The 225,319-nt window shown below is 63.1% G+C and carries 221 protein-coding genes and 2 tRNA genes (2 of these 223 running past the window's edge); 94 read left to right on the forward strand and 129 right to left on the reverse strand.

From position 1 onward, the window contains the following. Together ACFELO_RS07480 and ACFELO_RS07485 are read left to right on the forward strand one after the other, a co-directional pair. Positions 1-550, forward strand: the 3' portion of a protein-coding gene (locus tag ACFELO_RS07480) for a LabA-like NYN domain-containing protein (RefSeq protein ID WP_440957154.1). The gene continues 23 nt to the left of window position 1, outside the view; the window shows 550 of its 573 coding nt (coding positions 24-573); its start codon lies beyond the left edge, outside the window; its stop codon occupies positions 548-550. Beyond that, the gene (locus ACFELO_RS07485) at positions 540-1,202 is read left to right on the forward strand and encodes a uracil-DNA glycosylase (RefSeq protein ID WP_440957155.1); all 663 of its coding nucleotides are present in this window, start codon (positions 540-542) and stop codon (positions 1,200-1,202) included. Before ACFELO_RS07480 ends, ACFELO_RS07485 begins: the two co-directional genes overlap by 11 nt. A 12-nt stretch (positions 1,203-1,214) precedes the next feature. Here the strand turns inward: ACFELO_RS07485 and smpB are convergent, their stop codons facing one another. Next, positions 1,215-1,685 carry an SsrA-binding protein SmpB gene (gene smpB, locus ACFELO_RS07490; protein WP_440957156.1) on the reverse strand — a complete coding sequence of 157 codons (471 nt, stop codon included), beginning with the start codon at positions 1,683-1,685 and terminating at the stop codon, positions 1,215-1,217. Beyond that, the gene (gene dapA / locus ACFELO_RS07495) at positions 1,682-2,554 is read right to left on the reverse strand and encodes a 4-hydroxy-tetrahydrodipicolinate synthase (protein WP_440959908.1); all 873 of its coding nucleotides are present in this window, start codon (positions 2,552-2,554) and stop codon (positions 1,682-1,684) included. The genes smpB and dapA overlap by 4 nt, the downstream gene beginning before the upstream one ends. Positions 2,555-2,700: 146 nt before the next feature. On the opposite strand from dapA, the gene ACFELO_RS07500 reads away from it, so the two are divergent. Next, a complete protein-coding gene (locus ACFELO_RS07500) occupies positions 2,701-4,878 on the forward strand; it encodes a transglycosylase SLT domain-containing protein (protein WP_440957157.1) in 2,178 nt (725 codons plus the stop codon). Position 4,879: 1 nt separating this feature from the next. Here the strand turns inward: ACFELO_RS07500 and ACFELO_RS07505 are convergent, their stop codons facing one another. Next, on the reverse strand, positions 4,880-5,860 hold the full coding sequence (locus tag ACFELO_RS07505; RefSeq protein WP_440957158.1) for a threonine ammonia-lyase: 981 nt from the start codon (positions 5,858-5,860) through the stop codon (positions 4,880-4,882). A 166-nt stretch (positions 5,861-6,026) separates the two neighbouring features. Here ACFELO_RS07505 and ACFELO_RS07510 point away from each other — a divergent pair, with 166 nt between their 5' ends. The 3 genes from ACFELO_RS07510 (at position 6,027) to ACFELO_RS07520 (ending at position 9,446) form a co-directional block, all read left to right on the forward strand. Further along, the gene (locus tag ACFELO_RS07510; protein WP_440959909.1) at positions 6,027-7,643 is read left to right on the forward strand and encodes a long-chain-fatty-acid--CoA ligase; all 1,617 of its coding nucleotides are present in this window, start codon (positions 6,027-6,029) and stop codon (positions 7,641-7,643) included. 138 nt (positions 7,644-7,781) lie between these two features. Then, on the forward strand, positions 7,782-7,964 hold the full coding sequence (locus ACFELO_RS07515; protein ID WP_440957159.1) for a superinfection immunity protein: 183 nt from the start codon (positions 7,782-7,784) through the stop codon (positions 7,962-7,964). Between the two features lie 69 nt (positions 7,965-8,033). After that, a complete protein-coding gene (locus tag ACFELO_RS07520; RefSeq protein ID WP_440957160.1) occupies positions 8,034-9,446 on the forward strand; it encodes a methyl-accepting chemotaxis protein in 1,413 nt (470 codons plus the stop codon). A gap of 57 nt (positions 9,447-9,503) precedes the next feature. Here the strand turns inward: ACFELO_RS07520 and ACFELO_RS07525 are convergent, their stop codons facing one another. The 4 genes from ACFELO_RS07525 to ACFELO_RS07540 form a co-directional block, all read right to left on the reverse strand. Continuing rightward, positions 9,504-10,172 (reverse strand): nitroreductase family protein, encoded by a 669-nt coding sequence (locus ACFELO_RS07525; RefSeq protein WP_440957161.1) that lies wholly within the window; start codon positions 10,170-10,172, stop codon positions 9,504-9,506. After that, positions 10,172-10,621: a hypothetical protein gene (locus ACFELO_RS07530; RefSeq protein WP_440957162.1), complete on the reverse strand. Its 450-nt coding sequence runs from the start codon at positions 10,619-10,621 to the stop codon at positions 10,172-10,174. Before ACFELO_RS07530 ends, ACFELO_RS07525 begins: the two co-directional genes overlap by 1 nt. Beyond that, a complete protein-coding gene (gene tdh / locus ACFELO_RS07535) occupies positions 10,621-11,655 on the reverse strand; it encodes an L-threonine 3-dehydrogenase (protein ID WP_440957163.1) in 1,035 nt (344 codons plus the stop codon). Before tdh ends, ACFELO_RS07530 begins: the two co-directional genes overlap by 1 nt. 98 nt (positions 11,656-11,753) lie before the next feature. Further along, positions 11,754-12,944 carry a hypothetical protein gene (locus ACFELO_RS07540; RefSeq protein WP_440957164.1) on the reverse strand — a complete coding sequence of 397 codons (1,191 nt, stop codon included), beginning with the start codon at positions 12,942-12,944 and terminating at the stop codon, positions 11,754-11,756. 99 nt (positions 12,945-13,043) lie between these two features. Between ACFELO_RS07540 and ACFELO_RS07545 the strand changes: the two genes are divergently transcribed. Next, positions 13,044-13,640 (forward strand): glutathione S-transferase family protein, encoded by a 597-nt coding sequence (locus ACFELO_RS07545; RefSeq protein WP_440957165.1) that lies wholly within the window; start codon positions 13,044-13,046, stop codon positions 13,638-13,640. On the opposite strand, the gene ACFELO_RS07550 is transcribed toward ACFELO_RS07545, so the two are convergent. From ACFELO_RS07550 to ACFELO_RS07575, 6 genes are all read right to left on the reverse strand, one after another. Then, positions 13,637-15,052 carry an amidohydrolase family protein gene (locus tag ACFELO_RS07550; RefSeq protein WP_440957166.1) on the reverse strand — a complete coding sequence of 472 codons (1,416 nt, stop codon included), beginning with the start codon at positions 15,050-15,052 and terminating at the stop codon, positions 13,637-13,639. The two genes, ACFELO_RS07545 and ACFELO_RS07550, sit on opposite strands and share 4 nt — an antisense overlap. Positions 15,053-15,152: 100 nt before the next feature. Continuing rightward, on the reverse strand, positions 15,153-15,554 hold the full coding sequence (locus ACFELO_RS07555; protein ID WP_440957167.1) for a membrane protease subunit: 402 nt from the start codon (positions 15,552-15,554) through the stop codon (positions 15,153-15,155). Positions 15,555-15,663: 109 nt separating this feature from the next. Further along, the gene (locus tag ACFELO_RS07560; RefSeq protein WP_440957168.1) at positions 15,664-16,869 is read right to left on the reverse strand and encodes a glycine C-acetyltransferase; all 1,206 of its coding nucleotides are present in this window, start codon (positions 16,867-16,869) and stop codon (positions 15,664-15,666) included. A 39-nt stretch (positions 16,870-16,908) separates the two neighbouring features. Next, entirely contained in the window at positions 16,909-18,555 is a 1,647-nt protein-coding gene (locus ACFELO_RS07565; RefSeq protein ID WP_440957169.1) for a thiamine pyrophosphate-dependent enzyme, read from the reverse strand. 63 nt (positions 18,556-18,618) lie between these two features. After that, positions 18,619-20,190: a methyl-accepting chemotaxis protein gene (locus ACFELO_RS07570; RefSeq protein WP_440957170.1), complete on the reverse strand. Its 1,572-nt coding sequence runs from the start codon at positions 20,188-20,190 to the stop codon at positions 18,619-18,621. A 196-nt stretch (positions 20,191-20,386) separates the two neighbouring features. Beyond that, positions 20,387-22,435, reverse strand: coding sequence for a TonB-dependent receptor (locus tag ACFELO_RS07575; RefSeq protein WP_440957171.1), 2,049 nt, complete (start codon positions 22,433-22,435; stop codon positions 20,387-20,389). A gap of 149 nt (positions 22,436-22,584) precedes the next feature. Between ACFELO_RS07575 and ACFELO_RS07580 the strand changes: the two genes are divergently transcribed. Further along, positions 22,585-25,188, forward strand: a complete 2,604-nt coding sequence (locus ACFELO_RS07580) for a M14 family metallopeptidase (protein ID WP_440957172.1) — start codon at positions 22,585-22,587, stop codon at positions 25,186-25,188. A 50-nt stretch (positions 25,189-25,238) separates the two neighbouring features. On the opposite strand, the gene hisIE is transcribed toward ACFELO_RS07580, so the two are convergent. From hisIE to ACFELO_RS07625, 9 genes are all read right to left on the reverse strand, one after another. Next, complete coding sequence (gene hisIE, locus ACFELO_RS07585; protein ID WP_440957173.1) at positions 25,239-25,847, reverse strand: bifunctional phosphoribosyl-AMP cyclohydrolase/phosphoribosyl-ATP diphosphatase HisIE; 609 nt, start codon at positions 25,845-25,847, stop codon at positions 25,239-25,241. After that, a complete protein-coding gene (hisF, locus tag ACFELO_RS07590) occupies positions 25,844-26,611 on the reverse strand; it encodes an imidazole glycerol phosphate synthase subunit HisF (protein WP_440957174.1) in 768 nt (255 codons plus the stop codon). Before hisF ends, hisIE begins: the two co-directional genes overlap by 4 nt. Continuing rightward, the gene (gene hisA, locus ACFELO_RS07595; protein WP_440957175.1) at positions 26,605-27,330 is read right to left on the reverse strand and encodes a 1-(5-phosphoribosyl)-5-[(5-phosphoribosylamino)methylideneamino]imidazole-4-carboxamide isomerase; all 726 of its coding nucleotides are present in this window, start codon (positions 27,328-27,330) and stop codon (positions 26,605-26,607) included. The genes hisF and hisA overlap by 7 nt, the downstream gene beginning before the upstream one ends. After that, positions 27,327-27,926 carry an imidazole glycerol phosphate synthase subunit HisH gene (gene hisH, locus ACFELO_RS07600; protein WP_440957176.1) on the reverse strand — a complete coding sequence of 200 codons (600 nt, stop codon included), beginning with the start codon at positions 27,924-27,926 and terminating at the stop codon, positions 27,327-27,329. Before hisH ends, hisA begins: the two co-directional genes overlap by 4 nt. Next, positions 27,926-29,122, reverse strand: a complete 1,197-nt coding sequence (gene hisB / locus ACFELO_RS07605; protein ID WP_440957177.1) for an imidazoleglycerol-phosphate dehydratase HisB — start codon at positions 29,120-29,122, stop codon at positions 27,926-27,928. The genes hisH and hisB overlap by 1 nt, the downstream gene beginning before the upstream one ends. After that, complete coding sequence (gene hisD, locus ACFELO_RS07610; RefSeq protein WP_440957178.1) at positions 29,119-30,423, reverse strand: histidinol dehydrogenase; 1,305 nt, start codon at positions 30,421-30,423, stop codon at positions 29,119-29,121. Before hisD ends, hisB begins: the two co-directional genes overlap by 4 nt. A gap of 1 nt (position 30,424) precedes the next feature. Beyond that, complete coding sequence (hisG, locus tag ACFELO_RS07615) at positions 30,425-31,312, reverse strand: ATP phosphoribosyltransferase (protein WP_440957179.1); 888 nt, start codon at positions 31,310-31,312, stop codon at positions 30,425-30,427. Beyond that, positions 31,312-31,629: a YerC/YecD family TrpR-related protein gene (locus ACFELO_RS07620; protein WP_440957180.1), complete on the reverse strand. Its 318-nt coding sequence runs from the start codon at positions 31,627-31,629 to the stop codon at positions 31,312-31,314. Before ACFELO_RS07620 ends, hisG begins: the two co-directional genes overlap by 1 nt. Positions 31,630-31,702: 73 nt before the next feature. Continuing rightward, a complete protein-coding gene (locus ACFELO_RS07625; protein ID WP_440957181.1) occupies positions 31,703-32,128 on the reverse strand; it encodes a group III truncated hemoglobin in 426 nt (141 codons plus the stop codon). Between the two features lie 345 nt (positions 32,129-32,473). On the opposite strand from ACFELO_RS07625, the gene ACFELO_RS07630 reads away from it, so the two are divergent. Then, complete coding sequence (locus ACFELO_RS07630; protein ID WP_440957182.1) at positions 32,474-33,016, forward strand: DJ-1/PfpI family protein; 543 nt, start codon at positions 32,474-32,476, stop codon at positions 33,014-33,016. Between the two features lie 75 nt (positions 33,017-33,091). On the opposite strand, the gene ACFELO_RS07635 is transcribed toward ACFELO_RS07630, so the two are convergent. Both ACFELO_RS07635 and ACFELO_RS07640 read right to left on the reverse strand, forming a co-directional pair. Beyond that, the gene (locus ACFELO_RS07635; protein WP_440957183.1) at positions 33,092-34,399 is read right to left on the reverse strand and encodes a spinster family MFS transporter; all 1,308 of its coding nucleotides are present in this window, start codon (positions 34,397-34,399) and stop codon (positions 33,092-33,094) included. 215 nt (positions 34,400-34,614) lie between these two features. Next, positions 34,615-36,822, reverse strand: a complete 2,208-nt coding sequence (locus ACFELO_RS07640; protein ID WP_440959910.1) for a TonB-dependent receptor — start codon at positions 36,820-36,822, stop codon at positions 34,615-34,617. Between the two features lie 201 nt (positions 36,823-37,023). On the opposite strand from ACFELO_RS07640, the gene ACFELO_RS07645 reads away from it, so the two are divergent. Genes ACFELO_RS07645 through ACFELO_RS07655 form a run of 3 tightly spaced genes read left to right on the forward strand, consistent with a single transcriptional unit; the run spans position 37,024 to position 39,522 of the window. Next, complete coding sequence (locus tag ACFELO_RS07645; protein WP_440957184.1) at positions 37,024-37,713, forward strand: TetR family transcriptional regulator; 690 nt, start codon at positions 37,024-37,026, stop codon at positions 37,711-37,713. Continuing rightward, the gene (locus ACFELO_RS07650) at positions 37,713-38,579 is read left to right on the forward strand and encodes an alpha/beta fold hydrolase (protein ID WP_440957185.1); all 867 of its coding nucleotides are present in this window, start codon (positions 37,713-37,715) and stop codon (positions 38,577-38,579) included. Before ACFELO_RS07645 ends, ACFELO_RS07650 begins: the two co-directional genes overlap by 1 nt. Positions 38,580-38,601: 22 nt before the next feature. Further along, positions 38,602-39,522 carry an alpha/beta fold hydrolase gene (locus ACFELO_RS07655; RefSeq protein ID WP_440957186.1) on the forward strand — a complete coding sequence of 307 codons (921 nt, stop codon included), beginning with the start codon at positions 38,602-38,604 and terminating at the stop codon, positions 39,520-39,522. Positions 39,523-39,596: 74 nt separating this feature from the next. Here the strand turns inward: ACFELO_RS07655 and ACFELO_RS07660 are convergent, their stop codons facing one another. Beyond that, positions 39,597-39,941, reverse strand: coding sequence for a rhodanese-like domain-containing protein (locus tag ACFELO_RS07660; RefSeq protein WP_440957187.1), 345 nt, complete (start codon positions 39,939-39,941; stop codon positions 39,597-39,599). Positions 39,942-40,052: 111 nt separating this feature from the next. Continuing rightward, positions 40,053-41,189, reverse strand: a complete 1,137-nt coding sequence (locus ACFELO_RS07665; RefSeq protein ID WP_440957188.1) for a P-loop NTPase — start codon at positions 41,187-41,189, stop codon at positions 40,053-40,055. Positions 41,190-41,266: 77 nt separating this feature from the next. On the opposite strand from ACFELO_RS07665, the gene ACFELO_RS07670 reads away from it, so the two are divergent. Further along, positions 41,267-41,357 (forward strand) — tRNA-Ser (locus tag ACFELO_RS07670). A gap of 161 nt (positions 41,358-41,518) precedes the next feature. Further along, the gene (locus tag ACFELO_RS07675) at positions 41,519-42,160 is read left to right on the forward strand and encodes a MarC family protein (RefSeq protein WP_440957189.1); all 642 of its coding nucleotides are present in this window, start codon (positions 41,519-41,521) and stop codon (positions 42,158-42,160) included. A gap of 86 nt (positions 42,161-42,246) precedes the next feature. Here ACFELO_RS07675 and ACFELO_RS07680 read toward each other — a convergent pair whose 3' ends face one another. The 4 genes from ACFELO_RS07680 to ACFELO_RS07695 form a co-directional block, all read right to left on the reverse strand. Next, positions 42,247-44,697, reverse strand: a complete 2,451-nt coding sequence (locus ACFELO_RS07680; RefSeq protein WP_440957190.1) for a DUF305 domain-containing protein — start codon at positions 44,695-44,697, stop codon at positions 42,247-42,249. 165 nt (positions 44,698-44,862) lie between these two features. Continuing rightward, positions 44,863-45,282, reverse strand: coding sequence for a hypothetical protein (locus ACFELO_RS07685; protein WP_440957191.1), 420 nt, complete (start codon positions 45,280-45,282; stop codon positions 44,863-44,865). 93 nt (positions 45,283-45,375) lie between these two features. Beyond that, positions 45,376-46,746, reverse strand: coding sequence for a membrane-bound lytic murein transglycosylase MltF (gene mltF, locus ACFELO_RS07690; protein WP_440957192.1), 1,371 nt, complete (start codon positions 46,744-46,746; stop codon positions 45,376-45,378). A gap of 51 nt (positions 46,747-46,797) precedes the next feature. Next, a complete protein-coding gene (locus ACFELO_RS07695; RefSeq protein WP_440957193.1) occupies positions 46,798-47,571 on the reverse strand; it encodes a DUF547 domain-containing protein in 774 nt (257 codons plus the stop codon). 117 nt (positions 47,572-47,688) lie between these two features. Between ACFELO_RS07695 and ACFELO_RS07700 the strand changes: the two genes are divergently transcribed. Next, complete coding sequence (locus tag ACFELO_RS07700; RefSeq protein ID WP_440957194.1) at positions 47,689-48,552, forward strand: alpha/beta hydrolase; 864 nt, start codon at positions 47,689-47,691, stop codon at positions 48,550-48,552. 53 nt (positions 48,553-48,605) lie between these two features. Here ACFELO_RS07700 and typA read toward each other — a convergent pair whose 3' ends face one another. Next, positions 48,606-50,435, reverse strand: a complete 1,830-nt coding sequence (typA, locus tag ACFELO_RS07705) for a translational GTPase TypA (protein WP_440957195.1) — start codon at positions 50,433-50,435, stop codon at positions 48,606-48,608. 184 nt (positions 50,436-50,619) lie between these two features. On the opposite strand from typA, the gene ACFELO_RS07710 reads away from it, so the two are divergent. Further along, positions 50,620-53,202, forward strand: coding sequence for a M14 family zinc carboxypeptidase (locus ACFELO_RS07710; protein WP_440957196.1), 2,583 nt, complete (start codon positions 50,620-50,622; stop codon positions 53,200-53,202). 61 nt (positions 53,203-53,263) lie between these two features. Here the strand turns inward: ACFELO_RS07710 and ACFELO_RS07715 are convergent, their stop codons facing one another. The 4 genes from ACFELO_RS07715 to ACFELO_RS07730 form a co-directional block, all read right to left on the reverse strand. Next, positions 53,264-54,028: a crotonase/enoyl-CoA hydratase family protein gene (locus tag ACFELO_RS07715; RefSeq protein ID WP_440957197.1), complete on the reverse strand. Its 765-nt coding sequence runs from the start codon at positions 54,026-54,028 to the stop codon at positions 53,264-53,266. Positions 54,029-54,087: 59 nt separating this feature from the next. After that, positions 54,088-55,788 carry an ArnT family glycosyltransferase gene (locus tag ACFELO_RS07720; RefSeq protein WP_440957198.1) on the reverse strand — a complete coding sequence of 567 codons (1,701 nt, stop codon included), beginning with the start codon at positions 55,786-55,788 and terminating at the stop codon, positions 54,088-54,090. A 2-nt stretch (positions 55,789-55,790) separates the two neighbouring features. Then, entirely contained in the window at positions 55,791-56,543 is a 753-nt protein-coding gene (locus tag ACFELO_RS07725) for a glycosyltransferase family 2 protein (RefSeq protein ID WP_440957199.1), read from the reverse strand. A gap of 115 nt (positions 56,544-56,658) precedes the next feature. Continuing rightward, positions 56,659-57,744 (reverse strand): GNAT family N-acetyltransferase, encoded by a 1,086-nt coding sequence (locus tag ACFELO_RS07730; protein ID WP_440957200.1) that lies wholly within the window; start codon positions 57,742-57,744, stop codon positions 56,659-56,661. A 191-nt stretch (positions 57,745-57,935) separates the two neighbouring features. Here ACFELO_RS07730 and ACFELO_RS07735 point away from each other — a divergent pair, with 191 nt between their 5' ends. From ACFELO_RS07735 to ACFELO_RS07750, 4 genes are read left to right on the forward strand one after another with little or no spacing between them, the layout of a single operon-like run. Beyond that, on the forward strand, positions 57,936-59,393 hold the full coding sequence (locus tag ACFELO_RS07735; protein ID WP_440957201.1) for an oligosaccharide flippase family protein: 1,458 nt from the start codon (positions 57,936-57,938) through the stop codon (positions 59,391-59,393). Next, positions 59,390-60,328: a glycosyltransferase family 2 protein gene (locus ACFELO_RS07740; protein WP_440957202.1), complete on the forward strand. Its 939-nt coding sequence runs from the start codon at positions 59,390-59,392 to the stop codon at positions 60,326-60,328. The genes ACFELO_RS07735 and ACFELO_RS07740 overlap by 4 nt, the downstream gene beginning before the upstream one ends. Next, positions 60,325-61,116: a polysaccharide deacetylase family protein gene (locus ACFELO_RS07745; protein WP_440957203.1), complete on the forward strand. Its 792-nt coding sequence runs from the start codon at positions 60,325-60,327 to the stop codon at positions 61,114-61,116. Before ACFELO_RS07740 ends, ACFELO_RS07745 begins: the two co-directional genes overlap by 4 nt. Beyond that, positions 61,113-62,030, forward strand: coding sequence for a glycosyltransferase family 2 protein (locus ACFELO_RS07750; RefSeq protein ID WP_440957204.1), 918 nt, complete (start codon positions 61,113-61,115; stop codon positions 62,028-62,030). The genes ACFELO_RS07745 and ACFELO_RS07750 overlap by 4 nt, the downstream gene beginning before the upstream one ends. Here ACFELO_RS07750 and ACFELO_RS07755 read toward each other — a convergent pair. From ACFELO_RS07755 to ACFELO_RS07765, 3 genes are all read right to left on the reverse strand, one after another. Continuing rightward, complete coding sequence (locus tag ACFELO_RS07755) at positions 62,027-63,277, reverse strand: O-antigen ligase family protein (protein WP_440957205.1); 1,251 nt, start codon at positions 63,275-63,277, stop codon at positions 62,027-62,029. The genes ACFELO_RS07750 and ACFELO_RS07755 overlap by 4 nt on opposite strands. Beyond that, positions 63,274-63,891, reverse strand: a complete 618-nt coding sequence (locus ACFELO_RS07760; RefSeq protein ID WP_440957206.1) for a hypothetical protein — start codon at positions 63,889-63,891, stop codon at positions 63,274-63,276. Before ACFELO_RS07760 ends, ACFELO_RS07755 begins: the two co-directional genes overlap by 4 nt. Before the next feature lie 68 nt (positions 63,892-63,959). Beyond that, a complete protein-coding gene (locus ACFELO_RS07765) occupies positions 63,960-65,444 on the reverse strand; it encodes a GumC family protein (protein WP_440957207.1) in 1,485 nt (494 codons plus the stop codon). A gap of 82 nt (positions 65,445-65,526) precedes the next feature. On the opposite strand from ACFELO_RS07765, the gene ACFELO_RS07770 reads away from it, so the two are divergent. Then, the gene (locus ACFELO_RS07770; protein ID WP_440957208.1) at positions 65,527-66,258 is read left to right on the forward strand and encodes a polysaccharide biosynthesis/export family protein; all 732 of its coding nucleotides are present in this window, start codon (positions 65,527-65,529) and stop codon (positions 66,256-66,258) included. 57 nt (positions 66,259-66,315) lie between these two features. Here the strand turns inward: ACFELO_RS07770 and ACFELO_RS07775 are convergent, their stop codons facing one another. From ACFELO_RS07775 to ACFELO_RS07785, 3 genes are all read right to left on the reverse strand, one after another. After that, a complete protein-coding gene (locus tag ACFELO_RS07775; protein ID WP_440957209.1) occupies positions 66,316-66,588 on the reverse strand; it encodes a hypothetical protein in 273 nt (90 codons plus the stop codon). Positions 66,589-66,762: 174 nt separating this feature from the next. Continuing rightward, on the reverse strand, positions 66,763-68,262 hold the full coding sequence (locus ACFELO_RS07780; RefSeq protein WP_440957210.1) for a hypothetical protein: 1,500 nt from the start codon (positions 68,260-68,262) through the stop codon (positions 66,763-66,765). 72 nt (positions 68,263-68,334) lie between these two features. Further along, positions 68,335-69,060, reverse strand: a complete 726-nt coding sequence (locus ACFELO_RS07785) for a glutathione S-transferase family protein (RefSeq protein ID WP_440957211.1) — start codon at positions 69,058-69,060, stop codon at positions 68,335-68,337. A gap of 114 nt (positions 69,061-69,174) precedes the next feature. Here ACFELO_RS07785 and ACFELO_RS07790 point away from each other — a divergent pair, with 114 nt between their 5' ends. The 5 genes from ACFELO_RS07790 to ACFELO_RS07810 all read left to right on the forward strand — a co-directional run bounded on the left by ACFELO_RS07790 (position 69,175) and on the right by ACFELO_RS07810 (position 72,321). After that, a complete protein-coding gene (locus ACFELO_RS07790; protein ID WP_440957212.1) occupies positions 69,175-70,128 on the forward strand; it encodes an isopenicillin N synthase family dioxygenase in 954 nt (317 codons plus the stop codon). Positions 70,129-70,130: 2 nt separating this feature from the next. Next, positions 70,131-70,550, forward strand: coding sequence for a hypothetical protein (locus ACFELO_RS07795; RefSeq protein ID WP_440957213.1), 420 nt, complete (start codon positions 70,131-70,133; stop codon positions 70,548-70,550). Between the two features lie 52 nt (positions 70,551-70,602). Next, complete coding sequence (locus ACFELO_RS07800) at positions 70,603-71,058, forward strand: hypothetical protein (RefSeq protein ID WP_440957214.1); 456 nt, start codon at positions 70,603-70,605, stop codon at positions 71,056-71,058. Next, positions 71,055-71,270 (forward strand): helix-turn-helix transcriptional regulator, encoded by a 216-nt coding sequence (locus ACFELO_RS07805; protein WP_440957215.1) that lies wholly within the window; start codon positions 71,055-71,057, stop codon positions 71,268-71,270. The genes ACFELO_RS07800 and ACFELO_RS07805 overlap by 4 nt, the downstream gene beginning before the upstream one ends. A 106-nt stretch (positions 71,271-71,376) precedes the next feature. Then, a complete protein-coding gene (locus tag ACFELO_RS07810; RefSeq protein ID WP_440957216.1) occupies positions 71,377-72,321 on the forward strand; it encodes a radical SAM protein in 945 nt (314 codons plus the stop codon). On the opposite strand, the gene ACFELO_RS07815 is transcribed toward ACFELO_RS07810, so the two are convergent. Both ACFELO_RS07815 and gatB read right to left on the reverse strand, forming a co-directional pair. After that, a complete protein-coding gene (locus ACFELO_RS07815) occupies positions 72,318-73,688 on the reverse strand; it encodes a mechanosensitive ion channel family protein (protein WP_440957217.1) in 1,371 nt (456 codons plus the stop codon). The genes ACFELO_RS07810 and ACFELO_RS07815 overlap by 4 nt on opposite strands. 633 nt (positions 73,689-74,321) lie before the next feature. Continuing rightward, the gene (gatB, locus tag ACFELO_RS07820; RefSeq protein ID WP_440957218.1) at positions 74,322-75,827 is read right to left on the reverse strand and encodes an Asp-tRNA(Asn)/Glu-tRNA(Gln) amidotransferase subunit GatB; all 1,506 of its coding nucleotides are present in this window, start codon (positions 75,825-75,827) and stop codon (positions 74,322-74,324) included. A gap of 510 nt (positions 75,828-76,337) precedes the next feature. Between gatB and ACFELO_RS07825 the strand changes: the two genes are divergently transcribed. After that, complete coding sequence (locus ACFELO_RS07825) at positions 76,338-76,601, forward strand: hypothetical protein (RefSeq protein WP_440957219.1); 264 nt, start codon at positions 76,338-76,340, stop codon at positions 76,599-76,601. Here ACFELO_RS07825 and ACFELO_RS07830 read toward each other — a convergent pair. From ACFELO_RS07830 to gatC, 5 genes are read right to left on the reverse strand one after another with little or no spacing between them, the layout of a single operon-like run. Beyond that, the gene (locus ACFELO_RS07830) at positions 76,598-77,584 is read right to left on the reverse strand and encodes an NADPH:quinone reductase (RefSeq protein WP_440957220.1); all 987 of its coding nucleotides are present in this window, start codon (positions 77,582-77,584) and stop codon (positions 76,598-76,600) included. The genes ACFELO_RS07825 and ACFELO_RS07830 overlap by 4 nt on opposite strands. Continuing rightward, the gene (locus ACFELO_RS07835) at positions 77,584-77,829 is read right to left on the reverse strand and encodes a hypothetical protein (protein WP_440957221.1); all 246 of its coding nucleotides are present in this window, start codon (positions 77,827-77,829) and stop codon (positions 77,584-77,586) included. The genes ACFELO_RS07830 and ACFELO_RS07835 overlap by 1 nt, the downstream gene beginning before the upstream one ends. Further along, positions 77,829-78,119, reverse strand: a complete 291-nt coding sequence (locus tag ACFELO_RS07840) for a hypothetical protein (protein ID WP_440957222.1) — start codon at positions 78,117-78,119, stop codon at positions 77,829-77,831. The genes ACFELO_RS07835 and ACFELO_RS07840 overlap by 1 nt, the downstream gene beginning before the upstream one ends. After that, a complete protein-coding gene (gene gatA / locus ACFELO_RS07845) occupies positions 78,119-79,600 on the reverse strand; it encodes an Asp-tRNA(Asn)/Glu-tRNA(Gln) amidotransferase subunit GatA (RefSeq protein ID WP_440957223.1) in 1,482 nt (493 codons plus the stop codon). Before gatA ends, ACFELO_RS07840 begins: the two co-directional genes overlap by 1 nt. 6 nt (positions 79,601-79,606) lie before the next feature. Further along, positions 79,607-79,894 carry an Asp-tRNA(Asn)/Glu-tRNA(Gln) amidotransferase subunit GatC gene (gatC, locus tag ACFELO_RS07850; RefSeq protein WP_440957224.1) on the reverse strand — a complete coding sequence of 96 codons (288 nt, stop codon included), beginning with the start codon at positions 79,892-79,894 and terminating at the stop codon, positions 79,607-79,609. A 123-nt stretch (positions 79,895-80,017) separates the two neighbouring features. On the opposite strand from gatC, the gene ruvX reads away from it, so the two are divergent. The 7 genes from ruvX (at position 80,018) to dprA (ending at position 86,394) form a co-directional block, all read left to right on the forward strand. After that, positions 80,018-80,506: a Holliday junction resolvase RuvX gene (ruvX, locus tag ACFELO_RS07855; RefSeq protein ID WP_440957225.1), complete on the forward strand. Its 489-nt coding sequence runs from the start codon at positions 80,018-80,020 to the stop codon at positions 80,504-80,506. Next, positions 80,503-81,423 carry an AEC family transporter gene (locus ACFELO_RS07860; protein ID WP_440957226.1) on the forward strand — a complete coding sequence of 307 codons (921 nt, stop codon included), beginning with the start codon at positions 80,503-80,505 and terminating at the stop codon, positions 81,421-81,423. Before ruvX ends, ACFELO_RS07860 begins: the two co-directional genes overlap by 4 nt. Then, a complete protein-coding gene (locus ACFELO_RS07865) occupies positions 81,420-82,334 on the forward strand; it encodes an AEC family transporter (RefSeq protein WP_440957227.1) in 915 nt (304 codons plus the stop codon). The genes ACFELO_RS07860 and ACFELO_RS07865 overlap by 4 nt, the downstream gene beginning before the upstream one ends. Before the next feature lie 79 nt (positions 82,335-82,413). Further along, positions 82,414-83,418 carry an aspartate carbamoyltransferase catalytic subunit gene (locus tag ACFELO_RS07870; protein ID WP_440957228.1) on the forward strand — a complete coding sequence of 335 codons (1,005 nt, stop codon included), beginning with the start codon at positions 82,414-82,416 and terminating at the stop codon, positions 83,416-83,418. Then, complete coding sequence (locus ACFELO_RS07875) at positions 83,415-84,680, forward strand: dihydroorotase (protein ID WP_440957229.1); 1,266 nt, start codon at positions 83,415-83,417, stop codon at positions 84,678-84,680. Before ACFELO_RS07870 ends, ACFELO_RS07875 begins: the two co-directional genes overlap by 4 nt. After that, the gene (gene plsY, locus ACFELO_RS07880) at positions 84,680-85,279 is read left to right on the forward strand and encodes a glycerol-3-phosphate 1-O-acyltransferase PlsY (RefSeq protein WP_440957230.1); all 600 of its coding nucleotides are present in this window, start codon (positions 84,680-84,682) and stop codon (positions 85,277-85,279) included. Before ACFELO_RS07875 ends, plsY begins: the two co-directional genes overlap by 1 nt. Further along, positions 85,276-86,394: a DNA-processing protein DprA gene (gene dprA / locus ACFELO_RS07885; RefSeq protein WP_440957231.1), complete on the forward strand. Its 1,119-nt coding sequence runs from the start codon at positions 85,276-85,278 to the stop codon at positions 86,392-86,394. The genes plsY and dprA overlap by 4 nt, the downstream gene beginning before the upstream one ends. Here dprA and ACFELO_RS07890 read toward each other — a convergent pair. Then, on the reverse strand, positions 86,391-86,678 hold the full coding sequence (locus ACFELO_RS07890; RefSeq protein WP_440957232.1) for a hypothetical protein: 288 nt from the start codon (positions 86,676-86,678) through the stop codon (positions 86,391-86,393). The two genes, dprA and ACFELO_RS07890, sit on opposite strands and share 4 nt — an antisense overlap. 171 nt (positions 86,679-86,849) lie before the next feature. Here ACFELO_RS07890 and topA point away from each other — a divergent pair, with 171 nt between their 5' ends. The 6 genes from topA to rpmG all read left to right on the forward strand — a co-directional run bounded on the left by topA (position 86,850) and on the right by rpmG (position 94,476). Further along, entirely contained in the window at positions 86,850-89,504 is a 2,655-nt protein-coding gene (gene topA, locus ACFELO_RS07895) for a type I DNA topoisomerase (protein WP_440957233.1), read from the forward strand. After that, complete coding sequence (gene rnr / locus ACFELO_RS07900) at positions 89,501-91,759, forward strand: ribonuclease R (protein WP_440957234.1); 2,259 nt, start codon at positions 89,501-89,503, stop codon at positions 91,757-91,759. The genes topA and rnr overlap by 4 nt, the downstream gene beginning before the upstream one ends. After that, the gene (locus ACFELO_RS07905; RefSeq protein WP_440957235.1) at positions 91,737-92,432 is read left to right on the forward strand and encodes an NUDIX hydrolase; all 696 of its coding nucleotides are present in this window, start codon (positions 91,737-91,739) and stop codon (positions 92,430-92,432) included. Before rnr ends, ACFELO_RS07905 begins: the two co-directional genes overlap by 23 nt. Continuing rightward, entirely contained in the window at positions 92,429-93,037 is a 609-nt protein-coding gene (locus tag ACFELO_RS07910; RefSeq protein WP_440957236.1) for a hypothetical protein, read from the forward strand. Before ACFELO_RS07905 ends, ACFELO_RS07910 begins: the two co-directional genes overlap by 4 nt. Before the next feature lie 8 nt (positions 93,038-93,045). After that, positions 93,046-94,221, forward strand: coding sequence for an MFS transporter (locus ACFELO_RS07915; RefSeq protein ID WP_440957237.1), 1,176 nt, complete (start codon positions 93,046-93,048; stop codon positions 94,219-94,221). 87 nt (positions 94,222-94,308) lie between these two features. Beyond that, on the forward strand, positions 94,309-94,476 hold the full coding sequence (rpmG, locus tag ACFELO_RS07920) for a 50S ribosomal protein L33 (protein ID WP_009800672.1): 168 nt from the start codon (positions 94,309-94,311) through the stop codon (positions 94,474-94,476). Between the two features lie 59 nt (positions 94,477-94,535). On the opposite strand, the gene ACFELO_RS07925 is transcribed toward rpmG, so the two are convergent. Continuing rightward, on the reverse strand, positions 94,536-95,888 hold the full coding sequence (locus ACFELO_RS07925) for a PleD family two-component system response regulator (protein WP_440957238.1): 1,353 nt from the start codon (positions 95,886-95,888) through the stop codon (positions 94,536-94,538). A gap of 12 nt (positions 95,889-95,900) precedes the next feature. After that, on the reverse strand, positions 95,901-96,266 hold the full coding sequence (locus ACFELO_RS07930) for a response regulator (RefSeq protein WP_009800670.1): 366 nt from the start codon (positions 96,264-96,266) through the stop codon (positions 95,901-95,903). 178 nt (positions 96,267-96,444) lie between these two features. Here ACFELO_RS07930 and ACFELO_RS07935 point away from each other — a divergent pair, with 178 nt between their 5' ends. Further along, a complete protein-coding gene (locus ACFELO_RS07935) occupies positions 96,445-97,353 on the forward strand; it encodes an ROK family protein (protein ID WP_440957239.1) in 909 nt (302 codons plus the stop codon). Then, the gene (locus ACFELO_RS07940; protein WP_440957240.1) at positions 97,350-98,624 is read left to right on the forward strand and encodes a DNA polymerase IV; all 1,275 of its coding nucleotides are present in this window, start codon (positions 97,350-97,352) and stop codon (positions 98,622-98,624) included. Before ACFELO_RS07935 ends, ACFELO_RS07940 begins: the two co-directional genes overlap by 4 nt. Here ACFELO_RS07940 and ACFELO_RS07945 read toward each other — a convergent pair. Then, the gene (locus ACFELO_RS07945; RefSeq protein ID WP_440957241.1) at positions 98,621-99,523 is read right to left on the reverse strand and encodes an alpha/beta hydrolase family protein; all 903 of its coding nucleotides are present in this window, start codon (positions 99,521-99,523) and stop codon (positions 98,621-98,623) included. The genes ACFELO_RS07940 and ACFELO_RS07945 overlap by 4 nt on opposite strands. Before the next feature lie 127 nt (positions 99,524-99,650). Here ACFELO_RS07945 and ACFELO_RS07950 point away from each other — a divergent pair, with 127 nt between their 5' ends. From ACFELO_RS07950 to ACFELO_RS07960, 3 genes are all read left to right on the forward strand, one after another. After that, complete coding sequence (locus ACFELO_RS07950) at positions 99,651-100,112, forward strand: RidA family protein (RefSeq protein ID WP_440957242.1); 462 nt, start codon at positions 99,651-99,653, stop codon at positions 100,110-100,112. 64 nt (positions 100,113-100,176) lie between these two features. Next, the gene (locus tag ACFELO_RS07955) at positions 100,177-101,322 is read left to right on the forward strand and encodes a GNAT family N-acetyltransferase (protein WP_440957243.1); all 1,146 of its coding nucleotides are present in this window, start codon (positions 100,177-100,179) and stop codon (positions 101,320-101,322) included. A 64-nt stretch (positions 101,323-101,386) separates the two neighbouring features. Next, entirely contained in the window at positions 101,387-101,818 is a 432-nt protein-coding gene (locus tag ACFELO_RS07960) for an HIT family protein (protein ID WP_440957244.1), read from the forward strand. Positions 101,819-101,824: 6 nt separating this feature from the next. Here the strand turns inward: ACFELO_RS07960 and ACFELO_RS07965 are convergent, their stop codons facing one another. Further along, a complete protein-coding gene (locus ACFELO_RS07965) occupies positions 101,825-102,271 on the reverse strand; it encodes a hypothetical protein (RefSeq protein WP_440957245.1) in 447 nt (148 codons plus the stop codon). 120 nt (positions 102,272-102,391) lie between these two features. Here ACFELO_RS07965 and ACFELO_RS07970 point away from each other — a divergent pair, with 120 nt between their 5' ends. Then, the gene (locus tag ACFELO_RS07970) at positions 102,392-103,225 is read left to right on the forward strand and encodes an alpha/beta fold hydrolase (RefSeq protein WP_440957246.1); all 834 of its coding nucleotides are present in this window, start codon (positions 102,392-102,394) and stop codon (positions 103,223-103,225) included. Positions 103,226-103,229: 4 nt separating this feature from the next. Here ACFELO_RS07970 and ACFELO_RS07975 read toward each other — a convergent pair whose 3' ends face one another. The 4 genes from ACFELO_RS07975 to ACFELO_RS07990 all read right to left on the reverse strand — a co-directional run bounded on the left by ACFELO_RS07975 (position 103,230) and on the right by ACFELO_RS07990 (position 107,814). Then, the gene (locus ACFELO_RS07975; RefSeq protein WP_440957247.1) at positions 103,230-104,468 is read right to left on the reverse strand and encodes a S41 family peptidase; all 1,239 of its coding nucleotides are present in this window, start codon (positions 104,466-104,468) and stop codon (positions 103,230-103,232) included. Next, positions 104,465-106,798 (reverse strand): ATP-dependent Clp protease ATP-binding subunit ClpA, encoded by a 2,334-nt coding sequence (gene clpA, locus ACFELO_RS07980; protein WP_440957248.1) that lies wholly within the window; start codon positions 106,796-106,798, stop codon positions 104,465-104,467. The genes ACFELO_RS07975 and clpA overlap by 4 nt, the downstream gene beginning before the upstream one ends. A gap of 3 nt (positions 106,799-106,801) precedes the next feature. Next, entirely contained in the window at positions 106,802-107,128 is a 327-nt protein-coding gene (gene clpS / locus ACFELO_RS07985; protein ID WP_009800658.1) for an ATP-dependent Clp protease adapter ClpS, read from the reverse strand. A gap of 248 nt (positions 107,129-107,376) precedes the next feature. Further along, on the reverse strand, positions 107,377-107,814 hold the full coding sequence (locus ACFELO_RS07990) for a phasin family protein (protein ID WP_440957249.1): 438 nt from the start codon (positions 107,812-107,814) through the stop codon (positions 107,377-107,379). A 420-nt stretch (positions 107,815-108,234) separates the two neighbouring features. On the opposite strand from ACFELO_RS07990, the gene ACFELO_RS07995 reads away from it, so the two are divergent. Continuing rightward, entirely contained in the window at positions 108,235-109,491 is a 1,257-nt protein-coding gene (locus tag ACFELO_RS07995; protein WP_440957250.1) for a serine hydrolase, read from the forward strand. On the opposite strand, the gene ACFELO_RS08000 is transcribed toward ACFELO_RS07995, so the two are convergent. From ACFELO_RS08000 to ACFELO_RS08010, 3 genes are all read right to left on the reverse strand, one after another. Further along, the gene (locus tag ACFELO_RS08000; RefSeq protein WP_440957251.1) at positions 109,488-109,931 is read right to left on the reverse strand and encodes a DnaJ domain-containing protein; all 444 of its coding nucleotides are present in this window, start codon (positions 109,929-109,931) and stop codon (positions 109,488-109,490) included. The genes ACFELO_RS07995 and ACFELO_RS08000 overlap by 4 nt on opposite strands. 19 nt (positions 109,932-109,950) lie before the next feature. Further along, positions 109,951-110,814, reverse strand: a complete 864-nt coding sequence (locus ACFELO_RS08005) for a division plane positioning ATPase MipZ (protein WP_440957252.1) — start codon at positions 110,812-110,814, stop codon at positions 109,951-109,953. A gap of 75 nt (positions 110,815-110,889) precedes the next feature. Next, positions 110,890-111,438: an SPOR domain-containing protein gene (locus tag ACFELO_RS08010; protein WP_440957253.1), complete on the reverse strand. Its 549-nt coding sequence runs from the start codon at positions 111,436-111,438 to the stop codon at positions 110,890-110,892. A gap of 87 nt (positions 111,439-111,525) precedes the next feature. Here ACFELO_RS08010 and panC point away from each other — a divergent pair, with 87 nt between their 5' ends. After that, entirely contained in the window at positions 111,526-112,398 is an 873-nt protein-coding gene (panC, locus tag ACFELO_RS08015; protein WP_440957254.1) for a pantoate--beta-alanine ligase, read from the forward strand. A 1-nt stretch (position 112,399) separates the two neighbouring features. On the opposite strand, the gene ACFELO_RS08020 is transcribed toward panC, so the two are convergent. From ACFELO_RS08020 to ACFELO_RS08070, 11 genes are all read right to left on the reverse strand, one after another. Continuing rightward, positions 112,400-112,810 carry a DUF1489 family protein gene (locus ACFELO_RS08020; protein ID WP_440957255.1) on the reverse strand — a complete coding sequence of 137 codons (411 nt, stop codon included), beginning with the start codon at positions 112,808-112,810 and terminating at the stop codon, positions 112,400-112,402. 9 nt (positions 112,811-112,819) lie between these two features. After that, on the reverse strand, positions 112,820-113,599 hold the full coding sequence (locus ACFELO_RS08025) for a hypothetical protein (RefSeq protein ID WP_440957256.1): 780 nt from the start codon (positions 113,597-113,599) through the stop codon (positions 112,820-112,822). A gap of 88 nt (positions 113,600-113,687) precedes the next feature. Continuing rightward, positions 113,688-114,626, reverse strand: coding sequence for a hypothetical protein (locus ACFELO_RS08030; RefSeq protein WP_440957257.1), 939 nt, complete (start codon positions 114,624-114,626; stop codon positions 113,688-113,690). 90 nt (positions 114,627-114,716) lie between these two features. Then, complete coding sequence (locus tag ACFELO_RS08035; protein ID WP_440957258.1) at positions 114,717-116,702, reverse strand: acetyl/propionyl/methylcrotonyl-CoA carboxylase subunit alpha; 1,986 nt, start codon at positions 116,700-116,702, stop codon at positions 114,717-114,719. A gap of 67 nt (positions 116,703-116,769) precedes the next feature. After that, the gene (locus ACFELO_RS08040) at positions 116,770-117,630 is read right to left on the reverse strand and encodes a DUF817 domain-containing protein (protein ID WP_440957259.1); all 861 of its coding nucleotides are present in this window, start codon (positions 117,628-117,630) and stop codon (positions 116,770-116,772) included. After that, positions 117,630-117,890, reverse strand: coding sequence for a hypothetical protein (locus ACFELO_RS08045; RefSeq protein ID WP_440957260.1), 261 nt, complete (start codon positions 117,888-117,890; stop codon positions 117,630-117,632). The genes ACFELO_RS08040 and ACFELO_RS08045 overlap by 1 nt, the downstream gene beginning before the upstream one ends. 5 nt (positions 117,891-117,895) lie before the next feature. After that, positions 117,896-118,693 (reverse strand): enoyl-CoA hydratase-related protein, encoded by a 798-nt coding sequence (locus tag ACFELO_RS08050; RefSeq protein WP_440957261.1) that lies wholly within the window; start codon positions 118,691-118,693, stop codon positions 117,896-117,898. A gap of 147 nt (positions 118,694-118,840) precedes the next feature. Continuing rightward, the gene (locus ACFELO_RS08055; protein WP_440957262.1) at positions 118,841-119,215 is read right to left on the reverse strand and encodes a hypothetical protein; all 375 of its coding nucleotides are present in this window, start codon (positions 119,213-119,215) and stop codon (positions 118,841-118,843) included. Positions 119,216-119,362: 147 nt separating this feature from the next. Further along, positions 119,363-119,680: a hypothetical protein gene (locus ACFELO_RS08060; RefSeq protein ID WP_440957263.1), complete on the reverse strand. Its 318-nt coding sequence runs from the start codon at positions 119,678-119,680 to the stop codon at positions 119,363-119,365. 37 nt (positions 119,681-119,717) lie between these two features. Beyond that, positions 119,718-120,302: an NAD(P)H-dependent oxidoreductase gene (locus ACFELO_RS08065; RefSeq protein WP_440957264.1), complete on the reverse strand. Its 585-nt coding sequence runs from the start codon at positions 120,300-120,302 to the stop codon at positions 119,718-119,720. A 69-nt stretch (positions 120,303-120,371) separates the two neighbouring features. Then, on the reverse strand, positions 120,372-121,979 hold the full coding sequence (locus ACFELO_RS08070; protein ID WP_440957265.1) for a carboxyl transferase domain-containing protein: 1,608 nt from the start codon (positions 121,977-121,979) through the stop codon (positions 120,372-120,374). Positions 121,980-122,112: 133 nt separating this feature from the next. Here ACFELO_RS08070 and ACFELO_RS08075 point away from each other — a divergent pair, with 133 nt between their 5' ends. The 4 genes from ACFELO_RS08075 (at position 122,113) to ACFELO_RS08090 (ending at position 125,946) form a co-directional block, all read left to right on the forward strand. Further along, entirely contained in the window at positions 122,113-122,952 is an 840-nt protein-coding gene (locus ACFELO_RS08075; protein WP_440957266.1) for an enoyl-CoA hydratase-related protein, read from the forward strand. Beyond that, a complete protein-coding gene (locus ACFELO_RS08080) occupies positions 122,949-123,308 on the forward strand; it encodes a GFA family protein (protein ID WP_440957267.1) in 360 nt (119 codons plus the stop codon). The genes ACFELO_RS08075 and ACFELO_RS08080 overlap by 4 nt, the downstream gene beginning before the upstream one ends. Next, positions 123,305-125,029, forward strand: coding sequence for a patatin-like phospholipase family protein (locus ACFELO_RS08085; protein ID WP_440957268.1), 1,725 nt, complete (start codon positions 123,305-123,307; stop codon positions 125,027-125,029). The genes ACFELO_RS08080 and ACFELO_RS08085 overlap by 4 nt, the downstream gene beginning before the upstream one ends. An 89-nt stretch (positions 125,030-125,118) precedes the next feature. Then, the gene (locus ACFELO_RS08090) at positions 125,119-125,946 is read left to right on the forward strand and encodes an aldo/keto reductase (protein WP_440957269.1); all 828 of its coding nucleotides are present in this window, start codon (positions 125,119-125,121) and stop codon (positions 125,944-125,946) included. 42 nt (positions 125,947-125,988) lie between these two features. Here the strand turns inward: ACFELO_RS08090 and ACFELO_RS08095 are convergent, their stop codons facing one another. The 9 genes from ACFELO_RS08095 to ACFELO_RS08135 form a co-directional block, all read right to left on the reverse strand. Continuing rightward, entirely contained in the window at positions 125,989-126,462 is a 474-nt protein-coding gene (locus tag ACFELO_RS08095; protein WP_440957270.1) for a lysozyme inhibitor LprI family protein, read from the reverse strand. A gap of 24 nt (positions 126,463-126,486) precedes the next feature. Then, positions 126,487-126,960 (reverse strand): lysozyme inhibitor LprI family protein, encoded by a 474-nt coding sequence (locus ACFELO_RS08100; RefSeq protein WP_440957271.1) that lies wholly within the window; start codon positions 126,958-126,960, stop codon positions 126,487-126,489. Positions 126,961-127,014: 54 nt separating this feature from the next. Then, the gene (locus ACFELO_RS08105; protein ID WP_440957272.1) at positions 127,015-127,758 is read right to left on the reverse strand and encodes a flavodoxin family protein; all 744 of its coding nucleotides are present in this window, start codon (positions 127,756-127,758) and stop codon (positions 127,015-127,017) included. A 103-nt stretch (positions 127,759-127,861) separates the two neighbouring features. Next, positions 127,862-129,034: an isovaleryl-CoA dehydrogenase gene (locus tag ACFELO_RS08110; RefSeq protein ID WP_440957273.1), complete on the reverse strand. Its 1,173-nt coding sequence runs from the start codon at positions 129,032-129,034 to the stop codon at positions 127,862-127,864. A 70-nt stretch (positions 129,035-129,104) separates the two neighbouring features. Then, positions 129,105-130,889, reverse strand: a complete 1,785-nt coding sequence (locus ACFELO_RS08115) for a glycoside hydrolase family protein (RefSeq protein WP_440957274.1) — start codon at positions 130,887-130,889, stop codon at positions 129,105-129,107. A gap of 80 nt (positions 130,890-130,969) precedes the next feature. After that, a complete protein-coding gene (locus ACFELO_RS08120) occupies positions 130,970-131,953 on the reverse strand; it encodes a Kelch repeat-containing protein (RefSeq protein ID WP_440957275.1) in 984 nt (327 codons plus the stop codon). Positions 131,954-132,000: 47 nt separating this feature from the next. After that, positions 132,001-133,389: a magnesium transporter gene (gene mgtE / locus ACFELO_RS08125; RefSeq protein ID WP_440957276.1), complete on the reverse strand. Its 1,389-nt coding sequence runs from the start codon at positions 133,387-133,389 to the stop codon at positions 132,001-132,003. 163 nt (positions 133,390-133,552) lie between these two features. Beyond that, positions 133,553-133,639: transfer RNA gene (locus ACFELO_RS08130), tRNA-Leu, on the reverse strand. 61 nt (positions 133,640-133,700) lie between these two features. Continuing rightward, positions 133,701-133,946, reverse strand: coding sequence for a FliM/FliN family flagellar motor switch protein (locus ACFELO_RS08135; protein ID WP_028284815.1), 246 nt, complete (start codon positions 133,944-133,946; stop codon positions 133,701-133,703). Positions 133,947-134,049: 103 nt separating this feature from the next. Between ACFELO_RS08135 and lipB the strand changes: the two genes are divergently transcribed. Continuing rightward, positions 134,050-134,727 carry a lipoyl(octanoyl) transferase LipB gene (lipB, locus tag ACFELO_RS08140; RefSeq protein WP_440957277.1) on the forward strand — a complete coding sequence of 226 codons (678 nt, stop codon included), beginning with the start codon at positions 134,050-134,052 and terminating at the stop codon, positions 134,725-134,727. Positions 134,728-134,733: 6 nt separating this feature from the next. On the opposite strand, the gene ACFELO_RS08145 is transcribed toward lipB, so the two are convergent. The 3 genes from ACFELO_RS08145 to ACFELO_RS08155 form a co-directional block, all read right to left on the reverse strand. After that, positions 134,734-135,249 carry a hypothetical protein gene (locus ACFELO_RS08145; RefSeq protein ID WP_440957278.1) on the reverse strand — a complete coding sequence of 172 codons (516 nt, stop codon included), beginning with the start codon at positions 135,247-135,249 and terminating at the stop codon, positions 134,734-134,736. 89 nt (positions 135,250-135,338) lie between these two features. Further along, on the reverse strand, positions 135,339-135,911 hold the full coding sequence (locus tag ACFELO_RS08150; protein WP_440957279.1) for a DUF805 domain-containing protein: 573 nt from the start codon (positions 135,909-135,911) through the stop codon (positions 135,339-135,341). A 110-nt stretch (positions 135,912-136,021) separates the two neighbouring features. Further along, positions 136,022-136,582, reverse strand: coding sequence for a DUF805 domain-containing protein (locus ACFELO_RS08155; protein ID WP_440957280.1), 561 nt, complete (start codon positions 136,580-136,582; stop codon positions 136,022-136,024). Between the two features lie 227 nt (positions 136,583-136,809). On the opposite strand from ACFELO_RS08155, the gene ACFELO_RS08160 reads away from it, so the two are divergent. Continuing rightward, positions 136,810-137,265: a TM2 domain-containing protein gene (locus tag ACFELO_RS08160; RefSeq protein ID WP_440957281.1), complete on the forward strand. Its 456-nt coding sequence runs from the start codon at positions 136,810-136,812 to the stop codon at positions 137,263-137,265. 79 nt (positions 137,266-137,344) lie between these two features. Here ACFELO_RS08160 and ACFELO_RS08165 read toward each other — a convergent pair whose 3' ends face one another. The 6 genes from ACFELO_RS08165 to ACFELO_RS08190 all read right to left on the reverse strand — a co-directional run bounded on the left by ACFELO_RS08165 (position 137,345) and on the right by ACFELO_RS08190 (position 145,473). Beyond that, complete coding sequence (locus tag ACFELO_RS08165; RefSeq protein ID WP_440957282.1) at positions 137,345-139,375, reverse strand: acetyl-CoA carboxylase biotin carboxylase subunit; 2,031 nt, start codon at positions 139,373-139,375, stop codon at positions 137,345-137,347. Positions 139,376-139,459: 84 nt separating this feature from the next. Next, positions 139,460-139,966 carry a potassium channel family protein gene (locus tag ACFELO_RS08170; RefSeq protein WP_440957283.1) on the reverse strand — a complete coding sequence of 169 codons (507 nt, stop codon included), beginning with the start codon at positions 139,964-139,966 and terminating at the stop codon, positions 139,460-139,462. A gap of 36 nt (positions 139,967-140,002) precedes the next feature. Next, positions 140,003-141,526, reverse strand: coding sequence for a Ppx/GppA phosphatase family protein (locus tag ACFELO_RS08175; protein WP_440957284.1), 1,524 nt, complete (start codon positions 141,524-141,526; stop codon positions 140,003-140,005). After that, positions 141,526-143,718 carry an RNA degradosome polyphosphate kinase gene (locus ACFELO_RS08180; RefSeq protein ID WP_440957285.1) on the reverse strand — a complete coding sequence of 731 codons (2,193 nt, stop codon included), beginning with the start codon at positions 143,716-143,718 and terminating at the stop codon, positions 141,526-141,528. The genes ACFELO_RS08175 and ACFELO_RS08180 overlap by 1 nt, the downstream gene beginning before the upstream one ends. 34 nt (positions 143,719-143,752) lie before the next feature. Further along, positions 143,753-144,421 carry a hypothetical protein gene (locus ACFELO_RS08185; protein WP_440957286.1) on the reverse strand — a complete coding sequence of 223 codons (669 nt, stop codon included), beginning with the start codon at positions 144,419-144,421 and terminating at the stop codon, positions 143,753-143,755. After that, positions 144,421-145,473 (reverse strand): DUF2066 domain-containing protein, encoded by a 1,053-nt coding sequence (locus ACFELO_RS08190; protein WP_440957287.1) that lies wholly within the window; start codon positions 145,471-145,473, stop codon positions 144,421-144,423. The genes ACFELO_RS08185 and ACFELO_RS08190 overlap by 1 nt, the downstream gene beginning before the upstream one ends. A 147-nt stretch (positions 145,474-145,620) precedes the next feature. Between ACFELO_RS08190 and purM the strand changes: the two genes are divergently transcribed. The 4 genes from purM to arfB are packed head-to-tail and all read left to right on the forward strand — an operon-like array spanning position 145,621 to position 149,084. Next, entirely contained in the window at positions 145,621-146,658 is a 1,038-nt protein-coding gene (purM, locus tag ACFELO_RS08195) for a phosphoribosylformylglycinamidine cyclo-ligase (RefSeq protein ID WP_440957288.1), read from the forward strand. A gap of 2 nt (positions 146,659-146,660) precedes the next feature. Continuing rightward, the gene (gene purN / locus ACFELO_RS08200; protein ID WP_440957289.1) at positions 146,661-147,317 is read left to right on the forward strand and encodes a phosphoribosylglycinamide formyltransferase; all 657 of its coding nucleotides are present in this window, start codon (positions 146,661-146,663) and stop codon (positions 147,315-147,317) included. Between the two features lie 35 nt (positions 147,318-147,352). Further along, entirely contained in the window at positions 147,353-148,669 is a 1,317-nt protein-coding gene (locus tag ACFELO_RS08205) for an MFS transporter (protein WP_440957290.1), read from the forward strand. A gap of 1 nt (position 148,670) precedes the next feature. Further along, positions 148,671-149,084, forward strand: coding sequence for an alternative ribosome rescue aminoacyl-tRNA hydrolase ArfB (gene arfB / locus ACFELO_RS08210; RefSeq protein ID WP_440957291.1), 414 nt, complete (start codon positions 148,671-148,673; stop codon positions 149,082-149,084). Here the strand turns inward: arfB and ACFELO_RS08215 are convergent. Then, positions 149,081-150,310 (reverse strand): winged helix-turn-helix domain-containing protein, encoded by a 1,230-nt coding sequence (locus tag ACFELO_RS08215; RefSeq protein WP_440957292.1) that lies wholly within the window; start codon positions 150,308-150,310, stop codon positions 149,081-149,083. The genes arfB and ACFELO_RS08215 overlap by 4 nt on opposite strands. A 133-nt stretch (positions 150,311-150,443) precedes the next feature. On the opposite strand from ACFELO_RS08215, the gene ACFELO_RS08220 reads away from it, so the two are divergent. Beyond that, positions 150,444-151,901, forward strand: a complete 1,458-nt coding sequence (locus ACFELO_RS08220) for a S41 family peptidase (protein WP_440957293.1) — start codon at positions 150,444-150,446, stop codon at positions 151,899-151,901. A 63-nt stretch (positions 151,902-151,964) separates the two neighbouring features. Here the strand turns inward: ACFELO_RS08220 and ndk are convergent, their stop codons facing one another. Further along, a complete protein-coding gene (gene ndk, locus ACFELO_RS08225) occupies positions 151,965-152,387 on the reverse strand; it encodes a nucleoside-diphosphate kinase (RefSeq protein WP_009800610.1) in 423 nt (140 codons plus the stop codon). Between the two features lie 110 nt (positions 152,388-152,497). Next, positions 152,498-153,262 carry a DUF2268 domain-containing putative Zn-dependent protease gene (locus ACFELO_RS08230; protein WP_440957294.1) on the reverse strand — a complete coding sequence of 255 codons (765 nt, stop codon included), beginning with the start codon at positions 153,260-153,262 and terminating at the stop codon, positions 152,498-152,500. Between the two features lie 156 nt (positions 153,263-153,418). On the opposite strand from ACFELO_RS08230, the gene ACFELO_RS08235 reads away from it, so the two are divergent. The 3 genes from ACFELO_RS08235 (at position 153,419) to ACFELO_RS08245 (ending at position 157,867) form a co-directional block, all read left to right on the forward strand. After that, positions 153,419-155,299, forward strand: a complete 1,881-nt coding sequence (locus ACFELO_RS08235; protein WP_440957295.1) for an ABC-F family ATP-binding cassette domain-containing protein — start codon at positions 153,419-153,421, stop codon at positions 155,297-155,299. A gap of 47 nt (positions 155,300-155,346) precedes the next feature. After that, positions 155,347-156,123: a hypothetical protein gene (locus ACFELO_RS08240; protein ID WP_440957296.1), complete on the forward strand. Its 777-nt coding sequence runs from the start codon at positions 155,347-155,349 to the stop codon at positions 156,121-156,123. Between the two features lie 127 nt (positions 156,124-156,250). Then, positions 156,251-157,867, forward strand: a complete 1,617-nt coding sequence (locus ACFELO_RS08245; protein ID WP_440959911.1) for an acyl-CoA synthetase — start codon at positions 156,251-156,253, stop codon at positions 157,865-157,867. A gap of 41 nt (positions 157,868-157,908) precedes the next feature. On the opposite strand, the gene ACFELO_RS08250 is transcribed toward ACFELO_RS08245, so the two are convergent. The 3 genes from ACFELO_RS08250 to ACFELO_RS08260 are packed head-to-tail and all read right to left on the reverse strand — an operon-like array spanning position 157,909 to position 160,185. Then, positions 157,909-158,211: an I78 family peptidase inhibitor gene (locus ACFELO_RS08250; protein ID WP_440957297.1), complete on the reverse strand. Its 303-nt coding sequence runs from the start codon at positions 158,209-158,211 to the stop codon at positions 157,909-157,911. Next, positions 158,208-158,657, reverse strand: coding sequence for a DNA polymerase III subunit chi (locus ACFELO_RS08255; RefSeq protein WP_440957298.1), 450 nt, complete (start codon positions 158,655-158,657; stop codon positions 158,208-158,210). Before ACFELO_RS08255 ends, ACFELO_RS08250 begins: the two co-directional genes overlap by 4 nt. Positions 158,658-158,715: 58 nt before the next feature. Beyond that, positions 158,716-160,185 (reverse strand): leucyl aminopeptidase, encoded by a 1,470-nt coding sequence (locus ACFELO_RS08260; RefSeq protein ID WP_440957299.1) that lies wholly within the window; start codon positions 160,183-160,185, stop codon positions 158,716-158,718. Positions 160,186-160,341: 156 nt separating this feature from the next. On the opposite strand from ACFELO_RS08260, the gene ACFELO_RS08265 reads away from it, so the two are divergent. The 6 genes from ACFELO_RS08265 to rsmA all read left to right on the forward strand — a co-directional run bounded on the left by ACFELO_RS08265 (position 160,342) and on the right by rsmA (position 167,971). Continuing rightward, on the forward strand, positions 160,342-161,472 hold the full coding sequence (locus ACFELO_RS08265) for an LptF/LptG family permease (protein WP_440957300.1): 1,131 nt from the start codon (positions 160,342-160,344) through the stop codon (positions 161,470-161,472). After that, a complete protein-coding gene (locus ACFELO_RS08270; RefSeq protein ID WP_440957301.1) occupies positions 161,469-162,572 on the forward strand; it encodes an LptF/LptG family permease in 1,104 nt (367 codons plus the stop codon). The genes ACFELO_RS08265 and ACFELO_RS08270 overlap by 4 nt, the downstream gene beginning before the upstream one ends. A 70-nt stretch (positions 162,573-162,642) precedes the next feature. Further along, on the forward strand, positions 162,643-164,817 hold the full coding sequence (locus ACFELO_RS08275) for an LPS-assembly protein LptD (RefSeq protein ID WP_440957302.1): 2,175 nt from the start codon (positions 162,643-162,645) through the stop codon (positions 164,815-164,817). 81 nt (positions 164,818-164,898) lie between these two features. Continuing rightward, entirely contained in the window at positions 164,899-166,134 is a 1,236-nt protein-coding gene (locus ACFELO_RS08280; protein ID WP_440957303.1) for a peptidylprolyl isomerase, read from the forward strand. Then, positions 166,131-167,120, forward strand: a complete 990-nt coding sequence (gene pdxA, locus ACFELO_RS08285; RefSeq protein ID WP_440957304.1) for a 4-hydroxythreonine-4-phosphate dehydrogenase PdxA — start codon at positions 166,131-166,133, stop codon at positions 167,118-167,120. The genes ACFELO_RS08280 and pdxA overlap by 4 nt, the downstream gene beginning before the upstream one ends. After that, entirely contained in the window at positions 167,117-167,971 is an 855-nt protein-coding gene (gene rsmA, locus ACFELO_RS08290) for a 16S rRNA (adenine(1518)-N(6)/adenine(1519)-N(6))-dimethyltransferase RsmA (protein WP_440957305.1), read from the forward strand. The genes pdxA and rsmA overlap by 4 nt, the downstream gene beginning before the upstream one ends. A 19-nt stretch (positions 167,972-167,990) precedes the next feature. Here the strand turns inward: rsmA and ACFELO_RS08295 are convergent, their stop codons facing one another. From ACFELO_RS08295 to fabD, 9 genes are all read right to left on the reverse strand, one after another. Beyond that, the gene (locus ACFELO_RS08295) at positions 167,991-169,979 is read right to left on the reverse strand and encodes a S9 family peptidase (protein ID WP_440957306.1); all 1,989 of its coding nucleotides are present in this window, start codon (positions 169,977-169,979) and stop codon (positions 167,991-167,993) included. 90 nt (positions 169,980-170,069) lie between these two features. Continuing rightward, a complete protein-coding gene (locus ACFELO_RS08300) occupies positions 170,070-171,329 on the reverse strand; it encodes a DUF2254 domain-containing protein (RefSeq protein ID WP_440957307.1) in 1,260 nt (419 codons plus the stop codon). Between the two features lie 64 nt (positions 171,330-171,393). Beyond that, positions 171,394-172,050: a guanylate kinase gene (gene gmk / locus ACFELO_RS08305; RefSeq protein ID WP_440957308.1), complete on the reverse strand. Its 657-nt coding sequence runs from the start codon at positions 172,048-172,050 to the stop codon at positions 171,394-171,396. Between the two features lie 5 nt (positions 172,051-172,055). Further along, a complete protein-coding gene (locus tag ACFELO_RS08310; protein ID WP_440957309.1) occupies positions 172,056-172,937 on the reverse strand; it encodes a YicC/YloC family endoribonuclease in 882 nt (293 codons plus the stop codon). 15 nt (positions 172,938-172,952) lie between these two features. Beyond that, positions 172,953-174,005: an endolytic transglycosylase MltG gene (gene mltG, locus ACFELO_RS08315; protein ID WP_440957310.1), complete on the reverse strand. Its 1,053-nt coding sequence runs from the start codon at positions 174,003-174,005 to the stop codon at positions 172,953-172,955. A gap of 14 nt (positions 174,006-174,019) precedes the next feature. Beyond that, positions 174,020-175,309, reverse strand: a complete 1,290-nt coding sequence (fabF, locus tag ACFELO_RS08320) for a beta-ketoacyl-ACP synthase II (RefSeq protein ID WP_440957311.1) — start codon at positions 175,307-175,309, stop codon at positions 174,020-174,022. 16 nt (positions 175,310-175,325) lie between these two features. Then, positions 175,326-175,562, reverse strand: a complete 237-nt coding sequence (locus ACFELO_RS08325; protein WP_009800441.1) for an acyl carrier protein — start codon at positions 175,560-175,562, stop codon at positions 175,326-175,328. 185 nt (positions 175,563-175,747) lie between these two features. Further along, positions 175,748-176,485, reverse strand: coding sequence for a 3-oxoacyl-[acyl-carrier-protein] reductase (gene fabG, locus ACFELO_RS08330; protein WP_440957312.1), 738 nt, complete (start codon positions 176,483-176,485; stop codon positions 175,748-175,750). Positions 176,486-176,491: 6 nt separating this feature from the next. Further along, a complete protein-coding gene (gene fabD, locus ACFELO_RS08335) occupies positions 176,492-177,433 on the reverse strand; it encodes an ACP S-malonyltransferase (protein ID WP_440957313.1) in 942 nt (313 codons plus the stop codon). 256 nt (positions 177,434-177,689) lie between these two features. On the opposite strand from fabD, the gene ACFELO_RS08340 reads away from it, so the two are divergent. The 5 genes from ACFELO_RS08340 (at position 177,690) to rplI (ending at position 183,048) form a co-directional block, all read left to right on the forward strand. Beyond that, positions 177,690-180,725: a TonB-dependent receptor domain-containing protein gene (locus ACFELO_RS08340; protein WP_440957314.1), complete on the forward strand. Its 3,036-nt coding sequence runs from the start codon at positions 177,690-177,692 to the stop codon at positions 180,723-180,725. A gap of 86 nt (positions 180,726-180,811) precedes the next feature. Beyond that, the gene (locus tag ACFELO_RS08345) at positions 180,812-181,606 is read left to right on the forward strand and encodes a hypothetical protein (protein WP_440957315.1); all 795 of its coding nucleotides are present in this window, start codon (positions 180,812-180,814) and stop codon (positions 181,604-181,606) included. 192 nt (positions 181,607-181,798) lie between these two features. After that, entirely contained in the window at positions 181,799-182,149 is a 351-nt protein-coding gene (gene rpsF, locus ACFELO_RS08350) for a 30S ribosomal protein S6 (protein WP_440957316.1), read from the forward strand. Positions 182,150-182,164: 15 nt separating this feature from the next. Beyond that, positions 182,165-182,419: a 30S ribosomal protein S18 gene (rpsR, locus tag ACFELO_RS08355; protein WP_009800445.1), complete on the forward strand. Its 255-nt coding sequence runs from the start codon at positions 182,165-182,167 to the stop codon at positions 182,417-182,419. A 14-nt stretch (positions 182,420-182,433) separates the two neighbouring features. Beyond that, complete coding sequence (rplI, locus tag ACFELO_RS08360) at positions 182,434-183,048, forward strand: 50S ribosomal protein L9 (protein ID WP_440957317.1); 615 nt, start codon at positions 182,434-182,436, stop codon at positions 183,046-183,048. A 62-nt stretch (positions 183,049-183,110) separates the two neighbouring features. On the opposite strand, the gene ACFELO_RS08365 is transcribed toward rplI, so the two are convergent. Continuing rightward, positions 183,111-183,566, reverse strand: a complete 456-nt coding sequence (locus ACFELO_RS08365) for a hypothetical protein (protein ID WP_440957318.1) — start codon at positions 183,564-183,566, stop codon at positions 183,111-183,113. A 113-nt stretch (positions 183,567-183,679) separates the two neighbouring features. Here ACFELO_RS08365 and ACFELO_RS08370 point away from each other — a divergent pair, with 113 nt between their 5' ends. Continuing rightward, on the forward strand, positions 183,680-184,156 hold the full coding sequence (locus ACFELO_RS08370; protein ID WP_440957319.1) for a GNAT family N-acetyltransferase: 477 nt from the start codon (positions 183,680-183,682) through the stop codon (positions 184,154-184,156). Here the strand turns inward: ACFELO_RS08370 and ACFELO_RS08375 are convergent. After that, on the reverse strand, positions 184,153-184,524 hold the full coding sequence (locus ACFELO_RS08375; protein WP_440957320.1) for a DUF6768 family protein: 372 nt from the start codon (positions 184,522-184,524) through the stop codon (positions 184,153-184,155). The two genes, ACFELO_RS08370 and ACFELO_RS08375, sit on opposite strands and share 4 nt — an antisense overlap. Continuing rightward, entirely contained in the window at positions 184,517-185,068 is a 552-nt protein-coding gene (locus tag ACFELO_RS08380; RefSeq protein WP_440957321.1) for an RNA polymerase sigma factor, read from the reverse strand. Before ACFELO_RS08380 ends, ACFELO_RS08375 begins: the two co-directional genes overlap by 8 nt. Positions 185,069-185,297: 229 nt before the next feature. Between ACFELO_RS08380 and ACFELO_RS08385 the strand changes: the two genes are divergently transcribed. The 4 genes from ACFELO_RS08385 to ACFELO_RS08400 all read left to right on the forward strand — a co-directional run bounded on the left by ACFELO_RS08385 (position 185,298) and on the right by ACFELO_RS08400 (position 189,452). Next, a complete protein-coding gene (locus ACFELO_RS08385; RefSeq protein ID WP_440957322.1) occupies positions 185,298-186,779 on the forward strand; it encodes a replicative DNA helicase in 1,482 nt (493 codons plus the stop codon). A gap of 62 nt (positions 186,780-186,841) precedes the next feature. Beyond that, positions 186,842-187,933, forward strand: a complete 1,092-nt coding sequence (gene alr, locus ACFELO_RS08390) for an alanine racemase (protein WP_440957323.1) — start codon at positions 186,842-186,844, stop codon at positions 187,931-187,933. Next, positions 187,930-188,697, forward strand: a complete 768-nt coding sequence (locus tag ACFELO_RS08395; protein ID WP_440957324.1) for an MlaE family ABC transporter permease — start codon at positions 187,930-187,932, stop codon at positions 188,695-188,697. Before alr ends, ACFELO_RS08395 begins: the two co-directional genes overlap by 4 nt. A 5-nt stretch (positions 188,698-188,702) precedes the next feature. Beyond that, a complete protein-coding gene (locus ACFELO_RS08400) occupies positions 188,703-189,452 on the forward strand; it encodes an ABC transporter ATP-binding protein (protein WP_440957325.1) in 750 nt (249 codons plus the stop codon). Here ACFELO_RS08400 and ACFELO_RS08405 read toward each other — a convergent pair. Then, complete coding sequence (locus tag ACFELO_RS08405; protein WP_440957326.1) at positions 189,449-190,192, reverse strand: DUF4328 domain-containing protein; 744 nt, start codon at positions 190,190-190,192, stop codon at positions 189,449-189,451. The genes ACFELO_RS08400 and ACFELO_RS08405 overlap by 4 nt on opposite strands. Positions 190,193-190,331: 139 nt before the next feature. Here ACFELO_RS08405 and radA point away from each other — a divergent pair, with 139 nt between their 5' ends. From radA to ACFELO_RS08425, 4 genes are read left to right on the forward strand one after another with little or no spacing between them, the layout of a single operon-like run. Then, a complete protein-coding gene (gene radA / locus ACFELO_RS08410; protein WP_440957327.1) occupies positions 190,332-191,702 on the forward strand; it encodes a DNA repair protein RadA in 1,371 nt (456 codons plus the stop codon). A gap of 21 nt (positions 191,703-191,723) precedes the next feature. Then, positions 191,724-192,311, forward strand: a complete 588-nt coding sequence (locus ACFELO_RS08415; RefSeq protein WP_440957328.1) for a CvpA family protein — start codon at positions 191,724-191,726, stop codon at positions 192,309-192,311. After that, on the forward strand, positions 192,308-193,780 hold the full coding sequence (gene purF, locus ACFELO_RS08420) for an amidophosphoribosyltransferase (RefSeq protein ID WP_440957329.1): 1,473 nt from the start codon (positions 192,308-192,310) through the stop codon (positions 193,778-193,780). The genes ACFELO_RS08415 and purF overlap by 4 nt, the downstream gene beginning before the upstream one ends. Further along, entirely contained in the window at positions 193,777-194,496 is a 720-nt protein-coding gene (locus tag ACFELO_RS08425) for an SDR family NAD(P)-dependent oxidoreductase (protein WP_440957330.1), read from the forward strand. Before purF ends, ACFELO_RS08425 begins: the two co-directional genes overlap by 4 nt. Positions 194,497-194,544: 48 nt before the next feature. Here ACFELO_RS08425 and der read toward each other — a convergent pair whose 3' ends face one another. The 8 genes from der to ACFELO_RS08465 form a co-directional block, all read right to left on the reverse strand. Further along, the gene (der, locus tag ACFELO_RS08430; RefSeq protein WP_440959912.1) at positions 194,545-195,912 is read right to left on the reverse strand and encodes a ribosome biogenesis GTPase Der; all 1,368 of its coding nucleotides are present in this window, start codon (positions 195,910-195,912) and stop codon (positions 194,545-194,547) included. Positions 195,913-195,950: 38 nt separating this feature from the next. Continuing rightward, entirely contained in the window at positions 195,951-197,354 is a 1,404-nt protein-coding gene (locus ACFELO_RS08435; RefSeq protein ID WP_440957331.1) for an outer membrane protein assembly factor BamB family protein, read from the reverse strand. Continuing rightward, on the reverse strand, positions 197,351-198,124 hold the full coding sequence (locus ACFELO_RS08440; RefSeq protein WP_440957332.1) for a tetratricopeptide repeat protein: 774 nt from the start codon (positions 198,122-198,124) through the stop codon (positions 197,351-197,353). The genes ACFELO_RS08435 and ACFELO_RS08440 overlap by 4 nt, the downstream gene beginning before the upstream one ends. Positions 198,125-198,206: 82 nt before the next feature. Next, positions 198,207-199,034, reverse strand: coding sequence for a 3-methyl-2-oxobutanoate hydroxymethyltransferase (gene panB, locus ACFELO_RS08445; RefSeq protein ID WP_440957333.1), 828 nt, complete (start codon positions 199,032-199,034; stop codon positions 198,207-198,209). 90 nt (positions 199,035-199,124) lie between these two features. Beyond that, on the reverse strand, positions 199,125-199,481 hold the full coding sequence (locus tag ACFELO_RS08450; RefSeq protein WP_440957334.1) for a hypothetical protein: 357 nt from the start codon (positions 199,479-199,481) through the stop codon (positions 199,125-199,127). Then, entirely contained in the window at positions 199,478-200,020 is a 543-nt protein-coding gene (locus tag ACFELO_RS08455) for an RNA polymerase sigma factor (RefSeq protein ID WP_440957335.1), read from the reverse strand. Before ACFELO_RS08455 ends, ACFELO_RS08450 begins: the two co-directional genes overlap by 4 nt. A 27-nt stretch (positions 200,021-200,047) precedes the next feature. Beyond that, a complete protein-coding gene (locus ACFELO_RS08460; protein ID WP_440957336.1) occupies positions 200,048-200,425 on the reverse strand; it encodes a DUF6249 domain-containing protein in 378 nt (125 codons plus the stop codon). 44 nt (positions 200,426-200,469) lie between these two features. Continuing rightward, entirely contained in the window at positions 200,470-201,054 is a 585-nt protein-coding gene (locus tag ACFELO_RS08465) for an NnrU family protein (protein WP_440957337.1), read from the reverse strand. A gap of 137 nt (positions 201,055-201,191) precedes the next feature. On the opposite strand from ACFELO_RS08465, the gene ACFELO_RS08470 reads away from it, so the two are divergent. After that, positions 201,192-201,452 (forward strand): hypothetical protein, encoded by a 261-nt coding sequence (locus tag ACFELO_RS08470; protein ID WP_440957338.1) that lies wholly within the window; start codon positions 201,192-201,194, stop codon positions 201,450-201,452. Positions 201,453-201,571: 119 nt separating this feature from the next. Beyond that, complete coding sequence (locus ACFELO_RS08475) at positions 201,572-203,785, forward strand: M3 family metallopeptidase (protein WP_440957339.1); 2,214 nt, start codon at positions 201,572-201,574, stop codon at positions 203,783-203,785. 58 nt (positions 203,786-203,843) lie between these two features. On the opposite strand, the gene ACFELO_RS08480 is transcribed toward ACFELO_RS08475, so the two are convergent. Next, complete coding sequence (locus ACFELO_RS08480) at positions 203,844-204,338, reverse strand: DUF2938 family protein (RefSeq protein WP_440957340.1); 495 nt, start codon at positions 204,336-204,338, stop codon at positions 203,844-203,846. Next, positions 204,335-205,174, reverse strand: a complete 840-nt coding sequence (locus ACFELO_RS08485; RefSeq protein WP_440957341.1) for a class I SAM-dependent methyltransferase — start codon at positions 205,172-205,174, stop codon at positions 204,335-204,337. The genes ACFELO_RS08480 and ACFELO_RS08485 overlap by 4 nt, the downstream gene beginning before the upstream one ends. A 76-nt stretch (positions 205,175-205,250) precedes the next feature. Between ACFELO_RS08485 and ACFELO_RS08490 the strand changes: the two genes are divergently transcribed. Continuing rightward, the gene (locus tag ACFELO_RS08490; RefSeq protein WP_440957342.1) at positions 205,251-205,694 is read left to right on the forward strand and encodes a helix-turn-helix domain-containing protein; all 444 of its coding nucleotides are present in this window, start codon (positions 205,251-205,253) and stop codon (positions 205,692-205,694) included. Here the strand turns inward: ACFELO_RS08490 and ACFELO_RS08495 are convergent. The 4 genes from ACFELO_RS08495 to ACFELO_RS08510 form a co-directional block, all read right to left on the reverse strand. Further along, positions 205,669-206,490: a CPBP family glutamic-type intramembrane protease gene (locus tag ACFELO_RS08495; RefSeq protein WP_440957343.1), complete on the reverse strand. Its 822-nt coding sequence runs from the start codon at positions 206,488-206,490 to the stop codon at positions 205,669-205,671. The two genes, ACFELO_RS08490 and ACFELO_RS08495, sit on opposite strands and share 26 nt — an antisense overlap. Positions 206,491-206,492: 2 nt before the next feature. Further along, complete coding sequence (locus ACFELO_RS08500; RefSeq protein ID WP_440957344.1) at positions 206,493-207,281, reverse strand: MipA/OmpV family protein; 789 nt, start codon at positions 207,279-207,281, stop codon at positions 206,493-206,495. Positions 207,282-207,401: 120 nt separating this feature from the next. Further along, positions 207,402-208,547, reverse strand: a complete 1,146-nt coding sequence (locus ACFELO_RS08505) for a helix-turn-helix domain-containing protein (protein WP_440957345.1) — start codon at positions 208,545-208,547, stop codon at positions 207,402-207,404. 120 nt (positions 208,548-208,667) lie between these two features. Beyond that, positions 208,668-210,104: an alpha/beta fold hydrolase gene (locus ACFELO_RS08510; RefSeq protein WP_440957346.1), complete on the reverse strand. Its 1,437-nt coding sequence runs from the start codon at positions 210,102-210,104 to the stop codon at positions 208,668-208,670. A 139-nt stretch (positions 210,105-210,243) separates the two neighbouring features. Between ACFELO_RS08510 and ACFELO_RS08515 the strand changes: the two genes are divergently transcribed. The 4 genes from ACFELO_RS08515 to ACFELO_RS08530 all read left to right on the forward strand — a co-directional run bounded on the left by ACFELO_RS08515 (position 210,244) and on the right by ACFELO_RS08530 (position 213,678). Further along, complete coding sequence (locus ACFELO_RS08515; RefSeq protein ID WP_440957347.1) at positions 210,244-211,785, forward strand: LytTR family DNA-binding domain-containing protein; 1,542 nt, start codon at positions 210,244-210,246, stop codon at positions 211,783-211,785. Positions 211,786-211,855: 70 nt separating this feature from the next. After that, a complete protein-coding gene (locus ACFELO_RS08520) occupies positions 211,856-212,302 on the forward strand; it encodes a DUF4126 domain-containing protein (RefSeq protein ID WP_440957348.1) in 447 nt (148 codons plus the stop codon). Positions 212,303-212,382: 80 nt separating this feature from the next. Continuing rightward, complete coding sequence (locus tag ACFELO_RS08525) at positions 212,383-213,066, forward strand: type 1 glutamine amidotransferase domain-containing protein (protein WP_440957349.1); 684 nt, start codon at positions 212,383-212,385, stop codon at positions 213,064-213,066. A gap of 108 nt (positions 213,067-213,174) precedes the next feature. Continuing rightward, entirely contained in the window at positions 213,175-213,678 is a 504-nt protein-coding gene (locus tag ACFELO_RS08530; protein ID WP_440957350.1) for a hypothetical protein, read from the forward strand. 56 nt (positions 213,679-213,734) lie between these two features. On the opposite strand, the gene ACFELO_RS08535 is transcribed toward ACFELO_RS08530, so the two are convergent. Then, positions 213,735-213,935: a SlyX family protein gene (locus ACFELO_RS08535; protein ID WP_440957351.1), complete on the reverse strand. Its 201-nt coding sequence runs from the start codon at positions 213,933-213,935 to the stop codon at positions 213,735-213,737. 3 nt (positions 213,936-213,938) lie between these two features. Next, the gene (gene guaA / locus ACFELO_RS08540; RefSeq protein WP_440957352.1) at positions 213,939-215,507 is read right to left on the reverse strand and encodes a glutamine-hydrolyzing GMP synthase; all 1,569 of its coding nucleotides are present in this window, start codon (positions 215,505-215,507) and stop codon (positions 213,939-213,941) included. Between the two features lie 59 nt (positions 215,508-215,566). On the opposite strand from guaA, the gene ACFELO_RS08545 reads away from it, so the two are divergent. From ACFELO_RS08545 to ACFELO_RS08555, 3 genes are all read left to right on the forward strand, one after another. After that, a complete protein-coding gene (locus tag ACFELO_RS08545; protein WP_440957353.1) occupies positions 215,567-216,013 on the forward strand; it encodes a hypothetical protein in 447 nt (148 codons plus the stop codon). 72 nt (positions 216,014-216,085) lie between these two features. Next, on the forward strand, positions 216,086-218,038 hold the full coding sequence (locus tag ACFELO_RS08550; protein WP_440957354.1) for a copper resistance system multicopper oxidase: 1,953 nt from the start codon (positions 216,086-216,088) through the stop codon (positions 218,036-218,038). After that, a complete protein-coding gene (locus ACFELO_RS08555) occupies positions 218,035-218,832 on the forward strand; it encodes a copper resistance protein B (protein WP_440957355.1) in 798 nt (265 codons plus the stop codon). The genes ACFELO_RS08550 and ACFELO_RS08555 overlap by 4 nt, the downstream gene beginning before the upstream one ends. Positions 218,833-218,862: 30 nt before the next feature. On the opposite strand, the gene ACFELO_RS08560 is transcribed toward ACFELO_RS08555, so the two are convergent. Beyond that, positions 218,863-219,717, reverse strand: coding sequence for an alpha/beta hydrolase (locus tag ACFELO_RS08560; RefSeq protein WP_440957356.1), 855 nt, complete (start codon positions 219,715-219,717; stop codon positions 218,863-218,865). Further along, positions 219,714-221,030 carry an RsmB/NOP family class I SAM-dependent RNA methyltransferase gene (locus tag ACFELO_RS08565; RefSeq protein WP_440957357.1) on the reverse strand — a complete coding sequence of 439 codons (1,317 nt, stop codon included), beginning with the start codon at positions 221,028-221,030 and terminating at the stop codon, positions 219,714-219,716. Before ACFELO_RS08565 ends, ACFELO_RS08560 begins: the two co-directional genes overlap by 4 nt. A gap of 346 nt (positions 221,031-221,376) precedes the next feature. Here ACFELO_RS08565 and ACFELO_RS08570 point away from each other — a divergent pair, with 346 nt between their 5' ends. Then, positions 221,377-222,126 carry an isocitrate lyase/PEP mutase family protein gene (locus ACFELO_RS08570; RefSeq protein ID WP_440957358.1) on the forward strand — a complete coding sequence of 250 codons (750 nt, stop codon included), beginning with the start codon at positions 221,377-221,379 and terminating at the stop codon, positions 222,124-222,126. A 59-nt stretch (positions 222,127-222,185) separates the two neighbouring features. Here ACFELO_RS08570 and guaB read toward each other — a convergent pair whose 3' ends face one another. Continuing rightward, positions 222,186-223,658, reverse strand: a complete 1,473-nt coding sequence (guaB, locus tag ACFELO_RS08575; protein ID WP_440957359.1) for an IMP dehydrogenase — start codon at positions 223,656-223,658, stop codon at positions 222,186-222,188. Positions 223,659-223,826: 168 nt separating this feature from the next. On the opposite strand from guaB, the gene ACFELO_RS08580 reads away from it, so the two are divergent. Continuing rightward, a complete protein-coding gene (locus tag ACFELO_RS08580) occupies positions 223,827-224,204 on the forward strand; it encodes a hypothetical protein (protein WP_440957360.1) in 378 nt (125 codons plus the stop codon). Here ACFELO_RS08580 and ACFELO_RS08585 read toward each other — a convergent pair. After that, positions 224,201-224,971 carry a Coq4 family protein gene (locus tag ACFELO_RS08585; protein ID WP_440957361.1) on the reverse strand — a complete coding sequence of 257 codons (771 nt, stop codon included), beginning with the start codon at positions 224,969-224,971 and terminating at the stop codon, positions 224,201-224,203. The two genes, ACFELO_RS08580 and ACFELO_RS08585, sit on opposite strands and share 4 nt — an antisense overlap. 88 nt (positions 224,972-225,059) lie before the next feature. Then, positions 225,060-225,319 carry the 3' portion of an RlmE family RNA methyltransferase gene (locus ACFELO_RS08590; RefSeq protein WP_440957362.1) on the reverse strand. The gene runs 484 nt beyond the window's last position, so 260 of the gene's 744 nt are visible here — the last part of the coding sequence; its start codon lies off the right edge, out of view; the stop codon is at positions 225,060-225,062.

Consider the following 225,319-nt stretch of genomic DNA (forward strand, 5'->3'; position numbering starts at 1 on the left):
GCTCGGCTTGTTCATTGACGGCGCAAACCTGTACTCAGCCGCACGCAACCTTGATTTCGACATTGATTACAAACGCTTGCTTGAAGAGTTTCGCAAGCGCGGGCGCCTCATTCGCGCCAATTACTACACCGCTTTGATCGAAAGCGAAGAGTACACCCCCATCCGCCCGTTGATCGACTGGCTCGACTATAACGGCTTCAAGGTCATCACGAAGGCGGCCAAGGAATACACCGACGATAGCGGCCGTCGCCGCATCAAGGGCGATATGGACGTCGATCTGGCCATCGATGTGATGGAAGCCGCAGACTATCTCGACCACATCGTCCTGTTCTCAGGCGATGGCGACTTCAAGAAGGTCGTCGAGGCCGTGCAGCGCAAGGGCGTGCGCGTCTCTGTGGTCTCCACGCTGAAATCCTCGCCTCCCATGGCCGCAGACGATCTGCGCCGCCAGGCGGACACCTTCATCGAGCTTCAGGATCTGGGAAAACTGGTCGGTCGCGAACGCCGTCAGCGCGATTATGACGACGCCGATTCCGACGATGACGAATAGGACGATCCCGGCAGAGCCCGCGCCTGATTGCGCGCTCTGCCCTCGCCTTGTCGAGTATCGCCTCGAAAACATCGCCGCTGAACCTGACTGGTTCAACGGAGCCGTACCAAGCTTTGGCGATGAAGATGCGCGTTTGCTGGTGGTCGGGCTCGCCCCCGGCCGCGGCGGCGCCAACCGCACTGCGCGTCCCTTTACCGGCGACTGGGCCGGCGATCTGCTCTACCCGACGCTTGAGACTTTCGGTTTCTCCAAAGGACGGTTTGATCCTGACGGGAAGGACGATCTGCGCCTTGTGGACGCCATGATCACCAATGCCGTGCGCTGCGTGCCTCCACAGAACAAGCCTATCGGCGCGGAAATGAACAATTGTCGACCGTTCCTGGCGGCGCGCATGCAAGCGCTGCCCCGCCTGACCACGCTGATCTGTCTGGGGCGCGTGTCACACGAGAACACCCTCAAGGCGCTGGGCTACAAGCAATCGGCGTTCAAGTTCGCCCATGGCGCGCGCCATGATGTGGAGGGGCCGAACGGACCTCTGGCGCTTTTTGATAGCTTTCATTGCTCACGCTACAACACGAACACCGGGCGGCTGACTGAAGCCATGTTCCATGACGTGTTCCGGGATGCCCGCGCTCACATGGATGCGCACTAGTCCGCCGAGGTCTTAGCCGAAATTCTTCATGAGGCGGGACTTCTGGCGTTGCCAGTCGCGCTCTTTCTTGGTTTCGCGCTTGTCGACGGTCTTCTTGCCCTTGGCGAGCGCGATCTGGAGTTTGGCGATGCCGCGCTCGTTGAAATACATGCGCAGCGGCACGACCGTACGCCCTTCACGCGCGACGGACCCGGCGATCTTGTTGATCTCCTTCTTCTTCAGAAGGAGCTTCCGGCGGCGACGCGGGGCATGGTTGAAGCGGTTGCCATGATCATAGGGCGGGATGTCTGAATTGATCAGATAGACCTCGCCATCCTCCGGGCTGACATAGGATTCGGCGATATTGGCCTTGCCCGCGCGCAAGGATTTCACTTCGGTGCCAACCAGCTGGATGCCGGCCTCGAAGGTCTCCTCGATTTCATAGTCGAAGCGGGCGCGCCGATTGACGGCGACCAGCCCGGCATCTTCCTTCTTCTTGCTCATAGCAATCCACAGCCTTCCATAGCCGCGCGGACCTTGAGTTTCACCGCGTCCGGGCACTCGACCAGCGGCAGGCGAACTTCAGCCTCACACAACCCCAGCAGTGACAGCGCATACTTGCCCGGAGCCGGGCTCGGCGCCGAGAACAGGGCTTCGTGCAAGGGCTGCAGCTGGTCGTTCAACCCGCGAGCATCCTCCCAACGGCCTTCCAGACACGCTGTCTGGAACCGGGCGCACAGGTCCGGCGCGACATTGGAGGTCACCGAAATCGCGCCATGTCCGCCATGGGCGTTATAGCCAAGCGCGGACGCATCATCACCTGACAGCTGGATGAAGCCTTCACCGATCAGGTTGCGATGACGGGTGACGCGCGACATGTCGCCCGTCGCATCCTTCACACCCATGATATTGGGATGGCGCGCCATCTCCGCCATGGTCTCCGGTGTAATATCCACAATGGACCGGCCCGGAATGTTGTAGACGACGATCGGAAGGGCCACGGCGTCGGCGATCGCGTTGAAATGCGCCAGAATCCCGGCCTGGGACGGCTTATTGTAGTACGGCGCGACGACCAGACCCGCATCGGCCCCGTGTTCCTTGGCATGCTGCTGCAGCTGAATGGTGGCGGCCGTGGCGTTCACCCCGGTGCCCGCGATCACCGGCACGCGACCACCCGAAACCTCAATGCACAGCTCAATCACGCGCAGACGCTCATCCAGCGTCAGGGCCGGCGTTTCCCCGGTCGTCCCGGCGGGAACCAGCGCATGCGTGCCCGCTGCAATCTGGCGCTCGACCAGGGCTGCGAAGGCCTTCTCGTCAACGGCGCCGTTCTTGAACGGGGTGACCAGCGCTGTCATGGAGCCTTTGAACATGGGGCTAACCTTCATCGGAACTTCAAATTCGGGCGCGGACCATACGCGCGCCGCCGTTTTGCGCCAAGTGCAGAGGACAACCATGGACAGCAGCTTGCACTTGCCTCACCCTGACCTTGACCCGGCCCCAATATAGGACGTTAGACGTGACCCCGACCCGCGCCGCGCTGCTCCTGCTCGCCCTCGCCCTGCCCGTTTCCGCGGCTGACGCGCAAACGCCGTCTCCGCGCCTGAAACCCCCGGTGCCCAATCACTCGCTTTTGCTGGATGATGCCGACTTCACGGCGTTCCGTCACGGCATGCGCGATGCGGATGATGATGACTGGGGCGCGGTGCGCCAGGCCATCATGACGGTGCAGAACCCGGTCGCAGACAACATCCTGTTATGGCGACTGGCGGTCAGCGACGCCCGGGCCCCCTTCTCCGAACTCGATCGGGCGATTGATGAGCTGGAAGGTTGGCCGCGCCACAGCTCGATCCGGCGAGAGGCGGAATGGAAAATCGAGGATTCCGGTCTGAGCCCGGCCCTGATCGTCGCCTGGTTCGAGGACCGCGAACCTGTTACCGGTGAAGGCCGCGTCGCCTTGGGCGAAGCCCTGATCGCGCTGGGCCGGGAAGAGGAAGGCGCCGAACAGATCCGCACCGCCTGGCGCACCCAGACCTTGCGCCTGTCCAACCAGAACGAAGTCATGCGTGATCATGACGGATTGCTGTCCGCCGAGGATCACGCCGCCCGCGTCGACTTCCTGCTCTGGGCGGGGCAACGCACCGCCGCCAGCCGTCTGTTGCCGGAATTGTCCGCGGGCCAGCGCCGCCTCGCCGAAGCCCGCATCAGTCTCGCCAGCCGCTCACATGGCGTGGACGGCGCGGTTGCAGCGGTTCCCGATTCCCTCAGCAATGCCCCCGGCCTTGTTTATGAGCGCGCCCGCTGGCGGCGTCAGCGCGGTCTCGACACCTCGCTCGAACTGCTGCTCGAACTGCCTGACAGCTACGACAATGATGCAGCGCTAGAATCCATGTGGACCGAGCGCAAGCTGATGATCCTGGACCTGATCCGGGATCGTGAGTTCGAGACCGCCTATGAGCTGGCCGCCGCCAATGGCATGGAGCGCGGCGTTGAATTTGCGGACGCCGAATTTCTGGCAGGCTGGCTGGCGCTGACCAAGCTCGATCAACCCGCCGTCGCCTTCGCCCATTTCGAGCGGCTCGAGGACGGGGTGACCACGCCGGTCTCCACCTCGCGCGCCCTGTACTGGCAGGGCCGGGCCGCGGAAGCGTCCGGCGAGCTAGAGCTGGCGTCTGAACGTTTTGAAGCCGCTGCGGGCTATCCCACTGCGTATTACGGCCAGCTCGCCATTCTGGCGCTGGGGCCGGATGCGGCGCAGCTTGACCTGCCGCCGGATCCGCAACCGAGCGAGGAAGCGCGCGCCGCATTCAACGCCCGTCCGGAAATCCAGGCGCTTCGCCTGCTGGCCGAAGTCGATGCAGACTATCTGTTCCGCGTCTTCATGTACCATTTCGATGACGAGATGCAGACGCCCGAAGAACAGGCGATGATCACTGACATCGCACTGGAATACCTTCAGATCCGTCAGGCGGTTCGCGCCGCCAAGGCGGGCCGTTTGCAAGGCATGATCCTGGCCGAGCGCGCCTATCCGATGATCGACCTGCCTGATACCGCCCCGGTCTCGCCTGAAGCGGCCCTGACCTATTCGGTGATCCGTCAGGAGACCGAGTTTGATCCGCAAGCCATTTCCGGCGCGGGCGCACGCGGCCTGATGCAGATGATGCCGGCGACCGCGCGTCAGACGGCGCGTCAGCTGGACCTGCCCTACAGCTTCCACTGGCTGACCGATGATCCCAGCTACAACCTCACCCTCGGCATGGCGCACTTGCAGGAGGTCGTCACCGATTATGAGGGCTCGCTGGTCATGGCCCTCGCCGCCTATAATGCCGGCGGGCACCGGGTGCGTCGCTGGGTCGAGAATTACGGCGACCCGCGCACCGATGACATCGACCCGATCGACTGGGTGGAATCCATCCCGTTCTCCGAAACGCGCAACTATGTGCAGCGCATCATCGAGAACCTGCAGGTCTATCGCGCCCGCCTGAACGAGGGTCAGACCACGCCGCTCAACATCACCGAGGACATGGCCGGCCAGTTCGCCCGCGATCTGCCCGCCCTGCCCGATGATTTTGTTGCAGCGCTGCGCGAAGCCCAGGCTGCAGAAGAAGCAATGGAAGAGGCCGAAGGCCAGACCGGACCGGACGCGCCGGTCCTGACCTCGCCTGAAGACGAGAATGGCGGCGCGGAAGGCCGCTAGGTCAAGCGGACAGCGCCTGTTGGAAGACGGCGCTGTCCACATTGCCGCCGGTCAGCATAACGACCGTGGTCTTGTCTTTTGCGTCGACCTTGCCTGACAGGATGGCCGCCAACGCGGCCGCGCCGCCCGGCTCCAGCACCAGTTTGAGGGTCTCGAACCCGTAGCGGACCGCCTGAAGCGCTTCGAGATCGCTGACGACGCCCACCCCCGCCAGTCGCGGCTGATTGATCGCATAGGTCAGCTCGCCCGGCGTCTCGGTCAGCAGAGCATCACACACGGATCCCCCCTTGCGGGCGTTCACCACCTTCTCGCCGCTGGCGAGGGAGCGGGCGTGATCGTCAAACCCTTCAGGCTCTGCGCCAAAGATCCGGGTTTCAGGTGATAGCGCCTCTGCAGCGAGAGTAATGCCGGCCAGCAATCCGCCGCCGCCGACGCAGCACACCAGCTGGTCCGCCGTCACGCCAAGGGCTTTCAGCGTCTCGAAGGTTTCCAGCCCGGACGTGCCCTGCCCGGCGATCACGTCGGGATGATCAAAGGACGGGATCAGGGCCGCTCCGCTTTCCGCGCAAAGCGCTTGCGCGATTTCGACCCGGCTCTCGGTTTCCCGGTCATAGGCGCGAATCTGCGCGCCGCGGGCGAGGACGCCCGCCTTCTTCACTTCGGGCGCATCTTCCGGCATCACGATGATCGCCTTCAGGCCCAGAATGCGCGCGGCTTCGGCCACGCCCTGAGCGTGATTGCCCGAGGAAAACGCGACCACGCCAGCCTTCCTCTGCGATTCGCTCAACTTCGAGAGCGCATTGAACGCGCCGCGAAACTTGAAGGTGCCGGTGCGCTGAAGGCACTCCGCTTTTAAAAATATACGCCCGCCCACACGCTCATCCAGAGCGGGGTTGGTCAGGAGCGGCGTCAGAACCGCCTGATCTTTCAGGCGTGCGGCAGCTGCACGGACATCTTCGAACACAGGAAGCGGACGGGTCATGGATGCAAAGCCTTTCCGGGAGTTGTGCAGCTGCAAGAAACTGATGCGAAAGGGATTGCGTAGTGCGCTTCCGGGCCTTTTGATAGGGCCAACAACAAAACGAACCGGCCTGTGATCCATCACAAGTCAGGTGACAGGGGAGGACTACGACGTGCTACGCGGTCAGATGATGAACCGTCCGCTGATGATTGCGGACATTTTGCGCCATGCAGCCTATAATCACGGTCAACGCGAGATCGTGTCCCGGCTTCCTGATACCGGCAAGATCCATCGCTATGGCTATGCCGATTGCTACAAGCGCACCCAGCAACTCGCCAATGTTCTGACCGGCCCGCTGAAGGTGAAGCCTGGCGACCGGATCACCACCATCGCCTGGAACACACACCGGCACATGGAGCTGTATTACGCCGTCTCCGGCGTCGGCGCCGTGGTGCACACCGCCAACCCGCGCCTGAGCCCCGAGCAGCTGGCCTGGATCATTGATCACGCCAAGGCCAAGCACGTCTTCTTCGATGTCAGCTTCGCCCCGCTGGTCGATGCGGTCGCCAAGCATTGCAAGACGGTCAAACGCTGGGTCGCCATGACGGGCGAATCCACCAAGCCCGAGATGAAGACCAAGGTCGACATCTACGAAACCATGATCGCCAATGCGGACGATCATTACGACTTCCCCGAGTTCGACGAGAATGCGGCGGCGGGGCTGTGCTACACCTCCGGCACCACGGGCGATCCCAAGGGCGCGCTTTATTCTCACCGTTCCACGGTCCTGCACGCGATGGCGTGTTGCGCCGCGGACGCCATCGGCGTCGGCGCTTCCGGCGTCGTGATGCCGGTCGTGCCCATGTTCCACGTCAACGCCTGGGGCGTGCCCTATGCGGCGGCGATGGCGGGCGCGAAGCTGGTGATGCCCGGCGCACAGCTGGATGGTGAAAGCCTGCAGAGCCTGATCGAGGGCGAGTCCGTCAACAACATCCTCGGCGTGCCCACCGTCTGGCTGGGTCTGCTGCAGTATCTGCGTGACAGCGGCAAACGCATCGACAGCGTCTCCAAGGTGCTGATGGGCGGTTCGGCTATGCCCGAAGCCCTCATGCGCGCCTATCAGGACGAATATGGCGTCGAGATGCAGCAAGGCTGGGGCATGACCGAGATGAGCCCGCTGGGCACGGTCGGCAAGCTTCTGCCCAAGCACGAAGAGCTGACCGAGGATGAGAAGGTCGGCATCAAGCTCAAGCAGGGCCGTCTTCTGTTCGGTGTGGAAATGCGCACCGTGGATGATGACGGCAATGTCCTGCCGCGCGACGGCCAGTCCGCCGGCCACATCCATGTGCGCGGCCCCTGGATCATCGACAGCTATTATCGCGGCGCGGGCCCCGACAGCTTCACCGATGACGGCTGGTTCAAGACCGGCGATGTCGGCCATATCGACCAGGATGGCTATATGACCATCACTGACCGTTCCAAGGACGTCATCAAGTCCGGCGGTGAATGGGTCAGCTCGATCGATCTTGAGAACGCCGCCATGGGTCACCCCGATGTTGCGCTGGCCGCGGCGGTGGGCATGCCCCACCCCAAATGGCAGGAACGTCCGCTGCTGATCGTTCAGCCCAAGCCGAACACCACGCCAACCGCGGACTCCATTCGTGAGTATCTCGCCACCCGGGTGCCCAAATGGTGGCTGCCTGACGGCGTCGAGTTCATCGATGAAATGCCGATCGGCGCGACGGGCAAGATCCTCAAGACCAAGCTTCGCGAGATCTACAAGGATTACACCTTCCCCGAATAAGGCGTCAGCCTGACGAGGGATCGAAACCCCGGCGCCCAAGGCGCCGGGGTTTTTCATGTCCGCCACCTTACACGATGGTCACTTGAAGTCTGGGCCTGCCAACCCCACTTTTATCGACAAACAATAAGGAGGTTGGTCATGGACGTTCTGATTCTGCTGGTGGTGCTGAACTTTCTGCCCACGGTGATCGCGCTGCTGCGCGGCCACCACAACAGCTTTGCAATCTTTCTGACGAACTTGCTGCTGGGCTGGACCGTCGTAGGCTGGATCATCGCCCTGATCTGGTCGTTCACAGCCATAGCGCGGCCGGTTCGCGTCTGAATGCGAGTATAAACGAGGCGTTTACCATCTGAGCGTTACCCCTGTCTCATTGATCACACGGGGAAATTCATGCTCAGCTTTGGCCGCAAGTCCGCCGCAACCGCGTCGGTTCAATCCGCCCCCATGTCCCAGGCCCAGACTCAGCCTGCCGACTGGACCGATGCACTTGCGGCGGCGATCGCCCGTATTCGCGAAGGCGGGAGCCCGGAGCTGAGCGGTTTGCCGCCTCAGGCCGCCAGCGCCCTCGCCGAGCTTCATGCAGAGCTGAAAGAACGCAACGCGTCCGAGCTTGAGCGCACGGTCAGCGCATCGGTCCAGAACTCGAACGCCATGGCCGCCGTCGCCCGCGCGACCGGTGAAGTGCGCAAGATGGACAAGCATGTCTCCGGCATGTCCACCGCGGTGGAAGAGCTCGACTTCTCCATTCATTCGATCACCAAGCTCGCCAATAACGGCGCGGAATCGCTGAGCGCCTGCGTCCAGCAATCCCGGACCGGGCTGGAAGCGGTGCGCCTGACCCGCTCGGAGACCGAGCAGCTGGGCGGCGCCTTCGACACGATTACGGGCCGCGTCACCGATCTTGAACAGGCCTCGCGCCAGATCGCCGAGATCGTTGACACCATCGCCGCCATCGCTGACCAGACCAATCTGCTGGCGCTGAACGCCACGATCGAAGCGGCGCGCGCGGGCGAAGCCGGCAAGGGCTTTGCCGTGGTGGCCGGTGAAGTGAAAGCGCTGTCAGGTCAGACGGCCAAGGCGACCGAAGATATCCGCCAGCGTATGGACCATCTGCAACGGCAGGTCGGCGCCATCACCGAAGCGGTGTCCAACTCCTCAAGCTCGATCCAGGAAGGCATCAACGCCGCGAACGCGTCCGAAGAAGCGGTCAACTCCGTCACCAATACCGTGCATGAGAGCGCGCGCATCGTTTCGGAGATTGCCAGCCTGATCACCGAACAATCGAGCGCCACCTCCAACCTGTCACGCTCGGTGTCTGAAATCGCCAGCGGCGCCACCCGCGCCCGTGAGCGCGTGGAGCATGTGGTGGAGGCCAGCGCTGGCACCGAATCCACCATCGGCCAGACCCTGGCCGCGCTCAGCAATCGCAATATCGACAATTTCGTTCTGCACTGCGCCAAGTCTGACCATTTGCTGTGGAAGAAGCGCCTGAACAGCATGCTGGTGGGCGCAACCCAGCTCAGCGAGAGCGAGTTGTCAGATCACCGCTCCTGCCGGTTGGGCAAATGGTATGAAGCCGCCCGTCAGGACTATGGCCATATCCCGTCCTTCCAGGCCATCGAGCCGCCACACGCCCGCGCCCATGAGTGCGGCAAGCGCGCGGCGCGCCTGTGCGCGCAGGGCGACTATGCCGGCGCTGAAGCTGCGGTTGAGGAGATGGAGGCGGCGTCAGAAGACGTGCTCAACGCTCTGGACCGGCTCATCAGCGCGCTGGATGACGGCGCGGTCAGCAAGGCGTCCTGATCCTTCAGACCCAACGAGAAAGGGCGGCGGAGTCATCCGCCGCCCTTTCTGTATCCGCTAGCGAAAATCGCTGATCTCTGAGAGCGCCTTCTTCTGAAGCGCGTGAAGCGGCACTTGCGCGCCTTCGGCCGGATAGCCGCACACGACCAGCATCATCGGTTTCTCGGTCGCAGGCCGTTCGCAGATCTCGGTAAGAAAGCCCATCGGATTGGGCGTATGGGTCAGCGTGGCAAGGCCCGCCTGATGCAGGCTGGCGATCAGAAAGCCGCAGGCGATGCCCACGCTTTCAGAGACATAGTAATTCTTCCGGTCATCGCCCGGCTTGGGCCCGCCGCGACGCTGGGCGAACACGGCGATAATCCAGGGCGCGGTTTCCAGAAACGGCTTGCTGGCGTCAGTCCCCAAGGGCTCCAGAGCCTCAAGCCATTCCTCGCTGGCCTTGCCTTCATAGAAGGCGCGCTCTTCCGCTTCCGCCGCCTCACGCAATTGCGTGCGTAATGGCCCCTGCCCCAGCACCGTGAAATGCCAGGGCTGGTGATTGGCGCCATTGGGCGCGGCGCCCGCGGTCAGGATCGCCATCTCGATGATCTCGCGCGGCACAGGCCGGTCGGAGAAATCGCGCACCGTGCGTCGCTGACGCATGGTCTCGTAAAACGCTTCCGCCCGCGCGCGCATCTCGGCTTCGGGCAGTTCGGAAAACTCAAGTTGGGTTACGGGATGGGTCATCAGAAAACCAGATAAAAGAAAAAGGTCAGAGTCAGCGCAGCGGGTAAAAGCGACCACAGGGCATCATAAAACGCCAAGTCAATCAAACGTGATGAAGGGTCAGCCAGCCTTGCATTCAGCCAGACCAAGAACTTGCAATAAAAGAGAAAATAACAAAAGTTCGCCAGCAATATGCCAATCAGCACAACGCCTGTACGAAACGAAATTTGATCACGGAAGGCAAACCACAAAACCACACCGCTTGCCAGAAGTCCGATCACCAGACCAAACAATGACATCTGGTGAACGGCATTCGTGCCGAAATGTAGCCATTGCTGACGGGTAACAATGGCGTTCACAAGCACCATAAGACCCGAGATAACGAGTGCGGCGATTGAGCACTGGATGAAGAAGCCCGGATTGAAATCAATCAGGACACTGTCAATCAGTTGCTCAACCGCCGCATTCATCACACCTGCGTCCAGTCGAGGATCACCTTGCCCGCCTTGCCCGAACGCATCGCGTCAAAGCCGGTCTGGAAGTCGGTCGCCGGCAGGCGGTGGGTGATCAGCTGGCTGACATCGAGGCCGGACTGAAGCATGGCCAGCATCTTGTGCCAGGTCTCGAACATTTCGCGGCCATAGATTCCCTTGAAGGTGATCGCGCGCATGATCAGGCTGCCCATGTCGAGATTGAACGGCTTGCCGGGCAGGCCCAGCATGGCGATCTTGCCGCCCATCACCATGTTCTCGACCATCTGGGTGAAGGCCGGCTCCGCGCCCGACATTTCAAGCCCGACGTCAAAACCCTCGGTCATTTTCAGGCGGGCGCGCACATCGCGCAGATCGTCCTTGGTGGTGTTCACCGGAACAGCCGTCGGGCAGACCTTTTCCAGAAGCGCCAGACGATCCGGATTGATGTCGGTCACAGCGATATGACGCGCGCCGCAATGACGGGCCACGGCGGCGGCCATGATGCCGATCGGGCCTGCGCCGGTGATCAAAACGTCCTCGCCCACAAGATCAAAGGCGGTGGCGGTGTGAACCGCATTGCCCAGCGGATCCAGGAAGGCCGCCTGCTCCATCGCGACTTCATCCGGCAGTGGCACAACGTTGAACGCCGGGATGACGAGGTATTCGGCAAAGGCGCCGGGCATGTTCACGCCCACGCCCTTGGTATCGGGATCGAGGTGGAAGCGACCGGCGCGTACGGCGCGCGATTTCTGACCCACCACATGGCCCTCGCCGGACACGCGCATGCCGGGGCTGACGCGGGTCACATCCGCGCCGACCTCTTCGATCACGCCGCCAAACTCATGGCCCACAACCATCGGCACGGGCACGTTCTTCTGCGCCCAGCTGTCCCAGTTGTAGATGTGCACATCGGTGCCGCAGATGGCGGTGTTGTGCACGCGGATGAGGACATCGTCCGGCCCGATGACCGGCTTGTCGACTTCCTGCAACCACAGACCTTCTTCGGCTTTGGCTTTGACGAGGGCTTTCATGAGGGGGACTCCCGGATTGAGAGGTGGACGTCTCGGCTCGCTTTGATCACGCCGCGAACGGAAAGAAAAGAGCGCCCCTCATTGTTGTGTGGACCCGTTCATCCTTCGTGACCGTGGCTGACGGGCGGAATGATCCGCGCGATAACGCCCGAGCTGGGGAAGGGCGCCGTCAGAACGCTGCGCACGGGCGTCCAGGCGACGCCCAGAAGCACCACGATGCCGCCCAGCACCAGCAGAGTCACCGCCGCCACGCCCGCGCCATCAAGGCCCAGCTCCTTGACCAGCACAGCCAGCGCCACGCCGGTCGTCAGCAGCCCCGACACGATCAGGGCCCGCCGGTTGATCAGCAAGGAGATGAGCGCGAAGACGGCGATGACGATCAGGGAGACGATGGCGGCGCGCAACGCATAGCCATCCTCGGTCATGGGCAGGAACACGGGCCCGGACGTCATGCGTGCGGTCCCGTCCACGGTCGCCCCGCTGATCGCCAGCGTCACCGCCGCCGATAACAGCATGGGCGCCGCAAAGAAATGCAGCCAGAAGCCGGTGCCCGAGAGCCTTGTCGTGCGCGCCGGATCGCGCGCATCAAACACGATGCCGCCCACAAACAGCGCCAGGCCCATCAAAAGATTGAGGATCGGGTTGAACCGCACGACCGTATAGGGATCAATCACAAGCCAGACCAGCATGGCGAACGTGACAAGGATGAGCCCGGTCAAACCGCCCGCAAACGGCAGGCGGAAGCTTGCGTAATACAGCATGCTGACCACAAGCGCCGCGCCGCCGAACACCACCGGCATCAGGCGGATCGTCCAGGGCAGATCCGCCAGCATCACGTCAAACGCCTCACGCGACAGAACGCTCGTACTGGTGATGCTGTCGACGGCGGCGTCAAAAGCGGCGGAGTCAAACTGCTCCAGGATCAGACGGATATAGACCCAGCTCAGCGCCACGCTGGCTAAGCCTACAAAGACACAGCTCAGCACAATGCCCGGCAGGATGCGGCGCTGACGGCCCACAAGAAGCGAAGACAAGGCCCAGGCGACGACCGCAATCAGGGCGATCAGGGCGATGGCCGCAGCGTGAGAGCTGAGCGAACCCATGTCCAGCCGCATTGCGTCATGAAGCTGAACGCCGCCCAGACTTAACCCCGCAAACAGGATCACCACGCCAATGGTGGTGAAGATGTCGTGGAAGTTATTGAGAAAAGGCAGCATCTCGTCATCCGGGCGGGCGCTGCTGGCGGCTGCCTCATCACTTGCAAATGCTGCGTCTTGTGTCTCGGTCATGGCGTCCCCCTTGCCAGGATCATGATATGAGCGAAGACACTGGCACGGGTTCGCCTCAAAAGCATCTTGAAACCCGTTCATCTCGGAAAGGTCGCGTCCATGAAACTCATTGGCACGCCGCGCTCTCACTTCACTCGCAAGGTCCGGCTTTTGCTCGACCATTGGGACGCGCCCTATGCATTTGAGGATGTGGGCGATGTCTCTCAGGCCGATCCTGCGCGCTTTTGCGGCAATCCGGCGATGTCCATTCCTGTGCTGGAAGAGGGTGCGGTCTGGCTGATCGAGTCCGACCATATCGCACAGCATCTCTCCAAACGGTTTGATCCCCAGGACCGTTTGAAGGTCCGCCGTTCCGATCCAGAGACGTTGAACCGGCGCGCCATTCTGAACACCATCATGAGCCAGGAAGTGAAGCTGGTTCTAGGCAAGCGCACGGGGCTTGAGACACAGGGCGCGGCCTATTTCGACAAGGCGCGCGCCGCCATTCTGCACGGCCTCGACTGGCTGGAGGTGCGGGCTGACACGTTTGACGCCGAAGCGCCCGGCTATGGCGAGTTTCACTTTATCGCCGCGTGGGAGCATCTGGCGCTTTATGACACCGTACCCCTCACCCAGCCGCGCCTGAAAACGCTGGCGGACAGGCTTGCGGCCCGGCCACTCATCGCGAAAAGCGCCTATCCGCCTTTGCCCGTCTAGCGCGCTCGCAGGCTATCACGCTCGATCACTTCGCCGCGCAGGATGACCACGTCGATGCTGCGCCAGGCACTGACGGTCTCAAACGGGTTGTCCTCCAGCAGCACCAGATTGGCGATGAAGCCCGGCGCGATCTGGCCGTATTCGCTTTCAAGGCCGAACTGAGCCGCAATGGTCAGCGTGCCCGAACGGAAGATCTCCGTCGCGCTCATCCCTGCTTCGCTCATGGCTTCCATTTCCAGCAGCGTGCACAGGCCGGGCTGATTGCTGGCGGTGGGGCTGCCGGGACAGTCGCTGGCCAGCATGACCGGATGGCCTTCTCCATGCAGATAGGCGAGCGCGCGTTGACCGCGTTGAACGCCGAAGCCGAAAATGTCGGCGATTTCTTCGCGCGGCATGTCGGCCGGGAAGTCTGACGCCAGCTCATCGGCAAACCAGTCCGCCCCGCCCTCACGATAGAAGGTCATGAGGTCGGACGGCGTTACGGGCTCAAGGTCGGGGTTGTCGAGCGCGCCGGGGCGCACATGATCCGCCAACCCGCCCATGACCCGCAGGGTCGGCATATAGCCCGTGTCAGACGCAATGACGCGATCCAGCGTCTCCACCACAGGCGGTTCGCCCTCAGGCCATTGCCAGTTCCACAAGCCGTGCGCCATCACGCCGAGGCCGTGATCAAGGGCGATCTGGTACATGTCGATGGCGTTGGCGTGGACCAGCACCGGCATGTTGCGCGCTTCCGCTTCCGCCTTGATGACGTCCAGCGTTTCATCGCTCATCAGCGGCCAGTCGCTCGCCGCGCCAAAGCCATCCTCAAGATAGACCTTCACGCAAATGGCGCCATCGGCCTGCATGCGCGCGATCACCGGCGCGGCGTCTTCGGGCGTGTCGATGTCATAGGGATAGGCGTCTTCCGGGTTCTCGCTTGCGCGCTGGTTGACCGGGTAACCGTCATGGGGCCCCGGAACCTCGCCACAGCGCAGCAAATCCGGATGCTGCGGCTGATCGGTGAAGACCTCCCAGCCCGTCAGCGGGGCCGGATCAAGCACCTGGGTCACGCCATGATAAAGCAGGCTGCGCGGTTGCTGCGCCATGTAAGAAGCGACGAGTGCGGGATGATTGCTCGCGGGCGGCAGTCCCGCCGCCCCCATGCCCGGCACGAAAGAAACGTGATGGTGGCTGTCCGTCAGCCCCGGCGCCAGATACCGCCCCTGCCCGTCCAGCAGCATCTCCTCGCCCTGGGCCTCCAGCGGTGCGGCGCTGATCTCGACAATGCGGCCATCGCGAATGCGCACCGACTGGCCTTCCAGCGGCGCATCCCGCTCCGGACTGGCGATCGTGACATTCCGAATGACGAGATCGTCAGAGGGAAATGTTTGAGCGGCAAAAAGGGCGAGCGCGAGCGCAGAAATTGACATGATGTAAACTCCCGAATTGAGGGCGGTTTACATCATGTCAAATCACTGTGAAACCCTGACAGATGTCAGGTCAGGCTTAAATTTCGGTCAGATACCGCAATCAGTCCTGAGAGCGTGGTTGCTGCACCCCACGCGTGGCTTCCAGAATGGGCAGGCCGGCTTCCGTCGGAACATAGATCACATCCTGGCGGTTCTCACTGAGCGCAAGGATCCACAGATAGCGCAAATAACCTTCAGGACCGCCGAGACCATCGGCGATGATGGCGTTCGCCTCGGCCACGCCCCGCGCACGTTCGACCTCCGCTTGAGCGTTCAGTCGTTCGGATTCAAGGCGCGCTTCGGCTTCCAGCACCGCGATCCTGCGATTTTGCTCCGCCCGGACCAGTTCAGCCCGGCCCGCCTGCTCCTGCTGCCAGACCGAATAGATCGGCATGATCCACATGCCGAGCGCCAGAAGAATGACGCCCGATATCACCAGAACGATAACTCCACCCGCACGCATGCCGCCCTCCCAGACCGGTTTTGAAAACATTGACCTCATATGGCCCCCTCAGACCCTGTTCGCGTCTGAGGGGAGACTGGCATGCTTTGAAGCGAAATTCACGCGCTGATCAGATAACCCCCAGCTCCTTGCCCACCTTGGTGAAGGCGGCGACGGCGCGGTCGATCATCTCAGGGGTGTGGGCGGCGCTCATCTGCGTGCGGATACGGGCCTGGCCCTTGGGCACCACAGGATAGAAGAAGCCAATCACATAGACGCCCTCCTCCATCAGCTTGTCCGCCATTTGCTGGCTCAGCGCGGCGTCGCCCAGCATAACCGGAATGATCGGGTGTTCGCCCGGCAGAAGGTCAAAGCCGGCTTCGGTCATGCCAGTGCGGAAGCGTTTGGCGTTATCAAACAGGCGCGCGCGCAGATCATCGCCCTCACGCACCATTTCCAGCGCTTTCAGGCTGGCGCCCGCAATGGCTGGAGCCAGCGAGTTCGAGAACAGATAGGGGCGCGAGCGCTGGCGCAGAATGTCGATGACCGGCTTCTTGGCTGCGGTGAAACCGCCCATGGCGCCGCCAAGCGCCTTGCCCAGCGTGCCGGTGATGATGTCCACCCGGCCCATGACGCCGCAATGCTCCACCGAGCCGCGACCATTGGGGCCCATGAAGCCGTGGGCGTGACAATCATCGACCATGGTCAGGGCGTCATACTTGTCCGCCAGATCACAGATATCCTTGAGGTTGGCGATATAGCCATCCATGGAGAACACGCCGTCGGTGACCACCAGAATGGTGCGCGCGCCATCTTCGCGGGCCTGCTTGAGCTGTGCCTCGAGATCATTCATGTCCGAGTTGGCGTAGCGATAGCGCTTGGCCTTGCACAGGCGCACGCCATCGATGATGGAGGCGTGGTTCAGCGCGTCCGAAATGATCGCGTCTTCCGGGCCCAGCAGCGGCTCGAACACGCCGCCATTGGCGTCAAACGCGGCGGCGTAGAGGATCGCGTCTTCCTGGCCGGTAAAGTCGGCGATGGCCGCTTCGAGCTCTTTATGGACCTCCTGCGCGCCGCAGATGAAGCGCACGGACGCCACGCCATAACCATAACGATCCAGCGCGGTCTTCGCCGCCTCGATCAGCTCGGGCCGGTTGGCGAGCCCCAGGTAATTGTTGGCGCAGAAGTTCAGCACATGGCGCTCGGCGCCATCGATCCCGCGCACATCAATCTCGGAGAATTGCTGCGAAGTGATGGTGCGCTCGCGCTTGAAAAGCCCTTCCGCTTCGATCTCGGACAGGGTTTCGGTCAGGCGGTCGTAAAAGCTCTGGGACATGGGTGGACTCCCTGAAATGAGCGAAACTTGGAGGTGGAATTAGGTCAGCGACAGCGTCTTGCCTGGCGCGATGTCCGCGAGGCTTTGCTTGACGTGAATGAGCGCGGGCTTGCCCGCATTCAGCGCCTGATCAAGAGCGGCGGCGAAATCTTCGGTCCTGTCGACGAAATAGCCCGCACAGCCGCACGCTTCCGCCATCAGCTTGAAGTCGGGATTGCTGAGATCCGTCCCACTGACCCGGCCCGGATAGGCGCGCTCCTGGTGCATGCGGATGGTTCCATAGGCGCCATTGTCAAAGACGCAGACGACGATGTTCGCTCCGTGCTGAACCGCCGTTGCGAGTTCGGGCGCGGCCATCATGAAATCGCCATCCCCGCACACCGCGATAACAGGACGGTCCGGGCAATGCAGCTTGGCGGCGATCGCCGCCGGCAGACCATAGCCCATCGCACCCGAGGTCGGGGCGAGCTGGCTGGGGCAGCACTGGTGCACCCAGAAGCGATGCAGCCAGGCGGCGAAATTGCCCGCGCCATTGGTCATGATCGCCTGACCGCCGAGCTTTTCCGACGTCTCACGCCAGATGATCGACGGGTTCACAGCGCCGGTCACCTCGACGGGCTCGATCCAGGCGTCATACGCGGCGCGGCATTGCTTGACCCAGTCGCTGCGGGACGCTGCGCGCTCGGGCTTTGAGGCCGCATGGATATTGCTCAGCGCCGGTCCGGCCTGAGCGGTGACGGCGAGTTTCGGGCGATAGACCCGGCCCAGCTCTTCCCCGCCCGGATGGATATGGATCAGACGATCCGACACGCCCTCGGGCACATCAAACAGATCATAGCTCTGGGTGGTCATTTCTCCCAGACGCGGACCAATCGCGACGATCAGATCCGCCTTACGCAGCGCGCCTACAACGGCGGGGCAAGCGCCAATGCCGGCCTCACCGCCATAATGGGAATGCTTGTTATCAAACAGATGCTTGACGCGGAAACTTGTGATGACGGGGCAATTCATTTGCTCGGCGAATGCGTGCAGCGCCGTACGGTCTTCATCGCGCCAGCCGGGCCCACCCACCATGACGACAGGGCGGTCCGCAGCGTCAATCATCTGTGCGATTTCAGAGGCGGTGGCGGCCGACACTTCGCTGCGCGCCATCGGCAAGGCCGCAGCCGCGGGCGCGTCCGCGATCTCGGTCAGCATGTCTTCAGGCAGGCCCACCACCACAGGCCCCGGACGGCCATTCATGGCGAGCGAGAAGGCGCGCATCATCATTTCAGGCACTCGCGCCGGATCGCGGATCTCGAACGCCGCCTTGGCGAGCCCCGCGAAGGCCTGACCGTAATCAAGCTCCTGGAAGGCTTCACGCCCCTCATCCTCGCGCCGGACCTGACCGACTAGCAAGATCATGGGGGTGGAGTCCTGCAGCGCAGTGTGGACACCGACAGCGGCCTGGGTCGCGCCCGGACCACGGGTGACAAAGCAGATGCCCGGCTTACCGGTCAGCTTGCCATGGGCCTCGGCCATATTGGCGGCGCCCGCCTCGTGACGGCACTGGATGAAGGGGATGCCCACATCCACCAGCGCATCAAGAGCGGCCAGATAACTCTCTCCGGGAACACCGAAAATTCGCTCAACGCCATTGGCGGACAAGGCGTCGATAAGGTGCTGGGCGCCGGTGCGAGAAGGCATGATGCGGGTCTCCGAAGTTGTGGACCCGATCTGCTAACGCGCACCGGCGGTGCAAGGCAAGCGTCAGGCGGCGCGCACGCCTGACAGGAAGCGCTCGATGGTGGCTTTCAGACCCGACGCCTCACCCGCCACAGCGACGCTGGCCTGATCGAGATCCTGAGCCCCCTTGTTGGCCTGTTCAGCGCGTTGCTGGGCCTGGGTGACCTCCGACCGCACTTCACTGGTCGCGGACGCTGCATTCTGGGCGGAGTTGGAAATCTCGGCCGCCGCGGCGCGCTGTTCTTCCATGGCCGCAGAAATGGCGGTGGCGATCTCATAGGTCTCGCCGATAATGCCCGTGATCTTCTCGATGGCGGCTACAGAGACTTCGGTCGCGCTCTGGATGCCCTTGATCTCGGCGGAAATGCTTTCGGTCGCGTTCGCCGTCTGCTCGGCCAGCGCTTTCACCTCGCTTGCGACTACGGCGAAGCCCTTGCCCGCCTCCCCGGCCCGCGCCGCTTCAATGGTGGCGTTCAGGGCCAGCAGATTGGTCTGCTCGGTCACGCCTGCGATCAGCTGGATAATGCCATCAATCTTGCGCGCCGCTTCAGCCAGTTGCTGCACATCGGTGCGGGTCACTTCGGCTTGCTGCACGGCCGCCTTCGAAACCTCGGACGAGCGCAAAGATTGCTGGTTGATCTCACTGATGGCGGCCGTCAGCTCCTCAGCGGCGGCGGCCACGACCTCAACGCTCTCCGCCGAGGTCTGCGCTGCGCCCTCGAGCATGCGCGCGCCATCAGCCGTAGCGCCGGCATTGGCTTTCATGCCCTGGGAGGACGAGCGCAGCTGTTCGCCCGCGGCCTCGAATGCGGAGATGGCCTGGGCGGCGCTCAGATCAAATTCGGACACCAAAGCTTCGATCTGTTCAGCCCGTTTGAGCTGGGCTTCGCGGGAGGCCTGGGCTTCGGCTTCAAGACGCTCTCGTTCCTGCGCGGAAACCTGCAGCACCTTCACAGATTTTGTCAGGTCGGTGACCTCGCGTCCTTCAGGTTCCGGCAGCGCGGTTTTCGTATCGCCCTTGGCCAGTCGCTCGACAGCCTCGCACAACCTGGCGACCGGGCCCTGAATGGAGCGATTGAGCAGGAAGGCGCCGCCGAACAGGAGGGCGATGGCGGACAGGTTACCGATGACTATCACGGAGATCACCGACCAGATCCGCGCCTGGACATCATCCACATAGACCCCGGCGCCGACAATCATGCCCCAGGGCTGGAACATTTCGACATAGCTGCGCTTGGGGACAGGAGCATCCGAACCCGCGCGCGGCCAGCCATAATCCACATAACCGGACCCCGAACGTGTCGCGACGTCCGCCATTTCGCGGAAGAGGTACAGGCCGTTCGGGTCCTGAGAATTGCGCATGGACTGGCCATTCAGCTCCGGCCGCACCGCGTGCATGACCATGGTCTGATCGCTGTCGATGACGAAGAAGTAGTTGTCGCCCTCAAAGCGCATGTCCCCGAGCGCTCGCAGCGCCTGGGCTTGCGCGTCCTGCTCGCTCATCTCGCCGCTCTGAACGCGTGACTGGTAGGAGTTCAGCGTCGTGGTCGCGATTTCGACCAGATCGCTAAGCGACTGATCAACTTCATTGAGCATGCCTCGTCTGAGCTCAATTGCACTAAATGCTGTCAGCGCCAGCAAAATCAGAGCGAGCAAGCCGCCTGCTAAATACAGTTTCTGGCCAATAGATGCAGTCTTCAACATGGGGGCAGCCTCACCAGTTCAAGTTGGTTAATGCTGACTCGACTCCATTAACTGTTGATTACTCGTTGATCCTATTCAGAAAATACAATCAGAAAGATATGTCTGCACTTATAGCCACGGATCGGGATTCCCCTGGAAAGTAGCGGTACTCACCGAAGGCGAAATCAGCGCGCTCGGCATAACGAGCGTCAAGAATGTTGCGGATGCGAAGAGATAAGTGGAATGCATCCGTCACTTTTGCGCCCAAACGTAGATTAATCAGGTCATGGCCATCATAGCGCGCGGTATTGCCTGCATCGGCGAAATATTCGCCCATATAGACCCACTCAAGCTGGGCATGAAATTTTTGCGACGGCCGCCAATTCAATCTCAGGTTTGACATCCATTCTGGCGCCGTATCGATCCGGGCCCCTTTTTGAATGGATTCAGAACTATTTGGAGCGCCTCCCTCAAAGTCGTATTCGTGAATCGCCCAGCTGACCGCGCCTTCAAGACCCAGCGTGTCCGTAACATCCCAGCCCCCTTCCAGCTCGACGCCATGATGGCGAGTTCTGGCGTCTGTCACCGTCAGCCCGTCAGCGTCGCGCAGGATCACATTGTCCTTGCGCATCATGTAGCCGGTTAGCTCCAGCCGTGCGTTCGGCGCCGGGCGAAGACGCAAGCCGGTTTCCAGACTGTCGAGCGTTTCCGGCTTAATGCCTTGCACACTCTGCCCGGGTTGAAGCCGGTATAGCTCGGCGGTCTGCGGCGCCCGTACGCCCCGCGCAACTCGTCCAAAAACTGACGCCTGATCATTGACCGCAAAGACCCAGCCGGCGTGGGGCGCAAGGGTGTCAAACTGGTCGCTGCGATCTGGCAGTCTCAGATAACGACCAACTGCGCCATCGGGCGCATTGTTCTCGTACTGATAGCGGGTGTTCTCCCATCTCAGTCCAGCATCCAGTCTCAGGCGCGGGCTCAGCTGATGCTTCGCCATGACGAAAAGGGCGTAGGTCCGCGCGTCGACCTCATAGTCATAGTGCAGGCCCTGCACGAATGGACCGAGTGTCGGGCGGGACTGGAACTCCCTCAATTCGCCCTGCGTCAGGTCCGCATCAAAGCCCAGCCGGACAACACTGTCCTCAGTCGTCCAGACCAGGGCGGACTGAAGACCGACAGAATCATGACCGCTGGTTTCCAGCGCCTCTGACGGCAGGAAGTGCATACGGAATTGCATGTCATTGCTGCGCGCGAACAGCACCGCCTGAGCACTGAGCGTCTCGGTCAAAGGGCGTTCCAGATGCAAGGCCGCACGCAGGGCATAGGCATTACGAAACGCTTCGGGGTCGGCGTTCCGACGCGACGCAACTTCATCCTCATACGCCTTGAAGCCCTGAACGAAGGTTGCGGTTTCCTGCTCAAGGTCCATGCCGGACAATCGCAGCGACCAGTTCGTGCGTCCCTGTTGACCATCCAGGCGGGCCTGAAGAACACGACGGTCGAGCGAAGCCTCATCCCGCCACCCGTCTTCATGACGCAGACTGACGCCCAACCAGCCCGCGCCAAGACCTGTCTGCCCCGCCAGCGATCCGCGCATCCCAACACGCCCCAGCGTGCCAGCCTCCAGCTGAATGCTGCGGCCCGCCTCTGACGGGTTGGGCGTCAGAACGTTGACGAGGCCATGCAGAGCGTTCGAGCCATAAACCGCCGACCCCGGGCCCCGCACGACTTCGATCCGGCCAGCAAGACCATCCGCAGCTTCAAACAGGCCGTTGATATTGGCGAATCCCGCAGCACGAAGCGGCACGCCGTCTTCGAGATAGAGAAAACTGCCCGCCCCCTGGCTGCCGGTCAGCACAGGAGACCTGATCGCGGTGAGATGCTCAGCGCCATTGCCGCGATTGAGATTGACGCCCGGAAGACGATTGAGCGCCTCACTGATATGCTGCGCGCCCAACAGGGTGATGTCCTCAGCCGTGAGAACCGAAATCGCCAGAGTGTTCTCATGCCGGGACGTTTCAGCCCGCGCGCCTGTAACCACGACAACATCCAGCGACTCCGCGCTCGACTGAGCAAGCGCAGCATGACCAACTCCGCCAGCGAAGGCGGTTACAGCAACCGTAAAGAGCACGATCGTCCGGCAGGTGCGGAGTAACATTCTGAATTCCTTGAAGTTCACAGCTCTTCCGAGTCAATCCACGTCATTCATCGCCGAAAGATAGCGCGCATGGGACATTCAGACATGCTTGACCGCAGGCGCGGCCTGCTTACCGTTACAAATTAACAACAATACGGGGAGCTGCTATCATGCTGCGCGCGCTTGCAATATCTCTGGCTCTGGCTCTGCCCACAGCCGGAGCCGCTTCGGCCTATTATGAGCCGGACTACACACCCAAACCCATCGCCGAGCTTCTGAATTTTGATGCACGCTATGATGCATCCATCCCGACGCCGGAATCCGTGCTGGGGTATCAGTTGGGCGAGATCATTTTCACCCCGGAAATGCATGTCGCCTATATCAATGCCGTCGCCGCCGCATCTGACCGCGTCAGCGTGGAGACCATCGGGCGCAGCCATTTCGGTCGTCCGATCCTGCGCGTCACGATCACCTCGCCCGCCAACCAGGCGCGGCTGGAGGATATTCGCCAGACCCAGCTCACCCTGAGCGAACCCAATGCGCAAGCGCCCGCCGATCAGCCGGTCATCGTCCAGTTCACCCACGGCGTCCACGGCTCTGAGTCCTCTGGCTACGATTCCGCGCCGATGATCCTCTATCACCTCGCCGCCGCTCAGGGGGCCGAGATTGACCGGCTTCTGGATGAAACGGTGATCCACCAGATCGTGATGATCAATCCCGATGGCGCGAACCGCTTTGCACAGTGGACCAATATGCACCACGCCAATGTGCCGGTGGCTGATCCGCAGCATCGCGAGCATTATTATGAATGGCCCTGGGGCCGGACCAACCACTACTGGTTTGACATCAACCGCCAGTGGCTGCCCGTCACCCAGCCCGAAGCCCGCGCCCTCGTGTCCGCCACCCAGGACTGGCGTCCGAACGTCGCTGCAGACCTTCACGAAATGGGCGAGAACTCCTCCTTCTTCATTTCACCCGGCCCCCGTGAAGGCCTTCACCCTCTGCTGAGCCAATCGGGTTTCGATCTCAATCTGGAGCTCAACCAGACGCTCAACACCCAGCTGGATGAAGAAGGCGCTGTGTATGTGAGCGAAGAACTCTTTGATGATTTCTACCTCGGTTACGGCTCGAGCTATCCGGGCCTGATCGGCTCCATCCCCTATCTGTTCGAGCAAAGCTCGGTGCGTGGCATTGTGCAGGAAACCGAGTACGGCGTGCTGCGCTATGACGACAAGATCGCCCAGCAAGCACGCACCGCCATCGCCCTGATCCGGGCGGCGCATGACCACCGCGCCGAGCTGCAAGGCCATATGCGCGCGTTCTTTGATGAAACGCGGCAGATGGCGAGCTCGGACGCCGTACGCGGCTATGTCTTCGGCTCGTCCGACCGGGGGCGTCTGTCTGACTTCATCGACGTGCTGGCGACCCACCGCATCGAAGTGCGCGCATTGACCCAGAGTTTCACCCATCAGGGTCATGAATATCGTCCAGGCGAGGCCTTCATCGTTCCGCTTCGCCAGGATCAGTACCGCACCGTGCGTGCGCTGTTCGAGACCCGCGTGATCACCAACAAGGTCGAATTCTACGACGTGTCGGGCTGGACCCAGCCCCTCGCCTATGACCTTGATTACGCCGAACTTCGCGGCGGCCAGTATCGCAGCCAGCTCACCGGCGACGTCGTGACCCGCTATGACATGGCGGAAGCCGCGCCTGATCGCAGCGCGCTCGGCTATGTGATGGAGTGGGACAGCTATTATGCGCCCCGCGCGCTCTATCGCCTCTTGAATGCCGGCGTCCGCGCCCGCGTGATCCCTGATGAAACCACGATCAGCACCAGCCGCGGCGCTCAGGACGTCGGACGCGGCGCGTTGATGATCGAGTTGCTGCGTCAACCCGTCAGCGCCGAGGACATTCATGCCCTGCTGAGCCAGGCGGCTGAAGAAGATGGTGTGAAAGTGCATGCCGTCAGCTCGGGCAGCACGGCTCGCGGGTCTGACCTGGGCGGATTCGCCCTGTCCAATGTGGAGCGGCCCGAAGTGCTGCTGGTGACAGGACGCGGCATCAGCGTCGGGGATGCCGGTGAGGTCTGGCACCTGCTGGACCATGACATGCATATGCCGGTCAGCATGATCGACCAGTCCGAACTGGGCGGCGCCGATCTCAGCCGTTACACCCATATCATCCTGCCCAATGGCCGGCTGAACCGTGTGGGCGACGATGTCTCTTCCGAGCTGGGTCGCTGGGTGCGCAATGGCGGCACGCTGATCGCCACGGGCAATGCCGCCCGCTGGGTCATTGATCAGGAATTGTCCGGCGCCACGCTGGCCGAACTTGAAACGCCGAACGCGGATTCCGCCCCTGCGCCTCGCTATGAGGACATTGCAGCCTGGGATGCCGAAATGCGGATTTCCGGCGCGATCTTTGATACGCGGATCGACACCAGTCACCCGCTGGCCTTCGGCTTTGAAGATGACCGTCTGCCGAGCCATCGCTCCAGCGACATGGCGTTCGCGGTTGGCGACAATCCGCTCGCTCTGCCCATGCGCTATGGCCCCGAAGATCCGATCCTCAGCGGTTATGCGTCCGAAGAACTGCGTCAGGCCCTCGCCGGGCAGGGCGCGCTCTATGCCGAACGGCGCGGCTCGGGCTCGGTCATCCTCTTCGCGGATGATCCTTACTACCGCGCCTATTATCGCGGCACGGCGCGCTTGCTGATGAACGCCATCTTCTTTGGCAATGACTTCCGCAACAGCTATCGCCGCACTGACGGCTAGACACGAAAAGGCCCGGTCAACTGACCGGGCCTTTTTCTTTCTGGACAGGGCTATTTGCGTGTGTCGTGTCTTTGCTCAAGCACACCGACAACGTCGGCCAGTGACAATCCGCGCGCCTTCAGCGTCACCATCAGGTGAAAGACCAGATCCGCCGCCTCCCCCAACAGCGCCTCATCATCTTCAGCAGCAGCCGCAAGCGCGGTCTCCACGCCCTCCTCGCCGACTTTCTGGGCGCATTTCAGAATGCCCTTGGAAAGCAGCTTGGCGGTGTAGCTGTCTTTCGGCGCGTCATTGGCGCGGCTGTCGATGACATGCTGCAGCTCGCCCAGAAACCCGATTTCGGGGCCCGGGGCATCACCAAAACAGGTATGCGCGCCGGTATGGCAGGTCGGCCCGGCCGGTCGGGCGCGCACGAGAATGGCGTCCGCGTCGCAATCGGTAGCCACAGAAACAAGCGCCAGCGTGTTGCCCGACGTTTCGCCCTTGGTCCAGAGTCGGTCCTTTGAGCGCGACCAGAAGGTGACGAGCCCCTTTTCCTGGGTCTCATCAAGCGCCTTGGCGTTCATATAGCCCAGCATCAGCACTTCGCCGGTATCGGCGTGCTGCACAATGGCCGGGGCCAGCCCCCCGCCTTTCTTCCAGTCGATCTGCAGGCTCATAGCCGTATCTCCACCCCTTCGCCGGACAACCAGGCCTTAAGATCAGGGATGGCGATCACAGCTTTATGAAAGACGCTCGCAGCAAGCGCGCCATCCACGTCCGCCTTCTGGAAGACGTCGCGGAAATGCTCCATCGCGCCCGCGCCGCCCGAGGCGATCAACGGCACGGAGCAGGCCTCACGCGCCGCTGCAAGCTGCTCGATGTCATAGCCTTCGCGCACGCCGTCCTGGTCCATGCAGTTGAGCACGATCTCCCCCGCTCCCCGGTCCACCACCTCGCGGATCCAGTCCAGCGTCTTGCGGTGTTCGGTCGAGGTCTTGGACGGGTCGCCGGTATTCTTGTGGCACCGCCAATCGCCATCGATAACCCGGCTATCGATCCCGACAACCACGCACTGGGAGCCGAATTCCTTCGCCATCGCATCAATCAGCCCGGGATTCTCAAGCGCCGGCGTATTGATCGAAATCTTGTCCGCACCACCAAACAGACGCGCGCGCGCATGTTCAAGCGAGCGGATGCCGCCCGCCACGCAGAACGGGATGTCGATGGCTTTCGCGACCCGCCCCACCCATTCAGGCTCGACCGTCCGCCCCGCCGGGCTGGCGCTGATGTCATAAAAGACCAGCTCGTCCGCGCCCTCTTCGGCATAGCGCCGGGCCAGCTCCTCGATCCCGCCCACATCCTCGTGGTTCTGGAAGCGGACGCCTTTGACAACGCGGCCATCACGCACATCAAGGCAGGGAATGATCCGCCGCGCTAGCATGCAAGCGCCTCCTCCAGCGTGAAACGACCTTCAAACAGGGCGCGCCCGATGATGCAGCCTGACAGGCCCTGCGCCTTCAGCGCGTGCAGATCGTCCAGCGAGGACACCCCGCCAGACGCCTGCCAGTTCATGTCGGGGCGGATCTTGGAAATATCTTCGTAAAGCTCAAGATTGGGACCTTCGAGCATGCCGTCTCGCGCCACATCGGTCGCAAGGGCATGGCTGAGACCGCCCAGACGATACTCGGACAACAAATCCGCCAGGGGCATGACAGACTGCTCTGTCCAGCCGCGCAGCGTGGGATAGGCGACGCCGTTATCGGCGATCTTCACATCAAAGGCGGCGGCGATCTGTTCAGCGCCAAAGGCCGCGATCCAGCCGATCACGGTCTGGGGTTCACTGACCGCCAGACTGCCCACAACCGCGCGGCTCGCGCCAGCATCGAGGATCGCTTCCACATCCTCACGCGTGCGCACGCCGCCGCCGGTCTGCACCTTCAGCCCCACATCTGCAATGGCGCGAACAATATCCTGCTGACGCCGCGCGCCGTCGCGCGCGCCGGACAGATCAACAAGGTGCAGCCAGTCCGCACCAGCGGCCTTGAACTGCTCGGCCACCGCGACCGGATTGTCGCCATACTCGGTGACAGCGTCGAAATCGCCCTTGGCCAGGCGCACCACGCGGCCGTCCAGAACATCAATGGCGGGATAAAGGATCATGCCGCGCCCTTCACAAAATTGGTCAGTATCTGCGCGCCGGTTTTCGCCGAGCGCTCGGGATGGAACTGGCATCCCGCCACATGCCCCTTGCGAGCGATGGCGGTGATCTCGGCTCCGTATCGGGTGGAGGCTGATGTGTGGGGCCCGACCGGCGCGTAAAAGCCATGCACGAAGTAGACATGCGCGCCCGCAGGCACGCCTTCGAGCAAGGGCTCGTCCGGTTTTACGGGCGTTAGCGTATTCCAGCCCATATGCGGCCACGGTCCGTCTGCACCGGGATCCAGACGCTCGATGCGTCCCGGGATCAGACCCAGCATCTCGCAATCGCTTTCAACCGAATAATCGAAGAGCAATTGCATACCCAGGCACACGCCCAGCAAAGGGCGTTGATCGCCCTGCAGTACTCTGGCCCATCCGGTCTCACGCAGGCGCTTCATCGCAGGGCCTGCCGCGCCGACGCCGGGCAGAATGATGCGATCACATCCCTCAGCTTCTTCGGGCGTTTCAGTCAGGCGATAGCGCGCTCCGATGCGTTCGAGCGCATAGCGCACAGACGAAATGTTCGCGGTCGAGGTATCGATGATGGCGGTCGTCATTACAGCACACCCTTGGTCGAGGGCAGAGCATCGCCCTCGACCCGCACCGCCATGCGCAGCGCGCGTCCAAATGCCTTGAAGGTGCTCTCGATCATGTGGTGCGCGTTCTCGCCCTCCACTTTCACATGCAAGGCAGCCTTGAGGCTCTCGGCGATGGAGCGGAACGCATGGGCGCACATCTCCACCGGGAAATCGCCAACCCGCTCACCGGGGATCTCCCCTTCAAACACCGCAAAGGGACGGCCTGAGAGATCAATCCAGACCCCGGCGCGTGTTTCATCCATAGGCAGCTCGAAGCCGAAACGCGCAATTCCGCGTTTGTCGCCAAGCGCAACGCGCAGCCCCTCGCCGAGCGCCAGACACACATCCTCGATGGTGTGGTGCGCATCGACTTCGAGATCGCCTTCACACGATACACTCAGCGCAATGCCCGCATGGCGCGCGATCTGCTCGAGCATATGGTCAAAGAAGGCATTGCCGGTTTCGATATCAGCGCCTTCCCGGTCCAGATCCACGCTCAGGGTGATCGCCGTCTCCTTGGTTACTCGGCGGATGGTGGCCATGCGTTGACGGGAGGAGAACCCCAGAAAGTCCGACAAGTCTCGTGCCGTTCTTGCGTCACGGACATGCCCCACCAGCCCTTCGCCATCTTCCGCCAGCACGAGGCCAAGGCGGCTTAGCGTCTGAGGATTGGTGTGCTCATAAACCAGGCCCCGGGACGTGACCTGCGCGACTTCACCCAGTTCTTCAGACAGAAGCTGGGCGATGTCCTGTAAAATGGCGTCACGCTCCTCGCGGTCCTTGCGCGCGGCCAGACGGGCTCCGGGGCTCAGCTGGTTCAGGCCTTCTTCCAGAAGACAGCATGGCACGGCATTGAGCTTGGTGCGCAGCAAGGCGGCCTGTTCAACATCCATGGCCGACAGAACCGTGACCGGGGTTTGCTGACCGCCCACTCGATAAAGGGTCAGCCCGGGTTGCGCGGGTTCATCCAGTGCAATGACGCCATCCGCTCCAAAGTCATGTGTGAGCGTCAGATCACTGCTCCAGACCGCTTGCCGCGCTTCATCCGTGCTGGACGCCAGGGCGAGCTTGTCCCGCGGGGTCTCGAGAATGATCTCAAGCCGCTCCAACAGCAGGTCTTCGCCCATGGCGCGCATGTCCTCGGGACGTTTGGAAAGATCAAATACACCGCTCATTGAGCTGACTTCCTGTTTCGGCGCAACACCATGGCGAGGCGGTGAGCATCCAGGCCTTCAAGCGTTGCCAGTCGTTCTACGACAGGTCCCAACGTCTCAAGCGTTTTCTGGCTCAGTTCGAGCATCGTCGTTGTCTTCTGGAACATCTCGACCGTTACCCCGCCATACGCGCGCGCGGCGCCAGATGTGGGAAGCGCGTGGTTCGGACCGGCGGCGTAATCGCCAGCCGCTTCCGGCGTCCACGCCCCCAGAAAGATGGAACCGGCATGTCGAACCTTCTCCGCCAGGGCCCGCGGGCTCCCGGTCTGGATGATCAGGTGCTCGCTGGCATAGGCGTTCGCAGCCTCAGCCGCTTCCTCATCAGAAGTGACGAGAACAAGCCGGGAGTTCGCCAAGGCTGCACGGGCGGTCTCTGCACGGGGCAGAAGGCCAAGAAGGCGCTCGATCTCGTCTTCAACCTGGCTGGCGAACGCTTCCGAGTACGCCACCAGAACCACTTGAGCCAGAACATCATGTTCAGCCTGACTCAAGAGATCGATCGCGACAAGCTCAGCATCAGCCTCATCATCGGCAATAACCATGACTTCGCTCGGCCCTGCCGGCAAGTCAGCAGCAGCCCCATCCGGGCTTTGCGCCAGAAGCGACTTAGCAGCTGCGACATACGCATTGCCCGGACCGAAGATCTTGTCGGCCTTGGGAAGCCCCGCCACACCCAAGCCGAGCGCGGCGACCCCGTGGGCGCCGCCAATCGCGTAGACTTCCGCAACGCCTAGCAATTGCGCGGCGGCCAGAACGGTCGGTTCAACGCCCAGCCCTTTGCGAGGCGGCGCGATCACGGCGATGCGCGGAACCTGCGCCAGCTGCGCGGGGACTGCCAGCATGATCAGGGTCGAGACCAGAGGCGCTGTGCCCGCTGGCACATAGAGCCCGGCCACGTCGATCGGGGTTACACGACGCCCCGCTCTTGCGCCTTCCCAGGTCTCAACTTCATAGGCGCGATAGCCCTGCTCTGCGTGAAAGGCGCGCACAGCATCTGCGGCGGCCAGAATCGCGTCCCGGTCCGCTGGCGTCAAAGCGTCCGCTGCGGCCTTCAACTCGGCAGATGAGACACGGAACCCGGCCTCAGGCGCCCAGCCGTCCAGACGCTCGGCATATTCGAACACAGCGGCGTCACCCCTTTCACGCACATCCTCAAGTATGGCCTGCGCGACCTTGAACGCGTCCGATCCCAGGGACGGCCTTTTAAACAGGCGCTGACGCGTCTGTTCGTCCGCCTTGCTCCATTCAATCCGGGTCAGCATGTCAGGCCATCATCTTTTCAATCGGCATGACAAGGATGGACCGCGCGCCGACAGCCTTGAGCTGCTCCAGCGTCGACCAGAACACCGCCTCGGTGCAAACAGCATGCACGGCGACAACGTCCTCGCGCCCGACGACCGGGGCGACCGTCGGCGCATCCGTGCCCGGCAGAATGGCGCGCACCTCTTCCAGACGATCCCGCGGCGCGTTCAGAAGGATGTATTTGGTCTGGCGCGAGGCGATCACGCCCTTGAAGCGTTCGATCAGACGCTCGGCCGTCTCGGCGATAACGCCCGAGGCCGGCGTTTTACGGCGCACCAGCACAGCTTCGCTTTCCAGCACGGTTTCAAAAGCGGCAAGGCCATTGGCCTCCAGCGTCGCGCCGGTGGAGACCAGATCACAGATCGCATCCGCCACACCCATGCGAGGCGCGACCTCAACGCTGCCGCCCATCTCCACGATCTCGGCGGTGACGCCGCGCTCCTTGAGATAGGCTGCGGTCAGCGCGGGATAACTCGTCGCGATGGTCTTGCCTTCAAGGTCGGTCACAGACGTGATGTCGCCATCCTTCGGAGACGCGAGCTTGAGCGTGCAGAACGCGAAACCCAGCTTCAGCGCAATCTCGAGATCCGCCATGCGGCTGGTCTTGTTCTGCGCTTCATAGAGCACGTTCTCGCCGACAATCCCGTAATCGCACGCGCCTGAGGCCACGAAGCTCGGTATGTCGTCGTCCCGGATGAGCATCAGGTCGATCGGCTCGTTCTCGGAGCGACGCAGCAGGTCATCCCGGCTATAGGCGAGCTTCACCCCTGCCCGCTTGAGCAGATCCAGCCCGCCTTCGGCCAGACGTCCTTTCTTCTGGACCGCCAGGGTCAAACGGTTCTCGCGCATCAGCCTTGCTCCTTCAAACGGTCCAGCACCAGCCGGTATCCCTGATGATCTTCCTGGGTCAGGAAACGAGCGACGCGGGTCACGGTCGTTGTGCTCACCCCCGTATCCGCACTGATCTCGCGATAGGATTTCTCGCCTTCAGACAAGAGCTGCGCCACGCGCCAGCGCTCGGCCAGCGCCTGCATCTCGCCGGGCGTGGTCAGGTCTCGCAGAAACCGCCGCATCTCTTCGCCATCGCGCAGGGTCAGCAGCGCTTCACACAGCGCCATCACGTCTTCAGGCCCGCCCACGCGGGTTTCAGTTGCGGACTCAGCCATCGCTCGCCTCCAGAGTTCGGAGGACGTTATAGCGTGTTAGTGTGATAAAACAATGGCGCAGATGCAGAAGGCGCTACTTGAAGAGAATGCTCTGAAAATTCTCGCCAATGCGCTCTGCGCGCTCCAGAAAGAAAGCCGCCGCTTCCGGGCTCGGCGCAATGTCGTGCAGCGTCTGGGCAAAGAGCGCGAGCCAGATCGAGAAGTGTTCGGACTTGATCTTGTCCAGATGTTTGTGATGGGCCGGGATCGGCCGCCCGCCATAGGTCCCCGCATTCAGGGCGATCGAGGACCAGAACTGTTTCATCGTGTGAAGATGCGGCGTCCATTCGTCACCGATTGCAGCCTCAAAAACGGGGCCCAAAGTTTCATTGGCTTGAACGCGGGCGTAGAAGGTCTCGACGAGGTCCGAGATGAACACATCGTCCACGCCCATCGCCTCGGCGCGGCGCGCGATATCCCCCTGCCTGGCGGATGCGGTTCTGATGACGATTTCCGACATGGCTCAGCCCTTCCTGCTGCGTGCTCTGGCGATGCCTCGCCCGGGACAGAATGGCAAGCGCATCGGTCGCGGCTGAATGCCTCATCACGAACGCAGTCCGGACGTGAGAGCTGGAAACCGGATAAAATAGCAGTCCAAACTTCGGCCCTCCAAGAACTCGATCTCGCAAGTTTCAGATTTTCCGAGTTTTGATATTTGCAGAATTCACACCCGCAACACAGGATTTAAAGACGCGATCCATAGCCTTTCCTGCATGTCAGGTTGACCCTACGCGTCGAATTCCTATCTAATACTCCCGATCCCTAATTCGTTCATTTAGCGCCGCTGACAGCGGCAGGAGGACATGTGGCTTTTTCCAAACCCAATGCACGTCAAAACCGAATCGATCTCACTCATCTCGGCGCGTCCGGCGACATCGCGGTTCTCGCAGTCGACGGATTTGACGCGGGTGACCTGACTGACATCGCCGGTTCCGCGGAACGCGCCGGATACCGGACGATCATGATCAGCCCGAAAAAAGGCCTGATCACCGGCCGCCCGCAGGGTGGTGACGAAATGAATTTCGTGGTCGACGCCCAGCCGGGCGAGAAGGCCGCAAGCGCGTTCACCGGTCTGGTGCTGCCTGCGGGCGCATCCAGCGTCGAGCGGCTGCGCAATGATCAGGATGCGCGCCTGCTGATCGCGGATTTCCTGCGCGCCGGCGCCCCTGTGTGCGCCCTGGGCGAAGCTGTGGCTCTGGTCGCAGAGATCGCGGAAACCACCGATCCCAAATCAGACGCAGTTCTGGCGCTCAAGGGCGATCTGTTCGCTGCGGATGGCGATGATGCGCGCGCGGATGCCCGCAGCCTGTTCATCAAGGCCATGTCCATGACGGCGGAAGCCGCCTGATTTAAGGACAGACCTGAATGACAAACGCCCCGGCCATCGGCCGGGGCGTTTTTCGTTGCAAGCCGGGACAAGAGCTCAGGCCTCTTCCCAGTCCTTGGCGATGGTGCGCGATCCGATCAGGAAGAGCGCGCCAGCGACCAGGTAGAGCGTTGCGCCGATCATGATCGAATAGCGAAGCGCTTCATCACCGAAGCTGGGGGTGAGCATGGTGGACAGCTCACCCAGTGCGTACACGCCCACACCAATGCCCAGAAGGTTGTTGATCAGCAGGAAGATGGCTGAGGCCATCGACCTCATATTCGGCGGCACAAGGTGCTGGAAGGCCGACAGCGTCGGGCCAAGCCAGGCCAGACCCAGCCCGGTCGGGATCATGAACAGCAACACCGCCATCATCGGCGACGGGGCCAGCACGCCCGCAATATAGAAGGGATAGGTCACAAAGAACGCCACCGCCGGAACGATCGCGTACATTCGCTTGGAGCCCTTGCCCATAATGTCGCCCAGCACGCCGCCGAGGATGATCCCCAGCGAGCCGCCGACAAACAGGATGGCGGCGAACAGCCAGCCCGACTGGATGATCGCATCCTGCAGCCCCAGGTCAGAGAAAAAGCTGCGACGGAAGAAGCTGGGCACCCAGAAGAACACGCCATAGCCCATCATCGAGCTGCAGGACGCACCCAGCGTGAGGAACCAGAAGCTCGGCTTCTTCGCCAGAACAGCCAGCACCTTGAAAATGCCCGGCTTGCTCTCTGCGACAGCCGGCTCGCCCGCGACCGCTTCGTTCTCTGCAAGCGTCGCGTCCACAGCCGGACGCTGGGGCGCATCCAGGCCGCCGCGTTTGGGCTCGCGCACGGTCAGCTTGAAGATGGGAGCGATCACAAGGCCCAGCACGCCAACAATGATGAAGGCGGCGCGCCAGTCGAGATTGGCGCTCACGGCGCCGCCCGCGATCTGGGCGCCGGCGACCACGCCAAAGGCGGAGCCGATCGGAATGCCCAGCGAATAAATCGCCAGTGCGCGCGCCCGACTTTGAGGCGGGAAATAGTCCGCGATCAGGGAATAGGACGGCGCCACGCCGCCCGCCTCGCCGACACCCACGCCGACACGGGCCAGAAAGAGTTGGACGAAGTTCGTCGCCAGGCCGCAGATCGCGGTGAAACCGGACCAGATGGCCAGCGAAATGGTGATGATCCAGGTGCGCTTGGTGCGGTCCGCCAGCCAGGCGATCGGCACGCCGAGCGTGGAGTACAGGAGCGCAAAGGCGATACCGCCCAGAAGGCCAAGCTGACGGTCAGACAGATCCAGCTCCTGCTGGATCGGAATGGCCAGAATGGAAATGATCTGTCGGTCCAGAAAGTTGAACGCGTAGACGATGAACAGCATGGCCAAGACCCATGCGCCATATCGTTTACTTGTGGGCGCGGGAGCGGCTCCAGGCTGAGCCTCGGTTTGAGTGGACATGTCTCTCCCCTGGTCTTTTGTGATTTTCGTGCGCCTTATCCGGCGCTGGCCATATACTGAAGGGGTAAACCTTCAAAAGGCAAAGAAAAAACGCCGCCAACCCGGTAAGGTTGGCGGCGTCTTTCCGTCAGACGCGATTAGTAGCGATAGGTCAGCGTCGCGGTGAAGGTCCGCGGCGGGCCGTAGAAGGCCACGACCGAGTCGTCGAAGATGGCGCCGGGGAAGTTATAGCCGCCGATGCGGTATTCTTCGTCGGTCAGGTTGCGGCCGTGCAGGCCGATCTGCCAATGCTCGTTCGGCGCGCTCCAGACTGCGGACAGGTCCACCAGGGTGTAGCCATCCTCATCCAGCAGCGGGTTCGGGAATTCGAACTGGCTGTAGCTGTCACGGTAGGAGACGGACGGGGTCACCGCCAGATCACCGCCGAAGATTTCCGAGGTGTAGGTCAGGCCCAGATAGCCGCTCCATTCCGGCGCGTTCTGGAACACGACCTGATCGGAAATGTCCACATAGGCTTGCGCAACAAGATCATAGCGCAGGAATTCGTCGAATTCCGCCTGCAGCCAGCCCAGAGCGAAGTTGGCGGTCAGGTTGTCAGACAGGAACAGCGAGCCCTCGATCTCCGCGCCGTAGATGGTGGATTGACCCACATTGTCCACGAAGCTGGCGATGCCGGTGGCGGTCGGAACCTGGGTGGTCACCTGCTGGTCCTGATAGTCAGACCAGAAGAAGGCGGAGCTGAAGTTCAGGATGCCGCCGATGTTCTCACCCTTCAGGCCGATCTCGAAGCTGTCCACAGTTTCCGGCTCATAGCCGTTCACGGTGTCGGGCGTCAGGATGGCGTCGCCGCGCATGTCGAACCCGCCAGACTTGAAGCCCTGGCTGTAGGACGCATAGCCGGTCAGCTGGTCGTTCAGGTCATAGGAGACCGAAATGCGCGGGGTGAACTGATCAAAGCTGCGCTCGCTGGTGTAGTCGGTGCGCAGCAGGATAGGGGTCGCCGCAGGACCGCCGGTCAGCGGGGTGCGGCCCGCGCCGAGATAGTTGGCGCGGAACACGTCGCCGGTCTTCTCGTCTTCGGTGTAGCGCGCGCCCACGGAAACCCGCAGACGGTCCGTCACATCATAGCTGAAATCACCGAACAGCGCGTAGCTCTCGGTATCGACGACACCGCCGGTGCCGATGGTAATGCCCAGAAGGCCGGCCACGGTGTCGAACGCGCCTTCAGCGGAAGCGTCCAGATAGTAGACGCCGACCACGCCCTGCAGACGTTCGCCTTCATAGGCGAGCTGGAATTCCTGCGTGAACTGGTCGTCCGCGTAATAAGCCGGGATGTCCAGAACCGGAGACGGCGTGTTGTCAAAGTCGATGATGGTGTCGGTGTCACCCTCACGGTAGGCCGTGATGGACTTGAAGGTCAGCGTGTCGCTGAAATTCCATTCCGCCGTCAGCGACAGGCCTTCGGTGGACACGCTGTTTTCACCGGTCAGGCCGGCATTGGTGTCATAGATGTCGTTCAGCGGCGCAGAGCCCGGCAGTGCGCCCGCCAGAATGCGGGAGCCGTGACGCGGGTTGGACTCGTCTTCGACGCGGTCATAGGCCAGACGGAAGAACAGGTCATCGCTCGGCGCCCATTCCGCGCTCAGGCGGTAGGCGGTCACGTCCTTGTTGTAGTGATCCTGACCCGTGGTCAGGTTCTCGCCGTAACCATCGCGGGTATAGCGCGCATAGGCGCCGCCGACCGCAAACGTGTCAGAGAGCGGAGTGGACGCGGACACCATGTAGTCGAGCTGGTTATAGGAACCGCCGGAGACGCGCGCCATCAGGGTCGGGTCGCCGTCCATGCGGGCGGTGACGTACTTGATTGCGCCGCCAATGGTGTTGCGGCCGTAAAGCGTACCTTGCGGGCCACGCAGAACCTCGATGCGCTCGATGTCGAAAATGTCCAGCACGGCGCCTTGGGGGCGAGCGACATAGACGTCATCGACGTATAGACCAACGCCCGGCTCGAAGCCCCAGAGCGGATCTTGCTGACCAACGCCGCGAATGAAGCTGATCAGGGTGGAGTTGGAGCCGCGGGCGACCTGAACAGTGGCGTTCGGGGTCAGCGCCTGAAGCGCGGTGATGTCCGGAGCGCCGATCTGGTCAAGCTGCTCGGAAGACAGGGCCGACACGGCGACCGGAACGTCCTTGAGGCTTTCTTCACGGCGACGCGCGGTGACGGTGACGACGTCGCGGACCTGCTCGGCGGAAGCGCTGGCTTCCTGTGCAACGGCCGTGGCGGCGAACGGCAGGGCGGACGCAGAGACGAGCAGTGCGGCCGCACCCAGAATGGTGCGTTTCATAGTCATGGGGTAATCCCTCCCTGTGGAACGGAAGCTTCTATGAGCTTTTGCATGAGGTAAATTCAACGTTGAATGAAAAGTCAATAGCGCTTAGGACTTCCGTCACAAACAATAAGGCTGCTGAGACCTCTGAGACACAGGCTATGGCTGGCCAATTGAAGGCTTTGGGCTCTAAAAGGGGCTCAAGGGAGGACTTGAAATATGACCGACGCCGGAGGAACGCGCCGGGGCGAGCGCACGCGCACACGCCTGCTCGACGCTGCAGAAAGCCTGTTTGCTGAAAAGGGCTTTCATGGCGTCACCGTACGCGCCATCGCCCGCCAGGCAGACAGCGACCCCGCACTCGTCGCCTATTACTTTGGCGGCAAGCGCGAGCTGTTTGATGCTGTGCTGCTGCGTCGTGCGGAAGAGCTCAACGAGATTCGCCTGGGCGAACTTGAAGCCTGCGAGGCGAACGCCGGCCCCGATGGTCCGACGCTGGAAGCTATCATCCACGCCTTCACCCACCCCCTTCTTGATCGCAGCGCCAATGGCGGCCCGGGTTGGAAAAGCTATTTCGCCCTCGTGGGCCAAGTGACCAACTCCCCCGAATGGGGCGTGGCGATCATGTCCAAATACTTCGACCCGATCGTGCGCCGCTTTCTGGACGCCGTCCGACGCGCCCTGCCCGACGCCCCCGAGGAAGAACTGTTCTGGAGCTATCATTTCCTGTCTGGCGCGCTGGTTCTGACCTTCGCCGACACGGGACGGATTGATGCGCTCTCAGGCGGTTTATGCAAATCCAGCGATCTGGAGGCGGTCACCGAACGCATGCCCGAATTTCTGGCCGCCGGCTTCAAGCGCATGGCGCAGCGCCAGTCCAGCCAAACCCAAGCCACCGAGACTGTCTGATGACCCCGTTTTCCGAGCATCACTACACGGCCCCCGACGGTATTCGCACCTATTACCGGCGGTATCCGGCGCAGGGTGATAGCGGCAAGACGCCGGTGATCTGCCTTCACGGGCTGACCCGGAACAGCCGCGACTTCGAAGACCTTGCGCCGATCATCGCCGAGATGGGCCGCACGGTTGTCGCCGTGGATGTGCGCGGTCGCGGGCGTTCGGACTATGACGCCCACCCCGAGAACTACACCCCCGCCACTTATGTCCAGGATGTCATCGGCATTCTCGATGATCTGGGCTGGTCGAAAGTGATTTCCATCGGCACCTCCATGGGCGGGCTGATGACAATGATTCTTTCGACACTACGCCCCGGCCTTCTGAGCGGCGTGGTGATGAATGATATCGGCCCCGAGCTCGACCCCACCGGCCTCAAGCGTATTCAGGGCTATGTGGGCGGCGCCGGCCGCTTTGCGAACTGGGAAGACGCCGGCGAAGCCCTGCGCGCGATCAATGGCGTCGCCTTTCCCAAGGAGACCGGTCAGGACTTCTGGATCGCTTTCGCCAAGCGCACCTGCCGCGCTATCGATACCGGCGAGATCGTGCTCGATTACGACGCCAACATATCCAAACCCGTGCAGAGCGGGGATGTCGCCCCGCCCGATCTCTGGCCCTTCTTTGAAAGTCTCAAAGGCACGCCGCTTCTGCTGGTGCGCGGCGCGATCAGCGATCTTCTGGCCATGACGTGCGTTGAGGACATGGCGCGCCGTCATGGCGGGATGGAGCTTGCGCAAGTGCCCGATGTCGGGCACGCCCCTCTTCTGACCGAACCTGAAGCCCTTGGCCCCATCAGGGCCTTCCTGAACCGTCTCGACTAACCCCCTGAAAGGGATGACGACCATGTTGCTGCGAATTCTGGGCGGGGTAATCCTGCTGGCGGTTCTGGTAATCGCCTATTTCGCCTGGACCCTGCGTCCGCTGGATTCCGGGGCGGTCCAGTCTGAATGGATGACCGATGCGGACCGCTTCGTCACCGTTGAGGGCGAGGACTGGCGAGTCCGAGAATCAGGCTCTGCTGACGCCCCCGCCCTCGTTCTCATCCACGGCTATAGCCATTCCCTGGAAGCCTGGGACGCCATGGCGGCCGAGCTTGAGGACAGCTATCGCATCATCCGGTTTGACCTGCCCGGGCATGGCTTGACCGGCCCGCGCGCGGATCACGCCTATTCGGTGCCAGAAACCGTCGAACAGGTGAGCGCGCTGCTGGACGAAATCGCGCCCGGCAGCTTTGCCATTGGCGGCAACTCACTAGGCGGCCTGATCGCCTGGCGCTATGCCGCCCAACACCCCGAGCGTGTGAACCATCTGATCCTGATGGATCCGGGCGGCTATCCGAATCTGGGCGTGGGGGACGAACCCGCCCCCCTGCCTGACGCCATGCGCGCCTACCTGACCCTGGTCCCGGAAGCCGGCGTCGCTTACGCCACATCCACGCTGTACGCCGACCCGACAAAGGTTACGCCTGAGCAGCTCGCGCGTATTCGCGCCATGATGCGGGTCGACGGCAATGGCCAGGCGTTGATCGAACGGATCGAGCAATTCACCCTGCCCGACCCCAATCCCGATCTGGCCCGTATTTCCGCGCCAACCCTGATCATCTGGGGGGATAGCGACGCGATGATCCCGGCGACCCACGGACCGCGCTTTGACGCCGCCATCCCCGATTCCCGTCTCGTGTTGATGCAGAACACCGGCCATGTGCCGATGGAGGAATGGCCTGCCGAAACGGCTGGCCTTGTTGAAGGCTTCCTGGCCGAATAGCCGGCGACTGAAACTTGAAAAGAAAAGGGCGCGCAATGCCTTGCGCGCCCTTTTTGTTTCGCGAACAGCCCGGATCAGGCTTGCAGAACCATCTGGCCAGTCGAGGGCTCGATGCGATAATAGCCCAGCCCCGCCGCTTTCCATGCGCCAATGCCGCCCGCCAGATGCGCGGTGACATCTGCGCCAGCGGCTGCACATGCTTGCAGAGCCTTGCCCGAGCGCCCGCCCGCTGCGCAGTGCAGCACCACCTTGCGGCCCTGTCCCGTGGGAAGTGCAGCCGGGTCGAACGTGGACAGCGGCAAGAGCAGAGCCCCGGGGATGCGCTCGTTCTCGTACTCACCCGGCTCACGCACATCCACAAGGATGATCTCGCCGGCTTTCAGCGCGGCGTCGACCTGTTGGGGGGACCAGTTTTCCATCTTCATTCTCTCTGAGTGGCGCCGGGCATTGAGGATCGCCCGCTATCAATTATCAATTTTGACAAGTTTAAGCGCGCAGCTCAAGTGCGTCCCGCTGTCACTGTGGCGTGATCAGTCCTCGAAGACGATTTCAGGCGACGCACGATGTGCGCCCTCCAGCGCATGCAGCATGCCTGCGGCGGCTCGCTGGAACGCCTTGGCGACAGGACCGTCACCGGACGCCACAAGCCGGCCTTCATCGCTGGCCTGACGCAATTCGGGATGAAGCGGAATCTCGCCCAGGAACGGCACGCCCAGAAGCTCGGCTTCTGCGCGGGCCCCGCCGCGTCCGAAGATCTCGGTTCCCTCGCCGCAGGACGGGCACAGGAAGAAGCTCATATTCTCCACGATCCCGAGAATAGGGATGGCGGTGCGGTCAAACAGCGACACCGCCTTGCGCGCATCATCTAGCGCCAGGGTCTGAGGCGTCGAGACGATCACGACGCCAGAGATGGGGGCGCCCTGTGCAATCGCGAGCTGGGCGTCGCCCGTGCCTGGCGGCATGTCGATGATCAGCACATCCAGATCACCCCAGTTCACCTCGTTGAGGAACTGACGGATCGCGCCGGTCACCATCGGACCCCGCCAGACCACCGGGTCCCGCTCGCCCACCAGAAAACCCATGGAGACGAGTTTGACGCCATGGGCTTGCAACGGCTCGATGCCGTGCTCGGACTTTTGAAGGCCGGAGACATCATTGAGCCCGAAAATCCGCGGCGCAGACGGGCCATAAACATCCGCATCCATCAGACCGACGGACAAGCCCATCTTCACACAGGCCGCCGCCAGATTGGCCGCAGTGGTGGATTTACCCACCCCGCCCTTGCCGGACGCCACCGCGATGATCGCCTTGGCGGGCGGCTTGCTGCGGGCCTCGCCCTCACCCGTGGACGGTTTGGCGTTTTTGGCCTTGGTGTTCAAAGCCGCCTCGATGATCACCCGGGCGCGCTCGATATCAGGATGCGCCGTCAGAGCCGCCTGGATCGCCTCACGCAGGGCGGCCGTGTCCTCGCCCGCTGCGCCGGGCTTGAGCACAAGCGTTGCGACACCGTCGCGCAAATCCGCGCCGTCAATGCGGCCAGAGCGATTCAGGGGCGCGCCGCTGGCTGGATCAGCCACCGAAGCGAGAGCGTTGAGCACGATATCGTTCATGTCGCTGAGATAGGCGAGCCTCGCCCCGAACGCAAAGCGATCCGCACTTATTCCCATCCGTTTGCAGCACAAACTGCAGCTCAAAAGCGCGAGCGACTTGATCGGCAGGTGCAAGCACGGCTAAACCCGTCGGTGGAGACGTGGCCGAGTGGTCGAAGGCGCTCCCCTGCTAAGGGAGTATACCTCAAAAGGGTATCGTGGGTTCGAATCCCATCGTCTCCGCCAGACCTTCTGGCTCAGACCTTCACGCATCAGACGTGGGTCAACGCATATCTTCCAGACTTTTTAGGCATTTTAGCGGTCCGGCCTGAATTCCGCCCGGATTTCAGGTAAGGTGTGACCGCGCCCGTCGCTCCCGTCCATTCCTGACCTGAAGGCCTGACACCTTGCCAGACTTTCTATCTGCGCCCTCGCTTTTGCGCGACTTCATCACCCTGTTCGTGGTGATCGACCCCATCGGAACCCTGCCGGTGTTCTATTACGCCACGCAGTCCGTGCCTGAACGTCTGCATACACGCATCGCGTTGCGCGCCGTTCTGGTGGCCACGGTAGTGCTGTTCGGCTTTCTGTTGCTGGGACAAGTGCTTCTGGAAACGCTGGGCTTACGGCTGGGCGCGTTTCAGGTTGCAGGCGGCATTGTCCTGATGCTGTTCGCCCTGACCATGATCTTCGGCTCACCCAAATCCAGCCAGGAGATCGCCGAAGCGGAATCCGATCATATGAGCGGCGCGGTCTTCCCGCTCGCCATGCCTTCGATTGCTTCGCCCGGCGCAATGCTGGCCATAGTCGTGCTCACCGACAATCACAGCAACTCCATCGCCGAGCAGTCCGTGACGGGCGCCATGCTCTTGCTGGTCATGCTGATCACGCTGGGCCTTCTCTTGCTCGCCCCGCACCTCAAGCGGGTCATCGGCGCGACCGGGGCGAATGTGATCAGCCGCATCATGGGCATCATCCTCGCCACCATCGCCGTGGACGCCATGGTGGGCGGACTTGAAATGATGGGCGTGCTGGCGCTCGACGGTTAGAGCGCCTCCACACCCCGCTCACCCCAGAAAGAAAAGAGCCGGACCGTCACCGGCCCGGCTCCTTCACACTTTCCTGGAGGATCGCTCTAGCGCAGCGCGCCGGCGACCCCGTCCATCACCTCGCGAAGGGCGGACAGGCGGGCCGTGGCGGCCTCCCCCTCCACGCTTGCACGCGACAGGTCCCGACGCAGCTGACGGAGCTCTCGCGACAGCGGGGCGTTGTCCTCACCGGCATCCACAGCCTCTGCAGCCTGTCCAAGCGCCGCGTAGAGCGCTTCGGCCTGTTCGGCAGGCAGAGCCTCGTCGCGCATGAGCTGATCGAGATAGGCCAAGCCCACCACCGGGTGCTGCGGCCAGCTGACCGGATATTGCTGCTGCGGATTGAAGGTCTGGCCCTGATCCGCGAGACGCGCGGCGGCGATCTCGTTCTCGCTCAGCTGATCACTCGGCGTCAGTTCGAACACGTCGAGCCCTCGCACGATTTCGGTGCCGTAGATGCGACCGTCATACCAGTAGGTGGACCAGTATCCGCCCAGCACCATCACGTCAGGGGCAATCGGACCCCGGTCGAAATAGGCGATCTCGTAGGCGTTGGCCGGATCGGTGAAGTCGAGAACGGACACGCCGCCCTGATACCAGGCCTGCACGAACACATCGCGCCCGGGCACCGGAATGATCGAGCCATTGTGCGCAACGCAGTTCTCTTCCTCGGACTGAGCCGAGGGAAGTTTGAAATAACCGCCGAATTCAAGCTGGCCGTCATTGATGGTGTAAATGGCGTCCGCACCCCAATCCGCCGGATCCTGCGCCCGGCATCGCGGACGACCGCCGCCGCCCCATTCATCGGTGAACAGAACCTTCGCGCCATCATTGCTGAAGGTGGCCGAGTGCCAGTACGCAAACCCGTGATCAACCACGGCATCGATGCGTCGCGGCGCCAGCGGGTTGCTGATGTCCAGGATGATGCCATTGCCCGAACAGGCGCCCGCAGCCAGATTCAGCGCCGGGAAGACCGTGATGTCATGGCACTGGTCCGTGCGGCTGGTGCGTTGGGTCCCCTCACCGTGATCCCCGCCGCTCCAGAGACCGGCAATGCGGCCGGTTTCATCATCCGCGAAGACGCGCGGGCTATCGACGATGCGCGATCGGGACGGATCGGCGAGCGGGATTTCGATGACATCAATGCTAAACAGCGCCGTGTCCTCATTGCCCGGCAGGCCTTCCACACAGCCCGCCAGCTCTTCCTCGGACCGGATCGAGCTCGTGCCCGAATTGTAGACCACGATCCGCTCTTCATTGCTGGACACGACCGAGTGGGTGTGCGAGCCGCGGCAGGTCTGCACCTGTCCCACCTGGCGCGGGGCAAGAGGATTGCTGATGTCGAAAATTCGCAGGCCACGGAAGCGCTCCTCGCTGACTTCCTCGCTGACGCCCTGACGGCCGCAATCCACACGGGCGCGCGTGTCCTGTACGGACACCAGCAGGAGATCGCCCACAATGGAGACATCGCCCTGCCCGCCCGGACATACCACCGAGCTCATCAGTTCGGGGGCGTCATCCCCCAGACGATACAGGTTGAAACCGTGATAATTGCCAACGGCCAGCAGATCGCCCGCAAACGCCATGTCCGTGTTGGAGAAACTCAGGAACGGCGCCCGCTCGCCAAAGCGGCGCTCCACCTCCTCGTCAGTGTCCTCGGGTTCGATTTCCGGCGGCAGACCGGCCGGGTTCTCGGTGTCAAAGAAGCCGGTCGGCTTGGGCAGGCTGGCGATCAGCTCGAGATTGGAGATCGCCTGACCGGCGTCGCGGAAGCCTGCGGACAGGCCATTGCGGGGATCTTCCGACAAGGAGGACAGAACTGTGTTCATCCGCCGGATCTCGGCGGCCTGTTCGCTGCGCACATCATTGACGAAGTCATAGAGGACCGGGTCATAGGCGGAGCCGCGCTGGCCCAACAGGGCATTGACCATGTCCACCGCGCCTTCATGGTGCGCAATCATCAGCTCCAGGAACATCGCGTCGAAATCACCGCCATGGGACGCCGCAAGCGCCATCATCTGCTCGGGCGTCGCCATGCCCTGCATGGTGGCGTGCGCGTTGTGATGACCGTGGTGGCCCTCATGATCCCCTGACCCCTGATGCATGGAGTGCGCGTCACTGGCCGGATCAGGTGCGTCCTGTCCCCGCTCAGTGAGCCAGTTCTGCATGAAGGCGATCTCGTCGGCCTGGCTGGCGTTGATGCGTCCGGCGACGGCGACGATCTCTTCAGTGCTGGTGCGCTCCGCCACCAGTTCCGCCATCTCCACGGCCTGATGGTGGTGGATGATCATGTCCTGCATGAAGCGCACATCGTCGACCGAGAATCGGTTCGCCGCGATCTGGACCGCTTCCTCGGCGCTGATCTCGCGCACATCCTCACCCGGCGCGCCAGGTTGCACGATCGGCGCGCTCTGCGCGGATGCTGCTGCATTGGCCGCCAGACTGGTCGCGAGCGCCAGCATGCCCGCCTGAAGCAGGTATCGATGATTGAACGCCATTTTGGCTCTCCCCTGTTTTATGGGGAGTACAGTAGACGGCCAGACCCTCACGACAAGGGCTGGACAGTTCAACGATATGACCTGACGAGATCAAGCGTATCTCAGGCCTTCAGGGCAGAGACCCCGAGGACGTTTTCGGGGCTTCCAGCTTGATTGAGGACAGAGCTATTGGAGTTGTTCGATCTGCTCGATCGCTGCAGTTTCATCCCCCACCGCAATCACCTTGATGCCCGCGGCGCGCAGTTCCAGCGTCAGCAATGGCGTGATCGGTTCACGCTGGTCTTCACGCAAGGTGATCACGGTGCATCCTGGCAGGAAATCCACCATATGGGCGTACATCTGCAGAGCAGCGAACAGGTCTTCAGGATACTCCGCATCCCGATAGTCAAAGATGAGAGCCAGACAGGGATGGCTCGAAACCAGCCCTTCCAGAGTTCGCAGGGCTTCCAATCCCTTTTCGACCGACCGGAAGCCCTGAAGGCTCAGCCAGACCGCATGTCGGCGGGCGCAATATCCCAGCTCGAAATTCTCCGGGCTGCTCGCGACGGTCTCAAAACCGTCCACGCTGTTTCTTGCATCCCGCATGACCCGAATCCCTCGACCAACGCACCTCGCAGGTGTTCTTAGCGACAGAATACGCGTCTGGGGAGAGGCATTTCCGGACAATCTCAGAGGCAGTTAGCCTTCCAGGTGCAGGTCCAGCAAGATTCGATAGCGACGGATATTGGCGACATAGCGCACGGGTTCATGTCCTCGCGCATACCCATGCGGCAGAGTCCGGTAGTGCTCAGGGTCGGACAGAAGCGGCATCACCTTTCGCACATCGCCCCAGCGGCCCTTTTCCAGCGCCTGACGCTCCGCCAGCCGTCGGGCGTCATAGAGATGGCCCATACCCACATTGTAGGCGGACAACGCCAGGAACAGACGATCTCGCCCCTGCGCATCGTCAGGCAGGCGGTCCATCAATTCACGCAGATACCGGGCTCCGCCCATAATGGACTGGGCCGGGTCGGTGCGATCCTCGACGCCCATCTCGTTGGCGGTGGGCAGGGTCAGCATCATGATTCCCCTCACCCCTGTGGCGCTGACCGCGTCCTCATCCCAATGGGATTCCTGATAGGCCTGCGCCGCCAGCCAGCGCCAGTCTATGCCGGTCTCTTCCGCCGCCGCCTCGAAATACGGGCGCAAGGCGGGCAAGCGGTCTTCCAAGCGTCGGATGAACGTCGCCGTGTCCACATAATCAAATTGCTGGGTCGCGCCGTACCAGCGCTGATCGAGACGCTCCAGAAAACTGGTTTCATGCATGCGCTCGGACCAGGCGTTCAGCAATGGCTCCAGCTCGGACTGTGCAGGCAGGACCAGCGCCAGCGATCGCTCCTCGCTCAGATCGAGCGGCGTCAGAAGCTCGGGAAAGCGCAGGCGCGCATACGCCACCAGCGTGGAGTCAGCCACTGTGCAGTCCAGCGCCTCGGACTGGACCTGATCGAGCAAGGGCATGGCGGAGGGCGCGTCCACCGTGCGCCACTCCAGCTCGGGATAGTCGACCTTCAATTCCAGAAGGGTTTCGACATAACTCGAGCCTTCGACCACTGCGAGGTCCAGACCGACAAGATCTGATAGGCTCTCGACGCGAGGGCCGCCGCGACGACAGACCAGTTGCTCTGTCACCGCCTTGTACGCCGGGCCAAAGCTAATGCGCGCGGCGCGCGTTTCGGTCACCGTTACCCCGCCGGCCGCCAGATGGCCGCGTCCACCCTCGATATTCGCCAGCAGCTGGCGCAAATCCCGTTGCGGCTCGAAGCGAACTTCAACCCCCAGCTCGCGTGCGAAATCCTGCACAAGCGCGACTTCATAACCTTCAGGCTCGCCCGCATCGTTCAGGCGATAGGTGCTTGGACTTTCAAGGGTCAGGACAATCAGCTCGCCCCGCTCGATGATCTCATCAAGCGTCTCCTCACCCGGCGGCGCGGGCGAGCTGCAGGCGGCGAGCCCGGCGAGCGACAAGAGTACGACGCTCAGCCATCGCGCGGATATGCGCCACAACCCCATGGCTACAAAGGTAGGGGTTTTCCCCGCCCGCGCCAAATTCAAACCGGCTCCTTATCGGCCGGGCTCGTTCAAGGACCAGTCGTAATCATATGATCTGATGGTCGGATTTTGATTCACCTGTGCCGCCAATTCCGGCTCGGCATAGGTCAGAATATGGGCGATGACGCCCGCATCAGTGCCGCCGAAGTCCTCTTTGAACCAGTCATAGATACGCGACAGCTCCAGCCCTCTTTCAGTCACGCGCACGCCGCGCGGATGATTGATATAGGCGCGCGCGCCAGCCTCCAGATCCGCCTGCAAGGTCTCGGCGCGCCAGGCGTCCCGCTTCAGGTTCGGGCAGCCGATAGAGGCGCAATTGACGGCATAATGGACCAGCGGCGCGTCAAAACGTTCACGCATGATCCCGTGTTCGATGTCATCCAGAGACAATGCCTGCCCTTCGACGACCACACGCTCCACGCCCCAGGGCCCGATCGACCAGGGCCGCGGCCGGATCTGCCGGATGGAGGTCTCCGGCGCCTCATCCACGATCAGACGCACGGTCACGGCGTTGTAGAGATTGGCCCAGAGCGCAAAGGCGTCATCACGATCCAGAGTGCTGACCGGAACCGCCTCCAGCGCCGCGATATAGGCGTTCAACGCCTCACGATCATCGGCATTGCCGCGCAAACGGTCATAGTCGAAGCGATTGATCCCGTCTTCGCTCTCGACAAGGTAAGCGCCCAGAATCTCGTCCCAGGGCTGATGCAGATCAGACCGAGCCGCCGCCAGCGGCGCTGTAACAAGGCTCAAGGCCAGCCCCAGAATGCCAAGGAATGCTTTCATGCCACGCTCCAGATTTCAGAGGTCTAGGGTAGCGCCCTGACCGCCCAAGACCAGTCACGCCCGGGTGAGAATCGGGCATGCTCAAACGCTTGTGATCAGACGACCGGAAAGCGCCTCATGACTGACCCCATACGCACCCAGTACGAGCTAGAAGACGGCGTCATGGCCGCCTGGCGCTGGCCCAATCCGGGCGCGCCGCTCATGGTCTTCGCCCATGCCAACGGGTTCAATGGCGGCGCTTACCGGAAACTTCTGACGCCGCTTGCGGATCGGTTCGAGATCATCGCGCCCGATCTGCGCGGACATGGACGCTCCACCCTGCCCGCAGATCCACGCACCCATAAAAGCTGGAACATCTATGCGGACGATTTGCTGGCGCTTTACGCCCGGCTCGACCGCGCGCCCGCCCTGCTGGCAGGGCATTCCATGGGCGCATCCAGCACGATGCTGGCGGCGTCCCGCATGGACGCCCCCCCGCCCCTCGCTCTTGTTGAGCCCGTCATCCTGCCGCCTTCGATCTATCGTATGGCGCACACCCCGCTCTGGCGGTTCATGAAAGGCACGGTCAAACAGGGCGCGACGGCGCGCAAGCGCTCCAATGGCTGGCCGGATGCGGCAAGCGTCGCCGAGCGCTATCGCACCCGCCCCACTTTCGCGCGATGGGCGAACGGCGTTCTGGAGGACTATCTCGAGGATGGCCTGACAGCCGCAGCGCAAGGCGTCTGCCTGTCCTGTGACCCGGAATGGGAAGCCGCCAATTTCGAAGGACAGGCCCATAACCTTCTCAAGGCGGCGCGCAAGCTCGGCGCTCGCATGCATGTGCTCAAGGCGAGTATTGCCTCAACGGTGATCAACGCCTCAGGTTTGAAAGCGCGCGGCGCGGAGTTTGACGCCATAGAAGGCGGTCATCTGGCGCCCATGGATCAGCCCGAAAAGGTTGCTGACTGGCTCGGGCGCATGGCGGACCAGGCAGGCCTCTGAACGAAAAAGGCCGGGCGAAGCGCCCGGCCTTTTCAATGCAGCGTTCAAAAAGCCTATTTGGCTTTTTCGCGGCTGGCTTTCTTGCGTTCGTGCTCGAGCAGGAAGCGTTTGCGGATACGGATGCTTTCCGGGGTCACTTCCACCAGCTCATCGTCATTGATGAACTCGAGCGCGTATTCCAGCGTCACGCGGATCGGCGGGGTCAGGACCACCGCTTCATCGGTGCCCGAGGCGCGCATGTTCGTCAGCTTCTTGCCCTTGAGCGGGTTGACGATCATGTCCTCTTCGCGGGCGTTCAGGCCCACGACCATGCCTTCATACACTTCCACGCCATGGCCGATGAACAGCTTGCCGCGCTCCTGAATGTTCCACAGGGCGAAGGCCAGCGCCTTGCCGGTCTCCATGGAGATGATCGCGCCTTTGGGACGCTGACCCACTTCACCGGCGGTGCGCGGCGCATAGTGGTCAAAGGTGTGGAACATCAGGCCAGACCCTTGGGTCAGGGTCAGGAATTCAGAGCGGAAGCCGATCAGGCCGCGGGTCGGCGCCATGTATTCCAGGCGCACCCGGCCATTGCCGTCCGGCTCCATGTTCTTGAGTTCGGCCTTGCGCGAACCCAGACGTTCCATCACGCCGCCCTGATGCTCTTCCTCAACGTCGATGGTGAGCGATTCAAACGGCTCGCACATCACGCCATCGACTTCACGATAGATCACCTGCGGGCGACCCACGGCAAGCTCGAAGCCTTCACGGCGCATGGTCTCGATCAGCACCGACAGGTGCAGTTCGCCGCGGCCGGAGACGAGGAATTTGTCGGCATTGTCCTGCTGCTCGACGCGCAGGGCCACGTTGTGGATCAGCTCGCGATCAAGGCGTTCCTTGATCTGACGCGAAGTCACGAACTTGCCCTCACGACCCGCGAACGGGGAATCGTTCACCTGGAAGATCATGGAGATGGTCGGCTCGTCCACCGTCAGCGGCGGCAAGGCTTCCACATGCTCGGGATCGCACAGCGTGTCAGAGATGTTCAGCGGATCAATGCCGTTGAAGGTGATGATGTCGCCAGCGGAAGCAGAGTCGCGCTCGACCTTTTCCAGACCGTGGAAGCCGAACACCTGCAACACCTTGGCGCGACGCTCGACGCCGTCTGCGCCCACCACGACAACCTGCTGGTTCTTGTTCAGCTTGCCGCGACGGATGCGGCCGAGACCGATCACGCCGGTATAGCTTGAGTAATCAAGCGCAGACACTTGCAGCTGAAGCGGAGCGTCCTGATCCACATCCGGGTGCGCCACGCGGTCCACAATGGCCTGGAACAGCGGGTTCAGATCGCCGCCGCGCTGATCCACATCCAGCGTCGCCCAGCCTTCAAGCGCCGAAGCGTAGACAACCGGGAAGTCCATCTGCTCGTCAGTCGCGCCCAGACGGTCAAACAGGTCAAAGGTCTGATCGACGACCCAATCGGGGCGCGCGCCCGGACGATCGACCTTGTTGATCACCACGATGGGCTTGAGGCCCAGAGCCAGCGCCTTCTTGGTCACGAAGGTGGTTTGCGGCATCGGGCCGTCCACGGCGTCCACCAGCAGCAGCACCGAATCCACCATAGACAGCACGCGCTCGACCTCGCCGCCGAAGTCGGCGTGGCCAGGGGTGTCCACGATGTTGATGGCGTAGTCGTTCCAGGTCACCGCCGTGTTCTTGGCGAGAATGGTGATGCCGCGCTCTTTCTCCAGGTCATTGGAGTCCATGACGCGTTCAACCGCCGCGGCGCGTTCGTCGAACGTGCCCGATTGACGAAGAAGCTTGTCCACCAGGGTGGTCTTGCCATGGTCGACGTGCGCCACGATGGCGATATTGCGAATGCGCTCGACGGGAGCGGTCATGGGGAGGTCCTTGTCTCGCAGATCTGTCTGTTCGCAGGTGCGAAGCCTGCGATCTTTGGCGCTCTCATACAGGGCGAAATTGAATTCGGCTAGCACTGGTCGCCGCTCTTCTGGCGGTCTAGCTTGCCGATCAAATCATCGCCATGACAAAATCGGGCCGAGTAACGGCTCATGGGGAGACATCATGAAGAGCATTTTGCGCGCGAGCTTGCTCGCGCTCGGCGCTGCATTGGCTGGCGCGCAGGCGCATGCCGAGCCCATTTCCTACTACATGCCCGAAGGCGTCTCCTATGATGACGCCATCCCGGCGCCGGAAGACAGCTTCGGCTATGAAGTCGGCTCGCGCCCCGTCCGCCATGGCGACATGGTCAGCTATCTGCGCGAAGTGGCGGCGGCGTCTGACCGGGTGACGGTGGAAACCATCGGCTACACCCACGAGCACCGCCCGATTCTCTTCTTCACGGTGACCTCGCCGGAGAACCAGACCCGAATCGACCAGATCCGCGAAGCGCACCTGGCGCGCATGCGGGGTGAAGCCGTCGCCGAGGACACGCCTCTCGTTCTGTGGATCAATTTCGGGGTCCATGGCGCGGAATCCTCCGGCATGGATGCCGCCATGCCCGCGCTCTACCACTTCGCCGCCGCCAGCGACGCTGCTATCGGCGACACGCTGGACGATACGGTGATCCTGTTCACCGCCGTGTTCAATCCGGACGGCCATTCGCGCCGGGTGAACCATGTGGAGACTTTCTTCTCCCAGGCCCAGAACACCGACCCGGCCGACATCATCCACAATCTGTGGACCGAAGCGCGGACCAACCATTACTGGTTCGATCTGAACCGCCAATGGCTGCTGCTGACCCAACCCGAGGCCCAGGCCTGGATCGGCAAATGGCATGAGTGGAAGCCGATGGTCTCGGCGGACTATCACGAGATGGGCTCTTCCAGCCCGTTCTACTTCCACCCTGGCGAGGCGCTGCGCCGCAACCCGCTCATCCCCGAGCGCGCACGCGATCTGACCTATCGCATCGCCCAGCAGCACACCTCTGACTTCCTGGACCCCGAAGGGCGGCTCTACACCACCCAGGAGGGCTTTGATAATTTCTATATCGGCAAGGGCTCGACCTATCCGCAGATCAACGGCTCGCTCGGCATCCTGTTCGAGATTGGCGCCGCCCGCGGCGGTGAGATCGAGACCGATCGCGGCCTTGTCACCCAAGCCGACAATGTGCGCACCCAGTTCCGCACCGTGCTGACCACGGTCGAGGGCGCGCGCAATATCCGCGACGAGCTGATCGACTATCAGCGCAGCTATTTCGAGCAGTCGGCGCGCATGGCGAGCCAGGACAATCGCCGCGCCTATGTCTTCACTGCAGCCGGTGACCCTGAACGCGCCAACCGCTTCGTGCGCCTGCTGCGCATGCACGATATCGAGGTCTATGAGCTCGAGGGCGATGTGCGCGCCGATGGCCGCACCTATCGCGCCGGCCAGTCCTTCATCGTCCCGATGAACCAGACCCAGCACCGCATGATCCGGGGCATTTTCGATCAGGTCACCGAATTTGAAGAGAACATCTTCTATGACGTGTCCGGCTGGACCCTGCCGCTCGCCTATGACCTCGACTATTCAGCGCTGAGCGGTCTGCGCTCGGTCTCCTGGTCTGATGAGCTGGCCACGGGCGTGTTTGAGGCCGCCCAAGCGCCGGACGTCGCCCCCTATGGCTATGTGCTGGAATGGTCGCACACCTATGCGCCCCGCGCGCTGAACCGCGTGCTGTCCGCTGGACTGTATGCCCGCGCCGGAACCGAGCCGGTGACGGCGGAAACCACGCGCGGCCGGGTCGATCTGGGTCGCGGCGCGATCTTCGTGCCCTATGCCCGTCAGGATATGAGCCGCGAGGAGATCCACGCCCTGATGCAGACCATTGCGTCTGAAGACGGGGTGACGGTGCACGCCCTCACCTCCGGCCTGACGCCGACCGATGGCGCGGACTTTGGCGCGGCGGGAATTTTCCGCTCCCTGCAGCAGCCGCATGTGCTGCTCGCCTTTGATGATGGCCTGTCGCGTTACGATGCCGGTGAGATGTGGTGGACGCTCGATCACCAGCACGACATGGAAGTCACCCTTGTTCGCAAGAACGATGTGGGCGGCATGGACCTTGGTGAGTACACCCACCTCATCATGGTGGGCGGCAATGCGCGTCTGTCCACTTCGGCTCAGGAAGCCGTCGAAGACTGGATTCGTCGCGATGGCGGCACGCTGATCGCCACCCGTCAGGCGGCGGTCTGGGCGCAGGACGCCTTCTTTGACCGCGAAGCGGAAGAGGAAGAGCGCGAAGAACCGCTGACCCGTCTCAATGCTTCAGAGATGGCGGTGCGGGAAGCCGAGCACATCATTGGCGGGGCGCTGTTCGAGACCGATCTCGACATCTCCCATCCGCTGGGTTTCGGATTCAATGACCGCACCCTGCCGGTCCAGCGCAACATGACCGATGTGCTGATCCGTCCCGAAGATGATCCCTATGCGGTTGTTGCAGAGTATACGGATGCGCCCCTTTTGTCGGGCTATGCGTCGGAGCGGCGCCAGACCGAGATCGCCAGCACGCCCGCAGTGGTCGCCGAGCGTCTGGGGCGTGGCTCTGTCATCATGATGGCGGACAACCCGGTCTTCCGCGCCACCTTCCCCGGCTCGGAACGCCTTCTGATGAATGCGATTTTCTTCTCCGGCATGATCGACGGCGCCCGCGGCGTGTATGAAGAGGAATAGGTGCTTACGCCCGTAACAAAGAAACGCCCCGGCCATTGGCCGGGGCGTTTTGCTTTGAAGCTCAGAACTGGCCGTGTCGCCCCTGCCCCTCGGCAAAGCGGGTGGCGCCTTCCACGGTCTCACCGCTCATCAGCGTCTTCATCCCCAGGCGCGTTTCGTTGAGAAGCGCGGCGCTTTCATCCAGCGACCATTGTTCCAGCGCGGAGCGGCGGTCATGGCGCAGGCAGAGCTGGGGGAAGGCCGCGATCTGATCTGCAAGCTCCAACGCCGCTTCCAGAGCGGCGCCTTTGGCGCATGTGCGGTTGGCAAGGCCGAAATGAAGCGCTTCTTCCGCTCCGACCGCGCGGCCCGTCAGGATCATGTCCATGGCGCGCGACTGGCCAATCAGGCGCGGCAAACGGATCGTGCCGCCATCAATGAGCGGCACCCCGAAGCGGCGGCAATAGACCCCGAACACTGCGTCTTCCGCCATAACCCGCAGATCGCACCAGATCGCCAGTTCCAGACCGCCCGCAACGGCGTGGCCTTCGACGGCCGCAATGACCGGCTTCGTGGTTCTAAGGCGTGACGGCCCCATGGGACCGTCCCCGCTCTCCTCGACCCGGTTTCGCCCTTCGCCCGTGCTGACAGCTTTCAGGTCCGCGCCTGCACAGAAGGTTCCGCCCGCGCCGGTCAGGATGGCGACGGAGAGCGCCTCATCCGCGTCGAACCGGCGAAAGGCCTCCGCCAGCTTGTCAGCGGTCGGTCCGTCCACGGCGTTACGCCGATCGGGACGGTCAATGGTGATGATGGCAACGGAGCCGCGCGTCTCGTACTGAACGCTCATGGCTGTCCTCCCCTTTTGTTTTCACCAAGGGTCGGACAGCGCTCCAGCCGAGGCAAGCCTTATTGGGCGGGCGCCTGAACCTGTGAGCCGTCCAGCGTGTAAAAGCGCAGGGTCAGTTCGCGACCTTTGACGGCGTTATAGCCTTCAAGTTCAGCCAGCTGACGCACGCCAGCGCCATTCAGAGCCGCACGGAATCCTTCGTCCTCGGACTGGTCCACGATCGCGAGCCCGCACGCGGCATGGCTCAACAGATAGCTCGCCGCATCCGCCCCGTCCGTGCCGAGATGAATGTCGGTGGAGAAGTTGAAGACGTTGGATGGCTCGCGATACCCCGCCGTCGCCACATCCAGCACCTCACAGCCGGTGAATGTGTCTGCGATGCGCGCTGCGTTATAGGACGGCCACAGCTTGTGAACGCCCGGAATGGCGACGCCGAAAGCCACCACATAGACCGCGCAGGTCGCCGCCGTCACCGCGAGGAAAGAGGTCACATCCGGTTTGAAGGCGAGGATGATCAGGCTGATCACCGCCAGCACGCCCAGGAACGCTGTGATCTGGCTGGCAAGGCTCACGCTCTCGCCAAATTCGATCTGGCCGAGCCAGGGCACCAGCCCGACGGCGCCGCCAACAATGATCGCCAGTACGGCGAGCGCGCCAAACAGCGCCCATTGCTTCAAGCCGCTCAGGAGCGCCTTGGCGTTCACCAGACCCAGGCCGATCAGGATCGAAATGGCCGGGAACATGGGCGAGACATAGTGCGGCAGCTTGGTCTGGATGAGTTCAAACACCAGCCAGGACGGCAGGATCCAGACAAGCAGGAACTGTACACTGGCTTCACCCTTGCGCGCCCAGGACGCAAGCGCTGCAAGGCCCAGAAGCGCCGAAGCGGGCCAGAGGGTCACAGGCATCAGCAGCGTGTGATAACCGAACGGGCCGCCATGACTGTCGTCGGCCACGCCTACCTTGCCGAACAGGGCATGGCCAACGGATTCCTTGAAGAAGCCCCAATCGGTCTGGATATTGATGGCGATGAGCCAGGGCAGGAAAATCGCCAGCGCCAGCGCCAGCCCCGGCACAGGCCGGATTTTCAGAAGCAGTTTGGGATCGCGTTTCAGAGCCACATAGCCGATCAGGGTCAAAGCCGTGACCATGAAGAAGATCGGCCCCTTGATGGCTACCGCCGCGCCCGTGCCCGCCCACAGAACCGCGGGCCAGCCCCAGAATTTGGGTTTCGCCTCTTGGACTTTCAGCATCAGCATGGCGAGCGCGACCTGAGCGAACATGCCCGCCGCCAGAAGCGCAGCGTCGGTCTTGGCGGTCCTGGCCTCAATCTGCATGGCAAGGCTGAGGGCCATCACGAGCCCCGCAATCAGGCCCACTCCGGGCGAGAACAGACGCGCGCCCAGCCAGGCGGTCAGCGCCACAGCGATGATGGCGCCGAAAAAGCTCGGCAGGCGGTGCGCGCCAATGGGCGCATCCTCACCGCCGAACGGCTGGGTGGTGATCACTTGCAGCCAATAGATGCCGCTGGGTTTGACGTGACGCGGATCGCCCTGGAAACGGATATCGACATAGTCGCCCGTCTCCATCATCTGGCGGCTGGCCTGGGAATAGCGCGCCTCGTCCCGGTCCATGGCCGGGATGGAGAACAGGCCCGGGAAATGGGCCAGCACCGCCACGACCATCAGCACGATCCAGGCGCGAACAGACAGCCCCCCGGTCTCGCCGGGCTGGGTCAGAGACTGCGTGAAACCGGTCATGGTTAGTGATCCTCGCCCCGGGCGCCCAGCAGCATGTGCGGGTCGGGATAATGGGTGCGGCGCATCAGCCAGATCACGCCCATCAGGTCAAACAGACCCGCGGCGGCGCGGCCGATATTGGTGTATTTGCTTTCCCCGGCGGCGCGCGGACGGTTCACCACCGTCACATTCACCGTCTCAAAGCCCAGATGCCCGGCGAGCGCAGGCAGATAGCGGTGGATCGCATCAAAGAAGGGCATCACCAGGAACAGGTCGCGCGGCAGGATTTTCAAACCGCAGGCGGTGTCCGGGCAATCGTCATTGAGGAGCGAGCGACGCAGGCCATTGGCGAAGCGGGAGGCGAATTTGCGGTTCGCGCCATCGGTGCGGTTCTGGCGGCAGCCCGCCACGACACCGACGCTTCCGACGGTCGACAGATCAATCGCCTTGCTCATCTCCACGACCGAGCGCGGATCGTCCTGCCCGTCGCCATCCATGGTCGCCACCCAGATCGCGCGCGCAGCCAGAAAGCCCGTGCGCAGACCGGCGCTCTTTCCCGAACGATTGGGGTGACGGATAACACGCACACGCGGATCGGCTTGTGAAAGCGGTCCGAGCGCGCCGGCGGTGTCATCATCGCTGCCGTCATCGACCACGATGATCTCGAAACTCTCAAGCCCCGCCTCGAACACCGAAATGGCCTCCTTGACCACGTCTTCGATGCTGGCCGCTTCGTTGAAGGCGGGGATGACGATGGACAGGGCTGGCGTGATCATGGGCGCTCATCTGGCAAGGCCGACCGCAAGACGCGCGGTCTGATGCGCTAGCGTTTAGCGCGAACCGGCCAAGCGCGGCAATGACTACCCGAAGCCAAGGCTGCGATAGTTCGGGTCAGACGCCGTAAAGTGCTGCAATCCGGTCAATCTTGCGAAACGCCTTGCCCGGCGCGCGCGCCAGCGGGCCCAGCGGCAGAGGTTCGGCGGTCTTCTCGATATAGCCCGCCGCCTGACGCGCCCAGCCCACAAGGCCCGGACGTGTGATGCACCCGGTGGCGAGGCCTTCCTGAAACGAGCCCATGGCCTGTTTCTGGCGTTGATCGCCCGGCCCCATATGCACTTCGTGAACGCCTGCTTCAGCGCCCGCCTGCAGCATCTCGATCAACAGCGCATTGCCCGGCGTCAGCTGCGCGAACTCAGGATCATAGGCCGGGAACCAGGAGTGCAGCACGCTCGGACCGATCAGGCCAAAATGAACCGCTGCGAGGCGCCCATCCAGCTCGAGCGTCGACATCAGGCCTGCGCCCTCGGCGCGATCCTGCCGCCAAAGCTGCTCGATCAGATCACGCACCCATTTGAGCGCAAAGAGATCAGGAAAACCGGACTCGCGATATTGCGCGGATTTCCAGCCATAAAGCGCCTGAAGCGTTTCAGGGCGGCGATCATCAAAGCGGAAGGTCAGCTCACCTTCCTTGGCCAGCTTTTTCGGCGCGCCGATGGCGCTGCGGAAGGTGTTGCCGCCGGGCTTCTTGCGTTGGGCGACATACGCGTCAAAGCCCTCGCAGATATCTATGACCCAGCCGCCTTCGACAAAATCGGCATGACGACGGAACGGAGCCTGGGCGGCTAGACAGTCCTTGAAGTCAAAGACTTCGACCCCCGTCTGGGTGAGCACGTGGCTGAGCGCAATGTCCTCGCCCGGCGCGCAGATCACCGCGTGACAGTCATTAACCACTCCGCCCGGCGCACGGGCATGGCCCATCGGACCTTTCTGGAACGCGAAGAAGCCGGCGATGCGGGCTCCCTTGCGGATCACGGCGACCTTGATGTCCGGCCGGGCTTTTGAAACCGCGTCGAGATAACCCAGCGTCAGATAGGGGCTGACCAGAAACGGGTTGGACGCCAGATGGTCGCGCCATGCCGTGCGCTCGTCTTCTGACAGCGTCTGAGGCGTTTTCAGCTCCACCGACAACATCTGCATCCCGGTCCCCGTCTCGTTATGCGACAGTCCTGCCAGACAGAACTGAACAAAGCCTTGGCGCGCCCCGCATCTGGCCCGCTTCGGCACAGTTTTCCGGCTGTTAGGCCGTTTTTCAGTCTTCTGTGGCAAGCATGGGACCGGTCGCGCTCTTGCAGGGGCGCGAGGACTGCTGACCCGGATTTCGAGCGCCCATGCTGAATCGACACCTTCTGGCTTATCTGCCGGTCTATCTGGCCCAGGCGCTTGTCGGCTTTGGCAGCGTGGTGGTGTTCACCCGCATTCTGTCTCCCGACGCCTACGGTCAGTACATGCTTGTGCTCACCGGTTCGGCGCTGATCAGCACGCTCATCTTCACCTGGCTTGACGCCGCCGTGGCGCGCTATCACGCCCGCGCGGCCGCTCGCGGCCGTCTGGGCGGGCATCTGTTCACCGCCCTCACCCTGTTTGCACTGATCGCTGCGCCGGTTTTGCTGGTGGGGCTGGTGCTCCTCTTCGCTCTGGACCTGGCCCCGAGCCTGAAGACCGCCTGCACCTATGCGCTCGCCTATATGCTGCTGCGCGCCGGGGTGATGATCGCCCTCGAAACCCGCAGGGCTGCAGGCGAGGCCTGGCGCTATTCGCTGCTGGAGACGTTCTCGCTGGCGGGTGGCTTCGCCTTTGGCGCGGCTCTCACCCTCTTTACAGATCTGGGCTCCGCCGGGCCTCTGGCCGGGCTGGCTCTGGCTTCGGGACTGGCGCTGGTGTTCGACCTGCCTGCGCTGGCGCGCAAGGCGCATAAGGACCGCGCTCATCGCGCCCGGATCACGGCCTTCTTCGCCTATGGCGGTCCCATCGCCTTTTCCCTGATCTTCGAGCAGCTTCTGACGAGCGGCGACCGGTTTCTCATCGCTGCCTATCTGGGGGAAGCGGCTACGGGGGCCTATTCGGCAGGTTATGCGCTGGCGGATCGCTCACTCAGCATCATCTTCCTGTGGCTGGGTATGACAACGGGCCCGCTTCTCATCGCCGCGCTCGAGCATGAGGGGCGCGCCTCCGCCCAGACCGTGGCGCGCCAGACCGGCGCGCTGATGGGCGCCATCGGCTTTCCCGCCGCCGCCGGACTGGCGCTGGTATCGCCCGACCTAGCGCGTCTGATGATCGGCGAGAATCTGGCCGCAAGCGCCGCCTCCATCGTGCCGCTGATCGCCCTGTCGGGACTGATGAACGGCATCATGACCCACTACTTCCACACGGCTTACACGCTGGGACGGCGGACGGGCTCCATGGCCTTCATCATGACCGGCTCCGCCGTGCTGAACCTGGTCTTGAACGCGGCGCTTATTCCGCTTCTGGGCCTTCATGGCGCAGCCTGGGCCACCGTGGCCGCCTATGGCGTCGCGCTGATCGCCTGCGTCTTCCATGGCCGCACGATCTTCCCCATGCCCATCCCGGTGCGTGAATGGAGCAAGGCCGCGCTGGCGACCGCGGGCATGAGCGCCGGCGTCCTGATTGCGCCCTCGGTTGGCCCTGTCCTCATCGATCTCGCCCTTCAGATCGGCGCCGGCGTGATCGTCTACGCCCTGATCATGCTCGCTCTCAATGGTCTGGGCGCCCGCAGCTGGATCAAGTATAAACTCACGGCGCGGCTTGCGCGGAGGGCGACCGCATGACCGCCCATCCGCTTGAACTGACGCGCTCTTCGACGTCGACTGCACAATCGGTCACGCTATCCGTGCTCATCCCGTTTTACGGCGATGATCCGCGCCCGTTGCTGGAAAGCCTCGTCGCACAGGCACAGCCGGGCATCGAGATCATCCTGTTTGACGATGGCGCGCCTGACACAGTGCTGTCTGACGCGGTGACACAAGCGGTCACCCTCGCAGACGCTGCGGTGACCTTGATCACAAGCCCGGTCAATCAGGGACGGTCGTGCGCCCGGAATGCCCTCGCCAACGCCGCTCTCGGTGACTGGCTGCTCTTTCTGGACGCCGACATGGAAATCAATCCGGGATTTGTGAACCGGTGGCGTGAGACTGTAGAGGCGACCGAACAGGACGCCCTTTTTGGCGGCTATGCCCCGTGTGAGCCCCGGTCCGAGCATGAACACGTCCATGCCGCCCTCGCCCATGCCTCAGATGCCGTGGACGCGGAAACCCGCTCATCTCAGGGCGCCTTCGCGGTCTGCTCCTCCAATCTCGCTGTGCGCGCCAGCCTGTTTGCGCAATGCCCCTTCGATGACGGATATACCGGCTGGGGTTGGGAAGATGTGGACTGGGCGCTCAGCGCCGCACAGATCGGCTCGCTCGGCCATGTGGATATTCCCGCCGCCCATGGCGGCCTGCAGGCGCCTGACGAACTCTTGGCCAAATTTGACCGCGCCGGCGCCAATTTCGCGCGGCTGCTGGACCGGCACCCCGCGTATGAAGCGCGTCCCGGCGCGCGATTGGCCCGTAAACTGCAAGCAAGCGGAATGGCCCTGCCAGCCCGATTGATCGGACGCAGCCTGGCCTTGTCCAGCTGGGCGCCGATCAAGGCGCGCGTGCTGGCCTTGAAACTCTTTCGTGCGGGCGCTGCCGCCCGCGATCTGCCCAGGGGGCGAGCATGAACCAGACGGCGTATAACCCTGACGAGGTTGTCTATCGTCCGCGCGGCGGACTGACGGGTCGCGTCCAGAAGCATTTCGCGCGGCGGCTCGGCGTCACCCCCCTGAAAATCAAGCTCGATCGCCCGATCATCACCTTCAGCTTTGATGATTTTCCCAAGACCGCCATGGAGCTGGGCGCAGCGCGTCTGAAAGCGCGCGGCTGGCGCGGCAGCTTCTTTGTCAGCGGCGGCCTGGCCGGGGTCAGCAATCATCACGGCGATCTGTTCGATCCCGAGGATCTGGAAGCGCTGCAAGCGGACGGACATGAGATTGGCTGCCACGGCTATAGCCATCTGGACGCCTCGCGCCTGACGGCCGAGGCCGTCGCCTCCGATGCGGCCCGCAATCGCGCCTTCCTCAAGGAAGCCGGCCTTCATCGCGCACCGGCGAGCTATGCGTTTGCGTACGGAGAAGCGACCCCGCAAGCCAAGAAGCGACTGCTTGAAACCTATTCATCGCTACGCGGCGTGCAGCCGGGCATCAATCGCGGCATTGCGGACCGCGGGCTTCTGAAAGCCATGCCGCTGGATGGCGGCGAAGCCGGGCTCAAACGCGCGCTTGCAGCGGTCAAGGAAGTGCGCCGCAATCCGGGCTGGCTGATTTTCTACGGCCACGACATCAGCAAGTCCCCGTCGGAATGGGGCTGCACGCCGGAATTCCTTGATGTCGTCCTGCACGCCGTCGAACAATCGGGCGCGCAGGTGCGCACCCAGTCTGAAGCCCTCAAAGCGATCCTGGCCCGTCAATGAGCGTCGCCGTCCTGATCCCGACCTATCGCCGCAATGATGCGCTCGCCAATGCCGTGCGCAGCGTGCTGGTGCAAACCTGTCTTCCGGACGAGATCATTGTTGTCGACAATGATCCCCAGGGCGGCGCCCGGGAGACGGCGGAGCAGCTTTCCATCAATGCAGCGACACGGATCGTGTATGTGCACGAACCGCGTCCGGGCGTCTCGAATGCGCGCAATGCCGGCTTCACCCGGACCGATGCCCGCTTCATCGCCCAGCTTGATGATGATGAAACGGCGGATCCGCACTGGCTCGAGAGCCTGCTCTCTGCGCGTGAATCGCTGGACGTGCCAATCGTGTTCGGCCCGGTGGTGTCGCAAGTCTCTTCAGACGTGATTGGCGCCGTGCGCAGCGCCTATATGCAGCGCCTGTATTCGCGTCTGGGCGCGTCAAATGACCAGGTGATCGAAACCCCACATGGCTGCGGCAATGCGCTGTTTGACCGCTCCGGTCTTGATCTTCCTGATCCGGTCTTTGATCTGGCCGCCAATGAAATCGGCGGCGAGGATGACTTGCTGTTCGCGCGCTTGAAAGCCAAAGGCGCGCGCTTTGGCTGGGCGGCGAATGCCCGCGTGTTCGAGCACGTTCAGGCGCCGCGTCAAAGCTGGTTCAAACTCTTTGAGCGCAGCTTCGCCTATGGCCAGGGTCCAACCCAGGCCTGCGCCTCGGCCCATCCTGCAAATTGGGCAGGCGTGGCCTTCTGGATGATGGTGGGCGCGGCTCAGCTCTCAATGTTCGGTCTGGCGGCGCCTGTGGCGCGACTGGTCTCCGCCAAAGCGGCGGCGGCCTGTCTGGATCGCGCTGCGCAGGGGCTGGGCAAGCTGGTCTGGGTCGAGACGCTTTCACCCCGCCTTTACGGCGCCAGCGCGGCCTAGGCCTCGCGTCGGGCCGCCAGCTTGCTGAAGGTGATGCAGAACAGCGTCCAGGTGAAGCCGTTCGTGGTGATGAAGATACTCTCGGACATGCTGGTCAGGCCCCAGATCGCCATGGCGGGCAAGGCCCAGTAAGCCTCAACGCCGGCAAACAGGCGCTTCAACGCTGACAATAGACCGCCCAGATACACGATGAACGCCCAGAGCGCGCCCGGCACGCCAAGCGCCAGCGCGATCTCAAGCCAGGAATTGTGCGCCGATGGCACTTCCCACTGGGTCGCCTGCCGCACCCAGTACACCGGGCCATCCTCGACCAGCCAGAACACGCCCCAGCCAAAACCCGTCCAGGGGCGCATCTGCACCGCCTGCAGCAGACCGATCCAGATATCCGTCCGCCCGGTCAGGGTCGGATCTCGCCCGAGGGCCTGCAGGATGACGCCGGGCCCGATCGCGATGACCAGGCCCAGAGCGAACACGCCGAACAGGGCGCTGAAGACGGCAAGGGCGGCCATGATGAAACCCTGACGGGCGAAATAGATCATGACGGGGCCAGCCACGCCGATCATGCAGGCCATAAGCGCCGTCTTGGACGTCGACATCAGCACCAGAAAGACCGCCAGGATCACCAGAGCGCCCCAATAGCGCACCTCTCGGCGATGCGGCGTGGTGAAGGCGGCGGCCATGCCGCTCATCGCGGCAAGCGCCATAACCGCCCCCATGCGGTTTTTCTCAAACCACAATCCCGACCACGCGCCGGGGTGAATTTCGTGCATCACCCCATAGGCCGGAAACAGGACGGACATGAGAAGCGAGCCGATCGCCAGCACCGCCAGAGACAGCGCCAGCAGGCGGATCAGATCGCGCCAGCTGAACCGGCTCGCCATCCACAGGCCGAACAAAGCCGGGAACAGAACGCCCAGCCCCCGACGCAGGGTGAGCCCCGGATCCAGTGACCAGTAAGCCGAAACCAGCGGCAGACACGCCAGAACCATCAGCGGCCAGGCGCGCGCCATCAGGCCCAGCACCGGCATGGGCCGCATAACGATCAGGATCAGCGTCAGAAGATAGACCGGCGGCCAGATCAGCCGCAGGATCGGGCTGCCCTCCTCGTCCCCGCCAAACAGCTGGGACAAGAGCGCGCTCGAAAACAGGAAGATCACCAGAACCGCCAGACCGGCTTCCAGAGCCTGCGCGAAACGAAAGCGCGGCAGATGCCCGCGCCAGCGATCCGCAAGGGCGAAGGCGCTCACGCGTGTGTCGCCGTCCGGGCGGCGCGATTGACCACCACGCCCCAGACCTGCGCTCCCTGCTCGCGCAACACATCCGCCTCGGCTTCACAGCGTTCACGGCTGTCTGTGCGGGCGTTGGCGACGAGAATGACGCCATCCATGTTCGGCGCCACCAGCGGAATGGCGGCGCTCTGATAGGAGGCATCCACCAGCGTCAGCCCGGCGCTGCGGCGCGCCTGCATCCAGTAATCGGGCGCGTCCAGAAAGGTCAGGCTGCGGATCTGGCCCGGCTGGCGCTCGAACCGGCTGATATAGATCGGTTGATCCTCGACCCGGCGCAAAGCCACGCGTCCCGCATTATCCGGGACCGTGCGCCAGAACCGTCGTCCGGACAGGGCGCCCGAATAGGCATGACCGTTCAGCCGAAAAGCGTCTGATTGAGGATTGTTCTTGAAATCAAGATCATAGAGCCAGATCGGCTTGATCCCGGCGCGTACACTGGCGCGCGCCAGCCCTGCAGCAATCGTTGAGGCGCCGGCATGGGCGCTGACCGGGACGACCATGACGGCGCGCGTATTGGCGCCCTGCGGCGTCAAGCGCCGGGCCAAGCCGTCCAGTTCAACCTCGATGCTCATACGCACAGCCACGCCTGTTTACCCAACACACAGATGTATGCGCGAATGGTTAACGGAGCCCTGTCAGATCAACGCGTATCACTGACCCGCGCGAGGACCGGCAAAGGCGTCCGCTGCCGGGTCCGGACAGGCGCATCATGACGGGGTGTCGGGTCCGGCTCAGGTTCAGAACTCTCTGCACGCGTCTGCGGTTCAGGGCGGCGGGGCGCGGGCTCGTCCCGCACCGTGATCACATAGCCGCGGATCAAGCCCAGCAGCAGCGCAATTCCGCCCGCCAGAACGCCGACCGCCATAACGGCCAGCTTGCGCTTGGAGGAGGCCTGAACCGGCGGAGTGGCGCGCGACACGATGCGGATGGCGTCCGCGCCGCCCGGAGGCATTTCACGACGCGCCAGCGCATCCGCGGCCTGTACAGACAACTGGTCAGCCGCCGCGGAGCGCGCCGCCACCGCCCGGGTAAGGCGGTCATACTCGGACTGCAAATCGCGCAGGCGATCCACTTCTGTGCGGGCGTCACGCAGCTGGGCGTTCAATGAGGCGGCGAGCCGCATTTGGCCAGCAGCCTGGGATTCCTGTTGCAAGCGGGAAGATTCAAGCTCTTGCCAGATGGGGTTCACGCCGGTGCGGCGCTGGCCCTGCCCGTTGGCGCGCCCTTCCTCGACAAACCGCTCCAGCGCCTCGATCTCGCGCTGAACCGCCACGACAGGCGGCGCGTCCGGCTGATAGCGCGCCATCAGTTCGGCCTGACGCACCTGCAAGTCCAGAAGCTGACCCGTGACGGAGTTTTCAACATAAAGCTCAATTGTTTGCGGAATGTTCTGCAGGCGATCCTGAAGCGCTTGCGCCAGGGCGCGCGCCTGCGCGGCATCCGCGTCTGCACCCAGTTTTCGGCCCTGGATATCCGCCAACCGCCCAAGGGCCGAGTTCAGCTCGGTTTCAAAATCGGTGATGTCATTGTCCGCCAGGAAGGCACGCAGCGCCGTTTGCGCCGTGCGGGCGTCACGCTCGGCCGCATCCAGACGCGCCTGCACCCCGCCTTCATTGCCGCCTGTCAGCAGTTCGACCCGATACCGCAGATAGGCGTCGACGATGGCGTTGACGGTATTGGCGGCGACGACCGGATCCGCATCCTTGAATGTCGCGATCAGAAAGCTGGCGTTCGGAGCCCGGCTGACCGCAAAGCCCTCGCCCAGCGTTTTGAGCTGTTCAGGATCAGCATCCCCTGTCAGCGCCACCAGCATGCGCCGCTTCACTTCCTCGGAAGCCAGGAGGTCCGCTTCGGACTGCATGATCTGGTCAAACATGAATTCACCGCCCGCCCCGGCCGCGCCCGGGGTCAGGTCTTCATCATCCATGATCACCAGCAAGCGACTGCCCGCGGTATAGGTCGGGGTCAGGCTCAGATAGGCCGCCGCCGCCAGCGGGATAAAAATCAGAAGCGTAATCAAGATGATGAACAGACGCTGCGTCCATGCGATCGCGACCAGATCCACAAGATCCAGCTCGCGCCGCGCCCGCCCGTCGGCGGTGGAGTCAGAAGGTGTTGACGTCATAGGTGCATCTGGCGCGATTGCGCTTAATTTTTCCTTAGCCGCCGCCTTTCATGGTGAAGATCTGATTAGGGGAGTTTCAGGCATGGCTTCGCCAACACGACGGTCTGTCTTGTCCGCACTGGGCGTTCTGGCTCTAGGCGCCTGTTCCAGCGCGCCCCGGCAAAGCCCGGCGGCGGGCTTTGAGCCCAGCCGGTTCCAGACCTGGAGCGACTCAGATCCGGCCTATCGCCTGTTCCCGGGGGATGAGGTCGAAATCACGGTGCATACCGCTGAAGAGCTGAACCGCACGCTGGCCATCGGCCCGGATGGCCGCGTCAGCCTGCCGCTGGCCGGCTCGGTCATGGTGGCCCAGATGACCGGACCCCAGGCGGCGCGCGCCATTGCTGACCGGTATGCCCGCGTCCTGCGCGACCCGATTGTCGAAGTGCGGCCGGCATCCTACGGCGCCCAGCAGATCCTGGTCGGCGGCGAGGTCCGCAGTCCGGGTGTGTATGAGATGATCAGCCCGCGCATGGGCGTGCTTGAAGCGCTCACTCTGGCGGGCGGCGCCAATAATCGCGCCCGTCTCAGACAGGTGGTCGTCCTGCGCCGCGCAGAGAATGGCGGCGTCATGATGCGTACGGTCGATATTCGCAACGCCCAGAGGGGCGCGCCCACGGATATGATCCCGCTGGCCCGACACGACATCGTTTTTGCGCCCCGCACAGCAATCGCTGAAATCAACGATTTTACAGAGCTTTACATTCGAAACATCCTGCCGCTCGACAATGCGTTTGCATACGCGCTCGCCGATCAGGTGTTCAATTCCAATTAGAGGAATGCAGACGGATCGAGCCTGCCGCTTCTGTCGGCGATCATGGCTCGATCTGTCCTAGTGCCGCGTGGACAGCCACTCACGCGCCGCAGTCAGAGCGGCGGCGATCTGATCGCCATCCATCTCGGCGGCGACTTCGCTGCGGTAGTATTTCGCGGTGTCCGAGCCCATCAGAGAGGCCAGGTTGAACCATTTGTGGGCTTCAACGTAATCGATCACGCCGCATTGGCCGGTCGAGTACAGAAGGCCCAGCTTGCAAAGATCCTCGCCCGTCGGGTCCATTTTGACCGCGTCGTGAACTTGCGCCGTTTCCACATCCGTGAAAGCCATTTTAGTCTTCCCATCGTTGGCGAAGGGCCGGACTTTTCGTCCGTGTCGCCTTCGCATCCCACCATGCACCCGATGCCTTTTCGGTGGCCCGTTGTGCACGATCACAATGCGCTCGATGTCTGACTACAGGGTTAAAGAGTCTCAAGAATAACGCCGATTAACCCTTTAATTCCGTTAGAGATTCCTACCCAATATTAACCGGCTGACCTCGCCGTCGAGCCGTTCCAGCGCGCCCGGCGCACCGCCTGAGCGCCGAAAACGCCCTTGAATCAAAACGATTCCGAGAAGCAACAGGGCCAGTCCCGCCAGAACGCAGGCGAGCACAAACTCGGGACGGTCAAATTCGGCGCTGAAAAAAATTTCGGACGCGTCGAGAGCGACAAGTTCATCGCCCAGAACGATGCGCCCGGCGAGCAAGCGCCCCTCGCTGATCGTGCTGAGACGGGCCAGCGCCAGCACATCCGCATCGGTGTGCAGAACGTCTGAAACCCTCAGAGCAACCAACGCGCCCTCTTCACGCCGGATCTGGTCGTAGGCCGAGAACCAGGCGTTTCGGCGCGCGGCGTCCAGCTCCGCCGACTGATGAAACTCGGCCTGCGCCCGCGCACAGCTCGCCAGACAGGTTTCCGGGCGAGCATGGATCCGGTCCGCCTCCGCCAGGACCGGCATCAGGGCGGTCAGAAGTTTCATCTCCCCTTCCGCCCCGGATGGGCCCAGCATCAGCTCTTCCAGCCACGCGCCCTCCAGCCGCCCGGCTGCGCGCGCGGCAAGCGCCAGACGGACTGACGACGCCTCAAGTTCATCGTCATATAGAGACAAGGCCAGCGCAGCCCGGATGGCGTCCGGCGCTTGCCGCCCAAGAGGCACACGCTCACAGGCCGACACGCGCTGGTTCTGGGCGCGCGCCAGGGCGCAGCCCTGGACAACCAGCTCTCGCGCATCCGGCAGCACGAGCGCACCGTCTGACGCGCCCGAACGGGTCACGCCCGGCAGATTGCCCAGATTGAGCGCCAGACCTTCGGGACTATGAAACCAGGCCTGAGCCGCGTTCAGGCTTGGCCCGTACAACGCCTCGGCGCGCGCATAGCGCCGCTGAACCTGAGGCGAGGCTTCCTGAAGCCAGATGGGGTCTCGATGGTTGGACGTGTCCTGTAACCGGGCTTCAAGCACGCCCGTGATGATGTGCTGACGCCGCCAGACCGGCATGGCCACCAGGTCCGCCTGCATCAGCTCCGGTCGACGCTCGGCGCGCATGAGATGAAGCGCCAGCGCTTCACGGCCCATCAGGTCTGGCAGGCTGAGGGCAAAGCTGCGGGCGCGCGGCAGGTCTGGCGTCCCGGACCGCACCGGAGCGAGCGAGGCGTCCAGCTCGCTGCGCCATTGGGTCAAAGTCGCCTTACCGCCCTGTGTGTGCACGGCGTCGTGCAGGGCGGCCTCAAACCTGTCCGAGAGGGATTGAGGCGGCGTCAGTGCGCCCGCAGGCAGCGCGTCGAGCCCCCGATAGAGACAGAAGAGTGCGCCCGCGCACAGGCTCAGGAAAAGCACGGGCCGGAACAGGGCGAACAGAGCGCGCCAGATCAGATAGACGACAACCCGCCAGCGCTCGACAAGCCAGGGCGAGCGAGCGCCATAGCGTTCACTATAGGTGCGAGACGGTGTTGTCCCAGCCCTCATCAGATTTCCCCCTGCCCTCAACCGCCAACCTAAAAGGCGGATGCGACAGGGGGAAGCCCGATTTACGTTTGATCAGGGTTTGGCGCGCTGACCGAACAGGACGGCGCGGGCCTTTTTCATCTCTTCGCTGTCTTCAGCCAGCGACTTGAACAGGTCCTTGCCGACCGCACGCCCCGCCTTCACCGCCTCGCGGGCGCCGACCCGTTCATGCCAGGCTTTCAGGCGCGGGAACTCGTCCAGATTCTGGCCCTGGCCTTCGGGCAGGATCCACGGCCAGGCCGCCATATCGGCGATGGAATAGAAATCGCCGGCCAGATAATCGCGGGTCTCCAGATCGCGCTCGATCACGCCGTACAGGCGGTGCACTTCATTGGTGTACCGGGTCTTGCCGTATTCGAGCTTGCTTTCGTCAGGCTCGATCTTCTGGGCATAGGTGCGGAAATGGTGCGCCTGACCACACATCGGGCCCAGACCGCCCATCTGCCAGAACAGCCATTCCTCGACGGCGGTCTGCTCACGCAAATTGGAGCCATAGAACTGGCCGGTCTTGCGCGCGAGATATTGCAGGATGGCGCCACTTTCAAAAACCGAGATCGGCTCGCCGTCCGGGCCGTCAGGATCAATGATCGCAGGCATGCGATTGTTCGGGCTGATTTTCAGGAAATCCGGTTCGAACTGCTCGCCGATCCCGATATTGACCGGCTTGAGCTCATAGGGCAGGCCCATTTCCTCAAGGGCGATACTGACTTTCCACCCGTTCGGAGTGGGCCAGTAATACAGTTCGATCGGCTTGCTCATGGGGGTCTCCCTGCCCTGATAGTCGGCTGTGAACGTCCTATGTCGGCGCCTGCGACCATTCGTTCAAGACATACCATCTTCACGAGCCCGCGAGGGAGCGCTAAAGAGCCCGCCATGACCGATATCATTTTGACCGACCAGAACCTCGAGCCGGTATCATTCAAGCTCGCCGGCCAGGACCCCGAAGCCTTCGCCCGCGATCTGGGCGCCAGCTTCCGTGAAACCGGCTTCGCCGTCATCAGCGACCACCCTGTGGATCCGGCTGTGATCGAGCGCGCCCTTGAAGACGCCAAGGCGTTCTTCGCCCTGCCCGACGCGACCAAGCGCGCCTACGCCGTTGAGAATGGCGGCGGCCAGCGCGGCTATACGCCGTTCGGCACCGAGAACGCCAAGGGCATGGACCAGAAGGACCTCAAGGAATTCTGGCACCATGGCCGGGACCTGCCTGAAGGGCACAAATATTCCGACGTCATGCCGCCGAATGTGCCGGTGAAAGAGATCGCCCGGTTTGATGAGAGCATCCAAGCGCTCTACGCGGCCCTCGACGAAATGGGCGCGGTGCTCCTGAAAGCGTTGGCCAAGGATCTGGGGCTGGAGGAGAGCTGGTTCTCCAACACCGTCAATGACGGCAACTCGATCCTGCGCCTTCTGCACTACCCGCCCATCGACGGCGATCCGGCCGGCGTGCGCGCGGGCGCCCATGAAGACATCAACGTGATCACCCTGCTGCTGGGTGCGGAAGAAGCGGGCCTGCAGGTGAAGACCAAGACCGGCGCCTGGCTGCCGGTGCAGCCGCCCGAAGGTGCGCTGGTCATCAATATCGGCGACATGCTGCAGCGGCTGACCAACCATGTGTATCCATCCACGACGCACCGTGTGGTGAACCCGTCAAAGGATCGCATGGGCTACTCGCGCTACTCCACGCCCTTCTTCCTGCACTTCAATCCGGACTTCCTGATTGAAACCCTGCCCGGCTGCATCAGCGACCAGACCCCCAACCGCTATCCCGAACCCATGACAGCGCACGACTATCTGCTCGAGCGTTTGCGTGAAATCGGGTTGATGTAGGCGTGACGGACGCAGCCCTGACGCAATCGCTCGCCAGCCGGGCCCGGTTGTTCACGCGCCTGTTTGGCGTCGGGTTCGCCAGCTGGCAGGCGGGAGAAGCCCTGATCGCCTTTGGTCTGATCGGGGTTGGCTTTTCTGTGTCCGGCATCGGCATGGGCGTGACCATAGTCAGCCTGATCCTGCTGGCGGGAACGGTGCTGCACGCCCGCAAGGCCAAGGCGTTTGACATCTTCAAGTCAAAAGCCGTCGGCCCGGCCTCACGCAGCGCCATCATTGCCCTCGGACTGGCCATGGCCGTCTCGGCGGGGTTGATCGGCCTTGCTCAAGCGCCGCAATCACCGCTGATCGACCTGATCATCGCCTCGCCCGTACTGGCCTTCTGCCTGCATTTTGCACAGATCTTCAAACCGGAGGCCGACTAGACGTCCGACCCGCAAAATGTTACCTCAAGGTGACATTTGCAGGAGACGTCTGATGGACCAGCTCGAAGTCATCAATGCCCGGATGCGGGTCTGTTTGCTATGCCAGGCCGTCGGCTTCTTCGCCTGGCAGGCAGGCGGGGGCGTTTCCGGCTCGGAACAACTGCCTGCGTCTTTCGCAGGTCCCGGACTTGTCGTGAGCCTGATCGGGTTCGGGCTCTGGCTGCTGACCCTGCTGCTCTATTTCGCGGACGCCTGGCGCGCCTACAAAACCGTCGGCCATGATGTGATCAATGACGAATGGTCCCGGGATGTGCGCCGACGGGCCGCCGAGGCCGCCTTCTGGGTCGTCACCATCTCTACCGTCCTCGCCATGACGATCAGCAATTTCGGGGTGGACGGCGGCTTCCTACTCAAAGTCCTGACCGGGCTGTCGGTCTCCAGCTTCTTTGTCGCGACCGTTGTTTATGATCGACGCGGAGATGACGACGCGGAGCTAGAGGACGCATGAGCCAGAGCGGACTTGAAAACGCGATGAAAGCGCTGAGGTCCGAAGCGGGTCTGACCCAGGCGGAGTTGGCGGCTCAGGTGGGCGTCACCCGCAAGACGATCAATACGGTCGAGAATGGCGTGTTCACCCCATCAGCCCTTCTGGCGTTGAAGATCGCTCGCGCCCTCGGCCAACCGGTTGAGCGGGTGTTCTGGCTCAGCGACGACGCCTGAACCGCTCAGAACACGGCGCATACACATCCTCTTGAGCCTGATTGCCGGGCGCGTGAGCCTGCCCTAGCTTCGCTAGCCTCAGTACAGCTTCTGACTCGGACCGTTCATGCCTGACGCTTCAGCGCCGCTCCTCAAATTCTCCGACCCTGTCACCACCGCCAAGGGCGAACGCCGGGCGGCGGTGGGGTTCGATACGCTCAAGACGCTGTGGTTCAACACCGGCACGCTGTGCAATATCGAGTGCAAGAACTGCTACATCCTCAGCTCGCCGACCAATGACGCCCTCGTCTATCTGAGCGAAGCGGACGTGATCTCTTATTTGGAAGAGATCGACGCACTCGGCTTTGGCGACGTCGAGATCGGCTTCACCGGCGGCGAGCCCTTCATGAACCCGGACATGATCCGCCTCATGGAGGTGTCGCTCGAGCGCGGCCACCGCGTTCTGGTGCTGACCAACGCCATGAAGCCGATGATGCGACCGCGCGTTCAGCAAGGCCTTCTCGACCTTCAGGCGCGCCATGGCGATCGGATCGAGATGCGGCTGAGCCTTGATCACTACACGCGCGCGTATCACGACGCCGAGCGCGGCCCCGGCGGCTTTGACGCCACGATCGAGGGGATGCAGTGGCTGGCGTCGCATGGCTTCACGCTCAGCGCCGCAGGCCGCTCGCTCTGGAACGAGACCGATGCCGAGGCGCGCGCGGGCTTCAAGGCGCTGTTTGACAGGTTGGGCGTGGACATTCCCTCAGAGGACCCGGCCCGCCTCGTGATCTTCCCCGAAATGGATGAGGCCGGCGATCCGCCCGAAATCACTGTGGCGTGCTGGGGCATTCTCGATCAGAACCCCAAGGACATCATGTGCGCCAGCCAGCGCATGGTGATCAAGCGCCGCGGCGCAGAGCGGCCGAGCGTCATCGCCTGCACGCTCCTGCCCTATGAAAGTGAGTTCGAGCTCGCCGATACGCTGGCAGCCAGCCTCAAACCCGTCAGCCTGAACCACAAATATTGCGCCCAGTTCTGCGTTCTGGGCGGGGCGAGCTGTTCGGCCTAGTCCTCGTCCGCTTCCGCCTGCAATGCTTTCGCACGATCCGGTAACGACTTCACATAGAGATCCATTTGCGGGAACGGGATCTCGATGCCGTCCTCGTGCAGGACTTCCCACAGGGCGAGATAGACGTCCGAGCGCACATTCGCCTGACCGTTCTGCGGATCGCGGATCCAGAAGCGCAGGTCGAAATTCACCGACGAATCCCCGAATTCCATGACATTGCAGACCGGGTCCCGCTCCGGCACGACCCGATCCACGGTCTTGGCCGCTTCAATGGCGAGGGCCTGCACCTTCTTGAGATCGCGTGTGCCGTAAGACACGCCGAACGGCGCGTGCAGGCGGACGATCTGGTCGGACTTGGACCAGTTGGTGACGCCGTTATTGATGAAATGATCGTTCGGCAGCAGCATTTCGGTGCCGTCGCGCGTGCGGATCGACACATAGCGCGCCTGCATGCCCGTCACCCAGCCGAACTGTCCGTCCACCGAGATGGCGTCACCCGGCTTGATCGACTTGTCCGCCAACAGCGTGAAGCCCGCGGCGAAGTTCGACACGGTCTTCTGCAAGCCCAGCCCCACGCCAATACCGACCGCGCCGGAGAAGATCGCGAGCGTCGCCAGATTGAAGCCGGTCATCTGCAGCGCGATCAGCAGCGCCAGCACCGGCAGCAGCACGCCCAGAACCTTGGAGATCAGCGCGCTCAGCGCCGGGGAGATTTCTTTTGATTGCTGCAGCTGTCGATCAATGGCCCGTCCGGCGAAGCTCGCAATCGAGAATAGCAGGCCGAAATAGATCATGGTCCGGAGCACATCGAACAGGCTCAGCTGGACCGGCTCGCCTTCGCTGGTTTCACCCAGCGGAATGGCGAGCGCCTGCAACTGGACGATCACGTCATCGAGCAGGCCGAACACATCAAGCGCGGCGATGGGCCAGACGATGTAGAAGGCCAGCGAAGACCAGAATTCAGACCGGATGATCAGGGTGACCGCGCGAATGATCAGCCAGGCGCTCATCAGGCTGATCGCGGCGCTGATAATGGCGACAGGGCGATCAAGCGCCCCAAGCCCCACCCGGATCACCGTCAGCACCAGATAGAGCGCGAGCGGCGTCATCAGCGCGAGCGCCGCTGTCAGCAGGCGCCGCCACAAGCCGGTCTTGATCCGCGTCTTTGTCTTTTCATGAATGAAATTGCGCAGGCGCGGCCCGAACAGCAGAGCCGGGGCGAACGCCGCCACGATCAGCGCCAGCTGAAGCGCATTGTCCATGTTCAGGGCGGACACCTGCACCCATTCCCAGATCTGCTCGGCGCGCGAGCTGATCTCGTCGACGGGGATGATGTCAGAGATGGCGGACTGAGGCTGTTGGGTCATACGCCCAAATTAGCGCGTTCGCCCGGCGTGTCACCAGAGCCGGTGTGGAGAGCGTCAAACTTATCCGCCCCCTCTGAAAGTCGCGCCATACTGCATCCCGTTCCTTCCAGGGCGGGCGGCCGGCGCGTTCAGGCTGGGAGGGGCGGGATGTCCCGAGGACAGAGCGTTTAACGCACACTCTGTTCGAAAAGGCGGGCCCTCACCGGGCGGTCCAGGGCAGCGGCGTCTGATGAGGCGGTGACTGCACCGGCGGCGCGACAGCGCAGAAGTCTCCGGACGGTGAACCTGAAAAAACATCTCAAGCGCGGGAGCCGGGATCGGTTCTCAAACAGCTTTTCATCCACTCAAGACGCCCCGCTCTCGCGCGACCCGTCTTCGCTCTCCCCTGCGTTTGCGCGCGGGGTTGGCGGTGTTTCCCCTTTCCACTTTTCCCGGGGAAGGCCGGGATGACGAGAGAGAAAGAACCGAGAATGAATTCCCGGGCGAGCGTAGCGAAGACCCGGGACCTCCGTCCGCGTTAAGCGCCCTGTCCTGCGGGAGGCCCCGGCTCGGCGCTGCGCTTGGCCGGGGTTTCAGGGCAAAACAAAAACCCCGGAGCATGGCTCCGGGGTTTTGTTCTGAATGACGAAACGCCTAGCCCAGAAGTTTCCTGGCGAGGATTTCGTTGACGGCTTGCGGGTTGGCCTTGCCGCCCATTTCCTTCATCACCTGGCCGACAAACCAGCCCATGGTCTTGGGCTTGTCCTTGACCTTTTCGGCCTGATCGGGGTTCGCCGCGATCAGATCGTCGATGACCTTCTCGATGGCGCCGGTATCGGTGACCTGTTTCATGCCGCGATCATCAACGATCTTGGCCGGGTCGCCGCCTTCCGCCCAGACGATCTCGAACACGTCCTTGGCGATCTTGCCCGAAATGGTCTTGTCCATGATCAGCGAGACGATGCCGCCCAGCTGTTCGGGGCTGACCGGGCTTTCGGTGATGCCGAGGCCTTCCTTGTTCAGACGACCAAAGAGCTCGTTATTGACCCAGTTCGCGGCCAGTTTCGGATCACGGCCTTCGAGCACTTTCTCGAAATAGTCCGCGCGATCCTTGTCAGCCGCCAGAACCGAGGCGTCGTATTCAGAAAGGCCCAGCTCCTCGACGAAGCGCTTGCGCTTCTCGGCGGGCAGTTCAGGCAGGTTCGCCTTCAGATCGGCGATGAAGCTCTCTTCCAGCTGCAGCGGCAGCAGGTCGGGATCAGGGAAGTAGCGATAGTCATGCGCTTCTTCTTTCGAGCGCATGGAGCGGGTAACGCCGGCGTTTGCGTCGAACAGGCGGGTTTCCTGATCGATGGTTCCGCCCTCTTCCAGGATATCCACCTGACGCTGGGCCTCGTACTCGATGGCCTGCATGATGAAGCGCAGCGAGTTGACGTTCTTGATCTCGCAGCGTGTGCCCAGATGCTCGAACGAGCCGGTCTCGATGAATTTCTCGTACTGGCCCGGACGGCAGACCGACACGTTCACGTCAGCGCGCAGCTGACCCTTCTCCATGTCGCCGCCGCAGGTGTCGAGATAGCGCAGAATGGTGCGCAGGGTGCGCACATAGGCCGCCGCATCCGCAGGGGTGCGGATATGCGGGCGGGACACGATCTCCATCAGCGCGACGCCGGAGCGGTTCAGGTCTACATAGGTCGCGGTGGGATCAAGATCGTGGATCGACTTGCCGGCGTCCTGTTCGAGGTGCAGGCGCTCAATGCCCACGGTGAACAGGGTGCCGTCATCGCGTTCGCACTCGATCTCCCCCTCGCCCACAATCGGATGGGCGAACTGACTGATCTGATAGCCTTGCGGCAGGTCGGGATAGAAATAGTTCTTCCGGTCAAAGCGCGAGAAGGCGTTGATCTGGGCGTTCAGCCCCAGACCCGTACGCACGGCCTGCGCCACACACGCTTCGTTGATGACGGGCAGCATGCCCGGCATGCCCGCATCCACCAGGGACACTTGCGTGTTGGGTTCTGCGCCAAAGGCCGTCGCCGCGCCGGAGAACAGCTTGGCGTTGGATTTGACCTGGGCATGCACCTCAAGCCCCATGACGAGTTCCCAATCGCCTGTGGCGCCTTTGATGACGTAGGTGTGATCGGAATGGTCAAGTGGCATCAGTCAGGTCTCGCATGAAATAAACGCTGCTGCAGTCATCGAACCAAAGCGCGATCAGGTCAAGCGGGCGGACGTGCGAGATTCAGTGCCCAGCAAGCCTCGCGCGGCGTCGAGTCCGGTCCCAGCGACGGCGTCGCAACTGCGCTTCCCGGTCCAGCTTTGGGGTTTTCGCGCCAAGGTTCTGATAAACAAACCAATAAGCGATCTGGGCATAGATAAAACCAATTCCGCCCAGAAACATGTAAAGGCGTGTCAGTACGAAGCCCACAATGAACATCGCCCCCACAAGGGCTAGGCCATAGCGTATGACGGGATGCCCCAGAGCTGATTTCAAAACGTCCACGCCCCCAATAAACGCGACTTTCGCGCCACCATAGACTGCGAGCAGGATGACGGCCAGATCCTGTAAAGTTAAACTTCAGGATCGAAGAATAGCGAGGAAACTCGGAAAACCTGATTTTCAGACCTTGGCATAATTACCCCCAGATCAGCTTGGCAGAGCATCAAATCATGACACTAACCGGCGAATGTCACACTCCGGATCAGTCCAGAACCCTGTTGTACCAGATCGATCAACCGTCTGAATCTGACATAGCCCCTTTTGAGTGCCATGTCCGCCTCACGGACAAGGCAAACGGCGACATCCTGGTCGACAACCCGGTATTTGGGGAGGATTCGTTCCAAGCGCTTCATTGCGCGACAATGCTGATCCACACATTGTCAGGATGGAAGGCAAAAATGGATGAGGCAATTATCGACAGCGGCAAACTCTAGGCTGGCGTGACGATGACGCTCCCGATTTTGTCTCCGGCCTCCACCCGTTTATGGGCGTCGGCGCACTCTTCCAGGGCGTAGACGCTGTCGATGCGCGGTTTGAGCGCGCCTTCGGCGAGCGCACGGGTCACATCCTGAACGGCGGCGGCCCGCTGGGCCGGGGTGAGCGTATAGACGAACACGCTCTGAAACCCGGCATTTTTGAACATCAGATCATAGAACGGCAGTTCGGGCGTCTTCTCCCCCTCGCTGCCATAGCTGGCGATCAGGCCATGCGGGCGGATCAGGGCGACAGACGCCGCCAGATTGCCGCCGAACTCCACCTCGACGATGTGGTCAACGCCCTCGCCCTCGGTCATGGCCTCGATGGCCTCAACCACGTCCTGCTGGCGGTAATTCACCACCTCGTCCGCGCCCGCATCGAGCGCCGCTTCAGCCTTTTCAGGACCCGACACCGTGGTGATGACCTTGCCGGCGCCCATCCATTTGGCGAGCTGGATCGCCTGCAGCCCCACAGCCCCCGCGCCGCCGGTGATCAGCAGTGTCTTGCCGGTGACCGGGCCGTTGGCCGTCAGCGCGCGATGGGCGGTCAGGGCCGGAATACCCAGCGCCGCGCCCTCATCGAAACTCACAGCGTCAGGCAGCGCGCCGGTGAACTCGGCGGGCACGACGCAAATCTCCGCGCACGTTCCGCCCGCGCGCTTGAAGGCGGCGTTGAAGACAAACACCCGCTCGCCAATGCGGGCCGGGTCCACGCCCTCACCCACCGCGCGGATCACGCCCGCGCCATCCGAATGCGGGATCTGCCTTGCCACGCTCATCGGCGCGCGCAGCCCGGCGCGGGTTTTGACGTCCGACGGATTGACGCCCGACGCCTTGATGAACACCGCCACCTCGCCGGGGCCCGGCTGGGGGTCGGGGCGTTCACCCAGCGTCAGCACATCGTCGGCTGCGCCTTGAGCCTCGTACCAGATCGCGCGCATCAGGACGGTTCCCCGTTCGAAGCGTCGCTGGCGGGCGCATCCGAGGCTTTGCTCGCCATGTCATCGAGCGAGCGTTTGAGCCGGGTGAAGAAGATGGTGTTCATCACCCCGATTGCGCCCGTGACCAGCAGCGTGATCCCCACCGCCATCTGCACGCCGCCCTCACCCAGTCGCCCGGACGCGAGCAACGCGCCGAATATGGCGACCAGGCCGAAGCCGATCATGAGGAGGCGGGGAAGCGGCATTAGTCGTCAAACCCTTTTGTTGTCTCACTGAGCTTGAGCCACAATCCTGTGACAGAGCAGGCCATCAAACCAACAAACCCAGCGAACACAAACACGGCCCAGTCAAGGAATGCGTTCCACGGAGTAGGAAACCCATCCAGATTGACAGGCACAATGCCCATCAGCCCGATCACTCCAAGAACGATCAAGAGCATACTCACCCACGCCAGGCAGGAGAGGATCGGACGCTTCTTGAAGCTTGACCAAGATCCTCCCGCATATCCCAGCAAGGAAAGCGGCTCGAGGCTCATCACCCCCACCACTGCTCCGGCTTCGCCGTAAAGCCTGCGGCCTGTTCCAGCGCGCCGCCGACGGCGAACATGGTTTCCTCATCCAGCGCCTTGGTGATGACCTGAAGGCCCAGCGGCAGGCCGTTCTTGTCCAGACCCGCGGGAACGCTCATCGCCGGGATGCCGGCGATATTGGCGGTCACGGTGAAGATGTCGTTGAGATACATCTCGATCGGGTCCGCATCGGCTTTCGACCCAATGCCAAAGGCCGCGCTCGGCGTGGTGGGCGTCAGGATGGCGTCCACCCCTTCAAAGGCGGCGTTGAAATCCTCAAGGATCTTGCGGCGCACTTTGAGGGCCTTGAGGTAGTACGCATCGTAATAGCCCGCACTCAGCACATAGGTGCCGATGAGGATGCGGCGCTGGACTTCATTGCCGAAGCCCTGGGCGCGCGTCTTCTCATAGGTGTCGATCAGGTCTTCACCCTCGACGCGCTGGCCAAAGCGCATGCCGTCATAGCGCGCCAGGTTCGAGGAGGCTTCCGCCGGGGCGATGATGTAGTACGCCGGCAGGGCGTATTTGGTCATCGGCAGGGAAATCTCGACGATCTCCGCCCCCTGCTCTTTGAGCCATTGGGCGCCCTTCTCCCACAGCGCATCAATGTCGGACGGCATGCCGTCGACGCGATACTCTTTCGGGATGCCGATCTTCAGACCCTTCACGCCGCGGCTGACCGCGGAGACCATGTCCGGCACGTCGCCCGGATAGGAGGTGGAATCCTTCGGGTCATGGCCCGACATGACCTGAGTGAGCAGCGCGGTGTCCTTCACCGTCTTGCCGAACGGGCCCGGATGGTCGAGCGAGCTGGCGAACGCGACAACGCCCCAGCGCGAGCAGCGACCATAGGTGGGTTTTGCGCCCACAAGGCCAGTGAAGGCCGCAGGCTGGCGGATCGAGCCGCCGGTGTCGGTGCCGGTCGCGCCATAGGAAATGCCGGCCGCCAGCGCCGCCGCAGAGCCGCCAGAGCTGCCGCCGGGGACCAGTTTCTCGTCCGAGCCCTTGGCGCGCCAGGGGTTGATCACCGGGCCGGTGGCGGCGGTCTCGTTGGACGAGCCCATGGCGAATTCATCCATGGACGTCTTGCCGAAGAACACTGCGCCCGCATCCCAGAGCTTGCCGGTGACGGTGGATTCGTAACGCGGCTTGAAGCCCTTGAGGATGTTCGAGCTGGCGGTCGTTTCCACGTCATAGACGCCGAACAGATCCTTGATGGCGATCGGCGCGCCTTCCAGCGCACCCACATCACCGCGCGCGCGGCGCGCATCAGACGCTTCGGCCATGGCCTTGGCCTTGTCGCCATCAATCGAGGTGAAGCAGTTGAGCGCGCCTTGCGCCGCTTCCGCCGCCTTCACCGTCGCTTCGGCGACTTCCACGGCCGAGAAGTCCTTCTTCTCAAGGCCGTCGAGCACATCAAACAGGGAGAGCTGGGTAAACTCGGTCATCTGCGCTTACTCCACGCTCTTGGGCACAACGAAGAAGCCTTCTTCGGCTTTCGGGGCGTTGGCCAGAATATCGTCGCGCTTGCCGCCATCGGTGATCTCGTCCGCGCGCAGGGGCAGCGGGGTCTGGACCGCAGTGGTCATCGGCTCGACGCCCGTGACATCAACCTCATTGAGCATTTCGACCCAGTCGAGAATGCCGTTGAGTTCATTGGTGAGCGAATCGAGACGGTCAGCCGGCTCGGCGATGCGGGCCAGACGCGCAATGCGCCGGACATCGTCTTGGGTCACAGACATGGGCAGGTCTCCGAATGGGAGGGCAAGGCTAAGCGCTCTGCGTACCAACGCCGGTGCTGCGGCGCAAGATTGTGACGGAGTCCGGCTCTTCCCTTGCGCGGTCCAGAGGCCTAAACGGAAGCCATGCTGTTTCTCGATCCCGCCCTGCTCCCCCAAGGCCCGCTGATGGCCATTGATCCCGGCACGAAAACGCTGGGCGTGGCGGTGTCCAATACCGACCGCACCCTCGTGACGCCGCTGACCACCATCCAGCGCGAGAAATTCACAAAGGACGCCCAAGCCCTGCTGAAGCTCTATGACGAGCGCGCCTGCGTGGGTCTGATTGTCGGCCTGCCGCTGCACATGAATGGCGGGGACGGGCGTCGGGCGCAGTCTTCGCGCTCCTTCGTGACGAACCTTCTGCGTCTGCGCGACCTGCCTGTCGCCTATCAGGACGAACGCCTGAGCACCTTTGCCGCAACCGAGTCGCTGATCGAGGCCGGGGTAAAACCTTCTCACCGGAAAGACTTTGTGGATGCGCAGGCGGCGGCGGTGATTCTGGAAAGCGCCATCGCCCGCATCAATCAGGGCGTCACTCATACGCCCCTCGCCCCGGACGATCCGAACCCATGAATGCCGTCGCGAGCGCCCTGATCCCCATTTTCGGCGTGATCGCGCTCGGCTGGGCGATGCGGCGCTCAGGGCTTGTGCGCACGGAATTATGGCTGGGCGTGAACCGTCTCAGCTATCAGGCGCTCCTGCCTTCCCTGCTGTTCTCGACGATTTCGCGAGCGGACTATGCGGGCTTGCCTGCAGGCTCATTCCTGATCGCCGTGACGTTGGGCTTTGCCGTGATGGGGCTGATCTGCCTCGCCCTCAAACCCCTGCCTGTGGACGGCCCGGCCTATACCAGCCTGTTTCAGGGCGGGGTGCGCTGGAACGGCTTTGTGCTGCTGGCGCTGGCCGGAACCGCCTTCGGGACTGAGGGCAATGCGCTGGCCGCCCTCGTCTTCGCCCCCACCGTGCCGCTGATCAATGTGATGTGCGTCATCGTGCTGACGATCTGGGGGACGAGCGATGTCAAACCCGACGCCCGCCGCGTCGGCATGCGCATCATCACCAATCCACTCATTATCGCCTGCCTTCTGGGCGCAGCGTGCAATGCACTGGGCCTGTTCCAGACCGGCCCGGTGGCGGACACCGCAGCGCTCGCCGGGCGCGCCGCCCTGCCGCTGATCCTGATGGCGATCGGGGCCGGGCTCGACTTCTCGGCGCTGAAGGCGCGTCCCAAGCTGCTGATGCTGTCGGTCAGCCTGAAGCTCATTATCTCGCCTCTCGTATTCATACTGCTCGGGCAAATGTTCGGGGTTGAGGGCATCGCGCTGGCGCTTCTCGCCGCCATCGGCTCGACGCCGGGGGCCGCCGCCGCCTATGTGCTGGCCGCAGAGCTGGGCGGAGATGCGCGCCTGATGGCCGGGCATGTGACCGCGACCACGCTTCTAGCCTTTCTCGCCATGCCTTTCTGGATCTGGACCACCAGCTTTCTATGACGCAGATTATCCTCTCCGCCTTCCTGCCGGTCTTCATCGTTATCGCCCTGGGCTATGGCGTCCGCGCGCTCGGCTATATCCCGCGTGAACACTGGCGCGGGGTGAACGCGCTGAACCATCGCCTCTTGTTGCCCAGCTTCCTGTTCGCGCTGCTGGCGCAGGCGCAGTTTGAGGGCGGTAACAGTTTGACCCTCGCCGGCGTCTCGGCGCTCGGCTCTTTCATCATGATCGCGCTGGCGCTGCTGCTGGGCCGTCTGGTCAGCAATTCGGGCCGCATCACCGCACCGATGATCGCCAGCGCTGTCATGTGGAACATCGTCCTCTCTCTCGCCCTGGCTGACCGCCTGCTCGGTGAGGGAATCGCCAGCGCGGGCGCCGCTGTGTCCGCCACCGGCGTCATCATTGGCGCGGCCTCCGCCGTGGCCAGCTTTGCGCTGACTTCGGGGCGCGGCCTGCAAGCGGCGCTGCTCAAGACCGCCAGGGATCCGGTGGTGCTCGCCTGCGTTCTGGGCCTTCTGGCGAATCTCTCCGGATTGGGCCGCGTCTCCTTCCTGGTCGGTCCGATCGAGATGATCGGTGCAGGCTCCATGGCCGTGATCCTTCTCTCCATGGGCGCGGGTCTGGATTTCAAGGCGCTCAAGGGCCGGCTCAAGGTTCTGCTCTCCGCCGCCATCCTGCGCACCTGCATCGGGCCGGTGGTCTATCTGGGGCTGGCGCTGGCGTTCGGGCTGACAGGGGATATCGCCGTGCTGATGGCGATTGCAGGCGCGGCGCCCGCGGCTGCGTTCATCTACGCTGTCGCCGCCGACTTTGACGGCGAGGCCGGACTGACGGCGGGCATGATCACGCTGACGGTGCTCACCAGTGTGATCACCTTGCCTGTGGCCGCGGCGATAGCGCTCTCGCTCTGAACGACTGAAACACCGTTCATCTTGCCCGAACCCGTGCGCGCGCCTATACCGCCGCAAATGCTTTTCGGGAGGCGCCTTCATGGAGCGCTCAGGCTTCGCCTACGATTTTCCCCATGACAGCCTGTTGAGTGTCGGGGATCTCAACCCGCTCGACGTGCAGATGATTTTCGAGCGCGCCCGGCATCATTTCGACAATGCGCGGCGGGGCGACAAGGCGGGGAACACCCTCAAGGGTCTCACCCAGATCAATCTGTTCTTCGAAAACTCCACCCGTACGCTCGCGAGCTTCGAGATCGCCGCCAAGCGCCTCGGCGCCGATGTGGTGAACTTCGCCGCGGGCAGCGCCTCGATCTCCAAGGGCGAAAGTCTCGATGACACCGCCCTCACCCTCGCGGCCATGCGCCCGGACGTGCTGGTGGTGCGCCACAAGGCGGCGGGCGCCGCCGCGCACTTCGCCCGCGTCACCGGCGTGCCCACCGTCAATGCAGGCGATGGCGCCCATGAACACCCGACCCAGGCGCTTCTGGACGCCTTCACCCTGACCCGCCGCTGGGGCGAAGTGGGCGGTCGCCGCATCCTGATCGTGGGCGACATCCTGCACTCGCGGGTGGCGCGTTCGAACGTCTCCTTGCTGAACCTTCTCAACGCCGAAGTACGCCTATGCGGCCCCGCAACGCTTCTGCCCGCAGACGCCGATCGCTGGGGCGTGACGGTGTTTCATGACCTTGATGAAGCGCTGGAAGGCTGTGACGCCGTCATGGCGCTGCGCATCCAGAAAGAACGCATGACCGGCGGGCTGATCCCGTCTGATCGCGAATACGCCGCGCTGTGGGGGCTCAACGAGACGCGCCTCGAACGCGCAGCGCCGGATTGCCTTGTGATGCATCCGGGACCGATGAACCGGGGCGTGGAGATTGATGGCGCACTGGCGGACGATCCCGAACGCGCCCTGATCCTCGAGCAGGTGGAAAGCGGCGTCGCGGTGCGCTCGGCCATCCTTGAGCTGATCACCGGCCGCGCGCCCAACTCCACGATTGCAGACATGCGCAACCACGATGCCGATGGTCTGGGAGACGGGGCATGATGCTGTTTGAGAACGCCCGCCTGGTCGACCCGGATTCGGGTCGGGACGAGTTTGGCGCCCTACGGGTGCGCGACGGCCTGATCGAGGAGATCGGCCCCGATCTCGAAGCGCATGACGACGAACAGGTCATTGATGTCAAAGGCGCGGTGCTGGCGCCGGCCCTCATCGACATGCGCTGCACCGCCGACCCGGCCTCGACCGGCGCACGCGGCGTGGACGCTGCCGCCCGCGCAGCAGCAGCAGGCGGCGTCGCCACGCTGGTGCTGTCGCCTGAAAGCGGCGGCGGTTTCCGCACGCCCGAAGACATTGCGGCCGTGAATGCGGCGGCGCTGACAAGCGCGGTCCGGCTCTATGCGGCGGGTCTTTGCGTCAGCTCGCCTGAAGACATGGCCGAGATCGGTCTGATGCTGCGCGCCGGCGCGCTCTATCTCGGGGATGGCGGCCAGCCGGTCGCCGATACGCGCCTTGCCCGTCGCATTCTGGCCTATGCGGGCGGGTTTGACGCCTGGGTCAGCCTGCGCCCGGAGGATCATGGCCTCAGCCGCGGCACGCTGGCGACCGAAAGCGATCTGTCCATGCGTCTGGGCCTGCCCTCGCGCCCGGCCCAGTCCGAAGTCATGGCGCTCAAGCGCGATACGGCGCTGGCGGCGCTGACGGGCGCGCGCCTGATCTTTGACCGGGTCACCACCCGTGAAGCGCTTGATGCTGTTGGCGCCGCCCGCTCTGACGGTCTGGAAGTCGCTGTCACGGTTCCGGTCAGCCATCTCAGCTTCAACGAGATGGATACGGGCGGTCTTGATCCGCGTTACCGGCTCGAACCGCCCCTGCGCAGCGAAAGCGATCGTCAGGCGCTGATTGATGCGCTGGCCCAGGGCCACATCGACGCCATCGTGTCCGACCACACCGCCCTGACCAATGAGTCCAAAGCTCACCCCTTCCCCGAAGCCGAAGCCGGCTCGGCCACTTTGGAAGCGCTGCTGCCCGTCCTGTGCGGCCTCGTTGAGGATGGCCGGATGAGTCTCGCTGAAGCCCTGCGCCCGGTTACTTCGGGCCCGGCGGATATTCTGGGGCTGGAACAAGGCCGTCTCGCAGAGGGCGCGCCCGCTGACCTTGTGGTGTTCGACCCGCACGCGCCCTTCGTCTATGGCCGTGGCCCCATGCAATGCCGCGCGCCCAGCGCCTTTTCCGGACGCCGCCTGTTCGGTCGCACCTTGATCACGGTCGCGGAAGGCGCGATTATCCATCAACTGGAAGATGAATAATGATGCTTGATCCCTGGTATGCGGCGGCTCTGGTCGTCGGCTATGTGTTCGGTTCGATCCCGTTCGGCCTGCTGCTCACCCGGCTGGCCGGGCTTGGGGATATCCGCGCCATCGGTTCGGGCAATATCGGCGCGACCAATGTGCTGCGCACGGGCCGCAAGGATCTGGCGCTCGCCACCCTCATTCTGGATTCGGGCAAGGCGGGCTTCGCCTGCCTGCTGTTCGCCTATCTCGCCAATCCGGTCGCCGGCCTGATCGCAGGCGGCGCGGCCTTTTTCGGCCATTGCTTCCCGGTCTGGCTGAAATTCAAGGGCGGCAAGGGCGTCGCGACCTTCCTCGGCGTACTGCTGGCGGCCTCTTTCCCCGTTGGCGCGCTCACCTGCTTTGTCTGGCTGGGCATGGCGCTGATGCTGCGCATGTCATCGCTGTCCGCGCTTGTGGCGGCCCTCGCAGCCCCGGCGCTCGCTTACGCCTTCGGGCGTGAGGATGTGGCGATCCTCGCTCTCTTCCTCGCCGTGCTGCTTTACTGGCGGCACCGGGAGAATATCGGTCGCATCCTTTCGGGCGAGGAACCCAAGATCGGGGCGAAGAAGACGTGACGCAACGGTCCCTCTCCCCGACCGAACGCGTGGACTGGCTTCGCCTGTCGCGCACATCGGGGGTTGGACCTGTCACCTTCGCCAGACTCATCGACCGCTTCGAGACGGCCAGCCGCGCCATCGACGCCCTGCCCGACCTGTCCAAACGCGGCGGTCGCGCCAAGCCGCTCAAAGCCATCGGCCGAGATCAGGCGGAAGATGAGCTGGCGGATATCGACCGCATCGGCGCACGTCTTCTGTGCGCGTGTGAATTCGATTACCCGGCAGACCTTGCCGCTCTTGATCCGCCGCCGCCCGTCGTCACGGTCAAGGGCTCGCTTTCCATCAAGGACAAGCCGGTCTGCGCCATGGTGGGCGCACGCAACGCGTCCGCCGCCGGATTGCGCTTCGCGGGCGATCTGGCGCGCGGACTGGGTGAACGCGGCGTGATCATTGCGTCTGGTCTGGCGCGCGGCATAGACGGCGCCGCTCATGCCGCCAGCCTTGAAACCGGGACCATCGCCGTCCTCGCCGGCGGGCTCACCTCCATCTACCCGCCCGAGCATGAAGCGCTCTATCACGCCATCGCCGAACAGGGCCTTCTGGTGAGTGAAAACCCGCCCCGCTACAGCCCGCAGGCACGTGACTTCCCGCGCCGTAACAGACTGATCTCGGGACTGTCTCTGGGCGTTCTGGTGGTGGAGGCGGCGGAACGCTCCGGCTCATTGATCACGGCGCGCTACGCGCTGGAACAGAACCGCGAAGTGATGGCGGTTCCCGGCTCGCCCATGGACCCGCGCGCCCGCGGCTCCAATCGCCTCTTGCAGGATGGCGCCGCCCTGATCCAGGGCGTGGAGGATGTCATCGATATCCTGTCCGGCGCCCGTCGCCCGAAACTCGAAGAGCCCTCTGGCGCGGATTATGAAGATGAGTTCGAGGATGCGCGCGCCCTTGATGACGCCGTCGCAGATATTCGTGAACGCATCGCAGACCTGCTCTCGCCCACCCCGGTGTCCCGTGACGAACTGGCGCGGCTGACCCAGGCGCCGGCGCGCGTCGTGCTCGCGGCGCTGGTGGAGCTGGAACTGGCGGGCCGGTGCGAAGTCTGGCCCAACGGCATGGTCTGTAGCGTCTAGGAGCGTGTGCCGTTCGTGCGCGGACTGCCATCGGGTGAGAACGGAAACAGCGTCGTGTGGTCCGCGTCCGGATTGGAGACCGGCGACTTCCGCGTCAGCTGACGGCATTCCTGTTCGATCACATGCGCGGCGGTCGCCAACATCACCGAGGAATTGTTCAGGTCCGCCCTGTGGGCGAAGTGAGACAGGGAGGCGAGCATCTCTATGAGATAGCCTGCGGCTTCCTGCGTGGTCTGCTCACGCACGGCGGATTCGTCAGAGGCGCGGGTCGGGGGATTGGCCATAATCGCTTTGATTGCTCTTGGAACAACTCTGCGGGGAGCCGTAAACCTGTGCTCCTTGTCTGGCAAGCGTCAGCCCCATGTTGACAGGGTCGGGAACTATCCCCACTTTCCGCCGCCATTGACCGGACCAGCCTTGACGCCGGTGCGCTCCACCCTGCTATCAGTGATCATATGAACGTCGTTGTCGTCGAATCCCCGGCCAAAGCCAAAACCATCAACAAGTATCTGGGGAGCGATTACACCGTGCTCGCCAGCTTCGGCCATGTGCGCGATCTGCCGCCCAAGGACGGATCGGTACGCCCTGACGAAGACTTCGCGATGGACTGGACCGTCGAGGGCAAGTCCAAGGAACGCATCAAGGCCATCGCCGATGCGCTCAAAGACGCTGACACCCTGATACTGGCCACTGACCCGGATCGCGAAGGTGAAGCGATCTCCTGGCACCTTCTGGAAGCGCTGCAGAAGCGCAAGGTGCTCAAGGACAAGCAGGTTCAGCGCGTTGCGTTCAACGCCATCACGAAAAAAGCGGTCACCGACGCCATCGCCAATCCGCGCGAGCTCGATATGGAGCTGGTGGAAGCCTATCTGGCGCGCCGTGCGCTCGATTACCTGGTGGGCTTCACTCTGTCGCCGGTGCTGTGGCGCAAATTGCCGGGCGCGCGCTCGGCCGGCCGGGTGCAATCAGTCGCCCTGCGTCTGATCACCGAGCGCGAGACCGAGATCGAGCGTTTCGTCACCCAGGAATACTGGTCTGTGGACGCGGATGTGCGCACCGACGGCGCCGATCAGCTGATCGCCTCCAAGCTGACCCGGTTTGAAGGCGAGAAGATCACCCGCCTGACCATTGGCGAAGAGAAACGCGCCCGCGCCGCCGAAGCCGCCATCAAGGCGGCGAACTTCACGGTGGCGGCCGTCGAGGCCAAGCCGACCAAACGCAATCCGCCCCCGCCCTTCACCACCTCCACCCTGCAGCAGGAAGCCGCACGGAAGCTGGGCTTTGACGCCCAACGCACCATGCGCACCGCGCAGCGCCTGTATGAAGGCGTCAATCTGGGCGGCGAGACGGTCGGTCTGATCACCTATATGCGGACCGATGGCGTCTCCATGGATATGGGCGCGATGATGCAGGCCCGCGACGTGATCGGCGAGCGTCATGGTTCGCAGTTCGTGCCGGAGAAGCCGCGCTTTTATTCCACCAAGGCCAAGAACGCCCAGGAAGCGCACGAAGCGATCCGTCCGACGAGCTTCACCCGTCATCCGGACGAACTGCGCCTTGAAGCCGATCAGGCCAAGCTCTACGCCCTGATCTGGAAGCGAGCCGTCGCCAGCCAGATGGAAGCGGCGCAGCTTGAGCGCACCACCATCGACTTTGAAAACGACGACAAATCCCTCGCCCTTCGCGCCACCGGCACGGTTGTGACCTTCCCGGGCTTCTTCGCCCTTTATCAGGAAGGCCGTGACGACGAAGAGGATGAGGGCGAGAACCGCCTGCCCGCCGTTCAGCAAGGCGCGTCGGCGAAGGCCGAGAAGACGCTGGCCGAACAGCACTTTACCCAGCCCCCGCCCCGCTATACCGAGGCGTCGCTGGTCAAGAAAATGGAAGAGCTGGGCATTGGTCGCCCGTCGACCTACGCCTCGACCCTGTCGGTGCTGCGCGACCGCGACTATGTCCGCATGGAAGACAAGCGCTTCAAGCCCGAGGACAAGGGCCGCGTCGTTATCGCCTTCCTGGAAAACTTCTTCGCGCGCTACGTCCAGTACGATTTCACCGCGTCGCTGGAAGACCAGCTCGACAAGGTCTCGGCGGGCGATCTGGAATACAAGCAGCTGCTGCGTGATTTCTGGAAAGACTTCCACGCCTCCATCGAGGACATCGCCGATCTGCGCATTGGCGACGTGATCGACGCGATGAATGTGGCGCTGGCGCCGCTGATCTTCCCGCCGCGTGAAGACGGCTCGGACCCCAAAGTCTGCCCCAAATGCAATGAGGGCGCGCTATCGCTGCGTCTGGGCAAGCACGGGGCCTTCGTGGGCTGCTCGAACTATCCCGATTGCCGCTATACCCGCCCGTTGGGCGGCGGCGAGCTCGATGCCGTTGAAGGCGATGGCGAGCTGGGCGCGCACCCCGAAACCGGCGCCATGATCGTACTTAAGGACGGTCGTTTCGGCCCGTATCTGGAAATGCAGGTCGAGGATGAAGACAAGCCGCGCCGCGGCTCCATCCCCAAGGGCTGGGATCCGGCGTCCATCACGCTTGAAAAGGCGGTCGCGCTGATCGACCTGCCGCGCAAGATTGGCCCGCACCCTGAAGATGGCGAGATGATCGAGGCTGGCATTGGCCGCTACGGTCCCTTCGTCAAGCATGGCAAGACCTATGCGAACCTGTCGAACGCCGACGAGGTGTTCGAGGTGGGTCTGAACCGCGCCGTGGACCTGATCGAGCAGAAGAAAGCCAATCCGCGCGGTCGCGGCGGCGCAGCGGCGGCTCCGCTCAAGGAGCTTGGCGAGCACCCCGATGAGGGCGGCGCCATCAATGTCATGAGCGGGCGTTACGGCCCGTATGTGAAGTTCGGCAAGATCAACGCCACCCTGCCCAAGGAGATGGACCCGGCCGAGGTCACGCTTGAGCAGGCGCTGGAGCTGATCGCCGCAAAAGCGGCCAAATCGCCTGCCAAGAAGAAGGCTCCGGCGAAGAAAAAGGCCCCGGCCAAGAAACCGGCGGCCAAAAAGGCGGATGGCGAGACCAAGACCGCCGCCAAAAAGCCCGCCGCGAAGAAAACGACCGCCAAGAAAACCACCACGAAGAGTACAAAGGCCCCGTCTTGAACGAAGATCCATACGCCCGCTTTGGTTTCACCAAGGACGCCCTGATCGAGGCGATCCGGCTGGGCGAAGGACGCTTCACCAAGCGTGAGCTCGCCAAGTCCCTCGGCCTCAAAGGCGACCAGCGGTCCGGCCTCAAGCTCGCCCTGCGCGAGCTTGAGGATGGCGGCGAGATTCGCAAGAACGAGCAGAAGGCCTATGAGATGGCCGACCAGCTGCCGGCGGTCACCGTGCTGGAGGTCATCGACCGGGATGTGGATGGCGAGTTCATCTGCCAGCCCGTGAAGCCGGAACTGCAAGGCCCGAAAATCATCCTCAAGCCCGGCGAGCGCACGCGCGGCCCAGCGGCGGGGATAGGCGACCGCATTCTCGCCCGTCTGGCGCCCATGCAGGGCGAAGACGGCTATGAGGCCAGCGTCATCAAGAAACTCGGCCAGTCCGCGCACCGTATTCTGTGCGTGCTGCGCGACAATACCCGCGGCCCGGCGCGTCTGGTCCCGGTGGATCGCCGCGTGCGTCATGAACTGGTCCCTGCACGCGGCGAGACCAGCAAGGCCGAGGACGGCGATCTTGTCATCGTGCGCATCGCGTCCGAGCGCCGTCACGGCCTGAAGACCGCCCTGATCGACGAAGTGGTGGGTCGCGCTGACAGCGCCCGCGCCGGCTCGATCATCGCCATGGCTGAACACGGCGTGTCGGACGGCTTCCTGGACGCTGAACTCAAACAGGTCGACGCGATCGAACCTGTCACCATGGGCAATCGCGAGGATCTGCGCGACATTCCGCTGGTCACCATCGACCCTGTTGATGCGCGCGACCATGACGATGCGGTCTGGGCGGCGCCCGATGACGATCCGAAGAATCCGGATGGCTGGATCGTGATCGTCGCCATCGCCGATGTTGCCGCCTATGTCACCCCCGCAAGCCCGCTCGACAAGGGCGCCCGCAATCGCGGCGTCTCGGTCTATCTGCCCGACCGGGTGGTGCCGATGCTGCCCGAGCGTCTGTCCAATGATCTGTGTTCGCTGCGCGAGGGTGAGGAACGCCCCTGCCTGGCCGTGCGCATGGTCTTTGACCGCAATGGCAATCAGATCGCCCACCGTTTCATTCGCGGCTGGATGCGTTCGGCCGCCAAGCTGGCCTATGAAGACGCTCAGTCCGCCATCGATGGCAAGGGCTCTGGCAAGGCGGAAACCCTGCTCGAAGACGTGCTCAAGCCGCTCTGGGGGGCGTATGACGCGCTGCGTCAGGCGCGCAAGCGCCGTGAACCGCTGGAGATCGACGCGCCCGAGCGCAAGGTGGTGGTGGACGAGCATGGCCGGGTTCAGGGCGTGCGCCTGCGCGAACGCTTTGATGCGCACAAGCTGATCGAAGAGATGATGATCCAGGCGAACGTGGCAGCCGCCACGGCGCTGGAGGCCAGGAACAGCCCGCTGATCTATCGCATCCACGATGAGCCGGGCTCTGAGAAGCTCGATAACCTGGCGGATTTCCTGCCGCATGTGGGCCTGAAATGGACCCGCGGCGAGCGCCCGACGCCGTCGCGCTTCAACACGCTTCTGCAGGCGTCCCAGTCCACTGACCATTACGAGACGGTCAATGAGGTGGTGCTGCGCAGCCAGTCCCAGGCCGTCTATGACACTGACAATATCGGGCACTTTGGTCTGAATCTGGCCAAATACGCCCACTTCACCTCGCCCATCCGACGCTATGCGGACCTCACCGTCCACCGTGCGCTGATCCGCGCCTATAATCTGGGCTCTGACGGGCAAACCGATGAAGAACGCAGCCAGCTTCAGCGGATCGCCGAGGACACCACCTCGAACGAGCGTCGCGCTATGGCGGCCGAGCGCGATGCTGTGGACCGCTTCATCGCCGCTTGGCTCGCGGACCGCGTGGGGACCGAGTTTGAGGGCCGCATCACCGGCGTGACCCGCTTTGGCCTGTTCGTACGCCTGCATGAAACCGGCGCGGACGGTTTGTGCCCGGTCTCGCGTCTGGGGCAGGAATACTACATGCACGACGAGGCGGCGCATGCGCTGGTCGGGCAAAGTTCGGGCGGTCGCTACCGGCTTGGCATGGCGGTCACCGTGCGCCTTGATGAAGCGACACCCGTGACGGGCGGCTTGTTATTCGACATTCTAACGCCACCCGAATCCGGAAAACCGCCCAAAGGGCGCGGACGTCCGCGCGACAAATACGAGCGCCGCGGCCCGCCGCGCGCAAAGAAACACAATGCCAGACGCAAAATACGATAAGAAAACCGCGCCTAAAACCAGTCCACGCCCGAAACTCGCCGCCTCGCTGCTGCTGCGTCGTCAGCGCGCGAACGGCGAGATTGAACTCCTGTTCGGTCGCCGCTCGACCGGGCATGTCTTCATGCCCAGCAAATACGTGTTTCCCGGCGGGCGCGTGGATCCGACTGACGGCTATGCGCCTCTGGCCGAAGAGCTCAACGATCAGACCCGCACGGTGATGACGCGCGTGCTGACCGAACGCCGCGCGCGCGCCGCTGCGGCGGCGGCCTTGCGTGAAACGGCGGAAGAGACCGGGCTGATCCTGGGCAAGCCGGCAGAGACCGCCTGCAGCTTCAAGGCGCCCTGGGCGCCATTCGAGGCGGCGGGCGCCCAGCCCAATGCCGCGCCGCTTGATGTGATCACTCGCGCCATTACCCCGCCCAAGCGCCCCCGCCGCTTTGACGCCTGGTTCTTCACCTGTGATGTGGAGCATGTGCACGGCACGACGGACCTCACCAGCAATGGCGAGCTTGAGGATCTTCGCTGGGTGGCGCTGAGCGAGCGCGGCACGCTCGACCTGCCCATCGCCACGCAATATGTGATTGGCGAGCTTGAGGGCTGGCTGAAAGACCCCGCGCGCCCCGTCCGCTATCTTCGGAGCACGCGCTCCGGCCCGCGTGTGGAGACGTTATGAGCGCGCGCCCGATCAATATGGCGACCCTCATTCTGGCCGATCCGCATTCGCGCCAGATTGCGCTGGTGCGCTCTGAAAACGGCTATGGCCTGCCCCTGGCGCGACCCGCCCGCGGCGACGGGCTGGCGGAGTTTGGCGGGCCTGTGATCTCTCGCAAGCGTCTGGGCGCGCCGGAAGGCCAGACCGGCGCCTTCATGGACGCGGCCATTCGCGCGCTCTCAGACGAGCTGGGGCAGCTTCTGGCGCGGCCTTTGGCGACGGATGTGCGTGTTCCCGGCACGAACCCCTGGGCGCGTCTGACGCGACACCATTTGCAGCCGGATCGCGACAGCCTGACCTATCTGGGCCGGGCGCTGGATCCCGCCGACGCCCGGACGCGCCGTCATATACGCGTCTTCACTGCGCCCGTCGCCCGCATCTCCAACTCGGTCAAGCGCCGGGGCGGTGAACGCGTGGCCTGGGTCAACCCGGAGAAAGCGCCTGAACTGCTTCAGGATGAGGCGCTGGACATCTTTGCTGAAACCGCCCTCGCCTCCCTGGGTGGTCGCCCGCGTCCTCTGATGGTGTCATTCCGGGCGGGACAGAGGCAGGAAGTCCGGCTATAGGCCGGGCGATGGTCTCCCGCTTTCTCTCCTCTCCCGATCTGGCCCGCACGCGTTCGCTGATCGCGGCGATCTGCTGTGCGGCGCTTGCCGGCTGCGGTTTCGGCCTCTTGATGCCGCTCGTGGCGCTCAATCTTGAAGCCATGACGGGCTCAGCCGCCGTAGTGGGCGCGAACGCCGCCGCCGCTGCGCTCTCAACGCTTCTGGCGACACCGCTGATCCCGGCCCTGATGGCCCGGACCGCCCCCCGTCAGACCGTGGTGATCTGCGCCCTGATCACCGCCACAGGCTTTGTGCTCTTCCCCGCAATGCCGGACCCCGTGATCTGGTTCGTTCTGCGTTTCGTGATGGGCCTGTCGGTGACGATCATCTTTGTCGCCAGCGAGACGTGGATCAATCAGCTGGCCAAGCCTGAGAGCCGCGCCAGCCTTCTGGCGGTCTACGCCACGGTTCTGTCAGGCGGGTTCGGGTCAGGCGGCCTGCTTCTGGCTGTGCTGGGTTCTGAAGGCTGGACGCCCTGGATTGCGGGCGGCGTGATCTATGCGCTTGGCGCGCTGCCGATCCTCATTCTTAAAGGCCCGCAGATCGTGCCCCCCTCATTGGAGGAATCCGGTCTGAAAGCCCTTCTGTCCTCCGCGCGTCTGGCGCCTCTGGCGATTCTGGCGGGCCTGGTGTTCGGCGGGCTGGAGACCAATGTCTTCGCCCTGATGCCCGTCTATGCCGAACGCATCGGCATTGCGTCCCAAGGCGTCGGTCTGCTGGTCGCTGTGGGCGCGCTCGGGGCGATTGCGCTGCAAATCCCGCTCGGCAAGCTGGCGGACAAGACGGGCCGGGACCGCACCTTGTCGGGCGTCGCGATCAGCGCCGTGATTCTTTCTGTCGCGATGGGAATCGCCGGCGCGAATCTGTGGCTGCTGATCCCCATGGTGTTCTTCTTTGTGGGCGCCAGCAGCGCCTTTTACACCATTGGCCTGGCGATGATCGGCGAGCGGGTGCAGGCTGGCGCCCTCGCCTCGGCCAACGCCGCCTTCATCTTCGCCTACGGGCTGGGATCCTTGCTGGGCCCGGCTCTGGGCGGGGTTTCCATGGACATTGCTGACCCCTGGGGCCTGATGGCCGCCTTCGCCGCCATGGCGGGGCTGTACTTCGTCCTGTCTGTACTGAGCAAACCGCGTTCTCGGCATTGACAGCAGCGCAGGCGCGAGTATGTTCCGCGGCTCGTTGCGCCGGACTTGTGTCTGGCGCGCCAAGTTTTTGTGTACGGGTGCGCGACTATGGCCAAGCCGACTACCATCAAAATCCGCCTGAACTCGACGGCGGGCACGGGCTATTTCTACGTGACCAAGAAAAACGCCCGCACGATGACCGAGAAACTCGTTCTGAAAAAGTACGATCCGGTCGCGCGCAAGCACGTCGAGTTTAAAGAAGGCAAGATCAAGTAAGTCTGCGCTTCAGCGCGATTTATTCGGTCTGACCGGAATTGGAAAAGCCGCCTGTTTGTTCAGGCGGCTTTTCGTTTTGCCTCGATCACGCGATTGCGTCCGGATCGTTTGGCGTCATAGAGCGCCGTATCCGCGCGCTCGATCAGCGCCTCGACGCTGTCTTCCCGGAACGCCTCGGCCACGCCGACGCTCATCGTGACATTGATGATGTCGCCCGTCTCACGCAGGGTCACCGGCGTAGCGCAGACCGCCAGACGGGCGCGCTCCATCGCTTCACACGCCTCGCGCGCCGTCGTGTTTGAGAACACCACCAGGAATTCCTCACCGCCATAGCGGCCGGCGATATCGATCGCGCGCAATTGCTCGCTGAGCCGCACGCAAATTTCCTTGAGCACCTGATCGCCCGCATTATGGCCCCAGGTGTCGTTGATGCGCTTGAAATGGTCGATATCAATCAGCGCCGTGGTGACCGGCTCATGATTGGCGTGCAAGCCATCCAGGGCCTGCCGCAGACGCGACACGGTATAGCGGCGATTGAACAGTCCGGTCAGCGCATCGCGCACGGACATCTCAAGGCTTTCATCCAGACGGTCCCGCAGGGCGTCTGCATAGCGCTTGCGCTTGAGCTGGGTCGAGCTGCGCGCCGCCAGTTCACCCGGATCAAGCGGGCGGGAAATCACATCGTTCACGCCCAGATCGAGCGCGCGCACCATGGTGCGCTTGTCCATTTCATCCACAACGCCCAGCAAGGGCACCTGACGGGTGTCCACATCGGACCGGATGCGCGCACACAGGCGCAATCCGTCAAACCGGGGCGAGCTGAGGTCCACAATCACCAGATCCGCATGACGGGCCTGTGAGATCGCAATCTTGGGATCGCCATATCCATGCGCGTCCAGCGTGGCGGGCAAGGCCCTCGCAATGCGGTGCGCCGCCTGCTGGTCGGCCGCCGCCACGATCACGCGGCCGCCGCCATTGGCAGGCTCATAGGACAGCATTTCAACGCCATTGCTTTCGCGCTGGCGCAATTCATCCATGACGCTGGTCAGACGCAGCAGAGAGCGCACGCGCGCAAACAGCGCGACATCATCGACCGGCTTGGTGAGAAACTCGTCAGCCCCGGCTTCCAGCCCGCGAATCCGGTCGGCGCGCTGATCGAGCGCCGTGACCATGACAACGGGAATATGTCGGGTTTCAGGGTCAGCCTTCAGACGGCGACAGGTTTCGAACCCGTCCATACCCGGCATCATGATGTCGAGCAGGATCACGTCCGGCTTCTGGTCACGAGCAAGATCCAGACAGGTCGGGCCGTCAGGGGCCATCAGCACATCGAAATATTCGGCCGTCAGTCTCGCCTCAAGCAGACGACGGTTCGTTTCGATGTCATCGACGACCAGTATGCGCGCGCTCACCCGTGTCTCCTTCTAGTCGAGAAAGTCTCGAACAGTCTTGATGAAGGATGCGACCGTAATCGGCTTGGACAGATAACCTTCGCAACCGCCTTCACGGATGCGTTCCTCATCGCCTTTCATGGCGAATGCGGTGACGGCCACAACGGGAATGGCCGACAATTCGTCATCATTCTTGATCCATTTGGTGACATCCAGCCCCGAAACTTCAGGCAACTGAATATCCATAAGGATCAGGTCCGGCTTGTGCTCACGCGCCATATCGAGCGCCTTGAGGCCTTCGCTGGTCTGCACGGTCTCATAGCCGTGCGCTTCGAGCAGATCACGAAATAGCTTCATGTTCAGCTCGTTGTCTTCAACGATCAGAACTTTTTTGGACATGACCTGCAGCATTATAACCGCGCTTTCCCCAATTCGCCCCGCCGTCTTTGCAGCGTGAGCGTTTTGACCATCCAGAGTGCATTAAACCCCACTTTCCTTAATCAAGAATGAGTCCCCGTCTTCGCAGGGCGATTAGAACAAGATATGAACGTCCCATGCGAGGAAAAAGAGGCGGCCCGTGTTACGGTTAGGCGTGGATCTCGGCGGCACGAAAATCGAGGCGGCGCTGGTCGATGACAGCGGAAACTGCGCTGTGCGCCGCCGAATGCCGACCCCGGAGGGCTATCTGCACAAGCTCGACGCCATCGCGGATCTGGTCCATGCGGTCGAAGCAGAAGCGGGGCTGAAAGCGCCCCTGCCCGTCGGCGTGGGCCATCCGGGGTCCCTCAACCCCCGAACCGGGCTGATGCGCAACGCCAATTCCACAGCGCTCAACGGCCACCCGCTCGATCACGATCTCGCGCGTCGGCTCAACCGCCCCGTGCGCTGCGCCAATGACGCCAACTGTTTTGCGTTGTCAGAAGCCCGCGATGGCGCGGGCGCCGGCGCCCGCAGCGTCTTTGGCGTAATAGCCGGAACCGGAGTCGGTGGCGGCGTGGTTCTGAACGGGGCGCTCGTGTCCGGCGCCGATGGCAATGCCGGCGAATGGGGCCACACCGCCTTGCCCTATATGAGTGCAGAGGAGCTGGCGATCAGCCCGGCCTGCTATTGCGGAAAATCCAATTGCGTTGAGGCCTGGTGCTCCGGCCCCGCCCTGTCACGTGATCATCAACGCCATGGAGGATCGCCCCTGACGGCGCAGGACATCGCCCAGGCCGCCGCAAATGGCGACACCGTCTGTCAGGCCAGCCTCGACCGGCATGCCGACCGCTTCGCGCGGGCGCTCTCGAATGTGATCAATATTCTGGACCCTGAGATCATCGTGCTGGGCGGCGGTCTGTCCAATCTGGAGGGCTTTGCCGAAAATTTGGCCGGCCGGTTGAAAGATTGGGCTTTCACCGACGATCTGGTCACACACATCACAACGCCGATGCATGGCGACAGCTCGGGCGTGCGCGGGGCCGCATGGCTGTGGGAGGCGCCATGAGCGAGCCGTCCACCCCTTCATACTGCCGCAGCTGCCTGTCGCCTGCCCCGGCGGGCGTCAAATGCCCTCATTGCGGACGCGGTCCGGTACTGCACCATGCTGAACTGAATGCGCTGGCCCTCGCGCATATTGATTGCGACGCCTTCTTCGCCTCGGTGGAAAAGCGCGACAATCCCGAGCTGGAAGACCAGCCGGTGATCATTGGCGGCGGCAAGCGCGGCGTCGTCTCGACCGCCTGCTATGTAGCGCGGCTATACGGCGTGCGTTCGGCCATGCCCATGTTCCAGGCGCTCAAGGCCTGCCCGGACGCGGTCGTGGTCCGCCCCCGCATGGAGGTCTATTCCGCTGAAGGCCGGCGCATCCGCGCCATGATGCAGGATGTGACCCCGCTGGTGGAGCCGCTCTCCATCGACGAGGCGTTTCTCGACCTGTCCGGGACAGAGAAGCTACATGGCGCGCCGCCCGCCCTGACGCTGCTGCGTCTGCAGCGGCGCATCCTCAATGAGGTGGGCGTGACGGTTTCGGTCGGGCTCAGCTTCAACAAATTCCTCGCCAAGACGGCCTCCGATCTCGACAAGCCCAACGGTTTCTCGGTGATCGGTCGCGCCGACGCCCCGGCCTTCCTCGCGCAGATGAAAGTGGGTGACGTCTATGGCGTGGGGCCCGTCCTGGGCAAGAAGCTGAATGCGGACGGTCTTTACACCTTGTCTGACGTGCTCAGGCGCTCTGAAGGCGAGCTGGCGCGCAAATACGGTGAATCCGGCCTGCGCCTCGCCCGCCTCGCGCGCGGACAAGATGACCGCAAGGTCAGCCCCGAGCGCGAGCGCAAATCGGTCTCGGCGGAGACCACTTTCAATGACGACATCGCCGACAAATCCGCCCTCAAGGACCGGCTCTGGCCCTTGTGCGTGAAAGTCGCCGACCGGATGAAAGTCCAGGGCGTCGCCGGGCGCGTGGTGACACTGAAGATCAAGACCGACACGTTCCGCACCCTCACCCGTCGCCGCACCCTGTCTGACCCGGCCCAGCTGGCGGACACGCTCTACCGCACCAGCTGCGACATGCTCGACAAGGAGCCTGAGGGGGTGCGCTATCGCCTGATCGGCGCGGGCTATTCGGTGCTGGAGCCCGCCATCGCGGATGCGGGCGACCTCTTGGACCCCAATGCGCTCAAACGCGCCGCCGCCGAGCGCGCCATGGACGCCGCCCGCGCCAAGTTCGGGGAAGCGGCGATCATCAAGGGCCGCATGCTGAAAAAAGACCGGGACTAGCCGCTGCGCGAGAGCCGGTAGGCGTCCTGGGACAGCCAGCGAAACACCTGCGGCCAGAATACCTCCGCCAGCTTGGAGCGGAACAGACCATCATGGCCCAGCGGGCCGCAGGCGGCGTCTTCATGACTGACAAGCTTCATCTCGGTCGGCGCGTTCTCATACCGCTCCAGAAGCCAGCGCACGGATTGGGGATTGGCGATAGGGTCGTCATCCGGCGTCCACGCCCGGACCGGGGCGCGAAAGCCCTGATACCGGGAGGTGAGACCCAGCTCCGCGATGGCGTCCCTGAAGCATTCGGGATTGATGCCGAAATCCCGCCAGTCCGCCCAGACGCGCGGCGGCAAAGGCTCGCCCCGCCAGAACACACCCTTGGGGATATGCCCGCGTAGCAGCAGATAGGCCGGACCGAAGATCCGCCAGAACGCCCAGGCGAAATATTTGAGCGGCGGGGACTGGTCTCCCCAATATCCCGATGAGGCGGACAGGAGCGCCAGCCGGCGCACCGGCAGAGCCGGGTTCACCAGCGCCGCAAACTGACCGCCTATGGAATGGCCGACAATATCGAGCGGCAGGCCCGGAAACGCCTGGCAGGCGGCTTCGGCCGCAGCGGGAATGTCATAGCGCGCCCAGTCGAGCATGCGCGCGGTTTCCCGGCGGGGGTGGCAGCGAGCGGAGTCTCCCTGCCCGCGATAATCATAGGTCAGCACCGCCCAGCCGTTCTCCGCCGCCGCCTCAGCGAAGGGGCCGTAGAAGTCCTTGCGGTATCCGGTTGCAGGGTTGATCACCATGACGGCGGTTGGCGCACCAGGCACACGAAAGACGCCGGACAGCAATTTGCCATCGGCTGTCCGCAGGCGGACGGGTCTCAGCGTTGTCATGCTCGCTGCGTCGCGCGCCATCAGCTCACCTTATCGTTAATCTGCAGCATGCAGGCCGCGCCCACTGAATTCAACCCGCCGCCCTCATTGCCAGAATGGCTTTCAGGCGCCTAATTGTGACGGTCCACATCCAATCGGAGCTTGTCCCATGGCTGACATCGAATCCCGCCTTGCCGCGCTTGGCCTCACCCTGCCGGAAGCCGCAGCCCCTGTGGCCAATTACGTGCCGCATGCGCAGAGCGGTCAGACCGTGCATATTTCCGGTCAGATCTCGATGGGCCCCAACGGCCTGGTGACCGGACGACTGGGCGACGGTATGACGCTGGAAGAGGGCCAGGCGGCGGCGCGTCTGTGCGCGCTGAACCTGATTGCACAGTTCAAGTCCGCCTGTGACGGCAATCTCAACCGCGTGCTGCGCGTGGTGAAACTGGGCGGCTTCGTGAACGCGCACCCCGATTTTCACGATATCCCGAAAGTCATCAATGGCGCGTCCGACCTGATGGTCGAAGTGTTTGGCGATGCAGGCCGTCACGCCCGCTCCGCTGTGGGCGTTGCGGTGCTGCCGCTCAATGCTGCTGTGGAAGTGGATGCGGTGATCGAAATCGCGTGATCGCGCTCGAACTCTCAAAGCGGCCTGCCTATATCGAAGCTCTGAGACAGCTTCTGGACGGTTCATGACCGATATCTCCGTGCGCATGATCACCCGGATGGCGCAGATCGATCCTGTTGACTGGGATCGCTGCGCCAATCCGGATGACCAGCCCTATGACCCGTTTCTGAGCTGGGACTTCCTTGATGCGCTCGAGACTTCGGGCTGCGCGGTCGAGGAGGCCGGCTGGGGGCCGCGCCATCTGATCGCCGAGGACGATGACGGCCGGGTGATCGGCGTGATGCCGCTTTATGTGAAGGGGCATTCGTATGGCGAGTATGTCTTTGATCATGCCTGGGCGGATGCGCTGGAGCGCGCCGGCGGCGCCTATTACCCCAAACTGCTGACCGCCATCCCTTTCACACCCGCCACCGGGCGGCGCATGCTGAGTTCTGATCCTTTGGTGCGTGAAGCGCTGATCAAGGCCGGACGGCACGCCGCCCGCGAACTCGACTTGTCCAGCTGGCACGTGCTGTTCCCCGACGCCCCCACACAATCGGACCTCATTGAGGCCGGGCTGCTGGCGCGACAGGACATCCAGTTCATCTGGGACGATGAGGGCTATGGCGATTATGAAGGCTTCCTCGCCGCCCTCTCCTCGCGCAAGCGCAAGGCCCTGAGGAAGGAACGCAAGACCGCGCAGGATGGCGTCACGATCGAACAGCTCACCGGCGATGCGCTGACCGCACACCATTGGGACGTGTTTTTCGCCTGTTATCAGGACACGGGCGACCGCAAATGGGGCACGCCCTATCTCAATCGCGACTTCTTCACCCTGATCCACGCACGCATGGCCGACAAGGTCCTGCTGGTGATGGCGAAAGACGGCGAGGACTATATCGCCAGTGCGCTGAACTTCATCGGATCAGACACGCTCTATGGCCGGTACTGGGGCGCCCTGCGCTTCGCCGACCAGCTGCATTTCGAGCTCTGCTATCATCAGGCCATCGACTACGCCCTCGCCCACGGGCTCCGTCGCGTTGAAGCCGGCGCCCAGGGCGCGCACAAGCTGGCGCGCGGCTATCGCCCTCAGCTTGTCTATTCCGCCCATGACATCGTCCATGAAGGCCTGCATGGCGCCGTGGAGCGGTATCTGCGCTCCGAACGCCGGGCAGTTGAGACAGAACGTCAGGCACTGGAAACAGAAAGCCCCTATCGCAAGGACGGATAGGTCTTGGTCCGTCCCACGGTTCGCGCTACCAAACCCCGAAGCCCAACCAAGCAGGAGACCCGCCATGAGCCTTCACGGGACCTATGACGACCAGAATATCTTCGCCAAGATCCTGCGCGGGGAAGCGCCGTGCGTGAAAGTGTACGAGGACGAGCATGTGCTCTCCTTCATGGACATCTTCCCGCAAAGCAAAGGGCACACGCTGGTCATTCCCAAGGAGGCCGCGCGCAATCTTCTGGAGATTTCAGATGACGGCGCCGCCGAGGCGATCAAGCGCGTCAAGAAAGTGGCCAAGGCCGTCGAAATCGCGCTGAAACCCGATGGCGTGACCATCGCCCAGTTCAACGGCGCTCCGGCCGGTCAGACCGTCTATCACATCCATTTCCACATCATCCCCCGCTGGGACGGTCAGGACATCGCTGGCCATGGCAGCGCCGGTCAGGCCGATATGGATGAGCTCAACGCCCTGTGTGAAAAGATCAAGGCGGCGCTCTAGACGCCCCTACTCACACCAGACTTCGGGCATGTCGAAGGGGCCGTGGACCGTCACGGCCTCGCCCTCCGCATTCCGCTCGATGATCTCGAACCGCGCCGCGTTCACCGGCAAGATTGCGTCCGCATCCTCTAGCGGCCCGGCCTGCAAGCCTGCGCCCGTTCGCTCGCCAGCCTCCCCGGACGGATCCGCATCCGCATGCCCGCCGCTCGTCCAGCGCGGATCGAACGGATAGGTGCGCGCCATCACCTCGCCCTGGCAGTCATAGGCGGTCCAGACGAGCCGCGCGCGCGGATCACCCAGATCGTCCTCCACATAGAAGCGCCGCCCGCCAAACGCCTCAACCAGCGGCGGCTCTTGGGTGAAGTCCACAGCCACCACGCGCCCTGTAACCGCGCTCTCCGAGGGCGGATGCGCGAGGCTGAGCGCCAGAAAGGCGAGACTTGAGACAATCATGGGCGGCTCCTTAGGACATCAGGCTCAGTCATGCGTTTATGACAGCCATGCACAGGACAGGCTTTCCCCTCAACCCCAAAAGCCCTAGCGTCGACATGGATTTCATAAAGAGACTGTCTTATGCCGACTGCTTTCTCCCTTGCCGCCAACGCCACCGCCGCCTTCCTGCCGCGCACGTATAAAGCCTCGGTTTCGCGCGAATTCACCCGGCCTCGCGTGCGCAAACAAACCGACAAGGGCCGCGATTGGCTCGACAGCCTGAACAAGGATACGTTCGAGGGGCCCAAGGGCCGGCAACGCGTCTATCGCGGCGGCGACGGCCCGCTGGTCTTCTTCCAGCATGGCTGGGAAGCGGACAGTGCAGACCTCTCCACACTGGGTGAAGCGGTGATGAGTGCGGGCTTTTCAGTCGCGCTGATCGACGGACCGTCTCATGGGGAGAGTGAAGGCCATAGCGCCTACATCCTGCCCTTCGCCGAAGGGCTTGGCGCTGCGGCAGCCCAGCTGGGCCAACCCTATGGCGTTGTCGCCCATTCCATGGGCCTGCCTGCGAGTGTACTCGCCATGACCCGCCACGGGCTCAAGCCGGACCGCGTGGTCGGGCTGGGCGCGCCGGACGCCCTCACCCGCAACGCCGCCTTCCAGTCCGAAGCGATGGGATTATCGCGTCGCGCCATCGCGCTGATGATTGAAGCGATGAGCGAAAGCCTGGGCGAGCCTGCCGCCAATATGGACATCACGCTGGACGCGCCGAACCTGACGATCCCGGCTCTGATCCTGCACGGCGCCAATGACCAGATCGCGCCCCCGGTCAGCGCAGAGCGCATCACCAGCGCCTGGCCCGACGCCCGATCTGAAATCTTCGACGGCGTCGGTCATCGCGGCATCTTGCGCGACCCGCGTGTGGTCGAGCAGGTGCTGGGGTTCCTGACGGCAGACACCCCCACAAGCTGAACGACTATCTTAGAAGGCTCAAAGCCCGTTCAAGCGCCAGATCCTCGCCATTGGGCCCGCGCAAATCTGCGCTCTCAAGAACGATATCCGACTCATACGCTTCACGCGGCGTACCGTTCACGTGATAGAGCGCCTCGGTGGGCAGCTTCACGGTCCAGCCGGTTTCGGGCAGGTCATAGTCATAGATCGCCCCCAGAAGCCCCGCCATAGGCGCGCCCAGGGTGACGGCGTCCGCCACAGCGTCGAGACCTATGGTCAAACCCTCGCCCATCGAGCCGGTCCAACGCCCGGAGATCACCACGACCGGAACACCGGCCAGGCTTTCGCCACGCGGCAGCACCTCTTCCATCCATTGCCGGGCGACGCCCGTATCGCGTTCGATCTGGGGAAAGGCGTGGCGTTGATAGGGCTGCGTCTCATCAATCAGACGCCCCATCAGGGCGCGGGCATAGAGCGTGTCGCCACCGCTGGGCGTATCGCGCAGATCAATAACCAGACCATCCGGACGCGCGCCCGACAGCGCCTCATCGATGGCGGCGATCAGCCCTTGCTCGCCCAACGAATTGTTGAACCGCAGCACGCGGATGCCGTCATGGTCTGACACGCTGATCAGCGGCCGTTCGGGCGTTTCAACCTGATAGAGATTGGGCAGGCTCAAAGCCTGTTCCTGACCGCTGGCGTCGGTAAAGACAAACTCTCGCGTCTGATCGCGGGGTCCGGCCGCCAGCACCCTGGCGGCGTAGCCTTTCGCGGCGTCGGCCTCATAAGATCCCCCGCACAGCCCGGCCACGGCCTCGTCCATGGATTGGCCTGCGACGGAAGACAGCCGCCAGCCGGGTTCAACGCCTGCGGCCTGCGCCGGGGAACCATCGCGCACATCGGTGATGACATAGGCGCCGTCACGGTGCTCAACCCACAGATCATTATAGCTCGGCGTCAGGCCGTATGAGCTGCGCGAGGAAATGCCCAGAATGGCGTGATGGTCCTGCAGGGCGTTGATCGCGCATTCGGCGAACCGCAACAGGCTGGACGCATCCGTGACCGCGTCGGGATCAACGCCTTGCGCCCCACGGGCCGGATTGCGCCCGTCAAAGCGCGCAAAATAGGCGTACTTTTCGTCGATCAGCTCAAGCAGGTGCTCGGCGTCAGCGCGAAAGTCCGGCGTTTGCGCCAGAGCGCTCGCGCTGAAAACGAACGCGCCGCTGAGGATCAGCGGCGCGCAAGCATGAAGAGGTTTGATCACTTCACTGTTTCTTTTGTCTTTTTAGGTTTTCGCTTGGGCTTGGCGTCGTTCAGGCGGTCGCCCGGAATAATCTCGAAATCGAGACGCTCGGTATCAGCGGCATCCACATCCACCTTGACCACGCCACCCTTCTTGAGCTGACCAAACAGGATCTCTTCAGCCAGAGGCTTCTTGATGTGATCCTGAATGACCCGGCTCAGCGGACGGGCGCCGAACTTCTCGTCATACCCGCGCTCACCCAGCCAGCGGGTCGCCGCTTCGGTCAGCTCGAAGGTCACGCCGCGATCAGCCAGTTGCGCCTCAAGCTGCAGGACGAATTTCTCGACCACACGGCCGATGACATCGATCTTGAGCCCGGCGAACGGGATGATGGCGTCCAGACGGTTGCGGAATTCAGGCGTGAACAGACGCTCGATCGCCGCCTGGTCCTCGCCGTCGCGCTTGCCGCGGCCAAAGCCGATGGCTTCCTTGGCGGCGTCCGCCGCACCGGCATTGGAAGTCATGATCAGGATGACGTTGCGGCAGTCCACGGACTTGCCGTTGGCATCGGTCAGCTGACCATTATCCATCACCTGCAACAGGATGTTGAAGATATCCGGGTGCGCCTTCTCGATCTCATCCAGCAGCAGGACCGAGTGCGGGTGCTGGTCGATGGCGTCCGTCAGCTGGCCGCCCTGATCATAGCCCACATAGCCCGGAGGCGCGCCCAGAAGGCGGCTCACCGTATGGCGTTCCATGTATTCGGACATGTCAAAGCGCAGAAGCTCCACGCCCAGCGTATCCGCCAGCTGGCGGGCCACTTCGGTCTTGCCCACCCCGGTCGGACCGGAGAACAGGTAAGAGCCGATGGGCTTGTTGGGTTCGCGCAGGCCAGCGCGCGCCAGTTTGATGGCGCTCGCCAGCTTGTCGATGGCGTCGTCCTGGCCGAACACCACGCGCTTGAGCGAGGTCTCGAGATCGCGCAGCACCGCCTCATCGGACTTGGAGACCGATTTCGGAGGGATGCGGGCGATCTTGGCGACCACCGCCTCGATCTCTTTCACGCCAATGGTCTTCTTGCGCTTGGACGCCGGAACCAGGCGCATGGAGGCGCCCGCTTCATCGATGACGTCGATGGCTTTATCGGGCAACTTGCGGTCGCCGATATATCGATCCGACAGCTCCACCGCCGATTTCAGCGCATCCGCCGTGAAGCGGATATCGTGGAATTCCTCGAAATAGGGCTTCAGGCCATTGAGGATCTTGATCGCATCCGGCACGGACGGCTCGGTCACGTCGATCTTCTGGAAGCGCCGCGCGAGCGCCCGGTCCTTCTCGAAATGCTGACGGTATTCCTTGTAGGTGGTCGAGCCCATGCAGCGCAGGCCGCCCTGTTGCAGGGCCGGCTTGAGCAGGTTGGACGCATCCATCGCACCGCCAGAGGTGGCGCCTGCGCCGATCACCGTGTGAATTTCGTCGATGAACAGAACCGCGTTCGGGCGCGCTTCGAGCGCCTTGACGACCTGTTTGACGCGCTCTTCAAAGTCGCCGCGATAGCGGGTGCCTGCCAGCAGCGCGCCCATGTCGAGCGAATAGATCGTCGCTTCGGCCAGCACGTCCGGCACTTCATGCTCGACGATCTTGCGCGCCAGACCTTCAGCAATGGCGGTCTTGCCCACGCCGGGATCACCCACCAGAAGCGGGTTGTTCTTGCGGCGGCGGCACAGCACCTGAATGCAGCGCTCCACCTCGTGCTCACGACCGATCAGCGGATCAACGCCGCCTTCGCGCGCCTTCTCGTTCAGATCAACGCAATAGGCTGACAGCGCATCATCCTTCTCCTCGGCGCCCTCACCCGGCTCGACCGCATCCTCGTCGGCGCCACGGGGCGGACGGGAGTCAGACTCGCCCGGCTTCTTGGAAATGCCGTGGGAGATGTAATTGACCGCGTCATAGCGGGTCATGTCCCGCTCGGCGAGGAAGTAGGCGGCATGGCTTTCGCGTTCGGCGAAGAGCGCCACCAGCACATTGGCGCCGGTGACTTCATCCCGTCCGGAGTTCTGCACGTGGATCACGGCGCGCTGGATAACGCGCTGGAAACCGGCGGTCGGCTTGGCGTCCTCGCCATCATCGACCATGAGACTCGCCAGCTCTTCGTCCACATACTCATTGAGCGTGTCGCGAAGCTCGTCCACATCCACATCACACGCCCGCATGACCGCAGACGCATCCACATCCTCGCACAGCGAGAGCAGAAGGTGCTCCAGCGTGGCGTATTCGTGCTTGCGTTCAGTCGCGGCCGTCAGGGCGCGATGCAGGGAACGTTCGAGAGTGGGTGAGAAAGAGGGCAAGGCCTAATCCTTTTCCATCGTGCACTGTAACGGGTGCTGAGCGCGACGCGCAGCGTCCATGACCTGAGCCACCTTGGTCTCGGCGACCTCGTAGGTGAACACGCCGCACACCCCGACTCCATGCTGGTGCACATGAAGCATGATGCGAGTCGCGTCTTCTTGCCCCTTGTGAAATATGCGAACCAGAACCTCGATGACGAACTCCATTGGAGTGTAATCATCGTTGAGCAGCAAAACCTTGTACATCGACGGACGCTTGGTCCGTGCGCGCGGCTTGACTGTTACGCCGGTCTCCTGATCGGGCAGGTCTGGCTTCTTAGGCTCACTCATGGGCAGTCAGGCGTCTCATATAAGCTCGCCCCAGCTTGATCCGGTTTTCCAGCTGCGGCAATCGATCATAGAATTAAATAAGCGCCCCGGGGTTACTGAGAACCCCCTCAACTGATCACAACGCAGCTTATCGGTGGAAAGCGCGCCAATCAGGTCAAAAAAAATGGTCCGACGTCGAACGCCGGACCAGTCAGGGAGGAAACCGGGCCGGACCGTGCATCGAGGCGCGATCCGGCGATAAGGTGCGCCTAGCGCTGGGACTGCATCAGTTCCAGAGCGGCGGAGAAGCGATCATTGATCGGCTTGAACGTGTCTTTGACCAGATTGGACATCAGGTCGGAATTCTTGTTCATCTCGGCCATCATGGCGTCCAGGGACGACTTGGCGTAGTCGGACTGGATCTCGAGAACTTCCTGAACCGATTTGGCGCCGGCCATGGATTTGGCGGCGGCCACGCTGTCTTCCATGGACTTCTTGGCGAAGGCCAGGTTCGCAGCGTTCAGCTCTTCAAGCGATTTCGCGGCAGTGGTGCTCGACGCGATCACGGCGTCCACAGTGTCCTTGTGGAAGGCGCTGAAATCATTGACCGCTTTCATGGACTTCTCAAAGCCGTCCTTGATGGCTTCGTTCGAAGCGGTGGTCATGGTTTCGATCGTGTCTTTGGCGGTGTTCTTGGCGGCGGTCATCGACGTGTCTCCAGAATATTTGCGAGGGGGCGAGGGCTTTCGGGTTTTGCTTTGGCCCGGCGTCTTTTTGGCGGTCCGCTTGGCCGGCGCTTTCGCACTGACTTTCGCGGCTTGAGCCGGTTGCTTCGCCGGCTCCGCAGCAGCCCTGGTTTTCGCTTCCGATTGAGGCGCTTGTTCCGGCGTCGCCGTTTCAGCGGCAGCCGGTGCAGGCGTCTCAGACGCAGTTTCTTTCGGAGTCGCGTTCGCCATGTTGGGCTCCATGCGCTACCTGCTCGTTCGCAGGTGCAGCATATATGTACGCTCCCGGGCGAGTCGTCAAGGCGTTTTTGTGCAGCGCACAAATTGTCGCAACCCTTTGAGCGCAGAAAAATCCGGCACGGTTAACGCTCGAGCAAGGGCTTGTGCATCATCGTCCCGGACATGTCTCGATACATCCTTGCCCTGCTGTGCGTTCTGAGCGTCTTCGCCCTCACCTCCCGCGCCGAGGCGAGAGAGCGATACGCCGCCTTTGTCGCGGATATGCAGACCGGCGAGGTCCTGCATTCGCGCCGGGCCGACGCCGAGCGCTACCCCGCCTCACTCACCAAGATGATGACGCTCTACATGCTCTTTGAAGCCATGGAAGCGGGCGAAGTCAGCCTGGATGACACGATCACGGCGTCCACCGAGGCCGCCAGCCGTCCGGCATCCCGATTGGGCCTGCGCGCGGGACAGACCTTGCGCGTGGAGGACGCCATCCGCGCCCTGGTCATCCAGAGCGCCAATGACGTCGCCGTGGCCGTCGCCGAACATCTTGAAGGCGATGAAGCCCGTTTCGCCGCCGCCATGACGCTGCGCGCGTCCGAGCTGGGCATGACCAATACGGTGTTCCGCAACGCGTCAGGCCTGCCCGACGCCGCCCAGCACACCACAGCCCGCGACATCGCACGGCTTGCCTATGCCCTGCATGAGGATTTCCCGCAATATTATCACTATTTCGGCGAGACCCGGTTCCGCTGGAACGGCGTCACCCACCGCAATCACAACTCGCTGGTGGGCAATCAGGCCGGAGTGGACGGCCTGAAGACCGGCTATATCCGCGCCTCGGGTTTCAACCTCGCCGCCAGCGCCGAGCGTGACGGCCACCGCATCATCGCTGTCGTCATGGGCGGCGTCTCTGCGTCCGTCCGCGACGCCCATGCCCGCGAACTGATCGAAGCCGCGTTCTCAGCCGTCAGCGCGCGATCCGAAGGCCGCATGCTGGCCGCTTTGAACTCGCCGCGTCTCAATCCTGTACGTGAACAGGAAATCCTAACTGCCGAGCTCGCCAGCCTGCCGGCCCAGACCGCTCAGGGCTCCGCGCCCGGCGCACCGCCGGCGCAGGTCGAACTCGCCGATCTCGGCGCAGAGCCGCGTCCTCGCCCCTTCACCCCTGCCGTTACGCCCGAAGGCTGGTCGGTTCAGGTGGGCGCTTTCACGTCTCAGGCCGCCGCGTCTGCGCGTCTTGAGAGTGTGGCGATGATGGGATTGCACTCGCTGCTGACGGATGCTCAGGCCCGCGTTGAGCCGCTGGAGCGTAATGGCCGCCAGCTCTGGCGCGCCCGTTATGCCGGGCTGGATGGCGACCGCGCCCGTTCGATCTGCCAGCGCCTGGAAGCGAGCGGGGAATCCTGCTTCGCCGTGCCGCCGTCGGCCTAGTTCTTCAAGAGAACGTCGCGCGCTTCCTGCACTTTCGCCGCCAGCGCATCAGATCCGCCCTGATCGGGGTGAACCCGCTTCATCATGGTGCGGTGCGCCTTGCGAATGGTCTCCTCGTCGGCATCCGGTCCCACGCCCAGAATGGCGCGGGCTTCCGCTTCGCTCATGCCGGTCGTGGCGGGCGGCGGTGAGCTGGCGCCGGAAGCGCCGCCGGGCTTTCTGCGGCCCATGGCGACACCCAGAAATCCGAGCGCTGCGCCGATCATGGGAATGCCGGCCACAGCCAGGCCGCGGATTGTCAGAAGGCCGCCCAGCAGCAAGCCGCCAATGCCGAGTATCCACCGTAGAAGATTGGCCGCCTGTCTTGAGGGCAGCTTCGCCATCAGGACAGCGACGACCCAGCCGACCAGGATCAACAGGACAAAGAGATAGTAGATCATGATCGCGCCAACATTCGCCTCAGAACGGGAAGGGTTTCCCGCTCAGTCCAGGCAGTTTGAGCACGATCATCAGTTCGCGCAATTCCTGACGGGCCGCCACATGGCTCATGGTGAAGGTCATGGACGAGCCCGCTTCGGTCAGGTCAAGAAGAGTCAAACCCGCCGGGAACAGTTCGCGATAGATCACCCGCTCCGAGAAACCCGGCGCCAGTCGGAAGCCCACCCGTTCAGACAGCGCTTTCAGCCCGCGCCCCACGCGGCGCTTGTTGCGAGAATCCAGATTGGAGACCCGGTTGCGCATGACCAGCCAGTCGATGGATTTGCGGTCGCGCATGGCTTTGCGCTTGCGACATTCCCAGACCATTTCCGAATACACGCTGGGACGGCCGACCTCGAACGTATCGCCATCGATCTCCGCCAGCAGGGCGAAGTCGATGAAGCTGTCATTGATCGGAGTGATCAACGTATCGGCGCTGGCGTGGGCGAGCCGGGCGTAATGGGTATCGCCGCCGGGCGAGTCCACAATGATGAAGTCACAGCCCCGGCTTAGCTGGCTCAGGGTCTCTTCCCAGGCCGCACGCTCTTCGGCTTCCACATCATCGAGCGACCGCGACTGGGAAATCGGAAGGCGTCCCTGAACCGGCATGGGCAGCGTGACCCTGCGGGCGTCCGCCCAGCGACGGCGATTGTCCAGATATCGGCTGAGGCTCGCCTGGCGCAGATCAAGATCAATGACGCCGACAGTCTTGCCCATGCGCATCAGCGCCACCGCGAGGTGAATGGCGACGGTGGACTTACCCGCCCCGCCCTTCTCGTTCCCGACCACGATGACGTGCGCGCCTTCGGCGGCGCGCCCCGTTGACCCAACAGCGTCAGCAGACACGTTGACGACTCCCCGATACCCAGATGAGGCGGCGCTAGCATGCTCCGCCCTTGATGGCCAAGTGCTGTTATGGACCTAACCGGGTAGAGCTTCACCGGTAAAGTGCGTCGCCTGACACCACAGACCGGCCGCCTGCGCTTGCGCACACAAGGCTTGCGCCTCGGCGCGGGTATCAAACGGGCCCGCTTTCAGGCGCAGGAAATCACCCTGCTCCAGATGTACAAGCTCGGTGCGCGGTGCGGTGTGCGTCAGTGCGGGCAGTTGCACGCTCAGCTGACGCCAGCCGATCTCGGCATTGCTCATCAGCCGGTAAGAGGCCAGATGCGCGGCGTACAGAAGGCTCTGTGCGTTCTCAAGGTCCGGCGCCGGCGCGAAATGCTCAGGCCCGCTATGGGCGACCGGAGACTGCAGGGGCGCGGCATGAGGCGCTTCCAGCAGGGCGGCGCGCAGCGCGCCCATCTCGGCGCTGGACGCCTCGATCCGCTCGGGGTGACGTTGGGCGGTGTCTTCCAGAAGGCGCGCCAGCTCCAGCGCCGGTTGCGCCCGCCCCTCGACAGAAGGTGAGCCCGTGCTGACACAGGCCGTCAGGCCCAGTGTCGCCATCGTGATGAAGACCAGTCGCATGCCTACCCCCAGAACCGAGTCGCGCGCTTGCGAGTCTGCCACGGCTAAGGCTAGCGTGCAGCCTGTAATTTCGCCCAGGAGGCCGCCGTGTCCAACGGTCCTGAACTCGCCCTTCCCGCCGTCTACAACATCGCCGATCTTCGCGATCAGGTCCGGCAATGGCGCAAGGACGATCTGCGGATCGGTTTCGTGCCGACCATGGGCGCGCTTCATGACGGTCATCTGGCGCTGGTCACACAAGCCCTTGAGACGTGCGACCGCGTGATTGTCAGCATTTTCGTGAACCCCACCCAGTTTGCCCCGGGCGAGGATTTCGACGCCTATCCGCGCACGCTGGAAGCGGACGCAACCAAGCTGGCGGATGTGGGCGCCCACCTCGTCTACTCGCCGGACGCCGGGGAAATGTACCCTGAGGGCTATGTCACCACTGTCCATCTGACGGGTCCGACACATGGGCTGGAGAGCGTGTCCCGTCCGCACTTCTTCAACGGAGTGGCGACCGTGGTCTGCAAGCTTTTCAATCAGGTCCAGCCTGACCTCGCGGTCTTTGGCGAGAAGGATTATCAGCAGCTCATGGTGATCCGGCGCATGGTGCGCGATCTGAACCTGCCGGTTGAGATTGAAGGCGGGCAAACCGTGCGGGAGGCGGATGGCCTCGCCCTCTCCTCTCGCAATGTCTATCTCAACGCCACCGAACGCGAGCGCGCCTCCCGTCTGAACGTCATCTTGCAGGAATTCGCGGACGCTCTGAAAAGCGGCGCGAATGTCGCCGACGCCCAGCATCAGGCCCAGCTCAAGGCCCAGTCCGCCTTTGACAGCGTGGATTACGTCGTGGCGCGGGACGCCGAGAGCCTTGAAGCCCTGCCCTCTGGCCCGATTGAACGGGATGCGCGTGTGCTGGCGGCGATCCGAGTGGGCAAGACGCGGCTGATCGACAACCGCGCCGCACCCAAGGCCTAGATCACCAGGCCCCGAGCTCGATCAGCTTGCGGCGCAGCTCGTCGGGAAGGTCTTCCCCGCCCGCATGCTCGGTCAGGTCTGAAGGGGCATCCTCGGCCTTCAGATACCGCCATCCCTGAAAGGCGCGCCGGGGTGATGGCGCGGTGCGGACAAGCGTGTTCTCAAGCCAGATATTGCAGCGCTTGATCCCTTCAGAATCCGTGAATTCTTCAAGGTCCAGAATGGGCTGGCGAACCTGAATGACGCGCTTTATCACCCAGTACAGCGAGCCGCCCGCAAGGATCTCGTCCTTGCGCTTGGGCGTCATGCGGGTGGTGTGGACCGTCGGCTGACCGTCATGTCGGTCGAGCCAGCCTTGCAGCTGTTCGACCGAATCCACACCCACGCAGAGTTTGACCAGATGAAGCGCCATGGCGCCGAATTAGTGCGACTCCGCCGCCTCAACAACCGCGCCGCCTGCAGAGGGCGCAGCCCATTCAATGTCGAGAATGTCGATCGCCATGCTCTCATCAAAGGACTGGAAGGCGGCGGATCCTGCCATGGAGAAGCGCAGGCTCTCCAGCCGAGGACCATTCACGACTTCGTCAAAGACGTAGTTCTGCACAAAGCTGAAGCCCTCGATCCGGGCGGCGAAGTTCGGCTTTACGCTCTCCTGCAACTGCAGCTGAAAGCCCTGAACATGGCCGGTTTGCGTATTCACGCTCACTTCGCCCAGCATGGCGTCGAGCATGCGGCGCGTCGCGCCATCGGGCTCATCCTCATCATCGGGAAACGCCTGAGGCGCAAACCCGTAGATCAGGAGCCCGTCTTCCTCTCGCAGCAGGGTCGCTTCAGAACCGATGATCCGGCGCAGCTCTTCGGGGTCAAACCCCTCGCCGCCGAACCCGTCATCTTCATCGTCCTCGGCGCTCTCTTCATCCTCGTCGTCATCTGAGAACATGTCTTCCCAGATTTCGCGCTCGGATTCGTTCAACCCCTCCTCGGAGGGAGAGAGCAAGGTGTAATGGCTCTCGCCATCCGCATCCTCTTCGATACGCACCGTGATCCGACCGTCATTACCGCCGACCATTAAATCCACGCGTTGCGCGACAGGATCGTTCAGACTGACCGACAACGCCCGCTCCAGCGGGTCCGGCAGCTGCGCGAGAGCTGCGGTGGAGCAAAGCGTGGCGCAAGCGCCCAGCATCAGGGTGCGAAGCATGGTTCAGCCCTTTTCATCCTCAGAAGGCATCAGTCTCACCTTCCTAATGAGGCGAGACTAGGGCTGACAGCGGACAAATCGCCTCGGGTCAGGCCGTCGCGCGATCGGTCAGGCCGTCCTTGTGCGACAGGTCCACGTCAAAGGTGGTTTCGCTTTTGGGTGCGGGCGCCTCATGAGCGCCAAACGCGCTCTGATAAGCCTTGAAGGCTTTGGACAGGCCCAGCTTGGCGTAGGCCTGCACACCGCGTGCGGAGGCCGTACGCGGGGTCCAGCCCGCTTGGCGCAGCACGCCATTGGCGTGATAGACGCCGTTTTGAAGCGTAGACTGGGGGGTCACCATCTCAACGGTGATCGACACGTTCAGACCTTCCAGATTCTCCACCCGGTGCGGTGCATGCAGCGGCCAGGACACGAACGCACCCGGATCAAGATCAATCTGGGCCGCCTGACCGTCCCAGGTCGGATCGAACGGCACGTCCTCGGTCTGGGTCTTGTGCAGGATCGCTTCCATGAATTGCGGATCCACGAACGGCGCGCGCGGCGGATAGATCCGGAAGCGCTTCTTGCCCTTCACATGCAGCAGCAGGGTCTCTGACACGTCAGAGTGGAAGAAGACCTGTGCGCGGGGGCTCGATATCAGAATACCGCCATAGGCGCGCAGCGGGCTGAATCCCGGATTGAGACGCTTCAGCTGACCGATCAGAGCCTCAAAGATCGGCTTGTAGACCGGATCGGTGTCCATGGCCTGGCGCAGATTGATCCACAGCTTGCCCTCCCGGACTGCATCAATCAGGTCACGCCCCTTGAGATCGCCGCCCTCACCGGCCCGCCAGCTTTCGCGGTCGGTCGGATCATCGCCCATGGTGCAGATGTCGGTCAGCTCTTTGGGGTGACGGTTCAACAGCGCCGCCAGCGCCAGCTCACTGAATGCGGGATCCATGTGCAGACGGTGACGCGCAGTCACAACGCCCTGGCGGTAATCCTTCCGCTTGTCGTCATTCCAGTCGATCAGCACAGGGTCGGTCATCACGGGCGCTCCGTCGCAAACTGGGACGCTTGCGCCTCCCTTTGCTGCTCACAGTGCATCAGACGGGCCAAACCCTTGATGCGCGGCGGACTACTCGTCCGCCAGCGTCACCAGGATCGCGCCGTCGCCAACCTGATCGCCCTCATTGGCCGCCACGCTTTCCACCACGCCATCACGCGGAGCAGACAAGGCGTGCTCCATTTTCATCGCTTCCAGGACCGCCAGCGTCTGGCCCTTCTTCACGCTATCGCCCGCCTTGACCGGCACGGACAACACCTTGCCGGGCATGGGCGCTTTCACCGCGCCGCCCGCTTCCAGCGCATCGGCCAGAGCGGCAGGGTTATAAAGGCTGATCAGATGCGTCTCGCCCTGACACGCCACCAGCACGCCGCGCTTGCGCGTTTCAAGACGGGCCGAGACATCACGTCCATTCAGGCGTGCAGACACAGCCGTGTCGCTCAGCCTGACCTCACTCAGGGTATAGGAGTCCTCGGCGATCCGGGCCGTGATCGTTTCACCGTCACGTGAGAGCGAGACGGACAATCGGCTCTCGTCAGCCTGGAAGCCCAACTCGATGACGGCGTCCGCATTGGCGCGGAATCCATCGGTCACAGACCAGGGATCAGAGGCATTGGCGGTCAGACCGGCGCCGCCCGTAAGCCCCAAAGCGGCGGCCACATAGCTGAAGGCCGGCGGGGATTTGGGGGCCAGCTCGTCCAGACGGGCATCGATAAAGCGCGTGTCCACTTCGCCAGCCTTGAAATCGGCATGGGTCAGCGCCCGGCGCAGGAAGCCGGCATTGGTCTTCACCGGATAGACGCGCACATCATGGTCCAGCACCGCCACAAGGCGCTCGATGGCCTCCTCGCGGGTGTCGCCGAAGGTGATCAGCTTGGCGATCATCGGGTCATAGTGCAGCGAGACCTCGCCGCCCTGACGCACGCCGGAATCGGTGCGGACCTCGTTTGCGAGATCGGTTTCGGGCAGATCCAGGAAATCGAGCGGACCAATTGAGGGCAGGAAGCCGGTGGCCGGATCCTCGGCATAGAGCCGCGCTTCCATGGCCCAGCCCTTGAGATGGATCTGATCCTGCTGGGGCACGGACCCGCCAGACGCGACACGCAGCTGAAGCTCGACCAGATCCACGCCGGTCACAGATTCCGTAACCGGGTGCTCCACCTGAAGACGGGTGTTCATCTCCATGAAGTAGAAGCCGTCCTCGCGCAGCGGGCCGGACCCGTCCACGATGAACTCGATGGTGCCGGCCCCCACATAATCCACCGCCTGCGCGGCGCGGACTGCGGCCGAACACATGGCGGCGCGCACATTGGGCGTCATGCCCGGCGCGGGCGCCTCCTCGATGACTTTCTGGTGGCGGCGCTGCAGCGAGCAGTCGCGCTCGAAGAAATGCACCACCCGGCCCCGGCTGTCGCCAAAGACCTGAACCTCGATATGCCGCGGGCTCGAGATGAATTTCTCGATCAGGACGCGCTCATCGCCAAAGCTCGACGCGGCTTCGCGCTTGCAGCTTTCCAGCGCTTCCAGGAAAGCTGCCGACGCCTCGACCTTGCGCATGCCCTTGCCGCCGCCGCCCGCGACCGCCTTGATCAGCACCGGATAGCCGATCTCGTCCGCCTGGGACTTGAGATAGTCCGGTTCCTGATTGTCGCCGTGATAGCCCGGCGTGACCGGCACGCCGGCCTCTTCCATCAGCTTCTTGGCGCGATCCTTCAGGCCCATCGCCTCGATAGCTTCAGGGGAAGGCCCGACAAAGGTGACGCCCGCCTCGGCACAAGCACGGGCGAAGCCTGCATTCTCGGACAGGAAGCCATAGCCGGGATGGATCGCGTCAGCGCCGGTATCCTTCGCCGCCTTCAGAATGAGATCCGCCTTGAGATAGCTTTCACGCGCGGGCGCCGGGCCCAGCAGCACGGCTTCATCCGCCATCCGCACATGGGGCGCGTTCGCATCCGCCTCGGAATAGACCGCCACGGTGGCGATCCCCAGGCGATGGGCGGTGCGCATGACCCGGCAGGCGATTTCGCCGCGATTGGCGATCAGAAGCTTTTTCATCATGGGTGGACATCCATTCGTGTGAAAGCTGGTCGCGCGGTTTTGGGGCAAGCCGTCGCCCGGTGCAAGCTCAGGTCTCTGTCGGCTGACGCTCTTTGCCGCGCGTGAGCACCACCAGCACAAAGCTGATCTGCATCAGCAAGAACCAGCTGCCGAGCTTGGCCAGCGAGACCATTTTCCACTGATGCTCCTGCCCGGGATAGCTCCAGGCGCGCGCGAACGTGCCGATATTCTCGGCGAACCAGATAAAGAGCGCCACCAGTACAAGGCCCATCAAAAGCGGCATGAAGCGATGCACACGGTCTGGCCGGAACCAGATCACGCACGGCCCGTAGATCAGCGCGCTGGCGGCGAACAGCGCCCAGCGGATATCGATCACATAATGGTGGCTGAAGAAGTTGATGTAGATCGCGAGCGCCAGCAGGGCCTGCATCCAGGCGGGCGGGAAGCGGTCAAACCGGAAATCGAAGATCCGCCAGACCCGCGCCATATAGCTGCCGACGCTGGCGTACATGAAACCCGAAAACAACGGCACGCCCCAGATGGCGAACAGGGCCTCGTCGGCGCCCGGATACACCCATGAGCCCGCATGCACCTTGAAGATTTCCATGGCCGTGCCGACCACGTGAAAAACGCAAATGATCCGCACCTCGGCCCAGCTTTCCAGCCGGAAGGCGATCATGCCGATCTGGATCGCCACGGCGCCCAGTGTGATCACGTCAAAGCGATGCAGCGGTGCCTCGGCAGGGTAAACCAGATAAACGCCAAGGATCAGCGCCAGCATCAGACCGCCAAACAGACACGCCCAACCCTGTTTGATCCCGAAGGCCAGAAACTCGAATGCTGCGAGGGAGACCGGACCCCTCACCCAACGGTCGCGTAGGGCCAATCGTTCACGGTGAAACCAGGCTTCAAGATCACGCAGGCTCATTAAAGGGGCATCCAGTCTTCAGAGAGCACCTCAACCAAACCGGGGCCCTCTCGCGACTTAGATTTTCGCAACAATTTCAGCTCTTCATGACGGTCCAGTGTCAAATCCTGGGCCATGACCCAAGCATTGGCGGCTTGAACAACTGAATCCAGATTGCCACTAACGAGCAGCGTAGCGCGGAGCTTGCCCCTTTTGACCGCCTCTTCATGGGGTAGAGGGCGTGCGACCACGGTCACCTGATAAAGATCACGCAGGCTCAAGCGCTTCAGTCCGCCCAGAACGGCTTACGCTTTTCAAGGAAGGCGGCGAGGCCTTCGCGGCCCTCTTCGCTGACACGACGGTCGGCGATCTGATGGGCGGTCTTGCGCAGCAGGTCGTCATTGATCGGGTGATCAGTGACCATGTCCACCAGCGCCTTGGCGTCACGCACCGCGCCCGGCGCAGTCTGGAAGGCGAGCTTGCCCAGATATTCCATCATGTCATCGAGCTCGTCCGCGCTTTCGACCACATATTGTGCAAGGCCGATCTTGTGGGCGAACTCGCCGTCAAAGCCTTCACCCGTCGCAAACAGGGCGCGGGCATAGCGCGGGCCGATGGCGCGGATGACGAAGGGCGAGATGGTCGCCGGGGTCAGCCCCAGGCGCACTTCAGAGAAGCGGATCCGGGCGTCCTTGACCGCAACGGCCACATCACAGGCGGCCATCAGGCCGGCGCCGCCGCCCATGGCCGCACCCTGAACCAGGGCGATGGTGGTCTGAGGCAGGTCATGCAGGCGCTTGAGCATACGCGCGAGGTTCAGCGCATCGATCTGGTTGTCCTCATGGGTCCAGTCCGCCGCCGCCTTCATCCATTCCAGATCCGCGCCCGCCGAGAAGCTTTTGCCGGCGCCGCGCAGGAACACCACGCGGGCCTCGTCGGCGTTTGCGCGCAGGGTCTCAAAGATGTCGGACAGGCGCGCGATGATGTCGGCGTTGAAGGCGTTGTGCTTGTCAGGCCGGTTCAGCGTGACGATGGCGGCGCCGCCGGGAGTTACATCAAGCAGGACTTCGTTTTCAGCAGCCATCGGACATCGCCTTTTCGCTAGCAATCAGGATCCCCTCCTGATTACTCCGCCGGGCGCGCCGGGCCAAGCCGTCACCTGTGCGTCGAAATGACGAAGGCCCGCCGCCGGTTAGGGCGACGGGCCTGTCATGGACGCCGTCAAAGGCGATCAGCGCGGCAGCACGATCGACTTGATGATGTACAGCACCGTCAGGCCCACCAGATAGGCAGCGCCCAGGAAGGCGATGTATTGCCAGTAGAGCATGTCGGTCACCGGCGGGATGGCGAAAGCCGCGCTGTCGCGCACCATCGGCAACACCACATCGACGATCACATGCACGATCACCGAAAGCACCGTGAAGATCAGCACGGCGGCGTATTCCTGCATCAGCAGCGCCATCACCAGGCCGATCACGCCCATCTGCACGCCCAGGAAGATCCAGTTGATGGAGCCGCCATCGCCATGCATGGAGTATTGCAGTCCGGCCATCAGCCAGGACCAGACGGGCTCGATATAGGCCCAGATTTGATCGATGTATTCCATAGTCATCCCCTCGCCAGCCAGCCTTACTGAAGGCCGCCACTGCTGGGAGCGTGCCAAGAAGTTAACAAAAATCAAGCAAAACCCGTCCTCCAGCGCCAAAAATCGGCAATGCAGACAAGTCTCAGCCCGTTCTGAAGCGGTTAATGATTAACGCTTGAAGAGCAGACGCTTGATGATCGCGAAGATCAGGATCACTACCAGATAACCCACCAGAACCACCGCTGCGTAACGCCAGTAGCTGGCTTCCAGAACAGGCGGCAGACGCAGCGCCGCGCCGTTGGCGATCACCGGAATCAGGATGTCCACGGCAAGGTGGATGATGGTCGCGGCCAGCACGATCACCGGCAGGCGCTTGAGATCGGGCAGCACGATGGCGGCGACCAGCGCGATCAAGAGCCCCTGCACGGCGTTGATCTCGTTAAAGCCCGCGCGCATGAAGTCGAGCACGTCGTTGAGAATGTCCATGGTTTCCCCCATTAACCTTGAGGGCCGTGTTGTAACCCTATCGGACCGCGCGGCCTAGGGTCCGTGTTCTCTCGAGCATGGTCAGGCGTGCTTTTTCGCTGACGCCCACGCCGCCGAACACGGTGTGGCGCACGGGCGAGAAGCCGGAGATCTTCAGCATTCCCGCTTCCAGCGCCTTGAGCGAATGCGCCCCGAAGATCAGTTTGTAGGCAAAGCCCGGCATGCCCATGGTCACGATCAGACGCGCCGATTTGCCCTTCATGTTCTGGGTAGGCCAGCTCTTGTTATCGTCGGCACCCTTCAGGAAGAAACCGCCACAGGCCACATGCTCGAAGAACGCCTTGGTCCTGGCCGGAATCTCCCCCAGCCAGAGCGGATAGATCAGCACCAGGTGATCGGCTTCAGTCAGGGCCGTCCGCACCGGATCGAACTGGGCGGGCGGCTTGGCTTCGAAGTCCTGTGGCGAACTCAGAAAGCCGAACTCCATCGCGCCCACATCAAAACGGTCCACGATATGCCCCGCCTCCTGCGCGCCTGCCTGATAGGCGTCGCTCAGGGCGTAACAAAAGCGGTCCGGCGATGGATCAGGATGGCCATTGATCAGGCAGATTCGCTTGGACATGGGCTGAGCTCCGCATTGATGAGTCCAGCCTATCAACGCCTCGCGTCTCCGCCCATGCGACCAAGAGCGCTACATCCGGAAGACGCCGAACTTGGTGTCCTCAATGGGGGCGTTCAGCGCGGCGGAGAGTGCGAGGCTCACCGCGCGGCGGGTGTCTTCGGGCGCGATCACGCCGTCATCCCAGATGCGGGCGGTGGAGTAATAGGGCGAGCCCTCTTCCTCGTACTTCTCGCGGATCGGCGCCTTGAAGCTTTCCTCATCCTCGGCGCTCCAGCTCTCGCCGCGCAGCTCCATGCCGTCGCGCTTGACGGTGGCGAGCACGCTGGCGGCCTGTTCGCCGCCCATCACCGAGATGCGGGCGTTCGGCCACATGAACAGGAAGCGCGGGCCGAAGGCGCGGCCGCACATGCCGTAATTGCCCGCGCCGTAAGAGCCGCCGATCACCACGGTAATCTTGGGTACTTTCGCGGTGGAGACCGCGGTCACGAGCTTGGCGCCGTCCTTGGCGATGCCGCCCGCCTCGTATTTCGAACCCACCATGAAGCCGGTGATGTTCTGCAGGAACAGAAGCGGGATCTTGCGCTGGCAGCACAGCTCTATGAAGTGCGCGCCTTTGAGCGCGCTTTCAGAGAACAGCACGCCATTATTGGCGATGATGCCCACCGGCATGCCGTGCAGGCGTGCGAAGCCGGTCACCAGCGTCTCGCCATAGAGCTTCTTGAATTCATCAAATTCTGAGCCGTCCACCAGACGCGCAATCACTTCGCGCACGTCAAAGGGCTGACGCGTATCGGCGGGGATGACGCCGCCCAGCTCCTTGGGATCGAGGCGCGGTTCGCGCGGTTCTTCGAGGAAAACCTGCTTGGGTTTGACGGTGTTAAGACCGGCCACGATACGGCGCGCAATCTGCAGCGCATGGTCATCATCCGCCGCGTAATGGTCCACCACGCCGGATTCGCGGGCGTGAACGTCGGCGCCGCCCAGATCCTCAGCCGAGATTACTTCGCCCGTCGCCGCCTTCACCAGCGGCGGGCCGCCCAGGAAGATGGTGCCCTGCTTGCGCACGATCACCGTCTCGTCCGACATGGCGGGCACATAGGCGCCGCCGGCGGTGCAGCTGCCCATGACAACGGCGATCTGCGGGATGCCTTCAGAAGACAGATTGGCCTGATTGAAGAAGATGCGTCCGAAATGCTCCTTGTCCGGAAACACCTCGGCCTGGTGGGGCAGGTTCGCGCCGCCCGAATCCACCAGATAGATGCAGGGCAAGCGGTTCTCGCGCGCCACGTCCTGCGCCCGAAGGTGCTTTTTCACCGTCATCGGATAATAGGTGCCGCCCTTCACCGTGGCGTCATTGCAGACGATCACGCATTCGCGGCCTGACACCCGGCCAATGCCGGTGATCATGCCCGCGCCATGCACATCACCCTCATACATGCCGTTCGCGGCCAGCGCGCTCAGCTCCAGAAAGGGCGAGCCCGGATCGAGCAGGCGCTGCACCCGGTCACGGGACAGGAGCTTGCCGCGCTTGAGGTGTTTTTCACGCGCGCGCTCATTGCCGCCCTTGGCCGCTTCCGCGGTCTTCTCACGCAGCTCGGCGACCAGCCGGGCCATAGCTTCGGCATTGGCCTTGAAGCTGTCAGAAGACACATCGAGCTGGGTGTGAAGTTCGGTCATGGCGCGAATTTCCGTCTGGTGGATCAAGACTGACGCGCTGCTTAGCCTGTTCAGGCAATACCGCGCAATGGCTGCGGCGCCCCTTGCCGATTGTCCGGACGCATCAGAAGGTGTGCGCAACGGAGGAGACGACATGACTGACTATACCAGCTTCAAGGTCACCCAGGATGGCCCGATCGCCCGGATCACCCTGAACCGGCCTGACAAGCGCAACACCATGACCCCCGCCTTCTGGGCAGAGCTTCCTGCAGCGGTGAACGCCCTTTCGGATGCAGGCGAAACGCGGGTGCTGATTCTGGACGCGGAAGGCCCGGTCTTCACCGCCGGCATGGATATCTCGGTCTTCACCGACCCCAATGCGCTGAAAACCGACAGCGCCTCAATGCGCGAAGCCTTCATGACGGCTGCGACCGCGCTGCAGGACAGCTTTACGGCATTCGAGAAAGCCCGCTTCCCGGTCATCGCTGCGATGCAGGGCCCGTGCGTCGGCGGCGGCGTGGACATGATATGCGCCGCGGACATGCGTTATGGAACCAAAGACGCCTGGCTGCGCATTGAAGAGACCAATATCGGCATGTTCGCCGATGTGGGCACGCTGCAACGCCTGCCCAAGCTGATCCCCGAAGGCGTCGCGCGCGAGCTGGCCTATACCGGTGAAACGCTGAGCGCCGAGCGCGCCGAAACCCTCGGGCTCTATAACGCTGTCCTTGATGACGCCGAGGCTTTGAAAGCCCATGTGGACAAGGTCGCCCAGTCGATCGCCAGCAAGGCGCCCCTGACCCTTTCAGGCATCAAGCGCTCTTTCCTCTATGCCCGCGATCACACGGTGGCCGACAGCCTGGAACACGCCATGACGCTGCAAGCCTCGCTGTGGAGCCCTGAAGACATCATGGAGGCGATCACCGCGCGCGGCGAGAAGCGCGAAGGCGACTTCAAGCCGCTGACCCCGGTCAAACGGATGGGCCAATCATGATAGAAGGCCAGTGCGCATGTGGCGCGCTGGCCTGGCGCGCACCGGAACCGGCCTGGCTGCATACCTGCACATGCTCGTATTGCCGTCGATCCGGCGCGCTTTGGGGCGAGGTTCCACCCGCTCAGACCGAGCTGTTCATCATGACGCCGCCGCTGCGCTATGTTCGCGGTGACGCCTGCCTCGCCTTCAACTTTTGTCGGACGTGCGGAAATCTGGGCTGGTGGAGCAGTCTTGAGCCGAATCCGGATAGGATGAAGCTCAATTTCCGCCTCGCCGACCCGGCCTTGATTGCGAATCTGCGCATGCGCATCTTCGACGGGGCGGACACCTGGCGCTATCTGGACCCTGACCCATGAATCTGGGACTGAGCATTCTGCCGTTTTTCAACCGGGTCGAAAAAGCCGCGCTCAAGGCGGTCGAGGCCGAGGTGGAATGGTTCTGCCTGCCAGCAGGCCAGACCCTGTTTGAAGAAGGCGAGATCGCCGATTCTTTCTATCTGGTGCGCTCGGGCGCCCTTGCTGCGTTCAGGACTGGCGCAGACGCCCGCCCCGAACTTGTCGGGCATATCCGGGCAGGCGAACCCATCGGGGAGATGGCGCTGGTGGAGGATCGCCCCCATTCGGCCAGCGTCTACGCCCTGCGCGATTCCGAGCTGGTCAAACTGCCCAAGGCCGCTTTTGACACACTGACCAACAAGCACGCCTCGCTCATGCGCGAGCTCAGCAAGATGATGTTGTCGCGCATCCGGGCGGGCGAATCCTATCGCCGGTCCGAGCCGCGCGTCTTTGCGCTGATCTCCACCTCACCCACCATCGATCTTGAGTATCGCAGCCAGCTGCTGCGTGACGCGCTCAAGGAGATGGGCGTGTCCTCCATCGCCTGCGGGGAGGAATGCTCAGACTGGCCCGGCCCGCGCCTCGACCGTCTGGAATCCCAACACGACATCGTCATCCTGCAGGCCCGGCTGGGCGATTCCACCTGGGCCCGTCGCGCCATGGCGCGGGCGGACCGGATCTGGATGATGGCGCGCGCAGACGCCCGCCCCTCCATCCCCCTGATGCCGGAAGACCCCTCGCCCGCCGCCCGGCTCAAGCTGATCGACATGGTGATGGTCCATAATGAAGGCGTCCGCAAAGCGGCCAACCCGTCTGAATGGATCGCTGCGGCGGATGCGGCGCGCTGCTTTCACTGGCGCCAGCACAATCATGACGATGTGCGCCACATGGCGCGCACCATGGCCGGCAAGTCGGTAGGGTTGGTCCTGTCGGGCGGCGGCTCACGCGCCTATGCCCATGTGGGGGCGATCCGCGCGTTCCGGGAATCGGGCGTCGAGTTTGATTTTTACGGCGGTGCATCCATGGGCGGGATCATCGCCGCCGGCGCCGCGATGGGCTGGGAAATCGGAGAGCTTGAAGACCGGATGCGCCGCGCCTTCGTGGACTCAAACCCTTTAAGCGACTGGATCATGCCGGTGGTCAGCCTGACGCGCGGCAAACGGGTGGACCGGCGCCTGAAAGAGCATTTCGGCGATGTCGACATATCCGAACTGCCCCGCCCGTTCTTCTGCGTCTCATCCAGCCTGACGACCGGCGCGACGCGCATCCACCGCACCGGCGAGCTGTCACGCGCCCTGCGCGCCTCCATCGCCATTCCCGGCCTTCTGCCGCCGATTGTGGATGGCGATGACGTGCTGGTGGACGGCGCGGTGTTCAACAATTTCCCTATCCAGGAACTCAAGGCCTATCACCGCGGCGTGAATGTGGGCTGCGACGTGACCCGCAACAACGCCATCAATCCCGACGATTTCCGCAATGTACCCAGCTTCACCAGCTGGGTGGCCCGTCATGGCCTGTCAGACCCGCCGCCCATCGCTTCGCTGCTGATGCGCGCGGCGACGGCGGGCACGCTGGAACAGCACGCGCTGACCCGACGGGCTGCGGATGTTCTCGTCCTGCCCGATCTCGAGCTCGACATGCGCGAATGGAAGCGCTTCGACGAGGCGGTCGAGGCCGGATATGAAAGCGCCAAACGCCTGATGGAAGAGATGCCGAACGTGCTGGCGCAGAGGTTTGGCTAGCACCGCTGACTGCAATCGCGTGCAACGCCCGGCCTTTCAATCGCGTTCCTGTACCTTACGTCCTAACAGCACGCATGAAGGAGCGCGATATGACCGAGCGAACCCAAGCCAATGGCGCTGACATTCCCAAGCTGGGTTTTGGCACCTGGCAACTGGAAGGCGAGGATGCGACGCGCGGCGTCATGACCGCGCTGAAGACCGGCTATCGCCATATCGACACGGCGCAAATCTACGGCAATGAAGCCGAAGTCGGCCAGGGCTGGACCCAAGCCGGCGTCAGGCGTGAGGACTTTTTCCTGACCACCAAGGTCTGGCGCGACAAATTCCGCGACGGCGATTTGCAGGCCTCGGTGAAGGAGAGCCTCGACAAGCTCAAGACCGACTATGTGGACCTTCTCCTGCTGCACTGGCCTGTGCCGGAGGTTCCACTGGATGAAACCATGAAGGCGCTGAACGCGGTAAAGGACGCCGGCATGGTCAAACATATCGGCGTGTCCAACTTCACCGTGGACCTGCTGGATGAAGCGCGCGCTAACTCATCCGCGCCGCTGGTCGCCAATCAGGTGGAGTACCACCCCTTTCTCGACCAGAACGCCGTGCTGACGGCCTGTCGCGCTGCGGGCATGGCGATGACCGCCTATTCCCCCATCGCTCAGGGCAAGGTGTTTAAGGACGAGGTCATCACCGACATCGCCAGAAAGCACGGCGTCTCACCCGCCCAGATCGCACTGCGCTGGCTGATCGATCAGGACAGCGTGGTCGCCATCCCTCGCAGTTCCAGCGACACGCACATCCAGTCCAATTTCGAGATCGCGGACATCGCGCTCAGCGAAGAGGATACGGGACGCATCAACGCCCTGCGCAGCCCTCAAGGCCGCCTGATCAATCCGGGTTGGTCGCCAGACTGGGACAAGTAAGCCCGAAGACAAAACCCCGCGCCATCGGCGCGGGGTTTTGTTTTACATTTCAATCTCTTCAAGCTGCGATTCAAGGTCAATCGCACGCCTGGCGGTGAAGTCATTAAAGCAGCTATCCGCCACCACGCCCATCATCGTACCGCCTTCATAGGCCAGGCTCTGCTGGGAGCACTCGGTCTCCCGGTAGGTCAGCCAGGCGCGCTGCGCATCCAGCAAACGCTCACGGCGCAGGGTCTGCTCGCGATTGAGCAGGCGGGTGCGCAAAGCGGAATAAGCCGCATTCAGCCGGTCATCCCACAATGCGGTTTCCCGCTGCATGCACGATCGCATCCCGTAGGTCGTGTATCCGTCAGGCTCCTCCTGACAGGCATCCGACACGACGCCAATGCACGCTTCGGAAATCTCCGCCTGCGCCAGACACGCGTCGAGTTGCCCTCGCCCCGGCAGATCCGTCTGATCTGTGCCTTGAGCATTCAGGGCCAGTGTCATGGCCAGAACCAAGCCTTCAGCCAGCATGGCCTCTCCCCTTTTTCATCAAACCTAGCGGGACATCCCGTCGCGCTGGCGTTCGAGCGCAATCGCCCGGAACGCGGTCAGCTCATTGGTGCAGCCTGAACGAATGACGCCCATCATCGACCCGCCCTCAAAGGTCAGGGCGCGCTGTTCGCACTCCATGGCGCGGTACTCGGTCCAGAGCGTCTGGGCGCTTTGCAGCGCGTCATGGCGCGCCTGCTGATTGCGGTCCTGCGTCATGAACAGAAGATCGGCATAGGCCTGTTCCATACGCCCGTTCCAGATCTCGTATTCGCGACGCCCGCATTCCATGATGCCATGGGTGCTATACCCGCCCGGCTCTTCATAGCAGGCCGTCTCGACCACGCCGACACAGCTCTGCGGCGTTTCAGCCTCATGCAGGCAGGTTTCGATGCGCGAGAAGTCGATTTGCGACGGGGTACGGTCCCGGACAGGCTCACCTTCGGTCAGCACCATCGCGATCAGTATTGCACTCAGCATGAGCGTCCCCTCAGCACCTTGAACAAACAGGCTGAGGGGAAACTAAGGCGATTTTCAGCCCTCTGGCGACCAGAAAGGATGGGCGAGCTTTTGCTGACTCATCGTCGCGTCATCCTGATTGCCATAGGCCGGAAAGCCGCCCGCATCCTTCAGCAAACGCGCCATGTGCATCAAATTCCAGCTCAGAATGGTCGCGTTTCGCTGGGTGAAGGCGTTCCCGCGACCCGCTGCGTCGCCATTCTCACCTTCATCGCCATAGCTCAGACCCGGCCCGATCTCGCCGATCCAACCCGCATCCGCCTGGGGCGGAATGGTGTAGCCGATATGAGAGAGCGCATATTGCAAGGTCATGGCGGTGTGCTTGACCCCGTCCTCATTGCCGGTGATCACGCAGCCGCCCGTCTTGCCGTAATAGACAAACTGGCCGTTCTCCTGACGCTGTCCGGACTGGGCGTAGAGCCGTTCGATCAGAACGCGCGCTACTGAGCTTTCCTCGCCCAGCCAGAGCGGCGTGCCGATCACCAGAATGTCCGCCGCCTTCACTTTCTCCCAGATGTTGGGCCAGTCATCGCGATCCCAGCCCTGTTCGGTCATATCCGGCTGGACGCCGAACGCGATCTGGTGATCGACCAGGCGCACACTCTCAACGCTGACGCCCTGGGCTTTCATGATGGCGCGGCACACATCCATCAGGTCGTCGGTGTGGGAGGGTTCGGGCGAGCGCTTGAGCGTGCAGTTGATGAACAGCGCTTTGAGGTCGTCATAGCGGGCGGGCGGGGAGCCTGGAGTGTCGGTCATCAAGCGCCTTTCAATGCAGATAAAAAAAGCCCGCGCCGAAGCGCGGGCTCAAAAGATTACGGGGAGCGTCGTGTTCTTCGACAGGAGAACAACGCCTCAGCCCTTATTTCGTTGCGTTGAACAGCTCGCGGCCGATCAGCATGCGGCGCACCTCGCTGGTGCCGGCGCCAATCTCGTAGAGCTTGGCGTCACGCAGCAGGCGGCCCGTCGGGTATTCGTTGATATAGCCATTGCCGCCCAGGATCTGGATGGCGTCGAGCGCGCACTGGGTGGCGGCCTCGGCGGCGAACAGGATCACGCCCGCCGCATCCTGACGGGTGGTCTTGCCCGCATCACAGGCCTGCGCCACCGCGTACACATAGGCGCGCGAGGCGTTCATGCGGGTGTACATGTCGGCGATCTTGCCCTGGATCAGCTGGAACTCGCCGATCGGCTGGCCGAACTGCTTGCGCTCATGCACGTAGGGCATGACCACATCCATGCAGGCCTGCATGATGCCGACCGGGCCCGCAGAGAGCACGGAGCGCTCGTAATCGAGACCGCTCATCAGCACGCGGACGCCGCCGCCCACTTTGCCCAGCACGTTCTCTTCCGGCACTTCGCAGTCCTGGAAGACCAGCTCGCCGGTTTCAGAGCCGCGCATGCCCAGCTTGTCGAGCTTCTGGGCGATGGAGAAGCCCTTCATCCCCTTCTCGATCAGGAAGGCGGTGATGCCCTTGGAGCCCGCTTCGGGATCGGTCTTGGCGTAAACCACCAGCGTGTCCGCGCTCGGACCATTGGTGATCCACATCTTGTTGCCGTTCAGGACGTAGTGATCGCCCTTTTTCACCGCTTTCAGACGCATGGAGACGACGTCTGAGCCTGCGCCGGGTTCGGACATGGCCAGCGCGCCCACATGCTCGCCGGAGATCAGCTTGGGCAGGTATTTCTGCTTTTGCTCTTCAGAGCCGTTGAGGCGGATCTGGTTGACGCACAGATTGGAGTGCGCGCCATAGCTGAGGCCGACCGAGGCGCTGGCGCGGGAGATCTCTTCCATGGCGAGGCAGTGTTCCACATAGCCAAGGCCGGAACCGCCATACTCTTCCTCGACGGTCAGGCCCAGAAGGCCCAGCTCGCCCATTTTCTTCCACAGGTCTGCGGGGAACTCGTCCTTCGCGTCGATCTCGGCGGCGCGCGGAGCGATATGATCGGACGCGAACGACTGCACGGTATCGCGCAGCATGTCCGCGGTGTCGCCGAGCGGGAACTCGAGCGAAGGGTACTGGTTCGAAATCATAGACGGCGAGATACCACGCGCGTCCGGCGCGTCAAGTTCGCACAAATCTCGCCGAAAACGCCCCTCGCCCCTACTTCTCGTTGCGTCGGCCGAAGATGAACCAGCTCGACGCCGTGCACAGAAGGACGCCAGCCCCGAACACCACAGGTCCAAGCGGGGAATAGGACAGGCCCAGATCCATATAGGCGCCCATGTTGGACACCACATCCCAGCCGCCAATGCCCACCATCACTGCGCCAATGCCAAGCGAGGTGTAGAACATGACGTCCCCGCCCTGACGCTGGGACGGTTCGGCGTCCTCAAACGGGGCGGTCTCACCGCCCGACACATCGGCCGGATCCAGCACATCGGCATCCTCATGGATATCCGCGTGAACATCCTCGGCATCCTTGTCGGGATGGTCCGGTCCCTCGACATCACCGGACATGCCCGGGGCAGACGCCGGCGCCAGTGCGGGATGCGGCGGGGCGGAGAAGACCTCAAGCGATGCGCCTTGCGTCTCGGACGCACGGTCAATCGGCTCGGCGTCCTGATCGAGGTTCACATCGACCGAAATCACATCTTCACGATCCGCCAGCTCGGCGGCGCGCTCGGAGGCTTTCACCTCTTCTGTCGCAGCCTGGGGCAGAGCCTGAGGCGCAATGGGCGTCACCTTGATGGTGGAGACCTTCAGAGAGCTCTGCAAAGCGCTCAGCGGCACGGACGGCGAGCTGAACAGGCTGGAGGACGCCGCATTCGGGCGCACCACGGGCGCAGCGGTCTCTTCAAGACGCGTTCTGGGCGCCTGGGACGGCAGCCCCACATGGGCGGTGGACAGGAAGCTGTAGCCCAGCTGGACCGGGGCTTCGGCTTCAGCCTGAGCCACGGGCGCAGATGCAGGTGCAATGCTGGCGGACACCTGACGCGCCATGCGCGCCATGACCTGGGCAATAGCCGCATCCTGAGCCGCCTTGACGTCCTCGGCTTCTTCAGCGGGCGCGTCTTCGCTCACAGCCAGCGGGGCCGGCTCCTCACGAACCGTCTCCGGCTCGGCGTCCGAAGACGCCTCGTCTTCTGCCGGCGCTTCACCCTGTTCGACTGGTTCGGCCTCAGGCGCGGGCTCCGCCTCGGAGACCATCGCGGTTTCAACCTGCATGACCTCACGATCGTCCTCGGGAAACTCAAAGGCGATATCGAGTTCGACCAGGCCGGGCTGTTCAACGTCCGCCTGCGCGTCAGGCTCTGCGACAGGCGCAGCGTCCTCGCTAGCGGGCGTCTCGGTCTCAAGCTCAACCTCGACCTCGTCTTGGGACGCGGCCTCTTGCTCTACGTCTGACACAGGGGCTTGAGACACTTCGACCGGTTCAGCGACAGGCTCCGCCGCTTCCGGCTCGGCGACCGGGCTGACGGGCGCATCAATCTGGGCGGCGCTGTCTTCGAGCCCGCTCAGATAGAGCGCTTTTTCCGCGGCCCGACGCGCCACCAGACGGTCAGACACCACAAGGCGCCCATCCTGATCAGCGCGCACCCAGGTCTCGATCGCAGCCGCAGCTTCCCGGTGACGGCCATCACGCGCCAGACGCGCCACGTCTGACACCTTGAAGGCCCGCAAACCGACCGACAGCGCAAACGAGACCAGCGCATCGCGCATGGGCGCAGCCATCTCGGCGCCCACACAGGCGTCGAGCGTCTGCTCGGCGCGCATCACGTCATAGATCAGAAGCAGTTCCGCATCTTCGGGCTTGAGCGACACGCCTTCCTTGGCGGCGGCGGTGTGGCCATAGCCGACGACCCAGCGTTTGCCACGCCGTTCGGCGGTCGCCAGGAAGGGCTCGTGAGCCTTGATCAGGTCGCGCGCGGCGCGGGAAGATTTCAAACGCGGTGTCATCGCTGTCCCGTTTCGAAACGGTTGAGTTCTACGTTAAGAACCGCGATGCAAACTCAGGACCGTCGCGGCTATGACGGTGAGAAAATGTCCACCGCGTCCAAGGCGGTAAAGGGCGCAAAGAAGCCCGCGCCCGATCCTCCGCCAATTAACCAAATCGTCCCGTCAATGCTGACAACCCCTGATTCTGTGCGGGCCGCAGGCATGTCAGGCAAGGCGCGCCAGTCTTCGCCGCCCGCCTCCAGCATGACATGGCTGGCCAGCGTGCGACGCATGTCAGCGCTGCGGCCGCCAAAGACATGGATGGCTCCGTCCAGAACCGCCGCCGCATGACCGGCACGCGGTTCAGGAAGATCCGGTCCGCGACGCCAGGATTGGGACACTGTGTGGTAAATATCGACCCGGTTCATGGCGTGCCCGTCCCGGGCGCCGCCAATCAGCCAGATTTCTTCCCCCACAACGACAGCCGCCGCGCCGCGACGATTGATCTCGGCGGGCGCTTCAGCGGCGTTCCAGCTCTGCGCTTCAGGATCGTAGACAAACAGACCGGGCGCGCCGTCCTCACCGCCAAGCGCGAAGAGCTGGTCGTTCAGCGCCACCAGCGACAGGCTGGCCTTGGGCCCCGGCAGAGCGGTCTCCCCGCTCCAGGTGTCGCTGAGCGGATCATAGGACCAGACACTGTCGATGGGCTCGGCCCCACCTTCAGAGGAATAGCCGCCCGCGACCCAGATCTTGTCGCCCATCACCGTCATGCCAAAGCGCTCCAGGCCGACCGGCATGGGCTTGAGCACGCGCCAGGCGCGCGTCTCGGGGTCATAGACTTCCAGAGCATCGCGCGGACTGGCGAGCCCGGCGCCGCCAGCGGCATAGACCCGGCCATCCAGCACCGTGGCGGACAGACCGGCGCGCGCCTGGTCCAGACGCGGGCCGATGGCCCAGGGGCCCGACAGGCGCAAGCCGCTGTCAAAGACAGGCGCTTCGGAAACGGGTTCCTGCGCGGCCAGAGGCGAGAGCCCCGCCAGCGCGACAACGATCGCCAGAGCGGTATGTTTCATGTCAGGGCCTCCCTCAGGGTCTCGGTCGTCTATTAAGTTGCGACTGATTAAAGCAGAACAAGGGCGCCCAGGCCCAAAAACACGACAAATCCCACAACATCGGTCACGGTTGTCACGAAAACCGAGGACGCGACCGCCGGGTCGGCGCCGAAATGCTTGAGCCCCAGAGGCACAAGCACGCCCGCAAGACCGGCGATGGCGAGGTTGATCACCATGGCGACCGCGATGACGTAGCCCAGCTCCGGCTCCTGGAACCAGACGGTCGCGATGATCCCCATGACCACCGCGAAGATCAGACCATTCACCAGACCGGCGGCGGCTTCGCGCCAGACAAAGCGCAAGGAGTTCGCCCCGGTCAGATCACGCGTGGCGAGCGCCCTCACCGCAACGGCCAGTGACTGTGTGCCGGCGTTTCCGCCCATGGAGGCGACGATGGGCATGAGCACGGCGAGCGCGACCAGTTGCGCGATGGCCTGATCAAACAGCGCGATCACCAGAGAGGCGAGCACGGCGGTTCCCAGATTGACCAGCAGCCAGGGCGCGCGCGATTTGACCGATTCCCAGACGGTGTCGGCGAGACCCGCCTCGTTCACCCCGGCCAGCGCCAGAAGGTCTTCCTTGTTCTCTTCCTGGATGACATCGACGATGTCATCGACCGTCAGCATGCCTTTCAGGCGGCCAGAATCATCCACCACCGGCGCCGAGATCAGGTGGTATTTTTCGAACAGATAGGCCGCGTCTTCCTGGTCATCCTCGGGCCGGATGGTGATTTTCGCCGATTCCATCAGCTCTGAGAGCGGCGTCTGGCGCTGGGAGCGCATCAGACGGCTCACCGGCACCGCGCCAATCGGGCGGAAGCCTTCATCCACGATGAAGACCTCGAAGAACAGATCCGGCAGCTCCTCGCCAGCCAGACGCATATGGTCGATCGTGTGACCCACGGTCCAGAAGGATGGCGCCGCCACGAATTCGCGCTGCATCAGGCGGCCCGCCGTCTCCTCTTCAAAGGAGAGAGACGCTTCGAGATGCTCGCGGTCTTCCGCGGACACCGCCGCCAGAACCGCCTCACGCACTTCCGGTTCGAGCTCCTCGACGACCATGGTCTTGTCGTCGGAATCCAGCTCGTCGAGCGCTTCAACGATCTGCTGGGGCTCGAGCAGTTCGAAAATACCAGCGCGGGTGTCATAGCCGATCTCGGCGATGACCTCGCCACTGAACACCGCCGAATCAAGCTCGGCCAGATGGCGCTGCTGATCCCAGCTCAACTGCTCGATCAGGTCGGCGATATCAGCGGGGTGCAACGGTTCAAGCAGCTGACGGACAAGAACGGAATCGCCATCGGCGATGGCGCCGATCAGCTCCACCAGCACGCCTTCAGGCAGATCCATGCCGGTCGTCACATCATCACGGTGCAGCTCTTCAACCGGTTGCGTCATGGCGCCTCACGTCTGTCTGGAAGGGGGAGTCAGGGTGCAGACGACAGGATAGGCGCGCGCCGCGACGAAATCGAGACAGCGAATGCGGTTGAAGCAAAAAAACAAAAAAGCCTGACGCTCGGCGTCAGGCTTGTCTGTCAGCGCTTCAGAGAAGCGAGAAATATGGTGCGGCCGAGAAGACTCGAACTTCCACGGGAGTTACCCCACAGCGACCTCAACGCTGCGCGTCTACCAATTCCGCCACGGCCGCGAATTGGGAAGCGGGCATGTACCAACCCCCGACCCGCTTGTGAAGCCCCTATGTGCTGGGCTTATGCAGCAAAATAGTCGTGAACGTCAGCTGCATCAGTGATGGAGACCGCCACGCGATCCCCCTGGATGATAATCTCGCCGCGGGCGATGGGATGGTTGTTGGCCAGAATCCACACCTCGTCATGCTCGGCGGCGTCCAGCGGAATCACCGCACCCCGGCCCATGCGCAGGAATTGGTGAATAGGCAGCTTGGACCGGCCCAGAAGGACGGAAATTTCAACCTGAACGGCGCCGAGTTGGCTCATGGAGTGTGCATCACTGTTGCTGCAAGTCGCATAGCCCTTGCCATGCGCGTCTTCGCTCACGATGTTCCGCTACGGTTTCTCGACAGTTAAAGGCGTGCAAAACATGACAGACACGATCGGCTGGGCGGTGTCCGAGACCCGCGTCCCCTACCCCGACGCCGTGGCCGCCATGGAAGCCCGCGCCGAAGCCATCGCCCGCGGTGAGGCGAGCGAGCTGATCTGGCTGCTCGAACACGACCCGCTCTACACCGCAGGGACCAGCGCCAAGCCCGAAGACCTGCAGGATCCGGATCGCTTCCCGGTCCACGCCACGGGGCGCGGCGGCGAATACACCTATCATGGTCCCGGCCAGCGCGTGGCCTATGTGATGCTTGACCTGCGCGAGCGCGGTCGGGACGCGCGCAAATTCGTACGCGATCTTGAGCAATGGATCATCGACACGCTCGACGCGTTCAACGTCACCGGCGAGCGGCGCTGCGGACGTGTCGGCGTCTGGGTGGACCGCACCCAGCCGGGCGGACCCGAGCGCGAAGACAAGATCGCCGCCATCGGCATTCGCCTGCGTCGATGGGTGTCGTTTCACGGCATTGCGCTGAATGTGGAGCCGGACCTGTCTCACTTTGGCGGGATCACGCCCTGCGGCATCTCTGACCCGCGCTATGGGGTGACCAGCCTTGTGGATCTGGGCCTGCCGGTGACGATGGATGATGCGGACCTGGCGCTCAAACGCGCGTTTGAAGGCGTGTTCGGCGCGACACGCCCCGAAGACCCGCCGGTCTAGCCCGCCCTAGCGGCGCGCGGTCCAGTAGCCCACCGCGGCCAGTACCAGCCAGAAGCCCCAGACCGACGGCCAGGCCCCAGCGTGCAAAATCGCCATGGCGAAGTCAGGATCAGAGCTGAGCCGGTTCTGATAGGCCTGCTGGATCACCGGATCAGACGCTGCAGCCTGAACGGCGGCGGGATCATTCATGTTCACGCCCTGGCTTTCCAGGAAGGACACGAATTGCGGATAGGCCCGCACCGCCATGGCGAACAGGCCCGTGAGCATTTTCACCACCGTTGCTCCCGCCAGCACCCCCAGCACCAGCAGGGACGGCTTGCCGAGCGCGCGGTAGCGGTTGATGAACACCGTGCTGACGAAGAAGGCGATCACCAGCCAGGACAACAGCCCCGCTGCCGGCGAAAAACTGATCCGCAGCGCATCCAGCGCCGCAATCACGCCCAACCCGATCCAGAACTCGTCCTCGGTCGAGCGATAGACCGGCATGAAGGCCGTCTTCAGATCAAAGCTGGGCTGGGTCACGCCGGTTCCTCATAGACAAACGCGCGCCCCGGTATGAAACGGAGCGCGCGTCTATGGCAAGCCCGCCCTGCAAGCGCGGGCGAATATGATCAGTTCTGATCGGGATTTTCTGGCGTCTCGACCGGAGACTCCGCCGGCATGGCTTCCGGCGCGCCTTCCGCACCCGGAACCGGACCATAGCGGTTTTCCTGCGGGTCCTGCTTGAGGATGGCGTTGCCCGCGAAGATGAAGCCGATGGCAATCAGCGCATTCATGACAGAGCCCGGCAGCGCTGTTGCTTTGGAGGCCGCCTCGCTGGCCTGCATCATGGCGTCCGGATTTCCGGTCTCCATAGCATTGGCCACCATTCGTGTCGCCTCACCGGCGAAAATGCTCGAGACGGTCTGGCTGCCCACATAGCCAACGACTAGCCAGGCCACCAGAATGGCCAGGAACAGCCAGCCAGATTTGCCGGCATCATGAAGACGCTGGGACCAGATGCAGACCCAAGGATAAATCAGAACCAGACTGATCACCGAGACCAGAAGGGTCACCGCGACCGGCAGGATCAGCGGAGACAGGCCCAGAACAAAGGTGATCGCGACCAGGATCAGACCGGCTTTCTGAAAATCGGCCGGGGCCATACGGCCATTAGCTGAGAACATGGAGGCTACAAGGCTCATGAGGTCCCCTTTATCAAGTGAGTCTGTGTCGTATCCTGCCGCTCAGGCGACAGCCTTCGCCACTCTCCCCTGAACCGCAGGACGGGGCAATGGCGACGCGTCCTGAAACGCTAGCCTTCCGCAGGCGGCGCACCCGCCGAGCGGGCTGCTGCGCGGGCATACTGCGCCTGCTGAGAGGCCGGGCCGTATACATTGTCCTCAGGGTCAGATCCCAGCGTGCCGACCCAGATCGTGTAGACCAGCCAGGTCAGGGCGGACAGCGACCAGAAGAGCAAAAGGCCGCCTGCGGCCAATACGCCGCCGCTGACCAGCTGCGCCGTCGCCTGAGGCGACAAATCGCCCGATTCCAGCATCTCCCAGCCGCCGGGCTTACCGACCACATCCAGGAAAGGCGCAAGCGCCGCCCCGCCAGCGGCGACAACGCCGAACCCCAGAAGGGACAGGGAAATCGCCCAGGGAATGAGATGGATCCAACCGGTCTTGTCCGCATCATGCAGGCGCTTGGCCGGCACTACGGCGCCCACATAAATCAGGCCCAGAAAGATCAGGCCGCCCACAAAGGGCAAAGGGGTCAGAAACAGATTGGCCGCAACCACGATGAGCATGCCCAGCCAGTATTCATTCTGGCTGATGCGCCCGTGGGGGCTGAACAGGATGTGACCCAGATTCATTCAAGACTCCCTGAATTGATCCTACACCCTGCCCGCCGGAATGCTTCCACGTCAAATGAAGTCTGGGTAAGCTGTGGATATCTCTGGTCTGCTTTAGACTTGGCGGGGTCTCTCAAAACGGCGGCGGACCTTGCTTTCAGGCTTCAGGCAGGGTTTTCTGAGACTGATTATTGATTCCCCTCCCCCGCTGAACCATTGCAGCGAGAAACATCTGGAAGGAACAGGCCATGAAAGGCTCAATTCTCGAGTACAATCCCGCATCCGGATCAGGCCTGATCAGCGGCCAGGACGGGGCTCGCTACACCTTCAAGGGCACCGAATTCCGCGGTGATGTGACCAAGATCAAGATCGGCGCAGAAGTTGATTTTGAAGTCGCAGAAGCGGGCGGCGAAGCCATCAACATCTTCCCGCTGTCTGTTCCGGCCGCCGCTGGCAGCAAGAACAAGATCGTGGCGGGCCTGCTGGCCATCTTCCTGGGTGGCCTGGGCATCCACAAATTCTATCTCGGCTTCAGCGGCCCGGGCATCATTATGCTTCTGGTCTGGCTGCTGGGCTGGATCCTGTTCGGCATCCCGTCCCTGATCATCGGCGTCATCGCCCTGATCGAAGGCATCATCTACCTCACCAAGGACGACGACGCCTTCACCGAGACCTATGAGGTCCAGAAAAAGGGCTGGTTCTAGACACCAGCGCCGTCCCGGCCAAAGAAAAGGCTGCGCTCATCCGAGCGCAGCCTTTTTTGTGTCAGCGGGTCCAGAAGACCTACTCGAACTCGATCAGCAGCTCGTCTGCAGCGACCGACGCGCCCGCTTCGCAATTGACCGACTTGATGACGCCATCCAGCTCGGCGCGCAGTACGTTTTCCATCTTCATGGCTTCAACAACCATCAGCGCTTGACCGGCCTTGACCTCCTGGCCCGCCTCGACGGCGACGGAGACCACAAGGCCAGGCATCGGGCTAGTGATCAACTTGGCGGTGTCCACCGGCTCTTTTTCCGGCAGGCGGGCGTGCAGCTCGGCGATGCGCGGCGTGCAGACCAGCGCGTCGGCGCGATAGCCGCGATGGCGCAGCTTGTAGCCTTCGGTGCGGTCCGCCACGAACAGCGAGAAGTCCTGACCATCAAGCGTGCCTTCGAACATGTGTTCGCCCGGCTTCCACCCTGTGGTCAGCACGACCGGCTCGGCGATCAGGCCCGGCGCCCAGATTTCCGCGCCCGCCTCATCCATATCCATCGCGCCTTCAGGAATGCGCAGCTCCACCGGGAAGCGCTGATCGTTGAGGATCACCACCCATTCATGGGCCAGCCCCTCTTCAGGCAGAGGCGTGATCCGGCCTGAAACCCGCGCCGCGCGCTCGACAAAAACGGTGTGCATGAAGGCGGCGGCGGCGCTCATGATCTTGAGCTGGAACTCGGTCGGCGCCGTGCCATTGAAGCCCTCGGGGAAATGCTCCTCGATATAGCCGGTATGGATGCGCCCGGCCTTGAAGTCCGGCTCATCCAGAACGGCGGACAGGAAGGGCGCGTTCGACTGCAGCCCGTCCACATGCAGACGGTCGAGGGTTTCGGACAAGGCGTCGATCGCCGCTTCGCGGCTGTCGCCATAGCCGATGACCTTGGCGATCATCGGGTCATAGAACATGGAGATCTCGTCGCCCTCGCGCACGCCGGAATCAATGCGCAGCGCGCCCTGGCCCATCGGGCCTTCAAGCGGTTCGGCATAATGCTTGAGGCGGCCAATGGACGGCAGGAAGCCACGATACGGATCCTCGGCATACAGGCGCGCTTCCACGGCCCAGCCCTTGATCGTCATGTCTTTCTGCTTGAAGCCCAGCTCCTGCCCCGAGGCCACGCGGATCATCTGTTCCACAAGATCGATCTCGTGGGTCAGCTCGGTGACCGGGTGCTCCACCTGCAAACGGGTGTTCATTTCCAGGAAGTAGAAGTTGCGCTCCGGGTCGACGATGAACTCGACGGTGCCGGCGCTGTCATAGTCCACAGCCTTGGCGAGCGCCACGGCCTGATCGCCCATCTTCTTGCGGGTCGCTTCGTCCAGGAAGGGCGACGGCGCCTCTTCCAGCACTTTCTGGTTCCGACGCTGGACCGAGCATTCGCGCTCGTTGAGGTGGACCACATTGCCGTGCTTGTCGCCCAGCACCTGGATCTCGATATGGCGCGGCTTCTCGACGAATTTCTCGATCAGGATGCGGTCATCGCCAAAAGAGGATTTGGCTTCATTGCGCGCCGCCTGGAAGCCTTCGCGCACTTCCGCCTCAGAGCGAGCAATGCGCATGCCCTTGCCGCCACCGCCTGCAGACGCCTTGATCATCACCGGATAGCCAATGTCATTGGCGACTTCGACGGCTTGCTGATCGTCCTCGATCTCGCCCTTGAAGCCCGGAACCGTGTTCACGCCCGCTTCGGCGGCGAGTTTCTTGGATTCCAGCTTGTCGCCCATGGCCGCGATGGCGTGCGGATTCGGCCCGATCCAGGCGATGCCCTTCTCAGCCAGCGCCTTGGGGAAAGCGGAGTTTTCAGACAGGAAGCCGAAACCGGGATGGACGGCGTCTGCGCCGGTGTCGACGCAAGCCTGAATGATCTTGTCCATCTGCAGATAGGATTCGCCCGGCGCGGGCGGGCCGATGAACACCGCCTCATCGGCCATTTCCACCGCCAGCGTATCCGCGTCCGCTTCGGAATAGACCGCCACGGTGGGAATGCCCAACCGCTTGCAGGTCTTGATGACGCGCACAGCAATTTCGCCGCGGTTGGCGATGAGGATCTTGTTGAACATGTCCGGTCCTGTGGAACTTCTGTAATTTGTGTCGCCGGTTTAGCGCGCCCCGCAGGCGGTGGGCAAGTCGGGGTAGATGTTCGTCTAATCCGCGTCCTGCTCGCGTTTGGCCTGCTTGCGCGCTTCAAACAGCTCCGCCTCGTCCTCGCGGCGATCCAGCCAGCGGAACTCCACCGAGCGCAACCGGCTCACAACCTGCAGCAAGAACGCTGTGGACCAGCCCAGCAGCAGGAAGCCATTGGCGCTCTCGATCGCGGCCAGCACGCGCCAGCCAGGCCCCAGAACAATGTCGCCATAGCCCACTGTGGTGAAGGTGGAGGTGGAGAAATAGAGCGCAGCTTCAAATGTATCGACCACGCCGCCCAGCCGGTAGAGCGCGGCATAGACCCAGATCTCCACGGCATGCAGGAAGAACAGGGTCAGCATCACGCCCAGGATCAGTCCCATCTGCCACCAGGCGGTCGCGACATAGCTCGACCGCCCTTCCCGCCAGCGCATGATCGCAATCAACGCGGCCAGCCCCGCCATGTGGATCGCGGTGGTCAGAACCACCATGACGGTGGACAGGAGCAAATAGGATGCAAGGTTCAAATCCGTCTCTCCCCAGCCCGGCGACAGGCGCGCGCCCTAGACTTCAGGCGCCGCTTTGAGCTCCATCGCCGCACAGAATTGCTCGAACCGCCGCAGCGCCCGCTCCACGATCAGATCGCTTGCATCCGCTGCAGGCGTGATCACGAGCGCATCTTCTGTCCGCGTCAAGACAAAGGAGGACAGAAGCTGCCCGGTGCGCCCCGACAAGGCCGCACCGAACCGCATGCCGAGCCCCAGCTTCAAGGCCGCCGTCCGCTGGGCGTCATCCAGAAGATGGGTGGAGACGCAATCCTCTCCCCGTGACGCCTTGCCCTCATAGCGGTGGTGCAAGGTCAGCGCGAGGAAGGCGCGTTCAGCATGGCTCAAACCGCCGATCGGCGCATAAAGCACCTGGGTGAAGGCCAGATCGCCGCGATGATCGGGATGAAGCCGCGCGCCGATATCGCTCAACCGCGCCGCGGCCGCCCGCAGACGCTTGTCCTGCGCCTCGCCAAAAACCGGGATATCGCCTGTGAAGGCAGGCTCCAGCCAGTCCGCCAGCGCCGGGCCGAAGCCCGGCTCGGGCGAAGCGGACAGCGCCATGATCTCGGCGCCGCTAATCAAGGGATCGCCCTCCTCGACCAGGGAAGGATCGCTGACGCACACCACCCCTTCGCGCAGGCCATAGGCGGAGAAGACGACGCGCTTGAAACCGCCCGCTTTCATGATCCGCTCGAGCAGCAGGGCGGCGTAAGGCAGGGTCGCCGCGCGCTTGGACGACACGCCCGGCACCGACGCCAGCGAGCTTTCGCTCTGGCTCATCGCGAACTGGGCGGTCTTCCGCACCTGATCTAGACTCATCTCGTATTCGTGCAAAAGGCGCAGCGGATAATTGCGCATGCTCATGGAAAGGTTGGCGAAAGAGCGCCAGGCCCCGCCCACGGCATAAAACGTCTCGCCGGTCTGTTTGAGCACATCCGAGGCGCGCTCGAGCTGTGAATCCACATGATCGCGCAGATCTTCGGCCTTCGTCCCTGCTGCGTTCACCGCCAGCGGGCCCAGCGGCAAGGTCAACGCGCCTTGCGTCGACCGGCGATCAAGCCCGGTCAGCTCAAGGCTCGACCCGCCCAGATCGCCCGCCACGCCCCAGGCGTCGCCAACGCCGGCCAGAACGCCCAGGGCGGAATAGCGCCCCTCTTCCTCGCCACTGAGGACATCGATCACAAGGCCGGTTTCCTGACGCACGCGCTCGACGAAGTCCGGACCGTCCTCGCACTCGCGCACGGCCGCGGTGGCCACGGCGCCGCGCGTGGTCACGCCCTTGGCGTCCAGCAAGCGCGTGAACCTCTTCAGCGTACGCAGCGCGGCTTCCACGCCTTCAGGATTGAGTCGGCCGGTTTCAGCGGCGCCCTTGCCCAGCCCGGCCATGGTCTTTTCGTTGAAGACCGGCAGCAGGACCCGGCCCTTGACCCGGAACTGGACCAGTCGGACCGAGTTGGAACCCACATCGATCACCGCCACATCGCGGCCTTTCAGGCGGGGCTCCGCACTGCCGAACCCGAAAATGTCACGCACGCCCATCAGTCGCGCGGGCCCACATGGGGAAAGGCCGGCGGCTGGTCCTGCTTGAGCGCTTCGCCGCGACCGGACAGGGACGGATTGGTCATGAAATAGGCGTGCGCGGAGAACGGATCGTCCACGCCTTCGGTATCAAAGCGGGTATAGGAGCCATCTGCGTTCATGTACCAGCTCTGGGTCTCGTCATTGAGGTTGGCGACCATGATCTGATCAAGCACCTGACGATGAACGGTCGGGTTCTCGATCGGACACAGGGTCTCGATCCGGCGATCGAGATTGCGCGGCATCCAGTCTGCGGAGGAAATGTAAACCTCAGCCTGCGGACCGGGCATGGGCGCGCCATTGGCGAAGCAGGCGATGCGTGAGTGCTCCAGAAACCGTCCGACAATCGATTTGACGCGGATATTCTCTGACAGGCCCGGCACGCCCGGTTTCAGGCAGCAGATGCCGCGCATGATCAGCTCGACCCGCACCCCGGCCTGGCTGGCTTCATAGAGCTTGTCGATGACGCGCGGATGCACCAGAGAGTTCATCTTCGCCCACACGCCCGCAGGCTTGCCCGCCTTGGCGTTTTCGATCTCGCGGTCGATCTTCTCGCAAATGAATTCGAGCATGCTGATCGGGCTGATCACCAGTTTTTCAAGCGTCTGGGGACGCGCATAGCCGGTGACATAGTTGAAGATGCGACCCGCATCGCGGCCAAAAGCCGGATCGGCGGTGAACAGCGACAGATCGGTATAGATGCGCGCGGTGATCGGGTGATAATTGCCGGTGCCGAAATGGGCGTAGGTGCGCAACTCAGAGCCTTCACGACGCACCACCAGCGATATCTTGGCGTGGGTCTTGTACTCGATGAAGCCATAGACAACCTGCACGCCCGCGCGCTCGAGATCGCGCGCCCAGCGCAGATTGGCCTCTTCATCAAAGCGCGCTTTCAATTCCACCAGCGCGGTGACGTTCTTGCCCGCTTCCGCCGCCTCGATCAGGGCTGCGATGATGGGGGAATCCTTTGAGGTCCGGTATAGCGTCTGCTTGATGGTGATGACGTCCGGGTCCCGCGCCGCCTGACGCAGGAACTCCACCACCACGTCAAAGCTTTCATAGGGGTGGTGAACCACCAGATCCTTGGCGCGCACCGCTGCGAACACATCCCCGCCATGATCCTTGATGCGTTCGGGGAAGCGCGGCTCATAGGGCTCGAACTTCAGCTCGGGACGTTCATCGGGGATCATCTGGCCCAGCTGCGCCATGCCCAGAAGCCCGTCCACCAGCTGCACGTCCTGTTTCTCCGCATGCAGCTGCTGGGTGATGAACCGGCGCAGCTCTTCAGGCATGCCCGCCTCGATCTTCAGGCGCACGAGGACCCCGCGACGGCGTTGCTTGAGCAGCGCCTCGAACTCGCGCACCAGATCCTCGGCCTCTTCCTCGATCTCGATATCGCTGTCGCGAATGATGCGGAATGCGCCCTTGCCCACCAGATCAAAGCCGGGGAAGAGCGCATCCATGAACAGGATCAGGATGGTTTCGAGCGCGATGAAGCGTTTGACCGGCCGCCCCTGTTCATCCACCCGGTCGGTCGGGATCTCGATGAAGCGCTTCACGCCTGCCGGCATGGGCAGGAGCGCATTCATGATCCGCCCGTCGCGCTGGCGCTTGAGCTTGAGCATCAGGGCGAAGCCCAGATTGGGGATGAAGGGAAACGGGTGCGCAGGGTCGATCGCCAGCGGCGTGATCACCGGCAGGGTGTGCGCCAGAAAATCATCGCGCAGCCATTCGCGTTCCTTGGCGGTCAGCGTCTCCTGCTCAACCAGCTCCACGCCCTCCGCCGCCAAAAGGTCCTGCAGCTCGCGCCAGGTCTCCTGCTGAGCTGTCATCAGGGCGGTGGCCGCCTCGTTGATCTGGTCAAGTTGCTGGGCGGGCGAACATCCGTCCATGCCGGGACGGTCCATGCCGTTGCGCACCTGGGCGCGCAGGCCCGCCACGCGGACCATGTAGAACTCATCCAGATTGCTCGCCGAGATCGACAGGAAGCGCAGGCGCTCCAGCACCGGATGGCGCGGATTGCGCGCTTCCTCAATGACCCGCCAGTTGAACTGCAGCCAGGACAGCTCCCGGTTCAGGAACCGATCCGGAGACGCCATCAGAGCCTCCACATCAGTCGGGGATCCGGAGGATGAAGGCGATGCGTCGGTCATCACGGGGCTCCAAACAGGCGAAGGGCGCGTTGCGTCAACTGGATAGGACTGACAATGCCTCGCGCGCAAGGGTGCGAGTAACCGGTCCCTTGCGGGCCAGCGCCTCACGATCGAGCCAGGCTGTCAGTCGCCTCGCGTAATCAACCGAACGCTCCATGCGATCAAGCAGATATTCAAGAACTCCTGGTGACAACGGCGTGCGCTTGTCCCGGAAGAGCTTTTCCATGACCTGTCTGAGCAACGCGTCATCGGGTTCATGCAGCACCGCCGTCTCTGTCGCAATCAGGCGCGAGGCGAGATCCGGCAGGCTGACCGGCCATTCCGCAGGCGCCTTGCCAGCGGTCATCAGAACGGTCACGCCCGCATCACCCGCAGCCCGGTTCAAAAGGTGAAAGAGCGCGTCTTCATCCACGCCCCTGTCACAGTCTTCAACCAGCACCGCTGCGCCCCGCCCTACGGCCTTCAGCCCCTTGGACAGGGTCGCGGGCTCAAGACGCATGGCGCGGGTTCGCGCGGTCCACATATGGGAAAGATGGGTCTTGCCGCTGCCCGCGGGCCCGACCAGCAGGAGATGCCCCTGACGCCAGCGCGGCCAACGATTGACCAGCGCCAGCGCGGCGGCGTTCGCTTCACTGACGGCAAAGGCTTCCGCCCGATAATCGGGCTCCAGCACCAGATCGAGCGCGAGTTGTCCTGGCTTCATTAGCGGCTGCGTACCGTCCACCCGAGCGTTTCTTCCTCAGCCAGCACTGCGCCACGGGCGCGCAGTTCGGCCATGACCTGTTCACGCGCGCCGCGATGGGTGATCGTCATCGCTGCGCCAGTGCGCGAGACGGCGTCGAGCCGCGCATTCTGAATCAGGGACGCGCCCGTCACCGCCTGCTGCAGCTCACGCCATTCGGCGAGATTGTCAAAAAGGATGCTCACATCCAGCTCGGCCACGCTCATGTCACGCACCACGCTGGCGCGCTTCCACGCTTGCTCGCGCGGCTCGAGAATGGCGCGGGCCGCCGCGGCATAGCCGCCCGCAACGTTCACACGATCAACGGTTTCGCGTTGCAGGACGCCGTCCGCGTCAAAGCTGACAAGAACGCCCGCTGCGCGCGTATTGCCCGCATCCTGTCGCGCCACCAGCACCATGACCTGATCGTGCCCCGTGGTTTCCATGACCATCTGCAAGGCAGCGGGATCAAGCGCGACGACCTGATCCAGCATCACCGTATCGGACGGGACGACCTCGACCGGGGTCAGGGCGTGTTCAAAACCGCCATGCAGCCAGGCTTCATGCCAGTCCCCGCCCAGCACGCGTTCGCCGCTTGAGCGTTCGGTCACGGGAATCACCGCCACGGTCGCAGCCTGCGCTTCCACGAAAGGCACGCCCAGCCCGGTCAGATAGCGGCGCACGGCGCGCGGGTCGAAATCAAGGCTCAGAACACCACGATAGCGCGTGGCCGAGCGTTGCTCGTCAGAGATTTGCAAACCCGCGAGCAGGCTCGCGGCGTCATCAGCCGAGACGACCGGCAATCCTGATTCCATGCGGTCTTCAGGCAGCGTCAATCGCTCGATCAGCTCGATCGCGCCCTGGGTCTGACCCTGCTGCAAGGCGGCGCGCTGCGCTTCGGTCGCATTGTCTGCGCGCGCATCAATGGCGACGCCATCCACAGTGAAGGGGCTGTCCGCCAGAGCGGAAGCCGTCATGGCTCCTGCCGCCAATCCCGCCAAAGCCCATTGCATCGCCTGCCTGATCGCTTGCATGGTCATCCCCTAATGCGCCAGTTCGACGGCGACTATACGCGCTTGGGCGCTGCGGTGAACCCTGTTGCGGCGCCCCGCCCCCTCGCGCTTTTGGCAATTGCGCGCTATGCACGCGAAAACCTGACGACTTGGCCAAGGGAGCCGCCCGTGTCCCAATCCGACGCGACCAACAAATCCGGACTGACCTACGCTGAAGCCGGCGTGAGCATTGATGCAGGCGACGCGCTGGTCCAGGCGATCAAGCCGCTGGCGAAATCCACCGCCCGTCCTGGCGCCGATACCGGGCTGGGCGGCTTTGGCGGCGCCTTTGATCTCAAGGCCGCCGGCTTCAAAGATCCGGTGCTGGTGTCCGGCACTGATGGCGTGGGCACCAAGCTCAAGCTCGCCATCAGCTCCGGCATCGTGAACACGGTCGGCATCGACCTTGTGGCCATGTGCGTGAACGACATTCTGGCCCAGGGCGCCGAGCCGCTGTTCTTCCTCGATTACTTCGCCACCGGCAAACTCGATCCCCAGCGCGGCGCGTCCGTGGTCGAGGGCATCGCTGAAGGCTGCCGTCAGTCCGGCTGCGCGCTGATCGGCGGCGAAACCGCAGAAATGCCGGGTATGTATACAGGCGAGGATTTTGACCTTGCGGGCTTTGTCGTCGGCGCCGCCGAGCGCGGCGCGCTTCTGCCCCGCCATGATCTGATGAAAGAGGGTGACGCCCTGATCGGCCTCGCCTCCTCCGGTCCGCACTCGAACGGCTATTCCCTGATCCGCCGGATCATTGATCATGCCGGTCTCGACTTTGACAGCGACGCGCCTTTCGCGCCCGGCAAGAAGCTGGCGGAAGCCCTGCTCGAGCCGACCCGCATCTATGTCAAAGCGCTGATGCCGCTGATCCGCGAAGGCCGCATCAAGGGTCTGGCGCACATCACCGGCGGCGGCATCACCGAGAACACGCCGCGCATGCTGCCCGATCACCTGACCTTCGAGGTGGACTATGACAGCTTCGAGCGTCCCGCCGTGTTCAAATGGCTGGCCGAAGCTGGCAATGTGGCCGAGAGCGAAATGCGCCGGACCTTCAACTGCGGCGTGGGCATGATCCTCGCTGTCGAGGCCTCCGAGGCGCAATCGATTTGCGAGGCGTTAAACGCAGCGGGTGAAACCGCGAGCGTGATTGGCGTTTTGAAGGCGAGCTAAGAATGGCGAAAACCAAAGTCGGCGTTTTGATCTCCGGTCGGGGATCGAACCTTCAGGCCTTGCTCGACGCGGCCCAGAACGAGGATTACCCGGCCGAGATCGTTCTCGTCCTGTCCAACAAGGCGGGCGCGCAGGGTCTTGAGCGTGCGCGCAAGGTCGATGTGCCCACAGGCTTCATCGACCACACCCTCTTTGAAGACCGCGAGGACTTCGAGAAGGAGCTGGACGCCAAACTGCGTGAAGCGGGCGTTCAGATCGTCTGCCTCGCCGGTTTCATGCGCATCCTGACGCCCTGGTTCGTCGAGAAATGGCGCGACCGGCTGATCAACATCCATCCCTCTCTCCTGCCCGCCTTCAAGGGCGTGCACACCCATGAGCGGGCGCTGGAACAGGGCGTGCGCGTGCATGGCTGCAGCGTTCACTTTGTCCGCGCAGAAATGGATGACGGCCCGATCATCGGTCAGGCGGTTGTCCCGGTCATGGCCGGCGATACGCCTGACACCCTGTCCGCTCGGGTTCTCGAAGCCGAGCACAAGCTCTACCCCGCCTGTCTGAAGCTGGTGGCCGAGGGCAAGGCGCGCGTGTCGGCGGAATGCGTGCGCATCGCCGAAGGCAGCGAGCCGGATGCAGAGACTGTTCTGATCAATCCATCGGTCTAGCTCAGTCTCACGGTTGACGTGAGAGGTCAGTATCCATGAGCGAGACGCCTGCTGACACGGTTTCCGAGACCGTCTATTCCGCGCTTTACGACGATGACGAAGCGCGGGTCTGCAAGGATGTCCCTGAAAGCGCGTGCCAGCACCAGCCGCGCAACTGGGTGTTCTCCACCCTCTCACTCAGCCTGACCAAGACCGGCGATGCGCTGGTTGATCCCAAGCTCACGCTCACCTGGCTCTTGGGCGCGATCGGCGCCCCGGCCTTTCTGGTGGGTCTCCTGGCGCCCGTGCGAGAAGCCGGCGCCCTCCTGCCCCAGCTCTTTATCGCCGCAGCCATTCGCCAGCGCGAGAAACGCAAATATGTCTGGGCGTTGGGCTCGCTCGGCCAAGCGCTGGCGCTTGTGATCATGGGCGTCATCGCTCTGACGCTCGACGGCGCCCTCGCCGGCTGGCTGCTGATTGGCATGGTCGCCGCCTTCGCCGTATCGCGCTCGCTCTGCTCGGTCAGCCACAAGGATGTGCTCGGAAAGACCGTCTCCAAAACCCGCCGCGGAGCCGTCAGCGGGTACGCCACCACGGTGTCAGGGCTGGTCGCAGTCATATTCGGGGGCCTCCTGGTCATTTCTCCCGACACCGGCGCGCCGGTCATCGCCGGCCTTTTGTTTCTCGGCGCAACGCTATGGGTGATCGCCGCCCTCGTTTACCTCCAGCTCGCTGAAGCGCCCGGCTCGACCGAGGGCGGCGCGAACGCGTTTCCCGAGGCGATCAAGCAAGTCCGCCTTCTGTGGACCGACCTCGATTTTGCCAAGTTCGTCGCCGCGCGCACATTGATGATCGCCACCTCCATCGCACCGCCCTTCCTCGTCTCCGCTGCGCAGGAACGAACAGGCGCAGAGCTGGCCGGTCTGGGCGGCTTTCTGTTGGCCTCCGCCGGGGCGGGCTTTGTCAGCGGTTGGGCCTGGGGACGACTCGCAGATCGCTCCAGCCGCTGGGTGCTGGCCGCAGGCGGCCTCGCGGGCGCGGTCGCATGTCTCGCCAGCGGGGCGAGCCTGTTGATGCAGGCACCCTGGGCCGAGCTGATGCTGTTTCACGCGGCGATCCTGTTCATCCTCGCCTTCGGCCATCAGGGCGTTCGGCTGGGCCGCTCCACCTATCTGGTGGATCTCGCCGATGAGGACACGCGCGCCAGCTACACCGCCGTGTCCAACACGGTGATCGGGGTGCTTTTGCTGGTCTATGGCCTTGTCATGGGGGGGCTCTATCAACTCGCCGGTCCGTGGGTCATGATTGGCCTCGCCCTGTCCGCGCTTGCGGGCGCCGGGCTCGCCGTCTCGCTCAAACCCGTCTCAGGCTGACATGCGCATCAATGACGATCTCATCGTGGATGAAAGCCTGATCACCGAGCGGTTTGTGCGCTCGTCAGGTCCCGGCGGCCAGCATGTGAACAAGACTGAGAGCGCCGTGCAGCTGCGCTTTGACGTCAGCGCGAGCAATCTGCCCGACGCCATCAAGCAGCGCCTCAAGCGCATCGCCGGTTCGCGGATGACCCAGGACGGCGTGCTGATTCTGCATGTGGAGGATCACCGCTCTCAGGACCGCAACCGCGCCGAGGCCCGCACCCGGCTCAAGCGCCTGATCGAACAGGCGAGCCGGAAGCCCAAGCCGCGCATCAAGTCCCGCCCGTCCTTAAGCTCGATCAAGCGCCAGAAGGACAAGAAGGCGCAGAAGAGCCAGACCAAGAGCCTGCGCCAGAAACCGCGTCTGGATTAGAGATCGCACAGCCCGCCGCCCGCTGTTTCCAGCTCACGGCATAGCGCCTGCGCACCCTGCTCGTCCCCGCTTTCACGCAACACAGCCGCCAGCCCTTTGACGGCGTCAGCGTTCAGCGGGTCCAGCGCCAGAACGCGGCGATACCACAGCTCGGCCTGTTGCGGCGCTCCGGCTTCAGCGCGCAGACGCGCCACAGCCAAACCGACCTCGGATTGCCAGGGCCGGATCGCGACCGGGTTCGCGGCATAGTCGCGCGACATGGCTTCAAAGCTGCGCGCCAGAAGGTCCGCCTGCCGCTCTGGATGGCCGGACAGGTCTTCGAGTTCCGACAGGTTGATCATCGCGCCCCAGTTTTCCGGGTCGATCACCAGCGCCCGGTCATAGGCGCGGCGCGCAGCGTCAAACTCTGATTGCGCCGCCCTGATCAGACCCAGCGCCCGCCAGGCCCGGGCATGGCCTGGATCAATCTCGGTCGCCTCTAGCGCCAGCGCTGCAGCGCGCTGTAACGCCGCCTGAGACCTTGGCGTCTCCATCTCGCCCGATTGAAGCGCCTCGGTCAGGGTGGTGCGGTTCGCCTCGCCATCCAGCCCCCACCGGATGACCCGCTGGGTCAGTGCGTTCGCCAGCCCCGCCAGCGCGGCTGCGTTCTCAGGGTCTTCAGTCAGAACCCGCTCATACAGGCGCAGGGCCGCTTCATTGTCCGAGCGAGTGTATTGGGCGTAAAAGCCGTCCGCGCGGTCAAGCAGGGCTGATGTCTCGTCCGGAGCGATCGCCACATGGGGGGCGACGGCATCGGGCTGGCGCAGGACTATGCGGGCCCCGACCAGCACCACCACCAGGGCAGCCGCTGACAGCATCAACACCGACCGGCTGACCTTTGGCGTTACGGGAGGAGCGTCTGCGCCCATGGGCTCAACCGGCATGATCAGACGATAGCCGCGCCGCGACACAGTCTGCACAAAACGCGGGGCTTTCGCGTCATCACCCAGCGCCTGTCGCAGCTTCCAGACGGTGCGTGAGAGCGCATCCTCATTGACGCTGGCGTCAGGCCAGAGGGCCGCCGCGATCTGATCCTTGGAGCGGACCTCACCCTTCGCCTCGGCCAGATAGACCAGAAGGTCCATCACTTGCGGCTCCAGCTCCACAGGGCCGGATTCACCCGTGATGCGATTGATCGCCGGTTCGACCCGGACGGGGCCCATCAGAAAGGGCGTTTCTGCGCTCATATCCGCTCAAATCCGGTAAAAGGAGGCATGGTCAGACAATCAGGAGGCCGGGGTTATGGCAATCTCGCCACCATCGGTCTTCATCCGGAAGGCGTCCGCAAGAGACGCCCGAACAACACGATGAGATTGACCCATGATACTGCGATCCCTTTTCGCCGGCTTGCTCGCCAGCGTCCTCCTCCCCGCCTGCCAGGCGCAAGACCTGATCCCGATTGAAGACGCCCTTGCGGATGCGCACGTGCTCTACACCGGTTTGCAGGAAGCGCATTATGACCTGTTCGCCGCGACGCCCAAGCCGGTTTACGACCAGTATTATCGCGAGCTTCAGAATGAGCTGGTCTCAGCACCCCGATCCCTGTCGCAGCTGCATCTCGCCTTCCAGCGTTTCGCCGCGCACGCCCATTTCGCCCATACCCGCATTGAAGGGCTCAACCCCGGCTTTTTCGAGTATCTGGCGGACGAGAACGCCGGGCTCTTCCCCCTCAGCTTTGAGGTGCGCGAGGGTGAAGTGATCATCACTCAGGCTCCGGCGGATTTCCCTGTCCGTCCCGGCGACCGGATCGTCTCGCTCAATGGCGCGGCCAATTCCGACTGGCTGACCCGGCTGACCCGGAACATTCCGGCCGAGACCGCGCCCTTCGCCTATGCCCAGATGGAAGGCAGTGAGGCGTATTTCTTCTGGCTCGAATACGGCGCGCCCGATCAGTTTACGGTCGGGATCGAAACCGCGGACGGCCAGATGCACGAGCTGGAGCTGCCCGCCATCACCTATGATGCGCTGATGAACCGCGAAGGTCTGGCGCGCCATGATCTGAGCGGTCGTGAGGCGCGGATGCTGACCGATGAGATCGCCTATCTGCGTCCCGGCCCGTTCTATGACACAGAGGCCCAGTCCGCCGAGGCGGCCTATCTGCCCGAAGCGGTGGCGGCGTTCTCAGACTTTGTCGATGCCAGCTTTGAAACCTTCATCGAGGCGGGCGCATACGCGCTGATCCTCGATCTGCGCAACAATCCGGGCGGCAGCAACGCCTTTTCCGATCTGGTGATGAGCTGGATTGCGGACCGCCCCTTCCGCTTCACCTCGGATTTCCGCATCCGGATCAGCGAACAGAGCATCGCCTCCAATCAGGCGCGGATCGATGCCGCCCAAGGCGGCGATGCGGGCATGTCGCAAACCCTGGCGGACCTTTATGACGGCGTCCCGATGGGCGAAACGGTCAGCTTCGAAATCGAGTATGTCCATCCGCGCGCCGGCCAGCGCTTTGAAGGCCGGGTCTATGCGCTTGTGAACCGGCAGAGCTATTCCAATGCGGTGGTCATGGGCGCGACCATTCAGGATTACGGCTTTGGCGACGTGATCGGCGAGGCCACCACCGATATGGCCACCACCTATGGCGCGATGGAGCAGTTCACCCTGCCCCGCACCGGGCTCGTTGTCGGCTATCCCAAAGCCCTGATCATCCGCCCCAGCGGCGATGAACGCGCCGCCCCGCTGACCCCGGATGTGCGCCTGCCCGCGCCCCAACCGGGCGATGAAGGCGACAGCGTGCTCGACGCCGCCATCGCTCATGTGGAACGCGCCTTGCGCTAGGCGCAAAGAAAAACCCCGGCGGATCGCTCCGCCGGGGTTTTGTTCAGCTCTGCCTGCAGCAGATTAGCCGACGATCTCGTCTTCAGAGAAGAAGAACGGGATTTCCTGAGCGGCGGTTTCCGGAGCGTCGGAACCGTGCACTGAGTTGGCTTCGATGGATTCAGCGAACTCTTTGCGGATGGTGCCCGGCTCAGCGTTTTCCGGGTTGGTGGCGCCCATGACGTCGCGGTATTTCGCGATGGCGTCTTCACCTTCAAGAACCTGCACGACCACCGGGCCGGAGATCATGAAGCTCACCAGATCGCCAAAGAACGGACGCTCTTTGTGCACGGCGTAGAAGCCTTCAGCCTGCTCTTTGCTCAGACGGATGCGCTTCTGGGCGATGATGCGCAGGCCGGCTTCCTCGATCTTGGCGTTGATGGCGCCGGTGAGGTTACGCGCAGTCGCGTCGGGTTTGATGATGGAGAAGGTGCGCTGGATCGCCATGAGTGATCGTCCCTGACTGGCCCCTCAGTCATTGAGGGGTGAATGGATTTGCCGCGGCTTATAGCCATGACAAACCACGATGGGAACCCGTGAGCGCCATTGGCGCTGAACTAGTTCGCGCCTGCGTCCTCAAAACCCGCCATGCGCCAGATTTCATCCGGGCTCCGGGCGCTGATCTCGACAATGCCCAGCCCTGAATGGGCCATGGCTTGACGCACCAGCTCCGCGCCAGTGCGATAGCCGATCGCTTCACGGCCATCAGGGTGGGCGAACATCCACTGGCCGTAGTCCGCATGATACGGCAGGGCGCGGATTTCCTCGGCCCAGGCATTGAAGGTCTCAGCGTCCAGCGGCGCATAGGCCGTCTCGCGCCCCTCATAATGCTCGGCATAGATCTCGGCGAGGCCTTCATTGGCCGCCGCAATGGCGATGCCGTAGCCGAACTGGTTGTCCTCGATGGTCCAGCCGCGCGCCAGATGGTGCATCTCATGTAGCCCGGTGCGCATCAGGCCCGCATGCGCCGCCGCTTCCAGACCGCCCGGATAGGTCGCCGATATTTCAAGGATCAGCACGCCCGGGCGTTGCGCCCGGCCCGTCACACCGCCCAGCGCATCCACGCCCGGACGCTCGATCGGGTGAATCTCCACCGTCACGGCATCCGTCAGATGCGGAAAGTCCGCCTTCGTCGTCTGGTAGGCCGCATCAAGGACCTGCGTGATCGCCGCGCGCTCTGATGCGGTGAAATCGTGCGTCTCACTGGCCTCGAATGCGACCGTGACTGCCGATTGGGCGTTGGAGACCTGCTGACTGGCGAGCGCGACCGTCGTCGATCCCGTCGCGCCCAGCACAAGGGCGAGCGTAAGTGTTCTGAACATGACCAACCTGTTTGTTTTATGGTTATGCCCTCTGCCTAAGCCCTGCTCATTTGGCTCTGGGTTACCAAAAGCTGACAAATCGGAAAGCTGTCCAGACGTCGCCCTCCGCGCAATCGACTTGCCCGGCGTCAAAGAGCGCGCTAACCGGCACGCCTCATGTTGCACATCAATGACCTCACCCACCGCATCGACGGACGCCTGCTCTTTGATCAGGCGACGCTGTTCCTGCCCGCCAAGACCCGCATGGGGCTTGTGGGGCGCAACGGCACGGGCAAATCCACCCTGTTCCGGCTGATCCTGGGCGATCAGAGCCCCGATGACGGCGCGGTCAGCGTGCAGCCCGGCGCCCGCATCGGCACGGTGGCGCAGGAAGCCCCTGCAGGTCAGACCTCGGTGATGGATTTCGTGCTGGCGGCGGACATTGAGCGCTCCGCCCTGCTCGCCGAAGCGGAAACCGCAACCGACCCGCACCGCATAGCAGACATCCAGACACGGCTCGCTGACATCGACGCGCATTCAGCCGAAGCGCGCGCGGGCGCTATCCTCAACGGTCTGGGCTTCAACACCCAGGATCAGGCGCGCGCCTGCGCCGAGTTCTCTGGCGGCTGGCGCATGCGTGTGGCGATGGCGGCGACGCTCTTCGCCAAGCCAGACCTGTTGCTGCTCGATGAACCGACCAACTATCTCGACCTTGAGGGCGCGGTCTGGCTTGAAACCCACCTTCAGAAATTTCCGGGCGCCGCGCTGATCATTTCGCACGACCGCGACCTTTTGAACTCGTCCGTGCACGCCATCGTCCACCTCAAGGATCTCAAGCTGTCTGTCTGGGATGGCGGCTATGACCAGTTCCAGCGTCAGCTGGCCGAGCGTCAGCGCCTGCAGATGAAGCTGGTGGAAAAGCAGGAAGACGAGAAGCGCCGCCTGCAAGCCTTTGTGGACCGGTTCAAAGCCAAGGCGACCAAGGCCAAGCAGGCCCAGTCCCGCGTCAAGCGCATCGAGAAGATGCAGCCCATCGCCACCATGGTGGAAGATCCGGTCGCGCCGTTCGAGTTCCCCAATGCCGAGCGCAAGATGGCCAATCCGCTGGTGCGCTTTGACGAGTGCACAACGGGGTATTCCGAAGACAAGCCGATCCTGAAAAATCTGGGCATGCGCATCGATATTGATGACCGCATCGGCCTTCTGGGGCGCAATGGCGCGGGCAAGTCCACCTTCGCCAAGCTTCTGACCGGCGCCCTGCCCGTCACCTCGGGCGCCATGCGTATGCACAAGAAGGCGGTGGTCGCTCATTTCGCCCAGCACCAGATCGACGCCCTCTCGCCGAACCATTCCGCCTACACCCATGTGCTCGAACGCATGGAGGACAATACCGAGGCCGAGCGTCGCTCCCGCCTCGCCCGTTTCGGCCTGCCCGCCAATCGTCAGGAGACGCCCGCCAAGAACCTTTCGGGCGGTGAGAAGGCGCGGCTTTTGATGAACCTCATCACCTTCGATGGGGCCCATCTTCTGATCCTAGACGAGCCAACCAACCACCTCGACATCGACAGCCGCGAGGCGCTCAAGGCCGCGATCAACGAGTTTGCGGGCGCGGTGATCATCATCTCTCACGACCGGGACCTGATCGAAAGCTGCGTGGACCGGCTGTGGCTGGCCGCAGACGGCACGATCAAGCCCTATGACGGGGATATGGACGATTACCGGCGCGAGCTTCTGGCAGGTGAAGCCAAACCCCGCGACAAGTCCAAACCCACGGGCGGACAGAAGACCCAGGACCGGCGCGACGCCGCAGCCGCGCGCGAAAAGATCAAACCTCTCAAGGCGCAAGCGGCCAAATGGGAGAAAGAGATTGAACGCCTCAAGGGCGTGCTTTCAAAGATTGACGCCGGTCTCGCCGTGGATGGCCTGTGGGAGAAAGACCCCAATCTCGCGACCGAGCTGACCAAAAAGCGCTCCAGATGCGTTGATCTGATCGACGAGGCGGAACTGGCCTGGCTCGAAGCCGAAGAAGCCATCGAGGCCGCGCAGAGCGCGCTTTGACCTGACAGAGAAATACGGCTTAGTTCTCCCCAGAGGGGAGAGTGTTGATGTTTTTCAAGCCACGCGCGGTCGAAGACCATATCGCTGACTGGGTCGAGGCGAACTTTGCTCGCATCCTCGAAGGCTTCAGCTCGGACAAAGCGGTACGAGATACCGCGCTCGTCACGCCGCGAAATGGCGGCTTTGTGGTGGACGCCCGGACGGCAGAAGAATGCGCCGAGCAACTTTTTGTCAGGACTGCCGAGTTTTGTGGAGTTCGCGACTGGCCGATCCGGCTTGAAGGCGTGGATGACACGCATCACTTGCAACAGGTGAGTGCGCTACATTTTCTCGAGTCAGACAAGTCCGCTGCCGGCACCTTTCAGGTCCAATCGAATGAACTCGTGATCACCTATGCCCTGAGTGATGTTAGTGCCCCGGTGCATCTTATCGCGACGTTCGCTCATGAGATAGCGCACGCAGTCCTCGCCGGTCATCCGGTGGAGCGCGAGGTTCCAGAAGAGGAAGTCGAACTCCTCACTGATTTGATGGCCGTCTATCTGGGCTTCGGCGTATTCCTCGCCAACTCCGCCTTCCATTTCCAGCAATATTCTGAGTCAGGATATGCTGGATGGCGATCCTCTCGCCGTGGGTATCTGACCCAGGAAACGCTCACGTACGCGACAGCTCTGTTCTGCGAAATCCGGCAGGCGGATCATGACGTCGCCAAAGCCAGTCTGAAGCCTCACTTGGTCAAAGTGTTCGACAAGGCCTGCAAGCAGATTGCGCAACGCGAGAGCTTGGCGGCGCTTATGGCTCTGGATCGGGGCGACGCGTGCGTCTAACCACTGCCAAATACGCCTAAAGTCGCGTGACCTTCGGTCGCCTTGCCCCTGTACCTTTCCGGTGTCGGAATGATCCGATCAAGACGTTTGTCAAAACGCGACCCCGGGGAGTTTCCAGTTGAGCCAGATGTACGATACGGATCTCGACCGTAACGCCGCCAACCATGTGCCGATCAGCCCGATCAGCTTTCTGACGCGCACCGCCCGCGCCTATCCTGAAAAGCTCGCCGTCATCCACGGTGACATCCGCCGCAACTGGGGCGAGGTGTATGAACGCTCGGTCCGGCTCGCCTCGGCGCTTTCAAAGCGTGGCGTCAGAAAAGGCGACACCGTCGCGGTGATGGCGCCGAACATTCCCGCCTTCGTGGACGCCCATTTCGGCGTGCCCATGTCCGGCGCCGTGCTCAACGCGCTCAATATCCGGCTCGACGCAGAAGCCATCGCCTTCATCCTCAAGCATGGCGAGGCGAAGGTCATTCTGGTGGATCGCGAATTCTCGTCTGTGATCGCTCGCGCGGTGCAGGAGATCGACGCCAAACCGCTCATCATCGACATCGACGACCCGCTGGCCGAGCATGGCGATCTGATTGGCGAGGTCGAGTATGAGGCCTTCCTCAGGGAGGGCGATCCCGACTTTGATTTCCATCGCGCCGATGATGAATGGGATGCGATTGCGCTCAATTACACCTCGGGCACGACGGGCGATCCCAAGGGCGTCGTCACCCATCACCGGGGCGCGTATCTCAATGCCGTGGGCAATGCGATGGAATGGGATATGCCCCATTTCCCGGTCTATCTGTGGACCCTGCCCATGTTCCACTGCAATGGCTGGTGCTTCCCCTGGACCATCGCGGCGAAGGCGGGCGTCAATGTCTGCCTGCGTCGGGTCGAACCCTTCGCCATCCTGTCCGCTATCGCCGAGCACAAGGTCACGCATCTCTGCGGCGCGCCCATCGTGATGAGCATGATGATCCAGCTGCCGGAAAAAGAGCGGCCGGACTTTGACCATCCAGTCGCGATGATGACCGCCGGCGCCTCCCCGCCCGCCACGGTGATTGCGGGCATGGAAGCCATGGGCGTGACGGTGACGCATACCTATGGCCTTACGGAAGTCTATGGCCCCTCCATCGCCTGCGCGTGGAAGCCCGAATGGGATGAGCTGCCGCTGAAAGACCGCGCACGGCTGAAAGCGCGTCAGGGCCTGCCCTACATCACCCAGGAAGATCTGATGGTGGCCAATCCTGAAACCATGGAGCCCCTGCCCTGGGACGGTAAAAGCCTGGGAGAGATCATGATCCGAGGCAATGCGGTCATGAAGGGTTATCTGAAGAACCCCGCCACCACCGAGAAGAGCTTCAAGGGCGGCTGGTTCCATACCGGCGATCTCGCCGTCACCCATCCCGACGGGCATGTGGAGATCAAGGACCGCTCAAAGGACATCATCATTTCGGGCGGGGAGAACATTTCCTCGGTCGAGGTGGAGGATGTGCTCTACAGCCATCCCGATGTCGCCGCCGCCGCCGTGGTCGCGAAACCCGACGCCAAATGGGGCGAGACGCCCTGCGCCTTCATCGAGCTGAAGACCGGGGCGACGGTGAGCGAAAAAGACATCATCGCCTTCGCCCGCGAGCATCTGGCGCACTTCAAGGCGCCGCGCATCGTCGTGTTCGGCGAACTGCCCAAGACCGCCACCGGCAAAATCCAGAAATTCATGCTCCGCGAACGCGCGCGGGACATGCACTAGGGGTAGAGAAAGAGAAAGGCGGCGCTAAGCGCCGCCTTTTCCTACCCGCACTTCACTTCAATGATCGATCCATCTTCGCCGACCACAATGTTCAGGCGGTCGGGGCGGTAATCCATCGTGACTGCATCACCGGGACCATAGACACGGTGCGGGCGCGGCAGGCTGTCCGTATGCACGCCGCCCACGGGCTGGCCGACCAGCACCTGATAGGCCTCGGCGGCGCAGGGCTGGGGTTCGGGCATGGGAACCGGATCGGCCCCGGCATTGGCGTTCGTGGTCGAAGCGGTCGTCGCGCACGCGGTCAGGGTCAGACCGGCGGCGAGAATAACGAGTGTACGGATCATGCTTTGCGCTCCCAGCGGCCCATTTCGTTCTGTTTCCAATAGCTAATCGGAATATCGGACTTTTTTTGGGCGGCCCAGAGGGCGCGCGCCCGAGCCACGCTTGTTTCGTCGTTCGCTTCAAACATCACCACAACACGGTCCCAGGCGGACACATCGCCCGGCGCGGCGCCATCAAGGCAAAACAGCATGCTGGCGGCATTAGGGTTGTCGGTGCGATCGGAGAGCACGATGGGCTGATGCTCCACATGCTCCGCTTCAGCGCGGCCATGGGGCAGGAAGCTGTCATCGCGGAAGGTCCACAAATGGCTGTCGAGATGCTCGAGCCGGGACTCTTCCTGGCTGCACACCACAGCGCGGCCGCCCCGCTCCATCAGCTTGGTCAGAAGTTCCGGCAACGCCTCGTCAACACTGGCGTTTTCCAGATGATAGAACCAAAGCTCAGCCATAGTGCGTCCTGAATGGCGACGCCCCCGGCCCAAGGCCGGGGGCGCTTCGGCAAGGGCGTTAGCCCTCGAAGTTGTCGCGCACCAGACGGTCCAGCAGGCGCACGCCATAGCCGGTACCGAAGGTGGGGATGCGCGGATCCTTGGAGCCAGCATTCATGCCGGTGCCGGCGATGTCGATATGGATCCAGGGCTTCTCGTTCACGTGACGCTTGAGGAATTGCGCCGCAGTGATCGACCCGGCCAGACGGCCCTCGCCCACGTTTTTCATGTCCGCGTTCGGGGTGTCGATCTGACGGTCGTATTCCGGACCGATCGGCAGACGCCACACGGTCTCGTCAGAGGCCTTGCCCGCTTTCTCCAGCTTGGCGACCAGATCGTCGTCATTGGAGAACACGCCCGCATGCTCATGACCCAGCGCGATCAGGATGGCGCCGGTGAGCGTTGCGAGGTTGATCATGAATTTCGGATCGAAGCGGTCTTGCGTGTACCACAGCACGTCACCCAGAACGAGGCGGCCCTCGGCGTCGGTGTTGTGGATCTCGATGGTCTGGCCAGACATGGATTTGACGATGTCGCCCGGACGCTGGGCGTTGCCGTCAGGCATGTTCTCGACCAGGCCGATCACGCCGATGACGTTTGCCTTGGCTTTACGACCGGCCAATGCGGCCATCAGGCCGACCACGGCGGCGGAGCCGCCCATATCGCCCTTCATTTCGTCCATGCCCTGACCCGGCTTCAGCGAGATGCCGCCGGAGTCAAAGGTGACGCCCTTGCCGATGAAAGCCAGCGGCTTGTCGCCCGCCTTGCCGCCATTCCACTTGATGATGACCATCTTGGATTCGCGCACCGAACCCTGGCCGACACCCAGCAGGGCGTGCATGCCGAGCTTTTCCATTTCGGCTTCGCCAAGCACTTCAACCTCAAGACCCAGCTTGCTGAGTTCCTTGACTTTTTCAGCATAGCTTTCCGGATAGAGAACGTTCGGCGTCTCGTTCACAAGGTTCCGCGCCAGGGTCACGCCCTCGGCCACCGGCGCCCAGTCGGCCCACAGCTTTTCAGCCGCCGCCGCGTCAGCGGACACGATCTCGACGCTCTCGACGGACGGCTTCTTGTCGTCGCTGAGCTTGGTGCGATAGGTGTCAAAACGGTAGGCGGCGAGGCTGGCGCCCAGCGCACCACGGCACAGAAGGTCCGCATCGCCATCCAGATGCACCGACACCGCCTTGGCGCCCGAGATCAGGATCGACTTGATCACGCCGGCAACGGCCTTCTCGGCGCCATTGCCGTCCAGCTTGGACTTGTCGCCCAGACCGAAGAGCACGATGCGGGTCGCATCCACGCCCGCAGGCGCTGCAATTTCCAGAAGGTCGCCAGCGCCGCCCTTGAAACGGGAGGCCTCGATAGCGCGCGTCACGGCGCCGGACGTCGCCGAATCAAGCGCCTTCGCAGCATCAGACAGGGCGCGATCGGCGAAGACCGGCGCTGCAATTGCATCACCCGATGCGGAGGCGGCAAACGAGATTTTCATGGCAAACCTTTCCAGTATCAGCAAGATTTCGGCGCGCGAGGTCCGCGCGGCCCGTTGGAGAACTCCATGCGGGCAGTGGTATCGCATCCCAACCCGCGTTAGAAGATGCGGTCTTCATGAGTGCGAACTGCTCGACCGACCTCACATTGGCGCCGAATGACCCTGTTTCAACGCTATACTTTCAGACAGGCGCTGTGGCCCTTCCTCGGCGCCATGTCAGCGCTGACCGGGCTGGCGGTCCTGACGCAGTCTCTGTCCAATCTGGATTTGATGGCCGAGCGCGGGGAAACGGCGCTGGTGCTGATCACCATCACCGTGCTGGCCATGCCGCAGGTCATCGCCCTGCTGCTGCCGATCGCTGTCTTTCTGGCGGTCGCGATCGCGCTCAACCGCCTGACCAGCGATTCCGAACTCACCGTCGCGGCCGCCGCCGGGATGAGCCGGTTTCAACGCGTCAGCCCGTTCCTGCGTCTGGCGATCTATGTCCTGCTGGTCAATCTGGTGATCAATCTGTTCGTCCAGCCCGCCAGTTTCCGCCTGATGCGGCAACAGCTGTTTGAAATCCGCACGGACCTCGCCGCCAGTTTCATGCGCGAGGGCGAGTTTGTACCGCTGGGCGATCAGGTGACGTTCTATGTGCGCGAGATCAGCGATGATTCCGTGCTCAATGACGTCTTCATCATGGATGACCGCACCGGCCAGTCCGCCGCCTACGCCGCGCGTCGTGGCCGCATCGCCTCGACCGATCGCGGCCCGGTCATGCTGCTTGAGGACGGTGTGCGCACCCAGGTGGACCAGTCCGGCGTGCTGACCAATCTCAGCTTTGACAGCACCAAGGTGGAGCTGACCCTGTTCGTGGACAACACGGCCTCGCTTTTCTTCAAGGAGAGCGACAAGTATCTGCCCGAATTGCTGCGCCCCACCCCGGCTGACATCGCCCGCGCCGGCGGCAAGGGCCGTCTGTATGCCGAGGGGCATTACCGCCTGTCCGCACCGCTCTACAATCTGGCTTTCGCGCTGATCGCTCTGGCCGCCTACATGTCTGGCGAACATCGCCGCATCGGCTATGGCCGCAATCTGATCCTCGCCGGCGCCAGCGCCGTCGTGTTGCGGCTGGCTGGCTTCGCCATTCAGGCCGCCGCGGAATCCGACGACGGCATGAATGCTGTGCAATACCTCGTACCACTGATCGGCATCATCGCCGCCATCGCCATCATTGGCCGCCCCCGTCGCCGGGCGCCGCGCGTCGAGGGCCCGGCCTCCATCCAGGCGGAGGCGCAGGCATGATCGGTCGTCTCTGGCGCTATATCTTCATCCAGACGCTGATCGGCCTGATCGGCGCGGCGGTGATCATCACAGCGGTCATCCTGCTGATCGATTTCGTGGAGACCTCACGCGATATCGGGACGCGCGTGGGCATTTCCGCCATTCAGGCGCTGCACCTGTCGCTGCTGAAGGTGCCGCTGCTGGTTCAGGACACCCTGCCCTTCATCGTGCTGTTCGGCGTGCTGTTCACCTTCTTCCGCCTGAACCGCCGCTCCGAGCTGATCGTGATGCGCGCCTCTGGCTATTCCGCCTGGCGGATCCTGGCGCCGGTGGCGATCCTTGCAGCACTTACGGGCGCGGTCAGCACGCTGGCGCTGAACCCGCTGGGCGCTGCGTCGAACGCCCGGTTCGAATCCACCCGTGAAGCGCTGTTTGAAGGCGAAGGTCAGTCGAGCGGCGCCAATCAGTCCGGCCCGATCTGGCTGCGCGAGACCACGTCGACCGGCTATATCATGATCACCGCCCTGCAGCAGGGAGGCGATGAGTCCACCCTGACCGAGCCGGTCTTCCGCCAGTATGTGCTGACCGAGACCGGCGCACCTCTGCTGGATCGCCGCATCACCGCCGATCAGGCCGAGCTTAATGGCGGGTTCTGGAGCCTGACGAACGCAGTCGAATACGCCCCCGGCGGACAGGCTGCGGAGCTGGGCGATGTGGCCTTGCCCACCAATGTGGGCCGTCAGGCCTTGTTTGAACGCGCACGCTCCCCGGGGGCTGTGTCCTTCTGGCAATTGCCCGCCGTGATCGCTTCGGCGCGCGATGCGGGCCTGTCTTCGCTGTCCTACGAGCTGCGCTGGCATGGTTTGCTGGCCCAACCGCTGATGCTGGTGGCTGCGGCGCTGATGGGCATCGCCGCCACATTGCGCCTGCACCGCCTGGGCGGCGCCGCAGGTTTTGCAGCCGCAGGCGCGACGGCGGGCTTTATTCTGTATTTCAGCCAGGAGCTGATGCTGGGGCTTGGCGCCTCGGGCGCGATCACGCCAATGACCGCCGCCTGGACCACACCTGCGCTGTTCTCGCTCGCAGGCTTGTTCTTTATCGCCGCCACTGAAGACGGCTGATGCGTGGACGATGGCGCCCCAATCCGATACATGGCTTATTGGGGCTTGGCCAAGGGACTGAACACCGATCATGAAAGCGTTGTACCGATCTGCGGCGGCAGCCGCCCTTCTTGCGGCGTGTGCGCCAGCAGCGATGGCGCAGTCCATCAGCAATGATCGGGTGTATCTGGATGCGGACGAGCTGATCCAGGATCGCGAACATGGCCTGTATATCGCACGCGGCAATGTGCGCGTTCAGACCGGCGACCGTGTGCTGTTCGCGGACGAGCTGACTTATAATCCCGCCATCAATCGCGTGATCGCCAGCGGCGGCGTGCAGATCTTTGACGGCTCCGAACCCGCCCAATATGCCGACGAAGTCGAGCTCAGCGATGATCTGCGCGAAGGCGTAGCCCGCGGCTTCACCACGCTTCTGGAAAACAATGGCCGCGCCGCCGCCGGCGCTGCGCTGCGCCGACCGGATGGCTCGGTGGAATTGTCGAACGCGTATTACACGGCCTGCGAGCTGTGTGAGAGCGGTGAAGGCGAGCCCACCTGGCGCCTGCGGGCGAGCCGTGTGGTGCGCGACACCCAGAACAAGGTGATCTATTACCGCAATGTCCGCCTTGAGGTGCTGGGCCGCCCGATCCTGTACTCACCGGTCTTCGCCCATGCTGACCCGTCTGCGGAACGCCAGTCAGGGTTTCTGTTCCCGGTCCTGAACAGCTCCAGCCGTCTGGGGTTCAGCTATCAGCAGCCCTATCTGTGGGCCATCGGCCCGTCCCAGGAGCTGATCGTCTCGCCGCGCTATATGAGCAAGGTGAACCCGCTGATCCAGCTGGACTGGACCCGCCGCTTCTATTCCGGCGAGATGAACATCCAGACGAGCTTCACCTACGATCAGGAGTTCGATCAGGACGGCAAATTCGGCGATGAAGAACTGCGCGGGCACGTCTTCGCCGACGGTCTGTTCAGCTTCAATCAGAACCTGCGTTGGGGCTTTGGCGTCGAAGCGGTCAGCGAAGACCTCTATCTGCGCCGCTATGGCTATGAAGAATCGCCTGACCGCGCCAACGGCCTGTTCAACATCGCCGACCAGCGCATGCTGCTGAACCAGCTGTTCTTCATCGGTGATGGCGAGCACTTCCACGGCGACGCCACGATCATCCACTTCAACAAGCTGCAGCAGGATGTGGATGACGACACCCTGCCTTTCATCTCGCCGCTGATCCGATTCGGAGCCGAATTGCCCATGCCGGACTGGGCGGGCGATCTCGACTTCACTTTCAACACGGTGAACCTGCACCGCAATGCAGGCGATGATTACACCCGCGCCAGCCTGGGGCTGGACTGGCAGCGCCCTGCGATCCTGCCCGGCGGCCTGCGTGCGGAAGCCTTCGCCGTGGCGCGCGCTGACGCCTATGCCTTCAACGAAACCGACGCCAATGGCGACGAAATCGACCAGACCAATCTGACGCGCGCCCTGGGGGCGGCGGGGCTGGATCTCAGCCTGCCCTTCGTGCGGCCGGGCCGGAATGTGAACTGGCTGATCGCCCCGCGCGCGGCAGCGATTTTCGCCAGCAGCGACAATGCCGATACCACTCCGGTCAATGTGGACAGCAGCTCGATCGAGTTCCAGCAAAGCCAGCTGTTCGACGCCGCCCGCGCCAATGGCTATGATCTGTGGGAAGATGGCGCCCGCGTCGATGTCGGCCTGACCGTGGCCGCAGACTGGAACGGCGCGCTTCCCGGCGAGGTCGAAGTGTTTGCGGGCCGCAGTTTCCGGCTCGACGGCGAGCAGCGATTCCCGGCTTCCAGTGGTCTGGCGGACGATGATTCTGACTGGATCGGGCAAATTCAGGTCGATCTGGGCCAGTTTGATCTCGACGCCCGCGCCCGCATCGATTCTGAAACCCAGGAAATCAACCGCTTGGATCTGACGACCGGCTTTGAAGCCTGGCGCGTATCCATGAGTGCGCGTTACACCCGCCGCACCGACGCCGCCTCGACGAGCCAGCTTGAAGAAGTCACGGCTCGCGCCGGCTTTGCGCTGACCGAGGAATGGTCCGTGGTCTATGACGGCGTCATCGATCTGGAAGAAAACGAAGTGCGCCGCCAGCGGGCGGGTCTGCAGTATCGTGACGAGTGCACAAACCTGCGCATCCTTTGGGAGCGCGACAATATCGATGTGGCCAATCTGGGCCCGAGCGACTCCGTGAAACTGGAGATCGTCCTGTTCACCCTCGGCGGGCTGAGTGAAGATTAACGCCTGACACGCAGTCCGGCGATTGCGTCGGCTCCGTGTATCGGTATCTTGCCAGAACACCTCTAACCCTATGGTTCTTACATGGCGTTCCGACTCGCGCTGACTATCCTCGCCGGCATCGCAATGGCGACCGCTACGCCCACGGCCTATTCGCAACAGGTCGAAGGCATCGCCGCTGTCGTGAACGACGAGCCGATCACCACGCTGGACGTGCGCAATCGCATGCGTCTCATCATCTCCTCCTCAGGGGTTCAGCCCACTGAAGAGATGCTGACCCGCATCCAGGACCAGGCCATTCGCGGGCTGGTGGACGAGACCCTGCAACTGCAGCAGGCGCGCGAGTTCGAGCTGGCCGTTGAGGAAGCCGAAGTCGACGACGCCATCGCCGATATCGCTGCCCGTTCGGGCGCGACGGTTGAAGAGGTCGAATCCGATCTCGCCGCGAGCGGCATCGACATCCAAACGCTGCGTCAGCAAGTGAAAGCCGAGATCGCCTGGCAAATCCTCGTCAGCGGCCGGTATCGCTCTCGCATCCGCATTTCAGACCAGCAGATCGAAACCGCGCTGGATCGCTACATCCAGTCCGCCTCCCAGCCGCAATACCGTCTCGGCGAGATCTTCATAGAAATTACGCCCCAGGGCGGCGAGGAACGTGCGGTCGGCGTGATCCAGACCATTTATGGCCAGCTGCGCCAGGGCGCGCCCTTCCAGGCCGTCGCCCAGCAATTCTCTGATGCGGCCAGCGCCAGCGCCGGCGGCGACACCGGCTACCTGCCCCTGTCCGGCATCAACGCCCAGGTCGCAGAAGCGGCCACGCAAATGGAGCCGGGCCAGATCTCCAACCCGATCCGCGTGCCGGGCGGTTTTCAGATCATCGCCCTGATCGACCGCCGCGACGGCCAGGTCATCGAGCAACTGAACCTTGCCCAGATCACCATTCCGAGCTCGCGTCTGACCGATGCCAATCGCGCCGCCCTTGTGCGCGCCGCCGCTGACATAAACAGCTGCGATGCTCTGGAAGAGGCTGTGAGCGGCGTCGAAGGCGCTTTCGTCACCAATCTGGGCGATGTGGGCGCCAATGCCCTCGTCCCGACCATTCGCGACGCCCTGAGCGGCCTTGAACCTGTCGCTGCCACGTCTGTGCTGGACACGGCGGCAGGAGCGCAGGTTTTCGTGCTGTGTGACAAGGCGCTGACCGGCCCCGGCGTGCCGAATGCAGAGCAGATCGAGAACCAGCTGATCAACCAGCAACTCTCCCTGCTGTCCCGCCGCTGGCTGCGCGACCTGCGCCGCGACGCCACCATCGAGATCCGGTGAGCCGCGCCCCCCTGGCCCTGACCCTTGGCGATCCCGCAGGGGTCGGCCCCGAACTGAGCCTGAAAGCCTGGCGCGAACTGCGCGATGAAGATGTATGCTTCGTCGTCTATGGTGATCCTGCACCCTTGATGGCGGCCGCACAGCTGCTGGATCTGCCACGCCCCGAGCTGGTGTCAGACGCCGATGAGGCGCGACGCGTCTTCACGAACTTCCTGCCCGTGATGGCGCTTGAACCGTGTGAGAGCGAAGCGGCAAGCGCCGTGCGCTCGATCGAAGCAGCGGTGGAGGCCGTCAAGGCCGGACGGGCGAGCGCTGTGGTCACCAACCCGGTTTCCAAGTCCCGGCTGTACGAGATTGGCTTCACCTTCCCCGGCCACACCGAATTCGTCGCGCATCTGACTGCTGACCTGCCCATGAGCGGCGCTCGCGGTCCGGTGATGATGCTCTCGGGCGGCGGTTTGCGGACCGCGCTTGTGACCATTCACACCCCGCTTCTGGACGCGATCCAGTCGCTGACGCCGGAGCGTGTCGCGCATACGGTTCGGGTGGTCGCTGACGCGCTGAAACGCGACTTCGGCCTGGCGAAACCACGTCTGGCCCTTGCCGGACTGAACCCGCATGCGGGCGAAGGCGGCGCGCTTGGCCGTGAAGAGATCGAGATTCTGGCTCCCGCGCTCGAACAGCTGCGCGCCCAAGGCCTCACAATCGCAGGGCCTCTCCCGCCGGACACCATGTTCCATGAAGAGGCGCGCGCGCAGTATGACGCCGCAATCTGCCTCTATCATGATCAGGGGCTGATCCCGGTCAAAACGCTCGACTTTCATGGCGGTGTGAACATCACGCTCGGCCTGCCGATCATTCGAACCAGCCCCGATCATGGCACTGCCTTTGACATTGCCGGCAAGGGCGTGGCGCGCCCGGACAGCCTGATCGCCGCCCTCCGGCAGGCTGACGCTATGGTTTCAAGCCGTGAGGCTGAGGCATGAGCATGGACCAGCTGCCGCCCCTGCGTGAGGTGATCGCCGAGCACGGGCTGGGCGCGGACAAGCGCTTTGGCCAGCATTACCTTCTGGATCTCAACCTCACCGCCAAGATCGCGCGTCTGTGCGGCGACATGACCGAGGCGACGGTGTTTGAGGTCGGCCCCGGCCCGGGCGGACTGACGCGAGGATTGCTGAGCGAAGGCGCCGCGCGTGTGACGGTGATCGAGAAGGATCGCCGCTTCGTACCGGCGCTCGAACAGATTTCCGAGGCTGTTCCCGGGCGCTTCTCAATCATCGAGGCGGATGCGCTGAAAGTGGACGAAAGCACGCTGCCCCATGACGGCGCCCGCATCCTCGCCTCAAACCTGCCCTATAATGTGGGCACGGCGCTGTTGATCAAATGGCTTGAAGCCGATCCCATCTGGTGGACGCGGCTGGTGCTGATGTTCCAGAAGGAAGTGGCCGAGCGCGTGGTGGCCAAAGCCGGCGACAAGCAATATGGCCGTCTGGCGATCCTCGCCGCCGCCGTGGCGAAATCGCGTTACGCCTTTACGGTTCCGGCCCGCGCCTTCACCCCGCCGCCCAAAGTGGACAGCGCCGTCGTGGTACTTGAGCCCCTGCCCGAAGACCAGCGCTTCACCGATCTGAAGGCGCTCTCCATCGTAACCGAAAGCGCGTTCGGTCAGCGTCGCAAGACTTTGCGCAAATCCCTCGGTCCGGCGGCGAGCCAGACCCGCGTCAGCCCCGAAGCCTTGCTTGAAGAAGCCGGGATTGATCCCGGCGCGCGGGCGGAAACGATTGCGCCTGAAGGATTCTTTACGCTCGCCAGAGCCTGGCGCGCGGCCCGGGACTAGCCCGGACCCGCAGACCCGCCTAACCTTCGTCATCGGGCGCAGAACCGGCCAGATGCTCTTCCAGGAATTGCAGATAGGCTTCTGACGCCGTGATGCGGTTTTCGCGACGGCGGAAGCCATGACCTTCGTCCGGGAACAGGACGTACTCCACAGTCGCGCCATTCTCACGCGCCGCAGCCACCAGCTCATCACTTTCCACCTGCAGCACGCGCGGGTCATTGGCGCCCTGCACCACCAGCATCGGACGCACGATCTGGTCGGCGTGGAAGAGAGGTGAAATCGCGCGGTGCCGCTCGGCGTCCGTCGCAGGGTCGCCCATCTCGTCATAGAGCGCCTCGCGGAAGCTCTCCCACCAGGGCGGGATGGATTCCAGCGTCCGCACCCAGTTGGTCACGCCGAAGATGTTGATGCCCGCATCAAAGGCTTCAGGGTGGAAGGCCAGTGCGGCGGCCGCGATATAGCCGCCATAGGAGCCGCCGATCACGCCGACAGCATCATCGCGCACCCAGTCAAGCGAGCGCAGATAGTCGCCCGCCGCCACGATATCCTGAAGGTCTTCCTCGCCATGACGGCGGTCATCCATATGGTAGAAGGTCTTCCCGTAGCCCGATGAGCCGCGATTGTTGGCGGCGTAAACCGCGTAGCCATTGTTCACCAGATGCTGGATTGCGGCGCTATAGCCGGCGCGGCTCTGTCCGCCCGGACCGCCATGCACCCAGACCAGCGCCGGGACCGGCGTTTCCGCGCTGGCGTTGTGAGGCCGGTAGAGGATGCCCGGAATGGTGACACCGTCGAAGCTCTCAAAGCGGACAACTTCCGCTTCCACAAGGTCATGCGGCTCAAGCACCGGGTTCAGCGCTTCGGTGAGCTGGCGATGCTCGCCTGTCTCAAGGTTGACCCAGTGAATATTGTTGGGCGCGACGGATGAGGTGACGCCAAACGCCATCTCGGTTTCGTCCTCATTGAAGCGCACGCCGGCGAGGTCACCGGACGGCACGCTGTCAGGCAGGCTGACCATTTCGCCGGACCGGGAGTCCAGAATGGTGACATCGGTGAAGCCGTCATTGTTCACCGCGCTGATGCGGTAGCGACCGCTGGGCGAATAGCCCACATAGCTCACATCCCAGTCCGCCTCGATCAGCGGCGCGCGATCACCGCTCGCAAGATCATAGGACCAGGCTTGATTCCACTCGCCATGCTCGTTCGTGGCGTAGATCAGAGCCGAGGAATCCGCCGTGAAATCATAGGCGCCATAGGCGATATTGCCGTCATGCTCGGTAATCAGCACCGGCGCGTCATCTGTGGTCATATCCGCCAGCAAAAGATCGCTGTCCGCAGAGGTGCGGGAACGGGTCAGCGCCACCCAGCGACCATCCGGGCTGACCGCGCTGATCTCCAGCGCGTCGGTGTTTTCAAACACCATCGTGCGCTCATAGGTCTCTGTGTCATAGGCGTAGAGATCAAACGCGCCAGAATCGCGCTCATTGGTGGTGATCCAGAACGCTTCACCATCCGCAGACCAGCCCGCGAAACCGGCTTTCACATTCTCGCCCGGCGTCAGGTCCACCAGCTCGCCATCGGCATGTCGCACGAAGACGTGGTTGAGCTCGTCCCCGCCATTATCTGCCGTGACAAGGATCCGCTCATCATTGGGGAACCAGGTCAGGGCGTAGGTAGCGTTGCTGTCTGACTGGGTCAGCGCGCGTTTGTCCCCCGTTTGCGGGTTCAGGGCGTAGGCGTTGAACACGCCCGTCTCGTCAGAGGAAATCAGGATGTCGCCGCTCTGGTGAGAGAAGGCGTGCCCACCGCCGCCCGCCAGGGAATAGGAAGTCGTGTTAAAGAACACATCCGCCGAATAGCCCATACGCGGCGCCACTTCGGTCTCGGCTTGCGCATTGGAGACCGCTTCGGTCTCGGTCAGAGCGCCGGATGAAACCACGACCGTTTCATCACAGGCGGACAGGGCGAATACGCTGGCGACAATCAGAAGGCTGGATTTAAAGCTCATAACGCCCCTCCCCGGGATATTGATGCTCAGACACGCTAGCATGGGCGCCGACCCTGTCGAGTAATCATTCAAATCAGGCAGGATCGCCCCCTAGCCGTCAAAGCCCAGACGACTTGAGGCCTCCCGCAGCTGATCGCGATCCCCTTCATAGCTCACCGTCGCCAGAGCCCGTTCCAGAATGTCGCTCGCCAACCTGTCTGCAGGCTCCGCATAAAGCGCCGCATCCTGCGCCTTGAGACCCTTTAGAGCGCTCAGAAGGGTACGGGTGATGACCGGACGGTCCGCGCCGTCGAATGCAATGGGGTGAAAGCCGCACTGCAGCGCATGGCTGACCGCGATCCCGGGCAGGAAGACGCGTTGCTCCGCATCCGCATCATCGTTTGTCTTATCCCGACGCTCCGCCAGCGTCAGCGACCATTTATGCAGTACGCGCTCAATGGCGCGGATGACATGGATGGCCGTGCCCGGATCATTCACCCCCGGCGACAGCGCCTTGGACGCAATTTCGGAGAGCACTATCAGGCCAAAACAGGGATCAGAATGAAAATCCCGATCAGAGCCAAGATTGAAGCAGGCGCACAGGGCGTCGCGGCAGTCTTCATCCACATCGCTGGACAATCGCGCCAGAGGCGCGCCTGCATCGGCGAAATGGCCCGGCGGGGCCAGCACTACGACTTTGAGCTCCAGGCGCTCACACAGATTGCGTAAATCCTCGAGCGCCACGTTCTGCACAAAGCCCGGCGCCTTTGGATACAGGTCCACACCCGACTCAAATTCGGGAGGTTCCGGCACGTCCTTGGGTACCGGGGCGTGATCAAAGGCCAGCTGGGCCGCATCTTCCACCCGCCTTATCGCCTCGGTGACATCGCCCAGACGCGACAGGCGCGACAGCCAGCGGATCAGGGTCGCGACCACGATCAGCACCAGCAGCACCGTCAGACCGAACAGGATCACTCGGCCTGCGGGAGAGTACAGATCGAGCCGCGTGCCGATCACCCCCAACAGGCTGAACAGGAAGGCGCCGATGAAGGTGGAGATGGCGTTCTGGGCCGCCGCATCCTCGACCAGCAGGGCTCGCGCCCGCGGCGTGGCCGAGCTTGAGGCGGACCGCAGCGCCGACACCATTGTGGAAAGCGAGAAGATCGCCACCGCCAGAAGGCTGGAGGCGAGGATCGTCAGAACCGCTTCATTGGTTTCCGCCGAGATCAGCTCTTTCCACTCAAACGGCAGAAAGGGATCCATGATCGGCGTCAGAAAGACGGTGAAAGCCGCACCGGCGGCATAGGCGGCCGGACGGAACCAGATGGACCGGATCACGCGATTGACGAGAAACTCGGCCCTGGACAGCATGTTGGCGGACGCCCCTTCTGATTACCCTGATCAGAAGAAACGCGCGGGGCGCTGAGCAGTTCCCCTATTCCTCCATCAGTGCGTCGACAAAGCCTTCCAGCCACGGATGGCGGGACCGCTTCAGGCGCTCGGCGTGCAGGATCAGGGAAAGCTTTTCGAGCGCGCGGGAGAAGTCGTCATTGATGACGACATAGTCGTACTCGTCCCAGTGCTCGATCTCGGCCTTGGCGCGGTTCATGCGGCCTTCAATGATCTCATGGCTGTCCTGGGCGCGCTTGTGCAGGCGGTCACGCAAAAGCTTCAGGGACGGCGGCAGAATGAAGACCCGAACCACATCTTCCGGCGCGCTTTCAGCCAGCGCCTGGGCGCCCTGCCAGTCAATGTCGAACACGACGTCACGGCCTTCGTCGAGCGCTTCCTCAACCGGGCCTTTGGGCGTGCCATAGTAATTATCGAACACCTTGGCCCACTCATAGAACTCGTTCGTCTTGGTCTTCGCGACGAAGTCGTCCTGCTCCATGAAGTAATAGTCTTCGCCATGCTTCTCACCCGGACGCGGATCACGCGTCGTGGCGGAAACCGACAGGACAAGATCCGGATTCATGGTCAGAAGGCGTTTGGAGAGCGTGGTCTTGCCCGCGCCAGACGGGCTCGAAAGCACCAGCATGAAGCCGCGGCGCTGGCCGCGAAAAACCGGGCCGGTCAGATGATCACCATGCATGGCGACTACTCCACATTCTGGACCTGCTCACGCAGGCGATCGACCGTCGCCTTGAGCGCCAGCCCGATATTGGTCAGTTGGGTGTCCGCCGATTTGGAACACAGCGTATTGGCTTCGCGGTTGAATTCCTGAGACAGGAAATCGAGCTTGCGGCCACAGGGCGAACCCGCGTCCAGAAGCGCATGGGCGCTGTCGATATGGGCTTTAAGCCGATCCAGCTCTTCGCGCACATCCGCCTTCACCGCCATCATGGCCGCTTCCTGGGCCAGACGGTCCGGATCAACACCGCCGGAAATCAGCTCGTCAAGCTTGGCCTGAAGCCGCGCCTTGATCGCATCCGGCAGGGCGGCGGCGCAATTGGCGGCCTGCTCGCGCAAATCGGTGATCTCTTCGAGATGACCGTCCAGCACGGATTTGAGGGCCGCGCCCTCTTCCAGACGTGCGGTCTTGAGGCCGTCAAAGGCTTCTGCGACCGCATCCAGTACAGCTGCATCACGGGCTGCGAGCTGATCCTCGTCCAGCACGGCATCCTCGGATGTGATGACGCCCTTGAGCATGAGGAGCTCACCCGCCGTCGGGCGCTCCGCCAGCCCCTTGTCCACGAGCGCTCGGGTCGCCTCGACATAGGCCATCAGCCGCGCCTGATCGACACTGGCTTCGGCGGACGCATCCGCCGCTGTCAGCGTCACGGTCAGGGATACAGAACCGCGATTGAACCGCGCCTTGGCCAGCTCGCGAACCGGGTTCTCAACCGCATCCAGCCCTTGCGGAAGGCGCAGACGGACATCCAGCCCCTTGCCGTTGACCGAGCGGGCCTCGACGGAAACAGAGCCGTAAACGCCCGAGCGCTCAGACCGGGCGAAACCTGTCATGCCAGACAGCGTCATTGCGATAACCTCTCGCTAGCCCCCGCGGGCGCGTTCGCGTTCGATCCGGCGCCATTGCGCCACGTTCCGATTATGCTCGGCCAGGCTGGCGGCGAAGGCGTGACCGCCCGTCCCGTCCGCCACAAAATACAGATACTGCCCTTCGGGCGGGTTCAGAACCGCCGCAATCGCATCCCGTCCCGGATTGGAGATGGGCGTCGGCGGCAAACCGTCGATCTGATAGGTGTTATAGCGATTGGCCGTGGAGTCGAGCTCGGAGCGGCGGATGCCGCGCCCCAAAGGCTCGCCCTGGGTGATGCCGTAAATGATGGTCGGATCGCTTTGCAGACGCATACCGCGACGCAGACGATTGACGAACACCGACGCCACCATCGGGCGTTCATGAGCGATGCCGGTTTCCTTCTCCACCACAGAGGCGAGGATGATCGCCTCTTCGGGGGTATCAAAGGGCAGATCTTCGGTCCGGTTCGGCCACAGCTCGTTGATCAGCGCGTCCTGAGCCGCTTCCATGCGATCAATCAGCGCCTGACGGTCATCGCCGCGGCTCACCAGATAGGTCTCGGGCAGCAGCGCGCCTTCTGCGGGGATGCGCGTGATCTCGCCGGTCATGACCTCGCTCGCCTCGACGATGCGCAGGATCATGGCCGTGGTGAGCCCTTCCGCCGCCGTCACCGGGTACTGGATGGTCTGGCCCGAGCGCAGGATGTCGTAGATTTCGGCCATCGAGGCCGCTTCAGGAATGGCGAACTCGCCCGCGCGCAAATCGCGGTCGCCGCCATCAATCATCACCATGGCGCGGAACAGACGCGCGTCAGTGACGAGGCCTTCTCGCTCAAGCTGGTTGGCGATTGAAATCAGGCCTGCGCCACGAGGCAGCAGCACGGTTTCATTGGCCGTCGCCGGGCCCGGGGCGGCAAATTGCTGGTTGATCCAGACCCAGCCGCCATAGGCCGCGCCTGCCGCCAACAGCGCCAGGACAACGAGTATTCCCATTAGCCAGAGCAACAGGCGCGCAAAGCCCCCGCGCTTTTTTTCCGGTTCGGAGGCGGGGGTTTGCGTCTCGCCCATTCAGGATCCAGACGTTAGTCGGCCTTGGCGAAGACGACCGAGGCGTTGGTGCCGCCAAAGCCGAACGAGTTCGACAGGACCGCCGAGAGCTCTTTCTTCACCGCAGCTTTCGGCGCGAGATTGATCGCCGATTCAACAGACGGATTATCCAGGTTGAGGGTCGGCGGGCAGATGCCGTCGCGCATGGCGAGGATCGAGAACACCGCTTCCACAGCGCCAGCCGCGCCCAGAAGGTGACCGATGGACGATTTGGTCGAGCTCATCACGAGCTCGGACGCCGCATCGCCAAACAGACGCTCGACCGCGCCCAGCTCGATCTCGTCGCCCTTGGGCGTAGAGGTGCCGTGCGCGTTCACATAGCCAATGTCGGCCGGGGTGAGGCCCGCGCTCTTCAGCGCCGCCTTCATGGCGCGGAAGCCGCCATCGCCATCATCGGCAGGAGCCGTGATGTGGTGGGCGTCGCCGGAGAGGCCATAGCCGCGCACTTCGGCGTAGATCGTCGCGCCCCGCGCCTTGGCCGCTTCGTATTCTTCAAGAATGACAACGCCAGCGCCCTCGCCCATGACGAAGCCGTCACGGTCCTTGTCCCAAGGACGGGAGGCGGCTTTGGGATTGTCATTGAAACCGGTGGACAGCGCCCGCGCTGCGCCAAAGCCGCCATACCCGAGACGGGTAATGGCGCTTTCCGCACCGCCAGCCACCATCATGTCCGCATCGCCGTAAGCGATCAGACGGGCCGCATCGCCAATGGCGTGCGCGCCGGTGGAACAGGCCGTCACCACGGCGTGGTTCGGACCTTTCAGGCCATGACGGATCGACACCTGGCCAGAGACGAGGTTGATCAGCATGGCGGGAATGACGAACGGGCTCAGCTTGCGCGGGCCGCGTTCATGCAGGGTGATCGAGGCGTCATAGATGGTCTGCAAACCGCCAATGCCGGACCCGATCAGAACGCCTGCGCGTTCCTTGGCCTCTTCACTCTCGGCTTTCCAGCCGGAATGGGCGAGCGCTTCGTCCGCCGCCGCGATGCCATACAGGATGAACTCATCGATACGTTTGCGATCCCGGGCGGGCATGACCGCTTCGGGGTCGAACGATCCGGGGACGTCTTCGCCCCCGCCGTTGCGCCCGTCGACGCGCGGGATGATGCCCGCAACGTGACTGGACAGATCGGACACATCAAAGTGTTCGATCTTCGCCAAGCCTGACTCACCCGCGATGATGCGGGACCAGACATGTTCAGTTCCGCAGCCGAGCGGGGTCACAAGACCCAGCCCGGTCACGACGACGCGACGCTTCGACATGAGATCTCGCTCCGGCTTAGCCGAGCTTTTCGGAGATGAACTTCACCGCATCGCCGACGGTCTGGATGTGCTCGGCAGCATCGTCGGGGATTTCGATATCGAATTCTTCTTCGAACGCCATGACCAGCTCGACATTGTCGAGAGAGTCAGCGCCCAGATCGTCGATGAAGGAAGCCTTCTCGGTGACTTTTTCAGCTTCAACGTCGAGATGCTCGACAACGATCTTTTTAACGCGCTCAAGAACGTCGGACATGTCGGTCCCTTTTCAAAATCTGTTTTGCGGACATCCCGGCGGGCGTCGCGCTTCCGTAGGTGTTGTTTACGCAAGGAGGGTTCAAGTCCTCCCCGTGAAGCGTGCGGGCTGATAACACGCCGAAAACTCGTACGCCAGCCGCACACTGTCTGGCAAGTCGGCCCGGGCGCCCGGACCTTTCCCGCCTAGATCATCGCCATACCGCCGTTCACGTGCAAGGTCTGACCCGTCACATAACCGGCTTCTGCACTGGCGAGATAAACGCACGCAGCTGCAATATCGCTGCCATGACCCAGCTTGCCGGCCGGAATCGTCGACAGAATCGCCGCCTTCTGGTCATCGGTCAGCGCATCGGTCATCGGCGATTCGATAAAGCCCGGCGCCACGCAGTTGGCCGTAACGCCGCGCGAAGCGACTTCCTGGGCCAACGCTTTCGTGAAGCCGATCATGCCCGCCTTGGAGGCGGCATAATTGGTCTGACCCGCATTGCCGGTCACGCCCACGATGGAGGTGATGCCGATGATGCGGCCAAAGCGCTGCTTCATCATTCCGCGCATCGCAGCCTTGGACAGGCGGTAATGGGCTTCAAGATTGACCTTGATGACCGTTTCCCAGTCCTCGTCCTTCATGCGCATCAGCAGCTGGTCGCGCGTGACGCCAGCGTTGGAGATGAGAATATCAAGGCCATCAAGCGCTTCGGACGCCTGCTTGGGCAGGGCGTCGACGCTATCGGCGTCGGACAGGTTCGCCGGGCAGACGGCGACGCGGTCGCCCAGCTCGGACGCCAGCTCGTTGAGCACGGCTTCACGCGTGCCTGACAGCGCCACAGACGCGCCCGCCTTGTGCAGCGCGCGAGCGATTTCAGAGCCCAGACCGCCGGTCGCGCCGGTGACGAGGGCTTTTTTGCCAGTGAGATCGAACATGTGGACTTACCCCTTGAGCGAAGCGGCGAAGGCTTCGATATCCTCGGCGGTCACGAGTGCGACGCCTTGAGCTTCCTTGATATGACGCTTGAGCATGGTGGTGAGCACTTTCGCGCCCGCTTCCACGAATTGCTCGACGCCCTGACCGTGCATCCAGTCCACGCTTTCACGCCAGCGCACCTTGCCGGTGACCTGCTCGACCAGTTGAGCGCGGATGGTTTCAGCGTCAGAGACAGCGCCCGCGCTGACATTGGTGACGACCGGCACGGACGGATTGGCGATGGAGGCGGATTTCAGCGCTTCAGCCATAGCGTCAGCCGCCGGCTGCATCAGCGGGCAATGGAAAGGCGCGGACACCGGCAGCAGCATCGCCTTGCGTACGCCCAGCTCCTTGATAGCCGCCACCGCGGCATCAACCGCAGCCCTGTCGCCCGAGATCACGATCTGGCCCGGCGCATTGTCATTGGCGATCGTCACAATGCCTTCAGAACCGCCCGCAGCCACGGCCTGCTCGGCCTGGTCCATCTCGGCGCCCAGAAGCGCGGCCATGGCGCCCTGCCCCACCGGCACGGCTTTCTGCATGGACTGACCGCGCAGCTTGAGCAGTTTCGCCGCATCGGAAATCGACAGCGCGCCCGCGGCGCACAGGGCGGAATATTCACCCAGCGAGTGACCGGCCACGAATTTCGCCGCCGTCACATCTACATCGAACTCGGACTTCAGAGCCGCCATCGCCGCCAGCGACACAGCCATGATGGCGGGCTGGGCGTTCTCGGTCAGGGTCAGCTCTTCAATCGGGCCATCCCACATCAGCTGCGAGAGGTTCTGGCCGAGCGCCTCGTCCACCTCTTCAAAGACAGCGCGCGCAGAGGCGAAACTGTCTGCCAGCGGCTTGCCCATGCCGACAGCCTGGCTGCCTTGTCCGGGAAATGTGAATGCAAGCGCCATGAAGCGTCCTCCCTGCAAATCTGTTTGCACGCGGGATAACCGGGCGCGTCAGACGAGGCAAGCGTGGGACGACGCACACGGCGCCTGATGCGCTTTGGCAACACACTGGTGACGAACCGCACAAGCCCCCCATAAACCCTTGTCACAGTTATTCATTCATTCCCGACGCAAAAGTGACATTTAATAACGAATGTGTAATCTCTCCGTCATCAAGCAACCAGCGCGCGAGCGCGGTTTGCAAAACAGGGGAGCATCCATGTCAAACTCTGCAAAGCGCAGCCACCTGCTGCGCTCGACCATTCTCGTGAGTATGGCCGCGGCCAGCCTGAACGGCTACGCAGCCCTCGCTCAGGAAACCGAGTCTGAAAACACCGCCGTCGAAACCCGTCAGTCTAACGATCGCATCGTGGTGACCGGCTCGCGCATCCGTCGCGACGCTTTCACCGCAGATTCGCCAATCGAAGTCTTCGACGCGGACGCCGCCGCCCTCCAGGGCTCGCTGGACATTGCAGACTTCCTGCAATCTTCCACCGTCGCCGCCGGTTCGCCGCAGGTGACCGCCGCCACTTCCGCCCAATTCGTACAGAACGGCGGCCTCGGCGCGGAAACCCTGTCGCTGCGCGGCCTGGGCGCCAACCGCACCCTGGTGCTGCTGAACGGTCGTCGCGCGGGTCCCGCCGGCGTGCGCGGCGGCGTGTCCGCCTTTGACCTGAACGTCATCCCGCTCTCCGCCATCCAGCGCGTTGAAGTGCTCAAAGACGGCGCGTCCTCGGTCTACGGCTCTGACGCAGTGGCCGGCGTGGTCAACATCATCACCAACAATGAAGACGGCGGCAATTTCGACGCCTTCGCGTCTGTGCCGGAAGCTGGCGCGGGCATGGAATTCCGCATCAACGCCTCTTATGGCGACAGCTTCGAGCGTGGCCGTTTCCGCGTCACCGCCGACTATTATCGTCAGGAAGAGCTGGCTCAGGGCGACCGCGACTACTTCCAGTGCGGCGAAGCCTATGTGCACAATGCTGACGGCTCCCGCGCAGACGTGGTCGACCCGCGCACCGGCGCGTTCGCCTGTGAAGACCTGCTGTGGGGCCATGTCTGGACCTATGATTATGCAGAGGGCTTCGGCGACGGCACCACCAACCTCGACTATGCCGGCACCAAGCTGATCCAGTATGACTATAACGGTCACCTGGCCGCCAATGGCCTGACCCAGATCGGCAACAACCACGCCAATCCGTACTGGATGGGCACGCCGGACGGCTGGTACGCGATGAACCAGAACGATCCGCTGATGCGTTCCCTGACCGATTACGACCATCCCTTCCAGGATGCGTCCACCATGGTCCCGGACACCGAGCGTTTCACCCTGTTCGCCGAAGGCGAATACGAGCTGACGAACAATGCCCGCCTGTATGGTGAAGCCCTGTTCAACCGCCGTGAGACGTACAACAACGCGTATCGTCAGTACTGGACCTACATCTACAACTCCAACTTCGACTTCTGGAATTATGATGTTGTTCCGGGCGCAGGCGATCCGCGCAGCGCAGGCTGGACGGGCGCACAATGGCTGTCCCCGACCGCGATCACCGATCACGCCGACAGCTCTGTGGCGATCGACTATATGCGCTTTGTGGGCGGCATTGACGGCCAGGGCCTGCCTTTCCTGCCGGAATGGACCTGGGACGCGTCGCTGCAATACTCCCGTTCTGACGGCGAGTACTGGAACCAGCGCATTTTTGATGACGCCATCAGCCCCTATCAGTTCAGCATCGGCTCTTGCGCCGGCACCACCACCCCGGTTCGCGGCGCGAACTGCGTGGATGTGAACTGGCTGAGCCCGGCTCTGCTGTCCGGCAACCCGACGCCGGAAGAGCAAGCCTTCCTGTTCGGCGAGGAAACCGGCACCACCGTCTACGAACAACTGTCGTTCGAAGGCGTGATCTCCGGCGACCTGTTCAACCTGCCGGCCGGCGCTGTCGGCGTGGCTCTGGGCGTGCACTATCGCACCGACGAGATCAACGACACCCCGGGTGACATCACCCTCGCCAACAATGCATGGGGCAGCTCAGGCGCCGGCATCACCGCGGGCGACGACACCACCCAGGCGATCTTCGGCGAAGCCGTGGTCCCGCTTCTCTCCGGCCAGCCCCTGGCTGAAGAGCTGACCCTGACCGTGTCCGGCCGTTACACCGACGTTGATTCCTATGGCACGGGCGACACCTACAAGGTGGGCCTGAACTGGGCGATCAACGATCTGGTGCGCCTGCGCGCCACCCACGGCACCTCGTTCCGCACCCCGGCCCTGTTCGAGCTGTATCTGGCTGACCAGACGAGCTTCACCGGCCAGCGCAACGTCGACCCCTGCATCAACTGGCAGGACAACCTTGATGCGGGCAACATCACCCAGCGTGTCGCCAGCAACTGCGCGGCGGACGGCATTCCAGACGATCACACCGGCGCGGGTTCCTCCGCGACCGTCGTGACCGGCGGCGGCCTGGGCGTTCTGGAAGCAGAAACCTCTGAGTCCACCACCTTTGGCGTGGTCTTCACCCCGTCCTTCATCAACCTGCGCGTCGCCGTCGATTACTTCGAAATCGAGATGGAGAACCAGGTTGACCAGCTGGGCGCCGGCCGGATCGTCAGCGGTTGCTACAACTCTGATGATTTCGCCAACGAACCGCTCTGTGACCTGTTCACCCGTAACCCGAACTCGGGCAATGGCGCGAACCTGATCACCGAGGTGCGTGACAGCTTCATCAACGTCAACAGCCAGATCAACCGCGGCATCGACATCAACGCTGACTACTTCCACGAGTTCAGCTTTGGTGATCTGACCGTGAACTCGCGCATCGCAATCCAGCTGGAAGACCAGATCGACCTGCTGGGCGGCAATGTTGAAGATTCCAATGGCGAAGCGGGCAACCCCGAAGTCGTCGGCGATCTGAACTTCAACTTCGTGCGTGGCGACTGGTCCGCCTTCTGGGGCATGCGTTATGTCGGCCAGACCTCGAACTTCGACAGCTATTATGACGGCAACTCGTCCCAGACCTATCTGGGCAATGACGTCGTCTACAAGCTGCGCACCGAAGCCGTGGTTTACCACAGCGCGTCGATCGCACGTGAGTTCGACACCGTCAGCATCCGCGCTGGCGTGTCCAACATCTTTGACGAGCACCCGCCTGCTGTGACCACCATCTCTGGTGAGTACAACACGGTTGGCACCTCGGCCTTCTACAGCCAGTACGACTGGATGGGCCGCCGGTTCTACGTCAACTTCTCCAAAACGTTCTGATCGGCTATAAGCCTTCGAACACCGAAGGGCGGCGGCGTCATGCCGCCGCCCTTTTCTTTTCCGCGACGAACAGATCAGAGCCTGCCTTGCCCCGTATCATCGCCAAACCCGACACGCTGAACGAACGCAACGCCGAGTTCACCCAGACCCCGCTCGAAAAGCCGGTCTTCCTGAACACCGTTCCCAAATCCGGCACGCATCTGATCCGCAACATCCTGCGCATGTTCGTGCCGGTAGAGCAGCAGTATCACGACACCTTCATCCAGCACGCCGTGCTGGGTCAGCACCGCGCCGCGTTCGACACGGCCAAGCCCAGACTGAGCTGGGGGCATTTGCTGTTCTCGGACTCCGCCGCGATCGCCCTGAAGAACGTCAATCACGTGCTGCTGGTTCGCGACCCGTATGACTGGGTGCTGGCCCGGGGCCGTTTCTTCCTTTCTGACAGCTTTCAGGCCGGGCTCGAGCATCTGAAGAATGACGCCGTGACCCCCAATGACGTGATCAACATGATGATCTTCGGCATTCACGGCAAAGCCCCGACCCTGCAGGAAGTCTACACGCACAACGCTGTTTCCTGGCTCTGCACCGCGACCCGGATCTTCCGTTACGAAGACCTTCTGCATCATGTGAAAAACATCGATACAATCGCGGCGCATGCCTTCTTCGACGACCTGATGAAAGCCTGTGGAATCAACAGCCTGCCCGAAGACTGGCGCGAACGTGTGCGCATTGGCTCGGACCGCAAGCAGTCGGGCACCGCACGTGAGAACCTCGCCAATATGAAGATGGCCTTCCCCGACGCGCTGAGCGACACCCAGAAAGCGCTGGTGGACTACGCCGCGCCGGGCCTGCGCGCCCTTTTGGGATATGAGAATCGTTAGGCCTGACGCGGCTTGAGCGCTTGCGCTCTGTCCCCGCCTCGCTTATAAGCCGCGGCTTCACCGGCTGCGGTCCTCTGGTCGCGGTCCGTCTGTCGTTTGGTGACAGGCGGGACCTGAGGAGCCGACGCGAGACCATCCGGCCCTTCGGATGTTGCTTGCGCCGCAGCCCTTCAGAAGGGACGAAAACGTCTAATGAACAAGTACGAGCACGTGTTCATCGCGCGTCCGGATGTGTCTCCGGCGCAGGTGGAATCCGCGATCGAAGAGCTCAAGGCTCTGATCGAGGAAAAAGGCGGCAAGGTGCACAAGACCGAATACTGGGGTCTGCGCACGCTCGCCTACCGTATGAACAAGAACCGTAAAGGCCATTACGGCTATCTCGACATGGAAGCGGGCAACGAGGTGCTTGACGCCCTCGATTATCGTCAGCGCTTCGCCGACGACGTCATGCGCTACATGACCTGCCGCGTCGACGAGCTGACCGAAGAGCCGAGCGCTGTGCTTCGCAAAGGCGAAGATCGCAAGCGTCGCGAACGCCGCTAGAGGGAGCCCGGATCAATGGCTGAACTTTCCATCTCCAACGTGCCTGCTCGCCGCGCTTTCCAGCGTCGCCGCAAGGTGTGCCCGTTCTCCGGCGAAAACGCGCCGAAGATCGACTACAAAGACATCAAGCTGCTTCAGCGCTACATGTCCGAGCGCGGCAAGATCGTGCCGTCTCGCATCACCGCCGTGTCGGCCAAGAAGCAGCGTGAACTCGCTCGCGCCATCAAGCGCGCCCGCGTTCTGGCTCTTCTGCCGTACGCCGTCGATTAAGGGAGCTCAAGACCATGCAAGTTGTTCTGCTTGAACGTGTCGAAAAGCTCGGCGCCATCGGCGACGTGGTGACGGTGAAGCCGGGTTACGCCCGCAACTTCCTGCTGCCGCAAAGCAAGGCGCTGCGCGCCACCAAAGCCAACATGGAACGCTTCGAACGCGAGCGTGAAGTGATCGAGAAGCTGAACGCCGAGCGCGCCGAAAAGGCCCGCGAGGAAGGCTCTCACCTGGACGGCGCGACCTTCGTGCTGATCCGTCAGGCGTCTGAATCCGGCCAGCTGTACGGTTCGGTGTCCACCCGTGACATCGCCGACGCCGCTTCCACGCCGGAATTCGCCGTCACCCGAGGCATGGTGGACCTGAACACCGCGATCAAGACCCTGGGTCTGCACGAAGTGCGCCTGGTCCTGCACGCGGATGTGGACGTCACCGTCACCATCAACGTCGCCCGTACCGAAGACGAAGCCGAGCGCCAGGCGCAAGGCGAAGACGTCATCCAGTCGGCCGCCGATGAAGACCGCGCCCTGGCTGAAGCCCAGGCTGTCGAGCTCGCTGAATCCGGCGTCGAAGGCGAAGACGATGATTACGCGTCCGACGACGCGGAAGAGACCGAAGAAACCGAAGCCTAAGGCTTCGATCTTCCGATCAGATCACGGGCGGCTCTGCAAAGAGCCGCCCGTTTTCGTTTGGGCTATGCGGCAACGGGATCGGGCCAGCGGATCAGCCAGCGATGGGTCCACAGCGCCACGAAATAATTGGAGGTCAGGCCGAGCAGCCAGAGGATTGCTAGAATAATGAGGGTCGGCGCAACAAACCCTGCTGGGCTCACGAGCCAGAGAAACAACAGCCAGAGACCTGACCAGAACGCCGAGAAGGTCGTGGAAGACAGCGCATAAGTCCGCGGACACTTGAAACGTCGATAGAGGAAAAAGCTGAGCAGAGAAACCAACAGCCATCCGCTAACCACAAACACGACACCCCACATTATGAACGCGCTAGCTATTATGCCGAGAGGGTTGCGCAATTGCTCGCTAATGAACTGCCCCCCACGGTCTAGAATGATGAACGGGACACTCAGCAAGGACATCCCCACCCATTCGCCTACCCGCTGAACGGCATACAGATTCCAGAACCCGATTTTGACCATGCGCCTCTCCCCATTTCCCCTCTGAGGTGAGCCTCCTTCTGGCATGGTCCCGATCAGGACGCTACGTCCCGCGTCAAACCTGCGCGCATTTAACCCAAGCCCGGAGCCCCGCCATGACCGATCGTATCCGCCTCGCCCATTGCGGCGACATGGCTGGCCTGGGCCGTCTCTGGCATGACGCTGTGCATACTGGCGCGGTCGGAGCTTATGACGCGTCGCAGCTTCAGGCCTGGTCCCCTTCCCCCAAGAGTGCGGCTTTCATGACCGAGCGCCTCTCGGGTCAGATCATTCTGGTCGGTGAAGATGATGAGGGACTGGCGGGGTTTTTCACCCTGACGCCAGAAGGCGAGCTCGACATGGCCTATGTGCGCCCTGACCGCAAAGGCGACGGGATGGCGGCGCGTTTGCACGCAGCAATTCTTGCTGAAGCCCGACAGCGCGATCTTTCGACACTCACCGTTCAGGCCAGCCATATCGCGCGGAAATTCTTTGAAAAACACGGCTGGACGCTGGTGCAGACCCAGACCGTGCGCCCCAACGGCGTCGAGATGCAGAACCATCTTATGGTCCTGCATCTCTCCGAAGGCTAACCGCGCTCGGCGCGCATGCGCTCGATGCGCAGCTCCACCCGGCGGATCTCCATCAGAAGCCGGTTGGTCTCCATCTTGGGCGCCAGCGTGCTTTTGAAGATGGCCGCAAAGACCAGCAGCACCACCGCAGGCATCCCCCAGTGCAGCGCCGTCATCACGGTGTCGGCCTGATAGAATTTCACCGCGCAGACCGCCCCGGCGATGAACATCAGCGACTGGGCGATCATGATAGTCCAGTGCACCCAGGCGGTGCGTCCTGTGAACAGGCTGAGCGCTTGGGCGAAATAGCCCGGCTCCAGATCAAGCTGGGGCGAGTGGCCGTCGGCCTCCCGCAGGCTGTCTTCAATCATGCGGTCGAGATCACTCATCGGATCCTCCTTGGAGTTGCGCGGCGATTTTCCGGCGCGCATGCATGAGACGGGTCTTGATCGTGCCCGTCGGGACGTCGAGCGCGGCGGCGATCTCCGCCACGTTCAAACCTTGAATGTGATAGAGCCACAGCGCGGCGTGCTGCTCTGTCGGCAGGGCGCGCATGGCGTCGCGGATGCGCGAGGCGTCCACGGAGCGGTCCATGTCCGGCGCTTCGGGCGGCGGTTCGGCCTCAACGCCTGCTTTCAGGCGGCGGCCGGACTGACGCTGACGGATCAGGCGCGCGCAGCGACGCTGGACAATCCGAAAGGCGAAGGCGGGAAAGGCGTCCACATCCCGAAGGCGTGGCAGGTCGCGCAGGATCTCCACCCAGGCGTCCTGAACCGCCTCTTCCACCCCGTCCGCATCGCCCATCAGACGCCAGGCGAAAGCGGACAGACGCGGCGTCCAGCGCCCCGCCAACGCGCCGAGCGCCCGTCGGTCGCCGGTGCGGGCGGAGGCGGCGAGATAGCCGTCCAGCGCGCGTTCAAGATCTTGGCTCATGCCTCGTCCTTTCGTTCAGGACACAAGGTGCAGTGTTGAGCGCTTCGGGTTCATTGACTCAGACATTTTTTCACCGCACATCGCCCTCCCCCAGACTGTCCACAGGCTTCAACGCTGGGTCTGCTGGGCTTTCAGGCTTGTCCACAGGCGGCTGTGGAATGCCGGAAACTGGCGCCTGAAAAGGTCAAGACGTGCACTTCACGGACGATGGGGCTAAGCAAAGAGAACCATGACCGCAGAATCCTACGATCACGCACCCGCACCGCTCGAAACGTCCAGCGCCCCGCCCCACAATATCGAGGCGGAGCAAGCGCTTCTGGGCGCCTTGCTGTTTGACAACGAAGTGTATCACCGCGTCGGCGACTGGCTGAAGGCCGACCACTTCTATGACCCGCTGCATGGCCGCATTTATGAAGCGGCGAGCCAGCTGATCATTTCAGGCGCGCTGGCCGACGCCGTGGTTCTGAAAACCCGGTTCGAACGCGATCCGGGCATGAAGGAAGTGGGCGGCGCTGTCTATCTCGCCGACCTGATGCGTGAAGCGCCCGAACCGGCCTCTGCGGGCGAATATGGCCGCCTGATCTATGATCTGGCCATGCGGCGCGAGCTGATCCGCTTTGGCGATGAAGTCTCTTACGCGGCGAACGCGCCTGAACCCGATGACAGCGCCGAGGACATCCTGCAGAACGCCGAGCGGCGCCTGTTCGCACTGGCCGAACAGGGCGGCACCTCCAAGGCGCTCGAACCGTTTCACCTTGCCGTCCACAAATCGCTGGAAGTCGCCTCGGCGGCCTACAAGCGCGGCGGCGGCCTGTCGGGCATCTCCTCGGGCCTGAAGTCCATCGACGCCAAGATGGGCGGCCTGCACCCGTCCGACCTGATCATCCTCGCCGGTCGTCCCTCCATGGGTAAGACCGCGCTCGCGACCAATATCGCCTTCTCCGTGGCGCGCGCCTATCAGGCCGAGGAACAACCGGACGGCACCCGCAAGACCACGAGCGGCGGCATCGTCGCCTTCTTCTCGCTCGAGATGTCGTCCGACCAGCTCGCCACCCGTCTTGTGGCCGACTATACCGGGATTTCGGGCTATCTGATCCGTCAGGGCAAGATCGACGCCGCCCAGTTTGAAGACATTCGCGATGGCGTTCACGAGATCGCCGGCATCCCGCTCTATATCGACGACACCGGCGGTCTGCCCATCGGCTCGCTGATGGCGCGTTGCCGCCGCCTCAAGCGCACCGTCGGCCTTGATCTGGTGGTGGTGGACTATCTCCAGCTTGTCACCGGCTCAAAAAGCTCGGGCGAGAACCGGGTGCAGGAAATCTCCGAAGTCACCCAGGCCCTCAAAGCCCTCGCCAAGGAGCTGGCGGTGCCCGTGATCGCGCTGTCTCAGCTGTCGCGCCAGGTGGAGAACCGCGAAGACAAGAAGCCCCAGCTGTCAGACCTTCGGGAATCGGGCTCGATCGAGCAGGACGCCGACGTGGTCTTGTTTGTGTATCGCGAGAGCTATTATCTCGAACGTCTCGAACCCAAGGAAGGCACCGAGCAGCACCTCGCCTGGGAAGACGAGATGCGCGAAATCCGCAATCAGGCCGATGTGATCATCGGCAAGCAGCGTCACGGTCCCATCGGTTCGGTGAAAGTGGCGTTCGATCCTGACCGTACGAAGTTCTCCGATCTCGACATTTCCGGCCGTCAGGATTTTGACTAGGGCGATCAAGCTGCGCCTGAGCGCTTGCAGCACACCGCGAGGACGGCCACATAGAAGCGCATATGTCTGTTCTTGCGACCCCTTCTGTTGAAAACACACGCTCCCGTCTGGTCGTCGACCTGGACGCGATCGCGCGTAACTTCCAGACGCTGCAGAAACTCACGCCCACCGCTGAAACCGGCGCCGTGGTCAAAGCCAACGCCTATGGCCTGGGCGCAGGTCCGGTCGCGCGTCGCCTGATGAAGGAAGGCGCCCGCACCTTCTTTGTCGCCACCGTCGAGGAAGGCGTCGAAGTGCGTGAGGCGCTGGCCGACCCCACGCCGGACATCTGGGTGTTCTCGGGCTATCGCGCCAAGGACCGGCCGCTTTACGTCAAGCACCGTCTGGGCGCGGTCCTGAACCAGCCCGGCGAAACCGCCCAGTTCCGCGCCGCGCCTGCCGGGCCGTGCGCCGTGCATATCGACACGGGAATGTCGCGTCTGGGCTATGGCGCAGGCGATATCAGCGGGCTTCTGAACGCCCTGCAGAATCTTGATGTGTCTTTGGTGATGAGCCATCTGGCGTGTTCTGAGGAAAGCGCCTCGACGAACAATCTGCGCCAGCTTGAACGCTTCACAGCACTCACTAACGCCCTGCCCGAAACTCGTTTGAGTCTGGCCAATACCGGCGGCGTGCTTCTGGGCGAGCGCTATCAGTTTGATGTCACGCGCCCGGGCATCGGCCTTTACGGCGCAACGGCAGACCTCAGCGCAGACAATCCGTTCGAACCGGTAGTGACACTGGAAGCGCCGATCCTGCAACTGCGCGAAATCGATGCGGGCGACACAGTCGGCTATGGCGCGACCTATGTGGCCCATTCGCCACGCCTCGTCGCGACTGTGGGCGCTGGCTATGCCGATGGCTTGCCCCGGGCGTTGTCAGGGGCAGGATGCGCCCGGATTGCGGGTCTGCGCGCGCCGGTTCTGGGACGGGTCAGCATGGATCTGACAACCCTCGACGTCACCGGCCTGGAACACGAAATCTCCCAGGGCGCCGTTCCCGAATTCCTCGGGCCTGACCTCTATCAGGCGGCTGCGCTGGACAACACATTGCCGTATGAAACCCTCACCGGGCTCGGCGCCCGGGCCGAGCGGATCTACAAGGGAACGCCATGAACCCGTTACGCGCCATCGGAGCCGGCCTGCTCGCCCTTCTGCGCTCGGCAGGGGCTGTCGCCCTGTTCGCCGGTCAGGCGCTGGCCGCGATGGTGCGCCCGCCGTATTTTGGCGGCCAGCTGGTGCAGCAGATATTCAAGATCGGCTTTCTGTCCCTGCCGGTGGTCGGCCTGACGGCGCTGTTCACCGGCGCGGCGCTGGCGCTGAACATCTATTCGGGCGGCTCTCGCCTGAACGCGGAAAGTTTTGTGCCCAACATCGTCGCCATGGGCATTGTGCGCGAGCTGGGTCCCGTGATCGCCGCTGTTGTGATGGCGGGTCGGGTGTCGTCCGGCATCGCGGCGGAGATCGGGGCCATGCGCGCCACCGAACAGATTGACGCCCTGCACACCCTGTCCACCGATCCGATGCGCTATCTGATCGCTCCGCGCGTTCTGGCCGGCGTTCTGGTGCTGCCGATCCTTGTCGCCACCGCGGACCTGATCGGCATCTATGGCGGCTTTCTGGTCAGCGTGCACACGCTCGATTTCAACCCGACCATCTATGTGCGCAACACCTGGGACTTCCTGTCTGACTGGGACATCATTTCCGGTCTGATCAAGGCGGCGGTGTTCGGCTTCCTGCTCACCCTGATGGGCTGTTATCACGGCTATCACGCTCAGGGCGGCGCTGCGGGCGTCGGCCGGGCCGCCACGAACGCCGTTGTCGCCGCCGCTGTTCTGATCTTCGCGGCCAACGTCCTGCTCACCTCCCTGTTTGTGTGATCGCCATGACCGAGCGCGTCAAAATCGCCTGGAAGAATGTCACCGTCGGCTTTGAGGGCCGCAAACCCGTGCTCAGAAACCTCAACCTCGAAGCCTATGAGGGCCGGTCGCTTGTGGTGATCGGCGGGTCGGGCACCGGCAAGTCGGTGACGCTGAAGACCGCGCTCGGCCTGATCAAACCGCAAGAAGGCTGTGTGGAGATTGATGGCGAGCCCGTCCGCCCCGGCCATGAGAACGATCCCGGCGTCAGCCAGATCGGCATGCTGTTTCAATCGGGCGCCCTGTTTGACTCCCTGCCTGTCTGGAAGAATGTCGCCTTCCGTCTCTTGCATGCCGAGCATGTCAGCGAGGATGAAGCCCATGCTCGCGCTCTTGAAGCGCTCGAGCAGGTTGATCTCGACCCGCATGTGGCCGACCAGCGCCCGGGCTCGCTCTCGGGCGGCATGCTCAAGCGCGCAGCCCTCGCCCGCGCCATCGTCGCCCGCCCCAAAATCCTGTTCTTTGACGAACCCACCACCGGCCTTGATCCAGTGACGGCGGACGTCATCAACAAGCTGATCGTGCGTCAGGTGAAGAATCTGGGCGCAACCGCCGTCTCCATCACACACGACATGGTGTCCATGCGCACGATTGCGGACGATGTGGCCATGATCAAGGACGGCCAGACCCTGTGGCGCGGCAGCCTTGACGGCGTCGAGACCTGCGCCAATTCAGAGGTCTGCCGCTTCGTTCGGGGCGAAAGCTCGGAAGACTAGGCGGTTTCCGGCGTCTCAGTCGTCAAGGCCTGCGGCTCGCCTTCCCCGGCGACCGGATCGGCTTGCCCTGCAACGATGATCTTTTGCGCCTGATAGATGCGGTCTGTGATCCACCACAAGGCGATGCAGCACACTATGACGATCAGGATAACCGGCACGCTCCAGATGTAATACTGGGCCATGTCCGCCAGCTCATTGCTGGGAAACCGGCTGACAGGCGAGCCGGGGTGCAAACGATCCGTGATTTTGCTGATCCCATTCCCAAGGAGCCAGGTCACCCACCAGAGCGCGACTACCCAAGGTACGCTATCGGGCAAATCCGCTTTGCGGCGCACCGAGCGCCAGACCTGCATTACCCCCTCGACGGGCTTCCACAGATTGGCGAATGGCACTGCATACCACCACCACATGCCCGTGGCGCTGACAGTGGCGTGTTCAGGCTCGAGCGCTTGCGCCGTCAGCATGCTGCGATGGTAGAAAAAGCCGTATCCGACGACTGAGACGAGATAGGAGATAAGCGTTACGGCTGAGGTGACGAGCAACACCTGATCCAATCGGCTCGCGTAAGCCATAGGATCAACCATGCTGAACTCATCCGCCGCCGCTTCCAGGAAGAAAGCGTGCATGCCGGTGAAAACCACAAGGTTTGCGCCCGATCCGAACAGATAACACAGCCACGCCACACGCAGGACCAGCCACGCCTTGGACGGAAGAATGAGGTCGGTCGTCTGGTCAGCCATAGATTCGCCTGCAAGGTGTTCTGCGTGTTCACTTTCCCGCTTTGGGCGGCGTTGTCCAGCGCAGTCACGACTTCATTCCCGCGCCCCGAATCGTCCGCTTTGCGCTATAGTTCGCCCTCGCCTGTTTCAGGGAGCCCGCATGGCCCGTTCCGACACCGTTTATGTCTGCCAGTCCTGTGGCGGCGTGCACGCCAAATGGGCGGGGCGATGCGATGCCTGCGGATCCTGGAACACGCTGGTGGAAGAAAGCGGCGCCAGCGCGCCTTTGGGCTCAAGCGCCAAGGCGCCCGGCCGCTCCACGCGCCGCTCTCGGCTGGAACTTGTGGATCTGGGCAGCGCCACTGAAGACCCCAAGCGCTTCGAAACCGGCTTGAAAGAGCTTGATCGCGTGGCGGGCGGCGGACTGGTGCCCGGCTCGGCCATTCTGGTGGGCGGGGATCCCGGCATCGGCAAATCCACCCTGCTCCTGCAGGCGGTGGCCCAGCTGGCCAAGGCGGGCGCGAAATCTGTCTATGTCTCCGGCGAGGAAGCCGCTGATCAGGTGCGGCGTCGCGCCCGGCGGCTGGGTCTCGCCGATGCGCCCGTGGCGCTGGCGGCTGAGACCAGCCTTGAGGTCATTCTCGATGGCCTGAAGAAGGAAACGCCGGACATTGCAGTGATCGACTCGGTCCAGACCCTGTGGTCAGACCAGCTGGCCGCCGCGCCGGGCACGGTGGCGCAGGTCCGCGCCTGCGCGCAGGAGCTGGTGCGGTTCGCCAAGAAGAAGAACACCATCATCATCCTCGTCGGCCACGTCACCAAGGACGGCCAGATCGCCGGCCCGCGCGTGGTCGAGCACATGGTGGACGCCGTCCTGTATTTTGAGGGCGAACGCAGCCACCAGTTCCGCATCCTGCGCGCTGTGAAGAACCGCTTCGGCCCGACCGACGAAATCGGCGTGTTCGAAATGGCTGACGCCGGCCTGCAGGAAGTCGCCAACCCGTCCGCACTTTTTCTTGATGGGCGCGGTGAAGCCGCCTCCGGCGCCGCCGTGTTTGCGGGCATGGAAGGCACGCGTCCGGTTCTGACAGAAATTCAGGCACTTGTGGCGCCCGCCGCGTTCGGCACGCCGCGACGCGCGGTTGTGGGCTGGGATTCCGGTCGCCTCGCCATGGTGCTGGCGGTGCTTGAGGCGAGATGCGGTCTTGGATTCGGCGGGCGTGACGTTTATTTGAACGTCGCAGGCGGGTTGAAAATCAACGAACCCGCAGCGGATTTGGCGGTAGCGGCAGCCTTGATCTCTTCGTTTCTGGATACCCCCCTGCCCAAAGAGGGCGTGGCGTTTGGCGAGATTTCGCTGTCCGGGGACGTGCGCCCCGTGGGTCGCGCGGATGCGCGCCTGAAGGAAGCCGCAAAGCTTGGATTTAACCGCGCCCTCGCCCCTGAAGGCGTTGACGGCGCGGGCGTGAAGGTGGACGCGGTCTCCACTGTTCAGGCGCTTGTGCGTCGATTGGGCCAGGACGCCGTCTAGGCGCATGCACGAGGGACGACGATGAACGCAGCGCTAGCCGGTTTTGACATCCTCGCCCTACTCATCCTGTTTGCGTCCGGGGTCATGGCGCTGACGCGCGGTTTCGTGCGCGAGGCGCTGACTGTGACCGCGCTGGTGGCCGCCGCGCTTGCCGCGCTCTGGACCCGCCCGGTGTTCGCGCCGCTGATGCAGTCGGTGTTCGGGTCTGCGCTCTTCGCCAACCTCATCGCAATGGGTGTGGTGTTCCTGTTGGTCTATCTGGCCGTCAGCTTCGTCACCGGCCCGCTGACGCACAATGTCAAACAGGGCGAGGACGTGCCGGTTCTGGATCGCGCCCTCGGCTTTGTCTTCGGTCTGGCGCGCGGTCTCGTGCTGCTGGGCCTTCTGGTTCTGGTGTTCAAGAACACCCTGCCCGGCGCCACGCCGAACTGGCTGACGGGCTCGCGCGTTTACCCGCTGGCCGAGGCCAGCGCGAACCTTCTTCAATCGCTGGCCCCCGAGACCAGCTGGGTCAAAGGCAAGGCGCCTGCAGACCAACCGCAAGAGAGCGTTGACGAAGACCCCATCGGTCGGCTTATCGAACGCACAAACGAGGACGAGGACGGATGAGCTTCCCCAGCCTGACCTATGATCCCGCCACCGACCGCCCGCAGGAAGAATGCGGCGTGTTCGGCGTGCGTCGCGTGGCCGATGCGTCGGTCCTGGCCGCCTTTGGTCTGCATGCCCTGCAGCACCGCGGACAGGAAGCCTGCGGCATCACCAGTTATGACCGCAACAAGGGCCGGTTCACCACCGAACGCCATCTGGGCCTGGTGGGCGAACACTTCACCGAACCCAAGCGGCTTGAGCGCCTGACAGGAGACATGGCGATCGGCCATGTGCGCTATTCCACCTCCGGCGGGTCGAGCATGCGCAATGTGCAGCCGCTCTACGCTGACGTGCGCGGCGGCGGCATCGCACTGGCGCACAATGGCAATCTGACCAATGCCCGCATGCTGCGCGAGGAGCTGGTCGCTGGCGGCGCCATCTTCCAGTCCACCTCGGATTCCGAAGTGATCCTGCAGCTCGCTGCGCGCTCCAAGCAGCCTGATTCCGTCGAGCGCCTGATCTCCGCCTTCACCCAGATCGAAGGCGCTTTTGCGCTCGTGGCGATGACCAATGATCTTCTGATCGGCGCACGCGACCCGCTGGGCATTCGCCCGCTGGTAATGGGCGAGCTGGAAGGCGCGACGATCTTCGCGTCTGAAACCTGTGCGCTGGACATGATCGGCGCGCGCTATATCCGCGATATCGAGCCTGGCGAAGTCGTCATCGTCTCTGACGAAGGCATGGAGACCCGCCGCTATGCTCCGGCCCGTCCGGCGCGGACATGCGCGTTCGAATACATCTATTTCGCCCGTCCTGATTCCGTCATTGACGGCATTTCGGTCTATGAGGCGCGCAAGCGCATGGGCGCCCGTCTGGCTCAGGAATGCCCGGCCGATATCGATGTCGTGGTGCCGGTGCCCGATTCCGGCATGGCGGCCGCCCTGGGTTTTGCCGAAGAGATCGGCAAACCGTTCGATCTGGGCATTATCCGCGCCCACTTCGCAGGCCGGACCTTCATCCAGCCGACCCAGGCCAAGCGTGATCTGGGCGTACGGCGCAAGCACTCGGCCAACGCCTCGGTGCTGCGCGGCAAGAAGGTGCTGCTGGTGGACGATTCCATCGTGCGCGGCACCACGTCGAAAAAGATCGTGCGCATGGTGCGCGAGGCCGGCGCCACGGAAGTGCATTTCCGCTCCGCCTGCCCGCCGATCACCCATCCGGACTTCTACGGCATCGACATGCCGATGCGCGAAGAGCTGATGGCCGCAAGCCTGAACCCGGAGAAGATGGGCGAGATGCTGGAATGCGACTCGCTGGGCTTCCTGTCGGTCGAGGGCCTGTACTGGGCCGTTCACGGCGAAGCCCGCAATCCCGAGCGGCCGCAGCTCGCCGATCACTATTTCACCGGGGATTACCCCACTCGCCTTGTGGACCACGATCGCGCTGCGTCCTCCAAGGAAGAGCAACTCTCACTTCTGGTTGACGCATGACCGACAACAAACCGCTTGCAGGCCGCGTAGCGCTGGTGACCGGCGCTTCGCGCGGACTGGGCTATGCCATCGCGCTGAAACTGGCAGAGGCTGGCGCGGAGGTGATCGCCACCGCCCGCACTCAGGCCGGGCTGGAAGAGCTGGATGACGCCATCACGGCGATGGGCGGCAAGGCCACCCTCGTCCCGCTCGACCTCAACTCCCAGGACGGCATTGAAAAGCTCGCCGAGGCCGTAACAGCCCGATGGAAGAAGCTCGACATCATGGTGGCGAATGCCGGCGTTCTGGGCATGCTGACACCCGCCTCGCAGCTGACGTCCAAGGTCTGGAACGAAGCCCTCGCAACCAACCTGATCGCGCCTGCGCGCATGATCCGTGCGTTTGAAGCCCTTCTGAAGGCCTCTGACGCGGGACGCGCCGTGTTTGTCACCTCCGGCGTCGGCAGCCGCCGCGCCAAGGCCTATTGGGGCGCCTATGGCGCCTCCAAGGCCGCGCTCGACAATCTGGTCCAGTCCTGGGCCGAGGAACTGGACGGACAGCCCCTGAAGGTCAATCTCTTCAATCCCGGCGCCACCCGCACACGCATGCGCGCCCAGGCCGTGCCGGGCGAGGATCCGCAGTCCCTGCCCGCCCCGTCCGACATCGCGCCCAAACTGGTGGAGCTGTGCCTGCCCACCGAAACCCGCAATGGCGTGATCGTGGACGCACAAGGCTAGCCGGACATACCAACCGACACGAAAAAGGCGGCCCGGAGGCCGCCTTTTTTATTTGTCCTTGGCGTAGGGGTTTTTCTGCCCCTTCACGATCAGGCGGATCGGCACGCCGGGCAGATCAAACGCCTCGCGCAGGCCATTGATCAGATAGCGTTTGTAGCTGTCAGGCAGGTGCGCCGCCCGGCTGGCCATCAGAACGAAGGTCGGCGGACGCGCCTTGGTCTGGCTCAGATAGCGCGGCTTCACGCGGCGACCGTCCACGGCGGGCGGCGGGTGACGCTGAACCATCTCGGCGAGCCAGTCATTGAGATCGCGCGTCTTCACCTTCACGTCCCAGTTCTTGTGCAGCGCTGACACGGCGGGCATGATCATCTCAAGACCGCGGCCCGAAATCGAGGAGATCGGGATCAGCGGGGCGCCCTTGATCTGTGGCAGAAGGCGTTCGAACTCCTCGCGCAGCTCGGCGAGTTTCGCCTGCTTGTCCTCGATCAGGTCCCATTTGGTGATCAGAACCACAAGGCCCCGGCCCTCGGTGACGACACGGTCAGCAATGGTCAGGTCCTGCTTCTCGAACGGGCGTTCGGCATCCACCAGCAGCAGCACGATCTCGGCGAACTTGATAGCGCGCAGCGTATCGGCGGCGCTCATCCGTTCGAGCCGGTCATCCACCTTGCCGCGTTTGCGCAAACCGGCGGTATCGTGCAGGCGCACGCGCTGACCGTCCCACTCCCATTCCACCGCAATGGCGTCCCGGGTCAGGCCCGCTTCAGGGCCGGTGATCAGACGGTCTTCACCGATCAGGGCGTTGATGAGCGTGGATTTGCCCACATTCGGGCGCCCGGCGACAGCGAGACGCAGAGGCGGATCCTCTTCGTCATCGCCCTCCCCCACGCCATCGGCTTCCAGCTCGGCGCGGATGCGGTCCTGGGCGGCCTCGATGGCGTCAGACAGGCGGGCGTAAAGATCGCCCATGCCTTCGCCATGAGCCGCAGACACCGGCACGGGTTCGCCCATGCCCAGCTTCCACGCTTCCATGGCGCCGTATTCGCCCTTGGCGCCTTCGCACTTGTTGACGGCCAGGATCACCGGCTTGTGCGATTTGCGCAGCACGTCGGCGAAGCGCTCATCCATGGCCGTGATGCCTTCGCGTCCATCAATCAGGAAGACGCAGACATCGGCTTCATCCAAGGCGGCTTCGGTCTGGGCGCGCATGCGCGCCTCGATGCCCGCCTTGTCATCTTCATAACCGGCGGTGTCCACAAGACGCAGTTCAAGGTCGCCAATACGGCCACGCGCTTCACGCCGGTCGCGCGTAACGCCCGGACGATCGTCCACGATCGCCAGCGGCTTGCCGGCGAGGCGGTTGAACAGCGTGGACTTGCCCACATTGGGCCGTCCCACAATGGCGAGGGCAGGCAGGGTCGATTTCAATTACCGGGCTCCAGAGCCCCCTGAAATCAGCGTAGCGCGATCAGGCGGCCTTCATCGGTCAGCACAAGCACCGTTTCATCTGCGATCACAGGCGCAATGTAAACCGAATCTCCCAGATTGCGGTCACCCAGGCGTGCGCCGTTCGCAGGATCATACAAGGCAAGCTCCCCTTCTGAGGACGCCAGAACCAGCCGATCACCGGCCAGAATCGGCCCCGCCCAGGAGACGCGATGCTTGCGTTTGCGCTCATTGCGGAACTGCTGCAGCTGGGTCAGCCAGCGCACTTCACCACTATTGCGGTCAATCGCGACCAGCTCGGCGTTCACCGTCACAAGGAACAGGTTCTCGCCCGCAATGGTCGGCGCATTCAGGCCGCCCGCAGGCTGTTCCCAGACGCGCTCGCCAGTGCGGATGTCAAACGCCGCCATCGAACCGGAATGGCTCATCGCATACACCGCATCACCCAGAATGACCGGGCTCGCAGCAATATCGTTGATGGTGGACAGCGGGGTCAGACCGCCGGCGCGGGTCAGGGAATCCGACCACAGCACCGTTCCGTTTTGCGACCGCAGGGCCACGATCTCGCCCGACGAATACGGCGCGATCACCACTTCACCCAGCACGGCCGGGCTCGGAGCGGTCAGAATACGGGCGGTTTCCGCAATGGAGCGGTGCGTCCACAGCACTTCGCCATTGCTGGCGTCCAGGGCCAGAAGCTCGTTGTCGTCCGTGGACACGAAGACCCGGCCATCGGCAACCGTCGGCGCAGAATGGAACGGGGTCAGCGAATGGGCGCGCCAGATTTCTTCGCCGCTCTCGGCATCCAGCGCGACGAAGAAGCCGCCGCCCGAGTGGGCGAAGATGCGGCCGCTGTCAAAGGACAGGCCGCCGCCAAAGGTCAGAACCCGGTCGCCGCCACGGAAGAAGGGCAGGAAGCCGTCGCCTTCCGCCTCGTGCAGGGACGGATCGTCCAGACGCGTGCGCCAGATTTCGTCGCCGTCTGACAGATTGCGGGCAGAAACGCGACCTTCCGCATCAATCGTGTAGGCCACGCCGTCAGAAATCACCGGACGCGCATTGATGCGGGCGTTCCGGCCAGAGCCGGCGCCGATGCGCTCGCGCCAGACCACGTTCAGATCACCGCTTGCCTGGGTGTGCTGCATGGCGTGGGTCGGATACCCGTCCGCTTGCGGCCAGGCGGTGTTCACATAGGCGCGCGGCAAGGTCGCAACGCTGGCCTCACCGACCTGCAGCGTATCGCCCAGCTCGAGAACCGAACGACGTTCGGACTCAGGCGGCGCATTCGGATCATCGGTCTCTTCGCCCTGGAACGGGTTCAGATTGCTCAGGCGCTCGCCTGCGCCACAGCCCGTCAGGACAAGGCTGGCGGCCAGACACGCGTAAAGCGGAAGGGTGCGAGACAGGGTCACTGCCCGTCCTCCTCTTGCTGGGCGGGCTCTGCCTCGGTCTCAGCCGGGGCTTGCTCGGTCGTTTCAGCGGGCGTTTCAGCGATGGTTTCAGGCTCGGCGGCCATCTCAACCGGTTCAGCCGCAGGCGCGTTCTGGTTGATATAGGACTGGGCCTGCATCACGCGCTGGCTCATGCCCTCGGGCAGATCAAGCGCGATGGACAACAGCTGGTAGCGCTGACGCGCCTCGTCCCAGCGCTCGTCACGCAGGGCGGCGGCGGCCATCAATTCGCGCGCCAGAAGCCCCACCGGAGCCGCGCCTTCGGTCAGCGGCTCAAGCCGGTTGGCGAGATCGTCAAAGGACAGGGAATCAAACTGGGCGAGCGCAGCCTGATAGCGCGCCAGATCCCGGATCATCGGTTCGGGGCTCAGCTCGCCGGCCTGGCCGAACAGACGGGCCGCCTGCTCGGTATCGCCCTGGGACAGCGCGATTTCCGCGCGACGCATCAGCGCCAGGGTCTCATAGCCGCGCGGCGCGTTCTCGGCGAGCGCCTGGAACTGGCTGTCCGCCTGCACAAGATTGCCGGCTTCATAGAGTTCGGCAGCCGCCTGATACTGATCGGACGCCGCATCGGCGCGCTGCTTGGTGGACCATTCCATGAACTGGTAGGCGCCCACGCCGAGCACGATCGCCCCTGCAACGCCGCCAACCCACGGCCCCCATTTCTTGAGAAGATCGTTGTACCGTTCCTGGCGCAGCTCTTCTTCGACTTCGTCGAAAACGTCGACCACTGGGGGCGCTCCACTCTTTTAAAAATTCTGTGCGCCGGACCCTAGCCGCGTGTACCGCGCCGGGCAATACGCGCTTGCGGTATCAGCGCTTCTTCGCGCTGTAGACATGTTCAGGCCCCGGAAAGGCCCGCGAACGCACATCCTCGGCATAGGCCTGGAAGGCGGCATCGGCAATTTCACGCAAGCTACCGTATTTTTTGACAAATTTCGGCGTCCAGTCGAACAGCCCCAGCATGTCTTGCATCACCAGCACCTGCCCGTCACAGGCTGCGGACGCGCCGATGCCGATCGTGGGCGCTGACACCTGTTCGGTGACTTCGCGGGCCACATCCTCGGCCACCCCCTCAACCACAATGGCGAAGGCGCCCGCCTCATCCATCGCGCGGGCTTCGGCCAGAACCTTGGCGCGGCTGTCTTCATCGCGTCCCTTGGCCTTGAAGCCGCCATCCGCCAGCGCCGCCTGGGGGCGCAGCCCCACATGGGCGACCACAGGAACGGCGCGCTCGACCAGATAGCGCACGGTTTCAGCCATCTGCACGCTGGTTTCGAGCTTCACGGCCCCGGCCCCGGTCTCCTGCAGCATGCGCACGCAGTTGGCGAAGGCCTGTTCTTTTGATTGCTCATAGCTGCCAAACGGCATGTCCACGACGACCAGAGCCTGTTTGGACCCGCGCATCACCGCCTGGCCATGCAGGATCATCATCTCCAGTGTGACGGAAATGGTGTTGGGCAGACCGTGAACCACCATGCCGACCGAATCGCCAACCAGAATCAGATCGGTATGCGGATCCATCACCGCCGCCATGGGCGCGTCGTAAGCGGTCAGGGAGACAATGGGCACGCCGCCCTTGCGGGCGCGGATGTCCGGCGGGGTCAGGCGTTTGACCGTAGCTTGGATTTGAGCGGACATGGCGGCACCTCCCTAGGACGTCAGAGGCGCGCAGCCTATCGCGCTTTCGCACGCGCACAAGTCGGCTGACGACACCGTGTCCGGTCAGGATCAGATATAGCTGCGCACGCCCGGGAGCACCCAGGCGAAGCCGAGCGCCATGATGCCGAAGAGGGCCGTGACAATCGCTTCCGGGCCAAAGAAGCCCAGCGCCTGCCCCAAAACGCCATGCACCTGGTCAGCGGGGATCAGCCCCACTAGGTTCTCAAGCTGGCTGCCTGCGACCGCCGATCCCGTCGCCCCGGCCCCGCCCAGCGCCAGAAAACGCATGCGGTCCGGGTTATTGAGGCGCTTTTCAACATGCGCGACGAAGACCGGATCCTCAGCGGGCGGCGCGACTTCGGCGAACATCGCCGACAGCTCCGCATCAAAGGCGTCGTCAATCATGGGATCAAACTCGTCCGTCATGCCGCTGCCTCCTTGCGTTCGAACCAGGCTTTCAGTTTGGCTTTGCCGCGATTGACATGGCTCTTCACCGTGCCCAGCGGAAGGCCTGTGACCTCCGCCGCGTCAGAATGCGACAGTCCTGACGCATAGCATAACACAACGCACACGCGCTCTTCCTCGCCCAGCGTCGAGAGCGCCCGATCCAGATCCACCCGGGCGCCGCCATCGGACGGAGCCTGATGGGTCTCCATGGGCTGGGCCTTGAGCTTTTCCATCGTCTTGTCGATCGCCTTGCGCTTGCGCGCGCTCATCAGGAATTCGGTATAGGCGATCCGGCACAGCCAGGCCTTAAACGAGCCCGCCCCGGTATAGGCGGTGATCTTGTTATAGGCCTTGATGAACGTCTCCTGCGCCAGATCATCGGCCAGCGCCGCATTGCGGCACAGACGCATCAGCACGGCGCGTACGGCGGACTGGTGGCGGGAGACCAGAGAGGAAAACGCCCTCTGGTCCTTGCCCGCGATCACCATCGCAATCAGTTCGCCATCACTGGGCGTCATGCCCCAACTCCACGCCAGAGGACCGGATCAGTCCTGGTCTTTCTTCTTCGAGAACAGACCGAACAGGATCAGCACCACGCCGATAAAGCCCGGGAAGGCTGCGACTGCGGACATGATGGAGACGATCTCCGTATCGCCGTCCACATTGCTGATGGCCAAGCCCAGAACGACCAGAGCCGCCGCAATCGCGATCAGGATGGAACCGGCCTTCAGATCACCGCCCTTGGGCTTTTCCTGCACGCCCAGCGCCTTGATGGTTTCAGGCGTCAGCTGCTGACCCGAGCGGATGGCTTCCTGCACCGTGGTCAGAACGGCTTTCCGACGCGACGCGGAACCGGCGACATTGATGGCGACGATCGCCACCACCATCGAAAACAGGCCCAGCGGAACCAGAATGTCTTCCATAATCAACCTCCAGATTGGGACGCTGTTTGTGCGTCCTGTACCGCTTAGATGCCGGGTGCGGCGCGATTGGATGCAAACTCGACGACAGCGACGCCAAAAAACTGCATGTGGAAATAAGCCAGAAGCGCCGAGGCGGACACGCCGACCAGCAGCGCGGTGAGATCCGCCCACAATACGCCGGGCCGGGCGAAGTGACCGCCCGTCCAGTATCCCTCGATCAGCAGGATCAGCGACCAGCCGGCGAACGCCCCGAACAGGATGATCGAAGCGAGCTCGCCATTGGCCAGAAGGTGTGAGCCCGACCACAGGAACACCCCCAGCGTCATGGGATGACGGGTGATCGAGCGGATATGGCTGGGCAGGTAGGTGGCGAAGATCAGCACCAGCGAGATCGGCACGGCGACCAGCGCCACGGTGCGCGTCCAGGCGGGCGGCTGCCAGATCGTCACGGACGGGTGCGCCAGGATCTGACCATAGATAATTAGCGTCAGCCCGATCGTGCTGAGCACGGAATAGAAGATCGCGAATAGCGCCTCTCCGGTCACCTTGACCATCAGCGCCTTGATCCCCAGGACCCGCGTCAGATGCACCCCGATGAAGATCACGAGGCCAGTGATCAGAACGCCCATAGACACGCCCTCCCCTTGAGCGCGAAGAGCTTAAACCGACTCTCCTCGCGCTGGCGAGTGGGCTTGGCCATGTGCGGCGTCTGGTCAGATTGATGTCCGGCCGCTCAGGCCTAATCTCTGCCCGGATTGGAGGCGAGATGACCGATCTCTTGAGATTTCTGCTGCGTCACGCCGTGCTGGGTATGGCGATCGGGATTGCGTTCACCTCCGTGATCCTGGTGTTTGACATCGGTCACCTTCGTACGCTGACTGCAGGCGATCCGGCGGGGACGGGCGCGCGCCTTCTTCTCGCCTTCTTCATCGGCTCCACCTTCGCCAGCCTGCAGATGGGGATTGCGGTGATGTATGCGCCGCCGGGCGCGGATGACTCTGCAGACCGCGGGGCTGGCGAAGACTGACGCCCTGCCCCATCTGAACATATCGTAATGCGCACAGGCTGTGTGGACTGTTTCGCCAGCACGGGCTGATGGCCTATGGTGCGCGCCAATTGACTCAGCATCCTTTGGGAGGGGATTTCATGCGTTCTCTGCTTCTCGCCGCCGCCAGCGGCCTTGCGCTTGCAGCCTGCAGCCAGCCGGCTGACACCGCCGCGGACACTCAGACCACCGCATCGCAAACCGCCGAGACCCCGGCGACCGACGCGTCCATGACCGATGAGGCCGTCGCCAGCAATCCGCTGACCGCGGAATGGACCGGCCCCTATGGCGGCGTGCCGGCCTTTGACCAGATGGATCTGGGCGCTCTGCGTGAAGCGCTCGAAATCGGCATGGACCGCAATCGCGCCGAGATCGAAGCGATCGCCAACAATCCCGAAGCGCCGACCTTCGAGAACACCATTGTCGAAATGGAGCGCGCCGGTTCCGCACTCAACCGCGTGTTTGTCTATTACGGCATCTGGTCCTCGAACATGAGCTCGCCGGAGTTCCGCGCAATCCAGCAAGAGATGGCTCCGGTCCTGTCGGCGTTCTCATCCGAGATCACCCAGAACGAAGCCCTGTTCGCGCGCATCCAGGCTGTCCATGACGGTGAGGAAATGGCGACCCTGCGCCCCGACCAGCAGCGCCTTGTCCAGCTGACCTATGACAGCTTCGCCCGTAACGGCGCGACCCTTGAGGGCGCCGAAGCCGAGCGCTATGCCGCGATCCAGTCGCGTCTGGCCGAGCTGCACACCCAGTTCAGCAACAATGTGCTCGCGGATGAAGAAAACTACGTCACCTATCTCGGTGACGACCAGCTGTCGGGCCTGCCGGACAGCTTCATTTCCGCCGCCGCCAACCTTGCCGCCGAGCGGGGTCATGAGGGCGAATATGCGGTGCTGAACACCCGCTCCTCCATGGACCCGTTCCTGACCTATTCCGATGAGCGCGACCTGCGCGAAGAGGTCTGGCGCACCTATTACAATCGCGGCGACAATGGCGACGAGTTCGACAACAACGCCATCATCGCCGAAATCCTGGCTCTGCGTGACGAGCGCGTGGAGCTGCTGGGCTATGACAACTACGCCCAATGGCGCCTCGAGAACCGCATGGCGGGCACGCCCGAGCGCGCTCTGGAGCTGATGGAAACCGTCTGGCCGGCCGCCATCGCCCGCGTCGAGGAAGAAGTCGCCCAGATGCAGGCTCTGGCTGATGAGCGCGGCGATGACATCACCATCGAGCCCTGGGATTACCGCTACTACATGGAAAAGGTGCGTCAGGCCGAATACGACCTGAACTCCGAGGAAGTGAAGCAGTACTTCAACATCGAGAATCTGCGCGAAGCCATGTTCATGGTCTCGGGCGAGCTGTTCGGCTTCGCATTTGAAGAAATCACCGACGGCTCTGTACCGGTCTTCCACCCCGATGTACGCGTCTGGGAAGTAACCAACCGCGACACCGGCGACCATATCGGCCTGTGGTATCTCGATCCTTACGCCCGTCAGGGCAAGCGCTCGGGCGCCTGGGCGAACAGCTATCGCGGCCACACCACCTTTGACGGTGAAGAGACCGTGCTGTCGTCCAACAACTCCAACTTCATCAAGGGCGCCCCGGGCGAGCCGGTGCTGATCAGCTTTGATGACGCGACGACCTTCTTCCACGAAATGGGTCACGCCCTGCACGCCCTGTCTTCGAACGTCGCCTACCCCACCCTGAATGGCGGCGTGCGCGACTACACCGAGTTCCAGTCCCAGCTGCTGGAGCGTTGGGTGCTGACCCAGCCGGTGATCGACAACTATCTGCGCCACGCCGAAACCGGCGAGCCCATGCCTGCAGACCTGGTGGCCCGCATCCGCGCCGCCTCCACCTTCAACCAGGGCTTCGGCACTACCGAGTATCTGGCCTCCGCCCTGGTGGACATGTATCTGCACACTGCTGATCCGGAAGGTCTGGACCCCGATGCGTTCGAGCGTGAAACGCTGGAGCGTCTGGGCATGCCGGAAGAGCTGCCGATGCGTCACCGCACCCCGCACTTCGGGCACATCTTCTCCGGTGAAGGCTATTCGGCCGGTTATTACGGCTATATGTGGGCCGACGTTCTGACCTCGGACGCAGCGGAAGCTTTCGCTGAAGCGCCGGGCGGCTTCTATGACGCCGATCTGGCCGAGCGCATGGTCGCGACCCTGTTCGCCCCGCGCAACTCGGTCGATCCGGCCGAAGCCTATCGCGAATTCCGCGGCCGCGACGCCACTGTCGAGCCGCTGATGCGTGACCGTGGCTTCCCGGTTCCGGGCGAAGAGGAAGACGGCGAATAAGCCTTTTCCCTCTCAGACAAGACAAGGCGGGCGGCTCATCGAGCCGCCCGTTTTGCATTCAGCTTCTGAGTGCAAGCAGCCCCAGGGCCGTCCCATATAATCCTGCCCCGAAGACCAGATGCGTCAGCAGGGTCTGGACACGTGCAGCTCGGGGCGCGGGCGTGCGACTTGCGAAGACGCCGCGCCCCAACGCCGGCTGCAAGATCAGGAAGGGCGCAAGAGATGTGACGGCTCCGAATGCGAGCGCTGGCCAGACAGACGGGCTTTCAAGCCAGAGCGGTCCGGCGAGACTGAGGAAGACACCCGCATAGGCGGCGCCGATTGCGTAATGCAGCATCCAGCCCAGACTTCTCTCGATCTTGGACAACGGTGCGCCCTGCCCCGGAACCACACTCATGCGCCCTGAAGGCAACCCGGCAACCCATCGCGCAATCCAGCCATAATCGAGCATGGGAGTACGGGTCGTGTACTGGCGCAACAGCGCCCAGCCATCCATGATCAAACTGGCGCCAAGCCCCAGTACAAGGCTGTCCGCCAGCTCCGGCGCCATCATGCCTCCGCATCCGCGCAGATGACCCAGCAGGCCGCCGTAAACCGGATCCGCCCATCAATTGTGTAGGGCGCATAGGCCTGACGCAGGCACTCCACAAGCGCGGCCTGCAATCTGGGCTCCAGTTCGGCATAGACCAGCCCGACCGCGCCCAGACGCGTCATGTAGAGCTCCAGCGCCTCAAGGACGAAACTGGCGGTGAAGTCCACGGGCTCAAAGCGCACACGGGACCAGCACGCACGTTCCAGCATGCGCGATATGGCGCCAGGCTCGGCAAAAGCGAATGGACCGACCGCGCCATCCTTGCGCCGACTGAGATCAGGCAACATGTGCTCGACCGCGCGCTCTGCCGTTGTCAGAAAGGCGTTCTCTGTCGCGGAACGCCAGACAACCAGACGCAGGGCGCCGCCAGGTCGCGTCGCGCGACGCAGATTTTCAAACGCAGCGACAGGATCGTTGAAGAACATGACGCCGAAACGGGACACGATCAGATCATAAGCACCGTTCTCAAAGTCATGGACCTGAGCGTCATCCAGAATGAAGCGGGCCGGGCTGTCGGCCAGGACCGCCCTTTGCTGCGCCAGCGTGATCAGCGGCTCTGACACGTCCACGCCCACACAGCGTTCCGTCACGTTGGCGATTTGCATGGTTGTCGCGCCAGCCCCGCAGCCCACATCCAGAACCTGTCTGGCGCCCAGCGCGCGTGTCTGGGCTGTGAGATATTCGGCGATCCCGGAGAACATGTCATCCAGCACACTCTGGGCTTCCACCCAGGCGCGGCCAGCAGGACCGTTCCAGATCTGCGACTGATCAGGGATATTCGTGGGCATGTGGGACATGGGAGCTCCTGAATTTGATTGCGAAACGCTCGCAACAGGGACAGGCTGCCACTTCAAGTGAACTTGAGGTCAAGCCATGTCCGAACTCGATATCAGCCAGGTCGCCCGCCAGACCGGATTGCGGGCCTCCACTCTGCGCTATTACGAAGAACGCGGTCTGATCACCGCTGTGGGCCGGCGCGGGCTCAAACGCCTGTTCGAGGAACAGGTCATAGAGCGGCTGGCGATGATCGCGCTTGGCCAGGCGGCAGGCTTCACCCTGGATGAGATCGCCGCGATGTTCGGGGACTCCGACCAGCCCCGTATCGAACGAGATAGATTGCTGGAGAAAGCGGACGAGCTGGATCAATCCATCCGGCGCCTGACCGCCATGCGCGACGGGTTGCGCCATGCCGCGGACTGCCCTCACCCGCGCCATATGGACTGCCCGAAATTCCAGCGCATCGTGAACGCGGCTGCGCGCGGCGCCCTGACCCGCTCGCGAACGCCGAACCTCACGCCGCACCCGAAACAACGCTGATCACGACCCAGACCAGGATCACCCCTTCCAGGCCATGCAGGATCAGGGACATCCAGTTGGAGCGGAAAATCTGGGCGGGCAGCGCATAGGCGATGCAGCTGGGGATCAGGGCCGGCATCATCCAGAATTTATGGCTGTGATAGCCCGCAAACAGCAGCGCATTGCCCAGAAAGGCCCAACGTCCCCAGGCTCTCACCATGCGCGGCAGTAGGACGCCATGAAACAGAAGCGCTTCCCCCAGCACATAATTGAACAGGCATGAGACCAGGGCGAGCGCGACCACATCCCAACGCCCTTGCAGATCAGCTATGGCAAGGGTCTCGATAAAAGCATGCGCAGGCGCCAGAGCCAGCAAGGACTGGCCCAGCGGGGTCGAGCTGAACCAGGCCTCAACGGCATAGTCACCGAACCAGCCTGCCGCGAACAGGAAGGGAATGGCGAAAAAGGCGGGCGGCGCCGGCTGGCCTCCGATCGGCCAGAGCGGCGGGTTGAGCCAGAGCCGGGTCTTGAGCGCTCGCCACGTGAATTCAATGCCTTCCAGTCGCAGCACCAGGATGGCCACCCCGGTCAGCCAGACCATGCCCAGAATGATGCAGCTCCAGAAGATCAGGCCCGGCAGTTCGTCGCTGTGACGGATCCACAGCGGAACCAGGACCCAGGCCAGGAGCGGCATCGGGGCGCTGGCCAGGAGCCAGATTCCCAGAATCCGGATGGTCTCGACCGTCCGGTCTGCAGAGGACAGGGACGACGCCAGCGCGCCGCCCCGTTCCGCCATCACTGCATGAGGCGCCTCCATGATCAGAACCGGCGCATGATGCCGATGAAAACACCTGTCGAGCTGTCATCGGCCATAAGCGGACTATCCGTGATGTCGGAATTGTAGAGGTCCGCCTCCACACCGCCGATCAGCAGGACCCGTTCAGACACCCGATAGCGCGCCTGCACCCCGAAATGCGGGGTCCATACCCCGCCCGAGGGCGCGCCCGGCGTCACGCCGAACTCATAGGCGCGCGCCATCACCGCCTCCTCAGTGGTCAGGCCATAGAGCCAGGTTGAGAGGTCTTCATCGCTCCAGACAACGCCTGCAGAAACCTCCAGCTCCAGACGCTCTGTCGGCGCCGTGCTCCAGGCCATATTGAGGTCGACAGACTGGCCGCCCGACTGATCACTGATGTCGATGAGATATTCCGCGTTGGCGCTGAACGCGCCCCGATGGGCGGTCAGGCGCAAACCCGCATCCACGCCCACATCCCGGTCCAGCCCGTCAAAGAGCTCGGTGTCGTCCGGATCCACAAGCGGTATGCGCGGACTGATCCGGGCTTCCAGCTGCACCGGCCCGGCTTGAAAGGCGCGCCAGCTCAGCCCGCTGAGATCAATTTTCACCCGCCCCTGCTGGAACAGGAAAAGCGGCAGTGCGCCCAGCTCAACATCGTCCTTGGCGCTCTCATAAGGATTGGTCACCGCATAGGCGCCCGCGCCCAGCATCAGGACACGGCCCGTATCGGGCTCTTCATATTGGGCATGGGCGGAAACGGGCAGGGCAATCGCCGCAAGGATCAGGGCGGCGCCCGTCAGGAGTTTGGTCATGACATGTCTCTTCTATTGGGGGAGATGACATGTCGGCTCTATCAGTCGGGGCGGAGGCGCGCGTCCGAACGGGTCCGATCAGACCCCCGATCTGTCCGGACGTGACGGATCGGACAGGGCTTAGCCCTCCCGAAAGGCGCTTGGAGCCTGTCCCGTCAGCTTTTTGACAGCGAGATTGAAGGTAGAACGCGAGTTGAAGCCCACATCATAGGCAATGGTCAGAAGCGGCTCGGACGTCTCGCGGATCCGGGACACCGCTTCCTCCACCCGCAGGCGGTTAACGTAGTCAAAGAAGCTCACGCCCAGATGCCCGTTGAGACTTTGCGACAAGTGATTGGGGCTCACCGCCAGTCGGGACGCCAGCACGCCCAGCGACAACATGGGATCGCGATAGAGCTGCTCTTTCGCCATCAGCTTTTCCAGCCGCTCCGCGATCTGGGCCTGACGCGCATCAGACAGGGCGGAGCGCGCATATTTTTCGGCGGGTTCAAGGGTCTGGGGCGCATCCTGACCATCGCGAAAGACCGGAGCCTGCCACAAGCCATACAGCCCCACCGTCACGATCCACACACACTCCACCAGCGCGTCACTGAGATCGACAAGCGGGTTGGAGATCAGGCTGACCGGGAACAGCGTCTTGATCGCGCCCCAGCTCCACGCCGCCAGCATCAGCAGCAAGACCACGCGCAACCAGGACAGGGTGCGGTTCTCGATATTGGAGAAGATTTGCCGCACCGCTTTGAGATTGCGCGTCAGCACCCAGAAGGCCACGCCGAGATAGGCCAGTGTCAGCACTAGAAACAGCGCACTGAAAATCAGGACGACCCAAAAGACCGATGAACTTCCCGCTTCACTCAACCCGTATACGCTCTGACGAATGGTGGCTGGCAGCGCAAAGAAGCTGAAGCTTGTGACAAACGCCGCGATCGCCGGCCCCCAGATCTGAAGCTTCAGACGCAGGGGCCAGGCCGCATCCGGCGCCCGCGTCATGTCGAGCACATAAATGAGCAGGACCGGGCCATAGAACAACCGGAACGGCCAGAGCACGCCAATCAGGGCAGGCGCCGTGTCATAGACGCCAGCCTGCTCGAACAACAGCTCGAAACCCGACAGCGCGCTCAGCCCCAGAAACGCGGCCAGCGCCTTGCGCGCATGCCGTGGATGCGTGCCCGCGTCCTGTCGATCGAGCAAGAGAAGCTGAAGCGCGGCGAACAGGGCCACGCCCGCCGCGCCGGCTGAAATGAACTGCACCCAGAGCTCGATCATCCCGGAGCTGCTCCCGCCCTCACCACTCTTGGAAGACTGGCGCTGATTGGCGCAGCTGACAATCACCCTGGCGCACCAGGACGCGAAGCCGGCCAGACCCGAAGGTCTGGCCAGGCCCGGCTAGAACGGCAGGTCAGTCAGGTCGGGAAGCGGCGCAATAATATGCTCGCCATCCACATCCGCGCCGCTCATGAAGCGATGCATGACCGTATGAACGTCCGGCGTGGTCATGAACAGGTTGTGCCCCGCATTCTCAACGATCACCCAGTCCACCTCGCTCATTCCTGACAGGGCTTCGCGCTGGCTCTGCGGGTAGGTGCGGCCATCCAGCGTGCCCGACAGCAGCAGGATTGGCGTGTCGCCGACCGGGTCGGCGCGGAAGGCGTCTCCCAGATCAAAGTCCTCCCAGACACCGAGCATCTGAGGCATGGGAAAGTTCAGATAGCCGCTCAGCCGCGCAGTGGGGACTTCAGCCTCCACCTGCGCCAGACGCGCCGCACTGATGCCGGACGCCAGATCCATGGCCGCGGGCATGGGTTGCAGGGTGATCGGCTGACCCAGCTCGTAATACTGGCCCACAATGGCGGACGCGATATGGGCGCTGCCCGCCTGATCAATCTCGGCATACATGGCCAGCGCAATCGCCGCCGTCCCCGGATCCGCAATCAGTCCTGACGTGATCTGTTGCAGATCCCGACGCTGCAGCAGGAAGGGCCTGACGCCCTCAGCCGTGCGCACCTCAATCATCATAGGCGCCTGCTCCATCCGCTCATGCACCCGCGTCATCAGTGCGGCAATATCGGGATAGAGGGCGGCAGTGGCGGGCTGAGTGTTCACAGCCTGCTGCAGACGATCAAAGTAAGCCTCTGTTTGAGATGGCAGTTTCACCGTCTGATCCAGCCCTTCCGCGCTGGCCAGAATGGCGCGGTCAATCTGGTCGGGAATGGCCTTGAGCGCCGCCATGGCCAGATGCGTGCCATAGGAAATGCCCCATAGCGTCACCTGCTCCGCGCCCAGATGCGTGCGCAGATCGGCAATGTCCTCGACACTTTCGGCGGTCGTATAGCCTTCAATGTCGATGCCGGCCTCCGACCAGAAGACCCGGCAGTCCTGCATCGCCTGACGATAGGCGTGCGCCAGATCCGCATCCCGGCTTGGTTCTGTTTCAGACACGCGCACATCAGAGACGCAGGTCGGCAAGTCATTGATCGACAGGCCCGTGCCGCGCTGGTCAAAGGCGATGACATCGCCATGGCGGCGCATCTGCATGAACAGGTCAAAGCGCTGGCGCCGCGCCGTCCCGGTTCCCGACCCGCCGGGCCCGCCCGCCAGATAGACGATGGGCGATCCGCTGGCGCCCTCAAGCGCGGGGAAGCGCACATAGCCGATCTCGATCATCCGGCTATCGGGGCTTCTTCGGTTCTCCGGCACGCTGAACGCGCCCTGAAACGCCTCGACAGTTTCGCCCGAATGGCTGGTGAACATGATCGGCTCTTCAGCCATGGCCGCGCCGGACAGCGCGATCGCCGGAATGAGGGAGAGAAGTCCTGACCGCATGTTTTGTCTCCATAGTGGGTCTCCCGCTCTTGCGGCGGGACAGCGGTCATGGTTGTTCCAGGTCACCGCCCCGTCAGGCGCTCATCGGTGAGCGGCGAGGTCGGATCGACGAACGGCGCACCTTTTACACTTCCGGCACATGACCCGATTTTTCCTGTTCCTTTGCGCCCTGGCGCTCATCGCCCTCATGTCGACAGGCTCCGCCCGGTCGCAGGAACCGCTCACCCTGCGCAACGCGCCGCTGACCGTCTGTCCTGTGACCGGCGAGACAAGCGCCCTGCCCGATTTCACCGGGCCGGAGTGTGAGACGATGGACTTCAATGCGCTGGATCCGCAAGGACGGCATCTGTGGGTGCAAGCCCAACTCATGCTCGATGCGGACTGGATCGCCTCGCCCGGCCCCAAGGGCGTCTATCTGTCCGGGCTCGCCGCCAGCGAGATCCATCTCAATGGCGTTCTGCTCGGCGCCAATGGCGTGCCGGGAGACACAGCCGCCCGGGAACGTCCGGGCCGGATCGACTTCGCCGCCCATGCGCCCCGGGACGTGTTCGTCGCAGGTGAGAACACGCTCGTCCTGCGTCTGTCCTCCCATCATGGCTTTCTGAACCTGACAGCCCCCATGCAGGCGGCGTTTCTGGCCGAGTACGGTTCTCCGACCAGCCGCATCCTGAGCTATTACTGGCCCAGCCTGATCATGTTCGGGGTCTTCGCATTGGGCGTGCTGGTGTTCACCGCCATGGCCGCCCGCGCCGAGGACAAGGAGGACCCCGTCATTCTGGCTGTGCTGTGTGCAGCGCTCGGCGCGCAATTGCTGATCGAGGCCGCGCGCGGGCTGATCAGCTATCCCTATCCGCTGCATGACTGGCGGCTGATCGGCATTGTCGCCAGCGCCTTCCTGACCTCGCTCAGCCTGATGGCGCTGGTGCTCAAGCGCTTCACGCCGCTCTCGCTGAACACCCGCGTGGCAGGGCTGGGTCTGGGCGCACTCTTCCTCTTGCTCCCCGTCTTTCTCAGCCGCGGCTTTGACGGCAAGACCTGGGCGGTGCTGACGCTGGCTTTCACCCTGTGCGCAATCGTTTGCGGCTATCAGGGGCTCAGAGGCCGCCGGGATGCGCGCATCTTCGCAGCAGGGTTCGCCCTGTCCGCGGTCATCGCCGTCTACACAGACAGCGTCTTCATCGACTTTCACCTCTATTGGCTCGCCGGTCTGTTCTTGATCGCCCTGTTCGTCCAGCAGGCGCTGACCCTGCTGCGCGAGCAACGCATCAGGGCGTCTGAAACCCGCCGCGCCGAGGCGCTGGACACGGCGCTCGCGCTGGCGCGTCAGGCGTCTGACCCAGCCACGCTGCAGCTGGAGAACGGGGGCCGGACGGACTTCGTTCGCACACAGGAGATCACCCGCATTCAGGCCGCCGGCGATTATGCAGAACTTCATTACGAAGACGGGCGCTGCGTCCTCTACACGATCACCCTCGCCAGGCTGGAGGAGCAACTGCCTCCGACCTTCCTGCGCGTGCACCGCTCTCACATCGTCAACACCGCCCATGTGGAGACGCTTGAACGCGAGGCGGGCGGTGGTGGTCGCCTGATCCTGCGCTGGGGCGAGGAAGTCCCGGTCAGCCGCCGCATCCTGCCGCGCGTGCGCAGCGCGCTCTCTGCGCCTGACGCTGTACAATCCTGAGATTTTCGCCGGAACTATCGCGCACGATAGACGTTGGGTCTGCCAGATACAGGCGAATGATGGGACGGGCATGACGATACTGGCCGCTTTTCTACTCGGGCTTCTGACCGGCGCACGCACCTTCATGGCGCTGGCCCTGGTCAGCGGCTACGCCTTGTTCCTGTCGCCTGACACTTTGATCGCCCCCTTTGCCTGGCTGGGTGAGTGGTGGGCCTTCCTCCCGCTCGCCATTCTGGCCGGGCTGGAATTGTGGGGCGACAAGCAGCCCCGCACCCCGTCGCGCACGCAAACCGGCGGCCTTCTGGCGCGGCTGATCTCGGCCTCGGTGGCTGGCGCGGCGATTGGCGGCCTGTTGCCCGCCATGGCCGGAATACTGGGCGCAGCGGCGGGGACCTATGGCTGCGCCTATCTGCGCGGCTGGCTGGCGTCGCGCTTTGATTCTGACTTCAAGGCTGCGCTGACCGAGGACGCTTTGGCGATCACTGGCCCGCTCGCCGTCCTCGTCCTGATCGTCTGATACCCACACCTCACGCGTGGTTGAAGCGCATCCATGCGCACCTACGTCTTAGTGCTCATCCCCCCGAAGGAGCTCCCCCCATGCATATCCTGATGGTCCTGACCTCTCATGATCAACTCGGCGACACCGGCGAAAAGACCGGCTTCTGGCTCGAGGAATTCGCGGCCCCCTATTACGCCTTCAAGGATGGCGGGGCGAAGATCACCCTCGCATCGCCCAAGGGCGGCCAGCCGCCGCTTGATCCCAAAAGCGATGACGAAAGCGCCCAGACCGAGGACACGCGTCGCTTCAAAAACGACGAGGACGCGCAGAAAGCGCTGGCCAATACGGTCATGCTCGACACTGTCAGTTCAGAGGACTTTGACGCCGTCTTCTATCCTGGCGGCCATGGCCCGCTCTGGGATCTGACCAATGACGAGCATTCGGTCGCGCTGATCGAGGCGTTCTGGAAGGCTGACAAGCCCGTCGCCGCGGTCTGCCACGCCCCGTCCGTCCTGCTGAACGCCAAGGACGAGCATGGCCACCCGCTGGTCAAGGGCCGCAAGGTCACCGGCTTCACCAATTCCGAGGAAGAGGCCGTGGGCCTGACCAACGTCGTCCCCCATCTTCTCGAAGACGCGCTGAAGGAACAGGGCGGCGATTATCACAAGGGGGATGACTGGGCGCCGTTCGCCGTGTCCGATCACCGCCTGATTACTGGCCAGAACCCGGCTTCATCTCGCCCGGTCGCCGAAGCGCTGATGGCCCAGCTCAAGATCGGCTAGGGCCTCTGTTTAAAGCCCCGGGCGGACGCCCGGGGCTTTTTTTTGAGGTCTCGTTAAACCCCTGAGGCGATACTGAACGCTGCAATGCGTTGCCCGAAGGGGGAATCCATGCGTGCCCTGTTACTGGTGCTCCTGTTCGCACTCACCGCCTGTCAGGAGGTTTCGGGCCCGCCCCCGGCGCCGGACTATCCCGCACCCAATCACCAGATCGCCCGTCGCGCCTATGAAGCCGCCCTGCGCTTTGATGGCTATGACAATCTGGCCAGCGAGAGCCGTGCCGAGCGCATGTCCGCCTTCCGCTATCAGCTGGAGGTTCAGGAGGCCCGGCGCGAGCGCACCCGGGATGACACGCTTGAGGCGCTGGCCGCCCTGCGGCGGGTCAATGTAGACAGCTGCGCCTGGCGCAGACTGACCCGCGAGGACTTGCCGGACTGGGCGCGCGACCGGGTGCAGACCGTGCCCGAGGTGGCCTATGAGTGCGCCTTCACGCTCTATTTCCAGCGCTCGGGTCCGCCGCCCGGCCCGCGTCTGAACGAAACCGCCACCGGCCTGTTCTTCATGCGCGACGGCGACTGGCACTATATGGGCCGCATGCCCAACCCGTATAATTGACGCAAAACGGGCGGCCACAGGGCCGCCCGTTTCCGTCTGTGTCGAGTGGACCGCGCTCAATAATGCGGCGGCTTCTCGTTCGCCGGGGCCGGCAGGCCCGCCTCCAGCTCTGAAATGCGGGTGTCAGACTGGCTCAGCCGCGCTTTCAGCGCCTCGATCTCCCGGGTCTGACGGGTCAGAACTTCAGAGAGATCATCGAGCATCTGCTGCTGCTCGGCGACATGGATTTCAAGACGGTCGAGACGATCAGAGGTCATCGCCTACTCCCACTCAATGGTTCCCGGCGGTTTGGAGGTGACGTCGTAGACGACCCGGTTCACGCCGCGCACTTCATTGATGATGCGGGTGGCGACGCGGCCCAGGAAGTCATGATCGAACGGGAAATAATCCGCCGTCATGCCATCGGTGGAGGTCACAGCCCGCAGGGCCAGCACATTGTCATAGGTGCGGGCATCGCCCATCACGCCGACGGTTTGCACGGGCAGCAGCACGGCGAACGCCTGCCAGATGCTGTCGTAAAGACCCGCCTTGCGAATTTCCTCGATATAGATCGAGTCCGCCTTGCGCAGCACGTCAGCCTTTTCCTTGGTCACCTCGCCCGGAATACGGATGGCAAGGCCCGGCCCCGGGAAGGGGTGACGACCGATAAAGCTTTCGGGCAGGCCCAGCTCGCGCCCCAGCGCGCGGACCTCGTCCTTGAACAATTCACGCAGCGGTTCGACGAGCTTCATGTTCATGCGCTCGGGCAGACCGCCCACATTGTGGTGCGACTTGATGGTGACCGACGGGCCGCCGTCAAAGCTCACGGACTCGATCACGTCCGGATAGAGCGTGCCCTGAGCCAGGAAGTCCGCACCGCCGACCCCCTTGGCCTTGTCTTCAAAGACGTCGATGAAGAGCTTGCCGATGGTCTTGCGCTTTTTCTCGGGATCGCTTTCGCCCGCCAGCGCAGTGAGGAAGCGCTCTTCCTCATCCGCGGCCACCAGCGGGATATTGTAGTGCTCACGGAAGAGGGTCACGACCTGATCGGCTTCGCCCGAGCGCATCAAACCCGTATCGACGAACACGCAGGTAAGCTGGTCGCCGATCGCTTCGTGGATCAGAACGGCCGCGACAGAGCTGTCCACGCCGCCCGACAGACCGCAGATCACCCGGCCCGAGCCGACCTGTTCGCGGATCTTGGCGATGGCCTCTTCCTTGAAGGCGGCCATGGTCCAGTCGCCCTTCATCCCCGCAATCTTGTGGGTGAAGTTGCGCAGGATCAGCGCGCCGCGCGGCGTGTTGACCACTTCGGGGTGGAACTGCACGCCATAGAAGCGACGGCTCTCGTCCGCGATGGCGGCGAAGGGCGCGTTGGCGCTGGCGGCGATGGGATGAAAGCCCTGCGGGATCGCGTTCACGCGGTCGCCATGGCTCATCCACACGCGTTCGAGATGGCCAACCTCGCCAATGCCGTCAAAGAGCGGAGTGTCAGCGACGATCTCGATGTCGGCGCGGCCGAACTCGCGTTCTTCCGCCGCTTCCACGCTGCCGCCCAGCTGGGCGCACATGGTCTGCTCGCCATAGCAGATGCCCAGCACCGGCAGGCCGCGTTCAAAGACGCTTTGCGTAGCACGCGGGGTGCCTTCGCCATGCACGGAGTTGGGACCGCCTGACAGGATGATCGCCTTGGGCGCAAAGGCGTCCAGGAAGGCGTCGTCCACGCGGTTGAAGGGGTGAACCTCGCAATAGACGCCACTTTCGCGGAGTCGGCGAGCAATCAGCTGGGTGACCTGACTGCCAAAGTCGATCACCAGCGCTTTTTCATGGTGGGCCTGAATCTCGGTCATGGCTGCGCATAGCGCAAGCGGACCGATTTCGCCAGAGGGTAAGCGCACGCGAGCGCGACATGTTTGCGCGTGCGGTTTTCCTGAGCGTGCAGGAGCGCTATGTTAGCGCCATGACTCACCGGTTCGCCAATCCCCTGCCCCAGATCCTGACCGCGATGATCTTCATCGCGTGCTGGACGATGCAGGTGTGCGCCCAGCCGATGACGCCCGCTGCGACAGATCACGGCGACGCCCACGCCCATCATCAGATGAGCGGACACGATCACCACAGCGCGCAGAGCGAACAGGCTGACCCCGAATGCGAGGAGAACGCCCTGTGCGGTGCGCCGCTGGTGCTCAATGATGCGCCCCAGCTCGACCTTCCGGTGATCCTGCCAGAAGCACCCAAACCTGACCTGAAGGCGCTGCGTGAAGTCGCGATGAAAGCGCCGGTCTTCGCCCCGCACCGCCCCCGCCCTCCGCCCAGACCGACCCCGGTCCAGCTCTTCGCCGTTCAGCTCAACTAGACCCGGACAAAAATCCCGCCCCTCCGGCGGATGATTGCCCCTGTCTGTTTGATGAGCTGAACGAGCCTTTTCATGATTACAAGACGATCCTGGCTGACCGGCGCTGGCGCGCTGACAGCCGCAAGCCTGACGCCCGGCTGGGCGCAGGCGAGCCGCGCGCTGAGCCAGCGCACCCCCGACGCCCTGACGGGCACGGTCTTCAACCTTGATATCGCCCGCACGCCCTTCCGCGTGGACGGACGCCGCGACAGCGCGGTGACGGTCAATGGCGGCGTGCCCGCCCCGCTCCTGCGATGGCGTGAAGGCGATGAGGTGACGCTGAATGTCACCAACCATCTGGATGTGGATAGCTCGATCCACTGGCACGGCATTCTCCTGCCGTTTCAGATGGATGGCGTGCCGGGCGTGAGCTTCCCCGGCATCCGCCCCGGCGAGACCTTCACCTATCGCTTCCGTCTGCGCCAATCGGGTACCTATTGGTATCACAGCCATTCGGGCCTGCAGGAGCAGGAAGGGTTATATGGCCCGATCATCGTCGATCCGGCCCATCACGACCCGGTCAGCTATGACCGCGAGCATGTGCTGGTGCTGAGCGACTGGACGTTCCTGTCGCCCGAAGCGCTGTTCAACCGCCTGAAAACCAACCCGGAAAGCCTGAACTTTAATCACCGCACCTTGGGTGATCTGTTTAATGACATGGGCGAGGACGGCGTGCGCGCCGCCCTGGCTGACCGCGCCATGTGGGGCCAGATGCGCATGAAGCCCACCGACATCTCAGATGTGGGTGGCGGCACTTACACCTATCTCGTGAACGGCAAGGGGCCGGACAGCAACTGGACCGGCCTGTTTGAACCGGGTGAGCGGGTGCGCCTGCGCATCATCAATGCCTCGGCCATGACGATCTTCAATCTGCGCATTCCGGGCCTGCCCATGAGCGTGGTTCAGGCGGACGGCCAGAACGTCCAACCGGTCGAGACCGACGAGCTGCAAATCGGCGTCGCGGAAACCTATGACGTGGTGGTCACCCCGCGCGAAGACCGCGCCTTCACCATCATGGCCGAAAGCATTGAGCGGCTTGGCTATGCCCGCGCCACCCTGGCCCCGCGTGAGGGCATGTCGGCCGAGGTTCCCGCGCTGCGCCCCACCCCGCTTCTGACCATGCGCGATATGGGCATGGATCATGGCGCAATGGGTCATGGGAGCATGGATCACGGCTCCATGGACCATAGCCAGATGAACCACGGGTCTATGGATCATGGTCAGATGGATCATTCCGCGCATTCCGGACACACCTCCATGGCGATGGCGGACAGCGCGCCGGTCACCCACAATCACTCCGAGGGGCCCGGCGTCGCCAACCTCAACATGGCGCCGATCAGTCGTCTTGAAGAGCCGGGGATCGGGCTCGAAGATGTGGACCATCGCGTCCTCACCTATTCCCAGTTGCGCAGCCTCGAGGCCAATCCCGACCTCCGCGCGCCGGGGCGTGAGATGCAGATCCATCTCACCTCCAATATGGAGCGATACATGTGGTCGTTTGACGGCGTACGCTTCACCGAGATCGAGGCCCCCATCATCTTCCACGAAGGCGAACGCCTGCGGGTGAGCCTGGTGAACGACACCATGATGCCCCACCCGATCCACCTTCACGGCATGTTCTTCGAGCTCGTGAATGGCGGAGGCGATCATAAACCGCGAAAGCACACCGTCATCGTAAAACCGGGCGAGCGCCTCGCCTTTGACTTGACCGCCAATGAGCCCGGCGACTGGGCCTTCCATTGTCACCTGCTCTATCACATGCATGCCGGCATGATGCAGGTCGTCTCGGTACGGCCCGGCCCGATGGATCACTCGGCGCATCAGGGGCATGCGGGCCATCATCAGCCCGAACCCGCGCCAATGGACCATTCAAGCCATTCCAGCCATGGCGGCCACCAGGGCCATCACGCCCCCGCGCCAGAGCCTGAACCGGCGCCCGCGCATCACAACCACCACACAGGTCACCATGGCGGAGGCGCCCAATGATCCGCTCACTCCTTCTGGGCGCAGCCTGCGCCCTCATCGCCGCCCCCGCTTTCGCGCAATGCCATGACGAGGGGCGTGACGAACCGCTGTGGAATGCGGCGGACCAGTATTTCGATGCGGATGTGATGGCGCAGGCGCGTCATGACGTGCTGCACCATTCCGGCGCCACGAAGCATTCCATGGTCATGCTCGACCGCTTTGAGTGGCAGGATGCGGATGGCGAAACGGCCCTCAAATGGGAGGGCGGCGTCTGGACCGGCGGCGATATCAACCGCCTCGTGATGAACTTCAAAGGCGCCTATTTGCCCGACGATGACAGCTTTGACGGCGGCGAGGTGGAGCTTCTCTACAGCCGCGCCGCGACCCGCTATTTCAACGTCCAGACCGGCCTGCGCCATGAGTTCGGCCCGGACGAGACCCAGGGCGTGATCGGCATCGAGGGGCTTGCGCCCTACTGGTTCGAGGTGAACGCCCACGCCTATCTGGGCGGTGAGGCCGGCGCCGCCATCGAGGCGGAACTGGAGTACGAAATCCTCTTCACTCAGCGCCTGATCCTGCAGCCGGTCGTCGAGACGCGCTTTGCGTTCGGGGACGCGCCTACGCTCGATCAGGGCACGGGCTTTACCGATGTGGAGGCTGGTTTGCGCCTGCGCTATGAAATCCGCCGCCAGTTCGCCCCCTATGTGGGCATCAGCTGGGAACGCAAGCTGGGCGAAACCGCCACGATCGCCCGCTCCATGGGCGACGAGGTGGAAGAAACCGCCCTACTCGCCGGTGTGCGCCTCTGGTTCTAGCGAGAAAGGCCCCGGCATCGCCGGGGCCTTTCAGTTTTGTTCGGACCCTAAAATCCAGTCGAGTCCGCGCATGAAGCCCTGAGGAAAGGTGGTTTCATGGCGCGCGTCCGTGATGATCTCCGCCTTGAGATCGAGAGATCGGTAATCGCGACTTTCAAGCCGCTCCACAAAACGGGTCTGATCTCCCGCCATGTCATTGCGCGTGGATTGCCCCGGCACTTCCAGTTCGCCGGTCGCGAAATAGACCTGCGCCGTCAGATCGTCATGAGACGCTGCATAAGCGGCTTCCAGCTCGAGGATCATATGGTCGTGATACCAGAGCGAGGGGCTGGTCAGGATATAGGCCGAAAACAGCTCGGGCTCGGTCAGCAGCACCCAGGCGCCAAAGGATCCGCCCAGCGACTGACCAGACAGGATGCGACGCGACGGGTCGGCATGATAGCGCATCTCGATCGCCGGAATGATCTCGCTGCGGAACAGGCCCAGATAGGCCTCACCGCCACCCGTCTCGCGCTGCCAGTCAGCATCCTCGGTCGGGGTGAAGTCCCGGACCCGGCTGTCCATGCCGTTTTCACCGATGGCATGGGAGATTCCCACCAGAATGGCGGGCTCCATCACGCGCGAATTCATCGGCACATGGGCCGCCCCGGTCGCCACCAGAAACGTATAGGGCCCGTCATTGAGATAGACGACCGGATAGCCCTCGGCCCGGACAGGGTCATAGCGCAGCGGCGTGCGGACATAGAGTTCGTAACTCCGTCCCGACACTGGGTCTGAAACTTCCAGCACCTCGGTGCGAGAGATTTCATAGGCGCGCGGACTTTCCTGTGCCTGCGCAGGCGCCAGCACCAGAACGGCGAAACAGGCGGCGAGTAGCGCTCTCACGCAGACCGCTCCATCACACACACATAAAACCCGTCCGTGCCGGTGCGGTGCGGTGTGAGCTGGAGGGCGCCGAAGCGGCCTTCAATGGCTTTGAGGCGCTCTTGCGCACCTTCGGCAAGGCGACCGGACTGGGCCATGGCGTCGCTCGCGGGCACGGGCGTGAATTCAGGGTGCGCCTCAAGGAAGCCCGCCACGCGGTCCTCGTTTTCCTCAGGCAGGACCGAACAGGTCACATAGACAAGCCGCCCGCCCGGTTTGACGAAGCGCCAGGCCTTTGACAGCACTTCATCCTGTTCAGACTGACGGCGCTGGAACGCCTCTTCCTTCAGGCGCCATTTGCTGTCCGGGCGACGCCGCCAGGTGCCCGAGCCCGAGCACGGCGCATCCATGAACACGCAATCGAGCTTGCCTTCAAGATCGCCCAGCGTTTCGGCTTCCTTACCGTCGCGCACCTGCACATTGCGCGCGCCCGAGCGTTGCAGCCGCGGCCAGATCGCGCGCAAGCGACGACCGTCATAATCCCAAGCGTAAAGCTGGCCGGTGTTCTCCATCAGCGCCGACAGAGCCAACGTCTTGCCCCCTGCTCCGGCGCAATAATCAAGCACTTGCGCGCCCTTGATATCGCCCGCTGCGAGCGCGGCGAGTTGGGAGCCGATATCCTGCACCTCGACCCAGCCCTTGCCATAGGCGGGAATGCTTTCAGCCCCCGGCGCCTTGGCGCGCGGATCGGTTTCGGGAATGCGCAGGCCATCGAGCGTCAGGTCCGACACCTCGATGCGTTTGATCTTGGAGGACACCGCGCCGAACGCCTTCTCCGGTTCGGCTTTCAGGCGGTTGATACGCAGATCCACCGGCGCCCGGCCCGCCATGGCCTGACCTTCCACAGCCGCGTCCGCGCCGTAGGCGCGCTCAAAGCTCGGCCCCAGCCATTCAGGCACATCGGCAAGGATATGAAGCGGCGTATCGTCAGGCGCGCCTTTGGAGAGACCGGCAATCTCGGCTTCGGTCAGGGGGTCGGGCGCATGCTCATCGCCTTCAAATGTCGCACTGATCGCCGCTGCATCCATGTCCCAGGCATAACCGAGAGCCCCCAGCACCAGCGCGCGCGGCGTGTCCTCGCCCATCACATGGCGCAGAAAGCCCCGTCGGCGCAGCGCGTCCAGCACCAACCCCGACATCCAGGCGCGATCGCCAGAGCCTGCAAAGCGGTGCGCCTTGCCCCAGTCGCGCAGGGCGTCCTTCACCGGCTGGTGCCGGTTCATCACCGCGTCGAGCACTTCAATGGCGCCGGCGATCCGTCCTGCGTCACGCATGGGATAGTCTCTCTTCTTTTTGGGCCCTACGGGCCTTTGTTTGTTCGGCCTTCGGCCGGCGCACGGTCGCGCTTGCGGAGCAAAGCTCCGGGGTTTGTTCGGCCCTTCGGCCGGCGCGCGGTCGCGCTTGCGGAGCAAAGCTCCGAAGAGCGTTCTGATACACAGGCACGGCGCAAATTTCACGCCCTTCCCTCATCATATCCAGAGCCAGACAGCAAGCCGCATCAATATCCCAAGGACTCCCTTAACGCTGAACGGGTTCAAATTCGGTCCTGAAAGACACATAAACGAGCGCGCCTGCCGGTGCTCTGGCGAAACGCGCTCTGGATGAAGAGGGAAAACGTCCATGTATGCAAAATTCGCTGAACTCCACGCCCCCGGCTCTCCGCTCGTCCTGTTCAACGCCTGGGACGCAGGCAGCGCGCTGGCCATTGAACGCTCCGGCGCCAAGGCCATCGCCACATCGAGTTGGGCGGTCGCCGCCGCGCTCGGGTTCGAGGACGGGGAATCCCTGCCGCTGGAATGGCTGGAGAGGATCACCCGACGCATGGCGAAGACCATCTCCGTGCCGCTGACCGTCGATATCGAGACCGGCTATTCCGAAGACCCCGCCGAAGTCGCAGACCACGCCCTGCGCATGCGTAATACCGGCGCCGTCGGCATCAATATCGAAGACCGGGACCGCAAGACCGCGAGCCCCGTTCTGATCGAGAAGTTCACCGCCAAGCTGCGCGCCATCGTCCGCGCCCAGGCATCAGAAGGCGAGCCGCTGTTCATCAACGCCCGCAGCGAGGTGTTTTTCGACCCCGAAGACCCGACCCATCCCAGCGAGCGGATGGAGCATGCCGTCGAACGCGCCCATGCCTATGTGGATGCGGGCGCCGACGGAATTTTCTTTCCAGGATTGAGAGACCCCGACCTCGTCGCAAAACTCGTTGAGCGGATCGGCGCGCCCATCAATGTGATGGTCGGTGATGTGGAGCAGCTCAAGGTCATGAAAGCCGCCGGCGCACGGCGCATCAGTTTTGGTCCAGCCCCTTATCTGGCGGCTATGGACATGCTGACCGAGCGCTCACGCGAGGCCCTGTCGCTCTAGCCTGAACGCAAAACGCCCGGCGCACACGCCGGGCGTTCTTGTTCAACTGTTCCTGCAGCCTAGGACGGCGTGGGATAGTTCGGAGCTTCGCGAGTGATCGTCACGTCGTGAACGTGGCTTTCCTTCAGACCCGCATTGGTGATGCGCACGAACTCGGCCTTCTCCTGGAAGTCCTTGATCGTCTTGGCGCCGGTATAACCCATGGCGGCGCGCAGACCGCCCACCATCTGGTGCAGGATAGGCGCAACCGGACCCTTATAGGGCACCTGGCCTTCAATGCCCTCAGGCACCAGCTTCATGCGGTCGGTGACTTCCTTCTGGAAATACCGGTCCGCCGAGCCGCGCGCCATGGCGCCGACAGAGCCCATGCCGCGATAGGATTTATAGGCCCGGCCCTTGTACAGGAAGGTCTCGCCCGGCGCTTCTTCGGTGCCTGCGAGCATGGAGCCCATCATCACGCAATCAGCGCCGGCTGCGATGGCCTTGGCCAGATCGCCGGAATACTTGATGCCGCCGTCAGCGATGATCGAGCCGTTAAAGCCCTCGGCAGCGCGTTTGCAGTCCATGATGGCGGTCAGCTGGGGCACGCCCACGCCCGCCACGATGCGGGTGGTGCAGATCGAGCCCGGACCAATGCCGACTTTCACGGTGTCAGCGCCCACATCAAACAGCGCGCGCGCGCCGTCATAGGTGGCCACATTGCCCGCCACGACCTGGGTCGAGTTGGACGCAGCCTTGATGCGTTTGACCTGTTCGAGCACCGAAGCGGACATGCCGTGCGCCGTATCAATGACAACGGCGTCCACGCCCGCATCGATCAGGGCTTCGGCGCGCTCATAACCGGCGTCGCCCACGGTGGAGGCGGCGGCGACGCGCAGACGGCCATGTTCGTCCTTGGCGGCATTGGGATAGGCTTCCGCCTTGACCATGTCCTTGACGGTCATCAGGCCGACGCAATGGCCTTCATCGTCCACCACCAGCAGGCGCTCGATGCGGTGCTTGTGCAGCAGGCGACGGGCTTCGCCTTGCGCCACGCCCGGCTTGACCGTCACCAGGTTCTCGCGGGTCATCAGAGAGGCGACCGACTGGTTCATGTCGTCAGCGAAGCGGACATCGCGGTTGGTGATGATGCCGACCAGCTTGCCGTTCACGCCTTCACCGCCTTCGACCACTGGGATGCCGGAGATCTTGTGGTGGTTCATCAGCGCCTGAAGTTCGGCCAGTGTGGCCTTGGGCGAGATGGTGATCGGGTTCACCACCATGCCGCTTTCATAGCGTTTGACCCGGCGGACTTCTTCGGCCTGCTCTTCGACGGTCAGATTGCGGTGGATGACGCCGATGCCCCCGTCCTGAGCCATGGCGATCGCCAAGCCCGCTTCGGTCACCGTATCCATGGCGGCCGAGAGAATGGGGATGTTCAGGGTGATGGACGGCGTAAGCCGGGTCTGCACCAAAGCGTCAGCGGGCAAAACCTCAGACGAACCGGGCTGCAAGAGCACGTCGTCAAAGGTGAGCCCCTCGCGAATCTGCATGGGGAGGCCTCCTTGTCTCTTGCGGGGCCGGATTAGCAGGTTTGTCGCCAAGCGCAAGGCTAATTAGCCGCAATCGGACATGATTGCCCGTTCGGGTGTGTAGAGTTAAGGTAAACCAACCTGTGCGCGTACTAAGCGCATTCCCCTGACAGGTAAGAGGTTTTTTTAATGAGACGCGTTGCCGTTATTGATGACGACCCTGTCGAGATGACGATTTTGTCAGGCTTGGCGGAGCACGTACCCGGGTCTTATGAGTTTGATCACTACACCTCCGTCAACGCTTTCTGCGAAGACAGCAAGGCCTCTGGCTATGACCTTGTGTTTCTTGACCGGCGCGTGCCGCCCCACAGTGATTACGTGGAAAGCCTGCCCGTTCTCGAGGAATGCGGATTTGACGGCATTGTCGTGATGCTGACCGCGCGCCGGCTCGGTCCGGGCAAGCCAAAAAGCCGACTGCGCCTCCTGGGCCCCTATGAGAAGCTCGACATCCAGGACCCCGAGGTCATGGAATACCTTCTGAACGGTCGACCGGCGCCGGGCCTCTAGGCCTTGGCGCTCACCGGCTCCGGCCCCGTCCAGGCGTCCCGCACTTCGCGATAGAGCGGGTCCGGCACAAGGTTCAGACGCGCGCGTGCTTCAGCCAGCGGCAGGTGCAGATATTTCGTCAGGTCTGTGGTCACGAGATCCTGGCTTTCGCGCGCCATACGGCGCGCATTCGCCATCATGCGGCCCACCGGCCATTGCCAGATTTCAGAGCGGATGCGCAGCCCGGCGAACATGCCCAGCAGGCGCGAGCCGCGCGTGCCATTCTGATTACCATTGAAGGTCAGAAGCAGCGCCTCCCCCAGCGGATCCCGGCCATACCCCGTCAGCACATGGTGCAGGTCATGCGCCAGATGCAGGGTATAGGTCATCGACGCGAATTCGGGATACTCCGCCTCAAGCTGGGCATAGAGCTCCGGCGCGTTCTCGACCGCCGCCTCATGCACGCCGAGCGGGTTGAGATTCTCGCTGTCGAGATAATGCAGGTAGGCGGCGGCGAACGTGCCGCGCCCATAGGATTCCAGCGTCTTGCGATCCAGCATCACATCGGCGAACCGGGTGCGGTCCTCGATCTGGCTGCGACCGAAATCGGAATTGGCGAAACGGCTGACGATATGGCCCATCGAGCGCCCGTTCACCGCCCGGAAGAAGGCGAACACATAGCGCGTGTCATCCCGGTCCCCGACCAGTCCCCAGAACGCAGTCCAGGCGCGGATCGGATTGAAGGGCTCCCACGGATAAGGCGGGCACGTCGCGTGTTGCTCAGTCATGGCTCTCCTCCCGACGGACTTTTTCATGCCGTCATGAATGGGAGTATCCACATATGAATGAGTCCGCCAAGCAAAAAGTGAACGGCGTTTACTTTTGCTCCGGCCGGAATCCCGTCGCGATCAGGAAAGTCTCGGCGCTTTCCGATCGGCTGGCCGGCGGCTTGTAATGGCGCACCTTCTCGAAGCGATGCTTGAGCAGGTCCAGCAATTCCCCTGTCGCGCCGCCCTGGAACACCTTGGCGACAAAACCGCCGCCGGGCTTGAGCACGTCAATGGCGAAATAGGCCGCAGTCTCGACCAGCGCCACGATCCGCAAATGGTCTGTGGACTTGTGCCCGGTCGTCCAGG

The organism is Oceanicaulis sp. LC35 (assembly GCF_052055585.1).
Taxonomy (GTDB): Bacteria; Pseudomonadota; Alphaproteobacteria; order Caulobacterales; family Maricaulaceae; genus Oceanicaulis.

Coding starts and splice junctions, on each gene's coding strand:
- guaB (WP_440957359.1), bottom strand. CDS start 223,658: ATGCAGATTCGCGAGGGGCTCACCTTTGACGACGTGCTCTTGCAGCCC.
- ACFELO_RS08255 (WP_440957298.1), bottom strand. CDS start 158,657: ATGGCTGAGCTTTGGTTCTATCATCTGGAAAACGCCAGTGTTGACGAG.
- ACFELO_RS08075 (WP_440957266.1), top strand. CDS start 122,113: ATGACTGACTATACCAGCTTCAAGGTCACCCAGGATGGCCCGATCGCC.
- typA (WP_440957195.1), bottom strand. CDS start 50,435: ATGACCGCTCCCGTCGAGCGCATTCGCAATATCGCCATCGTGGCGCAC.
- hisB (WP_440957177.1), bottom strand. CDS start 29,122: ATGAGCGGTGTATTTGATCTTTCCAAACGTCCCGAGGACATGCGCGCC.
- ACFELO_RS08425 (WP_440957330.1), top strand. CDS start 193,777: ATGACCGACAACAAACCGCTTGCAGGCCGCGTAGCGCTGGTGACCGGC.
- ACFELO_RS07785 (WP_440957211.1), bottom strand. CDS start 69,060: ATGAGCAAGCCGATCGAACTGTATTACTGGCCCACTCCGAACGGGTGG.
- ACFELO_RS07580 (WP_440957172.1), top strand. CDS start 22,585: ATGCTGCGCGCGCTTGCAATATCTCTGGCTCTGGCTCTGCCCACAGCC.
- ACFELO_RS07790 (WP_440957212.1), top strand. CDS start 69,175: ATGACCGATATCATTTTGACCGACCAGAACCTCGAGCCGGTATCATTC.
- ACFELO_RS08110 (WP_440957273.1), bottom strand. CDS start 129,034: ATGATTTCGAACCAGTACCCTTCGCTCGAGTTCCCGCTCGGCGACACC.
- ACFELO_RS08025 (WP_440957256.1), bottom strand. CDS start 113,599: ATGCTTCGCACCCTGATGCTGGGCGCTTGCGCCACGCTTTGCTCCACC.
- lipB (WP_440957277.1), top strand. CDS start 134,050: ATGACAGACACGATCGGCTGGGCGGTGTCCGAGACCCGCGTCCCCTAC.
- ACFELO_RS07545 (WP_440957165.1), top strand. CDS start 13,044: ATGAAACTCATTGGCACGCCGCGCTCTCACTTCACTCGCAAGGTCCGG.
- ACFELO_RS08080 (WP_440957267.1), top strand. CDS start 122,949: ATGATAGAAGGCCAGTGCGCATGTGGCGCGCTGGCCTGGCGCGCACCG.
- ACFELO_RS08105 (WP_440957272.1), bottom strand. CDS start 127,758: ATGACCGACACTCCAGGCTCCCCGCCCGCCCGCTATGACGACCTCAAA.
- ACFELO_RS07965 (WP_440957245.1), bottom strand. CDS start 102,271: ATGATTGTCTCAAGTCTCGCCTTTCTGGCGCTCAGCCTCGCGCATCCG.
- ACFELO_RS07510 (WP_440959909.1), top strand. CDS start 6,027: ATGATGAACCGTCCGCTGATGATTGCGGACATTTTGCGCCATGCAGCC.
- ndk (WP_009800610.1), bottom strand. CDS start 152,387: ATGGCGATCCAGCGCACCTTCTCCATCATCAAACCCGACGCGACTGCG.
- ACFELO_RS08535 (WP_440957351.1), bottom strand. CDS start 213,935: ATGACCTCTGATCGTCTCGACCGTCTTGAAATCCATGTCGCCGAGCAG.
- ACFELO_RS08155 (WP_440957280.1), bottom strand. CDS start 136,582: ATGAATCTGGGTCACATCCTGTTCAGCCCCCACGGGCGCATCAGCCAG.
- ACFELO_RS08265 (WP_440957300.1), top strand. CDS start 160,342: ATGACCCTGTTTCAACGCTATACTTTCAGACAGGCGCTGTGGCCCTTC.
- ACFELO_RS08260 (WP_440957299.1), bottom strand. CDS start 160,185: ATGAAAATCTCGTTTGCCGCCTCCGCATCGGGTGATGCAATTGCAGCG.
- ACFELO_RS07665 (WP_440957188.1), bottom strand. CDS start 41,189: ATGGGAATAAGTGCGGATCGCTTTGCGTTCGGGGCGAGGCTCGCCTAT.
- ACFELO_RS08165 (WP_440957282.1), bottom strand. CDS start 139,375: ATGTTCAACAAGATCCTCATCGCCAACCGCGGCGAAATTGCTGTGCGC.
- ACFELO_RS08095 (WP_440957270.1), bottom strand. CDS start 126,462: ATGCTGGCTGAAGGCTTGGTTCTGGCCATGACACTGGCCCTGAATGCT.
- fabF (WP_440957311.1), bottom strand. CDS start 175,309: ATGTCGAAGCGTCGCGTCGTCGTGACCGGGCTGGGTCTTGTGACCCCG.
- ACFELO_RS07525 (WP_440957161.1), bottom strand. CDS start 10,172: ATGACCCATCCCGTAACCCAACTTGAGTTTTCCGAACTGCCCGAAGCC.
- ACFELO_RS07990 (WP_440957249.1), bottom strand. CDS start 107,814: ATGACCGCCGCCAAGAACACCGCCAAAGACACGATCGAAACCATGACC.
- ACFELO_RS08000 (WP_440957251.1), bottom strand. CDS start 109,931: ATGATCTACTATCTCTTTGTCCTGTTGATCCTGGTCGGCTGGGTCGTC.
- ACFELO_RS08085 (WP_440957268.1), top strand. CDS start 123,305: ATGAATCTGGGACTGAGCATTCTGCCGTTTTTCAACCGGGTCGAAAAA.
- ACFELO_RS07805 (WP_440957215.1), top strand. CDS start 71,055: ATGAGCCAGAGCGGACTTGAAAACGCGATGAAAGCGCTGAGGTCCGAA.
- hisH (WP_440957176.1), bottom strand. CDS start 27,926: ATGACGACCGCCATCATCGATACCTCGACCGCGAACATTTCGTCTGTG.
- ACFELO_RS07970 (WP_440957246.1), top strand. CDS start 102,392: ATGCCGACTGCTTTCTCCCTTGCCGCCAACGCCACCGCCGCCTTCCTG.
- ACFELO_RS07825 (WP_440957219.1), top strand. CDS start 76,338: ATGACACTAACCGGCGAATGTCACACTCCGGATCAGTCCAGAACCCTG.
- mltF (WP_440957192.1), bottom strand. CDS start 46,746: ATGGGGTTGTGGCGCATATCCGCGCGATGGCTGAGCGTCGTACTCTTG.
- ACFELO_RS07725 (WP_440957199.1), bottom strand. CDS start 56,543: ATGATCACGCCAGCCCTGTCCATCGTCATCCCCGCCTTCAACGAAGCG.
- ACFELO_RS08510 (WP_440957346.1), bottom strand. CDS start 210,104: ATGCGGTCAGGACTTCTCTCCCTCATTCCGGCGATCGCGCTGTCCGGC.
- ACFELO_RS08090 (WP_440957269.1), top strand. CDS start 125,119: ATGACCGAGCGAACCCAAGCCAATGGCGCTGACATTCCCAAGCTGGGT.
- ACFELO_RS08190 (WP_440957287.1), bottom strand. CDS start 145,473: ATGCAAGCGATCAGGCAGGCGATGCAATGGGCTTTGGCGGGATTGGCG.
- purF (WP_440957329.1), top strand. CDS start 192,308: ATGAGCTTCCCCAGCCTGACCTATGATCCCGCCACCGACCGCCCGCAG.
- ACFELO_RS07740 (WP_440957202.1), top strand. CDS start 59,390: ATGACCGCCCATCCGCTTGAACTGACGCGCTCTTCGACGTCGACTGCA.
- ACFELO_RS07700 (WP_440957194.1), top strand. CDS start 47,689: ATGACTGACCCCATACGCACCCAGTACGAGCTAGAAGACGGCGTCATG.
- ACFELO_RS07515 (WP_440957159.1), top strand. CDS start 7,782: ATGGACGTTCTGATTCTGCTGGTGGTGCTGAACTTTCTGCCCACGGTG.
- ACFELO_RS08365 (WP_440957318.1), bottom strand. CDS start 183,566: ATGGTCAAAATCGGGTTCTGGAATCTGTATGCCGTTCAGCGGGTAGGC.
- gatC (WP_440957224.1), bottom strand. CDS start 79,894: ATGTCTGTGACCCAAGACGATGTCCGGCGCATTGCGCGTCTGGCCCGC.
- ACFELO_RS07750 (WP_440957204.1), top strand. CDS start 61,113: ATGAGCGTCGCCGTCCTGATCCCGACCTATCGCCGCAATGATGCGCTC.
- ACFELO_RS08570 (WP_440957358.1), top strand. CDS start 221,377: ATGTATGCAAAATTCGCTGAACTCCACGCCCCCGGCTCTCCGCTCGTC.
- ACFELO_RS07765 (WP_440957207.1), bottom strand. CDS start 65,444: ATGACGTCAACACCTTCTGACTCCACCGCCGACGGGCGGGCGCGGCGC.
- ACFELO_RS08300 (WP_440957307.1), bottom strand. CDS start 171,329: ATGCTGTCCAGGGCCGAGTTTCTCGTCAATCGCGTGATCCGGTCCATC.
- mltG (WP_440957310.1), bottom strand. CDS start 174,005: ATGGGCGAGACGCAAACCCCCGCCTCCGAACCGGAAAAAAAGCGCGGG.
- ACFELO_RS07745 (WP_440957203.1), top strand. CDS start 60,325: ATGAACCAGACGGCGTATAACCCTGACGAGGTTGTCTATCGTCCGCGC.
- ACFELO_RS08055 (WP_440957262.1), bottom strand. CDS start 119,215: ATGGAATACATCGATCAAATCTGGGCCTATATCGAGCCCGTCTGGTCC.
- ACFELO_RS08220 (WP_440957293.1), top strand. CDS start 150,444: ATGATACTGCGATCCCTTTTCGCCGGCTTGCTCGCCAGCGTCCTCCTC.
- ACFELO_RS08480 (WP_440957340.1), bottom strand. CDS start 204,338: ATGATGGCGCCGGAGCTGGCGGACAGCCTTGTACTGGGGCTTGGCGCC.
- ACFELO_RS08405 (WP_440957326.1), bottom strand. CDS start 190,192: ATGGCTGACCAGACGACCGACCTCATTCTTCCGTCCAAGGCGTGGCTG.
- ACFELO_RS08485 (WP_440957341.1), bottom strand. CDS start 205,174: ATGTCCCACATGCCCACGAATATCCCTGATCAGTCGCAGATCTGGAAC.
- ACFELO_RS08325 (WP_009800441.1), bottom strand. CDS start 175,562: ATGTCCGACGTTCTTGAGCGCGTTAAAAAGATCGTTGTCGAGCATCTC.
- ACFELO_RS08585 (WP_440957361.1), bottom strand. CDS start 224,971: ATGACTGAGCAACACGCGACGTGCCCGCCTTATCCGTGGGAGCCCTTC.
- ACFELO_RS07660 (WP_440957187.1), bottom strand. CDS start 39,941: ATGGAAAACTGGTCCCCCCAACAGGTCGACGCCGCGCTGAAAGCCGGC.
- fabD (WP_440957313.1), bottom strand. CDS start 177,433: ATGGCGCTTGCATTCACATTTCCCGGACAAGGCAGCCAGGCTGTCGGC.
- ACFELO_RS07995 (WP_440957250.1), top strand. CDS start 108,235: ATGTCTCGATACATCCTTGCCCTGCTGTGCGTTCTGAGCGTCTTCGCC.
- tdh (WP_440957163.1), bottom strand. CDS start 11,655: ATGAAAGCCCTCGTCAAAGCCAAAGCCGAAGAAGGTCTGTGGTTGCAG.
- ACFELO_RS08295 (WP_440957306.1), bottom strand. CDS start 169,979: ATGAGCTTTAAATCCAGCCTTCTGATTGTCGCCAGCGTATTCGCCCTG.
- ACFELO_RS08525 (WP_440957349.1), top strand. CDS start 212,383: ATGCATATCCTGATGGTCCTGACCTCTCATGATCAACTCGGCGACACC.
- ACFELO_RS07530 (WP_440957162.1), bottom strand. CDS start 10,621: ATGAATGCGGCGGTTGAGCAACTGATTGACAGTGTCCTGATTGATTTC.
- ACFELO_RS08120 (WP_440957275.1), bottom strand. CDS start 131,953: ATGAAACATACCGCTCTGGCGATCGTTGTCGCGCTGGCGGGGCTCTCG.
- ACFELO_RS08530 (WP_440957350.1), top strand. CDS start 213,175: ATGCGTGCCCTGTTACTGGTGCTCCTGTTCGCACTCACCGCCTGTCAG.
- ACFELO_RS07520 (WP_440957160.1), top strand. CDS start 8,034: ATGCTCAGCTTTGGCCGCAAGTCCGCCGCAACCGCGTCGGTTCAATCC.
- ACFELO_RS08135 (WP_028284815.1), bottom strand. CDS start 133,946: ATGAGCCAACTCGGCGCCGTTCAGGTTGAAATTTCCGTCCTTCTGGGC.
- ACFELO_RS08395 (WP_440957324.1), top strand. CDS start 187,930: ATGAACCCGTTACGCGCCATCGGAGCCGGCCTGCTCGCCCTTCTGCGC.
- ACFELO_RS08515 (WP_440957347.1), top strand. CDS start 210,244: ATGACCCGATTTTTCCTGTTCCTTTGCGCCCTGGCGCTCATCGCCCTC.
- ACFELO_RS07710 (WP_440957196.1), top strand. CDS start 50,620: ATGAAGAGCATTTTGCGCGCGAGCTTGCTCGCGCTCGGCGCTGCATTG.
- ACFELO_RS07945 (WP_440957241.1), bottom strand. CDS start 99,523: ATGGCGCGCGACGCAGCGAGCATGACAACGCTGAGACCCGTCCGCCTG.
- rpmG (WP_009800672.1), top strand. CDS start 94,309: ATGGCCAAGCCGACTACCATCAAAATCCGCCTGAACTCGACGGCGGGC.
- ACFELO_RS08030 (WP_440957257.1), bottom strand. CDS start 114,626: ATGACCGACCCTGTGCTGATCGACTGGAATGACGACAAGCGGAAGGAT.
- rpsR (WP_009800445.1), top strand. CDS start 182,165: ATGGCTGAACTTTCCATCTCCAACGTGCCTGCTCGCCGCGCTTTCCAG.
- ACFELO_RS07865 (WP_440957227.1), top strand. CDS start 81,420: ATGACGCAGATTATCCTCTCCGCCTTCCTGCCGGTCTTCATCGTTATC.
- ACFELO_RS07830 (WP_440957220.1), bottom strand. CDS start 77,584: ATGCGCGCGATCTGGTACGAGGCTCAAGGCGCAGCCGACGATGTGCTG.
- ACFELO_RS08185 (WP_440957286.1), bottom strand. CDS start 144,421: ATGAAGCCAGGACAACTCGCGCTCGATCTGGTGCTGGAGCCCGATTAT.
- plsY (WP_440957230.1), top strand. CDS start 84,680: ATGATGCTTGATCCCTGGTATGCGGCGGCTCTGGTCGTCGGCTATGTG.
- ACFELO_RS07940 (WP_440957240.1), top strand. CDS start 97,350: ATGAGCGAGCCGTCCACCCCTTCATACTGCCGCAGCTGCCTGTCGCCT.
- ACFELO_RS07955 (WP_440957243.1), top strand. CDS start 100,177: ATGACCGATATCTCCGTGCGCATGATCACCCGGATGGCGCAGATCGAT.
- ACFELO_RS07565 (WP_440957169.1), bottom strand. CDS start 18,555: ATGCCTTCTCGCACCGGCGCCCAGCACCTTATCGACGCCTTGTCCGCC.
- ACFELO_RS08035 (WP_440957258.1), bottom strand. CDS start 116,702: ATGATGAAAAAGCTTCTGATCGCCAATCGCGGCGAAATCGCCTGCCGG.
- ACFELO_RS08375 (WP_440957320.1), bottom strand. CDS start 184,524: ATGAGTGATCTCGACCGCATGATTGAAGACAGCCTGCGGGAGGCCGAC.
- ACFELO_RS07870 (WP_440957228.1), top strand. CDS start 82,414: ATGGAGCGCTCAGGCTTCGCCTACGATTTTCCCCATGACAGCCTGTTG.
- rplI (WP_440957317.1), top strand. CDS start 182,434: ATGCAAGTTGTTCTGCTTGAACGTGTCGAAAAGCTCGGCGCCATCGGC.
- ACFELO_RS07570 (WP_440957170.1), bottom strand. CDS start 20,190: ATGCTCAATGAAGTTGATCAGTCGCTTAGCGATCTGGTCGAAATCGCG.
- ACFELO_RS07575 (WP_440957171.1), bottom strand. CDS start 22,435: ATGTTACTCCGCACCTGCCGGACGATCGTGCTCTTTACGGTTGCTGTA.
- ACFELO_RS07775 (WP_440957209.1), bottom strand. CDS start 66,588: ATGGCTTTCACGGATGTGGAAACGGCGCAAGTTCACGACGCGGTCAAA.
- ACFELO_RS08060 (WP_440957263.1), bottom strand. CDS start 119,680: ATGGACATTCTCAACGACGTGCTCGACTTCATGCGCGCGGGCTTTAAC.
- ACFELO_RS07960 (WP_440957244.1), top strand. CDS start 101,387: ATGAGCCTTCACGGGACCTATGACGACCAGAATATCTTCGCCAAGATC.
- ACFELO_RS08240 (WP_440957296.1), top strand. CDS start 155,347: ATGTTTTTCAAGCCACGCGCGGTCGAAGACCATATCGCTGACTGGGTC.
- ACFELO_RS08505 (WP_440957345.1), bottom strand. CDS start 208,547: ATGATCGAGCTCTGGGTGCAGTTCATTTCAGCCGGCGCGGCGGGCGTG.
- ACFELO_RS08415 (WP_440957328.1), top strand. CDS start 191,724: ATGAACGCAGCGCTAGCCGGTTTTGACATCCTCGCCCTACTCATCCTG.
- ACFELO_RS08310 (WP_440957309.1), bottom strand. CDS start 172,937: ATGACGCTGTCTGGCATGACAGGTTTCGCCCGGTCTGAGCGCTCGGGC.
- ACFELO_RS07760 (WP_440957206.1), bottom strand. CDS start 63,891: ATGAGCATCGAGGTTGAACTGGACGGCTTGGCCCGGCGCTTGACGCCG.
- ACFELO_RS07645 (WP_440957184.1), top strand. CDS start 37,024: ATGACCGACGCCGGAGGAACGCGCCGGGGCGAGCGCACGCGCACACGC.
- ACFELO_RS07730 (WP_440957200.1), bottom strand. CDS start 57,744: ATGCAGATGTTGTCGGTGGAGCTGAAAACGCCTCAGACGCTGTCAGAA.
- ACFELO_RS07840 (WP_440957222.1), bottom strand. CDS start 78,119: ATGAGCCTCGAGCCGCTTTCCTTGCTGGGATATGCGGGAGGATCTTGG.
- rpsF (WP_440957316.1), top strand. CDS start 181,799: ATGAACAAGTACGAGCACGTGTTCATCGCGCGTCCGGATGTGTCTCCG.
- ACFELO_RS08150 (WP_440957279.1), bottom strand. CDS start 135,911: ATGAGCCTTGTAGCCTCCATGTTCTCAGCTAATGGCCGTATGGCCCCG.
- smpB (WP_440957156.1), bottom strand. CDS start 1,685: ATGAGCAAGAAGAAGGAAGATGCCGGGCTGGTCGCCGTCAATCGGCGC.
- ACFELO_RS08040 (WP_440957259.1), bottom strand. CDS start 117,630: ATGAGCCTGCGTGATCTTGAAGCCTGGTTTCACCGTGAACGATTGGCC.
- ACFELO_RS07550 (WP_440957166.1), bottom strand. CDS start 15,052: ATGTCAATTTCTGCGCTCGCGCTCGCCCTTTTTGCCGCTCAAACATTT.
- ACFELO_RS08400 (WP_440957325.1), top strand. CDS start 188,703: ATGACCGAGCGCGTCAAAATCGCCTGGAAGAATGTCACCGTCGGCTTT.
- ACFELO_RS07770 (WP_440957208.1), top strand. CDS start 65,527: ATGGCTTCGCCAACACGACGGTCTGTCTTGTCCGCACTGGGCGTTCTG.
- ACFELO_RS08340 (WP_440957314.1), top strand. CDS start 177,690: ATGTCAAACTCTGCAAAGCGCAGCCACCTGCTGCGCTCGACCATTCTC.
- ACFELO_RS08010 (WP_440957253.1), bottom strand. CDS start 111,438: ATGCGACTGGTCTTCATCACGATGGCGACACTGGGCCTGACGGCCTGT.
- ACFELO_RS08470 (WP_440957338.1), top strand. CDS start 201,192: ATGACCGATCTCTTGAGATTTCTGCTGCGTCACGCCGTGCTGGGTATG.
- ACFELO_RS08460 (WP_440957336.1), bottom strand. CDS start 200,425: ATGGAAGACATTCTGGTTCCGCTGGGCCTGTTTTCGATGGTGGTGGCG.
- ACFELO_RS07860 (WP_440957226.1), top strand. CDS start 80,503: ATGAATGCCGTCGCGAGCGCCCTGATCCCCATTTTCGGCGTGATCGCG.
- ACFELO_RS08550 (WP_440957354.1), top strand. CDS start 216,086: ATGATTACAAGACGATCCTGGCTGACCGGCGCTGGCGCGCTGACAGCC.
- ACFELO_RS08100 (WP_440957271.1), bottom strand. CDS start 126,960: ATGCTGAGTGCAATACTGATCGCGATGGTGCTGACCGAAGGTGAGCCT.
- ACFELO_RS07695 (WP_440957193.1), bottom strand. CDS start 47,571: ATGAAAGCATTCCTTGGCATTCTGGGGCTGGCCTTGAGCCTTGTTACA.
- radA (WP_440957327.1), top strand. CDS start 190,332: ATGGCCCGTTCCGACACCGTTTATGTCTGCCAGTCCTGTGGCGGCGTG.
- clpS (WP_009800658.1), bottom strand. CDS start 107,128: ATGAGTGAGCCTAAGAAGCCAGACCTGCCCGATCAGGAGACCGGCGTA.
- ACFELO_RS08245 (WP_440959911.1), top strand. CDS start 156,251: ATGTACGATACGGATCTCGACCGTAACGCCGCCAACCATGTGCCGATC.
- ACFELO_RS08215 (WP_440957292.1), bottom strand. CDS start 150,310: ATGAGCGCAGAAACGCCCTTTCTGATGGGCCCCGTCCGGGTCGAACCG.
- ACFELO_RS08500 (WP_440957344.1), bottom strand. CDS start 207,281: ATGACCAAACTCCTGACGGGCGCCGCCCTGATCCTTGCGGCGATTGCC.
- hisG (WP_440957179.1), bottom strand. CDS start 31,312: ATGCGCGAGAACCGTTTGACCCTGGCGGTCCAGAAGAAAGGACGTCTG.
- ACFELO_RS08275 (WP_440957302.1), top strand. CDS start 162,643: ATGAAAGCGTTGTACCGATCTGCGGCGGCAGCCGCCCTTCTTGCGGCG.
- fabG (WP_440957312.1), bottom strand. CDS start 176,485: ATGTTCGATCTCACTGGCAAAAAAGCCCTCGTCACCGGCGCGACCGGC.
- ACFELO_RS08230 (WP_440957294.1), bottom strand. CDS start 153,262: ATGTTCAGAACACTTACGCTCGCCCTTGTGCTGGGCGCGACGGGATCG.
- ACFELO_RS08050 (WP_440957261.1), bottom strand. CDS start 118,693: ATGGCTGCTGAAAACGAAGTCCTGCTTGATGTAACTCCCGGCGGCGCC.
- ACFELO_RS07800 (WP_440957214.1), top strand. CDS start 70,603: ATGGACCAGCTCGAAGTCATCAATGCCCGGATGCGGGTCTGTTTGCTA.
- ACFELO_RS08385 (WP_440957322.1), top strand. CDS start 185,298: ATGACCGCAGAATCCTACGATCACGCACCCGCACCGCTCGAAACGTCC.
- ACFELO_RS08160 (WP_440957281.1), top strand. CDS start 136,810: ATGAAAGGCTCAATTCTCGAGTACAATCCCGCATCCGGATCAGGCCTG.
- hisIE (WP_440957173.1), bottom strand. CDS start 25,847: ATGAGCCTGCAGATCGACTGGAAGAAAGGCGGGGGGCTGGCCCCGGCC.
- ACFELO_RS08465 (WP_440957337.1), bottom strand. CDS start 201,054: ATGGGCGTTCTGATCACTGGCCTCGTGATCTTCATCGGGGTGCATCTG.
- ACFELO_RS08370 (WP_440957319.1), top strand. CDS start 183,680: ATGACCGATCGTATCCGCCTCGCCCATTGCGGCGACATGGCTGGCCTG.
- rsmA (WP_440957305.1), top strand. CDS start 167,117: ATGAGCATGGACCAGCTGCCGCCCCTGCGTGAGGTGATCGCCGAGCAC.
- gmk (WP_440957308.1), bottom strand. CDS start 172,050: ATGCATGGTGATCATCTGACCGGCCCGGTTTTTCGCGGCCAGCGCCGC.
- ACFELO_RS07930 (WP_009800670.1), bottom strand. CDS start 96,266: ATGTCCAAAAAAGTTCTGATCGTTGAAGACAACGAGCTGAACATGAAG.
- gatA (WP_440957223.1), bottom strand. CDS start 79,600: ATGACCGAGTTTACCCAGCTCTCCCTGTTTGATGTGCTCGACGGCCTT.
- guaA (WP_440957352.1), bottom strand. CDS start 215,507: ATGACCGAGATTCAGGCCCACCATGAAAAAGCGCTGGTGATCGACTTT.
- ACFELO_RS08180 (WP_440957285.1), bottom strand. CDS start 143,718: ATGACCGACGCATCGCCTTCATCCTCCGGATCCCCGACTGATGTGGAG.
- ACFELO_RS07485 (WP_440957155.1), top strand. CDS start 540: ATGACGAATAGGACGATCCCGGCAGAGCCCGCGCCTGATTGCGCGCTC.
- ACFELO_RS07640 (WP_440959910.1), bottom strand. CDS start 36,822: ATGAAACGCACCATTCTGGGTGCGGCCGCACTGCTCGTCTCTGCGTCC.
- ACFELO_RS07835 (WP_440957221.1), bottom strand. CDS start 77,829: ATGCCGCTTCCCCGCCTCCTCATGATCGGCTTCGGCCTGGTCGCCATA.
- mgtE (WP_440957276.1), bottom strand. CDS start 133,389: ATGACGCAACCGGTTGAAGAGCTGCACCGTGATGATGTGACGACCGGC.
- panB (WP_440957333.1), bottom strand. CDS start 199,034: ATGTCCGCTCAAATCCAAGCTACGGTCAAACGCCTGACCCCGCCGGAC.
- ACFELO_RS07505 (WP_440957158.1), bottom strand. CDS start 5,860: ATGACCCGTCCGCTTCCTGTGTTCGAAGATGTCCGTGCAGCTGCCGCA.
- ACFELO_RS07540 (WP_440957164.1), bottom strand. CDS start 12,944: ATGACCGAGACACAAGACGCAGCATTTGCAAGTGATGAGGCAGCCGCC.
- ACFELO_RS08450 (WP_440957334.1), bottom strand. CDS start 199,481: ATGACGGACGAGTTTGATCCCATGATTGACGACGCCTTTGATGCGGAG.
- ACFELO_RS07650 (WP_440957185.1), top strand. CDS start 37,713: ATGACCCCGTTTTCCGAGCATCACTACACGGCCCCCGACGGTATTCGC.
- ACFELO_RS08520 (WP_440957348.1), top strand. CDS start 211,856: ATGACGATACTGGCCGCTTTTCTACTCGGGCTTCTGACCGGCGCACGC.
- ACFELO_RS07625 (WP_440957181.1), bottom strand. CDS start 32,128: ATGTCGGAAATCGTCATCAGAACCGCATCCGCCAGGCAGGGGGATATC.
- ACFELO_RS07780 (WP_440957210.1), bottom strand. CDS start 68,262: ATGAGGGCTGGGACAACACCGTCTCGCACCTATAGTGAACGCTATGGC.
- ACFELO_RS07655 (WP_440957186.1), top strand. CDS start 38,602: ATGTTGCTGCGAATTCTGGGCGGGGTAATCCTGCTGGCGGTTCTGGTA.
- ACFELO_RS07560 (WP_440957168.1), bottom strand. CDS start 16,869: ATGTCCCAGAGCTTTTACGACCGCCTGACCGAAACCCTGTCCGAGATC.
- ACFELO_RS08020 (WP_440957255.1), bottom strand. CDS start 112,810: ATGGCGCTTCATCTGGTCAAACTCTGCGTGGGTGTGGATTCGGTCGAA.
- ACFELO_RS08380 (WP_440957321.1), bottom strand. CDS start 185,068: ATGAGCCAAGATCTTGAACGCGCGCTGGACGGCTATCTCGCCGCCTCC.
- ACFELO_RS07720 (WP_440957198.1), bottom strand. CDS start 55,788: ATGACCGGTTTCACGCAGTCTCTGACCCAGCCCGGCGAGACCGGGGGG.
- ACFELO_RS07875 (WP_440957229.1), top strand. CDS start 83,415: ATGATGCTGTTTGAGAACGCCCGCCTGGTCGACCCGGATTCGGGTCGG.
- ACFELO_RS08555 (WP_440957355.1), top strand. CDS start 218,035: ATGATCCGCTCACTCCTTCTGGGCGCAGCCTGCGCCCTCATCGCCGCC.
- hisF (WP_440957174.1), bottom strand. CDS start 26,611: ATGCTAGCGCGGCGGATCATTCCCTGCCTTGATGTGCGTGATGGCCGC.
- hisD (WP_440957178.1), bottom strand. CDS start 30,423: ATGCTGACCCGGATTGAATGGAGCAAGGCGGACGAACAGACGCGTCAG.
- ACFELO_RS08455 (WP_440957335.1), bottom strand. CDS start 200,020: ATGACGCCCAGTGATGGCGAACTGATTGCGATGGTGATCGCGGGCAAG.
- ACFELO_RS08475 (WP_440957339.1), top strand. CDS start 201,572: ATGCGTTCTCTGCTTCTCGCCGCCGCCAGCGGCCTTGCGCTTGCAGCC.
- ACFELO_RS07715 (WP_440957197.1), bottom strand. CDS start 54,028: ATGAGCGTTCAGTACGAGACGCGCGGCTCCGTTGCCATCATCACCATT.
- ACFELO_RS07910 (WP_440957236.1), top strand. CDS start 92,429: ATGAGCGCGCGCCCGATCAATATGGCGACCCTCATTCTGGCCGATCCG.
- ACFELO_RS07950 (WP_440957242.1), top strand. CDS start 99,651: ATGGCTGACATCGAATCCCGCCTTGCCGCGCTTGGCCTCACCCTGCCG.
- dapA (WP_440959908.1), bottom strand. CDS start 2,554: ATGTTCAAAGGCTCCATGACAGCGCTGGTCACCCCGTTCAAGAACGGC.
- ACFELO_RS08580 (WP_440957360.1), top strand. CDS start 223,827: ATGAGACGCGTTGCCGTTATTGATGACGACCCTGTCGAGATGACGATT.
- ACFELO_RS08270 (WP_440957301.1), top strand. CDS start 161,469: ATGATCGGTCGTCTCTGGCGCTATATCTTCATCCAGACGCTGATCGGC.
- ACFELO_RS07555 (WP_440957167.1), bottom strand. CDS start 15,554: ATGCGTGCGGGTGGAGTTATCGTTCTGGTGATATCGGGCGTCATTCTT.
- topA (WP_440957233.1), top strand. CDS start 86,850: ATGAACGTCGTTGTCGTCGAATCCCCGGCCAAAGCCAAAACCATCAAC.
- ACFELO_RS08250 (WP_440957297.1), bottom strand. CDS start 158,211: ATGATCCGTACACTCGTTATTCTCGCCGCCGGTCTGACCCTGACCGCG.
- alr (WP_440957323.1), top strand. CDS start 186,842: ATGTCTGTTCTTGCGACCCCTTCTGTTGAAAACACACGCTCCCGTCTG.
- ACFELO_RS07915 (WP_440957237.1), top strand. CDS start 93,046: ATGGTCTCCCGCTTTCTCTCCTCTCCCGATCTGGCCCGCACGCGTTCG.
- ACFELO_RS07735 (WP_440957201.1), top strand. CDS start 57,936: ATGCTGAATCGACACCTTCTGGCTTATCTGCCGGTCTATCTGGCCCAG.
- ACFELO_RS07680 (WP_440957190.1), bottom strand. CDS start 44,697: ATGGCGTTCAATCATCGATACCTGCTTCAGGCGGGCATGCTGGCGCTC.
- hisA (WP_440957175.1), bottom strand. CDS start 27,330: ATGATCCTTTATCCCGCCATTGATGTTCTGGACGGCCGCGTGGTGCGC.
- ACFELO_RS08565 (WP_440957357.1), bottom strand. CDS start 221,030: ATGCGTGACGCAGGACGGATCGCCGGCGCCATTGAAGTGCTCGACGCG.
- ACFELO_RS08205 (WP_440957290.1), top strand. CDS start 147,353: ATGAGCGAGACGCCTGCTGACACGGTTTCCGAGACCGTCTATTCCGCG.
- purN (WP_440957289.1), top strand. CDS start 146,661: ATGGCGAAAACCAAAGTCGGCGTTTTGATCTCCGGTCGGGGATCGAAC.
- ACFELO_RS07810 (WP_440957216.1), top strand. CDS start 71,377: ATGCCTGACGCTTCAGCGCCGCTCCTCAAATTCTCCGACCCTGTCACC.
- ACFELO_RS08235 (WP_440957295.1), top strand. CDS start 153,419: ATGTTGCACATCAATGACCTCACCCACCGCATCGACGGACGCCTGCTC.
- ruvX (WP_440957225.1), top strand. CDS start 80,018: ATGCTGTTTCTCGATCCCGCCCTGCTCCCCCAAGGCCCGCTGATGGCC.
- ACFELO_RS07620 (WP_440957180.1), bottom strand. CDS start 31,629: ATGGCTGAGTCCGCAACTGAAACCCGCGTGGGCGGGCCTGAAGACGTG.
- arfB (WP_440957291.1), top strand. CDS start 148,671: ATGCGCATCAATGACGATCTCATCGTGGATGAAAGCCTGATCACCGAG.
- ACFELO_RS07815 (WP_440957217.1), bottom strand. CDS start 73,688: ATGACCCAACAGCCTCAGTCCGCCATCTCTGACATCATCCCCGTCGAC.
- ACFELO_RS07890 (WP_440957232.1), bottom strand. CDS start 86,678: ATGGCCAATCCCCCGACCCGCGCCTCTGACGAATCCGCCGTGCGTGAG.
- ACFELO_RS08070 (WP_440957265.1), bottom strand. CDS start 121,979: ATGACCGAACTTCACACCCAGCTCGATGTGTCTTCTGACAGCTTCAAG.
- ACFELO_RS07905 (WP_440957235.1), top strand. CDS start 91,737: ATGCCAGACGCAAAATACGATAAGAAAACCGCGCCTAAAACCAGTCCA.
- ACFELO_RS08280 (WP_440957303.1), top strand. CDS start 164,899: ATGGCGTTCCGACTCGCGCTGACTATCCTCGCCGGCATCGCAATGGCG.
- gatB (WP_440957218.1), bottom strand. CDS start 75,827: ATGCCACTTGACCATTCCGATCACACCTACGTCATCAAAGGCGCCACA.
- ACFELO_RS08065 (WP_440957264.1), bottom strand. CDS start 120,302: ATGTCCAAGCGAATCTGCCTGATCAATGGCCATCCTGATCCATCGCCG.
- ACFELO_RS07635 (WP_440957183.1), bottom strand. CDS start 34,399: ATGCTGTTCATCGTCTACGCGTTCAACTTTCTGGACCGACAGATCATT.
- ACFELO_RS08545 (WP_440957353.1), top strand. CDS start 215,567: ATGTTTGCGCGTGCGGTTTTCCTGAGCGTGCAGGAGCGCTATGTTAGC.
- ACFELO_RS08175 (WP_440957284.1), bottom strand. CDS start 141,526: ATGGGCGTGCGTGACATTTTCGGGTTCGGCAGTGCGGAGCCCCGCCTG.
- ACFELO_RS07685 (WP_440957191.1), bottom strand. CDS start 45,282: ATGCGGGATGCAAGAAACAGCGTGGACGGTTTTGAGACCGTCGCGAGC.
- ACFELO_RS08490 (WP_440957342.1), top strand. CDS start 205,251: ATGTCCGAACTCGATATCAGCCAGGTCGCCCGCCAGACCGGATTGCGG.
- ACFELO_RS08495 (WP_440957343.1), bottom strand. CDS start 206,490: ATGGAGGCGCCTCATGCAGTGATGGCGGAACGGGGCGGCGCGCTGGCG.